This window comes from Enterococcus sp. C76 (assembly GCF_040886985.1).
Classification (GTDB): domain Bacteria; phylum Bacillota; class Bacilli; order Lactobacillales; family Enterococcaceae; genus Enterococcus_B; species Enterococcus_B lactis.
This window is the reverse complement of sequence record NZ_JBFOEY010000002.1, coordinates 1-230,686: the sequence shown is the minus strand read 5'-3', so window position 1 is coordinate 230,686 and position 230,686 is coordinate 1. Positions and strand designations below refer to the sequence as shown.

212 protein-coding genes, 1 pseudogene and 2 other annotated features (1 of these 215 cut by a window edge) are annotated in these 230,686 nt (G+C 38.4%); of the genes and pseudogenes, 158 read left to right on the top strand and 55 right to left on the bottom strand.

The genetic code is table 11. From position 1 onward, the window contains the following. From adhE to AB3I00_RS03540, 7 genes are all read left to right on the top strand, one after another. On the top strand, positions 1-1,512 hold the 3' portion of the coding sequence (gene adhE / locus AB3I00_RS03570; protein WP_002341075.1) for a bifunctional acetaldehyde-CoA/alcohol dehydrogenase. 1,086 nt of this gene lie to the left of the window's left edge; the window shows 1,512 of its 2,598 coding nt (coding positions 1,087-2,598); its start codon lies beyond the left edge, outside the window; it ends in the stop codon at positions 1,510-1,512. 230 nt (positions 1,513-1,742) lie between these two features. Beyond that, on the top strand, positions 1,743-2,849 hold the full coding sequence (locus AB3I00_RS03565) for a glycoside hydrolase family 105 protein (protein WP_002309738.1): 1,107 nt from the start codon (positions 1,743-1,745) through the stop codon (positions 2,847-2,849). Positions 2,850-2,865: 16 nt separating this feature from the next. Beyond that, positions 2,866-3,894 (top strand): TRAP transporter substrate-binding protein, encoded by a 1,029-nt coding sequence (locus AB3I00_RS03560; RefSeq protein ID WP_002293394.1) that lies wholly within the window; start codon positions 2,866-2,868, stop codon positions 3,892-3,894. A gap of 5 nt (positions 3,895-3,899) precedes the next feature. Next, entirely contained in the window at positions 3,900-4,379 is a 480-nt protein-coding gene (locus AB3I00_RS03555; RefSeq protein ID WP_002293392.1) for a TRAP transporter small permease, read from the top strand. Between the two features lie 15 nt (positions 4,380-4,394). Next, positions 4,395-5,690 (top strand): TRAP transporter large permease, encoded by a 1,296-nt coding sequence (locus tag AB3I00_RS03550; protein WP_002329715.1) that lies wholly within the window; start codon positions 4,395-4,397, stop codon positions 5,688-5,690. 10 nt (positions 5,691-5,700) lie between these two features. Beyond that, a complete protein-coding gene (locus AB3I00_RS03545; RefSeq protein ID WP_104764258.1) occupies positions 5,701-6,525 on the top strand; it encodes a sugar phosphate isomerase/epimerase in 825 nt (274 codons plus the stop codon). 163 nt (positions 6,526-6,688) lie between these two features. Next, positions 6,689-7,588, top strand: coding sequence for an AraC family transcriptional regulator (locus AB3I00_RS03540; protein WP_002293388.1), 900 nt, complete (start codon positions 6,689-6,691; stop codon positions 7,586-7,588). 116 nt (positions 7,589-7,704) lie between these two features. Here the strand turns inward: AB3I00_RS03540 and AB3I00_RS03535 are convergent, their stop codons facing one another. After that, a complete protein-coding gene (locus AB3I00_RS03535) occupies positions 7,705-8,574 on the bottom strand; it encodes an AraC family transcriptional regulator (protein WP_002315595.1) in 870 nt (289 codons plus the stop codon). 152 nt (positions 8,575-8,726) lie between these two features. Here AB3I00_RS03535 and rhaB point away from each other — a divergent pair, with 152 nt between their 5' ends. The 10 genes from rhaB (at position 8,727) to AB3I00_RS03485 (ending at position 18,169) form a co-directional block, all read left to right on the top strand. Next, on the top strand, positions 8,727-10,187 hold the full coding sequence (rhaB, locus tag AB3I00_RS03530) for a rhamnulokinase (protein ID WP_002336141.1): 1,461 nt from the start codon (positions 8,727-8,729) through the stop codon (positions 10,185-10,187). Then, the gene (rhaA, locus tag AB3I00_RS03525; RefSeq protein ID WP_002315597.1) at positions 10,184-11,440 is read left to right on the top strand and encodes an L-rhamnose isomerase; all 1,257 of its coding nucleotides are present in this window, start codon (positions 10,184-10,186) and stop codon (positions 11,438-11,440) included. Before rhaB ends, rhaA begins: the two co-directional genes overlap by 4 nt. A 13-nt stretch (positions 11,441-11,453) precedes the next feature. Beyond that, a complete protein-coding gene (gene rhaD, locus AB3I00_RS03520; RefSeq protein WP_002293380.1) occupies positions 11,454-12,299 on the top strand; it encodes a rhamnulose-1-phosphate aldolase in 846 nt (281 codons plus the stop codon). Position 12,300: 1 nt separating this feature from the next. Then, positions 12,301-12,612: an L-rhamnose mutarotase gene (gene rhaM / locus AB3I00_RS03515; protein ID WP_002293379.1), complete on the top strand. Its 312-nt coding sequence runs from the start codon at positions 12,301-12,303 to the stop codon at positions 12,610-12,612. A gap of 81 nt (positions 12,613-12,693) precedes the next feature. Next, a complete protein-coding gene (gene fucO, locus AB3I00_RS03510; RefSeq protein WP_070703909.1) occupies positions 12,694-13,845 on the top strand; it encodes a lactaldehyde reductase in 1,152 nt (383 codons plus the stop codon). A gap of 126 nt (positions 13,846-13,971) precedes the next feature. After that, on the top strand, positions 13,972-14,730 hold the full coding sequence (locus AB3I00_RS03505) for an IclR family transcriptional regulator (protein WP_002293373.1): 759 nt from the start codon (positions 13,972-13,974) through the stop codon (positions 14,728-14,730). Between the two features lie 99 nt (positions 14,731-14,829). Beyond that, entirely contained in the window at positions 14,830-15,474 is a 645-nt protein-coding gene (locus AB3I00_RS03500) for a bifunctional 4-hydroxy-2-oxoglutarate aldolase/2-dehydro-3-deoxy-phosphogluconate aldolase (RefSeq protein WP_002288242.1), read from the top strand. A 6-nt stretch (positions 15,475-15,480) separates the two neighbouring features. Continuing rightward, positions 15,481-16,488 carry a sugar kinase gene (locus AB3I00_RS03495; protein ID WP_086286310.1) on the top strand — a complete coding sequence of 336 codons (1,008 nt, stop codon included), beginning with the start codon at positions 15,481-15,483 and terminating at the stop codon, positions 16,486-16,488. A 15-nt stretch (positions 16,489-16,503) separates the two neighbouring features. Beyond that, on the top strand, positions 16,504-17,346 hold the full coding sequence (kduI, locus tag AB3I00_RS03490) for a 5-dehydro-4-deoxy-D-glucuronate isomerase (protein WP_002288239.1): 843 nt from the start codon (positions 16,504-16,506) through the stop codon (positions 17,344-17,346). Positions 17,347-17,365: 19 nt separating this feature from the next. Further along, a complete protein-coding gene (locus AB3I00_RS03485) occupies positions 17,366-18,169 on the top strand; it encodes a gluconate 5-dehydrogenase (RefSeq protein WP_002320630.1) in 804 nt (267 codons plus the stop codon). Between the two features lie 117 nt (positions 18,170-18,286). Here the strand turns inward: AB3I00_RS03485 and fni are convergent, their stop codons facing one another. From fni to mvk, 4 genes are read right to left on the bottom strand one after another with little or no spacing between them, the layout of a single operon-like run. Further along, positions 18,287-19,342 (bottom strand): type 2 isopentenyl-diphosphate Delta-isomerase, encoded by a 1,056-nt coding sequence (gene fni, locus AB3I00_RS03480; protein ID WP_123837548.1) that lies wholly within the window; start codon positions 19,340-19,342, stop codon positions 18,287-18,289. Continuing rightward, positions 19,339-20,424, bottom strand: coding sequence for a phosphomevalonate kinase (locus AB3I00_RS03475; RefSeq protein ID WP_111231668.1), 1,086 nt, complete (start codon positions 20,422-20,424; stop codon positions 19,339-19,341). The genes fni and AB3I00_RS03475 overlap by 4 nt, the downstream gene beginning before the upstream one ends. Before the next feature lie 12 nt (positions 20,425-20,436). Then, entirely contained in the window at positions 20,437-21,414 is a 978-nt protein-coding gene (gene mvaD, locus AB3I00_RS03470) for a diphosphomevalonate decarboxylase (protein ID WP_002293367.1), read from the bottom strand. After that, positions 21,407-22,351, bottom strand: coding sequence for a mevalonate kinase (gene mvk / locus AB3I00_RS03465; protein ID WP_002341068.1), 945 nt, complete (start codon positions 22,349-22,351; stop codon positions 21,407-21,409). Before mvk ends, mvaD begins: the two co-directional genes overlap by 8 nt. A 315-nt stretch (positions 22,352-22,666) precedes the next feature. Between mvk and AB3I00_RS03460 the strand changes: the two genes are divergently transcribed. Further along, positions 22,667-23,326 carry a deoxynucleoside kinase gene (locus tag AB3I00_RS03460; protein WP_002293362.1) on the top strand — a complete coding sequence of 220 codons (660 nt, stop codon included), beginning with the start codon at positions 22,667-22,669 and terminating at the stop codon, positions 23,324-23,326. Positions 23,327-23,410: 84 nt separating this feature from the next. After that, the gene (locus AB3I00_RS03455) at positions 23,411-24,316 is read left to right on the top strand and encodes a magnesium transporter CorA family protein (RefSeq protein ID WP_002313988.1); all 906 of its coding nucleotides are present in this window, start codon (positions 23,411-23,413) and stop codon (positions 24,314-24,316) included. A gap of 1 nt (position 24,317) precedes the next feature. On the opposite strand, the gene AB3I00_RS03450 is transcribed toward AB3I00_RS03455, so the two are convergent. Beyond that, the gene (locus tag AB3I00_RS03450; protein WP_368024780.1) at positions 24,318-24,950 is read right to left on the bottom strand and encodes a pentapeptide repeat-containing protein; all 633 of its coding nucleotides are present in this window, start codon (positions 24,948-24,950) and stop codon (positions 24,318-24,320) included. A gap of 150 nt (positions 24,951-25,100) precedes the next feature. Beyond that, positions 25,101-25,226 (top strand) — a sequence feature (ribosomal protein L20 leader region). Positions 25,227-25,269: 43 nt separating this feature from the next. Between AB3I00_RS03450 and infC the strand changes: the two genes are divergently transcribed. From infC to AB3I00_RS03385, 13 genes are all read left to right on the top strand, one after another. After that, positions 25,270-25,794: a translation initiation factor IF-3 gene (gene infC / locus AB3I00_RS03445; RefSeq protein ID WP_002293357.1), complete on the top strand. Its 525-nt coding sequence runs from the start codon at positions 25,270-25,272 to the stop codon at positions 25,792-25,794. A gap of 71 nt (positions 25,795-25,865) precedes the next feature. Continuing rightward, a complete protein-coding gene (gene rpmI / locus AB3I00_RS03440) occupies positions 25,866-26,066 on the top strand; it encodes a 50S ribosomal protein L35 (protein WP_002289309.1) in 201 nt (66 codons plus the stop codon). A 52-nt stretch (positions 26,067-26,118) separates the two neighbouring features. Continuing rightward, positions 26,119-26,478, top strand: a complete 360-nt coding sequence (rplT, locus tag AB3I00_RS03435; RefSeq protein WP_002293355.1) for a 50S ribosomal protein L20 — start codon at positions 26,119-26,121, stop codon at positions 26,476-26,478. 702 nt (positions 26,479-27,180) lie between these two features. Continuing rightward, entirely contained in the window at positions 27,181-28,002 is an 822-nt protein-coding gene (locus AB3I00_RS03430) for a PRD domain-containing protein (protein ID WP_368024779.1), read from the top strand. A 101-nt stretch (positions 28,003-28,103) separates the two neighbouring features. Beyond that, on the top strand, positions 28,104-30,005 hold the full coding sequence (locus AB3I00_RS03425; RefSeq protein WP_368024778.1) for a beta-glucoside-specific PTS transporter subunit IIABC: 1,902 nt from the start codon (positions 28,104-28,106) through the stop codon (positions 30,003-30,005). Positions 30,006-30,017: 12 nt separating this feature from the next. After that, a complete protein-coding gene (locus tag AB3I00_RS03420) occupies positions 30,018-31,490 on the top strand; it encodes a sulfatase (RefSeq protein WP_002329700.1) in 1,473 nt (490 codons plus the stop codon). A 96-nt stretch (positions 31,491-31,586) separates the two neighbouring features. Beyond that, a complete protein-coding gene (locus AB3I00_RS03415) occupies positions 31,587-32,699 on the top strand; it encodes an SPASM domain-containing protein (RefSeq protein ID WP_368024777.1) in 1,113 nt (370 codons plus the stop codon). After that, positions 32,696-33,472, top strand: coding sequence for a sulfite exporter TauE/SafE family protein (locus tag AB3I00_RS03410; protein WP_368024776.1), 777 nt, complete (start codon positions 32,696-32,698; stop codon positions 33,470-33,472). Before AB3I00_RS03415 ends, AB3I00_RS03410 begins: the two co-directional genes overlap by 4 nt. A gap of 15 nt (positions 33,473-33,487) precedes the next feature. After that, entirely contained in the window at positions 33,488-34,339 is an 852-nt protein-coding gene (locus AB3I00_RS03405; protein ID WP_368024775.1) for a formylglycine-generating enzyme family protein, read from the top strand. Positions 34,340-34,810: 471 nt separating this feature from the next. Beyond that, positions 34,811-36,631 (top strand): DUF6056 family protein, encoded by a 1,821-nt coding sequence (locus tag AB3I00_RS03400; RefSeq protein ID WP_368024774.1) that lies wholly within the window; start codon positions 34,811-34,813, stop codon positions 36,629-36,631. 292 nt (positions 36,632-36,923) lie between these two features. Beyond that, the gene (locus AB3I00_RS03395) at positions 36,924-38,261 is read left to right on the top strand and encodes a hypothetical protein (RefSeq protein WP_024635685.1); all 1,338 of its coding nucleotides are present in this window, start codon (positions 36,924-36,926) and stop codon (positions 38,259-38,261) included. A gap of 47 nt (positions 38,262-38,308) precedes the next feature. Further along, a complete protein-coding gene (locus tag AB3I00_RS03390; protein ID WP_104764261.1) occupies positions 38,309-40,438 on the top strand; it encodes a hydantoinase/oxoprolinase family protein in 2,130 nt (709 codons plus the stop codon). Beyond that, the gene (locus AB3I00_RS03385; protein WP_070676791.1) at positions 40,413-41,102 is read left to right on the top strand and encodes a hypothetical protein; all 690 of its coding nucleotides are present in this window, start codon (positions 40,413-40,415) and stop codon (positions 41,100-41,102) included. Before AB3I00_RS03390 ends, AB3I00_RS03385 begins: the two co-directional genes overlap by 26 nt. A 270-nt stretch (positions 41,103-41,372) precedes the next feature. On the opposite strand, the gene AB3I00_RS03380 is transcribed toward AB3I00_RS03385, so the two are convergent. Next, complete coding sequence (locus tag AB3I00_RS03380; protein WP_002312480.1) at positions 41,373-42,059, bottom strand: GntR family transcriptional regulator; 687 nt, start codon at positions 42,057-42,059, stop codon at positions 41,373-41,375. Positions 42,060-42,395: 336 nt separating this feature from the next. Here AB3I00_RS03380 and AB3I00_RS03375 point away from each other — a divergent pair, with 336 nt between their 5' ends. Together AB3I00_RS03375 and AB3I00_RS03370 are read left to right on the top strand one after the other, a co-directional pair. Next, entirely contained in the window at positions 42,396-42,677 is a 282-nt protein-coding gene (locus AB3I00_RS03375; protein ID WP_202765127.1) for a hypothetical protein, read from the top strand. Next, a complete protein-coding gene (locus tag AB3I00_RS03370) occupies positions 42,674-43,102 on the top strand; it encodes a hypothetical protein (RefSeq protein WP_070770563.1) in 429 nt (142 codons plus the stop codon). The genes AB3I00_RS03375 and AB3I00_RS03370 overlap by 4 nt, the downstream gene beginning before the upstream one ends. Before the next feature lie 295 nt (positions 43,103-43,397). On the opposite strand, the gene AB3I00_RS03365 is transcribed toward AB3I00_RS03370, so the two are convergent. From AB3I00_RS03365 to AB3I00_RS03355, 3 genes are all read right to left on the bottom strand, one after another. Beyond that, on the bottom strand, positions 43,398-43,565 hold the full coding sequence (locus tag AB3I00_RS03365) for a hypothetical protein (RefSeq protein ID WP_002292624.1): 168 nt from the start codon (positions 43,563-43,565) through the stop codon (positions 43,398-43,400). Between the two features lie 77 nt (positions 43,566-43,642). Beyond that, positions 43,643-44,083, bottom strand: coding sequence for a thioesterase family protein (locus AB3I00_RS03360; protein ID WP_002374311.1), 441 nt, complete (start codon positions 44,081-44,083; stop codon positions 43,643-43,645). Positions 44,084-44,086: 3 nt separating this feature from the next. Next, positions 44,087-44,932: an NAD(P)H-hydrate dehydratase gene (locus AB3I00_RS03355; protein WP_368024773.1), complete on the bottom strand. Its 846-nt coding sequence runs from the start codon at positions 44,930-44,932 to the stop codon at positions 44,087-44,089. 148 nt (positions 44,933-45,080) lie between these two features. On the opposite strand from AB3I00_RS03355, the gene pepV reads away from it, so the two are divergent. Then, the gene (gene pepV, locus AB3I00_RS03350) at positions 45,081-46,499 is read left to right on the top strand and encodes a dipeptidase PepV (protein WP_368024772.1); all 1,419 of its coding nucleotides are present in this window, start codon (positions 45,081-45,083) and stop codon (positions 46,497-46,499) included. A gap of 55 nt (positions 46,500-46,554) precedes the next feature. On the opposite strand, the gene AB3I00_RS03345 is transcribed toward pepV, so the two are convergent. Together AB3I00_RS03345 and AB3I00_RS03340 are read right to left on the bottom strand one after the other, a co-directional pair. Continuing rightward, the gene (locus AB3I00_RS03345; protein ID WP_002292628.1) at positions 46,555-47,502 is read right to left on the bottom strand and encodes a glycosyltransferase family 2 protein; all 948 of its coding nucleotides are present in this window, start codon (positions 47,500-47,502) and stop codon (positions 46,555-46,557) included. A gap of 222 nt (positions 47,503-47,724) precedes the next feature. Further along, on the bottom strand, positions 47,725-48,075 hold the full coding sequence (locus AB3I00_RS03340) for a PepSY domain-containing protein (protein ID WP_002292629.1): 351 nt from the start codon (positions 48,073-48,075) through the stop codon (positions 47,725-47,727). Positions 48,076-48,274: 199 nt separating this feature from the next. Between AB3I00_RS03340 and pepA the strand changes: the two genes are divergently transcribed. The 4 genes from pepA (at position 48,275) to ytpR (ending at position 51,113) form a co-directional block, all read left to right on the top strand. Continuing rightward, positions 48,275-49,354 carry a glutamyl aminopeptidase gene (pepA, locus tag AB3I00_RS03335; protein WP_002294156.1) on the top strand — a complete coding sequence of 360 codons (1,080 nt, stop codon included), beginning with the start codon at positions 48,275-48,277 and terminating at the stop codon, positions 49,352-49,354. 142 nt (positions 49,355-49,496) lie between these two features. Next, positions 49,497-49,817, top strand: coding sequence for a thioredoxin family protein (locus AB3I00_RS03330; RefSeq protein ID WP_002292632.1), 321 nt, complete (start codon positions 49,497-49,499; stop codon positions 49,815-49,817). 21 nt (positions 49,818-49,838) lie between these two features. After that, positions 49,839-50,303, top strand: a complete 465-nt coding sequence (locus tag AB3I00_RS03325) for a universal stress protein (RefSeq protein ID WP_002292633.1) — start codon at positions 49,839-49,841, stop codon at positions 50,301-50,303. Positions 50,304-50,507: 204 nt separating this feature from the next. Further along, positions 50,508-51,113 carry a YtpR family tRNA-binding protein gene (gene ytpR / locus AB3I00_RS03320; protein WP_098041285.1) on the top strand — a complete coding sequence of 202 codons (606 nt, stop codon included), beginning with the start codon at positions 50,508-50,510 and terminating at the stop codon, positions 51,111-51,113. Positions 51,114-51,218: 105 nt separating this feature from the next. Here the strand turns inward: ytpR and AB3I00_RS03315 are convergent, their stop codons facing one another. Beyond that, positions 51,219-52,508 carry a S1C family serine protease gene (locus tag AB3I00_RS03315; RefSeq protein ID WP_002290101.1) on the bottom strand — a complete coding sequence of 430 codons (1,290 nt, stop codon included), beginning with the start codon at positions 52,506-52,508 and terminating at the stop codon, positions 51,219-51,221. Between the two features lie 427 nt (positions 52,509-52,935). On the opposite strand from AB3I00_RS03315, the gene rlmH reads away from it, so the two are divergent. After that, positions 52,936-53,415 carry a 23S rRNA (pseudouridine(1915)-N(3))-methyltransferase RlmH gene (gene rlmH / locus AB3I00_RS03310; protein ID WP_002287841.1) on the top strand — a complete coding sequence of 160 codons (480 nt, stop codon included), beginning with the start codon at positions 52,936-52,938 and terminating at the stop codon, positions 53,413-53,415. A gap of 520 nt (positions 53,416-53,935) precedes the next feature. On the opposite strand, the gene AB3I00_RS03305 is transcribed toward rlmH, so the two are convergent. Genes AB3I00_RS03305 through AB3I00_RS03295 form a run of 3 tightly spaced genes read right to left on the bottom strand, consistent with a single transcriptional unit; the run spans position 53,936 to position 57,313 of the window. Next, a complete protein-coding gene (locus AB3I00_RS03305; protein WP_002292294.1) occupies positions 53,936-54,817 on the bottom strand; it encodes an ROK family protein in 882 nt (293 codons plus the stop codon). Positions 54,818-54,838: 21 nt separating this feature from the next. Continuing rightward, on the bottom strand, positions 54,839-55,822 hold the full coding sequence (locus AB3I00_RS03300) for a LacI family DNA-binding transcriptional regulator (protein ID WP_002310605.1): 984 nt from the start codon (positions 55,820-55,822) through the stop codon (positions 54,839-54,841). A 12-nt stretch (positions 55,823-55,834) separates the two neighbouring features. Further along, on the bottom strand, positions 55,835-57,313 hold the full coding sequence (locus AB3I00_RS03295; protein ID WP_368024771.1) for a sucrose-6-phosphate hydrolase: 1,479 nt from the start codon (positions 57,311-57,313) through the stop codon (positions 55,835-55,837). A gap of 228 nt (positions 57,314-57,541) precedes the next feature. Here AB3I00_RS03295 and AB3I00_RS03290 point away from each other — a divergent pair, with 228 nt between their 5' ends. Both AB3I00_RS03290 and AB3I00_RS03285 read left to right on the top strand, forming a co-directional pair. Further along, a complete protein-coding gene (locus AB3I00_RS03290) occupies positions 57,542-59,497 on the top strand; it encodes a sucrose-specific PTS transporter subunit IIBC (RefSeq protein WP_368024770.1) in 1,956 nt (651 codons plus the stop codon). Beyond that, a pseudogene (locus tag AB3I00_RS03285) lies at positions 59,487-61,082 on the top strand (alpha-glucosidase). Before AB3I00_RS03290 ends, AB3I00_RS03285 begins: the two are co-directional and overlap by 11 nt. Positions 61,083-61,212: 130 nt before the next feature. Here AB3I00_RS03285 and AB3I00_RS03280 read toward each other — a convergent pair. Beyond that, positions 61,213-61,545 carry a PRD domain-containing protein gene (locus AB3I00_RS03280; RefSeq protein ID WP_368024818.1) on the bottom strand — a complete coding sequence of 111 codons (333 nt, stop codon included), beginning with the start codon at positions 61,543-61,545 and terminating at the stop codon, positions 61,213-61,215. 351 nt (positions 61,546-61,896) lie between these two features. Between AB3I00_RS03280 and AB3I00_RS03275 the strand changes: the two genes are divergently transcribed. The 11 genes from AB3I00_RS03275 to AB3I00_RS03225 all read left to right on the top strand — a co-directional run bounded on the left by AB3I00_RS03275 (position 61,897) and on the right by AB3I00_RS03225 (position 72,508). Continuing rightward, positions 61,897-63,777, top strand: a complete 1,881-nt coding sequence (locus tag AB3I00_RS03275) for a heavy metal translocating P-type ATPase (RefSeq protein WP_368024769.1) — start codon at positions 61,897-61,899, stop codon at positions 63,775-63,777. Positions 63,778-63,855: 78 nt separating this feature from the next. Next, positions 63,856-64,083, top strand: a complete 228-nt coding sequence (locus AB3I00_RS03270) for a heavy-metal-associated domain-containing protein (RefSeq protein ID WP_002329681.1) — start codon at positions 63,856-63,858, stop codon at positions 64,081-64,083. A 4-nt stretch (positions 64,084-64,087) separates the two neighbouring features. Next, positions 64,088-64,630 carry a ferritin-like domain-containing protein gene (locus AB3I00_RS03265; RefSeq protein ID WP_002312676.1) on the top strand — a complete coding sequence of 181 codons (543 nt, stop codon included), beginning with the start codon at positions 64,088-64,090 and terminating at the stop codon, positions 64,628-64,630. Between the two features lie 244 nt (positions 64,631-64,874). Further along, entirely contained in the window at positions 64,875-65,594 is a 720-nt protein-coding gene (locus AB3I00_RS03260; protein WP_368024768.1) for a DUF4767 domain-containing protein, read from the top strand. A gap of 329 nt (positions 65,595-65,923) precedes the next feature. Further along, positions 65,924-67,144 carry a serine/threonine transporter SstT gene (gene sstT, locus AB3I00_RS03255; RefSeq protein WP_025477501.1) on the top strand — a complete coding sequence of 407 codons (1,221 nt, stop codon included), beginning with the start codon at positions 65,924-65,926 and terminating at the stop codon, positions 67,142-67,144. Positions 67,145-67,295: 151 nt separating this feature from the next. Beyond that, positions 67,296-67,931: a DUF998 domain-containing protein gene (locus AB3I00_RS03250; protein WP_002342774.1), complete on the top strand. Its 636-nt coding sequence runs from the start codon at positions 67,296-67,298 to the stop codon at positions 67,929-67,931. Positions 67,932-68,149: 218 nt separating this feature from the next. Continuing rightward, complete coding sequence (locus AB3I00_RS03245; protein WP_368024767.1) at positions 68,150-69,790, top strand: transcription antiterminator; 1,641 nt, start codon at positions 68,150-68,152, stop codon at positions 69,788-69,790. Beyond that, positions 69,787-70,218: a PTS sugar transporter subunit IIA gene (locus tag AB3I00_RS03240; RefSeq protein WP_002292322.1), complete on the top strand. Its 432-nt coding sequence runs from the start codon at positions 69,787-69,789 to the stop codon at positions 70,216-70,218. Before AB3I00_RS03245 ends, AB3I00_RS03240 begins: the two co-directional genes overlap by 4 nt. 12 nt (positions 70,219-70,230) lie before the next feature. Then, positions 70,231-70,512, top strand: a complete 282-nt coding sequence (locus AB3I00_RS03235; RefSeq protein WP_002292323.1) for a PTS sugar transporter subunit IIB — start codon at positions 70,231-70,233, stop codon at positions 70,510-70,512. 4 nt (positions 70,513-70,516) lie between these two features. Then, positions 70,517-71,767: a PTS ascorbate transporter subunit IIC gene (locus tag AB3I00_RS03230; protein WP_368024766.1), complete on the top strand. Its 1,251-nt coding sequence runs from the start codon at positions 70,517-70,519 to the stop codon at positions 71,765-71,767. Continuing rightward, entirely contained in the window at positions 71,768-72,508 is a 741-nt protein-coding gene (locus AB3I00_RS03225; RefSeq protein WP_368024765.1) for a sugar isomerase domain-containing protein, read from the top strand. A 133-nt stretch (positions 72,509-72,641) separates the two neighbouring features. On the opposite strand, the gene AB3I00_RS03220 is transcribed toward AB3I00_RS03225, so the two are convergent. Then, entirely contained in the window at positions 72,642-75,362 is a 2,721-nt protein-coding gene (locus AB3I00_RS03220) for a YfhO family protein (RefSeq protein ID WP_368024764.1), read from the bottom strand. A gap of 194 nt (positions 75,363-75,556) precedes the next feature. Here AB3I00_RS03220 and truA point away from each other — a divergent pair, with 194 nt between their 5' ends. The 10 genes from truA (at position 75,557) to AB3I00_RS03170 (ending at position 85,245) form a co-directional block, all read left to right on the top strand. Next, positions 75,557-76,300, top strand: coding sequence for a tRNA pseudouridine(38-40) synthase TruA (truA, locus tag AB3I00_RS03215; RefSeq protein ID WP_368024763.1), 744 nt, complete (start codon positions 75,557-75,559; stop codon positions 76,298-76,300). 234 nt (positions 76,301-76,534) lie between these two features. Beyond that, a complete protein-coding gene (msrA, locus tag AB3I00_RS03210; RefSeq protein WP_002341056.1) occupies positions 76,535-77,338 on the top strand; it encodes a peptide-methionine (S)-S-oxide reductase MsrA in 804 nt (267 codons plus the stop codon). A gap of 106 nt (positions 77,339-77,444) precedes the next feature. Beyond that, a complete protein-coding gene (locus AB3I00_RS03205; RefSeq protein ID WP_002292489.1) occupies positions 77,445-78,434 on the top strand; it encodes an aldo/keto reductase in 990 nt (329 codons plus the stop codon). Between the two features lie 277 nt (positions 78,435-78,711). Further along, positions 78,712-79,410 (top strand): FadR/GntR family transcriptional regulator, encoded by a 699-nt coding sequence (locus AB3I00_RS03200; protein ID WP_002316012.1) that lies wholly within the window; start codon positions 78,712-78,714, stop codon positions 79,408-79,410. A gap of 149 nt (positions 79,411-79,559) precedes the next feature. Continuing rightward, on the top strand, positions 79,560-80,876 hold the full coding sequence (locus AB3I00_RS03195) for a PTS sugar transporter subunit IIC (protein WP_002292491.1): 1,317 nt from the start codon (positions 79,560-79,562) through the stop codon (positions 80,874-80,876). 16 nt (positions 80,877-80,892) lie between these two features. Further along, on the top strand, positions 80,893-82,308 hold the full coding sequence (locus AB3I00_RS03190; RefSeq protein ID WP_104764276.1) for a glycoside hydrolase family 1 protein: 1,416 nt from the start codon (positions 80,893-80,895) through the stop codon (positions 82,306-82,308). 312 nt (positions 82,309-82,620) lie between these two features. Continuing rightward, positions 82,621-82,941, top strand: a complete 321-nt coding sequence (locus AB3I00_RS03185) for a PTS sugar transporter subunit IIB (protein ID WP_002292494.1) — start codon at positions 82,621-82,623, stop codon at positions 82,939-82,941. Between the two features lie 24 nt (positions 82,942-82,965). Continuing rightward, positions 82,966-83,283 (top strand): PTS lactose/cellobiose transporter subunit IIA, encoded by a 318-nt coding sequence (locus AB3I00_RS03180; protein ID WP_002292496.1) that lies wholly within the window; start codon positions 82,966-82,968, stop codon positions 83,281-83,283. Positions 83,284-83,311: 28 nt separating this feature from the next. After that, positions 83,312-84,565 carry a PTS sugar transporter subunit IIC gene (locus AB3I00_RS03175; RefSeq protein WP_002316009.1) on the top strand — a complete coding sequence of 418 codons (1,254 nt, stop codon included), beginning with the start codon at positions 83,312-83,314 and terminating at the stop codon, positions 84,563-84,565. Positions 84,566-84,786: 221 nt separating this feature from the next. Beyond that, entirely contained in the window at positions 84,787-85,245 is a 459-nt protein-coding gene (locus AB3I00_RS03170) for a GNAT family N-acetyltransferase (protein ID WP_002292498.1), read from the top strand. A gap of 137 nt (positions 85,246-85,382) precedes the next feature. On the opposite strand, the gene AB3I00_RS03165 is transcribed toward AB3I00_RS03170, so the two are convergent. Both AB3I00_RS03165 and AB3I00_RS03160 read right to left on the bottom strand, forming a co-directional pair. Then, complete coding sequence (locus AB3I00_RS03165) at positions 85,383-85,697, bottom strand: YrhK family protein (RefSeq protein ID WP_002292499.1); 315 nt, start codon at positions 85,695-85,697, stop codon at positions 85,383-85,385. A gap of 30 nt (positions 85,698-85,727) precedes the next feature. Next, a complete protein-coding gene (locus AB3I00_RS03160) occupies positions 85,728-86,861 on the bottom strand; it encodes an alcohol dehydrogenase catalytic domain-containing protein (protein WP_002292500.1) in 1,134 nt (377 codons plus the stop codon). Positions 86,862-87,150: 289 nt separating this feature from the next. Here AB3I00_RS03160 and AB3I00_RS03155 point away from each other — a divergent pair, with 289 nt between their 5' ends. Next, entirely contained in the window at positions 87,151-88,011 is an 861-nt protein-coding gene (locus AB3I00_RS03155) for a hypothetical protein (protein WP_368024762.1), read from the top strand. A 411-nt stretch (positions 88,012-88,422) separates the two neighbouring features. Here AB3I00_RS03155 and AB3I00_RS03150 read toward each other — a convergent pair whose 3' ends face one another. Beyond that, a complete protein-coding gene (locus AB3I00_RS03150) occupies positions 88,423-90,117 on the bottom strand; it encodes an oleate hydratase (protein WP_002292503.1) in 1,695 nt (564 codons plus the stop codon). A gap of 56 nt (positions 90,118-90,173) precedes the next feature. Then, positions 90,174-90,302, bottom strand: a complete 129-nt coding sequence (locus AB3I00_RS03145; protein ID WP_002287569.1) for a hypothetical protein — start codon at positions 90,300-90,302, stop codon at positions 90,174-90,176. A 432-nt stretch (positions 90,303-90,734) separates the two neighbouring features. On the opposite strand from AB3I00_RS03145, the gene AB3I00_RS03140 reads away from it, so the two are divergent. Beyond that, positions 90,735-91,100 (top strand): DUF1622 domain-containing protein, encoded by a 366-nt coding sequence (locus tag AB3I00_RS03140; RefSeq protein ID WP_086311221.1) that lies wholly within the window; start codon positions 90,735-90,737, stop codon positions 91,098-91,100. Continuing rightward, positions 91,097-91,462, top strand: a complete 366-nt coding sequence (locus tag AB3I00_RS03135; RefSeq protein WP_111231695.1) for a DUF1622 domain-containing protein — start codon at positions 91,097-91,099, stop codon at positions 91,460-91,462. Before AB3I00_RS03140 ends, AB3I00_RS03135 begins: the two co-directional genes overlap by 4 nt. A gap of 160 nt (positions 91,463-91,622) precedes the next feature. On the opposite strand, the gene AB3I00_RS03130 is transcribed toward AB3I00_RS03135, so the two are convergent. Next, the gene (locus tag AB3I00_RS03130; protein WP_368024761.1) at positions 91,623-93,050 is read right to left on the bottom strand and encodes a helix-turn-helix domain-containing protein; all 1,428 of its coding nucleotides are present in this window, start codon (positions 93,048-93,050) and stop codon (positions 91,623-91,625) included. Positions 93,051-93,519: 469 nt separating this feature from the next. On the opposite strand from AB3I00_RS03130, the gene tdc (AB3I00_RS03125) reads away from it, so the two are divergent. The 4 genes from tdc (AB3I00_RS03125) (at position 93,520) to AB3I00_RS03110 (ending at position 101,102) form a co-directional block, all read left to right on the top strand. After that, complete coding sequence (gene tdc / locus AB3I00_RS03125) at positions 93,520-95,355, top strand: tyrosine decarboxylase (protein WP_368024760.1); 1,836 nt, start codon at positions 93,520-93,522, stop codon at positions 95,353-95,355. Between the two features lie 306 nt (positions 95,356-95,661). Further along, positions 95,662-97,140 carry an amino acid permease gene (locus AB3I00_RS03120; RefSeq protein WP_086286257.1) on the top strand — a complete coding sequence of 493 codons (1,479 nt, stop codon included), beginning with the start codon at positions 95,662-95,664 and terminating at the stop codon, positions 97,138-97,140. Then, positions 97,106-98,437: an amino acid permease gene (locus AB3I00_RS03115; protein ID WP_368024759.1), complete on the top strand. Its 1,332-nt coding sequence runs from the start codon at positions 97,106-97,108 to the stop codon at positions 98,435-98,437. The genes AB3I00_RS03120 and AB3I00_RS03115 overlap by 35 nt, the downstream gene beginning before the upstream one ends. 112 nt (positions 98,438-98,549) lie before the next feature. Beyond that, complete coding sequence (locus AB3I00_RS03110; RefSeq protein WP_368024758.1) at positions 98,550-101,102, top strand: HAD-IC family P-type ATPase; 2,553 nt, start codon at positions 98,550-98,552, stop codon at positions 101,100-101,102. Positions 101,103-101,108: 6 nt separating this feature from the next. On the opposite strand, the gene AB3I00_RS03105 is transcribed toward AB3I00_RS03110, so the two are convergent. Continuing rightward, positions 101,109-102,548, bottom strand: a complete 1,440-nt coding sequence (locus tag AB3I00_RS03105) for a helix-turn-helix domain-containing protein (RefSeq protein ID WP_024635385.1) — start codon at positions 102,546-102,548, stop codon at positions 101,109-101,111. A 143-nt stretch (positions 102,549-102,691) separates the two neighbouring features. On the opposite strand from AB3I00_RS03105, the gene AB3I00_RS03100 reads away from it, so the two are divergent. Continuing rightward, the gene (locus tag AB3I00_RS03100) at positions 102,692-103,054 is read left to right on the top strand and encodes an MmcQ/YjbR family DNA-binding protein (protein WP_104764232.1); all 363 of its coding nucleotides are present in this window, start codon (positions 102,692-102,694) and stop codon (positions 103,052-103,054) included. 186 nt (positions 103,055-103,240) lie between these two features. Here the strand turns inward: AB3I00_RS03100 and AB3I00_RS03095 are convergent, their stop codons facing one another. Then, the gene (locus AB3I00_RS03095) at positions 103,241-104,098 is read right to left on the bottom strand and encodes a LysR family transcriptional regulator (protein WP_002287551.1); all 858 of its coding nucleotides are present in this window, start codon (positions 104,096-104,098) and stop codon (positions 103,241-103,243) included. A 119-nt stretch (positions 104,099-104,217) separates the two neighbouring features. Here AB3I00_RS03095 and AB3I00_RS03090 point away from each other — a divergent pair, with 119 nt between their 5' ends. The 34 genes from AB3I00_RS03090 (at position 104,218) to AB3I00_RS02925 (ending at position 139,215) form a co-directional block, all read left to right on the top strand. After that, positions 104,218-105,129 (top strand): ACP S-malonyltransferase, encoded by a 912-nt coding sequence (locus AB3I00_RS03090; RefSeq protein ID WP_002342790.1) that lies wholly within the window; start codon positions 104,218-104,220, stop codon positions 105,127-105,129. A gap of 6 nt (positions 105,130-105,135) precedes the next feature. Beyond that, on the top strand, positions 105,136-106,782 hold the full coding sequence (gene mdcA, locus AB3I00_RS03085; RefSeq protein ID WP_368024757.1) for a malonate decarboxylase subunit alpha: 1,647 nt from the start codon (positions 105,136-105,138) through the stop codon (positions 106,780-106,782). 101 nt (positions 106,783-106,883) lie between these two features. After that, entirely contained in the window at positions 106,884-107,183 is a 300-nt protein-coding gene (locus tag AB3I00_RS03080) for a malonate decarboxylase subunit delta (protein ID WP_002292523.1), read from the top strand. Further along, a complete protein-coding gene (mdcD, locus tag AB3I00_RS03075) occupies positions 107,173-108,849 on the top strand; it encodes a biotin-independent malonate decarboxylase subunit beta (protein WP_368024756.1) in 1,677 nt (558 codons plus the stop codon). Before AB3I00_RS03080 ends, mdcD begins: the two co-directional genes overlap by 11 nt. A gap of 3 nt (positions 108,850-108,852) precedes the next feature. Beyond that, positions 108,853-109,446 carry a malonate decarboxylase holo-ACP synthase gene (locus AB3I00_RS03070; RefSeq protein WP_002292526.1) on the top strand — a complete coding sequence of 198 codons (594 nt, stop codon included), beginning with the start codon at positions 108,853-108,855 and terminating at the stop codon, positions 109,444-109,446. A 23-nt stretch (positions 109,447-109,469) separates the two neighbouring features. Next, the gene (locus tag AB3I00_RS03065; RefSeq protein ID WP_002329651.1) at positions 109,470-110,555 is read left to right on the top strand and encodes an acyltransferase; all 1,086 of its coding nucleotides are present in this window, start codon (positions 109,470-109,472) and stop codon (positions 110,553-110,555) included. Between the two features lie 21 nt (positions 110,556-110,576). Beyond that, the gene (gene mdcB, locus AB3I00_RS03060) at positions 110,577-111,446 is read left to right on the top strand and encodes a triphosphoribosyl-dephospho-CoA synthase MdcB (RefSeq protein ID WP_086286250.1); all 870 of its coding nucleotides are present in this window, start codon (positions 110,577-110,579) and stop codon (positions 111,444-111,446) included. Positions 111,447-111,557: 111 nt separating this feature from the next. Then, positions 111,558-112,322 (top strand): TIM44-like domain-containing protein, encoded by a 765-nt coding sequence (locus AB3I00_RS03055; RefSeq protein ID WP_086286249.1) that lies wholly within the window; start codon positions 111,558-111,560, stop codon positions 112,320-112,322. 266 nt (positions 112,323-112,588) lie between these two features. After that, complete coding sequence (locus AB3I00_RS03050) at positions 112,589-112,819, top strand: AbrB family transcriptional regulator (RefSeq protein WP_368024755.1); 231 nt, start codon at positions 112,589-112,591, stop codon at positions 112,817-112,819. After that, entirely contained in the window at positions 112,819-113,160 is a 342-nt protein-coding gene (locus AB3I00_RS03045) for a type II toxin-antitoxin system PemK/MazF family toxin (RefSeq protein WP_086286248.1), read from the top strand. Before AB3I00_RS03050 ends, AB3I00_RS03045 begins: the two co-directional genes overlap by 1 nt. Before the next feature lie 714 nt (positions 113,161-113,874). Then, positions 113,875-115,956, top strand: coding sequence for a PTS sugar transporter subunit IIA (locus AB3I00_RS03040; RefSeq protein ID WP_086286247.1), 2,082 nt, complete (start codon positions 113,875-113,877; stop codon positions 115,954-115,956). A 35-nt stretch (positions 115,957-115,991) separates the two neighbouring features. Continuing rightward, a complete protein-coding gene (locus tag AB3I00_RS03035; RefSeq protein WP_002292534.1) occupies positions 115,992-116,294 on the top strand; it encodes a PTS sugar transporter subunit IIB in 303 nt (100 codons plus the stop codon). Between the two features lie 25 nt (positions 116,295-116,319). After that, the gene (locus AB3I00_RS03030; RefSeq protein WP_002341041.1) at positions 116,320-117,609 is read left to right on the top strand and encodes a PTS sugar transporter subunit IIC; all 1,290 of its coding nucleotides are present in this window, start codon (positions 116,320-116,322) and stop codon (positions 117,607-117,609) included. Between the two features lie 18 nt (positions 117,610-117,627). Further along, on the top strand, positions 117,628-118,035 hold the full coding sequence (locus AB3I00_RS03025; protein ID WP_002329646.1) for a hypothetical protein: 408 nt from the start codon (positions 117,628-117,630) through the stop codon (positions 118,033-118,035). Positions 118,036-118,057: 22 nt separating this feature from the next. Next, positions 118,058-118,927 (top strand): class II fructose-bisphosphate aldolase, encoded by an 870-nt coding sequence (locus AB3I00_RS03020; protein ID WP_002310673.1) that lies wholly within the window; start codon positions 118,058-118,060, stop codon positions 118,925-118,927. Between the two features lies 1 nt (position 118,928). Next, entirely contained in the window at positions 118,929-119,549 is a 621-nt protein-coding gene (locus tag AB3I00_RS03015; RefSeq protein WP_002341037.1) for an AAA family ATPase, read from the top strand. 196 nt (positions 119,550-119,745) lie between these two features. Next, positions 119,746-120,351 (top strand): NUDIX hydrolase N-terminal domain-containing protein, encoded by a 606-nt coding sequence (locus AB3I00_RS03010; RefSeq protein WP_368024754.1) that lies wholly within the window; start codon positions 119,746-119,748, stop codon positions 120,349-120,351. A gap of 135 nt (positions 120,352-120,486) precedes the next feature. After that, entirely contained in the window at positions 120,487-120,939 is a 453-nt protein-coding gene (locus AB3I00_RS03005; RefSeq protein ID WP_086286244.1) for a MarR family winged helix-turn-helix transcriptional regulator, read from the top strand. Between the two features lie 36 nt (positions 120,940-120,975). Continuing rightward, entirely contained in the window at positions 120,976-121,473 is a 498-nt protein-coding gene (locus AB3I00_RS03000) for a GNAT family N-acetyltransferase (protein ID WP_180363519.1), read from the top strand. A gap of 17 nt (positions 121,474-121,490) precedes the next feature. Then, positions 121,491-122,201 (top strand): B3/4 domain-containing protein, encoded by a 711-nt coding sequence (locus AB3I00_RS02995; RefSeq protein ID WP_002315980.1) that lies wholly within the window; start codon positions 121,491-121,493, stop codon positions 122,199-122,201. A 141-nt stretch (positions 122,202-122,342) separates the two neighbouring features. Continuing rightward, on the top strand, positions 122,343-122,765 hold the full coding sequence (locus AB3I00_RS02990) for a VOC family protein (RefSeq protein ID WP_172867800.1): 423 nt from the start codon (positions 122,343-122,345) through the stop codon (positions 122,763-122,765). A 19-nt stretch (positions 122,766-122,784) separates the two neighbouring features. Then, positions 122,785-123,009: a hypothetical protein gene (locus tag AB3I00_RS02985; RefSeq protein WP_002315978.1), complete on the top strand. Its 225-nt coding sequence runs from the start codon at positions 122,785-122,787 to the stop codon at positions 123,007-123,009. Between the two features lie 243 nt (positions 123,010-123,252). Then, positions 123,253-124,566 (top strand): NCS2 family permease, encoded by a 1,314-nt coding sequence (locus AB3I00_RS02980; RefSeq protein WP_002292548.1) that lies wholly within the window; start codon positions 123,253-123,255, stop codon positions 124,564-124,566. A gap of 327 nt (positions 124,567-124,893) precedes the next feature. Continuing rightward, positions 124,894-126,531 carry an alpha-glucosidase gene (locus AB3I00_RS02975; RefSeq protein ID WP_368024753.1) on the top strand — a complete coding sequence of 546 codons (1,638 nt, stop codon included), beginning with the start codon at positions 124,894-124,896 and terminating at the stop codon, positions 126,529-126,531. 147 nt (positions 126,532-126,678) lie between these two features. After that, positions 126,679-127,113, top strand: a complete 435-nt coding sequence (locus AB3I00_RS02970) for a MarR family winged helix-turn-helix transcriptional regulator (protein ID WP_368024752.1) — start codon at positions 126,679-126,681, stop codon at positions 127,111-127,113. Between the two features lie 102 nt (positions 127,114-127,215). After that, positions 127,216-128,307, top strand: coding sequence for an NADH-dependent flavin oxidoreductase (locus AB3I00_RS02965; protein ID WP_104764602.1), 1,092 nt, complete (start codon positions 127,216-127,218; stop codon positions 128,305-128,307). 29 nt (positions 128,308-128,336) lie between these two features. Next, entirely contained in the window at positions 128,337-129,014 is a 678-nt protein-coding gene (locus tag AB3I00_RS02960; protein ID WP_104764603.1) for a type 1 glutamine amidotransferase domain-containing protein, read from the top strand. A 352-nt stretch (positions 129,015-129,366) separates the two neighbouring features. Then, positions 129,367-130,668, top strand: a complete 1,302-nt coding sequence (locus AB3I00_RS02955) for an FAD/NAD(P)-binding oxidoreductase (RefSeq protein ID WP_104764604.1) — start codon at positions 129,367-129,369, stop codon at positions 130,666-130,668. Continuing rightward, positions 130,658-132,118, top strand: coding sequence for a helix-turn-helix domain-containing protein (locus AB3I00_RS02950; RefSeq protein ID WP_002292556.1), 1,461 nt, complete (start codon positions 130,658-130,660; stop codon positions 132,116-132,118). The genes AB3I00_RS02955 and AB3I00_RS02950 overlap by 11 nt, the downstream gene beginning before the upstream one ends. A 136-nt stretch (positions 132,119-132,254) precedes the next feature. After that, on the top strand, positions 132,255-133,751 hold the full coding sequence (glpK, locus tag AB3I00_RS02945; protein WP_002292557.1) for a glycerol kinase GlpK: 1,497 nt from the start codon (positions 132,255-132,257) through the stop codon (positions 133,749-133,751). Positions 133,752-133,764: 13 nt separating this feature from the next. Further along, positions 133,765-135,588, top strand: coding sequence for a type 1 glycerol-3-phosphate oxidase (glpO, locus tag AB3I00_RS02940; protein ID WP_104764605.1), 1,824 nt, complete (start codon positions 133,765-133,767; stop codon positions 135,586-135,588). Then, positions 135,589-136,305 (top strand): MIP/aquaporin family protein, encoded by a 717-nt coding sequence (locus AB3I00_RS02935; RefSeq protein WP_002292560.1) that lies wholly within the window; start codon positions 135,589-135,591, stop codon positions 136,303-136,305. Between the two features lie 305 nt (positions 136,306-136,610). Further along, entirely contained in the window at positions 136,611-138,539 is a 1,929-nt protein-coding gene (locus AB3I00_RS02930) for an endonuclease MutS2 (protein WP_368024751.1), read from the top strand. 121 nt (positions 138,540-138,660) lie between these two features. After that, entirely contained in the window at positions 138,661-139,215 is a 555-nt protein-coding gene (locus AB3I00_RS02925; RefSeq protein WP_070769839.1) for a CDP-alcohol phosphatidyltransferase family protein, read from the top strand. 649 nt (positions 139,216-139,864) lie between these two features. Here AB3I00_RS02925 and AB3I00_RS02920 read toward each other — a convergent pair. Together AB3I00_RS02920 and AB3I00_RS02915 are read right to left on the bottom strand one after the other, a co-directional pair. After that, positions 139,865-140,179, bottom strand: a complete 315-nt coding sequence (locus AB3I00_RS02920; protein ID WP_002329633.1) for a DsrE family protein — start codon at positions 140,177-140,179, stop codon at positions 139,865-139,867. A 13-nt stretch (positions 140,180-140,192) separates the two neighbouring features. Beyond that, positions 140,193-140,453: a metal-sensitive transcriptional regulator gene (locus AB3I00_RS02915; protein ID WP_368024750.1), complete on the bottom strand. Its 261-nt coding sequence runs from the start codon at positions 140,451-140,453 to the stop codon at positions 140,193-140,195. Positions 140,454-140,622: 169 nt separating this feature from the next. Here AB3I00_RS02915 and AB3I00_RS02910 point away from each other — a divergent pair, with 169 nt between their 5' ends. The 6 genes from AB3I00_RS02910 (at position 140,623) to AB3I00_RS02885 (ending at position 147,761) form a co-directional block, all read left to right on the top strand. Beyond that, positions 140,623-140,937: a rhodanese-like domain-containing protein gene (locus AB3I00_RS02910; protein ID WP_104764607.1), complete on the top strand. Its 315-nt coding sequence runs from the start codon at positions 140,623-140,625 to the stop codon at positions 140,935-140,937. A 1-nt stretch (position 140,938) separates the two neighbouring features. Beyond that, positions 140,939-142,594 carry an FAD-dependent oxidoreductase gene (locus tag AB3I00_RS02905; protein ID WP_104764608.1) on the top strand — a complete coding sequence of 552 codons (1,656 nt, stop codon included), beginning with the start codon at positions 140,939-140,941 and terminating at the stop codon, positions 142,592-142,594. An 82-nt stretch (positions 142,595-142,676) separates the two neighbouring features. Continuing rightward, the gene (locus AB3I00_RS02900) at positions 142,677-144,812 is read left to right on the top strand and encodes a UvrD-helicase domain-containing protein (RefSeq protein ID WP_368024749.1); all 2,136 of its coding nucleotides are present in this window, start codon (positions 142,677-142,679) and stop codon (positions 144,810-144,812) included. Between the two features lie 173 nt (positions 144,813-144,985). Beyond that, positions 144,986-145,495 (top strand): hypothetical protein, encoded by a 510-nt coding sequence (locus AB3I00_RS02895; protein WP_002315963.1) that lies wholly within the window; start codon positions 144,986-144,988, stop codon positions 145,493-145,495. Then, positions 145,492-146,796: a glycosyltransferase gene (locus AB3I00_RS02890; protein ID WP_002329629.1), complete on the top strand. Its 1,305-nt coding sequence runs from the start codon at positions 145,492-145,494 to the stop codon at positions 146,794-146,796. The genes AB3I00_RS02895 and AB3I00_RS02890 overlap by 4 nt, the downstream gene beginning before the upstream one ends. Before the next feature lie 107 nt (positions 146,797-146,903). Continuing rightward, the gene (locus tag AB3I00_RS02885) at positions 146,904-147,761 is read left to right on the top strand and encodes an LPXTG cell wall anchor domain-containing protein (protein WP_245169384.1); all 858 of its coding nucleotides are present in this window, start codon (positions 146,904-146,906) and stop codon (positions 147,759-147,761) included. A gap of 110 nt (positions 147,762-147,871) precedes the next feature. Here AB3I00_RS02885 and AB3I00_RS02880 read toward each other — a convergent pair whose 3' ends face one another. Continuing rightward, on the bottom strand, positions 147,872-148,192 hold the full coding sequence (locus AB3I00_RS02880; RefSeq protein ID WP_002292575.1) for a putative heavy metal-binding protein: 321 nt from the start codon (positions 148,190-148,192) through the stop codon (positions 147,872-147,874). Positions 148,193-148,293: 101 nt separating this feature from the next. Between AB3I00_RS02880 and dhaM the strand changes: the two genes are divergently transcribed. The 10 genes from dhaM to AB3I00_RS02830 all read left to right on the top strand — a co-directional run bounded on the left by dhaM (position 148,294) and on the right by AB3I00_RS02830 (position 155,380). Beyond that, the gene (gene dhaM / locus AB3I00_RS02875) at positions 148,294-148,740 is read left to right on the top strand and encodes a dihydroxyacetone kinase phosphoryl donor subunit DhaM (RefSeq protein WP_002316646.1); all 447 of its coding nucleotides are present in this window, start codon (positions 148,294-148,296) and stop codon (positions 148,738-148,740) included. Then, positions 148,715-149,725: a dihydroxyacetone kinase subunit DhaK gene (dhaK, locus tag AB3I00_RS02870; protein ID WP_368024748.1), complete on the top strand. Its 1,011-nt coding sequence runs from the start codon at positions 148,715-148,717 to the stop codon at positions 149,723-149,725. The genes dhaM and dhaK overlap by 26 nt, the downstream gene beginning before the upstream one ends. A gap of 28 nt (positions 149,726-149,753) precedes the next feature. Further along, complete coding sequence (dhaL, locus tag AB3I00_RS02865) at positions 149,754-150,359, top strand: dihydroxyacetone kinase subunit DhaL (RefSeq protein WP_002341024.1); 606 nt, start codon at positions 149,754-149,756, stop codon at positions 150,357-150,359. Between the two features lie 125 nt (positions 150,360-150,484). Then, positions 150,485-151,144: a glucose-6-phosphate 1-dehydrogenase family protein gene (locus AB3I00_RS02860; RefSeq protein WP_070770118.1), complete on the top strand. Its 660-nt coding sequence runs from the start codon at positions 150,485-150,487 to the stop codon at positions 151,142-151,144. A 381-nt stretch (positions 151,145-151,525) separates the two neighbouring features. Further along, complete coding sequence (locus AB3I00_RS02855) at positions 151,526-152,041, top strand: hypothetical protein (RefSeq protein ID WP_070770119.1); 516 nt, start codon at positions 151,526-151,528, stop codon at positions 152,039-152,041. Further along, positions 152,041-153,399, top strand: coding sequence for a DUF2974 domain-containing protein (locus AB3I00_RS02850; RefSeq protein ID WP_368024747.1), 1,359 nt, complete (start codon positions 152,041-152,043; stop codon positions 153,397-153,399). Before AB3I00_RS02855 ends, AB3I00_RS02850 begins: the two co-directional genes overlap by 1 nt. Positions 153,400-153,415: 16 nt before the next feature. Next, on the top strand, positions 153,416-153,727 hold the full coding sequence (locus AB3I00_RS02845; protein WP_024635416.1) for a hypothetical protein: 312 nt from the start codon (positions 153,416-153,418) through the stop codon (positions 153,725-153,727). An 18-nt stretch (positions 153,728-153,745) separates the two neighbouring features. After that, entirely contained in the window at positions 153,746-154,009 is a 264-nt protein-coding gene (locus AB3I00_RS02840; protein WP_070770121.1) for a hypothetical protein, read from the top strand. Between the two features lie 540 nt (positions 154,010-154,549). Continuing rightward, the gene (locus tag AB3I00_RS02835) at positions 154,550-154,660 is read left to right on the top strand and encodes a cadmium ABC transporter ATPase (RefSeq protein WP_162499746.1); all 111 of its coding nucleotides are present in this window, start codon (positions 154,550-154,552) and stop codon (positions 154,658-154,660) included. Between the two features lie 60 nt (positions 154,661-154,720). Then, on the top strand, positions 154,721-155,380 hold the full coding sequence (locus AB3I00_RS02830) for a Crp/Fnr family transcriptional regulator (protein WP_002292592.1): 660 nt from the start codon (positions 154,721-154,723) through the stop codon (positions 155,378-155,380). A gap of 78 nt (positions 155,381-155,458) precedes the next feature. On the opposite strand, the gene AB3I00_RS02825 is transcribed toward AB3I00_RS02830, so the two are convergent. Together AB3I00_RS02825 and AB3I00_RS02820 are read right to left on the bottom strand one after the other, a co-directional pair. Next, positions 155,459-157,069 carry an ABC transporter permease gene (locus AB3I00_RS02825; RefSeq protein ID WP_002292594.1) on the bottom strand — a complete coding sequence of 537 codons (1,611 nt, stop codon included), beginning with the start codon at positions 157,067-157,069 and terminating at the stop codon, positions 155,459-155,461. Positions 157,070-157,081: 12 nt separating this feature from the next. Continuing rightward, positions 157,082-157,963 carry an ABC transporter ATP-binding protein gene (locus AB3I00_RS02820; protein WP_104764715.1) on the bottom strand — a complete coding sequence of 294 codons (882 nt, stop codon included), beginning with the start codon at positions 157,961-157,963 and terminating at the stop codon, positions 157,082-157,084. Positions 157,964-158,215: 252 nt separating this feature from the next. Between AB3I00_RS02820 and AB3I00_RS02815 the strand changes: the two genes are divergently transcribed. Continuing rightward, entirely contained in the window at positions 158,216-158,815 is a 600-nt protein-coding gene (locus tag AB3I00_RS02815) for a TetR/AcrR family transcriptional regulator (protein ID WP_002292597.1), read from the top strand. A 66-nt stretch (positions 158,816-158,881) separates the two neighbouring features. On the opposite strand, the gene AB3I00_RS02810 is transcribed toward AB3I00_RS02815, so the two are convergent. Next, on the bottom strand, positions 158,882-160,183 hold the full coding sequence (locus tag AB3I00_RS02810) for a polysaccharide deacetylase family protein (RefSeq protein ID WP_368024746.1): 1,302 nt from the start codon (positions 160,181-160,183) through the stop codon (positions 158,882-158,884). A gap of 262 nt (positions 160,184-160,445) precedes the next feature. Then, positions 160,446-160,651: a binding site (T-box leader), on the top strand. 104 nt (positions 160,652-160,755) lie between these two features. Here AB3I00_RS02810 and tyrS point away from each other — a divergent pair. From tyrS to AB3I00_RS02780, 6 genes are all read left to right on the top strand, one after another. Continuing rightward, the gene (tyrS, locus tag AB3I00_RS02805; RefSeq protein WP_368024745.1) at positions 160,756-162,012 is read left to right on the top strand and encodes a tyrosine--tRNA ligase; all 1,257 of its coding nucleotides are present in this window, start codon (positions 160,756-160,758) and stop codon (positions 162,010-162,012) included. Positions 162,013-162,301: 289 nt separating this feature from the next. Beyond that, positions 162,302-164,179 (top strand): tyrosine decarboxylase, encoded by a 1,878-nt coding sequence (gene tdc, locus AB3I00_RS02800; protein WP_002286400.1) that lies wholly within the window; start codon positions 162,302-162,304, stop codon positions 164,177-164,179. A 242-nt stretch (positions 164,180-164,421) separates the two neighbouring features. Beyond that, positions 164,422-165,843 (top strand): tyrosine-tyramine antiporter, encoded by a 1,422-nt coding sequence (gene tyrP / locus AB3I00_RS02795; protein WP_002286392.1) that lies wholly within the window; start codon positions 164,422-164,424, stop codon positions 165,841-165,843. Positions 165,844-165,951: 108 nt separating this feature from the next. Then, on the top strand, positions 165,952-167,319 hold the full coding sequence (gene nhaC, locus AB3I00_RS02790; protein WP_002292602.1) for a Na+/H+ antiporter NhaC: 1,368 nt from the start codon (positions 165,952-165,954) through the stop codon (positions 167,317-167,319). 243 nt (positions 167,320-167,562) lie between these two features. After that, positions 167,563-168,159, top strand: a complete 597-nt coding sequence (locus tag AB3I00_RS02785) for a hypothetical protein (RefSeq protein ID WP_002345412.1) — start codon at positions 167,563-167,565, stop codon at positions 168,157-168,159. Positions 168,160-168,197: 38 nt separating this feature from the next. Next, positions 168,198-168,800 (top strand): hypothetical protein, encoded by a 603-nt coding sequence (locus AB3I00_RS02780; RefSeq protein ID WP_368024744.1) that lies wholly within the window; start codon positions 168,198-168,200, stop codon positions 168,798-168,800. Here AB3I00_RS02780 and AB3I00_RS02775 read toward each other — a convergent pair. From AB3I00_RS02775 to AB3I00_RS02755, 5 genes are all read right to left on the bottom strand, one after another. Next, positions 168,797-170,794, bottom strand: a complete 1,998-nt coding sequence (locus tag AB3I00_RS02775) for an RNase A-like domain-containing protein (RefSeq protein WP_368024743.1) — start codon at positions 170,792-170,794, stop codon at positions 168,797-168,799. The genes AB3I00_RS02780 and AB3I00_RS02775 overlap by 4 nt on opposite strands. A 316-nt stretch (positions 170,795-171,110) precedes the next feature. Then, the gene (locus AB3I00_RS02770; protein WP_002312769.1) at positions 171,111-172,136 is read right to left on the bottom strand and encodes a LacI family DNA-binding transcriptional regulator; all 1,026 of its coding nucleotides are present in this window, start codon (positions 172,134-172,136) and stop codon (positions 171,111-171,113) included. 21 nt (positions 172,137-172,157) lie between these two features. Then, the gene (locus AB3I00_RS02765; RefSeq protein WP_368024742.1) at positions 172,158-173,165 is read right to left on the bottom strand and encodes an aldose epimerase family protein; all 1,008 of its coding nucleotides are present in this window, start codon (positions 173,163-173,165) and stop codon (positions 172,158-172,160) included. Further along, positions 173,158-173,823 (bottom strand): beta-phosphoglucomutase, encoded by a 666-nt coding sequence (pgmB, locus tag AB3I00_RS02760; protein WP_368024741.1) that lies wholly within the window; start codon positions 173,821-173,823, stop codon positions 173,158-173,160. Before pgmB ends, AB3I00_RS02765 begins: the two co-directional genes overlap by 8 nt. Then, the gene (locus tag AB3I00_RS02755) at positions 173,816-176,110 is read right to left on the bottom strand and encodes a glycoside hydrolase family 65 protein (RefSeq protein ID WP_111231624.1); all 2,295 of its coding nucleotides are present in this window, start codon (positions 176,108-176,110) and stop codon (positions 173,816-173,818) included. Before AB3I00_RS02755 ends, pgmB begins: the two co-directional genes overlap by 8 nt. 258 nt (positions 176,111-176,368) lie before the next feature. On the opposite strand from AB3I00_RS02755, the gene AB3I00_RS02750 reads away from it, so the two are divergent. Both AB3I00_RS02750 and AB3I00_RS02745 read left to right on the top strand, forming a co-directional pair. Then, positions 176,369-178,534: a PTS transporter subunit IIBC gene (locus tag AB3I00_RS02750; RefSeq protein ID WP_368024740.1), complete on the top strand. Its 2,166-nt coding sequence runs from the start codon at positions 176,369-176,371 to the stop codon at positions 178,532-178,534. A gap of 188 nt (positions 178,535-178,722) precedes the next feature. Continuing rightward, positions 178,723-179,553, top strand: a complete 831-nt coding sequence (locus tag AB3I00_RS02745) for an endonuclease/exonuclease/phosphatase family protein (RefSeq protein WP_368024739.1) — start codon at positions 178,723-178,725, stop codon at positions 179,551-179,553. 87 nt (positions 179,554-179,640) lie between these two features. Here AB3I00_RS02745 and AB3I00_RS02740 read toward each other — a convergent pair whose 3' ends face one another. Then, on the bottom strand, positions 179,641-181,341 hold the full coding sequence (locus AB3I00_RS02740) for a hypothetical protein (protein WP_368024738.1): 1,701 nt from the start codon (positions 181,339-181,341) through the stop codon (positions 179,641-179,643). Positions 181,342-181,599: 258 nt separating this feature from the next. On the opposite strand from AB3I00_RS02740, the gene AB3I00_RS02735 reads away from it, so the two are divergent. Both AB3I00_RS02735 and AB3I00_RS02730 read left to right on the top strand, forming a co-directional pair. Further along, positions 181,600-182,760 carry a class C sortase gene (locus tag AB3I00_RS02735; protein ID WP_202765246.1) on the top strand — a complete coding sequence of 387 codons (1,161 nt, stop codon included), beginning with the start codon at positions 181,600-181,602 and terminating at the stop codon, positions 182,758-182,760. 15 nt (positions 182,761-182,775) lie between these two features. Then, positions 182,776-183,219 (top strand): GNAT family N-acetyltransferase, encoded by a 444-nt coding sequence (locus AB3I00_RS02730; RefSeq protein WP_002315937.1) that lies wholly within the window; start codon positions 182,776-182,778, stop codon positions 183,217-183,219. A 239-nt stretch (positions 183,220-183,458) separates the two neighbouring features. On the opposite strand, the gene AB3I00_RS02725 is transcribed toward AB3I00_RS02730, so the two are convergent. Then, complete coding sequence (locus tag AB3I00_RS02725) at positions 183,459-183,989, bottom strand: phenolic acid decarboxylase (RefSeq protein WP_002314051.1); 531 nt, start codon at positions 183,987-183,989, stop codon at positions 183,459-183,461. Between the two features lie 104 nt (positions 183,990-184,093). On the opposite strand from AB3I00_RS02725, the gene AB3I00_RS02720 reads away from it, so the two are divergent. Next, positions 184,094-184,648, top strand: coding sequence for a PadR family transcriptional regulator (locus AB3I00_RS02720; RefSeq protein ID WP_368024737.1), 555 nt, complete (start codon positions 184,094-184,096; stop codon positions 184,646-184,648). Between the two features lie 156 nt (positions 184,649-184,804). On the opposite strand, the gene AB3I00_RS02715 is transcribed toward AB3I00_RS02720, so the two are convergent. Continuing rightward, complete coding sequence (locus AB3I00_RS02715) at positions 184,805-185,278, bottom strand: MerR family transcriptional regulator (protein ID WP_002293203.1); 474 nt, start codon at positions 185,276-185,278, stop codon at positions 184,805-184,807. A 137-nt stretch (positions 185,279-185,415) separates the two neighbouring features. Between AB3I00_RS02715 and AB3I00_RS02710 the strand changes: the two genes are divergently transcribed. The 3 genes from AB3I00_RS02710 to AB3I00_RS02700 all read left to right on the top strand — a co-directional run bounded on the left by AB3I00_RS02710 (position 185,416) and on the right by AB3I00_RS02700 (position 188,230). After that, on the top strand, positions 185,416-186,888 hold the full coding sequence (locus AB3I00_RS02710) for an MDR family MFS transporter (protein ID WP_002293204.1): 1,473 nt from the start codon (positions 185,416-185,418) through the stop codon (positions 186,886-186,888). After that, positions 186,885-187,595 (top strand): DUF4811 domain-containing protein, encoded by a 711-nt coding sequence (locus tag AB3I00_RS02705; protein ID WP_002293205.1) that lies wholly within the window; start codon positions 186,885-186,887, stop codon positions 187,593-187,595. Before AB3I00_RS02710 ends, AB3I00_RS02705 begins: the two co-directional genes overlap by 4 nt. Positions 187,596-187,945: 350 nt before the next feature. Beyond that, positions 187,946-188,230: a DUF1905 domain-containing protein gene (locus tag AB3I00_RS02700; RefSeq protein ID WP_002329606.1), complete on the top strand. Its 285-nt coding sequence runs from the start codon at positions 187,946-187,948 to the stop codon at positions 188,228-188,230. A 42-nt stretch (positions 188,231-188,272) separates the two neighbouring features. Here AB3I00_RS02700 and AB3I00_RS02695 read toward each other — a convergent pair whose 3' ends face one another. The 3 genes from AB3I00_RS02695 to AB3I00_RS02685 are packed head-to-tail and all read right to left on the bottom strand — an operon-like array spanning position 188,273 to position 190,800. Further along, positions 188,273-188,692: a hypothetical protein gene (locus AB3I00_RS02695; protein ID WP_002315934.1), complete on the bottom strand. Its 420-nt coding sequence runs from the start codon at positions 188,690-188,692 to the stop codon at positions 188,273-188,275. Between the two features lies 1 nt (position 188,693). Next, the gene (locus AB3I00_RS02690) at positions 188,694-189,278 is read right to left on the bottom strand and encodes a UbiX family flavin prenyltransferase (RefSeq protein WP_002293209.1); all 585 of its coding nucleotides are present in this window, start codon (positions 189,276-189,278) and stop codon (positions 188,694-188,696) included. Between the two features lie 46 nt (positions 189,279-189,324). Then, positions 189,325-190,800, bottom strand: a complete 1,476-nt coding sequence (locus AB3I00_RS02685; protein ID WP_002329604.1) for a UbiD family decarboxylase — start codon at positions 190,798-190,800, stop codon at positions 189,325-189,327. A gap of 180 nt (positions 190,801-190,980) precedes the next feature. Between AB3I00_RS02685 and AB3I00_RS02680 the strand changes: the two genes are divergently transcribed. Continuing rightward, entirely contained in the window at positions 190,981-191,292 is a 312-nt protein-coding gene (locus AB3I00_RS02680; protein ID WP_181046583.1) for a hypothetical protein, read from the top strand. Between the two features lie 262 nt (positions 191,293-191,554). Here AB3I00_RS02680 and AB3I00_RS02675 read toward each other — a convergent pair whose 3' ends face one another. Continuing rightward, the gene (locus tag AB3I00_RS02675) at positions 191,555-193,891 is read right to left on the bottom strand and encodes an ATP-binding cassette domain-containing protein (protein WP_368024736.1); all 2,337 of its coding nucleotides are present in this window, start codon (positions 193,889-193,891) and stop codon (positions 191,555-191,557) included. 141 nt (positions 193,892-194,032) lie between these two features. Between AB3I00_RS02675 and AB3I00_RS02670 the strand changes: the two genes are divergently transcribed. Further along, positions 194,033-194,701, top strand: coding sequence for a response regulator transcription factor (locus AB3I00_RS02670; protein ID WP_368024735.1), 669 nt, complete (start codon positions 194,033-194,035; stop codon positions 194,699-194,701). 2 nt (positions 194,702-194,703) lie between these two features. After that, on the top strand, positions 194,704-195,747 hold the full coding sequence (locus AB3I00_RS02665; protein WP_025477355.1) for a HAMP domain-containing sensor histidine kinase: 1,044 nt from the start codon (positions 194,704-194,706) through the stop codon (positions 195,745-195,747). Positions 195,748-195,980: 233 nt separating this feature from the next. Here AB3I00_RS02665 and AB3I00_RS02660 read toward each other — a convergent pair whose 3' ends face one another. Continuing rightward, the gene (locus tag AB3I00_RS02660) at positions 195,981-196,862 is read right to left on the bottom strand and encodes a LysR family transcriptional regulator (protein ID WP_002293221.1); all 882 of its coding nucleotides are present in this window, start codon (positions 196,860-196,862) and stop codon (positions 195,981-195,983) included. 161 nt (positions 196,863-197,023) lie between these two features. Between AB3I00_RS02660 and AB3I00_RS02655 the strand changes: the two genes are divergently transcribed. The 10 genes from AB3I00_RS02655 (at position 197,024) to AB3I00_RS02610 (ending at position 205,608) form a co-directional block, all read left to right on the top strand. Next, positions 197,024-197,752 (top strand): DUF554 domain-containing protein, encoded by a 729-nt coding sequence (locus AB3I00_RS02655; protein ID WP_368024734.1) that lies wholly within the window; start codon positions 197,024-197,026, stop codon positions 197,750-197,752. A gap of 155 nt (positions 197,753-197,907) precedes the next feature. Next, positions 197,908-198,225, top strand: a complete 318-nt coding sequence (locus AB3I00_RS02650; RefSeq protein WP_002293224.1) for a PadR family transcriptional regulator — start codon at positions 197,908-197,910, stop codon at positions 198,223-198,225. Further along, the gene (locus AB3I00_RS02645; RefSeq protein ID WP_002293226.1) at positions 198,218-198,826 is read left to right on the top strand and encodes a DUF1700 domain-containing protein; all 609 of its coding nucleotides are present in this window, start codon (positions 198,218-198,220) and stop codon (positions 198,824-198,826) included. The genes AB3I00_RS02650 and AB3I00_RS02645 overlap by 8 nt, the downstream gene beginning before the upstream one ends. Positions 198,827-198,840: 14 nt before the next feature. Beyond that, positions 198,841-199,671 (top strand): DUF4097 family beta strand repeat-containing protein, encoded by an 831-nt coding sequence (locus AB3I00_RS02640; RefSeq protein WP_024635436.1) that lies wholly within the window; start codon positions 198,841-198,843, stop codon positions 199,669-199,671. Positions 199,672-199,808: 137 nt separating this feature from the next. Beyond that, entirely contained in the window at positions 199,809-200,297 is a 489-nt protein-coding gene (locus tag AB3I00_RS02635; protein WP_070770635.1) for a DUF5348 domain-containing protein, read from the top strand. 47 nt (positions 200,298-200,344) lie between these two features. Beyond that, positions 200,345-201,217 (top strand): SPFH domain-containing protein, encoded by an 873-nt coding sequence (locus AB3I00_RS02630; protein ID WP_002293231.1) that lies wholly within the window; start codon positions 200,345-200,347, stop codon positions 201,215-201,217. A 169-nt stretch (positions 201,218-201,386) separates the two neighbouring features. Next, on the top strand, positions 201,387-201,749 hold the full coding sequence (locus tag AB3I00_RS02625) for a YxeA family protein (RefSeq protein ID WP_002310770.1): 363 nt from the start codon (positions 201,387-201,389) through the stop codon (positions 201,747-201,749). 8 nt (positions 201,750-201,757) lie between these two features. Continuing rightward, positions 201,758-202,510 carry an ABC transporter ATP-binding protein gene (locus tag AB3I00_RS02620; protein ID WP_002312797.1) on the top strand — a complete coding sequence of 251 codons (753 nt, stop codon included), beginning with the start codon at positions 201,758-201,760 and terminating at the stop codon, positions 202,508-202,510. A gap of 13 nt (positions 202,511-202,523) precedes the next feature. After that, complete coding sequence (locus AB3I00_RS02615) at positions 202,524-204,326, top strand: FtsX-like permease family protein (protein WP_368024733.1); 1,803 nt, start codon at positions 202,524-202,526, stop codon at positions 204,324-204,326. Positions 204,327-204,558: 232 nt separating this feature from the next. Then, on the top strand, positions 204,559-205,608 hold the full coding sequence (locus tag AB3I00_RS02610) for an aldose epimerase family protein (RefSeq protein ID WP_368024732.1): 1,050 nt from the start codon (positions 204,559-204,561) through the stop codon (positions 205,606-205,608). Between the two features lie 47 nt (positions 205,609-205,655). Here AB3I00_RS02610 and AB3I00_RS02605 read toward each other — a convergent pair whose 3' ends face one another. From AB3I00_RS02605 to AB3I00_RS02580, 6 genes are all read right to left on the bottom strand, one after another. Beyond that, a complete protein-coding gene (locus AB3I00_RS02605; protein WP_368024731.1) occupies positions 205,656-207,803 on the bottom strand; it encodes a glucosaminidase domain-containing protein in 2,148 nt (715 codons plus the stop codon). 359 nt (positions 207,804-208,162) lie between these two features. Continuing rightward, complete coding sequence (locus AB3I00_RS02600; protein ID WP_002341010.1) at positions 208,163-209,536, bottom strand: PTS transporter subunit EIIC; 1,374 nt, start codon at positions 209,534-209,536, stop codon at positions 208,163-208,165. Further along, complete coding sequence (rbsD, locus tag AB3I00_RS02595; RefSeq protein ID WP_002293242.1) at positions 209,536-209,931, bottom strand: D-ribose pyranase; 396 nt, start codon at positions 209,929-209,931, stop codon at positions 209,536-209,538. The genes AB3I00_RS02600 and rbsD overlap by 1 nt, the downstream gene beginning before the upstream one ends. A 21-nt stretch (positions 209,932-209,952) precedes the next feature. Beyond that, the gene (gene rbsK, locus AB3I00_RS02590; RefSeq protein WP_002315922.1) at positions 209,953-210,876 is read right to left on the bottom strand and encodes a ribokinase; all 924 of its coding nucleotides are present in this window, start codon (positions 210,874-210,876) and stop codon (positions 209,953-209,955) included. A gap of 108 nt (positions 210,877-210,984) precedes the next feature. Further along, complete coding sequence (locus tag AB3I00_RS02585) at positions 210,985-211,998, bottom strand: ribose utilization transcriptional repressor RbsR (protein ID WP_002293245.1); 1,014 nt, start codon at positions 211,996-211,998, stop codon at positions 210,985-210,987. Between the two features lie 81 nt (positions 211,999-212,079). After that, on the bottom strand, positions 212,080-212,682 hold the full coding sequence (locus tag AB3I00_RS02580; RefSeq protein ID WP_086286207.1) for a cysteine hydrolase: 603 nt from the start codon (positions 212,680-212,682) through the stop codon (positions 212,080-212,082). A 184-nt stretch (positions 212,683-212,866) separates the two neighbouring features. On the opposite strand from AB3I00_RS02580, the gene AB3I00_RS02575 reads away from it, so the two are divergent. From AB3I00_RS02575 to treC, 3 genes are all read left to right on the top strand, one after another. Continuing rightward, positions 212,867-213,568 carry an ABC transporter ATP-binding protein gene (locus AB3I00_RS02575; RefSeq protein ID WP_368024730.1) on the top strand — a complete coding sequence of 234 codons (702 nt, stop codon included), beginning with the start codon at positions 212,867-212,869 and terminating at the stop codon, positions 213,566-213,568. Between the two features lie 9 nt (positions 213,569-213,577). Continuing rightward, entirely contained in the window at positions 213,578-216,289 is a 2,712-nt protein-coding gene (locus AB3I00_RS02570; protein ID WP_368024729.1) for an FtsX-like permease family protein, read from the top strand. 685 nt (positions 216,290-216,974) lie between these two features. Beyond that, positions 216,975-218,603: an alpha,alpha-phosphotrehalase gene (gene treC, locus AB3I00_RS02565; RefSeq protein WP_368024728.1), complete on the top strand. Its 1,629-nt coding sequence runs from the start codon at positions 216,975-216,977 to the stop codon at positions 218,601-218,603. Positions 218,604-218,664: 61 nt separating this feature from the next. Here the strand turns inward: treC and AB3I00_RS02560 are convergent, their stop codons facing one another. Next, entirely contained in the window at positions 218,665-219,846 is a 1,182-nt protein-coding gene (locus tag AB3I00_RS02560; RefSeq protein WP_002293256.1) for an AI-2E family transporter, read from the bottom strand. Positions 219,847-220,095: 249 nt separating this feature from the next. Here AB3I00_RS02560 and AB3I00_RS02555 point away from each other — a divergent pair, with 249 nt between their 5' ends. Further along, a complete protein-coding gene (locus tag AB3I00_RS02555; RefSeq protein WP_368024727.1) occupies positions 220,096-221,619 on the top strand; it encodes a zinc ABC transporter substrate-binding protein AdcA in 1,524 nt (507 codons plus the stop codon). A gap of 67 nt (positions 221,620-221,686) precedes the next feature. Here the strand turns inward: AB3I00_RS02555 and AB3I00_RS02550 are convergent, their stop codons facing one another. The 3 genes from AB3I00_RS02550 to AB3I00_RS02540 all read right to left on the bottom strand — a co-directional run bounded on the left by AB3I00_RS02550 (position 221,687) and on the right by AB3I00_RS02540 (position 224,451). Next, on the bottom strand, positions 221,687-222,415 hold the full coding sequence (locus AB3I00_RS02550) for a LytTR family DNA-binding domain-containing protein (protein ID WP_002293258.1): 729 nt from the start codon (positions 222,413-222,415) through the stop codon (positions 221,687-221,689). 12 nt (positions 222,416-222,427) lie between these two features. Then, positions 222,428-223,708, bottom strand: coding sequence for an ATP-binding protein (locus AB3I00_RS02545; RefSeq protein WP_002373258.1), 1,281 nt, complete (start codon positions 223,706-223,708; stop codon positions 222,428-222,430). 140 nt (positions 223,709-223,848) lie between these two features. Beyond that, complete coding sequence (locus tag AB3I00_RS02540) at positions 223,849-224,451, bottom strand: accessory gene regulator B family protein (protein ID WP_002293263.1); 603 nt, start codon at positions 224,449-224,451, stop codon at positions 223,849-223,851. Positions 224,452-224,696: 245 nt separating this feature from the next. On the opposite strand from AB3I00_RS02540, the gene AB3I00_RS02535 reads away from it, so the two are divergent. Both AB3I00_RS02535 and AB3I00_RS02530 read left to right on the top strand, forming a co-directional pair. Continuing rightward, positions 224,697-224,903: a hypothetical protein gene (locus tag AB3I00_RS02535; protein WP_002293266.1), complete on the top strand. Its 207-nt coding sequence runs from the start codon at positions 224,697-224,699 to the stop codon at positions 224,901-224,903. Between the two features lie 184 nt (positions 224,904-225,087). Further along, positions 225,088-225,807: a deoxynucleoside kinase gene (locus AB3I00_RS02530; RefSeq protein ID WP_016853096.1), complete on the top strand. Its 720-nt coding sequence runs from the start codon at positions 225,088-225,090 to the stop codon at positions 225,805-225,807. 79 nt (positions 225,808-225,886) lie between these two features. On the opposite strand, the gene AB3I00_RS02525 is transcribed toward AB3I00_RS02530, so the two are convergent. Next, entirely contained in the window at positions 225,887-226,570 is a 684-nt protein-coding gene (locus tag AB3I00_RS02525; protein ID WP_368024726.1) for a YoaK family protein, read from the bottom strand. Positions 226,571-226,789: 219 nt separating this feature from the next. Here AB3I00_RS02525 and AB3I00_RS02520 point away from each other — a divergent pair, with 219 nt between their 5' ends. The 3 genes from AB3I00_RS02520 to AB3I00_RS02510 all read left to right on the top strand — a co-directional run bounded on the left by AB3I00_RS02520 (position 226,790) and on the right by AB3I00_RS02510 (position 230,098). Continuing rightward, the gene (locus AB3I00_RS02520; protein ID WP_368024725.1) at positions 226,790-228,976 is read left to right on the top strand and encodes an ATP-dependent helicase; all 2,187 of its coding nucleotides are present in this window, start codon (positions 226,790-226,792) and stop codon (positions 228,974-228,976) included. Positions 228,977-229,317: 341 nt separating this feature from the next. Continuing rightward, positions 229,318-229,728: a Spx/MgsR family RNA polymerase-binding regulatory protein gene (locus AB3I00_RS02515; RefSeq protein ID WP_002286258.1), complete on the top strand. Its 411-nt coding sequence runs from the start codon at positions 229,318-229,320 to the stop codon at positions 229,726-229,728. Positions 229,729-229,741: 13 nt separating this feature from the next. Continuing rightward, the gene (locus tag AB3I00_RS02510) at positions 229,742-230,098 is read left to right on the top strand and encodes a Spx/MgsR family RNA polymerase-binding regulatory protein (RefSeq protein ID WP_002315910.1); all 357 of its coding nucleotides are present in this window, start codon (positions 229,742-229,744) and stop codon (positions 230,096-230,098) included. The last annotated feature ends 588 nt before the right edge of the window (positions 230,099-230,686 follow it).

Sequence of the window (230,686 nt, the reverse complement as noted above, 5' to 3'; positions counted from 1 at the left end):
CATGCGTTCGATTTGTGTGAAGGTATGTTGAATCTTGGAGGATTAGGACATACAGCAGTTATCCATTCAGAAAACGAAGAGTTGCATGTCAAATTCGGTCTTCGAATGAAAGCTTGTCGTATTTTAGTGAATACACCATCTGCAGAAGGCGGCATCGGTGATATCTATAACGAAATGATTCCGTCATTGACTTTGGGATGCGGTTCTTATGGTAAGAACTCTGTTTCTCGTAACGTCTCTGCTGTAAACTTAATCAATGTCAAAACTGTAGCGAAACGGAGAAATAACATGCAATGGTTCAAATTACCGCCAAAAATCTTCTTTGAAAAGAATTCTCTATTGTACTTAGAGAAAATGGAAAATGTTGAACGTGTCATGATCGTTTGTGACCCAGGTATGGTCCAATTCGGTTACTGCGATACAGTTCGTGAAGTATTGGCACGACGCAAAAATGATGTGAAGATCGAAGTCTTCTCAGAGGTTGAACCGAACCCATCGACAAATACCGTATACGCAGGAACGAAATTGATGGCAGACTTCAAGCCAGATACAGTGATCGCTCTTGGAGGCGGTTCTGCAATGGACGCGGCTAAGGGAATGTGGATGTTCTATGAACACCCAGACACATCTTTCTTCGGTGCAAAACAAAAATTCTTGGATATCCGTAAACGGACATACAAGATCGATAAACCAGAAAAGACACAATTCGTATGTATCCCGACAACATCAGGGACTGGTTCTGAAGTAACACCATTTGCGGTCATCACTGACAGTGAAACACATGTGAAATATCCGTTGGCAGATTATGCATTGACACCGGATGTCGCAATCGTCGATCCTCAATTCGTTATGTCAGTTCCAGCATCTGTCACAGCAGATACAGGAATGGATGTGTTGACGCATGCAATTGAATCTTATGTTTCAGTCATGGCTTCAGATTATACACGCGGATTGAGTCTGCAAGCGATCAAATTAGTCTTTGACTATTTAGAAAAATCAGTGAAAACACCTGATATGGAATCACGTGAAAAAATGCACAACGCTTCTACAATGGCTGGTATGGCGTTTGCTAACGCATTCCTAGGTATTTGTCACTCAGTCGCACATAAAATCGGTGGGGAATACGGGATCCCTCATGGGCGGACAAATGCGATTCTTTTACCGCATATTATCCGCTACAATGCAAAAGATCCACAAAAACATGCGATGTTCCCTAAATATGACTATTTCCGTGCAGATACAGATTACGCAGATATTGCAAAATTCTTAGGTCTGAAAGGCGAAACAACAGAGGAATTAGTCGAAGCTTTAGCAACTGCTGTTTATGAATTAGGAAAATCTGTCGGCATCAACATGAGTCTAAAAGCTCAAGGAGTCACACAAGAAACACTAGATACTACCGTAGACCGTATGGCTGAATTAGCTTACGAAGACCAATGTACGACAGCTAATCCGAAAGAACCATTGATCTCTGAATTGAAACAAATCATCATTGATGCTTACAATGGATAAGCAAAAGAAAGCATAGAAAAGAGATAAAAAAATAGATGAAAAAGAACTTGGAAAACGTTGTTTCTCCAAGTTCTTTTTTTGTTTTCTAAGTATTTGAAAGTTACTTTTGTTATTTAACGTTTAGGTCAATTTTAGACAGTTTTTGTTCAAAAAGCGATATTTATAGTGAACGGTATTACTGCTATATTAAGGATATAAAAATGAAAGCGTTTAAAAAAGGTGGCATAAAGATGATTATTAAAGAAGAGATTTTTGTACCTAAAGAATTAGTGAAAGAAAAAATTGACCTGCTCGTTGAAAACCTGACAACGATCAAAGACGATAACGGTGAATTTTTATTGGACTTTGATGGATTGAAAGTAGATGACAAAAGCTGGACAGTATGGAATTGGCCACAAGGTGTCGGATTATACGGTATTTATAAAAATTACCAGATGACAAAAAATCCTCGCGCTTATCAAGTAGTCAATGAATGGTTTGAAGATCGGATGGAAGAAGGCGCTCCGCCAAAAAACGTCAATACGATGGCCCCGTTGTTGACGATGGCTTACTTGTATGAAGACACGAAAGATTCACGCTATTTGCCTTATTTAGAACAATGGGCAGAATGGGTCATGAATGACATGCCTCGGACAAATGAAGAGGGGTTGCAACATGCCACATATGGACCGGAAAATAAGAATCAGCTGTGGGATGATACATTGATGATGACAGTGCTTCCTTTGGCAAAAATCGGGAAACTGTTGAATCGCCCAGAATATTTAGAAGAAGCACGTTACCAGTTTATGATCCACATCAAATACTTGATGGATAAACGAACAGGGTTGTGGTATCACGGCTGGACGTTTGAAGGAAATCATAACTACGCCGAAGCATTTTGGGCTCGTGGCAACTGCTGGTTGACGATTGCTATTCCAGAAATCATCGAGATCTTAGAACTATCGAAAGAAGATGCATTGCGCAAATTGTTGATTGAAACACTTGAAGCACAAGTGCGCGCATTAAAAACTTATCAATCTGAAAGCGGTTTATGGCATACGTTGTTAGATGATCCTTCTTCTTATGTGGAATCTTCTGCAACTGCAGGATTTGCTTACGGTATTTTGAAAGCGGTCCATAAACGTTATTTGCCGCAAGAATATAAAGAAGTCGCTTATCGTGCTATCCAAGGATTGCTTGAACAAATCGATGAAAAAGGAGAAGTCCAAAACGTTTCAATCGGGACAGGAATGGGGGATAGTTTAGATTTTTATCGGAATATCGGAATCACAGCAATGCCTTATGGACAGTCGTTAACGGTGCTTTGTTTGACAGAATTGCTCGTCTCTTATTGTTAAAAGAAAGGAAACCCATATGAAAAAAACATCACTGCTGTTTGCAGCAAGTTCGCTTAGCCTAGGTCTGCTAGGTCTAAGCGGCTGCGGAAATAATTCTAGTGTGGCAACTGTCGCAGATGCAGACGTAAATGAGACAGTTACCTTGCGCTTTGCTTACGCAAGCAACAGCCAGCCGGTAATTGATGCAATGAATGAATTTGGGCGTTTAGTAAAAGAAAAAACAGACGGTTCCGTACAGATCCAGTATTTTCCAGATGGACAACTGGGTGGAGAACGGGAACTAATCGAGTTGACACAGTCAGGAGCAGTAGATTTCACAAAAGTAAGTGCCTCAGCATTGGAAAGTTTTTCTAAAGATTATTCGATTTTTTCAGTCCCTTATCTATTCAATGATGAAGAACATTTCTTTAAGGTGATGGATAACGAAGAAATAATGGAACCAATCTACCAATCAACCAAAGATTTAGGGTTTACCGGATTGACCTATTATGATTCTGGTCAACGCAGTTTTTATATGGTAGACGGTCCAATCCATACACCGGAAGATTTGAAGGGAAAGAAAATCCGTGTGATGCAAAGCGAAACAGCTATTAAAATGGTCGAGCTTTTAGGCGGTTCGCCAGTCCCCATGGGAAGTGATGAGGTATACACTTCTCTTCAATCCAATTTGATCAACGGATCAGAAAACAATGAGTTTGTCTTGTATACAGCTGGACATGGCGGGGTAGCTAAATACTATTCTTATGATGAGCATACACGTGTGCCCGATATCATCATCATGAATGATGCTATCAAAGAACAGCTAACTGCTGAACAGGAAAAAGCGATTGAAGAAGCAGCAAAAGAATCGACGGTTTTTGAAATCGAAGCTTTTGCCAGAGCAATTGAAGAAGAAAAAGCTTTAGCACAAGAAGAACATGGAGTTCAATTCAATGATGTAGATAATACACCGTTTCGAGAGGCAGTCGCACCGCTTCATGATACATTCAAAAATGATCCTGCCTACAAAGACCTTTATCAAAAGATCCAAGAGCAAGGAGCGTAGCTGTGATGAAAATGATTTTAAATAAGGTGTTAGAGATCCTAGGAGCTGTTTTGCTTGTTGGGATGGTCGCTGTCGTTTTATGGCAAGTATTTTCCAGAACGGTTTTAGGAAATCCGAATACGGTGACAGAAGAGCTTGTTCGATTCGGACTTGTCTGGTTTGCCATGTTGTCTTCCGCGTATGTTGTGGGACAAAAAGCACATCTAGCCGTAACGGTTTTAAGTGAAAAATTATCTGGTAAAAAAAGTAAAATTTTAGAAGTCGTTGTTCAAAGTTTGTTTCTGGTATTTGCTGCGATGATCATGGTGTATGGCGGATGGAATGCTGTCACGTTGACAATGGGGCAGATCTCGCCTTCTTTAAGCATTCCGATGGGGTACGTCTATTTGTCAGTACCTGTCTCAGGGATACTCATCATTATCTATAGTCTGATCAATCTAATCGATACATTAAGCAACAAGCCAGCAATTCAAGAAAAAATATAAAAATGGAGGAATAAAATGGCAATAGAAGCCGGATTAGTGTTATTTTTTGTATTTGTCGTGTTGCTTGTATTAGGGATGCCGATTGCTATAAGTATTGCGTTCTCATCAATGATGACTTTATTGTTAGTTATACCGTTTGATGTTTCTGCTTTTAGTTCAGCTCAAAAAATGGTGGGAAGCATCAACAGTTTTTCGCTCATCGCTATTCCGTTTTTCGTTCTTTCAGGTATTATCATGAATAATGGAGGGATAGCCAAGAAACTAGTGGATTTTGCGATGTTGTTCGTCGGACGCGTACCGGGGGCTTTAGCTCATACGAATGTGTTAGGGAATGCTTTATTTGGTTCCATCTCTAGTTCAGCCATTGCCGCTTCTACCGCGATTGGCGGAGTCTTGATCCCTCAGCAAGTGGAAGAAGGATATGACCGGAAGTTTGCAACAGCGGTCAATATCGCGTCAGCTCCGACAGGTATGGTCATTCCTCCAAGTACTGCTTTTATCATGTATTCACTTGTTGCTGGTGGTGCTTCGATTTCGGCTTTATTTATGGGAGGGTATCTCGTAGGGGCTTTGTGGGCACTAGGAATCATGCTAGTAGCATTCATCGTTGCTAAAAAGAATAAATACCCTGTTGTCGAAAAAGGACAGATGGCTCATGCTGGAAAAATAATAAAAGAGGCGATTCCTAGCCTTCTATTGATTGTCATCATTATCGGTGGTATCTTGACGGGGATATTTACAGCAGTAGAAGCTTCAGCGATAGCTGTCATTTACTCCCTGTTGATTGCTATGTTTTACTATAAAACGGTAAAACTAAAAGATATACCTAATATGTTGTTTCAATCAGTAGCAATGTCAGGGACGATCATGTTCTTATTAGCTACTTCTTCCATGATGTCTTTCGCCATGGCGTTTACCGGTATTCCTCAGGCAATTAGTTCGTTGATTATGGGGGTAACGGATAATAAGCTAGTGATTCTGTTATTAGTCAATCTTGTGTTATTACTTGTGGGTATGTTTATGGATGTAGCGCCTGCTATTTTGATTTTTACACCAATATTTTTACCGATCGTCACAAGTGTAGGGGTTGATCCTGTACATTATGGATTGTTTTCAATCATGAATCTGTGTGTAGGCTCAATTACACCTCCTGTAGGTACAGGGTTATATGTCGGTGCAAGTGTAGGAGGCGTAAAAGCAGAAGCCATGCTGAAACCACTTCTTCCGTTTTATGGGATTATCCTAGTCGTCTTGTTTTTGATTACCTATTTCCCGCAAATCGTCATGTGGCTACCCAATATGCTGAGTTAGGAGAATAATTATGTTGAACATTACAATTAGAGGACATGATCTTTCCCAAGTCCAAACGATAGAAGATCTTGCAGAAAAAACAAAAGAACAAGGGATCCATACACTGCAGCTCGCCTTAGGTCTTTCGTTTCCTGAAATGTCTTCTGGCGCAAACGAAATCAATTCTGGGATGGGAAATTATGTCAAACGTGTCTTAGAAAAGCAAGAAGTGTCCGTAGGAATTTTAAGTTGCTATATCAATATGATTCATCCAGATTTAACGATACGAGAAGAGTTGCTGACAAAGTTCGAGCAGTATCTTCGCTATGCTTCTTCCTTTGGTGCGTCAATGGTTGCTTCGGAAACGGGATGTGTTTTGCCGGAAATCCAATATACGGAAGAAAATTTCACAGATGAAGCATTTGCTGAAGCAGTGTCCGTTATCCGTCGCTTGGTAAAAGCTGGAGAAAAATACCAAATGATGGTGGGGATAGAACCAGGTTTGAATCATCCGGTGTATTCTTTAGAAAGAGTAGAGCAGCTGATCCAAGCAGTGGATTCGGACTATCTAGGAATCATTTTAGATCCGACAAATTTGATTACAAGTACTGATTATCAAGGACAAGTCCAATTGGTAGAAGAAGCTTTTGAGCGTTTTGGTAAAAAGATATGTGCGGTTCATTTGAAAGATTTTCGTGTCGAACAGGAAAAAATCGTGCCGGTAAATTTGGGAGACGGTGTGATCGAGTACACAAAAATCAAAGAAATCATCAAGAAGAACCGTCCGTATCTGTATGTGGTTCTTGAAGAAACAAAAGATGATGGGATTCGTTATGGAAGAAGTCTTCTTGAATAATGTAAAGAAGACATTGATTAACTAATATTTAGAATGGAGGGGGCGGGGCTAGAAGATGTCACGTCTCTTCTTTTTTATAAGAGTATATAAAAGCAGCTCTTTTTGATTGCAAAAAACGTGATATAATATAATTGTGCACAACTGAACAAAGGAGGTGCAGCACATGCTTCAAAAGAAAATAAGCGGTGAGCAAGTCAATACGATGGTTTCTGATCAGTATGAAATCTATCATGTCAAAGATGTCGTTAGCCAAAATAAAACAATCTACCATCACCATGATTTCTATGAAATCCATGCTACATTAAAGGGCGAAGCGACTTTTTATTTGAACGGACGGCAATTTACGATCAAAGCAGGAAGTGTGCTGCTCATCCATTCCAACGATTTGCATCGTATCGTCCGCCAGTCTTCAGATGTATTTGAGCGTGTCTATATCTTTGTTACCCCTTCTTTTCTGGGAAGTCGTTCCACACCATGGTCTAATCTATCGGCTTGTTTTCAACCAATGGGAGAGAAAAGGAGTCGTGTATTGCAAGTCGAACAGGAAGTATTGAAGCAAAAATTATCATTTATCGACCACCCTCCTGATAAAAAAATTTACGGTGAAGACATAAAATATGAACAAGCTCTGGTAGAATACTTGATTTTTCTCAATCAAGTAGTACAAAAAGAAGAGAGTGCGCAAGAACAGAATGCTGTAGTTCCAAATGAGCGTGTGGAACAAATGTTACAATATATCTCAAAAAATTTATCTCATCCGCTTTCTTTAGAGGAAATGGAGAAGCAATTTTTTGTCAGCAAATACCATATCACCCGAGAATTCAAAAAGTACACTGGATTTACGTTTCATCAGTATGTAATGAAGAAAAAGCTGATCTATGCCAAGCACTTGTTGCGAGAGTACCGTAGTTCTAGTGCTGTATATAGTAAAAGTGGTTTTTCATCTTATCCGCATTTTCTGAAAGCATTCAAGAGAGAGTTTGGTATAACGCCTAAAGAATTTTTGAAACGCGATACACAAAACCAGCTTATTCATTATGAACATTTTGAAGATGAACAATGAGAATAACCACCCCAAAATAACCGAAGTAGCTGCTGTTGTTTATATAGAAGCAGAAACTGCGGTTATTTTATTATTCTACTATATCTTTTAAAAAAAGTGCGTACATATTATATGAATCAGCTAAATTTACGAAAATCTCTCGGTGATAATCCAGTTTTTGCTTTGAACAAGCGACTAAAGTAAGCAAAATTCTCGATTCCGATTTCTTCGGAAATCATTCGAATAGTAAATTCTGTATACCGAAGAAGGTCTTTAGCGTAAGAGAGTTTTTTGCTGATTAAATAATCGATTGGCGGAGAACCGATGAATTTGGAAAAATCTTTGCTCAGCTGATATTTATTCAGTAAAAATTGCTGTTCTAATTGATCAAGTGTGATCGTTTCTTTGAAGTGTTCGTCCAAGTATTGCTTAAGCTTATAAACGTAAGGGGGAATATCTTCTTCTTCGAAATCCAGCTGATACTTCTGCAAAATCAGTTCATTCAACAGCTCGTGGATAGCTACAGAGGACTGGAAATCGGTACGGGCATTCGCACCTTGCTGCATGTGGATCAATTCTGTGATCAGATGATGGATCTTGTTTTCTGATGGATCACCTGTCGAATGGAAGGTGTTATGGCCGTCTTTTGTGAATTCTTGATAAAATGATTGGACGCTCTGACCATTCAAATGGATCCAATCCATTTCCCATGGTTCTTCGCTAATCGTTTGATAACGCTGATATTCTTGGCAGTCAATAAAAAAGAGGTCTCCAGCTTTTAGCTGGTGCTGATTAGCTTTATATGTAAGCAAACCCTCGCCAGACAAAGTAAATTTTATCAAATAAGAAGGTAAATGTGCTCGTTCAGTATAGTAAGGGACCGGCGCTTTAAAGTAGCCGATTTCTTGGATATAAAAAAATAAATTCCTACTTCTTTGCGTAGGTGTCAAGATCACTCTTTTTGAGTCTTCCGACCATGAGTGATTGGCTTTTTCCCAGTAATCCATGTAAACACTCCCAACTTGTCAAGATAATGCAATTATATACCAAAATAGTGTGAAGCAAAATATAAGTTTATGTAATATGATAGCATTGTTAATAAATGATAACGCTTTATTAAGGAAGTGTTAATCAACAATAAAGTAAAAGAGGTGGAGAAATGAATCCGACATTTGTTGCCATCGATATCGGTGCGTCAAGCGGACGACTAATGAAAAGTACGAGAAATGATGAAGGTTCTTTAGTCTTGGAAGAAGTACACCGATTCAAGAACGGCTTTCGAAAAAAAGACGGTCATGACCGCTGGAAGATCGATTATCTTATCGAAGAGATTTTGATTGGATTTGAAAAATTAAAGAAAACAGGGATCGATCGCTGTTTTGCAGGGATCGATACATGGGCAGTCGATTACTGTTTGATTGACAAACAAGGGGAACGGCTGAATGATCCGATCGCTTATCGGGACGATCGTACCGATGAAGCAGTAAAACAGTTTTCTGAAAGCTATTCTCTAGATAAGTTGTATGAGCAAACAGGGATTCAGATCCAGCCTTTCAATACCTTATTCCAATTGTTTGTCGAAGAAAAAGACCATTTGGCAAAAGCACATAAATTGTTATTGATTCCTGATTATTTAGGCTACGTCTTTACTGGCAATATGGTGACGGAAAAAACCAATGCGTCTACTATGCAGCTGCTGAATGCAGGGACAAAAGAGTGGGAAACAGAACTTCTTGAAAAAGTTGGTGTTTCGAAGGGATTATTTCCTCCATTGACAGAGCCGGGAACGATACTGGGAGATTTGCAAAAAGAAAAATTCTCAAAATATGATTTGCCAGATGTGACCTTTATCACAGTAGCAAGTCATGATACGGCGTCAGCTGTATTAGGCACACCAGGGCAAGGAGAACAGTGGGGCTATATCAGCAGTGGGACATGGTCGCTTTTAGGGATGGAAACAAAGATCGCCAATGTTTCTCGCGCCGCTTTTTCTGAGAATTACACGAATGAATGGGGCGCTCATAATACGGTGCGTTTCTTGAAAAATATCATGGGGATGTGGTTGATCCAGGAAGTTGCTCGAATGCAGGAGTACGAATACAGTTACGCGGAATTGGCAGAACTTGCTGCAAAAGAAAAGCCACTGCAACAAGTGATGGAAATCAATGACCCTCGATTTTTGAATCCTAAAAATATGATAGAAGAGATTCAGCAATACTGTTTTGAAACAGAGCAGCCAGTCCCTGTTTCACCGGGAGCTCTCGCTCGTTGTGTGTATGATAATCTTGCTCTTTGTTACGCACAAGAGCTGATCAAAGTAGAACACTTGACTGGAACGAAATTGGAAAAACTGCACATCGTAGGGGGCGGATCGAATAATCGCTTACTGAATCAATTGACAGCAGATTATGCCGGAATCATTGTAGAAGCAGGTCCTAGTGAAGCCACAGCAATCGGGAATGTAGCCATGCAAATGCTCAGTACAGGTCAGTTTTCGAATATAGAACAAGCAAGAAATGTAATCAAACAGTCGTTTCCATGTGAAACTTTTTACCCAGATGAAAATAAGCAAAACACGATGGAATGGTACGTGAATAAAATCAAAGGAGTAATCGTATGAACACGATTGAAAGAAATTACGAACAAGCAAAAGAAAGATATGCAACTATCGGTGTAGATACAGATGCTGTACTAGAAAAGATGCAAGACATCAAAATTTCTATGCATTGCTGGCAAGGAGACGATGTCAAAGGTTTCTTGACACCGGATGGCGAATTGACTGGTGGAATCATGGCAACAGGAAATTTCCCAGGAGCTGCACGGACACCCGAAGAGCTTAGACAAGATTTGGAGAAGGCATATTCGTTGATACCGGGCAAACATAAGTTGAATCTTCATGCTATCTATTTGGACACAGAAGAAGCGGTCGATCTCAATGAGATTGAGCCGAAGCATTTTGAGAAATGGGTAGAGTGGGCAAAAAAAGAAGAGATCGGTCTTGATTTCAACCCGACTTTCTTTTCGCATCCAATGATGAAAGACGGCTTTACATTAGCTCACCCAGATAAAGAAGTTCGTGAATACTGGATCGAACACGGGAAAAGAAGCCGCAAAATCGCAGAATACTTTGGAAAAGAAACTGGACAAACATGTATCAATAACTTTTGGGTACCTGATGGGATGAAAGACAATCCAATCGACCGTTTTACCCCACGGAAACGTTTGATGGAATCGCTTGATGAAATTTTTACAGAAGAGCTAGATGAAGGGTATGTACAAGATGCAGTAGAAAGCAAACTATTTGGTTTAGGCGCTGAAGCTTATACAGTCGGTTCCCATGAATTTTATATGGGTTACGGGTTGACTCGTGACAAACTTGTTTGTCTAGATGCTGGACATTTTCATCCAACAGAAGTGATTTCCAATAAATTGTCTTCCTTAGCTTTATTCAGCAAAGGAATCATGTTGCACGTTTCTCGTCCAGTTCGTTGGGATTCAGATCATGTCGTTTTGATGGATGATGAATTGCAGGAAATTGCTAAAGAATTAGTCCGTAACGAATTACTGGAAAAAACGAATATCGGTCTGGATTTCTTTGATGCAACAATCAATCGTATCGCTGCTTGGGTCATTGGTACGAGAAATACACAAAAAGCATTGATGAAAGCTATGCTGGAACCAGTTAAGCGATTGAAAGAAATGGAGCTGGCTTTTGACTTTACTTCAAGAATGGCTTACACGGAAGAATTGAAAGATTTCCCGTATGCCGATGTATGGAATTATTTCTGTTACAAAAATCAAGTTCCAGTTGGTTTGGATTGGCTAGAAGAAGTCCAAGAATATCAAAAAGACGTGTTGGGATTAAGAAAATAGGAGTGTGGCTATATTGAAAAAAATAGATATTTTACAAGCGCCTTATGTGAAAGAAATGATTGAAACGACATCGAATCTTTATCGCTTGGGATGGGATGAACGAAATGGCGGGAATATTTCTTATTTACTCAAAGAGGAAGAGATCACACCGTTCTTGGATCCTGAAAAAGTGACCCGCCGCATCTCGATGATTTTTGATGCCAGCCGTTTAGCAGGATGCTATTTTATTGTAACTGGTTCAGGAAGATATTTTAAAAATGTAGCGAGCGAACCTGCCGAAAACCTTGGAATCGTTCGAGTTGCCGAGGATGGCAAAACATTAGAGCTTTTGTGGGGGTTAGAAAATGACTGCCTTCCTACAAGCGAGTTGCCAAGTCACTTTATGAGTCATATCGCCCGTTTAGAAGTAGACCCAGATAATCGGATCGTTATGCATTGCCATGCTAGCCATTTATTAGCGATGAGCTTTACGCATGAATTAGACGAACGTTCCTTTAGTCGTACGCTGTGGCAAATGTGCACGGAATGCTTAGTTGTTTTTCCAGAAGGGATTTCCATCATTCCGTGGATGGTTCCGGGAACAAATGAGATTGGGGAAGCAACAGCTGAAAAAATGAAAGAAACTCGATTGGTTTTATGGCCGCAACATGGAATCTACGGGTCAGGAAAAGACATGGATGAAGTCTTTGGTTTGATCGAGACAGCAGAAAAGGCAGCAGAAGTCTATACGTACGTCAAAGCGCAAGGACCAATCTTGCAAACAATCACAGACGAGAATTTGTGGCGCTTAGCAGATGCGTTTGGTGTTACTCCGAAAGCAGGTTATTTGGAGGAAGTTCATACGAAAGCAGGTGTCTGACATGGTGAAAAAAGCCTTTTGCATGAAAGTTTACCCAGAAAAACAAGAAGAATACAAAAAAAGACATGATGAACTTTGGCCAGAGATGCGCACAGCGCTTCGTGAACATGGGGTCATCGACTATTCGATCTATCTTGATCCGAGTACCAGTTTATTATTTGGTTACCTAGTGGTCGAAGATGAAGAGTTATGGGGAAAAATGGCAAATACACCGATCAATCAAAAATGGTGGAAATATATGGAAGATATCATGGAAACAAATCCAGATGCCTCCCCAGTCAGCCGTGAATTGACGCCAGTCTTTGAACTGTAGCAACAAGCAACTGGGCAACCGGTTGCTTGAAGTTCTTTCATTTTTATTGTGAAAAATAATACAAATTAGGAGGAATAGAAAATGAGTAATCGAATGATTTTAAATGAAACATCGTATTTTGGAAAAGGAGCGATTGAGTCAATCGTTCCCGAATTTCAGCAGCGAGGATTCAGCAAAGCAGCTGTCATTACTGATAAAGGATTGATCGAACATGGCATAGCGACAAAAGTAACAGAGCTTTTGGATAATGCAGCAATCGATTATGTTTTATACGACGGGATCGTACCTAACCCAACAATCCAAAACGTAAAAGACGGAGTGGCTTTTGTTAAAGAGGCAGAGGCAGACTGTTTGATCGCAATCGGTGGAGGTTCGCCAATCGATACGGCAAAAGCCATTGGGATTATTTTGACGAATCCAGAGTTTTCAGATGTCATCAGCTTAGAAGGTGTTGCTGATACAAAAAATCCATGTTTACCTATCTTAGCTGTACCAACGACTTCTGGGACAGCAGCAGAGGTAACGATCAACTACGTCATCACAGATGAAGCAAATCACCGAAAATTCGTCTGTGTCGACCCTCATGATATCCCAATCGTTGCGTTCATCGACAGTGACATGATGATGGGAATGCCGAAAAAATTGGCTGCATCAACAGGGATGGATGCTATGACACATGCTATCGAAGGGTTGATCACAAAAGGCGCTTGGGAAATGACTGATATGCTGCATTTGAAAGCAATTGAAATCATTGGTCATTCTTTGGAAGCTTCTGTAGAGGGTGATCAAAATGGACGAGAAAAAATGGCATTAGGACAATATATTGCAGGAATGGGCTTCTCAAATGTAGGTTTAGGACTGGTACATGGGATGGCTCATCCGTTAAGTGCATGGTACAACATCCCACATGGTGTAGCGTGTGCAGCGCTCTTGCCAACGATCATGAAATATAACAAAGAATATACTGGAGAAAAATACCGTGAAATCGCTCTTGTACTAGGAATCAAAGGAGCAGCTGAAATGTCTTTAGAAGATGTAAGAGATGCAGCTTGCGGTGAGATCGATCGATTGAGCAAAGCGGTTGGAATCCCAGCGACCATTTCTGAGTTAGGTGTAAAAGAAGCGGATATCCCAGCAATTGCAGAAGATGCTTTGCGAGATGTATGTACACCAGGAAATCCAAGAGAAACGACAGTAGAAGAAATTATTGCCTTATATCAAAGCTTGATGTAAAAATGAAGCGGATCTTTAACTTTGAGTTGCCTATAAAGAGAAATAGCAGTTTGTATTCGGTTATCTCTTTTAAATTGATGATATTTCCGCTATAATTTTTCTTATAAAGAAATAGGAGAATATTATATGGAAAATAAAAAACCTTATGGAACTGTATTGATCAAAGCTTCTAAAATACTAGACTATTTAGCGGAAAATCCAGACATCTCTTTGCAGACGATCGCAAAGGGTGTGGGAATGACTTCTTCTACAGTCTTGAAAATACTAGATACTTTACTGATGATCGGCTACGTAAATAAAAATTCAGAGAAAAATTATCGTTTAGGTGCAAAGCTTATTCGCTACGCGAATAAAAACATTGAGCAAATCGATTTGGTAGAACTGACTTTACCATTTTTAGAACAGTTGCAGCAAAAGATCGATGAGACTATCCACTTAGGGGTATTGGACAACAATGAAATCTTGTATGTGAACAAACTAGATCCAAAACATCAAACGATCCGTATGTCTTCAAAAATCGGAATCACCCGACCATTATACAATTCTGCGATGGGTAAAGCCGTATTAGCAGAATTCAGTGAAGAGCAGTACACTGATTATCTTGAAAAACATCCGTTGATCCCTTACACGGAGTACACGATTACCAATGCCTTGCGTTTGAAAAAGGAAATCCAAACGGTAAAAGAAACCCACGTTGCATTTGACGATGAAGAAATCGAACGTGATATTTTTTGTATAGGAGCCTCAATCGTGAAAAATGAACAAATCATTGGTGCATTTAGTGTAAGTATGCCGAAATATCGTTTAACAGATGAGACAAAAGAACAAATAATCAGTGCCCTCAAGCAAACAAAAAGCGAAATCGAGCAAAGAATTCAAAAATAATGAAAAAAGCGTTTGCATTTTTTCTTTTCTGCCGTATAATATGGGTATGGATTTCCAAGTTATAAAATAAAATTTCTAAATAGGAAATAGGTGGAGAAGATGAAAAAAATTGATATTTTATCTCGATTGAAAAACGCCGGAGTGATTGCGGTGGTACGCGGAAAAAGTAAAGAAGAAGCTTTGAATGCTTGCCACGCAATCATCAAAGGTGGTCTAACTGGTATTGAGTTGACTTTTACAGTCCCTCAAGCGGATCAAGTAATCAAAGAACTTTTATCATTCTATAAAGACCAACCAGAAATAGTGATTGGCGCAGGCACAGTATTAGACGCTGTCACAGCTCGCTTGGCTATCTTAGCTGGCGCAGAATATATTGTTAGCCCTTCCTTTGATCAAGAAACGGCAGAGATGTGCAATCTGTATCAAATTCCTTACTTACCAGGATGTATGACGATTACCGAGATCAAAACAGCCCTGAAAAGCGGGGTAGATATCGTCAAACTATTTCCTGGAAGCGCTTATGGACCAAGTATCATTTCTGCCTTCAAGGCACCGATGCCTCAAGTCAATATCATGCCAACTGGTGGTGTGAGTCTGGACAATATGAAAGAGTGGTTCGATGCTGGTGTCGTAACAGTCGGAGTAGGTGGGAACCTTTTAGCACCTGCAGCTACAGGAGATTTTGACAAAGTAACGGAAGTCGCGCAACAGTATGCAGCAAAAATGAAAGAAATCAAGAGGTAACTGCTTATGGGAAAAGTAGTGACACTCGGAGAAATCATGTTGCGATTATCCACAGAACAGGGAACCCGCATCGATTCAAGTGAACGATTCGCAGCCCATTATGGCGGAGGGGAAGCAAACGTAGCAATTTCTTTAGCTAATTACGGACATGACGCGGTTTTTGCTACCAAAGTACCTGATAACGCGTTGGGAAAAGCAGTCAAAAAGCACTTGCAATGTTATGGAGTAGATACGAAACAGGTATTATCTGGTGGTCCAAGACTAGGTACTTATTATATGGAAACTGGTAGTGGCGAACGCGCCGCCTCAGTGATCTATGATCGTGCCGGATCAAGCTTTGCTGAAATGGATCATTTGGAATGGTCGCTAGAGGAGTTATTCCAAGGAATAGATATATTTCATGTTTCAGGAATCACCCCAGCTTTGTCTAAAAAATGGCAAAAAATGACGAAACAAGTGATAGAAGCTGCAAAAAAAGCCGGCTGTCTGATCAGCTTCGATATCAACTATCGCGGGAAATTATGGACACAGCAAGAAGCCAGCGAAGTAATCCATCAGCTTTTACCTTTAGTAGATATCTGTTCAGCTGGAAAAATGGATGCTCTTTATTTGTTAGGTATCGAGAAAGCGCCAGAAGCAGAAGAACAACCGCTAATTTATTATTATCAAAAAATGCAGGAAAAGTTCCCGAATATCCAGGTGTTTTATTCGACCAAACGTACCGTTCATTCAGCAAGTGAAAATGAATTGAAGGGGACATTGTGGATGAACCATGAATATGTGGAATCCCATGTCCATAGAATCACCCCAATCGTGGATCGAGTAGGTGGCGGAGATGCTTTTGCAGGTGGCGTGCTCCATGGGATTTTATCCAATATGCCCCCGCAAGAAATCATTGATTTTGCTACGGCAGCTTCTGCCTTGAAGCATACGATCCATGGGGACTGCAACCAATTCAGTCAAGAAGAAGTCGCACAATTTTTAGCATGCGGCTCTGGAAAAATCATTCGATAGAAGGAGTAGAAGAAAATGCAAGAAATGGAAACACGTTATACACACAGTCCAGAAGATATCCGTCATTATTCAACAGAACAATTGAGAAAAGAGTTTTTAGTAGAAAAGGTATTTGAACCAGGAAAAATCAGTTTGACTTATACGCACAACGATCGAATGATCTTTGGTGGCGTGACACCTACTGAAAAAGAATTAGAAATCACATTAGACAAAGAACTAGGTGTTGATTACTTCTTAGAACGTCGTGAACTAGGTGTGATCAATATCGGTGGACCAGGATTCATCGAGATCGATGGGCAAAAAGAAGAAATGAAAAAACAAGACGGCTATTATATCGGAAAAGAAACACGACATGTCGTATTTTCTTCTCAAGATGCTGAAAACCCAGCTAAATTCTATATTAGTTCTGTTCCAGCTCATCATAAATATCCAAATGTAAAAATCAGTATCGACCAAGTAAAACCAATGGAAACTGGTGAAGGTCTGACATTGAATGAACGTAAAATCTATCAATACATCCATCCAAATGTATGCGAAAGCTGTCAATTACAAATGGGTTATACGATTTTAGAACCAGGAAGTGCTTGGAATACGATGCCTTGTCATACACATGAACGTCGTATGGAAGCGTATGTCTACTTTGATTATGCCAATGAAGATACACGTGTGTTCCACATGATGGGCAAACCAGATGAAACAAAACATTTAGTCGTAGACAATGAACAAGCCATTATTTCACCAAGCTGGTCGATCCATTCAGGTGTAGGTACAAGCAATTACTCATTCATCTGGGCAATGTGCGGAGAAAACATCACCTATACAGACATGGATATGGTGCAAATGGATCAATTAAAATAAGCATAAGGGAGAGAAAATGATGGAATTTAATATGGATATGTTTCGTTTAGATGGAAAAGTAGCATTAGTCACCGGTGCCGTCTATGGTATTGGATTTGAGATTGCACGCTCTTTAGCTACAGCAGGAGCAAAAATCGTATTTAATAACTTGAATCAAGAATCAGTTGATGAAGGTATAGCGCATTATAAAGAAGCGGGCATCGATGCAAAAGGTTATGTCTGCGATGTAACCGATGAAGAAGCGGTTCAAGCAATGGTTCAGCAAATCAAAGAAGATGTAGGTTCAGTTGATATTCTAGTCAATAATGCAGGGATCATCAAACGGACACCGATGATCGAAATGGATGCGGCTGACTTCCGTCAAGTGATCGACGTGGATTTAAATGCTCCATTTATCGTTTCAAAAGCAGTTATTCCAGATATGATCGAAAAAGGCGGCGGTAAAATCATCAATATCTGTTCCATGATGAGTGAATTAGGACGCGAAACAGTCAGTGCTTATGCTGCGGCAAAAGGCGGATTAAAAATGCTGACGAAAAACATCGCTTCTGAATACGGTCAATACAATATCCAATGTAATGGAATTGGACCAGGTTATATTGCTACACCGCAAACTGCTCCATTACGCGAAACACAAGAAAACGGTGAACGTCATCCATTCGATCAATTTATCGTTGGACGTACGCCAGCAGCACGTTGGGGCGAGCCAATCGATTTGGCTGGGCCATCTGTCTTCTTGGCTTCTAGCGCATCGGATTTCGTTAACGGCCATGTCTTGTATGTAGACGGCGGCATACTTGCCTATATCGGAAAACAACCTTAAACGAGGTTTAGTACACTGTTTAGTGGAGAGGTTATGAAATCAGCAGCTTGAACGAATACCGAAGGACAGCTGATCAAACATCATTTATTTGAAAAAAAGGAGTATGACGTAAATCAGTCATACTCCTTTTTCTGTGCGTCTTCCATACTTCACTAAGTCGATTCCTCTTGCTTCGCACCAATCCTTCACTGGACCGGAAAAGATGAGAGATTGTTGGTGGAGGGTCGCGATATTCGTTGCGCCGACCATGGTATAAAGCAGACGAAGTTCCTCTTGCCATTGTTTCATTAGCATAATGGTTTCTTCTACGCCATGATTCATCAGGTGAGTCAATACAGTTCCTGAAGTGCCCACTGCTTTTGCGCCTAGACAAAGGGCCTTAAATATGTCATAGGCATTGCGGATACCTCCGGAGGCTAGGATTTCCATAGAAGTGTCTGCTTCATTTGCTTCAAGCAATGAGGCGACTGTCGATTGCCCCCAATCAGCTAGATAATTCAGTTCTCGCTTGGAGCGACGGGCATTTTCAATCTGGGTGAAACTTGTCCCGCTTCGACCGCTGATATCAACTGTATGAACCCCTAAAGAAGCTAAATCTTTGATCGTTTCTCTTGTCATGCCAAACCCGACTTCTTTTACGATGAGGGGGACATCAATGGCTGTTTGAATCTCTTGGATAAGTGCTTTCCAGTTAGTAAAATCACGGTCTCCCTCAGGCATGACCAATTCTTGAGGTGCATTCAAATGAATCTGTAAGGCATCTGCGTGAAACAATCGGATAGCTTCTTGGGCTCTTTCGACAGAAGTTCCTGCACCGATGTTGGCAATGATTTTCCCGTGAGGATATTCTTGTCGCACAATTGTATAAGTATCGGCTAAAGAAGGGTCCTTCAAGGCAGCGCTGACTGAACCAGTGGCAATCATCAAATCTGCTTCTCTTGCGACGATTGCAAGATCTTGGTTGATTTTTTTTGTTTTTTCGCTTCCGCCTGTCATCGCATTGATATAAAACGGGCTGCTTAGTGTAAACCCAGCTGCCTGTGTACTTAGATCGACATCAGCAACTGCTGTTTGCGGCAAAGGATTATGAATGACCCGTACGAAATCAAATTCATTTTTTTGCTTATCATGAAAGGCTTTAGCTAGTGAAACATGTTCATCTTTTCGATTCATCGTTTTTCCTTTCTTTGATCGCTATAGACATGTAACGGTAGGGGGGTGATTTCTGCTTTTTCCCATGCACTCATTAAAGGAAGGATGCCAGATTTCTGATCAACGATTACGATGCCGCAATCCCCACCACCTGCACCGGAAGACTTTGCAGCCCCTTCATACTGTTCAGCTAAATTACATAATTTATTCAAAGCAGGCGTTTCGATAACAACCCCGGTGATAGCCGATAAATCATGCAGTAATTGTCGGTTTTTTCGAATCATCTGTTGGATCAACGTAACATTATCTTCTTTAAACCCTTTGATCATTTCGTTGACGCATTCTGTACTGTTTTTTAAGAAAAGCTGATAAGCCACCATTTTATCTTCTCTCGAACGGTGAACTTGATCGACCAAATCAGAGGTAGAGGCAGGGCTACCCGTCCAACCAATCAATAAACGTAAATCTTCAGGAGCAATCAATGGCTCAATTGAGAGACCTGGCCAATCCATGGCAAGTAACTGACTGATGGAATGCTGAGTTTCTTGTTCTTGGAGCCAAGGATGGTCGAAGGTCGAGAAGGCGATCCAGCCACCATAACAGCTAGCAGCGATGTCGCCGCAAGAACCATTATCTTGAACTGCTAAATTAGCGAGTGCTGCGATCTTGAAAATCTCTAGCTGAGATAAATTCAATGCGTAAAAAACATTCAAGGCTTTGACCGTTGCAACAGTAACGGCGCCGCTAGAACCTAATCCGTATTTCCGACCATTTGAACTGTCTAGCTCGCTTGTTACTTTCAGATCATAAAAGGATAAAAGAATGTTTTTTTCTTGTGCATACTTTTCAGTCAATCGAATAGCAGCAAGGATATAATGAAAAGGATTTTCCCGAATATCTAAAACTAATTCCCCGTTACGTCTTGTCCAACGTATGGGCATCCCGCTATATTGTGCAGATTGAATACTTCCGACTTTTCGTGCGGACTCTACAGTGACTGTCACGAATTGATCGACTGCAGCGATAACTGCCGGATGACCTGTTTCAACAACTGCATATTCTCCGGCAATATAGAGTTTGCCTGGTGCAGATACTTCAATCATAAAAATCTCCCTTTATTCAATAATCGCAATTCCTGGACCAGCATGGGCAGTAATTACTTGTTCTTTGCTAAATAATTTGGTAAATGTTTCTTGTACCTCAGATAAATGGCTGTTTTCCACTAAAACTTTGACATTAGGGCCAGCATCCATCGTAAAGTAGCATGGAATGCCTTGCTTTCTCAATTGCCGCACCGCATCCATCGCTTTTAAGCTGTCAGGAGACCAGTAAGTGAAAGGTGGTTGGGCAGCTAAAGTCGTTCCGTGCATTTTTAGTCCGTTTCTTTCCATCGTTTCTCCGAGAAGTTGGAAATCTTTTGTTTTGATTGCTTGTTTCAATTGATATAGATCCCCTTCAACGGAATCTAACCAGCCTTGATAAAAACTGGATGTTTCGACTGTCCGCCGCATCCCATTTCTGCTAGACACTTCTTTTTTCTGGTCGTTGATCAAAATGAAAACCATTGCTAGATCGTCTTCGAAAGAATCAGAAGGGACTGGCTTGGCATAAGAGCTTAAGTCATCATGACCTTTTTCCCATTCGACGAAACCACCAAAAATACTTCGGCAAGCTGAACCAGACCCGCGTCGAGCAAATCTTGAAAGAGAAAGATCGTCTAATCCAAGCTTAAGGGCAGTATTACAAGCGCCTGCTAAAGCAGCTAGCCCGCTAGCAGAGGATGCTAATCCGGCTGCGGTAGGAACGAAATTCTGACTGATTACTGAAGCTTTTAGTGAGATGCCGGCTTCTTTACGAAAAAGGTCAAGAAACTGACTAACTTTTTTTGTTGCTTTTTCGTCTTGCAAGGTGTCATCTAGATAAAATTCATCTGCTATATAGCTATCAGAAAAGATGACTTCTGTTTCGGTATAAAATGCATCCAATGTCAACGAAAGACTGTTGTTCATCGGAAGGATGAGTGCTTCATTTTTCTTACCCCAATATTTGATTAGGGCAATGTTGGTATATGCGCGTGCTTTGCCTTTAAACATAGGTATGTACTCCTAATCCTTGTATCCAAGTTTCAGCCGCACCCGCATCTTCAAGTGCTTGACTGATTTCTTGGGCTTTTGTTTTTGTTTGTGCTAATGCAATCATGCAGCCACCGCGTCCGCCGCCAGTTAATTTAGCACCTAATGCACCGGTATCTTTAGCTGTTTGGATCAGTAAATCAAGGAAATCGTTGCTGATCGTCAGTTTTTCCAGAAGTGATTGTGATTCATCCATTGTTTGAGCTAACATTTCTGGTGAATTTTCAATGATTGCTTGCTTCGCTTGCTTTGTCAAGTATCCTAATTTTTGGATCATTTGTCCAGTTTCATGTGGTTGTCTTTCAAACAGGTGAGCGACATCTTTGACGGCTTCTCTTGTTTGTCCTTTGATTCCTGTATCAGCGACAATCAAAAAAGCATCGATATTCAAAGAAAAATAATCAAAAGGATGCCCTTTTGTAAAATAAATTGGCTGCAAGCTGCTAGTAGCGGCTGCATCGATCCCACTAGGATTGCCATGTGCGATTTTTTCCGAAAGTTGTACTTTCTCTAATAGTATTTCACGAGACAAAGGGAGTGCTAAGTAATCATAAAAAGCACGAGTAACTGCTGTGGCGACCGCAGCACTTGATCCCATTCCACGTTCAGCAGGAATCGTGCTTTCGATGGTTAGTTGCAAGTTTTTATGGATATCATGCTCTTTTTTTAAATGGATGAATAATTTTTTGATATTTTTTAATGTATGAGGAGCTTCGGCTAAATTTCCTGAATAGTAGGAAGAAACCAATTGATCGTCCATTGCATCCAGCTCTTCAAGGAATGCGGTGACTTTTGTTGCATAAAAAGGAAAGGCAATCGCCGGTTCTCCATAAACAACCGCGTGCTCGCCCATCAAGATAATCTTTCCGCTTGATTCTCCTTGGCCATAGTTTGCCATAATCTAACTCCTTCTCACGTAAAAGTGATTTTTAAGCAAAAAATAAAGCGCCCAAAACGAGTTGCGCTGCTTCACGAAATTTTTTGTCCGCTAAGGGTCTCAAAAAACATTCCTTCTTTATTTTACTAAAATCATCCCAGAAGTAAAACTAAGAATACGTTTTCTAAAGGAAAAACCCTTTTTTCTTAAGAATTTTTTGACCTTTTTTCTTTTTTGACTAGAAAAAAATACAATTGACACTACTAGATATTGGGGGTATATTTAAAAAGGTTGGAGTTAAACACAATATTTAGTGATGAAGTGAGCTGGAGGTAAATGAGCGTGATCGTTTTAGCAGGTACAATTGGTGCCGGAAAATCAAGTTTGACAGAAATGATGGCTGAACACTTTGATAGTCAGGCATTTTATGAATCAATTGATGATAATGAAGTCTTGCCCTTATTTTATGCAAACCCTGAACAGTATGCTTTTTTGCTGCAAATTTATTTTTTGAATAAACGTTTTGCAAGCATCAAACAAGCAATGAAAGATGACAATAATGTATTGGACCGTTCGATTTATGAAGATTCGCTGCTTTTCCATCTAAATGCAGATCTAGGAAGAGCGACGGAAACGGAAGTTCGTGTGTATGATGAACTGCTGGAAAACATGATGGAAGAACTGCCCTATGCTGCCCATAAAAAACACCCGGATTTATTAGTTCATATTCGTGTATCTTTTGATACGATGCTGGAACGGATCGAGAAACGTGGTCGTTCGTATGAACAATTGTCCTTTGACCCAAGTCTGTACGATTATTACAAAGAATTGAACAGACGGTATGATCAATGGTATGAAGAATACAAAGAAAGTCCAAAAATCCAAATCGATGGAGATCGCTATAATTTTGTGGAAGATCCTCAAGCAAAAGAAGAAGTCTTGAAAATGATCGAAGAAAAATTAGCAGAAATCCGCCAAACTGAATTAGCTATTTGATTTAAAGCTACTCAAAAAAAGGATGCTCCTTTATTTGAGTAGCTTTTTTCTTTATACTAGAAACAAATATCAGGAGGATGGAGTATGCGGGAAAAACACTATTTTAATCAAGAACGTAATTTTTGGATCAATATACAGCAAGATGATGTGCTAGCTGTTAAAAATTTAAAAGAAGAATATGGCATCAGCGATGAGATGCTGACTTATTCTCTAGATAAAAATGAGCGGGCACGCGTAGAGTATGACTCTTTTGATGAAGCGTTACTACTTGTATCAAATGTCCCACACCAACAAAAAGTCGATAACCATTACGAAACTAGTCCTATTGCTTTTATTTTAAAAGAAGATGGTTTGTTTACATTTACCACGCCGAATACCGAGTATGTGATTCGACTGATTCGATCACTTTTGGAGCGAATGCCAGACATGAGTGTATACAGTTTATTGTTTCGTACATTATTTTTAATTTCCGATTCCTTTTTTCCTTTAATCGAGGAAGTAAATAGCGAACGTCAACGGCTCAACCTAAAGTTAAGGGAAAAAACAACAAACAAGAATCTACTGCAACTTTCAGATTTAGAGATTGGTTTGGTTTACTTAGTTACAGGAACAAAACAAAATGTAGTACTTTTGGAACAAATCAAGGCATTAGCCATTTATCGCAAGTTGTCAGAAAAGGAAAAGGAAGAGTTGGACGATGCACTGATCGAAGCACGACAAGCAGTTGAAATGACGAACTTAGCTTCGCAGATTTTAGATCAGCTTTCTGGCACTTATAATAATTTACTGAATAACAATTTAAATGACACGATGAAGTTTTTGACTGTCTGGTCGTTGATCTTGACTGTACCGACTATTGTGACAGGATTTTTCGGGATGAATCTTAAGCTACCATTTACCCATTCTGTTTTCGGATGGGGAATCGCCTTGATCATCAGTCTGGTTTTATCTGTTTGGATGCTCATTGCACTATGGCGGCGGATTCGTTGATCTAGTCTTTGATCTGCAAACCAAGGGCTTGAGCAATCACAAGTGCTTGCTCCTGGTTGACGATCAGTCCTGCCAAATAATCTTGAGATAAAGCAATGGCAGTGAAGAAATTAGTCGTAAAGTCTAATCCCTTCAGAGAAGTTCGGAACCAATTCGAACCAGTTAACTGATTGTCAGACAAAAAAAGATTTTTCCAAGTGACCTCATAAAATTCGCTGTCTTCTAACTGGCAATGATCGAAGGATACGGCTTTCAAGTTTGTGCTACTAAAGGAAGCCATCGAAGCAATGCAGTCAGTGAAAGTGCAGTCTCTAAGATAACTTTCGGCAAAATTCGTACCTGTTAATTTACATTGATGAAACACGACTTGGTGGAAACTGCCACCAATCCACTCCAGATTGGAAAAATCACACTTTTCAAAAATGACATTACTACATTCAAAATGACGTAAAACTGTTTTTTGCATGGTCAGTTTTCGGACATGACTCTCTCTTAATACCATATTTTTGGCATCAAGATAGCTTTGATCACCTCCATTGATCAGAAGACCAGAGAGGATTTCTTCATCTTCTAAATAAAAATCTCCTTTTGTCAGAGGAGGAAGAGAAGGTGGGATAGGTTCGATTTTTTTCATGTGGGTTCACCTCGTTTTTCTTTAGTATAGCAAAGAAGCGGGAATCACTGCTAGAAAGTCTGCTAGACCAATCATTTTCAAAAAAGGAAGAAAAACTGTATGAAAAACATTGACAGAATGATTGGTTTTTGCTATACTACGATGGTTGAGAAATAAAAGCAGAAGCACCCGCTTCTCGCCTTAGTTGATAATGTCACTGGGCTAGATAGTTTTCACTGGTTCTATTAGGTGAAGTACGCGCGGGTTCTGTAAGAGAACTCGTTTTTTTATTGCCGTTTATTCGGTAAGCTTTTCTTTCTCTCATAATATTTGGAGGTGAATGACCATAGCAAAGGATATGATGGTTAACGACGGCATTCGTGCACGAGAGTTACGATTGATCGGTTCAGATGGTGAGCAATTAGGAGTTAAGACAAAAGCAGAAGCATTGAATATTGCAGAACAAGCAAACTTGGATCTTGTGTTAGTTGCCCCTGGTGCGAAACCACCAGTTGCGCGAATCATGGACTACGGTAAATACCGTTTCGAACAACAAAAGAAAGATCGCGAAGCGCGTAAAAAACAAAAAGTGATCAATGTAAAAGAAGTTCGCTTAAGTCCTACGATCGACTTGAATGACTTCAATACAAAACTTCGTAATGCACGTAAGTTCTTGGAAAAGGGCGATAAAGTGAAAGCTTCTATCCGTTTCAAAGGCCGTGCCATTACCCATAAAGAAATTGGTCAAAAAGTCTTGAATCGCTTAGCTGAAGAAACTGCTGATATTGCAACAGTGGAACAAAAAGCGAAAATGGACGGACGCAGCATGTTCTTGACGCTGGCACCGAAAAACGACAGTAAGTAATTTGAATGACTAACTGGCTGTTGGACAGCCGATAGTCGGATAACGAAAGATTTTGAGGAGGAAATATAGTCATGCCAAAACAAAAAACACACCGCGGATCAGCAAAACGTTTCAAACGTACTGGTAAAGGCGGATTGAAACGCTTCCGCGCGTTTACAAGTCACCGTTTCCACGGCAAAACAAAAAAACAACGCCGTCAATTGCGTAAAGCAAGCATGGTTTCTAGTGGCGACTTCAAGCGTATTCGCCAACAACTAGCAAAAATGAAATAAGAAGTACAAATAACAGAATCTGAAGATTTATTTTTATTAGGAGGAATTATACATGGCACGTGTTAAAGGTGGAACAGTAACTCGTAAACGTCGTAAAAGAGTGCTAAAATTAGCAAAAGGTTACTACGGTTCAAAACACACTTTATTTAAAACAGCAAAAGAACAAGTAATGAATTCATACAACTACGCATATCGCGATCGTCGTCAAAAGAAACGCGACTTCCGTAAATTGTGGATTGCTCGTATCAACGCAGCAGCTCGTATGAATGGCTTGAGCTACTCAAAATTAATGCACGGTTTGAAAGTTGCTGAAATCGACATCAACCGTAAAATGTTAGCTGACTTGGCTGTTAACGATGCAGCAGCATTTACTGCATTGGCTGACCAAGCAAAAGACGCTTTGGCTAAATAAGCTTACAAACATTGATTTATAAATGTTATCCCTGCTCATTAAGCAGGGATTTTTTTGTCTTAAATTTCCACCCAGAGGTTTAAGACAAACTCAATATTTACCCTTGAAATGAGCGATTAGTGTGAAAAAATATTGAAAATATTAGAAGATGAGTGAGAAAAACAGCGAATGTTGAAAATAATGAAAAATAAAAAGGAATAAAAATCGCTTTTAAGAGATATGTTAAGGATTTTTGTCTTAAGAAGAAAACTGAGTAACTCAAGCGAGACAAATATTTGAGTAAATTCTCCACCAATTTGATAATTGCCAAAAATAGTCCAGAGATATGCAAATAATAAAAGATGATTAAAAAATCTTAAATCGGAGATAGAACACAATAGATTTATAATATAAAGAGGAACAAAAGATTAACAAAGTATTTAGAAGAAAATAGCAAGAATTGAAAAAAGTTGGGCAATGTACTTTTGAAGAATTAGAAAAAATTGAAGGTAGACAATTATTAAAATTGTTGTTTCTTATGTCTTAGTATAAATATTGTTAAAAAGAAAAACGCTTGCAAAATGATATGTAATCATTTATAATTACATCAAATTGAATGGGTAGTTACTGATAAGGCAGGCTATACCTTACTACAAGTGAGATTTTATCACGTGTATTAAGGTATGCCTGTTTTTGCTTGTGCTCAAGGAGGTGAAACAGGTCTTGAAGATCAAAAAGATACTCAATAACAATGCAGTTCTGGTCGGAAAAAATGGGAAAGATTTTATATGGATTGGTACAGGATTAGGATTTCAAATGAAGCCAGGGTTAGAAGCTGATGAAAGCAAAATCGAAAAAATTTTTGTGTTAAAGGAAAAAACTTCTTATCAGCGATTTGAAAAATTGATTGCTTCTATACCAATTAAGTATTTTTCATTAACGGATGATATTATTCAATTGGCAAAGGATAGGTTGGATTACGAGGTAAGCGAAATGCTCTATATTTCTTTAACGGATCACCTATTCAATTTAATGAAGCTTTATCGACAAGGAATATCTCTTCATAATCGTTTATCTTGGGAAATCAAAAAAAGTTATCCGAAAGAGTTTGAAATAGGAAAACAAGCGTTACGATTAATAGAAGAAAAACTGAATGTGAGACTAGAAGATGAAGAAGCTGGCAATATTGCTATGCATCTAATCAATGCCCAGATTAATGAAAACGGCAATCAAAAATTTGATGCTAGGACCATTGCTAAAAAGATCCGTGATATTATTGTGATTATTCGTTTATCGAATAAGTTAACAATTAATGAAGATTCATTAGCTTACGATCGATTCATTACACATCTGCGTTTTTTCTTTCAACGTTTAGATGCAGAAGATCAATCAAAACCGAATCCATTATTAACGTATGTGAAAGAGCAATATCATCAAGCATTTCAGACAATGAAATTAGTAGAAGAGTACTTAGAATCAGCTTTAAATGATGATGAGCAATTATACTTAACCTTGCATATTCAAAAATTAATAGAGAACGATTAGGGTTGTTACTGGTAAAGCAGGCAAGACTGACAGAAGCTTTCTTAGGTGAAGGTCTTTGTTTGTCTTGCCTTTTTTAGTTGAAAATAGAAAGGAAGAAAAAAATGGCCTATGAAAAATTAGTAAAAGAAATCTTAAAAGATGTTGGTGGAAAAGAGAATATCAATGGACTGACTCATTGTATTACTCGTTTACGTTTCAACTTGAAAGATGAAGAAAAAGCAAATACAGAAGAACTAAAAGAAGTACCTGGAGTTGTGACCGTAGTTCAAAGTGGGGGACAGTACCAAGTTGTTATTGGTAATCACGTTCCGGATGTTTACAAGGAATTTATTGAACTTTCCGGGCTGTCAACAGAAACAGAAGTAGTTAAGGAAAAGAAAGGATTATTGGATAGCTTTATTGATATTATCTCAGGGATTTTTACACCTGTCCTAGGACTATTAGCTGCGACAGGGATGATTAAAGGACTGAATGTTCTATTTGTATCTTTAGGTTGGTTTACAAATACTTCGGGTACTTACGCCATTTTACAAGCTGCTGGAGATTGTTTCTTTTATTTTTTCCCAATCTTTTTAGGATACACAGCAGCAAAAAAATTCGGGTTGAATCAATTTGTCGGGATGGCTTTGGGAGCGGCATTAGTTTATCCCGCGATAGCAGGACTGACAGCTAGTGTAGAACCTCTATATACATTGTTTTCGGGAACGATTTTTGAATCACCAATTTATATTACTTTTTTAGGAATTCCAGTTATTTTGATGAACTATGGTTCAAGCGTTATCCCAATTGTCGTTTCAACTTTTTTTGGTAGCAAACTTGAAAAATCCTTAGCTCGCATTATTCCTGGTATATTAAAAAGTTTCTTAGTCCCCTTTCTAACAGTAATAATTATGGTTCCTTTAACTTTTATTATTATTGGACCCATAGCAACTTGGGCTGGAGATTTGCTAGGTGAGTTCGTCTTAACAATTTATAATTTTAGTCCAATTGTAGCAGGAATTGCTGTAGGAGCTATTTGGCAAGTTTTAGTAATGTTTGGTTTACACTGGGGAATTATTCCGATTGCAATCAACAATATCAGTGTCCTAGGTTACGATCCTGTGATGGTTTTAGGACAAGCAACGCCATTTGCAACTGCTGGAGCTGTGTTGGCGGTAATTATAAAATCTCGTAATGTCTCTGTTCGAGCAATCGGCATTCCGGCTTTTATTTCTAGCTTATTTGGCGTTTCTGAACCATCACTGTATGGGGTTACTTTACCACGAAAAAAACCATTCATTGCTACTTTGATTTCAGCCTCAGTTGGTGGATTAATAATGGGTATCTTCGGAACCAAGTCTTTCATTATGGGAGGAATGGGGATTTTTAGCTTACCAAATTATATTAGTCCTGAAAGTGGGATAGGAAGTGGATTTTATGGTTACGTTATTGCGATTGTAGTTGCTTTTGTACTGTCGTTCATCTTAACTCTAACTTTCTTATATGATCCAAAAGAAGACCGAGAAGCACAGAATAGAAGAGACAATGAAAAGAATAAAGTAGAGTCTAAGAAAAATGATTTGATGACAGAAGTAGCGGTCTCATTACCTATTGCTGGCGAAGTTTTTCCGCTATCAGAAATCGCTGATGCAGCATTCTCTACAGAATTATTAGGAAAAGGACTTGCTGTTCGACCAAGTGAAGGAAAAGTATATGCTCCTTTTGACGGTACAGTTGAAACATTTTTTCCAACAAATCATGCAGTTGGCTTGAAATCAGTAGATGGGATTGAACTATTGATCCACATTGGAATGGATACCGTGAATTTGGAAGGAAAATATTTTGTACCTAAGGTGAAGCAAGAAGATACGATTAAGAAGGGACAGTTATTGTTGGAATTTGATGGAAAAGCAATTCAAGAAGCAGGCTATTCCATTGATACACCAATTGTTGTTACAAATACGAAAAAATATTTGGATGTGGTAGAAAAAGTCGCAGAAAAAGAATTGATTATTATCAAATAAAGGAGCGAGATCATGCGAGCAATAATGATTATGTTCGATACTTTGTCACGAGAATATTTATCTAATTACGGAAATGAATGGATGAAGACTCCAAATTTTCAAAGATTAAGGGAACAAACAACAACTTTTGATCAATTCTATGGAGGTAGCATGCCTTGCATGCCAGCTCGTCGTGAGTTGCATACAGGACGCTATAATTTTATGCATCGTATGTGGGGGCAATTGGAACCTTTTGATCACTCTATCTTTGAAATTATGCAAAATAATGGGATTTATTGTCATTTAGTGACAGATCATTCTCATTATTTTGAAGATGGTGGGGCGACCTACCATAATCGTTATTCAACTTGGGAAGGATTTCGTGGGCAAGAAGGAGATCGTTGGATTCCCAGAAAAGCAGGAGAGAACCATCCTCAACAGAACTCTTTAAATAAGACAGGAATTTCTGTCGATCAACATTTTGCAAATCGAACCAAGCAATGCACTGAAGAAACAATGTCTAGTGTACAAACAATTCAAGCAGGACTAGAGTTTTTGGAAGCATACCGTACAGAAGATAATTGGTTCTTACAAATTGAATGCTTTGATCCTCATGAACCTTTTTTCGTTCCAGAAAAGTACCGAGAACTTTATCAAGACCAACCGACAGATCAACCTTATTTCTGGCCTAAATATGGACGAATTACGGAAGATATTACTGAAAATGACTTAACGGGAGTTCAAAAAGAATACGCGTCATTAATAAGTATGTGTGATAAACATCTAGGAAAACTATTGGATTACTTAGATGAAAATAATATGTGGGAGGACACATTAATCATAATTAATACGGATCATGGTTTTTTGTTAGGCGAACATGATTGGTTAGGAAAAAATGTAGCGCCTATGTATGAAGAAATTATCCACCTTCCATTTTTCATTAGTGCCCCAGATAGTAAAGTGGGAAATCATTGTCAAACTTTGAGCCAAACAATTGATATTCCAGCCACTTTACTGGATTATTTTGGAATTGAGAATGAGCTAGATATGGATGGGAAATCTTTACTACCTGCATTAAAAAATGAAGAAACACTGCTTCATCCGGAAATTATTTTTGGTACGAACGGCGGACATGTGAATATTTATGATGGACGTTATGTGTATATGCGAGCATCTATTTACCCTGATAATGGTCCAATTACTATCCAGACTTTAAATTATTCTATGATTCGAGGTTTTCTAAAAAAAGAAGTTTTAGATCAATTAACACTTAAGCCAGGGAATCGTTTTACAAACCAATATCCTTACACCGAAATACCAGTATCAACATATATTGATTCATATTCTATTGGACATTTGTTATTTGATTTGAAAAATGATCCTAAGCAAGAACACCCAATTAAAGATAAAAAAATCGAAAACAAAATGATTCGAAAATTAGTAGAAATTATGGATCGAATTGAAGTACCAGATAGTGAATATGAACGATTAGGACTCGTAAAATAGAGAAGAAATTAGCGAATCTTTAGTAAAAATTTCTAAGGATTCGTTCCTTTTTCGGTAAAAGTGAATAAATAAGGAGTTCAGAAAAAAGGTGAAGGAATGAAACATTTATCGGTTTTAATCAAACCAGCATCTTCGTTGTGTAATCTTCGCTGTAAGTATTGCTTTTATGCCAATGTTAGCTCACTCAGAGAGGTTCGTTCGTATGGAAAAATGAAATGTGAGATTGCGACAGCAATGCTAGAAAGTATTTACATCGATTTAGAAGATGGTGATGAATTAACTCTGGCTTTTCAAGGTGGCGAACCAACTATGGCAGGGATAAGTTATTTTGAAAACATTACTGATTTTGTAGCTCAACAAAACAAACAAGTGCATGTAAACTATGCGATTCAAACCAATGGCGTCATTATTAATGATCAGTGGTGTAAATTTCTAAAAAAACATAATTTTCTTGTAGGATTGTCCATTGATGGACATCCGTTGTATCACGACCTAAATCGTATAGATTCAAGAGGGAAAGGCACTTTTTATCGCGTTCTAGAAACCAAAAAACTCTTTGATCATTATGCAATTGACTACAATATTTTGTGTGTATTAACAAGGCCGTTAGCAGATGAAGGAGAAAAAATTTTTCATTTCTTAAAGGAGAAACGAATTGATTATGTCCAGTTTATTCCTTGTTTAGAAGATCTGGATGCAAAAGGGAAAAACAGCTATCCTTTAACGCCAAGAGGTTTTGCCAGTTTCTATCACAAAATATTTCAACTTTGGCTTGATGAATTGCGGACAGGACGATATATAAGTATTAAGTTATTTGATGACTTGATTAATTTGTTAGTTAGGCAACAAGTAACTGCTTGTGGCATTCTTGGGAATTGCCAAGTTCAATACGTCATTGAAGCAGATGGCAGTGTGTATCCTTGTGATTTTTATGTTCTAGATGATTATAGAATTGGTTATATTCAAGAGAATACTTTACGAGAATTGTTTGAACAGGATGTTTCCCGTAAATTTATTTGTGAACGACCAGTGACTCCTAAAAAGTGTCAAAGTTGTCCTTTTCAGCAAATGTGTGGTGGTGGATGTAAACGAATGAAGGACGTGGTATACATTGACGAAGACGGTTACTGTGGCTATCAGGAACTACTTCAAGAATTTATACCAAAAATAGAAGAAATATTGATTTTGTTGCGGGAGGTGAATATGTGATAGGAATTCTTTACTTTATTGTAATTGTCTTAGCCAATACTGTTGGAGCAGTTTCTGGAATGGGCGGTGGCGTAATCATTAAGCCTATTTTTGATTTTATAGGTGCGCATGATGTGGCAGCAATATCCTTTTATTCTGCCACTGCGGTTTTTACGATGGCTGTCATTTCTACTACGCGTCAATTGACTAGTGGTCGTAAGTTTAATTGGGAAATCGTCAGTTGGGTATCTGTTGGTGCAGTGTTAGGTGGGAGTTTCGGAAATCTAGCATTTGAGGCTTTTTTTAGCTGGTTTGGAAATAAAGATATCGTGCAATTGATTCAAATCGCATTAACAATGGGTACCTTAATTTTTGCTTTTATGTATACAAAATACAACTGGAAAAATTTTCAATTTACACATGTTATTTGGTATTTTAGTTGTGGTTTAATCTTAGGATTTTTAGCTAGTTTATTAGGTATTGGTGGTGGTCCAATAAATGTTTCATTACTTATGTTACTGTTCTCGATATCTATTAAAGATGCAACTGTTTATTCTATCTGTACAATTTTATTTTCTCAGTTTGCCAAATTGCTTACAATTGCTCTTACGACCGGATTTAGTCGGTATGATTTAACAATATTGTGGTTTGTGATTCCAGCAGCAATTATTGGGGGATTACTGGGGGCAAAACTCAGTAATGTTTTATCACCAGAAAAGGTTACTATTGTTTTTCAGAGTGTCATTCTTCTTGTGTTATTTATAAATCTTTATAATGCTTATCAAATATTATAGAAAGAAGGGAACGGGATGATTGCTATTCCAGAAGGAACATTTCACATTGGGACAAATCAACCAGATGGATTTCCTACAGATAATGAAGGTCCAAAAATAACTATCCAACACCCTGCATTTATGATTGATGAAACAACGGTAACCAATAAAGAATTTGCTTTATTCATTAAGGAAACTGGTTATATTACCGAAGCAGAGAAGTTTGGTTGGTCCTTTGTTTTTCATTATTTTTTAAGCGAAGTGACAAAAAAGAAAAGTAAAATAGTTCCTAATATGAACTGGTGGTACGCAGTAGCTGGAGCTGATTGGTCTCATCCTGAAGGACCAGATTCTTCAATTGAAGCCAGATGGGATCATCCGGTTGTTCAAGTCTCTCGAAATGATGCTGTTGCTTATTGTCAATGGGCTGGCAAACGGCTACCTACTGAAGCAGAGTGGGAAATTGCTGCTAAAGGGGGAACTGAGTTTCAAAAATATTATTGGGGGAAAGAATTCTTAAAAGATGGTAATTATCAATGCAACATCTGGCAAGGTGATTTTCCTAGAACGAATACGTTGGCAGATGGTTTTGCCAATACGGCTCCAGCAAAATGGTATGAAGCTAATGAGTATGGAATGTATCAACCTATTGGAAATGTATGGGAGTGGTGTAGTAACCCCGCGCGAATTGATTTAACAGAATTTAAGGAAAAGAACAGTGCTTATTACTGGTCACATCATCAAATAATTGATGATAAAACTTATGCTACGCGTGGAGGGTCCTTTTTGTGTCATGAATCTTATTGCAAACGATATCGGCTTTCCGCTCGAAATGGAAATACTGGAATGTCTGCTGCAAATAATTTAGGTTTTAGATGTGTAAAGTAATTAGTTGTTTAAAAATTCAGTTGATGATAAAGGATAAGACAGCTATTTAGTTTAATAGTTTCTATTTTTGTTTAGATGTTTAAATTCTCTCCCTATATGTCCCACATTATTGATCCAGATTTTTATATGACGAGTTTATAGATTGACCCAGAAAATGACCCAGTTTAATATGAAATTTGTTGATATTGATTGAAATGAGTATGATTATATTTCCTGAGCAATGCTTGATTTTAACTACGCATTCATAAAGAGGAAAGAAGATAACGAAAAGTTATGTTCTTTCCTCTTTTTTAGTGTTGTAATATACATAATTAAACAAAACAGTAAGAGAAATTTAGTAATCATTATTTCATCCTGCAGATTATTGGATTCATCGCGCATTAAAATAGAATAGATGCTATAATTTTTAAGAGAAAAGGATATTATTTAGCTAACTTTTCTTAAACAAAATATAACGAAAGAGGGAAAAAAGTGAATTGGTTAAAAGAAAATATAGACAAGAATAAAAGAATAGCCATGTTGTTATGTACTTATTTAATAATGGTTGTATTAAATTTTTTAACACCTTTAATTGCTGATGATATTGAATACATGTATAAAACTACGGATTTTTCAACTATACTACAAGACGAATATCATCAGTATATGACGTGGACTGGAAGATCCGTGGTGCATATCATCGCTCGTGTGTTTTTATTGATGCCTAAAATGGTTTTCAATTTAGTCAATCCATTAATTTATGTGTTGTTAACCATTTTGATTTACAAGATAACGACAAAAGATAAAACAGAGTTTCATGCTTTTAAATATTTGATGATAAATGTCGTTATATGGCTATTCATTCCCACATTTGGACAGACGATTTTGTGGGAAACAGGCGCTGCAAATTATTTATGGGGTGGAATAATTATAACTAGCGTTCTGTTTATTTACCATCGTTATTGTTATGCCGATAGATTACTTCCTTTTAAATCAGTAGGAAACCTTATAATTATGGCAATTTTAGGTGTCGCCGCAGGTTGGTGTAATGAGAACACATCTGGAGGTGCTGTTTTAATTATTTTAGGTTATATCTATATAACTTACCGTAAGAAAAAGCCATTACAATTATGGATGTTCTCAGGCTTGGTTGGTACTATTTTTGGGTTGTTTATGATGACATCAGCTCCAGGAAATGCGATTAGAGCAACTTACTTTGAACGTAGTACATGGTCTTTACCTCATAAATTGTTTTCAGGAATTGTAGATATTACCCAAACTCTACAAGAAAATGGATTACAGTTATTTATTTTATGTGCAATATTACTGTCATTGGGAATAATTTTTGATCACAGAAAAGAGTGGTTACGTCTATCTTATATTTATATAATAGCGGGATTGGCAACTATTTATGTATTAGCAATATCACCTGCAGGTCTTGGATGGGGGCGTTCTTTTTTTGGCGGAGTATTATATATTCTTATTGCAATGATGATAGAATGGCCCGATAAAATTGAAAAAAATGCGCCAAAGATTGTTTACAGTGTGATCAGCTCTATTTTGCTAGTCCAATTTCTATTTTCGTTTGCCTTAGGATCCATTGATATTGCACGTTCATATCGTAATATTGAAGAACAATACGATTACTTGAAAGCTCAAAAGCAACAAGGTAATTTGAATCCTGTTGTAAGTGAATTTCATTCGTATAATAATACGAGTTATCCTGCCTATTCCAACGCACTTTCGCATATAAAAGGGGATGTTGATGCGCAAGTAAACAGAGCTAACGCAAAGTATTTTGATTTACAAAGTGTCCGTTCTATATCTGAAGAGGACTGGAAAAATATCTATAAAAACGGCGATTCTAAACTGATGAATATATGGAATGCTCAGGATTATCTAAAAAAACTAGCGGACTCTGAAAATCCACTCATTGTTGCTGGATTTGGTGATGTCACACAGATAAATGAAACGTTGATAAATGACATGATAAAATTTTTCCCTAGCTTAGATCCAGAGATTTTTAAACAACACTGGAACTTTTCAGGAATGATTCTAGATAAAAAAGAAGCAATTTTATCACAAAAACAAAATTACAATATTTTCAGTAAAGATGTGGCTAGAAAAGAAATTACTGTTCGAACTAGCTATACGCCTTACGAAGATCAGCAGTTTGGATATATTAACATTGACGGGATAGCAATTTCACGGAATAAACCTGGAATCAATATAGTTGTTCTATCTAAGGATGGAAAGATCTTGGATTCTGTAAACATTGGCATAGTTAATGAAGAAGCGACTTTATTAAGATAAGGTTACTGAGACATCTTTTCATAAGTTTATTTCCTTTTGAACACCGTTTATTCGGAAAAGGGGGACTGTGACACAACTGTTGTCACAGCCCCCCTTTTTTTGTTTCCAATTCTTCACCATATAAAACGGGATAACAACGTATAAGGCTAAAATAGCATAATTAAGGTTTTTTAATTGAAATCCGAATATTTATGGTCATCCTCTAATGAAAGCGCTAACTGCATAAGTTAGAATGAACTTGACTGATATATTAGTTTGTTTATCAGAAAAATAAAATGGACGGAGGAATAACATGAGTGATATTATTATTGGTATTTTGTTAGTTATCTCATTCTTTTTCATGGTCTGGTACTGTGTAAAGGGCTACAACTTGATGGTCGGTTTTGCCATCATGGCGACTGTATGGATGGGATTAGCGCTAGTCGGAAACACGTTTTCGCCGAACCCGGCGATGGAAGGACAAGGAGTAATTGATGTATTGACGCATATCTATACGACTGGACCTGCTGAGTACGCCAAATCGATTTTGGTAAATGTCTTCTTTGGTGCCTTTTTCGGGCGTGTTCTAGTAGATAGCGGGATAGCAGCCACACTGATTCGTAAAGTAGTCGAACTTGGAGGGGACAAACCAAGAATCACGATGAGTTTGCTGTGTGTTGTAACCGCTGTTATATTCATGTCGATGACAGGAATTGGACCAGTGATTTCTATCGCAGTCATTGTTTTACCGATCTTGATGTCTTTAGGAATCTCAGTACCAGTTGCGCTGTTCTCATTTATGGGCTCGATCATGGCTGGGATCTTTGCTAATATCGTCAACTTCAAACAGTATCAAACGATTTACGCTGGTTTCAACCCAGCAGCTGAAAGCTACACTTATAATGACTATTTCCAAATCGGTATGATTGGGATGGTTGTAAGTTTAGTTGTTGTACTAACGGTGGCTAATATATCAATGAATAAAAAGAAACGCTATGCAATGGCAGCAAACGTACCGGCTGAAGGCGGCGACGCACCAATGATCTCATGGTTAGCCGTATTATTACCAGTTTTAGGGGTCGTTTTGTTAGATATTCCAATCATCTTAGGTTTTATTCTAGCAGGTATTTGGGCATTGCTGTTTACTGGAAAATTGCGTGGAGGTTATAAAGAAATCTGTCGTCAATTTGCGAAATTATTTACAGATGGCGCAGTTGATGTCGCACCAATGGTCGGTTTCTTGATGACCTTAGCGATGTTCAATAACTCAGCTGCGTACGCTTCTCCTTATTTTTCAGCTATTTTCGGAGATTTGATACCGCAATCACCATTAGTCTTAGCAATCGTATTTGCTATATTGACACCATTAGGATTTTTCCGCGGTCCAATGAATCTAGTCGGTTCAGGATCAGCTATTTTAGCTGTTGTATTAGCTGTGAACCCAACAATGTCGCCAGCCTTTTTGTTCCCATTGTTTGCAATCACAACGATTGCCCCTCAGCATTTAGATATTACACAATCTTGGGTCGCTTGGGGATTAGGGTATACAAAAGTAACGTCTCGAGAATACATGAAGAAATCCATCCCAACTGGTTGGATCATCGGTGCGATCTTATGTTTGATTACATTCTTCTTGTACGGGAACGCCTAGTAAACAAAACGTCGATAGAAATGATTAGATGAATGGAGGAAAAGAAAATGAAACGTTTTGTGCGAATGGGAATTGATGTCGGTGGTACGCATACGAAAGCAGTGGCAATCGATAATGCGACACATGAAATCATCGGAAAGTCTTCAGTGAAAACGACCCACGACGATGTTCGTGGGGTGGCTGCAGGAGTCGTTCAATCTTTTCAAAATTGTTTGCGGGAAAATAATATTAGTCCAGAAGACGTTGTTTTTGTTGCACATTCTACTACGCAAGCGACGAATGCGCTGATTGAAGGGGACGTAGCAAAAGTCGGTGTAATCGGTATGGCAAAAGGTGGATTAGAAGGTTTTTTAGCAAAACGACAAACTAGATTGAACGATATCGATTTAGGGAATAAGAAAAAAATAGAAATTGTCAATGCATTCTTACCTGTCAAACACTTAAATGTAGACCGTGTTTCAGAAACGATTTCTTCTCTAGAAAGGGAAAGAGCGGAAGTCTTGGTTTCTTCTATGGCATTTGGAGTAGATAATGGGGAACCAGAACGGGTCGTTTATGAAGCAGCATCGGTAAAATCGATCCCTACAACGATGGCTTCTGACATCACAAAATTATATGGATTGACAAGGAGAACTCGGACAGCAGCGATCAATGCGTCTATTTTACCAAAAATGCTAGATACGGCAACATCGACAGAAGACTCTGTACGAGAAGCAGGGGTCAATGTCTCTTTGATGATCATGCGCGGAGACGGCGGAGTAATGGAAATCAATGAAATGAAAAAACGACCTGTTTTAACCATGCTTTCCGGTCCAGCAGCATCAGTCATGGGCTCTTTGATGTACTTGAGAGCGTCTAATGGGGTTTATTTTGAAGTAGGCGGAACAACAACCAATATCGGGGTCATTAAAAATGGACGTCCAGCAATCGATTATTCAATTGTAGGTGGCCACCCAACATATATCTCTTCATTAGATGTTCGGGTTCTAGGTGTGGCAGGCGGTTCGATGGTACGGGCTAATCAGTCAGGAATCATCGATGTCGGTCCACGTTCTGCACATATTGCCGGTCTAGATTATGCAGTATTTACGGAGACAGAAAAAATCAAAGGTCCTAAGGTTGAATTTTTCTCTCCTAAAGAAGGAGACCCTGCTGATTACGTCAAGGTAGTGATGGAAGACGGAGAAGAAGTGACTATTACAAATACATGTGCAGCCAATGTCCTTGGATTAGTGCAAGAAGAACATTTTTCTTATGGAAATGTCCCATCTGCACGAAAAGCCATACAGGCATTAGCAGACTATTGTCATACGACGGTTGAAGACATCGCAGAGCAGATTATGGAAAAATCCTATGCTAAGATTGAACCAGTGATTTTAGAATTGGCAGACAAGTATCACTTGGAGAAAGATCAGATTTCTCTTGTAGGTGTAGGGGGCGGCGCTGCCTCTTTGATTACTTACTTCAGCAATAAAATGGGTGTGAAATATTCTATCCCTGAAAATGCTGAAGTGATCTCTTCTATTGGTGTAGCACTTGCAATGGTCCGAGATGTTGTAGAACGTATCATTCCTTCACCAAGTAAAGAAGATATCCGATCATTGAAAAATGAAGCGATGAATAAGGCGATTGAATCAGGTGCTACACCAGAATCGATCGAAGTCCACGTAGAAATCGATCCACAGACTTCAAAAGTAACGGCTATCGCTACTGGTTCTACGGAAGTGAAAGCAACCGATCTAACCAAGGAAATCACAACAGAAGAAGCACTAGAGCTTGCTGCAGAGGATATGCGATTAAATAAAAATGAAGTTTGCTTATTGGAAAATACACCTTTCTTTTATGTATGCGGCGAACAGAATCGTTCAAAAAATGCTGGAAGTCTTCGGATCATCGATCAAAAAGGATTTATCAAGGTCCAACGTGGACATGCTTCATGTATGAAAACAACTGCAGCCAATTATATGGCAGCAGTCGAACAACTTTGGGAAGATATGGCAGTTTATCAAACGGAGTTGATCGCCCGACCAGAATTTTATCTCTGTTTAGGAGCAAGAGTCTCTGATTTTACAGCGACGGATCTGGAACAACTACAGCTTTTGATGGATCTGGAAGTATCTACTATGGAACCAGAGGAAGAAGTGATCGTCGTTGCCGGAAACATCAAACAAACATAAGTTAGAAGAGTTACTAAACAAATTACAACAGATCCCCGAAGAAATTTGGGGATTCTATCAGTTTCAGCGAGATTTGTTTTGGAAAAAGATCCCTTTGTCCAAGCAGAAAATCCTCATACAACAATCAATCGATTGTGGTATCGAAACGGCATGTAGCATCAAAAAAAAGTACCCTTTTGCCGATGTAGGAGAAATTTGTGAACAAATGGCTATTCCAATCGTTCCCTGTGAATCAGAGCAAATAAACGAACGAATCACTTTTGCAACTTATGCAGAAGATGAAGGGATCCGATTGATGACGGAGCCGTTAGAAAAATTAAAATGTTCAGGACTTACTTCAATCTCTAAAGAAACAGCGCAAGCTTTGATTATTGGACATGAACTATTTCACCACATTGAAGCTTCTGTTAAGGGAATTTATACGCAAAACGAAAAAATTGTGCTATGGCGGCTGCCTTTTTATACACACCAATCAACCATTCGTGCATTGAGCGAGATAGCAGCGATGAGTTTTTCAAAAGAGATGAATCAAAGCCGTTTTTCGCCTTATGTATTAGAGGCAGTCTTGCTTTGGCCATATAATGAAACGCGTAGCCAAGGGATTTTAGAAGAAATAAAAGAAATAGAAAAAAGATGTGCGGAGTATGATTTTGCTCACAAATAAAGAGGTTGTGGCAGAAGTGGTCAGCTTCAAGAAATAAGAAGGAATTTACGAAAATGGCTTCTCAAATTTTTGTGACATTTCGGCTTATTTCAAAGAAGCTACTTCTGGAACACCGTGTATAAGAGGTTGTGAAAAAGCTGCCCTGCATCAAGTAATAAGAACAGCCAAACAAAAATAGCTCCTCCTATTTTGCCGTTTTTTGAGCTAATATCGAGGAGTTGGCAGGAGAACACTGAAAGGGACTGTGACACGATTTTTGTCACAGTCCCTTTATTTGATGGGTCTTTCCTGAATATCTTCAAAATAATCGGGGTAATTATGAATCACGTATTCTTGCTCTTCGATAATCATATGTAAATGCATCGTACAAAGAAACCCGACTTCATCAAAGTTATGATCAATCATTGATTGAAGCATTGTCTGATGTTCATCCAATACTCGACCCCAATCTAATTCTGAAATCGTCAAACGCAACCATCTGAAACGGTTCAAGTGCGTACTATAACTTTCCAGCCAGTCCCAAATCTCTCGTTTTCCTGCAATTTCATAACAAGTTCGGTGGAAATCAGTATCCAAATCAAAAAAAGCTTTTTTATTTTGAGCGATCACTGCCTGATCGGTTTGTTCTAATATTTTTTCTAGTTTAGCTTGATCTTGCGCTGTCATTTTCGCACTACATTCTTGCAGGATCGGTTTTTCCAGCTTTTCCCGCGTATAACGGGCTAATGAAGCAGATCGGATATCGATTTTTGAAACATAGGTGCCGGACTGTGGAATGGTTTTTACAAGCTCCTGATTACGAAGCTGGATCAGTGCTTCCCGAATAGGTGTGCGCCCGATAGCTAGTTGTTCTTCTAACACTTTATCGGAGATTTTACTTCCAGGTGCTAACTCGGAATAAATGATCTGTTTACGGATAGATTCATAAGCTTGCTGCTGTAAATTATTGATACCCATTAAAACTTCCTTTCTGTGTAAGTATAATCTATTATAACATAAATCGTTTACAAAACGTAGAAAGTAGCTACCGACAATGTGGTGACTATAACAAGTCATAAAAATTATAAAAAATAATGCTATACATTTAAACGAAGTAAAGATACAATCAATCCCAAGATAACGCTTTCTTTCGTAAGCGTAATTAGAAAGATGTTTTGTTAGGTCGATTATTTTATATTATGATCTTACTGCGAGACTGTTATCATTTTTTACAGTAAACATATTCTGGTTTTAACCACATTTTTTATGTGCTGTCATTAGGTTGATAAAAATAATATTTTAGGAGGGTATATGTTGAAAAAATTGTGTTTCGCTTTAACTTTAGGTATGTTAACTATAGGTACAAGCGTTGTAGCTCAGGCTGACTCTATTTCTGACTATGATACTGATATAGGCAATGCTATTACAGTTGATGAATCTAATGTAAACCACGTCGCTAATGACTTAATAGGGGTTTACCCGAAGTTAAGTAAAGGTTGGAATTATCCTACTTCTGTGTGGAATGTCGCTACACAAGGTCGAATGAATATGCAAGCGTCTTCTCGTGATTATGTATTCAGTGGGTATGTAGAATGAAAAATTCTAAACGTGTAAGAAAATCTTTATTACTTGTAATTTTTTTATTAGTGGGGATAGTAAGTGTTCATTCTGTTTACGGGGAAGAGCAGGACAAACAATTGGAAGGTGATACCCTAAAAATTATTTTTTCTGGTAGCGAGACATCCCCTTTGGAAAATAATTCGTATTTAGAAAAAAGTGAAATTTTGGGTGTTGTGGCGGACAGCACTGTGTTAAAAGTCAGTTATAAGCTCGATAAAGGATATACTTTTTTTGGGTATTTTGTAAGTAAAGAGATTTCAGAAAATGGGAAAGAAGTACTGGTTACTAGATTATACAAAAAAGAATCTTCTAAAACTAACAGTGAAGATGTGACTGGAGAAATTACGATTGATTTATCAAATGTGAACGCTGAAAGTCAGCTACAATTCATCATCAAGTGAATTTTTTCCCTTAGCACGATAAAAATGAGTTAGCCACAACTGTTTTTCAACGTACGAATGTACATGTAGTTAAGATAATGTCGGTGTATAATGTGTAATTGATTTGAAAAAAGGGGAGATGACAAAAAACATATCATCTTCCTTTTTTCAAATAAACGTCAAAAACCAGTTTCTCGGTATGAAGTCAAAATTATGCAAAAAATGTAAGAAACCATTTTCACATCCTCTTATATACGGTGTTCCAGTTTCTTAAAGTTGATCATTTCTGTCACAAGCTCCTTGTCAGTATAGATGATCAATCTGGTCGTACCTCTTGGATCGGTTTGACACGACCGCCGATTCTTTTAGCAAAAGCTTCGGATTCTTTTTTGTCTTTGAAAATGAGCAGATTGTCTAAGTTTTTTTCCCGAGTGCGGCAGCCAGTTTTATCGATGTAACCGTGCATTACTTTAACGACATACATGGGGATCACCTGCTTTTTTCTTTTCATTATACGAACTACTCGACACAATACAAGAAAAATGCTTAGACGGTTTTTTATTAAGAAATAGCATTATCCAGAGAAGCGTACGCTTGGAATAACTGATCTAGCTCCGGATTGACTTTGCTCAGCTTCACTAATCGTTGCGAATCAGAAAGTAAGAAACAGTGTTTACTGCTACCAATAGTTTTTAATTTTTTGTCTTCAGTTCCCACAATTTCGTAGCTAAAATCTAAACGTGTTCCCGTATATTTTTGGATAGTTGGATGGATGCTCACTTTTTCTCCGTAATGGATCATTTCTTTATAGCTGCAATTTACTTCCAGAACGGGGATAATGATCCCAGATTCTTCGATTTTTTTATAGGGAAACCCTAGATGTACCAATAAGGCTACCCGAGCCTCTTCAAACCAGCGGATATAATTGCTGTGATGAATAATCCCCATTTGATCTGTTTCATAATAAAAAGGTTCTCGTACATAACCTGTAAAATTCTCCATGATTCATGCCTCGTTTTCCATTGATTTTTTACAAAAATAATTCATCCACTTCGGAAGTGCTTCGCTGATCTGTGTCGGCAAAACGACATATTGTTCTTTTGCTAGCTGGTCTCCGATGAAACTATGAAGATAAACAGCTGCCGCAATCGTTTGGTCATTTTGTGGGAATTGGGCGAAGAATCCTGTGATCATTCCTGCTAAAGTGTCCCCCATGCCGCCTGTTGCCATAGCAGCTGAACCTAAAGGATTGGTGTAGAAGTGTTGGTGACCATAAATTTTTGTCTCATGACTTTTCAAAACGACCGCAGCACCGATTTCCTGTTGCTTCTTTTTGTTTTCTTCATCTCGCTGTTCTTGTATCGGTAGAGCACTCAACCATTGCCACTCCATTTGATGAGGTGTAAGTACTGTTTGTTCGGGATAGGGTAGCGAAAGATGGTTAGCAGCCAGTAAACTTAAAGCAGAGCCATCAATCACCAGCCATTGTTCTTTTGATTGGTTTTCTAGTACTTGTTTGAAACGTTCCAAACTCTTGGAAGAAGTACCCAATCCGGGACCAATCAAGAGTACATTTGCTTGCTTTATCACGGAAAGAAACTGGTCAGTATCCGTCCAATCTACGATCATTGCTTCTGGCAGATGACTGTGAAGGGCACTCCGATTTTTTTCATCCGTTACTACTGTCGTGAGACCTGCTCCACTGTGTACGGCAGCTAAAGCACTCATGATGATTGCTCCGCCGTATTGTTCATTGCCGCCAATCAAAACGACACGTCCAAATGTTCCTTTATGTGAAATTTTTGGACGAGGTGTGATGACTCTTTTCACTAGTTGTTTGTCTATCAGCATCAAAAAACCTCCTTTTACTCATTATAACGTATATTTTTTTTAGAGAAAAACAGATAAGAAAAGGAATTGTCAGATTTTTTGAACTATTTTTTTCTGTAATTTGTGGTATCATGAACACGAAGACTTAAATAAGTGGAGGATTAACTTTATGACAATTGATTGGCAAAAAGAAGTAGAAGCACGTAAAGAAGACTTGCTTGAAGACTTGAAAAATCTTTTACGTGTCAACAGCGAGCGAGACGACTCAAAAGTAACACCAGATGCACCATTTGGACCTGGACCTCGCGACGCATTGAAACATATGTTAGCTTATGGTGAACGTGATGGATTTAAAGTAAAAAATGTCGATAACTATGCAGGGCATATTGATTTTGGCGAAGGAGACGAAACACTAGGGATATTTGGACACATGGATGTCGTTCCTGCAGGAGATGGCTGGGACACAGATCCTTATGAACCAGTAATCAAGGATGGAAAGATCTTTGCACGCGGATCAAGTGATGACAAAGGCCCAAGTATGGCAGCTTACTATGCGATGAAAATCATTAAAGAACTTGACTTGAAACTATCGAAAAAAGTGCGTTTCGTAGTCGGTAGTGATGAAGAAAGCGGCTGGGGCGATATGGCTTATTATTTCGAACATGAAGAAGAACCAGATTTTGGTTTCTCGCCAGATGCTGAATTTCCGATCATCAATGGTGAAAAAGGAAATGTTTCTTTAGCTTTACGATTCAAAGGCGACAATGCAGGAGATTATGTATTGAAATCTTTTGTTTCCGGACTTCGCGAAAACATGGTGCCAGGAACAGCAACTGCAGCACTTCAAGTACCAAGTGCAGATGCAGCTATCGCGATGGAAGAAGCATTTTACCAATTCATCGAAGCAAATCCAGTAAGCGGAACGATTGAAGCAGACAATACGTATGTAAAAATCGAATTAGTTGGTAAAGGTGCACATGGTGCAAGCCCACAATCTGGTATCAATGCAGGTTCTTTCTTGGCATTGTTCTTAGATAACTATGAATTCTTAGGATCTGCTAAACAATTTATCCATGTAGCAGCTGCTTATGTCCATGAAGATTTCTATGGAGAAAAACTAGGAGTCGCTTATGAAGATGAAAAAATGGGCAAATTGACAATGAATGCTGGACTGTTTGCTTTTGAAGAGAATGGTACAGAGGAAGCGAACTTCATCAATATGAATTTCCGTTTTCCAAAAGGTGTAACAGTAGACGGATTGCAAAGTGACATCGAACAAACAGTGGGCCAAGAAGGCGCAACAGTTACTCGAGGTGCTCGCGTAATGGAACCACATTACGTACCAATGGATGATCCATTGGTGGCTACATTATTGCAAGTCTATGAAGACCACACTGGAGAAAAAGGCTACGAACAAATCATCGGTGGCGGAACTTACGGACGTTTGTTGAAACGTGGCGTTGCTTATGGAGCGATGTTCCCAGGATATACTGATACAATGCACCAAGCAAACGAATTTATGAGTCTTGATGACTTGTTCAGAGCAACAGCAATCTATGCAGATGCTATCTACCGTTTGGCGAAATAATTAATTAAAAAAGGATCAAGAATTGCAAATTATCTTTGCAGCCTTGATCCTTTTTTTACTTTCTACTATGGTATTCATGATACACATGATATAGATTCAGCTCGTACTCTTTCTTTGCGTTCGTGACGACCGTATCCAAAATCAGTCCTGTTACTAATGAAAGAAGGGCTAAAGTCATCAATCCAGTACTTAAAATCGCAGAAGGGATGCGTGTAATGAAGCTTGTCAACATATATTCACGAATCACAGGAATCCCCGTGACCAATCCAAATAAAAAGAAGAAGATGGTCCAGATCCCAAAGAAAAGCAAAGGTTTATAATCTTTGCACATTTTGATGATCATCATGATCACTTTGAATCCGTCAGAGAATGTATTCAATTTTGATTCGCTGCCTTCTGGTCGGTCCCGATATTCGATTGGGATCTCAACGAACTTGAATTTTTTATCTAGAGCATGGATCGTCAATTCTGTTTCGATTTGAAAACCAGAACTCATAATAGGAAAGCTTTTGACAAAAATTCGATTGAATCCTCGATAGCCGGTCATGACATCAAGAATTTTTGTTTTATACATTCTAGTAATTGTATTTCTAACAAGGTTATTTCCAAAATCATGGAAAGGACGCTTATTCTCATCAAAGTAGGTTCCATTTGATAGACGATCGCCAATGACCATATCTGCTTCGCCAGAACGTAATTTCTCAAGCAAACCATGTACAGCTTCGGCGGGATAAGTGTCATCGCCATCTACCATCAAATAATAATCAGCATCAATATCAAAGAACATTTGACGGATCACATTCCCTTTTCCTTGACGTGGTTCTTTCTTTACGATTGCTCCACCTTGAACGGCCAATTCGTATGTTCGATCGGTCGAATTATTATCATAGACATAAATATCTGCTTCTGGTAATTCTCGTTTAAAGTCTGCAATGACTGTTGAAATTGTTGCTTCCTCATTGTAACAAGGAATCAGAACAGCAATTTTTTCTTGTTGTTCCATTTTTCACTCTCCTTAACTATAGAAAACAAAAGCTGAATTAAAAATACCTCATAATCAAAGTAAATGCTAGTTTTTCCCGCTAAATATCATTTATTTAAAAAGAAAATACTGGAATATGTGTTTAAAAAGACCTGTCTAAAAAACCACCCACTATAAAAGAAGGATAGGATACCTTTCTTTTAGATAGTGGGTGCGTATTCGTTATTTCATTTTTTTGACGTATTAATCTATTGCGCCCTTTTTTCTTGAAATGTCTAATACGGTTCCTGTATGAGCATCTGCTAAAAATTCATAATAAACAGTTTCGCCATCTTCTATCCGAGAAAGCCCACCTCGATAAGCACTCGACCGAACGGCGAATTTTCTAATAGGTTCTTTTTCAAAAGAGATCCAAGAACCTTCGATTGCGCCTTCTTTTAAAAAAGATGTTTTGATATTTTCAAGCACTTGGTCTGCTGATAACACTTTTTTGCGATGATACCAAATCGTTGAAGCTACCCCGCTCAATAATCCTAGACCGATCCCAACGGCTAACCCGCCTTTAAAATAGCTTAATTCGCTTTCTTCATACATGTGGATATACCTCCTTCTTCTCACTTGCTACTCCTTGTGCTTATTTTACCACACTCTCATATTTTCTTTGAAATAAATAACCGCTACCAGAAAAAATAAGCTATAATAAATACAATCGGTCTGCAGAAAAAATCATATTTTATCCGCAGATCAATATAAGTCTGAGAGGAGTTTAGTCTGAAATTTAGACGAATAGCATATGGAAGAAAAAACATTTCAACGAATCAAAGAGTTAACAGAATTACAAGGAACAAGCGGTTTTGAACAAGACGTTCGCGCCTATATGGAAAGTCATATGGAACCGCTGGTAGATGAGTTACAGTTAGATGGTTTGGGCGGCATTTTTGGGCTGCGCCACCATGAAGAAGCGGATGCACCTCGTGTAATGGTCGCAGCACATATGGATGAAGTCGGATTCATGCTGACACAAATCCAAGAAAACGGGCTTTTCAAAGTCGTACCTCTAGGCGGCTGGAACCCTTACGTTGTTTCTGCTCAACGTTTTACACTTAAAACCTCTACTGGTAAGAATTATCCATGTATTTCTTCTTCCGTTCCCCCACATTTATTGCGAGGAACAAGCGGACAAAAATCAGTAGAAGTAACAGATATTTTGTTCGATGCTGGGTTTGAATCAAGAGAAGAGGCAATGAGTTACGGTGTCCTTCCAGGAGACACAATTGTGCCTTATGCTGAAACGATCAAAACAGCCAACGGAAAGAATATCATCAGCAAATCGTGGGACAACCGCTATGGCTGTACAATGGTATTAGAAGCTTTAGAAGCGTTACAAAATGAAACATTAGGTCATACATTGATTGCAGGCGCGAATGTCCAAGAAGAAGTAGGCTTACGTGGTTCTAAAGCTTCTGTCAATAAATTCAAGCCAGATCTGTTCTTTGCAGTAGACTGCTCTGCAGCAGATGACACAGTGACGAAAAATGGCACATTCGGACATTTAGGAGAAGGTACATTGATGCGTATCCAAGATCCAGGTTTGATCATGCTTCCTCGTTTGCGTGAGTACTTGCTGGATATTGCTGAAACAAACAATATCCCTTATCAATACTTTGTTTCAAAAGGCGGTACAGATGCAGGTGCTGCTCATACACAAAATGAAGGAATCCCAAGTACAGTGATTGGCGTAGTGGGACGTTATATCCATACGCATCAAACGATGTTCAGTATTCGCGATTTTGAAGCTGCACGAGAAATGTTGATTCAAACACTGAAAGGTTTGGATAAATCAACAGTGAACACGATCGTATACGGAAAATAACGCGATAGTAAAACTATAAAATCTGGCAAAAGCAACCTTTTGTCAGATTTTTTTTATAAAAAGAGGATCAATGTTTGTTAGTTCGTAAGAAAGGTGTATAATTTAATTGAAAAATACATAAAGAGAAAGTAGAGGAAAAAGAATGATTATCCCAAATAGTTTAGAAGAATTAGCAGGCTACGTAGAAACTGGAAAGAGTGTATTTTTCTTTACTGCCGGCTGGTGCGGAGACTGCCGTTTTATCAAACCGCAAATGCCTGAAATCGAAAATGACTTTTCTGATTGGCAATTTATTGAAGTAGACCGTGACAAGTACATAGATGTAGCCGCTGAATGGAACATTTTTGGTATCCCAAGTTTTGTCGTGATCCAAGACGGAAAAGAATTAGGTCGTCTAGTGAATAAAGATCGTAAAACAAAACAGGAAATCGAATCGTTCCTAGAAAGTGTAATAAAAGGCTGACATCTGTTAGGAGGGGTCAAGATGAATCAAGAATATAAGAACATTTTAGTAGGTATCGACGGTAGTGAACAAGCACTTGCTGCTTTCAAAAAAGCGGTAGAAGTGGCTCGCCGTAATAATGGGAAAGTATATGTAGCAAACGTAATCGATCAGCAATTTTATAACTTTATGGGCTATGCTCCTATTGATCAAAATCTAGTCGATCAGCAAACTGAAACAGCCAAGCAAATGATCGAAGAATGTAAAGAATATGGGAAATCTGTTGATTACACAAATATAGAAGGAATTATTGCCTACGGCTCTGTTCGTGAATCCATGGCAGTCAAATTGCCAAAAAAATATGCAATCGATCTAATCATGGTTGGGCAGTCTGGACTAAATGCAGTCGAACGCTTTATGACAGGAAGTGTAGCCAGCTACGTTATACGTCATTCACCTTGTGATGTCTTGATCGTTTCTGACGAAGAAGAACAGCCAAGTAATTAAGCAAGTGGAACTTGTATAATCTTTTTAATCAATTCACTAAAACAGTAAAGGGACTGTGACAAAAGTCTTGTCACAGTCCCTTGTTACGAATAAATGGTGTTCCAGAAGAAGCTTCTTCGGAAATAAAGCATGAAAAAAATCTCATGCAGTGAATGCAATTTTTTGTTAAGATAAATCTCAGCAAAGGATAATGGAGGAAAGAACATGATTTTTGCTTATAACAAAGCACACGTCGGAGACACTTTGATGGTTATCATAGCCGACGATAAAGGAACAGAAAACACTGTTGAACGTAAATGGAATGTTGCTCGGATCAAAGATGAACAAGGTCAAGTTGTTGCTTGGAACTTTTTCCATATCTCCGATCATCTAACAATCGAAGGGAACGGCCAAGTAAGCTTAACAGATGAAGAATTAGCGAAATTGAATCGATTGATCAAAGAAGCAGGATTCGAAGAACAGCTTGAAGCTGATCGTGAACCGAAGATCGTTGTCGGATATGTAAAAACATGCGTCCCGCATCCTGACTCTGATCATTTATCGATTACTGAGACAGAAGTAGACAATGGGACAGTATTACAAATCGTTTGCGGTGCACCAAATATCGAAGCTGGACAAAAAGTTGTCGTTGCAAAACCAGGAGCCATGATGCCGGATGGAATGATGATCTGGCCAGGAACTTTGCGAGGGGTAGACAGCTATGGAATGATCTGTTCCGCTCGTGAATTGCATTTGCCAAATGCTCCAGCAAAAAAAGGAATCTTAGTATTGCCTGAGGATGCCGTAGTCGGAGAAGCATTTCCAAAATAAAGAGGTTGTGAGCCTGCCGTTTCACTCTGAGTCGCAAGAAGTTGGCAGAAGAACACCATTTAAAAAAGAGGTTGTGACAAGTCTTTGTCACAACCTCTTTTTTTATTAATTTTCACTATTTTGATTTTGTTTTAATGCCGATTGATCGATCGTCAATTCAACAGTAGTTGTTTTTTCTTTCGAGCCTTCATAGTAAGTGATTTTGACAGAATCTCCCACTTTTTTCTTATACAAAGCAGATTGAAGTTCTACGCCAGAAGAAACTTCTTTGTCATCGATCTTAGTAATGACATCATATTGTTTCAATCCAGCTTTTTCAGCCGGTGTAGCTGTTTGGACATTTGTCACGATGACACCGTTAGTTACAGATGAAGGAATCTTCAAGATTTGTTCTTGTTGCTGAGTAGAAACGGCAGATAAGTCGACCATTGTGATACCTAGAGCTGGACGTGTCACTTTTCCGTCTTTTTCCAGTTGATTGATGATATTCACTACATCGTTACTTGGAATAGCAAATCCCATTCCTTCTACGCTTACATTAGAAGTCGATTCAGAAGTACTTGCGATCTTACTTGAGTTGATACCGATAACTTGTCCTTCGATATTCACTAAAGGACCACCAGAATTTCCCGGGTTGATCGCTGCATCTGTTTGGATCGCATTGATATTGACTGTTTCGTTCGATTCATTCGTACTTGTTACTTGTCGATTCAAAGAAGAAATGATTCCTGAAGTGACAGAATTCGCATATTCAGATCCTAATGGGGAACCAATCGCAATCGCAGGTTCACCAACCTTCAGAGCGCTTGAGTCACCAAAAGAGGCAACCGTTTCGACTTTATCTGAATTGATCTTCAACACCGCTAAATCTGAATAAGCATCTGTTCCAACTAATTCAGCTTTTACTTTCGTCCCGTCTTTCATCATGACTTCCAAACCTTGCTGTCCATCTACTACGTGGTTGTTTGTGACTACATAAGCAGTATTCCCGTCTTTTTTGTAGATCACGCCGCTTCCTTCACTATAAGCTTCCAAATTACTATCATCTGAGCTGCTACTTTCTTCTTGCTGCCCGAATAATCCGCCAAAACCGCTTGATTGATTTTGACTTTGTAAGTTGATAACAGAAACGACAGCGTCTTGAACTTTATCTACCGCTTTGGTGATATCAGAATCTACATTGACTTTGACATTTTCGACAACTGTTTCACCGGCTGAATTTTGATTGCCGCTTGTAGCAGTAGAACTATTGTTGCCAGTGCCCATCGCTGCATAAAAAATGCCAGCTGTCAGTAGTCCTCCAACGATCCCTCCAACAAGCCCCAGACCCAACTTACGCCAGAGGCTATTATTTTTATTTTTTTTCATCTTTGGTGTCACATTTTTTCTATCCATGTGTTCCTCCTCCAATTACATTCATTTATCTACTTTTAGTATAGTCTTATTTGTTGACTTTAGTCTACTTTGAGACTGTGAACTTTTTATGAAAAACTTTAGGAAAAATCATTGTTTTCAGATGAAAATATTTGATTTTCTTTTTCCACAGATACTGTGTAAAACTACGCGGATAGAATTGGAAAAATAAGGGATAAAACATATCCACAGCCTGTGCATAAAGTGGATAAATTCTTATAAAACGTATGTTTGCCTAATAAATGTGATGAAATAAGGTAAAATAACACTGTTTTCTGTGGATAAACCTGTGGATGTTGTGCATAACTATTGGGGAAATCTTTTTAACAAAAATAGCCAAAATAAACATATAGACGAAAAAATTGATTATAATAAACAAAGTGAGCGTGAAGATCAAAGGAGAGAAAACATGAATATCAAAATTATTTCAGTAGGAAAATTAAAAGAAAAATACTTGATCCAAGGTATCAATGAGTATGTCAAACGGCTGAATGCCTATGCAAAAATCGAATTGATCGAAGTTCCTGACGAAAAAGCCCCGGAGAATTTGAGCGAAGCGCAAATGAGACAAGTAAAAGAAAAAGAAGGAGAACGGATCTTAGCGAAAATCAAAGAACAAGAATACGTCTATGCCTTAGCAATTGAAGGGAAAAATCCCACAAGCGAATCTTTTGCTAAACAAATCGACCAATTAGGTATCCAAGGAAAAAGCCACCTTGTTTTTGTTATCGGCGGCTCTTTAGGACTCAGCGAAGCCGTCATGAAAAGAAGCAATGCTCAGATCTCTTTTGGCAAAATGACGTATCCACATCAATTGATGCGTCTGATCCTCGTCGAGCAAATCTACCGTGCCTTCCGGATTAATGCGGGGGCGCCGTATCATAAATAAATGATATTTTTGTAATGAGTTCGGGCATGCTCTCTACTTACTAGTAGGTCAAGTGATTGATCATTAAATAGTAGAAATAGCATGTCTAAGGAGACATTCCACAAAATCATTAACATACATTAAATAAATTGAGCTGTTGCATAATAGACATAAGGAAATGTTCTTTTCTATATTTAGAAAAGCTGTCAAGGCGAAGTTTAAATATCACAAAAATTAATTGGAAAAGATAATCAACTGGAACTTGCTAGCGTTGCAAGTTGAATAAAAAAACAACCAAGATTAGATTGTAGGAACTTGTAGAAGATCATAATTTGAAGTTAACAAAAGAATTCCACGACACCTCTACTCTGTTAAGTACAGGAAACAGAGAGTTAAGGGCAAGAAAAATAGGCGAGGATATCGGGTTGAAAGGCCGATTGTAGAACATAAGTTAATAGTAAATAAAAAGACGAAGAAATCGCGTCAAGTGGATTCTTCGTCTTTTTATTGATGAGATTGTTGTGACAACGTGCTTATTTTATTAGAAGATATCTTTTTCTGATTTTTCTAATGCTAAAGCTAAACACCCAATGATTCCAGCATCATCTCCTAATTTTGGAGGTAATACATAGTTTTCGAATGCTGGGTAGTCTACATAGTGATTCATCAAACCAACCAAAGCTTCTTGGACTCGTTCTCTCAGATGTGCTTGTTTCATTACGCCTCCGCCAAAGATGATGACATCAGGTGAAAATAGAAGAGTTGTGTTATAGACACATTGAGCGATGTAATAAGCTTCTAATTCCCAAGAAGGATCAGCGACAGACAACTCTTGACCTTTCATGCCTGTTCTTTGTTCGATTGCAGGTCCAGAAGCCATTCCTTCCAGGCAATCGCTATGATAAGGACAAACACCTTTAAAGGTATCCACAGGGTGTCGGCGCACAAGCATATGTCCCATTTCAGGGTGGCTGAAACCTTCTACAAAAGTGCCATTTTGCAAGGCACCGCCACCAATACCTGTTCCAATCGTATAGTAAACAATAGTGGAACGCCCTTTTCCATTCCCCGCGACATATTCTCCGTAAGCAGCTGCATTGACATCGGTGGTAAAGACAATCGGTAGTTCTTTTAAATTTTTATTTAAATAACCGATAAAATCAAAATTCTGCCAAGCTTTTTTTGGCGTAGAGGTGATATATCCGTATGTTGCTGAATTGGGATGAATATCAATCGGTCCAAAAGAACCTATTCCAATCGCTGCCAGTTGTTCTTGGTGTTTTTTGAAGAAATCAATAACGTTATTCATCGTTTCTATCGGCGTGGTTGTAGGGATTTGTATTCTTTCAATTACTTCTAAATCTTTCGTACCTACTGCGCAGACAAATTTTGTTCCGCCAGCTTCAATTGCTCCATATAACATAAAACATTTGCTCCTTTGCAGTTAAGTCGTTTTACCTTGAATCAGCTTTACTGGTAAAACGTAATGTGATTCCAGTGGTTTTTCAGCATCTTGGATTCTTTGCAGTAGCAAGTCTACAAGGATGTCGGCAATATCCGTTATTGGTTGAGCGATAGTAGACAGATGCGGAAAATAATTCTGGATAAATTTTGTTCCGTCATATCCAATGATTTTCAATTGCTCAGGGATGCGGATATCGAGCTCTTGACACAGATTGTATGCCAATACAGCTGTAAGATCATCTGTGCAAAAAATACTGTCAATCTCTTCATTTTGCAAAATCCGTTTGATTTCTAAATTTTTTAAAGCAGTGGAACGAGCAGTTGAATGGAATTGAAAAATCTGTGGTTCTAGCTGCTGCTCATCCATAAATTTCAAATAGCCGTTCATTCGGTCATTTGTGGGGGAGTTGGATTCTTGCGAGCCCGTCAAAATAGCGATTTTACGAGCTCCTTTTAGATAGAGATTTTCTGTCGCGAGATAACCGCCTCGGAAATTATCACTGCTGACGATTGGTGTTCCGTCTGCCAGATAGCGGTCAAAAGAGACGATTGGCAACTCAATATTTTCGTACTCCTGTATCCCGAGATTATGAGCGCCGGCGATGATGCCGTCCACTTTATTTGCTGCTAACATGTTGAGATAATTTCGTTCTTTTTCTTTATTATTAGCACTGTCACATAAGATCGAACGATAGCCTAAATCAAATAATTTACTTTCCAACTGTTCGACTAATTCGCCAAAAAACGGATTGGCGACTGTTGGGAAAATCAAGCCGATCAATTGGGTGTTTTTTCCTTGAAGTGAACGGGCTAACGAATTCGGCTGATAATTGAGTTCTTTCATTGCTTGATTCACTTTATCGATTGTTTTTTGACTTAAAGAACCATAATTATTTATCACTCTCGAGACAGTAGTAGGAGAGACTCCTGCTTTTTTTGCCACATCTGTCAATTTAACAGCCATTTTCTTCATCCTTTATTTGTTCATATTCCGCAGATGCCATAATTTCCCTTTAAATTCCCTGTCACTTTTTATATACAAGCCCGTTTGATCATCTGTCGGAAAGACACGGGCAGTCGCTGTTTGCTGTCCATCATTTACAAACACCTCTACAACGGAACGATCAACAAATATTTGTAATTTCAGCGGTTTCTTTTCAATTGAGAATTCACGTACAGTTCCAAAATTTTCAGCGAAAGATTTGCCGGCATGGCTGCGATCCATACTCATTTTACCATGTATCATATCAAAGGATAGTGTTAAACCGTGTTTTTGTTGTTCATCTGCAAACAATAAAATAGTACCTTTCTGTGAGTAATCGAATTCTAACTGGAGTTCATATTGATTTATTTCCGCGTCAATAGTGGTTTCCAAACCGCTAAAGTGATAAGGTTTTCCTTTTCGCAACTGCGCTGTTTCTTTCACCGGTCGTTGATAGAGCTGCTCTTTTTCAATAGTAAGTTCTTTTACGATGCTCAAGCAGTGTGCCCATCCTTCTTCGTCAGTTGGATAGCTGATTTCAGGCAACCCAATCCAACTGATTGCCAAGGTTCGTCCATTTTCATCACTGAAACAATGCGTCGCGTAAATGTCAAATCCTTCATCTATATTTTTTATGTGAGTAGGGTCGGAAAGCTCATTTTTTTCAAAATCAAATGTTTGACCGATCACGTAAGTATTCGGATAAATATTACTGTATGAGTGGATCTCGTGAGATAAACCTTGTGGGCAGAAGACCAGTAGTGATTTGCCGTTCACAAATAATAGATTTGGACACTCGATCATAAAACCCATTTCTTCCTCTGTAAAACCCAAAGTTCCTAAAAACTGCCAATTTTGAAGATCTTTACTGTAATAAGTTAGGATTCTTCCTTGTTTTTGTTCAGTTTGTGCTCCGACAATGAGCAAGTAACCGTCATCATAAGCAATCAGCTGAGGATCACGGATTTCTTGTGTATATCCCGGAGGTGGGGAGCTGATCAAAGGAGTCGGTATCTTAGTGATATTACCATTTTTGTCCATCCATGCCCCTAACTGAAAGGAATGACGTCCCCAATTCGAATCACGCACATTTCCGGTATATGCAAGGAACAGTTGATTATCAATCGGCAAAGCTGAACCTGAGTACACACCGTGACTGTCAAATGAATTATCCGGAATCAGTTTGAGGCCATCGTTTTTCCAATCTATCAGATTAACTGAGGAGAGATGGTACCAAGATTTCAGACCATGAACAGACCCCATCGGATATGCTTGATAAAATAGCTGCCATTTCCCGTCGAAATAGGAAAAACCATTCGGATCGTTCAATAAACCAGTAACTGGTTGTATATGGTAGCCTAAGCGCCAATGGGAAGAATTGATTTTCTTCTCTAAGGAATGCAAATGTTCTTCAGACCATTCTTTATATGGACGATAACGATCCGTTCGTGACCAATTTTCTTTAAGTTTCATGACAAACTCCTTGTAAACGTATTCTTGGAATTATAATATATTTTTTCTGGTAAAATGTCAAACGAATATCAAAATTAAATGGCTTATAAAAGCTATTTTTTTATATATAAAAAATTATTTTATTTAAAATTTGATAATCGATTGACAATTGTTTTAAATCATGGCATATTGTGCTTAAGAAAAATTTATAGTTACTGCTTCAATAATTTTGGATTAGGAGGAAATGAAATGGATTACAAAAAAGTAGCTGAAGAAATCAGCAAAGCGCTTGGAGAAGACAATGTACAAGCAGCTGCGCATTGTGCAACACGTTTACGGCTTGTCTTAAAAGATTCAGACAAAGTAGACCAGAAGGCTCTGGATGATAATGAAAGTGTGAAAGGAACTTTTGAAGCAAATGATCAATTTCAGATCATTATCGGAGCAGGTGATGTGAATAACGTATATGATGAATTCGTTAAGATCACCGGCGTAAAGGAAGCTTCAACCGACGATTTGAAAGCGGTAGCATCGAATAAGAAGAATAATCCTGTCATGGCCTTTATCAAGGTGTTGTCAGATATCTTCGTTCCGATTGTCCCTGCATTGGTTGCGGGTGGACTGTTGATGGCTCTGAATAATGTTTTGACGGCACAGGATTTGTTTGGTCCTCAGTCAGTGGTTGAGTTGTATCCATCAGTGAAAGATTTTGCTGGCATCATTAATTTACTTGCTTCAGCGCCGTTTGCTTTTTTGCCGATTTTGGTAGGTTTTTCAGCAACTCGACGTTTTGGAGGCAATCCGTATCTTGGAGCAGCAATGGGGATGGCGATGGTCATGCCGGATTTAGTGAATGGATACAGTGTGACGAATGCTATTGCAGAAGGATCGATGCCTTATTGGAATATTTTTGGAATGAATGTGGCACAAGCCGGTTATCAAGGATCTGTTCTTCCAGTCCTTGCAGTTTCTTGGATTTTAGCTACTTTAGAAAAATTCTTCCATAAACGGTTGGCTAATGCTTTCGACTACACATTTACTCCAATGCTAGCTATTATTATTACTGGTTTTTTAACTTTTACAGTAGTAGGGCCGGTGATGCGTACTGTCGGAGACGGCTTAGCTGATGGATTAAGCTGGTTATACAGTACTACTGGAGCTTTCGGCTTAGGTGTCTTTGGTTTCTTCTATTCGCCGATAGTCATTACCGGATTACATCAAAGCTTTCCAGCAATCGAGACTACTTTACTAGCAGATGTTGCCAGAACGGGTGGCTCTTTTATCTTTCCAGTTGCCTCAATGGCAAATGTAGCGCAAGGAGCGGCTGCTTTGGCGATTATGCTGCTGACAAAAAATAAAAAGCAAAAGAGTCTAGCTACCACTGCAGGTGTTTCCGCTATGTTGGGGATTACTGAGCCAGCGATATTCGGTGTGAATTTGAAACTGAAATTTCCGTTTATTTGTGGAATGATTGCTGCAGGAATTGCTTCATTCTTTATCGGCTTGTTCCACGTATTAGCAGTTGCGATGGGACCGGCAAGCGTCATTGGCTTTATTTCCATTGCACCTCGTTCGATTCCTTCATTCATGATCGGAATTGTTATCAGTATAGTGATCGGTTTTTTAAGCACTTACTTCTATGGAAAAAAACATATGGCACTGCTAGCAGATGGTGAATCAAAAGGAACAGAAGCAGCTGAGTCAATCAGTTCAGCTCCTAAAACGACTAGGAAACCGCAAGATGAAATTTTAGCTGCATCAGTCAGCGGGAAGATTCTCCCTTTAACGAAGGTAAAAGATCCAGTTTTTTCCACTGAAATGATGGGAAGAGGTATAGCAGTCAAACCAGATGACGGGGTAGTCCATGCTCCAGCAGATGGTATATTGACAGTTGTCCACGAATCTAAACATGCATATGGCTTGAAAACAGAGAAAGGAGCGGAAGTACTGATCCATATCGGTATCGATACAGTGAATCTAAAAGGGGCCGGATTCACGACACAGCGACAATATGGTGAATTAGTGAAAAAAGGGGATATTCTCGGTACATTTGATCGTAAATTGCTTAAAGAAGAAGGGTACGACGATACAATTATGGAAATTGTCACTAATTCCTCTGCATATGCTAATGTAAAAATTCTTGAAAAAAACACGGTCAAAAGTGGTGAAGATATTCTGATAGTGAGTGAAACAGATGAAAAATAAATGGTGGAAAAGTGCAGTAATCTATCAAATCTATCCTCGAAGTTTTCAAGATACAAATGGAGATGGCATTGGAGATATTCCTGGTATTCTTTCAAGATTAGATTATCTAGAAAACCTGGGAATCAATGCGATATGGTTAAGCCCGGTTTATGAATCACCTAATGATGATAATGGCTATGATATCAGTGACTACAGAAAAATAGGCGCAGAATATGGAACGATGGCAGATATGGATTTACTGATAAAAGAAGCACGACAAAGGGGAATAAGAGTCATCATGGATCTTGTTATCAATCATACGTCAGACAGACATCCATGATTTCAATCGGCAAAAAAAAGTGTTACCAGTCCCTATCACGACTATTATGTTTGGCGTAAAGAACCGAATGGATTAGAGTCGAACTTCGGCGGTTCAGCATGGACCTATGTGCCCGAAGTGAATCAATATTATCTGCACTTGCATTCGAAAAAGCAGCCGGATTTGAATTGGCAAAATCCAAAGATGAGACAAGCAATCTATGACATGATGAATTTTTGGCTTGAGAAAGGGATTGGCGGATTTCGATTAGATGTCATTGATCTGATTGGAAAACAGCCGGAACAATCTATTACTAAAAATGGTCCTCTTTTACATGATTTATTGCAAGAAATGTACCAAAAAACATTTGGTCATTATGATGTAGTGACAGTGGGAGAGACTTGGGGGGCAACGCCCAAGATTGCGCAGCTGTATTCAAAAGAAGAACGCAAAGAATTATCAATGGTCTTTCAATTCGAGCATATTAATCTAGACAAACAGAATGGCAAGCGAAAATGGGATCTAAAGGATTTAGATCCACAGGAATTACATCGGACTTTTTCTAAATGGCAGATTGAATTAGGTGGTTGTGGTTGGAATTCTTTATTTTGGAATAATCATGATCTCCCACGAATCATTTCTCGCTGGGGGGACGATCAAGAATATCGAACAATCAGTGGAAAAATGCTAGCGATATACCTCCATTTTATGCAAGGTACTCCTTATATCTATCAAGGAGAAGAGATCGGCATGATCAATTATCCAGTAAAGAGTATTGATGAGGTAGATGATATTGAAAGCCAAAGAATGTATGCAGAACGTATAAAAAAAGGCTATTCGAAGGAAGAGTTGATCCAATCAATCAACTCGAAGGGGCGAGATAATGCTCGCCATCCGATGCAATGGAACAATCACAAAAATGGTGGCTTTACGGAAGGCACTCCTTGGTTGCCAGTGGGGAATACAGAAGAGATCAATGTAGAAGCAGCATTAGCTGCTCAAGATTCCTTGTTTTATACGTATCAAAAACTGATCGAATTGCGCAAAGAATTACCTGTGATTGTCTATGGGAAATATCAAGTCATTGAGACAGAGGAACCGAATGTTTTAGCATATCTACGCAGTTTAAAAAACCAAAAAATACTAGTTGTAGTTAATTTTTCTGATCAAAAGACTACTTTTCCAATCGGTAAGTATCGTGTCAAACAAGTCTTGATCCAAAATTACAAAAAGAAAGTTACTAACAATTTACTCCCATATGAAGCTTTTAGCGCGCTGATCTATTAAGTGGTTTTTTCTATAGATGAATCTTTGTTATGAGGTAGATAGTTCAATGAAACAGTTATTCGATTTGTTTATAGAAAACAATTTAATCAGCAAAAAGGGAGACAAACTTTTAATTGTCTCCCTTTAATTGTTAGGATGGAATATTATCACTCTTAAACAATAAGTTAAAAAATACTAGTTTACATAAAAAAAGATTATTTAGATGCGATAATATCATAGATAAAGAAACATTCATCATAAGAAACAGTGATCCTAAATTCTGTTTCAATATTTTTGAAGGCTTTTTTACATGAAAAATTGTTTCATGAGAAGGTCTTGTGTCATCTTCTGATATAATTTTAAGTTCATGACCGTTTATCAATGTACGCTCAATTAGACACGCTGTATGAATCAAAAGTTTTAAAAGAATGGAATGAGTGAATTTTTTGTGGAAAGTACATTCCAATTCTTGGATAAAATCCATTAAGCTTTTTTGGATCTTATTCCCAGCTAATAAGTAGAGATATTTGTCCACTGCTTCAATTCCCATATCAAAAAACGATATTTCTTGTGAATGAGTGGCTGCTGCCCTTTTTTGATTGTTGTTCTTCAGTCGTAAGATGACAAAGCATCTTATCTTTGAATAAAAAAATAGAACTACCTAAGGAAGCGTTTCGGCGCTTCCTTTTTCTATATGATCGTTTAATGACTGTAGGAATTCAGTATACCAAAAGAAAACCGCCTTTTTGACTAAACTTGATAGTGATCAATTTTTTATGATGGATAAGTATCTATACTTAGTCTCGTAAGAACGAAAAGGAAAAGAGGGAGAAAGATGAAATTTCAAAAGTGGATCCAAGAGCATCGAAATCATATCACCGCCTTATCAGCTGTGTTGATTATTTTTGGTTTTATCGGAAAATTTACTGGATTTGTCTTGTTCTATAACACTGCTCTAGCCATAGCTTCTATTATTGCGGTCATACCTATTATGATCCATGCGTATCAGGCAGTAAAAGTCAAAGTTATCTCAATTGATTTACTCGTTACTATTGCTGTGCTTGGTGCCTTTATGATCGGAGAATACAAGGAGTCAGCTATCGTTACATTCTTGTTTTTGTTTGGTAGCTATCTGGAACAAAAAACATTGACCAAAACGCGGGAATCAATCAAGGCTTTGACCGAGATGGCCCCATCGACTGCTAGCGTTGTCCAAGAAGATGGAACGACCGAAGAAGTGGAAATCGATGACGTGGAAGAAGGCGATATCGTCTTAGTAAAAACTGGTGGAGCTATTCCTGTGGACGGTCGAGTCATTGACGGGAAAGGGTATGCGGATGAAGCCGCAGTGACGGGTGAATCACGACAAGTCGTCAAAATCAGTGGAGATGACGTATTTTCTGGAACGATTTTAGTAGATGGCTACGTGACGATCGAAGCAACTAAGGTCGGAGATGATACGACCTTTGCCAAAATTATCGAATTAGTCGAAGAAGCACAAGATACCAAATCACATGCGGAAAAATTCATTGATCGTTTTTCTCAGTATTATACTCCAACCGTTTTACTTATTGCGTTGCTTGTTGGTCTGATCAGTCGTGATTTTCGTTTAGCCATCACTGTTTTGGTTCTTGGTTGTCCTGGCGCTTTAGTCATTGGTGCGCCTGTTTCGAATGTAGCAGGAATCGGTAATGGAGCGAAACGGGGCATCTTAGTAAAAGGCGGTGAAGCAATGGATACTTTTTCCAAAATCGATACTTTTGTCTTTGATAAAACCGGTACATTGACCAAAGGAACTACTGCTGTATCCACTATCAAGAACTATACAGAGGATGAAGGGGACAGCTTAGCTTTAGTGGCTCGATTAGAAACGTTATCCGATCATCCTCTGGGGCACGCCGTGATCCATTATGCTCAGGAGAAAGACATTGATTTTCAACAATTAGCAGTCAAAGATAATCAGACGATCAAGGGACAAGGAATCACAGCTGAGATTGATGGTCATACAGTTTGTGCGGGCAACACCAAATTGATTGCCGCTCACAAACTTTCTCTCACACCAAAGCAAGTACAAGATTTACATCAATTACAACAAAGAGGCAGCTCGGTCATTATTGTAGTAATCGACAAAAAAATCACTCAAATCATTGGTGTGTCAGATGTGATTCGACCAGAAGTCGCTGAACAATTAGCTATGTTGAAACAAGCAGGAGCAAAACATTTAGTGATGCTGACAGGTGATAATCAGATGACTGCTGATTATATAGCTGATATGTTAGGCATTGATGAAGTCCATGCTGAATTATTACCAGATGAAAAGGTTCAATTTGTGAAAAAATACCAAGAACAAGGATTGCGAGTTGCTTTCATTGGAGATGGAATCAATGATTCTCCCTCTTTGGCTGCGGCTGATATCGGGATTGCTATGGGATCAGGAACGGATGTCGCTATCGAAACGAGTGACGTTGTCTTGATGCAATCTAGTTTTGGATCGTTGGTTCATGCCTACCGTTTGGCTAAGAAAACTGTTTTGAATACCCGTGAAAATGTAGTGATTGCCATTGGTGTCGTCTTATTTTTACTCATCGGCTTATTTGCCGGGTTTATTTACATGGCTAGTGGGATGTTCGTTCACGAAGCTAGTATCTTGATCGTTATCTTTAACGCGATGCGTTTATTGTATTTTGGTCACGAAAGCAAAGAAGAAAAATCGTAAAACTTGATAAGAATCAATTTTTTTATGGAAGCTGTAATCTAGAATAAGACTATCAAGAAAAAGGAAGGAAGAACTACGATGAAAAAAATGATTATGCAATTAGATACACTAGCTTGTCCAAGCTGTATGCAAAAAATCGAACATGCGGTTTCTCAACAGCCTGGGGTAAGCAATACGAAAGTTTTGTTTAATGCGAGCAAAATCAAAGCAAACTTTGATCCAGAGGAAGTCCACCCTGAACAATTAGCTGCAGTTGTGGAAAAATTAGGTTATGAAGTCCAATCAACAAAAGTAAAAGAGGCGTAAATCAATGAATATAGTGGAAGAAAAATTTGCTCAAGAAACAAAACAAGCAGATATCGACCATCATAAACCAACTGCTGGCGCCATGGTGGGGCATGTATTAGCAAATTTCAAATTAGAAGAAATGAAATTGATCCAAGCACAATTGTATGTTTTGGGTACATCTTCGCAAGAATTAAGTACCCTTTTTTCAGAATATGCTGATCAAGAAGCGAGATGGTTCAATAAAATCTCTCATGAGTTAGTGATTGAGAATGAAATCGTTCCGTCTACTTTAGAAGAAGTCATGCGTTATGGAAAAATTTACGAACATGGTCAAAACAAATATTTACCAGCCTCAACAATGTTGGAAAACTTTGCAAAAGATTTTGATTTCCAAAATGTCTTTATCACACGGGCAATCAAGTTAGCTGAAAAAGAAGAAAAATATGGCTTGCAACAATTACTCGTTGAACTTTTAAGTTTCAATAAAGAAATCATCTACCAAGTACAAAGACTCCAAGGAAAAACTGTCCGACAAGATTTGGATGAGGAAGACGATGATGACTAAAAGTCTATGTTTCTTCAAACACAAATATAAAGCGTGAGAAAAGCAGGAAAAAAACACGAAGTTTTTGTCTTAAAAATAAAATAAAAAGAAGCACCCGCTGATGTTGTCTATAAGACATCAGCGGGTGCTTCTTAGTTTTTAAATGGTTTAAAAGATGGATGAGAAAATACAAAAAATCAATAAAATCACATTGCTTATTTGATAGAATAAAGAAGTGGGGGAGTAATCGAAAGGGGTTTTTTAATTGAAAAAAAGGATTTTATTAACAATGGGTCTAGCTTTTTTGTTAGCTGGTTGTACCAACGGGAATGAACCAAGAAAAGAATCAACAAAAGAAACAGCGAAAACAACAATTGCAACTACTACAACAACTAGCACAGAGAGCAAGTCAACTGCAACAAGTACAGAAACAGCAGATACCTCTACTTCGTCAGAGTCTTCCAAAACGACTGAAACAACTCAAACATCTACTTCAAGTTCTTCTGTAGAGGCTTCATCTTCCTCTTCAGAAAGCAGCGAACAAGTCGAACAAACACTGTGGAATGCAGACAAAGCCGCACAATTAGAGGCATTTATGACCACATGGGGCCAAACAATGGGACAACAATACAAAAGTTATACGAATCAAATGAGTGTGGACTTATATGGTCTTAAAGTCCCTCAAGCTATTTTGAATGGGGAGTGGAAGATGGCTATTGGTGGAGTGCCTGTTTCTGCAGAATGGTCAGAAAGCGGGACAGGTCAAGCAGATTATCAAATCACAGCCGTCTATTCCGATGCAGAGACAGAACCATATCTGAAAAAGCACGTCTATCTATTCGGGTTTCAGCAAAATCAGCCAAAAGTATTTGTGACACAACAAAATCAAGGGAATCCCGATAATTATCTTTACTTCAACGAGACAGCGAATAATGAATTGAAAAATGGCTTTGATCAAATCGTTTATGGGCAAGTAAACCAGTGAGAGTGAGAGAAAGAAGAGACTCAGTGGAAAATATTAATTGATTGTTATGTCAAAGAATTAAGATGAAGGATGAAATTTCTAGTTTCGTCCTTCATCTTAGTTACGTTTTACTTGGATAACTTTAATAATAACGATAAATAGTTTTCTCTCGACTTCTTTAGAGATTGAATAAACCCTCCAATACTAACATTGAATGTTGCAAGAGCATGAATTGCCAATTGTATTATTAGAATTTTTAGAAAATTGCACCTTTAGTTTCTTTAGATAAAATGATACAATGATTGGTAAAATTGTGAAAGGGTGGTCATTTGTTAGAGAAGTTTTTGGATATGTCGTTAGTTCAACGTATTGTTGTTGGTATTTTAGTCGGAATATTGTTTGGTATCTTTTTCCCCACGTGGACATTTATTTCAATATTGGGTACGTTGTTTGTCAGTTGCTTGAAAGCAATTGCGCCTCTTCTAGTTTTTTTCTTGACGATGGCTTCAATTGCCAAACATAAAATAGGAAATAAGACATTTGTGAAGCCTATTTTAGTCTTATATTTAGTAGGAACATTGCTTTCGGCACTTGTAGCAGTGATTATAAGTTCAATTTTTACTGTTCCTATTACTTTACAAGAAACAGTGTCTGAACAAGCACCGCAAAATTTGGAAAGTGTTTTATCTACGATGTTGACAAATGTCACACAAAATCCTGTTCAATCGCTCATTGATGCGAATTATCTTGGTGTCTTATTCTGGGCTGTGTTGTTAGGTCTAGCTTTTCGAGCACGTTCAGAATCGACAAAAGAATTGGTGGATCAAATATCTGTAGCATTATCACAAGTTGTACAAGTGATTATTGCATTCGCTCCGATAGGGATTTTAGGATTGGTTTATCAATCGATTGCCACGACTGGAATCGCTGGATTGGCAGAGTATCTGCAGCTTTTACTTGTGTTGATCGGCACGATGCTGTTTGTCGCATTAGTTGTGTACCCGTTCCTCACGTTTTTGTTTATTAAAGAAAACCCCTATCCATTGATTCTCTTTTGTTTGAAAGAAAGTGCGCTTCCCGCTTTCTTTACCCGAAGTTCTGCCGCAAATATCCCGATAAACATGATGCTGGCTGAAAAATTGAAATTGACGAAAGAGTCTTATTCCATATCGATCCCATTAGGTGCTACGATCAATATGGGCGGTGCTGCGATTACCATTTCCGTGATGTCATTGACGGCTGTACATTCCTTAGGGATTGAAGCACCATTTGTTTTGAAAGTCCTTTTATGTATTTTGTCTGCTTTAGCTGCTTGTGGGGCTTCAGGTGTTGCGGGCGGTTCACTGTTATTGATTCCATTAGCATGTAGTTTGTTTGGTATCTCTAATGATGTCGCGATGCAAATCGTCGGTATCGGATTTATTATCGGTGTTATCCAAGATTCAATGGAAACTGCCTTAAATTCGTCAAGTGATCTGTTGTTTACTGCAATAGGAGAATTAGGCGCGCGTAAAAGAAGTGGAGAAAAAATAAAATTGAAAGACCGATTAGACGGATTAAATGAACATTGAACATTAGATATTTAGGGGATGAACCTTAAGACGATTCAAATTTTTAATGAGTTATATAGATATACGTGTAAAAAGAGGTTCCTGTTAAATCGAGATAAAGTCGTTTATAATAACAATTAAAAGCATAGGTAATGGTTATTGGAGGCGCATCATGGATTTTTTACGTAAATTTGGTTTTTTCTTTTTACTATTAGGCGTGTTGAGTGATTTTTTGACTCCGTACGTATTAGGATTGTATTATCCTGAATTAGATCAAATGAAGAGTGTGATCAGTGTATTTGGAGAGGTTTCCAGTCCTGTAAGAAAGGCGTTTCTCATTTGGTCAGTGGTTTCAGGGATTTTTTTCATCCTGTCATTGCCTGCATTGTATGCTGCATTTGCAAGTACATCTCGGGTGTTAGCTACCCTAGTTACAGCATCTATCGGTTTTTATGGTATAGGTGATTGTATCTTCACAGGTTTGTTCAGTATCAATACCCATGAGTCTTCGTGGAATGTCTCGACATGGGTCCATAATATCGGATCAGGTTTAGGTTATAGTGGTTTTTTATTGTTTCCAGTTCTTCTTTTCTTGATCTATCGAAAAAATGGGCAAATGGACGTAAGCCACTTATACCTTGGGCTGTCTGTGATCAGTTTGCTTTTTGCGGCGATTTATGGTCTGGCAAGAATTCCTTCTATAAATTCTTGGCCATTACTGAATAAAATAGGATTTTGCCAAAGAATCAGTTTTTTCTTTAATTATGTGCCCATTGCCTGGTTGAGTATCTTGCATCTCAAACAGTAAAACTTGAGCCGTCAAATTGAACAGTCAGCGGACATTTCGTCCGTTGGCTGTTTTTTGTTTTTCTGAAATATAGTTCCATAATTTTCTTGTATAGCTTCTGTTTTAGCGTATATTAACTGAGAAAGAGTAGTGTATGATTTCTCAGGTTATTTTAATCTTTTATTTGGTCTAGTTCTCCTTATAAGAAAAAACTATAGTGAATATAGAAGGTGATGGAAATGAGTGTAATACAATATCAAGAAAGCAAACTACGAAGAGTAGCGATCCTGAACAGACTGTCCAATTTCGAGCATGTAAGCTACCAGCAACTTTCTGAAGAATATTATGTTTCCAGAAGCAGTATCGCAAATGATATTTCTTACATCAAATATGTATTTGCGAAAGAAGGGTTGAATCTCAGTTTTGATCGTTTCGGGACATATTTTGAAGGAAATGAAATACAGGTTCAGAAGGTACTGAAGCGTATGATCCTGAATCATTTTGATGAATTGGAGAGCGTAAGAGAAATAGTGGATCGAAAGCTTCTAGCAATAGTTGAACGATCTTTTCGCGAGAGTATTGCAGACAAGCAAATTGAGATACCAGAAAGCTACTTTTCAAGTATCATTGTTTCGATCTTATTGATGATCCAGCGTTCAAGAGAAGGGAAGAAAATCAGTTTAAAAGGTAAAAATCAATATGGAAAGTATTTTTTAGAATTCAATAAATATCCTCTCGTTTGTGAATTGCTGCATCAGTTAGAGGAACAGCGTATTTACCAATTTTCGCAAGAAGAAGTACAGTATTTGACTTATGTTATTGTGGGAAGTGGGTTACGCTTTTTCATGAAAAATGAAACGATCCCTTTGGTATTTCGAGAAAAAATCCAGCACTTGATCCAAAAAGTGAGTAGAGGCATTCAGATAGATCTTACCCAAGATAGTCGTTTAGAAGAAGATCTGCTTGTACATCTGTATCAGCTGCTTTTACGTATTGAGGCTCAAACGACCATCGTAAATCCTTTGATAGATGAGATAAAACAAAATTATCCTTCTTTGTATGGTGTTGTCTGGTTTGCGTTAAATGATTTTCGCTGGCCTTATCAAGTAAGCTTGTCCGAAGATGAAGTAGGTTTTGTAGCTATTCATTTCCAAGCAGCAATCGAGCGTGTCAAACGATTAAATAGACTCTTATTCGTATGTCCCAATGGCATGGGAACCAGTTCATTTGTTTCTGCAAAAATCAGAAGAATCTTACCTGATATCGATAGTATCGAAACAGCATCTGTCGATAAATTGAACAGACTAGATTTGTTTGACGTAGATTTGATTATCTCCACTGTCGATATACCTAAACAAATTAGACCAGTAGTAAGAATCTCGCCAATGGTTACTGCTAGAGATATGAAACGTATCATGAATCATTATATCGATCTGGTCATAGATAACGAACAAATAAACATCGAAGGCTCGATAGCTGAAAAATTGAAACATCTTATTTCCTCTAATGTCTATTTTGATCACTTGGATTCAAAAGAAGCTGCTATCCGTTTTTTGGTTGATCAGCAACAGTTTGAGAATGAAGATTCGAAACAGCGATTTCTCCACTCTATTTTTGAGCGTGAGGAAATCCAATCAACATACTTGGAGAATGGTTTTGCTATTCCTCATGGCAATCCTAATGTCGTTAAACAAACTTCGGTTGCTGTATTGATAGCAGACAAGCCATTTTCATGGGGATATCAAAAGGCAGATATCGTTGTTCTGCTAATGATCCGAGAAGAAGATGTGAAAGAAGTTGAACCTGTGATGAAAATGGTCATGCAAGGAATAGAGGATAAAAATTGGTTTATTTCAAAAATGTTGGAGGTCAGAGAATGAGTACTATCAATAAATTGCTGCCGAAAAATCAAATCCAAGTAATAGAAACGGCTGAAAATTGGATGAAAGCAGTCGAAATTGCTAGCAATCCATTATTAAAAAACAAAATGATAACGCATACGTATTTAGAAAACATGATCAGAAGTGTAGAGGAAAATGGACCATATATGGTGTTGGCTGATTATTTTGCGCTGATGCACGCAAAACCAGGTCTTGGAGTAAACGAGCAAAGTATGAGTCTTTTAGTCGTAAAAGATGCTGTAGATATGAAAGGGAAACCAATCCATATTTTTTTGGTTTTAGCTGCCAAAAACCACGAAAGCCATCTGGAGAGATTAAAAGATATCATGGAAATATTTATGGACAATGAAAAATATCAAACGATTTTATCAGGAAATAAAGAAACAATCATTCAGTTATTTGCATAAGGAGGAAGAAAAATGAAAATTTTAGCAGTATGTGGATTTGGTGTGGGGAGTTCTATGGTTTTGAAAATGTCTCTTGATAAAGTAATTAAGGAGCTTGGTTTAAAGGCGACAGTGGAAAATACAGATTTATCCACTGCCAAAGCAACGATGGCAGATGTTTATTTTACAAGTCATGAATTACTTCCAGAACTAAAAGCTTCTGTAAAAGCGCCTGTTTATCCTATTAAAAAGTATATGGATACTTCAGAAATAAAGGCGCAATTGGAACAATATCTAGCTGATAAGGGGGAATAAAAGAATGAATTTCATTAGTGAATACATCTTGAAGAATCCACCCGTCTTGTTAGGTTTGATTGCGATGCTCGGGCTGATCATCCAGCGAAAATCATTTTCAGAAACGGTTAAGGGAGCTTTGACCGCTGCATTTGGTATGGTTGCTTTGACCGCCGGAGTCAATATGCTGGTCGGAACGATTTCTCCAATCAATATAGCTGTCCAAACACAGTTGGGTGTAGAAGTGACAGAAGGACTATCTGATGTGACGTTTACTGCAGAATATGGCGGAACGGTCGGATTAGCTATGTTTTTAGGATTAGTTATCCATTTATTGATTGCTCGGTTTACACCTGTGAAGACGATTTTTTTAACAGGTCATATGCTTTGGTGGTTTCCTTTCGTATTTGTAGCAGCTGGTGTGGAAGCAGGACTGTCAGGGGGAGCATTGATTGGAATCAGCGGGATTTTATCGGCTTGTTATTGGTCTTTCATGCCGTGGATCATGCGCAAATATGTCTGGGATGCTACGGGAGATGATTCTTTCCTGATTGGTCATCCAACGGGTGTTTTGTCTTTAGTTTCAGGATTTGTAGCAAAACGAGTAGGAAATAAAGAAAAATCGACAGAAGACATCAAAGTACCTGAGAATCTTTCATTTTTCCGAGAAATCTCAATTACAGGTGCACTAGTCATGTTCTTGATGAATACCGTAGTTGGGATCATCGCACCTGTTTTGATACCAGAAGGGGATAATCTCCTGATGTTTTCGATTGAAGCAGGGTTGAATTTTGGTGCAGGACTACTCATTATGCTATATGGTGTCCGACTACTGATCAATCAAATCATTCCAGCGTTTCAAGGGATTGCAGAAAAAGTCGTACCGGGAGCGAAACCAGCATTTGATGTGCCTATTTTATTCAATTATCGACCAAATGCCGTGATTATCGGTTTTATCGTGGCAATGATCACTTCTACGATTTTAGTTGTTTTGGCGAATTCATTCCATCTATTCGGCGTGTTGCTTGTGCCATTAGTAATCACAAGTTTCTTTGAATGTGGTGGTGCAGCAGTCATCGGTGAAGGTCAGGGTGGCTTTCGTGGAGCGGTTGTCGGAACAATCGCAGCTTCATTTGTCATGGTCGTATTAGCGGGTTTTTCAGCTATTGTTTTTAGTACGACGATCCAAAGCTGGATATTGATTTTCGGCGGAAACGATTTGTCGTTATGGGGAATGATCGGTAGAGGATTTAGCGGTTTGTTTGGAGGGTTCTAGATGTTCAAATATATGGATAAAATCAAACAGTTATTAGATTTGGTTGAAAAGGAAGAAAAAAAGTCAATCAAAGAAGCAATCGATGTATTGACCCAAGCGAATCTGCAGAAACGTTCGGTCTATATTTTTGGTGCTAGTCATGCTGGTATCTTAGCGGAAGAGATGTATTATCGGGCAGGTGGGATGATGACCATCAATGCTATCTTTGGACGAGAAGTGATGCTAGATCGTTCCCCTATCACCTTTACCAGTCAAATGGAACGTTTAGAAGGATATGGAACGAATTTAGCAAAAACAGTTTCATTTAAAAATCAAGATGTATTGATCCTTCACTCAGTATCGGGAAGAAACCCAATCATTATTGATTTAGCGTTAGCTGCCAAAGCGAAGGGCGTAAAAATCATTAGTTTGACGAATGTCCAATATTCACGATCGGTGACTAGTCGTCATTCATCAGGGAAACGATTGTTTGAGGTTTCTGATATAGTTATCGATAACCATGGGGATATAGGAGATGCTTGCTGTGAGCTGACAGGTATCGTACAAAAAGCCGGTCCTTCCTCTACTGTAATCGGTGCAGCCATCCTCAATACGATCATCGTGGAAGTTTGCGAACAGCTTATTGCAAATGGGATAAAACATCCTCCTATATTTTATTCGGCGAATTTAGATGGGGGCGATCTGCGAAACACGGAATTATATGAGGAATATAAAGAAGTGATTCATTATGAATTCATGTAATTCATAATGGCAATTTATCTTTTAGAATATAAGTGAAATAAAAGGGCTGCGACAAAAGTATTGTCACAGTCCCTTATTTCGAACAAAGGGTGTTCCAGAAGTATCTTTCGGAAATAAACCCAAATTTCTTGAATTATTTAAAAGAAAATCGTTTTTTCAAGATAATAGTGAATAAGAAGATGATCCATCCAACGATAGTGAGTATCCAACCTGTCGTTAAACCAGGTGTATGATAGATCAGTTTGATTTGATGATTACCTGGATTGAGGAGTAATCCTGTATACATATAATTCGATTGGATAATTGGTATTTTCTTTCCGTTATCATAAGCAGTCCATCCTTTTTCATAAGGGATGGTTAATAAAAGCAATTTTTCTTTTTCCAGATTTAGTTCACCAGATACTTCATTTGCCGAAAAATGAACATCCTGAAGTGTGTTTTCCCTTAATTTAGCTATTTCCGTACTTAATTGACTATAGTCACGCGTATATAACTCAATAGAATCAAATGTATAGACTCCTTGATTTCTAAAGCTGACTTGAATAGTTTGATTAGGTTGCACTGCCCCTAAATTAAGTAAGGAATTTTTGATCCCTACGTACCATCCTTGATATTGATTTCGAAAATTAAATTCTTTTGACAGTTGTCCATAAGTTACTTTTAAATACGTGGCGGTCTCAGTTGGAAGAAATAATCCTGGTTGTGTATTAGGATAATTTATTCCCTTAAACCGTAGAAACAAATAATTGTTTGTCAAATCAGATGGAGCGTCTACAGAAAACGTAACAGTTGCATTGTTCTTAGAAACGATATACTGATTTCCTTTTATCTCTACTCCATCCGTTTGCTGTATATGATCGTTCAGTTTTTTGATTCCTTTATCGGTAATAGGGTTTTTCTTTAGACCAGAGATATCTTTATTTATAATAACGCTTTTTGTCATACTATCCATAATAGCTAATGAACTAGTTTGAGTATCATTTTGTTTGATATAGGAATCGTACGTATAGCCAAAAGGTAGGAAATTTGTATTCTGATAGATTTCTACATCTTGACCATTTTTATTGATTGTTTGTAAATAAGTATAACCAAAAGGAATATCTTGATTAGTGTCAGTTTTTAGTTTTGCGTAATATTTGCTATTTGCTAAAGTGCCTAATTCTGCACGACTATCTAGCCCATAATATTCATAGTCACTGTTGATATTGTTCTCAATAGACTTATTGAAGGAAAAAATATTTTTATTTGCTAAACTAAAATAAAAATTCGTACTATTTATTCCCCTTAACAAAGCATTGTTTTCTTCGGAACGAGGATTTCCAGTTTTAGACAATTCATACCGAGACCAGTCAGTATCTTTATTGATAATATCTGAGATAGCTGAACTTTTTGGTGCCCAATAATCATTTTCTACGATATTTTTATCAGTATAACTGTTAATAATAAGGGGATTGATTTTGATATTTGTTTGAAAGGCTCCATAAACTAGAGCATTCAAAAATACCAGTATACTCAACGCGATTTTTGTTTTTTTCGAATTAGCAAACAATAAAAAGATAGTTGAATAGAGCAACAGGAAGATCAAACCGATATAAGGCTGTACATTTCGCTTATAGTTTGCAAAAGTGAAAAGGATAAAGAAAAAGAAAACAATAGAAGAAATATGCACAAACCGTTTTCTTTTTGATAAATCAGTTGCGGATTCAACTAAAACAGGTAAGTATTTTGCTGTTAGAAAAGCCCAAAAGAATGCATAACCAAACATCCAACGATTCGTGCTATAAGAGAATCCGTTGAAAAGACTACCAAAAAATGGAAAGAATAAGAAAATAGTCAACAAGCTAATGGCTAAAAGATCAAGTCTTGCAAAATTATTTTTTTGCTTAGAACGATATAAAATAACAGATAATACAAAAATGATGATTGGGAAAAAGGCTGTGACAGTTGAGGCTTCTCCTCCGTAAACTGGTGAAATAAAGTTTTTCACAAAATTCAAATAAAATGATTTCGTGTAAAAAGGTAAGAGCGTTGAATGAATCTCCCCGCGTCCAGCATTGAAAAATTGATTAATTACGGGAATGAAAACAACGGAGCCCATCATTATTCCTAATACGTAACTACCAATAGATTTGAATAACAGAGAAAACAACACTTTATAGTCTTTTAAAGTATAAAGTTCAAAATATCTGTAAACAGCGTATAAAAAGATTAAGATAGAAAGCATATAAAAGAAATAAAAGTTGCTGATAACGGAAATGAAAATCATAAACGTAAAGAGTTTATATCCTCTTTTCTCGAAGATATACTCAAGCCCCAAACATAGCAATGGTAGATAAATCATCGGATTGATGAAGTAAGGGTGTTTCCAAGCAGAACTTAGTACGAAACCAGAGAATACATAAATGAATGTGGCGATAAAAGTTTGATAGTTGGCCATTTTCTTATGTCGAAGAAAGATCGATATAGAGATTCCGGAAAAGAAAATGCGTAACATGATTGCTAATGAAAAGGCAAATTCTGCATACTTTGGTTTAGCAAATACTGCTAACAGTGAAAAAGGATCACCAATGATATAGTAATGTAATGTTCCTAAAATATCTTGACCATAACCAATACTAAAATCATAAGTTGGGATAGAAAAATTATGATCAATCAAAATATTTTTGATTATTTCCCGAATGTATTCGCCAAAATAAACAAATGAAACAAAGTGTTGGGATTGACCATCCCATAGCTCAACAGGGGCTTTTCCAGCAATAGGCCACCACATATAAAGACTAACGATAACGACCCATAAGCAGATGCTTAAAATAGAATAGTAAGTGAAAGCATCTTTTTTTAACAGTTTTTTCAAAACAAGTTCCTCCGATAATAGATTAAAGAATATATATCAAGTATAGACAATGAGAATTAGGAAAACTAGCATTATTTTAAAATGAGTATCTGAAAATCAAGGAGACATCAATAGTTTGCAAGCTACGCTATTTAGATTATGCTATACTCATGAAGCAAATAAATTGTAACTGACCATAAAGGAGTTAAATAAATATGAGAAACATCAAGTTGACGATCGAATATGACGGAAAAAGATATTCAGGCTGGCAAAGACTTGGAGATGACGATAAAACCATCCAAGGGAAAATCGAAAAAGTGTTGCATCAGATGACAAATGAAAAGATAGAAATTATTGGATCAGGAAGAACAGACGCCGGCACGCATGCGCGAGGACAAGTGGCAAATTTCAAAACAAACACAGAAATTGGACTGGCAGAAATGATCGACTTTATGAATCGCTATCTTCCGCGAGATATTGTCATCAAAAGAATCGAAGAGATGCCTGAGCGCTTCCATGCAAGATATAATGCGGTGGGCAAAAAATACAGCTATTATGTTTGGAACAACGTGATTCCTTCAGCATTTGAACGAAATCACAGCTTTTATTTTCCTCAAGAGTTGGATATGGATAAGCTGAATGCAGCTTGCGAAAAATTGATGGGTACACATGATTTCATTGGTTTTTCTGCATTGAAAAAATCAAAAAAATCTACAGTACGCACGATTGATGAATTAGCTATCGAACGTAAGGGAGAAATGCTTCATTTTACCTTTGTCGGAGACGGATTTCTATATAAAATGGTGCGAATCCTCATGGGAACATTACTAGAAATCGGTACAGGTGCCATGCCGATAGAAACAATCGATGAAATATTCGAAAGCAAAGTGCGGCAACATGCAGGAGAAACCGTCCCTGCACAAGGTCTGTTTTTGGATGAAGTTTATTATCGTTCATAAAAAAAGAATCATCTTTACTCGACTTCTGAGAACTGGAGAACATCCCTTTTTTCAGAGGTCGGTTTTTAGTTAAACCAAACCATAGAGTATACTTTTTAAGATAAAGATCATCTTATATCATCTGAAGCCGCTTATCTTCTTTGAATAAATACGATTCAATCGCTTATTTCCTCACTTTATGATAAATTACAGCTAAAGTCACTAGCTTGTCTTCTTCGGAAAGGAGGAGAGTCTATGGATAAGGAACAAGTATTCATTCAAACACTTTATAATCTGATTTTAAATCCGAATACACGAGATTGGGAACGAAAAGTATTGATCCAGACAAAGAATGACATAAGAGAGAATACATCCGCTAAAGAACAGTTATCAAAACTAGAAGCAACACTACGTCCATTAGCTATCCGAATGAATCTGACGCCTGACGTAATGGACTTTTATTTATTGCTTACGGAAGGATTTGACACGCAGCAAAAATATGACTTTTCCAAGCATGCTATGCAAGATGCTGACTATCAAGAACGTGCAGTATTTGCAGGGGGATGTTTCTGGTGCATGGTCGAGCCGTTTGAATCGAAAAAAGGGATCCTATCCGTTTTGTCAGGATACACGGGCGGACATGTTGAAAAACCAAATTATGATCAAGTAAGTGGTGGTTACACAGGCCATGTGGAAGCTGTGGAGATCATTTATGATACGAGAGAGATAAGTTATAGCGATTTGTTGACAATCTATTGGCAAATAACTGATCCCACAGATGCCTTTGGACAATTTCAAGATAGAGGGAAGCAGTACCGTCCGGTGATTTTTTATCAAGACGAACGTCAGAAAAAATTAGCGGAGCAATCGAAACAGGAACTAGTCAGTTCAGGAACGTTCCACCAACCAATCGTCACAAAAATTGAACCAGCTGGTACGTTTTGGCCAGCAGAAAATTATCATCAGCAATTTTACAAAAAACAACCGAAACGCTATAAAAAAATTCAGCAAGCACGTAAACAATTTCTGATCTATCAACGAATAAAAAACAAATGGTAAAAAAATACAAGAAAAAATCATTTTGACTAACTCCTTTTCTTTAAAATGTAGTAAACTAAAAGCAGAATAAAAGAAAGCGTTTTAAAAATGGTAAGGAGGAGAAAATTTGTATATTGCAGATAGTGCACGTTATGAAAAAATGGAATATCGTAAATCCGGTCATTCAGGTTTGAAATTACCGATTTTATCTCTCGGATTATGGCAAAATTTTGGTGATTATGATCCTATCCATAACCAAAGAGAGATTTTAAGAGGCGCATTCGACATGGGAATTACCCATTTCGACCTTGCGAATAATTATGGAGGCCCTGCTGGAGCTGCAGAGAAAAACTTCGGGCGTATTTTTAGAGAAGATTTTCAAGCCTATCGTGATGAACTGATTATTTCTAGCAAAGCAGGTTATCATATGTGGGAAGGCCCATACGGAGAATGGGGCTCTCGTAAATCTATCATTTCAAGTTGTGATCAGAGTCTCCAAAGAATGGGACTAGATTATGTTGACATCTTCTATCATCATCGTCCAGACCCTGATACACCTTTGGAAGAAACAGCAGAAGCATTGATGCAACTTGTAAGACAAGGAAAAGCATTATATATTGGTATATCCAACTATAATGGAGAAGATACCAAAAAAATGACTGAAATTTTAAAAAGAAAAGAAGCACCGTTCATTATTCATCAGATGCGCTACAATATGTTTTCTCGTGAACTACTAGAAGACGACTTATCTCCAGTATTAGAAGAAGAAGGTCTAGGAGCAATCACGTTCAGCCCGCTTGCCCAAGGTTTGCTGACAAATCGTTATCTGCATGGGATTCCTGAAGATTCTAGAGCACATCGTAAGGAAATACCATTCCTTTCAGAAGAACAGGTTGGATCAACTCTGGAAAAAATCAAAGCACTGCAGACAATCGCCGTATCACGAGGGCAATCATTAGCGCAAATGGCCCTTGCATGGAATTTGCGACAAAAATCTGTTACGAGTGTACTGGTTGGAGCAAGTCGGTTAAGTCAGTTACAAGAAAGTGTTCGAATGATGGATAATTTAGATTTCTCACCAGAAGAAGAATTGAAGATCGACCAAATTCTAGAATAGAAACGATGTAATCAAACTTTTTATCCATCTATCAAAAAATGTCATCAAGAATCGAATGAAGCTCATCTATTATTGAACATCATACGTTTTGTCGTTCAAAATAAAAATGATCGAAGGCTAGGAGTGAATTTTATCCTAGTCTTTTTTTATGGTAAATAGCTTCGTTTGTATATCCATGAACGGATGAATCAATTTTTTATACAAAAAATCATCAGATGATTCAAACGTGTTATAATAATTACGAAAAAATACATCAGATGAAAAGGAGGTATGTGGTTTGGAAGAAAACAAAACCCTAGTAGAAGTAACCACGGACAAGATCCTTAGATATTTAAAGGAAAAGCAGTTGCAAGTAGGAGATAAATTGCCGAATGAATATGAGTTGTCCGATTATTTAGAGGTAGGACGCAGCACGGTGCGAGAAGCTGTCCGAGCGCTTGCTTCTAGGAATATTCTTGAAGTTCGGCAAGGAGCGGGGACGTTTGTCAGTGATAAGCGAGGGATTGCTAATGATCCACTCGGTTTTTCTTTGATTGAAGATCAGGACCGGATGATACGAGACTTGTTTGAGCTGAGATATTTACTGGAGCCAAAGATGGCAGGGTTAGCGGCGGAATATGCAACGAAAAATCAAATCAGCCGAATGAAAAGCTTAACGCAAAAGATTGAAACGTCTTTTCGAGAAGGTACACAAGATCATGTTCAATTAGACATCGATTTTCATACGACGATTGCAGAAGCTAGCGGAAACGTAGCGTTACTGCATATCATTCCGATCATTAATGAATCGATTGCTTTATTTAACAAAAATTATGATATCCAGCATTTGAAAATCGAGACGATCGATATCCACACAGAAATCGTTCAGGCTATCGAGAGGCGGAATGTACTTGCGGCATTTGATGCGATGACTGTCCATATGGCAACAAATCGGAGAGAATTACAGAAAATAATTGGGAAGAAAGAAACTAATTGACAGTTCATCTGATGTATTTTATGATAAATACATCAGATGAATTTTTGTTTTATATTTGGTAAAACGGACAAGCAAATAGTTTTTATTCACCGAAATGTAAGCGCTGACTAACAGGCAAAAAGAGATGACGGCAAGGAGAAGAAGCAGGAATGAGGGGATCTGGAATGAGTTTTATGGATAAATTAGCCAATGTTTTAGGGAACGTGGCAACGAGAATCAATAATTTAAGGTATATCATGGTGATAAAAAACGCATTTGCTGCATTGATTCCGGTAATTATTACGGGTGCTTTTGGCACGTTGTTTTCAGCAATGGTCTTTGATTCGGAAAATGGGTTAGCACAGATAAGTTTTTTGCGTTTTTTAGAAGAATTAAAACCTATCGCATCTGCCATCAGCTATGTCACACTAAGTTTCTTGACCATCTATGCTGTTTTTCTGATAGGGATCGAATTAGCAAAGCTGAATAAAGTGGATGGTGTATTCCCTGGTATTATCGCAGTGATGTCTTATTTATCTGTTAATCCAACTGTTTATGAATTAGTGAATGAAAATCAGACTGTTATAGTAGAAAACGTATTGGCTAAACAATATACAGATACGAAAGGGTTATTTTTGGGAATGTTGGTCTCCATCCTTTCCATTGAACTTTATTGCTGGTTGAGGAAACAGAAGAAACTACAGCTGAGAATGCCGGATACCGTGCCAACGAATGTTTCTGCCAGTTTTTCTGCGTTATTTCCCACGATTCTGACAGTATCAGGTATCGCGGCTGCGGGATTTATCATCAAAGAACTTACAGGGATGTACCTTTATGATATCATTTACAATGTCGTACAACGCCCATTAGAAGGTGTCGTTCAAGGGCTACCAGGTATTTTGTTATTGATGTTCATTGCGCAAGTCTTTTGGGTGATTGGTATCCATGGAAATCAAATGGTGAAGCCAATTCGAGAACCGTTGCTTTTAGCGGCAATTGCTGTAAATACGGAAGCTTTTGAAGCTGGAAAAGAAGTACCAAACATTATCACTATGCCATTTTGGGATATGTATATGAGTATGGGCGGGTCTGGGGTCACGATAGGTCTACTGATAGCAGTATTGCTAGTGGGAAAGCGAGAAGATATGAAACAAATCACCAAGTTATCTCTTGCTCCTGGGATCTTCAACATCAATGAACCAGTTATTTTTGGTATGCCGATCATGCTGAATCCTATTTTAGCTATCCCATTTATCTTAACGCCGCTTGTTACAGGAACGATCGGTTATTTTGCAACCGCTTTAGGATTTGCGGCAAAAGCAGTTGTAATGGTTCCTTGGCCGATGCCGCCGATCGTCAATGCTTATCTGGCTACAGCAGGAAATATCGGTGCAGTTATTACGCAACTTGTTTGTATTGTTGTTTCTATTTTGATCTATCTGCCATTCGTAAAAGTAGCAAATCGTGTGGAAAATGATGTGATCTAAAAAACAGGAGGAAATCATGAAAATTACTATTCCAGAAAATTTTATTCTTGGTGCAGCATCTTCTGCTTGGCAAACGGAAGGTTGGAAAGGAAAAAAAGAAGGACAGGATTCGTTTATAGATAGCTGGTATAAAAATGAACATTTTGTTTGGCATAATGGGTATGGTCCAGCCGTAGCAACTAATTTTATGGAGCAGTACCAACAGGATGTAGATTTGATGAAATCCATCCATCTGACACATTATCGGACTTCTATCAATTGGGCTCGTTTTTTCACTGATTACGAGAATTGTATAGTAGATGAAGAATATGCTCAGCATATAAGTGAAATGATCGACTCTTTGATCGAAGCAGACGTAGAACCGATGATTTGTTTAGAACACTACGAAGTCCCTGCTTTTCTTTTGGAAAAATATGATGGCTGGTCTTCAAGAAAAGTGGTTGATTTTTATGCTAAGTACGCAAAGATTGCTTTTGATCGTTACGGTGACAGGGTAAAAAACTGGTTTACATTCAACGAACCAATCGTTCCCCAAACGCGTTGCTATTTGGATGCTGTTCGCTGGCCGCATGAACAAAACACAAAAAAATGGATGATGTGGAATTATCACAAAGTATTAGCAACGGCTAAAGCTGTAGAAATTTACCATAGTGGCAATTATGGCGGAAGGATTGGCTGTATTTTAAATCCTGAGATGGTCTATGCTCGTTCCAGTTCTCCAGAAGACCAAAAAGCTGCTTATATGTATGATCTGTTTTATAATCGAGTATTTTTTGATCCGATGGTAAAAGGGTACTACACAGAAGAGTTCCTAGAGTTGTGTCGAAAACAATCGATTTATTTCGATCCTGCAACAGAGGATTTAGAAACGATCCAGCATCATACAGTAGATTTCCTTGGGATCAATCAATATTACCCTAAACGCGTTCGTGCTCCTCGTTACCAATGGAATGAAGAGACACCTTTCCATCCAGAACGATATTATGAAGTCTTTGATTTACCTGGAAAGAAAATGAACAATTCTAGAGGGTGGGAGATCTATCCAAAAATCATGTACGATATAGCCATGTATCTAAAAGAAAATTATCATAATATCCCTTGGCTGATAACAGAAAATGGTATGGGAAGAGAACATGAAGAACAGTACATGGATGAGAAAGGGATCGTGCAAGATGACTATCGTATCGAATTTATCGGACAGCATTTGCGTTATTTGATCAAAGCAGCAGAAGAAGGTGCAAATTGCGAAGGTTATATGCTATGGGCATTCACTGACTGTGTTTCACCAATGAATGCATTTAAGAATCGATATGGATTAGTTCGAATCGAATTGAACGATGAACGGAGCAGAATATTGAAAAAGTCTGCTTCCTGGTATCAGTCTCTGATTGATAAGAGAGAATTAAGCTTGCCTGATGAAGCCTATAAATAACTAGAAGTTTTTCGAAGATATTGATTGTATTTGCTGGTTATTTGGAATAAAGGAGGTTGTGAAAGTAGCATTTTGACCTCTTATTCAAAAAAGTTGTGACAAAAGACTTGTCACAACTTTTTTTGTGCACGTTAAAAGAAATAAATACAATAAAAAAGAATTTGTGTGTTTAGTGTGCGCTTTCTTTTTTAGTGTGTATGCAACTTGGTATAGACCATAAACGTGATATTATCAACTTTTTAAAGCGCTTTTAAAGTTGGCACACTACTTGCTTTATATACAAGTGTAAGAATAGAAAGGAACGTGTTTAAAATGGAAAAGAGAACAATCATGCTTGTATGTTCAGCGGGAATGAGTACAAGCCTCCTAGTCACAAAAATGCAAAAAGCAGCAGAAGCAAAAGGAATGGAAGCAGATATCTTTGCTGTCTCTGCCTCAGATGCAGATAATCAACTAGAATCTAAAAATGTAGACGTTTTACTTTTAGGTCCGCAAGTACGTTTTATGCAAAATCAATTTGCTGAAAAGCTAGCACCTAAAGGCATTCCTCTAGATGTGATCAATATGGCTGACTATGGCATGATGAATGGTGAAAAAGTACTCGACCAAGCAGAAAAACTAATAAACAAATAATAAAAATATCGGAGGAAACAAGAAATGGAAGATCAAAAAAATCTAGAAGCCATCATGGGTCTGATCATGTTTGGCGGAAATGCAAAAAGCGATGCAATGGAAGCGATTGCTGCTGCGAAAAAAGGAGATTTCACTTTAGCAGATGAAAAAATCAAAGATGCAGAGGAATCTTTAGTCCAAGCACATCACTCTCAAACAGAGATGCTGACGCAAGAAGCACAAGGAAACCACGTTGAAGTAACACTTTTGACGGTTCACAGTCAAGATCACCTGATGACATCTATTGCTTTTACAGATTTAGCAAAAGAAATCATTGATCTGTATCGTCGGTTGGATGCGTAATTCACAGTAAAGAAAAGAGGGAAGATTTATGGATAAATTTGTTGCATTTATGGAGAAACATTTTATACCTGTCGCATCAAAAATTGGTGCACAACGGCATTTAGTTGCGATTCGGGATTCATTTATGGTGAGTATGCCGTTAATGATTTTAGGAGCATTAGCAGTAATGATCAATAACTTACCGATTCCCGGATTCCAAGAATTGATGAATTCAATTTTTGGCGGTGAATCATGGAAAGGATTCGGGGCTGCAGCTTGGAACGGCACATTTGCCATTCTTTCTGTCTTGATTGCTTTCTTACTTGCGTATCATTTAGCTAACGGCTACCGAAAAGACGGTGTTTCCGCAGGTGTGATTTCTTTAGGCTCTTTCTTTGCTTTAGGCGGAGCATTAGGTATGAGCTCAAACGGTTTGTTTATTGCTATTATTGTTGGGATTATTTCAACAGAAATCTTTGTACGTTTAAGCGGAAATGAAAAATTGATCATCAAAATGCCTGATGGTGTGCCACCAGCAGTTGCGAAAGCATTTGCTTCATTACTGCCAGCAATGATCACTATCTCTGCCTTTGCTTTAGTTGCTGCAATTTTTGCTGCATTTGGGGTTGATGATATCGTAGGTTCGTTCTATACAGTGGTCCAAGAACCATTTATGGGACTTGCGAACTCTTATCCATCTGCATTATTGCTTGCATTTATCACACCATTCTTATGGTTCTTTGGTTTACACGGGGCGAATATGGTCGATCCTTTGATGCAAACGATCAATGCGCCGGCAATCGAAGCAAATGTCAATGCGATCGCAGCTGGACATAGCGCACCATTTATCGTGAACAAACCTTTCTTCGACAGCTTTGTCAATTTAGGAGGAACAGGTGCAACATTAGGTTTACTGTTAGCTATTTATTTAGTAGGACGTAAAAACAAACCGTATATGGTTGTAACAAACTTGTCGATTGCGCCAGGTGTTTTCAATATCAATGAACCAACGATGTTTGGTTTACCGATCGTATTGAATCCAATCATGTTCATTCCATTTATTTTGACACCAATGGTCTTAGTTAGTGTTGCGTACTTTGCGACTTCTACAGGTTTAGTGCCAGCAGCTACTGTTATGCCACCATGGGTAACACCACCAGTTATTGGCGGTGTATTGGCAACGAAGAGTATTGCAGGTGGTGTACTGGCCGCTGTCAATCTGATCCTTTCTATTTTGATCTATCTGCCGTTCGTCAAGGTAGCTACGATCCAAGAAAGAAGAAAAGAAGCTTTGGATGCTTAATGAAAAAAGAAAGCAGAACCGGTTATCTGGTTCTGTTTTTTTATGGAAACAAGTAATTTAAAACTTAGGATCGAATAATGAATGAGAAAATCGAGGTATATTTGTCTTGAAATTTGTGTATAAATAAAAAATCCCATTCATTCAAAAAAATCGAGCGATTGAAAAGCTATTTGAAATACAAGGTGCTATAATAGACCAAATATGAATGGGAGAGAGTACAAATGGAGAGAAGAACAGTCATAAAATTGCGGGATCGACCGACGTTGATAAAAGAAACAGCCGAATGGTTTGCTTCAAAATGGCATCTGCCAGTTGCTGTTTATGAAGAAAGTATCCAAGCAAGCACGAGAAAAAACACATCGGTTCCGCAATGGTATGTGGTATTGAATGAATGGGGAGAGATTATTGCAGGTGCAGGTGTTGTTGACAATGATTTTCATGATCGGGTAGATTTGACTCCGAATGTCTGTGCGCTGTTTGTTGAAAAAGACTACCGAAACCAACGGATTGCCAAAATGATTTTAGAAACGATCAAGCAAGACTTTGCAGAAATGGGCGTAAAGGTGCTTTACCTTGTGACGGATCATACGGATTTTTATGAAAAATACAATTGGCAGTTTATCGGGATGGCTCAGGATAATGAAGGAATTCCTGTGCGAGTGTACCAAATGACGCTGTAAGAGTAGATACATGAAACAGCATAGACGTGAGTATATAGAGAAGGAAACCGAAAAATTGTTCTATACTTAGAAATTTTTTCGAATCGCAGTATGCGAAATATGCACAACACAAGAATAACAAAAAAGCATGAAGAAGGCTAAACTGCCTTCCCATGCTTTTTCCTTGTTCTTTTCTCGTCGTAAATGAAAATGTTCCTAACGATTCTGAGAATAGGACGAATCGTCAAGAAAACAGCACCAGCCAAATAAAAATAGGTGCCATATCGATCGGGGATTTTAGTTAAGGAAGCAAGGCTTCCAAAAATATAGAAAATCCCGGTTAATAAGTCGACAGCTAGTGAGATCAATGTGTAACGGTTTTGGAAATAGAAGCGGAAGCGACGTCCTCGTATTTCGATATCTTCTTCTTTTCCTATTTCGATCTCATGGGTATTTCGTTTGATTTTGGGCATAAAGAAAATCACCTGTATTTTTTACTGATTTCAAGGTTTCAAAACAACTTTTATATTTTTATCTTCTTTTTTGTCAAAAATCTCATATGCTTGTGCGGCTTCTTCTAGTGGCAGCGAATGAGTAATGATCTGTGTAGGATCAAATAGTCCTTCTGCAATCATTTCGTAGATTTTCGGCATCAGATGGATAATGGGTGCCTGTCCATGCTTGACCGCAATATCTCGCATGAAAAACTCTTGAAGCGGGTAAGAAGAAGCTGGCGTCATATACACACCAGTTACTTGGACGGTTCCGAATTTTTTGACAGCTTGCGAAGCCATCTGTAATGGAGAAATCGTGCCGCTTTGTAGGCTCACCAAATTTTTTGCTTTTTCTTTTACAGGTTCTAACCCATCCATTCCTACACAATCGATGATGACATCGGCACCACCTTTAGCCAACTCATACAATTCCGTTCCAGCTTGTGCTGTGTCTTCTAAGAAATAAGTTTCCACGCCGTTGTAATTAGCCGCTTTATCTAAACGATGTTGTACTGGATCCACTGCAATCACGCGCTCTGCTCCAGCCATTACAGCGAATTTTTGAGCAAATAGACCGACTGGACCAGATCCTAGAATCACAACTGTATCGCCTTTTTTTACGCCTGCATTTTCAACGCTCCAATAAGCTGTAGGCAAAATATCTGATAAAAACAAAACTTTTTCATCAGGAAGATTATTATCTGGAACGACAAACGAAGTAGAGTCTGCATAAGGTACTCTTAGGTATTCTGCTTGCCCACCCCAATGATTGCCATTCAACTTGCCAAAACCGAAAAGCCCGCCATATAACTGATCTGGATTTGATTCATCACATTGGCTTTCCATGTGATTCAGGCAGAAATGACAATGACCACAACTGATATTAAAAGGGATAACTACTCGTTGCCCTTTTTTCAATGTTTGAACTTGTGATCCTACTTCTTCAACGATTCCCATAGGTTCGTGACCTACAACATACCCTTTTTCCAAAACTGCTTCACCATGATGGTAAAGATGCAGATCGGATCCGCAAATGGCGGTTGCTGTGATACGGATGATTGCGTCTGTTGGTTCTAATATTCTTGGATCATCTACGTTTCTGATTTCCATTTTTTGTTTTCCTTGCCAAGTGACTGCTTTCATTGGAGATGCTCCTTTCAGATTCACAAAATTGTCTGCATTATTGATACTACAGATAGTTTCATTCTAAAGGAGTTCTTATCTTTTTGATAATGAAACGCTTTTTTCTCAAAATAAAAATCCTCAAAAAGCAAGAGTACCAAAAATTTTTTTTATTAGAAAAAGAAGGAGTGTGCCTTCATTGTATCCTTACGTACAGTAAAGTATAGTTGAACTATTGAATCATTTTAACTATTTAAACAATAACCAACCATCATTCGTTTCAGGGAAAAAACAAATACGAGGAGGCGTAATGAAACAAATTCAAAATAAATGGAATAAACGGATCATTGTTATGATTAGTTCTGTCTGCCTGTTTTGCCTGACTGTTATGCTTTGTTTAATAAGCACCTTGGCAAATCAACATTTTATGTTAGAGCAAAACATGCAATCGGACTATGCGAAAAAAGTAGCTGCTGAGATCAATCGAGAGATCCAAAGCTATCATTATGAAATCGGAGCTCCAGCTGAAGCATTGGAAAAGATTGTTTCTGAAGAACTAGTACAAAAAAATATCGAGCTTTTCATCCGCAACAGATATGAAAAAGAACCAGCAGAGCTGATCGGAGAAAAGGAAGTAGAAGAAAAGCTCCAAGAGATAATCAATACATACAAACAAGAAGAAGCAGAGGATGATCCATTTGCTAGTGAAGAAAACAATTTACTCATCTATATGACTTCTGGGATTTTTCGACGAGGAATACAATCAATTTATTTGATGTCGTTCATCGATCAGATATTGACGATACGAGAGCGAATGGTTTCTTTTCTTCCAGTGATCAGTAGTATCTTACTTGTATTGCTGAGCGGAGTGTTTTACTTATACAGAATGTCTTGGAAAAAAGTTCTTTGGTCATTTGCAGTGGTGATTGGAGGTGCAGGCTTCCAATTATTAAGTCTGTCAGTCAGTCTCTATTTGTACGATATGACCAGTCAGTTAGATATTCGAACCCAAGCACTGCAACATTTGTTAGACACATATATTTTGTCATTCATCCAATTTTTTAGTGTAGTAGCAATCGTTGAAGTAGCGATAGCAGCTGGATTATGGTGGATTGGCAAGAGAGTGAATACTGAAAAAAAGGTTTTTTCAAAAAGAAACGAATATAAATAATAAGAGGTTGTGACGTGAAATCTGTCACAACCTCTTGTTTTGAATAAACGGTGTTCTCCTACCAACTCCTCAGTCACAAGTCACAATATTCATAAAACGTAGGAAGCTATTTTTTGAAATTGCTTCTTGTGACTCAGAGCTAAACAGTAGGTTCACAACCTCTTGGTAAACGGTGTTCAAAAGCCAGTTTCTCGGTATTAAGCCAAATTTATGCAAAAGTGTGAGGAACCATTTTCATAAAATTTTTCTTAATACTCAAAACTAAACGACTTTTTCACAACCTCTTGGTAAACGGTGTTCAAAAGCTTGCATCTGCGGTAATAAGTCCAACCAAGTCAAAAACATAAGTAGCTGTTTTTGCTTGGCTGTTCTTATTACTTGATGCAAGGCAGCTTTTTCACAACCTCTTGATTATTCAAACATTTTTTTTGCGGCACGAGCTAGAGTAGGGATGTCTTTGTCGTAACGCGGTGTTTTGACTAGACGGGACATAGGGATGCCCGCAAAATGGAAAGCAGCGATTTCTCCAGAACGTACAGCACTTTGTTCAGTAAAGATCATCTGATAAGGCTGCTCAACAAATTCTCCTGTAAAGGCCAGGTTGGTTGAATGCTTAGGAATGACTTTTGGTCGATCACTTTTTGCACGGTTATTAAATAATGCGGAAGCATAAGGCATATAGACAGGGATATTATTTATTACGCTGTCGAAAATCTCTGTTTCTTTTTCCCGAATATTCACTGGACCAGGATCTACTTTTGAAAGTTGTCCGATCAGTTCTTCCAACATTTCTTTTCCGTTCATCTTAATATACTGTTTATCCACAAATTCGCCACGTCGTCTTGGATAAAGGAAATAACCCCAAATAACTGTTTCATTTGGTTTTTGAGACGTAAAATGCGGTTGATGATGCACGACGATAGACATATTGACATCTTTTTGGCCTAATGGCGTGATCGGTGTAGTTGAAATAAATGAATTCAAGGCATTTCCTGGTTCTTGAGTCGTGATACGGGTGATTTCATTCAATAACAGGTGGTTTTTCGTCGTCAGAGTAAAGCTGACCCATTCGCTCGCATCTCGATCCGCGAAAAATTTATCGGGATTTCCTAAGTTATAGAAACGTTCGCTGGCTTTTTTCCAGAGACTAGAAGCTGCACCATAATCCATATTTTCTACAGCTGGTGTTTCGTAATCTCCCAAAGTAGCTGAATCTGTAATGGAACCATTCGTGAAAATGACCGCTGTATCTTCATCTACCGTGACATGTTCCTCTTCCTGAGTCAATGTATTGGTCATTTTCAAACCAGTGACAGTGATTTCATCTTGCATCGGTGTATCTTTGAATTCCCAGTCAGTGACACGGCGGTTCAAAATGATTTTGCAGCCTTGTTCTTTCAAGTACTCGATCAAAGGAAGCATGATACTTTCGTACTGATTGTAACGTGTTCGATTGACGCCCACTAAATGTTCGATTTGAGTGAATTCATAAATCATTTGATGCATATAGCGACGCAATTCTTGAGCAGAACTACGTGTTCTGAAAGCAAATGTTGTTTCCCACATAAACCAGAAGTTTGTTTCAAAAAAGTGTGGATCATCTTTGAAATATTCTTCGATAGTGATATTGTCTAGTTTTTCTTCTTCTGAATCAGGCATGGCAATCAGTTTAGTCAGAAGAATACGGTCCTTGTTGTTGAAGCCCAGTTTTCCGCCGTCAATGATCCCTTTACCACCTTCCATCAAACGTGCTTTGTCAAAGGTACGGTGTTTTGCATCAAAATCTCTCGTATCTTCTTCAGCAGTCATTCCTGGCTCAGTAACAGAAGGTATTCGACTTAATAGATCCATCAAATCTACATAGGTACGGTAATTAAGCATGCGACCGCCTCGAGCAATATAGCCTTTTTGGTTTTCTAATGGATGATTTTTATTCCAATATTCATCCACTACAGTGTCGGTCGGTGCACCATCATTTGAACCGTGATCATCCAATGAATAAAAGGTGATCTGATCCCCTTTCCATTTGCCTTCTTGAATCAAATAAACAGCCGCTGCCATATTGGCAATACCGGCACCAATCATTATTGCTTTACTTTTTCTCATTGTGATTCCTCCAATGTCTTCCAAGTATGTCCGTAGTGATTCAACGAAATAGGATGCTAGATGGATTCAAATTCATCATATAAATGACTGTCATCTTCGAATAGCCCTGTTTTTTTTCCTAGATATGCAGCGCCAAGGGCAAGCAAACCTAAACCGATGCCGACTTTGATTAATTTTTTACTCATGAAAAACGCCTCCTTGTTTTCTCTTTCTATATCCAAGGATAGTTCGTTTTTATGAGAATGCCAAATGATAGGGTGAGAAGAAAAAGGAAATTTTGACAAAAAAGAAGAAGTGTCTGATTTTCCTGTAATTAAAAATAGGGTAGGAAAGAAGAAAAGATTTGAGGAGACGTATGGTTCTATTTTTAGAAATTTGGGTAAAAAAAAAGCGCGAGACAGTGCCACTTTGAAAAGCTGATGACGGACTAAACCTTATTTTAACTTGCTATGTTGTTTTGGATACTCCCATGATGTATGGATGGTGAATAATGAGAAAGGGAAGAGGAGGATTTTAGGCAAGGTGTGATCAATAAACAACTTTTAAATAGACGAACAAGGTCTCTTTCTTTTACAATAAAAGAATAGGAACAAATTAAAAGAAAGTAGGTAGCTTATATGTTTCACTCAAATTTGATTGAATTTCTAGAATGGATCATTGCTATTTTAAATATTTGTTCTATCGGTATATTAGTTGCTGGGATCGTTCTTGTTCTATTCAAACTTTTTGATTGGTCTCATGTCAAGAAAAATTATGCAGAACGTAATACTCGTAATGCAGATACAAGAAAACTGTTAGCAAGTTATATTTTGTTAAGCTTGGAAGTGCTAGTCGTTGCTGATATCATCGAGTCAGTTATCAAGCCGACTTGGACAGATATTTTGAAGCTTGCACTTATTATTATCATTCGAACAGTCATTTCTTATTTCTTGAATCAGGAAATAGAAGACAAAGAGAAACAAAGAAGAGGAGAGGTAGGATGACGACAGAGTTGATGCAGTTTCTTCTTCCATATTTTGAAAAACTTGTACTGGGACTTGATATTTTTGCTATCTGTTTATTGATTTGGGGAGTTTGTCTGTCGATTAAGGATTTCTTGAAATACTTATTTGTTCATACAGAAGCGAAAAACGACCGAGTCAGCGAGAACAATGCTATTAAAAAGATGTTAGGAGGTTATATACTCCTAAGTTTAGAAATTCTTGTTTCGGCTGGGATCATCGAATCGATTATCAAACCTACTTTGGAGGATATTTTCCAGCTAGCTGCATTGGTAGTTATCCGAACGATCATTTCTTATTTTTTAAATAAAGAAATCGGGCCAGTAGACGTCCCAAATAAGTGAGGTTATGAGCCCGCCGTTTATCGAGAGGTTGTTAAGAAGTGGGCAGATTCAAGGAATAAGAAGAAATTTATGAAAATTTCGGCTTATTTCCGAAGAAGTTACTTTTGGAATATTGTTTATTCAGAATAAGAGGCTGTGACATGATGTTTGTCACAGCCTCTTATTTATTTTGCACAGCTGAAACGATTGCTCGTTCGATCGTATTGATTGAAATAGGAATAATATTCTCATATTGGACTGCATCCGGTGTATATAATGTACGTTCACATAACACTCGGTTCGAGGGTTGCTGTGCATACTTCTTTATATCAGATATACTTGCATAGATTGTTGGTGCAACTTGAAAATCGAAAGTAGTTACAGCTTCCAAGGCTTCCCGATAAATCAGATAATGAACATCCGAATTTGTGACGATATAGATAGTCAGACGTTCTTTTGTCAGACGGAGAATTCCGCTCAATTCGATGACAAAAGCTCGCATGCAATTAGGATTAAACCGTAGATCATAAGGTAGCCGTTTGGCCCAACTGGAAAAAAGTGTTTGGACGTCTTTATATAAATTTGCCTGTTCCTCATTTAGAAGATAAAATTTTTCCGGCATGAATAATTGATAGTTATCCCAAGCCGAACGCATCAGATGAATCAGTGCACGTTCAAATGGCTGATTCCCGAATAATTCTTGACGGAAATGAGTTTCAAAGGTAGCAACTAGTTCTTTTATTTCGGGAGTGTTGTCAATAAACACTTGGTGTAGCTGTTGAAAATCTTCCGCAATCAACTGATAAGAATGGAAACCATAATTACAAAGATTGAACAGTGTCAAAATAAAGGCAAATTCTTCTTTTTTATAATAGGTTTGGAAATCAGTGGTTTCCCATGCTGACTCGACATAATTGTAAATAGGACGTTTTTTGATTTCTTCGATAAATGTTGGATCTATTGTCACAGTACCCAACTGTTGGCGTAAGAAACTAATAGCAAAACCAATCGATAAGATTTCTTTATTTTCTTTATCATAAAATCTACCGCTATTTTCCGTTACAGATTCAATGAAACGATCCGCACGGTCAAAAAACGATTCAGGTAGCTCCCAGGACTTAAAGCTGCCTAAACGATAAGCCACATTAAGAAGCAACAGACGTCTTTCCATTTCAGTAAATCGAGGGGAGTAGCGGTCGATTTCGATCCCACAATCATGAAAATAAGCCAATACTTGTTTTTTTAAGGAGTAAGCTTTGCTGACAGAGATGAATTCACACTCAGTTAATTGGAGATAATCAGGTTCATCTTCTTCCAAATAAAGCAGGCAAGTTTTTAAAAACAACGAATTTTGGGTCAATTGCTGCATGATCTTACATCGAGGTATATGTTCTGAAAAATATAAAGTGTAACAATCCTTTTCCCGATGTGTATAAACAATTTGTTCTTCAAATTCTTTTTTTATGTTATTGATATCATTGAGTAAAGTGGTTTTGCAAACATGTAGAAGATTGGAGAGCTTTTCTAGATTGACTTCTTTATTTACATAGAATTGTCCACATAAAAACAGCTGTCTCAAAATATTCTTCTCAATATATTCTTCAATCATAGTAAAGCCTCCATCTTGTATTTTTTTGCACAATATGGAAAATATTATGACATGTTTTCTTTTGGAAATCATCAATTAATTTCTGAAAAAGCCCGTAAATTCCGTTAATAAAAGATTTTTATGTTATAAAAATTGAAAAATAAATATTTTCATTAGAAAATAGATTGTGAATTTCTAACAAGCAAAAGGAATGCAAATACAGTTGATGAATGAATGATGGTCATTTAAGTTATTTGTTCGTTTTTTTTAGACTATCCATTTTAGAAGTCTGATTTATTAAAAAATTGTTCGTTTTTCCACGTTCAATTATCAGAAAAATCCGACTTTATTTATTTTTGTTTGAAATATTCTACGTGAATTTGATGTTATAAAAAAAATTTTCTCATTTTTGGCGCTATAGTGAAGAGGTGTTACAGATAAGCACATGTATCTGCGAGACATTGACCAACGAAATATGGAGGGAAGAAACATGAAAGATATGGATATCAAGGCCGTCTTTATAGGCGACAAAGCTGAAAATGGACCAGTTTACAAAATGTTGTTGAACAAGATGGTAGATGAACATCTTGGCTGGAGAGAAAATTATATTCCTTCAGATATGCCTGCAATTAGCGAAGGAGATAAGCTAACTTCAGATTATCTAGCCACCCGCGACCATATGATAGAAGTCTTGGATGAAGTCAGTCAGCGATTACGCGCAGGATCGATCCCCTGGCATTCAGCAGGCCGTTACTGGGGACAAATGAACGCTGAAACACTGATGCCTGCTTTATTAGCTTACAATTATGCGATGCTATGGAATCCCAATAACGTTGCACTAGAATCTTCTATGGCAACTTCGCAGATGGAAGCAGAAGTAGGACAGGATTTTGCCTCACTATTCAACATGGCAGACGGATGGGGACATATTACAGCAGATGGTTCTATTGCTAACCTTGAAGGATTATGGTACGCCCGTTGCATCAAATCAATTCCTTTAGCTGTCAAAGAAGTTCTGCCTGAAAAAGTGAAAAACATGTCTGAGTGGGCTCTTTTGAATCTGTCTGTTGAAGAAATTTTGGAAATGACCGAAAGCTTTACGGATGCAGAGATGGATAAGGTCAAAGCAGCTTCTTCTCGTAGCGGAAAGAATATCCAAAGATTAGGGAAATGGCTGGTTCCTCAAACAAAACACTATTCTTGGATGAAGGCGTTAGATATTTGCGGAGTGGGCTTAGATCAGATGGTTGCTATCCCAGTTCAAGAGGATTATCGAATGGATATCAACGCTTTGGAAAAAACAATTCGTGAATTAGCTGATCAAAAAATCCCGATTCTAGGTGTGGTTGCTGTCGTAGGAACAACAGAAGAAGGACAAGTAGACAGTGTAGATAAAATCATCCAGTTAAGAGAAAAGTTAAAAGATGAAGGTATCTATTTCTATTTACATGTTGACGCTGCATATGGCGGGTACGCGCGTTCACTGTTTTTAAACGAAGCAGGAGAATTTGTGCCATATGCTTCCTTAGCTGAATTCTTTGAAGAGCATCATGTATTCCACCATTACGTAACGATCGACAAAGAGGTATATGAAGGATTCAGAGCTATTTCAGAAGCGGATTCTGTCACGATTGATCCGCATAAGATGGGCTATGTCCCTTATGCTGCTGGAGGAATCGTGATCAAACATAAAAATATGAGAAATATCATTTCTTATTTTGCACCATATGTGTTTGAAAAATCAGTCGAAGCACCAGATATGCTAGGTGCTTATATTTTAGAAGGCTCAAAAGCAGGAGCGACGGCTGCTGCAGTCTGGACAGCTCATCGTGTATTGCCATTGAATGTGACCGGATATGGTCAGTTGATTGGTGCATCAATCGAAGCAGCTCAAAGATTCAGAGAATTTTTAGAACAATTACACTTTACTGTAAAAGGAAAAACGATCGAAGTCTATCCACTGAATCATCCTGATTTTAATATGGTCAATTGGGTATTTAAAGTACAAGATTGTGCAGATTTGAACGCTATCAATGAATTAAATGAAAAAATGTTCGATCGGTCTTCTTATATGGATGGCGATGTTTATGGTGAACGGTTTATTACTTCTCATACGACATTTACACAAGAAGATTACGGTGATTCTCCGATCCGTTTTATTGAAAGAATGGGTCTATCGAAAGAAGAATGGCAAAAAGAACAGCAAATCACTCTGCTACGTGCGGCTATCATGACTCCTTATTTGAATGATGATCGAATTTTCAATTTTTATACAAAAGAAATCGCGAAAGCAATGGAAAAGAAACTAAACGAAATCATCAAATAGAACTGATTTTTGTGTGAAAGAATAGCAAGAGACATATGGAGAACAGACAATTATTTGCCTCATCAAAACAGTTGTATTTCCCCCTGTTTTTCATATATTCCTCAGCAAGACATTCTTTTTTATAAATCTTTCTATAGTTGGTTCGTTCGTTTCACGTATCAAACCCAGTTCACTAAGTTCGTTCAATGGATGTTTCGGTGATACTGGGTTTTGTACTGAATCGATGAAGCCTTGTCACTTTTGTTCTTGAACAAAAATAAAAGAAAACGAAAAACATGTCGCTATTGAAAGAAAGAAGGAATAAAGATGAAAGATGCTGGTTCATCAAAACAAATCACGACCATGACCTTTATCGGGATGACCTGTGCCCTTGTAGCAAGTGTACGAAATATTCCAGATGTGGCAGCAACGAGCTGGACGATGATTTTTTACATGCTGGTTGCCGTATTGTTATATGCCTTTCCGATCTCATTGATCTCTGGTGAATTTGCCGGAATGTTTCCTCAAAAAGGTGGTCCAGAACTTTGGGTATCGAATGCTCTAGGAAAAAAATGGGGATTCGTTGTCTCCTGGCTGTTATGGGTCCAAATGTTTCCAGGGATGGTGATGGTTGCTTCAGCACTCGCTCCGTTGTTTGGTAATATTATCGATAATGTGCCGCTTGGGCTGAACAGCAAATTTACATTAGTTGTTATTTTAGTGGTTTATTGGATCATCACTTTTTTGAATTTAACATTCGACATGGCAAAAATCGGAGGAAAAATCGGTGTTTGGTTAGGTCTATATGTGCCTTTGACGATGATGCTCTTATTAGGGCTTGCTGCGTGGATCAAAGTTGGAATCGTACCAACCGGAACATTAGGCAATTTTTCATGGGACAAAGTAATACCAGATAGTACGACTGCATCCTCATTTGTTTATTTTGCGCCGATCATGTTTATTTTTACTGGCATCGAAATGTCCTCCGTGTATATCACTCGATTGAAGAACCCAGTGAAAACGTACATTCGTGGGGTATTTGCCGCGCTGATTTTTATATTTTTCGTCAATATTTTGAATGCTTTGGTTGTAGCAAATGTCGTACCAAAAGGTCAAATGGAATTGAATAATATCGCACAATCTATTTCGATTTATTGCCAAATTCTCGGTTTGCCGCATCTTATTGTGAATCTGTTTAGTTTGCTTGTCTTCATCGGTGTGGCCGTCCAATTATCTGCTTGGGCATCAGGACCTGCAAAGACAGTGACAGAAAGTGCTAGAAAAGGTGCGTATCCACCAAAATTCAATTTTTGGAAGACAAATCAATTTGACGTATCCAAATCCGTTATTTTGACTCAATCTGTCATTATCTCAATCTTTGCGCTTTTTTATTTGCTGATTCCTGGCGTCAATCAAGCATTTTTGATGCTGGTTAATTCAACTACTGTAATCTATTGTATCGTCTATGTCATTATGGGGATCTCGGTTTTGAGATTACGTTATACACATGCAAAGTTGAACCGTCCATTCAGAATTGGAAAAAAAGAGAACAAAAGCAATCTTGGCGTCTGGGCGGTCGTTATTGTTTTATTTGCGGCAATCGGCTTTTCTGTCGGACTGACGATGAAAGCTGGAACATGGATCAATCTAATTGCAGTCACAGCCATCAGTGTCATTTTGTTTGTAGTACCACTATGTATTGAAAAAATAAAGAAACCTTCTTGGGAACAGGAAGTCGCCATGCTGCTTGAAAAAGAAAAAGGTGAACTTGATGGAAAAACCGGCAATGAAACGGACTCTAACTAATCGAAATATCCAGTTAATCGCACTAGGTGGCGCAATTGGAACAGGATTATTCTTAGGTTCAGCAAAGGCAATTGCACTGGCAGGACCAGTTGTTATTCTCGTCTATTTGATATGCGGTGTGGCTATTTATGGCTTGATGCGGGCTATGGGTGATTTGTTTTTAGCAAATAGTAAATTTAACTCTATCAGTGATTTCATTGACTACTATTTGGGTGAAAAGTGGGCCTTTTTTGTCAATTGGACTTATTGGCTTTGCTGGCTTGGAGCTGGACTTGCGGAATTGACAGCAATAGGATTGTATATCCATTTCTGGTTTGTACATGTACCAGCTTTGATAAGCGGAGGTAGTGCATTAATGATCTTAATGGCAGTCAATCTTGTTGCCGTCAAATGGTTTGGCGAATTGGAATCTTTTTTCTCAATCATCAAGATTTTGGGGATTGTTCTTTTTATTTTATTGGGTATAGGTTTGAGCGTCTCATATTTTCATACCCAGTCTATCGGAATCAAAGCAAATTTTGGACAGCTCAATGAATTACTCCCATTTGGCTTTGCTGGAATGATTGCTTCATTTCCTATGGTTTTATTCAGTTTTGCTGGAATTGAAATGATCGGATTAACAGTTGGTGAGACGAGTGACCCACAAAAGAATTTGAAAAATGCAATCAACTGTCTGCCTTGGCGTATCCTCTTTTTCTATGTAGGAACGATTCTGTCGATTTTATTCGTTGTTCCATGGCATTGTTTAGATTTAAAAGAAAGTCCTTTAGTCACTATGTTGCAAATGATCCATTGCCAAAGCGGGGCAGCAATCGTCAATCTGATGATTCTGGTTGCTTCTTTGTCTTCGGCAAATAGTGCGGTTTACAGTACTAGCAGGATCTTATATCAAACAGCAAAAGAAAAAAGTCTGCCCCCTTGGTTTTGTGCGCTTTCTAAGAAAGGCGTACCTTTACACGGTATTTTGATTACAGGAACGTTATTTCTTGCAGGCCTTTGTCTACATTTTTTTGTCGCTGATAGTCGATTGTTTTTTCAGCTTTTGGCAGGTATGACAACGAGTTGTTTTCTATTTGTGTGGTCTTCGATCTTATGTGCACATATTCAATTTGTTAAAGAAAAGAAACGGAACACTATACCAAGATATAAAGACCTTGCTTTGTTGGTATTTTTTGCGGCCATTGCTTTCAGCTTGTTATTCGAAAGAACGACACGTTTTATTCCTTTTTTATTAGTTATCTGGTTTGTTCTCTTAAGTTTTGTATATAAAAGAATAAGCGATAGAAATATCAATTAAGACTAAATATATCCGGCAAAACGAATTATTTCAGACTTCTCTGAAATAATCGATACGCCTGAAAGATCTCCCTACGTATAATAAAAGTATCAATTAAGTAGGAGGGGATAGGATGAACTGGTATAAATTGACGGTAGAAGATACATTGAAAAACTATCAAACATCAACAGAAGGCTTGTCGCAAGAAGAACGGCAGAAACGCCTGACTGATCAAGGATATAATGAGATAGAAGCAAGACAGCAGACAAAACGATGGAAAAAAATAGTAAAGCACTTTACTGATCTGCTGATGATCGTGTTGATCATTGCCTCTTTTTTGAAATTTGCTTCGAGCGAATACATCGAAGGAAGTATTATTTTATTCGTAGTGATCGTCAACGGACTCGTTAGTTATTGGCAAGAAAGAAAAGCAGAAGAATCGTTGAATGGTTTGAAGCAGCTGATGGGTCAAGAAGCGATAGTACTATCGAACGGGATGCAAGAAAAAATTCCTGCGAAAGAACTAGTAAAAGGAGATGTCATTGTCTTACGTGCTGGAGACGTTGTTCCAGCAGATGTTCGGTTGATCGAAGTACATGATCTACTAGTGGAAGAATCGATTTTGACGGGAGAATCAGAAGCATCTGAGAAAAATCATACCGTTTTGGCAGCAGAAGAATCAATCGGTGACCAGAAAAATATGGCTTTTTCAGGAACACTTGTACAATCTGGTTCTGCAGTCGGTGTCGTTGTAGAAACAGGAAACACGACAGAAATCGGTAAAATCAATCAAGCACTGCAATCGGTCGAACAACAAACGACGCCTCTGATCAAAAAGATCAACCGATTGAACAAACAAATTTTTCAAGGCATTCTTTGTTTGATCTTGTTCTTAGTTGTTTTTACAACATTCCGCTATGGCATGGATTGGTCTATCCTTCTTTCAGCTATGATCGCTTTGGTAGTGTCAATGGTACCCGAAGGATTGCCAGCTGTTTTGACCATGATCCTATCTGTCGGAGTACATGAAATGGCAAAAGAAAAGGCAATCATCAAAGGACTGCCTTCTGTAGAAACATTAGGTTCTATGACAGTGATCTGTTCAGATAAGACAGGGACATTGACAAAAAATGAAATGACAGTTGTGGATGTAGCAGCAAAGGAAGAAACTCGCGTACTGTCTATTATGAAAAATTGTCAGGAGTTAAAGACGAAAGAAGAACAGAAAACAGAAAATTTAAGTGGCAATCCGACAGAACTTGCACTGATTCGACACACTGAAACAGCCAATCTGCCTTTGAAAAAAATAGAAGCAAAGATTCCGTTCAGCTCTGAATACAAATATATGGCAACGATGCATACGGAGGGAAAAGGAGCGGTGATTTACGTCAAAGGTGCGCCAGAAGTATTATTGGCTAAATCAACTCTTTCTTCTTCAGAACAAGAAGCATGGGGTCAAACAGCCACAGCGTTTGCGAAAAAAGGTCAGCGTGTTTTAGGATTTGCTTACAAAAAAGTAGATTCGAAACAGGAACTCACGCATGAGTCTTTAACCCAATTAACTTTTGCAGGGATTGCTGGGTTGATCGATCCGCCAAAAGAAAGTGCAGTCAAAGCTGTAAAGGAATGCCAACAAGCAGGGATCTCAGTGAAAATGATTACGGGGGATCACAAAGATACAGCAAAAGCGATCGCGGAACAAATTGGCTTAAAACATACTGCTAAAGTTTTAGAAGGGATCGATTTGGATCTTATGTCTGAAGAAGAGTTGATTCGACAAGTACCAAAAGTCGATGTCTTTGCTCGAACGACACCAGAACACAAACTGCGAATCGTGAAAGCTTTGCAGAAAAATGGAGAAATCGTCGGAATGACCGGAGACGGCGTAAATGATGCACCTGCTTTGAAAAGAGCCGATATAGGAATCGCTATGGGAATCAAAGGTAGTGAAGTAAGCAAACAGGCAGCTGATATGGTTTTAGGAGATGATAATTTCCATACGATCGCAAAAGCCGTAAAAGAAGGTCGGCGTATTTTGGATAACTTGCAAAAGACCATCAATTTCTTCTTACCAACTGCGTTAGCTCAAGGATTGATCTTGATTTGGGCGCTGATACTGAATCGGCCGCTACCTTTGTCCCCAGTACAGATTTTATGGGTCAATATGGTAACGACAATCACTTTATCTTATGCATTAGGGTTCGAGTCGCCAGATCCAGAAATCATGAAGCGTCCACCAAGAGATCCAAAGCAAGGAATCCTATCAGGTTATCACTTGTTTCGGATCATCTATGTCGCACTACTGATCATGGTTCCTGCCTATTTATTGGCTATGCAATTTGAAGGGCAAAGCTTACAGCAAACCATTCTTCTGCAAAATATCGTCTTAGCTCAAGCTGTTTACATGATCAATTGCAGAGAGTTGTCCAAGCCGTCGTTGAACCAAGGTCTTTTGCAAAACAAATCGCTTTTTCTTTCATTGGGTATCCTTGCTTTATTGCAGGGGATGGTTATTTTTCTGCCAATCGGCCAGCAGCTGATCGGTACAGTAAGTTTAACGATGACACAACAGTTATTGATTGGGGCAAATGTGATTCTTCTATTCTTAGTTGTAGAAATAGAAAAAGGGATCATGAATAAACTGTTTCGCAAAAAAGAAAAAACAGCTAGAGAATTCAGTCGCTAGCCGTTACTATAAAAAAGTTTTGAAAGTGAGTTCAGTCAAACGATTGAGCTCATTTTTCGTTGGAATAGAAGAAATGTATACAATAGGGATATCTAGAGAATCCAGAGGGAAATTGGAAATCAAGATATCTGTTTTTTCAAAAGAAATAGTGGAAAGATCGGTTAGTTCGATAGGTAAGAAGCAGACACGTTTTCCCAAGTAATCTTTTAATTCCTGCTGCAAGAACGCCTTCCATGAAGGTTCTCCTTGGAAAATAAAATAGACATTGAACAAATTCGGTTTGATAGAAAAAATCGTTTGTTGGATCAGTAAAGACAAGAGTTGAAGAAAGTAATTTGGTTCATTGATTTCCATTTCTTTTTTTAGATCGTTCAGTAAATTCTCTTTCTGCTGATACAAGTGTGCATATTGCTGATCATACGTCTCTAAAAAACGATGGTATTGGCGTTCCAAAGGTTCAATCAGTATCGGCGATTCATGATATTTTAATACGAGGAGAGCCAAGTTATCAGTCAGAGATGTTTTTTTTAGTTGATCAAGAGACAGCTCTGAAGCTAGTTCCTCTACAAACGTTTCGAGGACCTCTAAAAATGGAGAATGATGCAGGCAGCGAGCGATTTCTTGTCCATAGTTATTGTTGTAATTCCAACTTTCCAGAAAGCAGAAAGAAGCAAAAGAAAGCTCAGTGTCTTTAAGATAAATACCTTCCGTTAAATACAATTTTTTCAATGCAGAGTCATACAGGGAGGAGAGTGTGCTGTTGATATGGATAGAAGAATCTAATCGGCAATTCGCTTTTATACGGATCGTATTGATAAAGAACCAACATGTTCCGAAAATCTCTTCTGTTTCAACAGCTAGTTCAGTTTGACTGAGGTTTCTTAAAAATTGAAAATAATGGGATTCATGGATCGAATAATCCTCGAAAAAATAGTTGTTATGAGTGAAAGGAATCAGCAATCGATGATAGAAAGTACGAATCGCACGCTCTTTTCCAAGAATACAAGCTGTATATTTCGTCAAATCGATCTGCAAGTCGTAACTTGCTAAACGCTGATTGATTTTAGTCACATGTCTTTTCAATGTCCCATAAGAAAGCCCGTGATCCGCTAGAAAATCAGGGACAGCAACTTTTTTTGTAAAAAGCAGATTTTTCAGCAGTTCGACACTGACTGATTGTTTGAAAAAAATCTCCCAAAGGTCATTTGTTAATAAATTTTGATGGTTTTGCAAACTGATCCCTGCTTGATCGCTGAAGATGTCCCAGCCTTCGGGCAGCTGAGAGCGAATAGATTGAAGGTCAGAAAAAATCGTTCGTTCGGTTGTCCCTATGATTTCAGCTAATTCATTTACGGTTATCTTTGTATGATTCAGCAATTGTTCGACTAAAGAAACATGACGTCGAATATCTTTTTCGGTAATGATTTTTTTCATTAGTGAATACATAAATCAGACTCCCTTCTATTCTAAGAATACGGAGAAAATAAACGGTGGTCAAGTTTCAACTGATCTTTCAACCAGTATTCATTTTTCTATTCTTACGTGGTATCTTTGAATAAAGTGAATCAATAAGAAAGAGATGGAAGCAGATGCTAACGAAAAAAGAACTAATCGATCACATCGATGAAACATACAATTTGTCTCCAGAATATATTTTTAAAAAATTTCCTGATTATTGCGTATTCAGACATCAAAAAAGCAAAAAATGGTTTGGGGTCCTGATGTCTGTTCCAGAAGAAAAAATCTATGATGATGCAAGTGACCATATGATCATCGACATCCTTGATTTGAAGGTCGATCCTGAACTTGGCGGAATTTTGCGAGGAAAAGAGGGGTATTTTCCAGCCTATCACATGAATAAAGAACATTGGATCTCTGTTGATCTACGTAAAATAGAAAAACTAGATGAACTAGCAAGTTTGATTGATGGAAGTTTCAAATCAACGCAATGAATTCTAGGAAAAATAGAGAAGAGGTTGTGACAGAAGTGTTTAGCTTCAAGAAATAAGAAGGAATTTACGAAAATTGCTTCTCAAATTTTTGGGGAATTTGGGCTTATTTCTGAAGAAGTTACTTCTGGAACACCGTTTGTTCAAAAAAAGAGCTGCGACAAGAATTTTGTCCCAGCTCTTTTCTTTTTATTTTCCTAAATAAAATTCCCGCATCGTTTTTGCAATCATTTTGATCAAAGGATGATCTTCTGTGAAGCTAGAAGATAAATAAATTGTTCGTGTCAAGGGCAAATCTTTGATTTCCCGCAAGACGAAAGGATCATTTTTATCGTAAGACCAAGAAACTTTTGGGAAAAAGCTAACGGCTAAGCCTTGCTTGACAATAGAACGTAATGTCGCAGGATCATCTGTCGTCGAACTGATCGTCAATTCGATACTTTTCGCTTCAAGTGCTGCATCCAGTGTATGACGGAAGGCATTGCTCTTTGACAGCATCAAGATGGGGGTGCGTTGGATATCTTCTAATTGCAGATGTTCTTTTTTCGCAAGAGGATGTTTCTTAGGAATGGCTACATAAACAGGTTCTTTCATGATAGGAATATTGGTCATGCCAGGCTTCATCTCCGAAGTGATGTATAGTACAGGATCGGTAATATCATCTGGTAAATGATGTTGCATGATCGTTAATTGGATATCAGGATGCTTTTCCATAAAAATTCGGACCAAGTTCGGAATAGAAACAGAAGCTACCTCTAAATACAAAATGACGGAAGTAACGATCTTCTCATTGACCGAAGACAATAATTTGATTCCTTCTTCTAATGTGTCTAATGTCTTGACTGCATATGGATAGAATTCTTCTGCATAAACAGTTGTCTCAATATTTCTGCCGCTATGGTAAAACAAAGGGACTCCTAATTCGTTTTCCAAATGTTTGATCGCACGGCTCAAGGCAGGTTGAGAAATAAATAATTCTTTGGCTGCTTGGGTGACATTTTTTGTTTCGAACACTTTTTTAAAATACTGTAGATGAAGCAATTTCATAATTATCCATCCCATCCATACCTTTTTGTTATGGTTTTTTCTTTTTTTGGCATTTTTTATTATAGCAGAAATTGACTAAGATAGCAGTGGAAAAAGTAAGTGCTAAGGAGGCGAGGCTCATGAGTACAGGTTTCTTATTTCCTGGGCAAGGCAGTCAGAAGTTAGGGATGTTAGCGGATATCCCTGAAATGTACATGGAACGTTTAGAAAATGTGACGGGGTATCGGTTAGTTGATAAAGAAGAAAACTATCAAGATACGGTTTTTATCCAGCTAGCATTACTGACAAAAGCAGTATTTTATTTAGATGAAATGGAAAAAAACGGTATTCAGCCTGATATTGCAGCAGGACATTCAATCGGTGCTTTTTGTGCAGCTGTTGCTTGTCGATCTTTGACATTTGAGAATGCAGCGGAACTAGTCTATCACCGCGCAGTCTTAATGAAAGAAGCTTATCCAAGCGGTTATGCAATGGGCGTAGTAGTAGGTGTGACGAGAAGCGAAGCAGAGAAAATTGTAGCAAAAACGTTTGATCCTGACCACCCAGTCTATCTGTCAAATGAAAATTGTCCGATGCAACATACGCTATCTGGGAGTATCGAAGGTTTATCCGTTACGTTGGCAGAAGCCAAACGGCGCCAAGCGCAAACAGCGAAGCTGCTGAAAGTTCCTGTGCCATCTCATTGTCTCTTGATGAATGATACAGTCAAGAAATTCAAGCCGTATATGCAGTCTGTCCATCTATCTGATGCTAGATGTTTGTATATAAAAAATACGGATGGAAGAGCCACTCAGGACGCAGAAGAGATTCGTAAAGATTTGTTGGAAAACCTAGCTTTCCCTGTGCAATGGAACCAAATGATGGACTTGGCAAAAGAATTAGGAATGGATCTGACGATTGAATTTCCCCCCGGCAATACTTTGACAAAGCTGATTCATACAAAATTTGGTGTAGATAAAGGGATCCGTACGATCAATCTAGACCAACATGGTATTGATGACGCCACGTTTCTATATCAAAAATGGAGATGACTAATTATGGAAAAACCAAACCGCAACTGGGCTTCTAAACGCGAAAAAAAAGCGCAGCGATTGGAAAAAATCAGCAACTTGCTCAATGGCAAGTATGTAGAAACTGAAAAAATCGTAGAAGTAATGGAAAAACTGATTGCTCCCGGCGATAAAGTTGTATTAGAAGGCGACAATCAAAAACAAGCAAGTTTTCTTTCAGAAAGTCTTGAAAAAGTAGATGCAGAAAAAGTGAATGATCTGCATTTGATTATGTCTAGTATCTCACGACCAGAACATTTGAATATTTTTGAAAAAGGAATCGCAAGTAAGATCGATTTTTCTTATGCTGGTGCACAAAGCTTGCGTGTCGCCCAAATGATTGAAGACGGCACAATGAAATTAGGTGATATCCATACTTATTTGGAACTTTATGGACGCTTATTCATCGATTTGATTCCAAATGTTGTTTTAGTAGCTGCAGATAAAGCAGATAAAGACGGCAACTTGTACACAGGTTTCAATACGGAAGAAACACCAACAATCATCGAAGCTGCAGCTTTCAAAGATGGTATCGTGATCGTTCAAGTCAACGAAGTTGTCGATTCTTTACCACGTGTAGATATCCCTGGTGACTGGGTAGACGTTGTCGTGAGAGCAGATCAACCTTATCAATTAGAAGCTTTATTCACACGAGATCCTCAAAACATCACAGAATTGCAAATCCTAATGGCAATGATGGCAATCAAAGGAATCTACGCAGAACACGGCGTACAATCTTTGAATCACGGTATTGGATTCAATACAGCAGCTATCGAATTGTTACTGCCAACTTATGGCGAATCACTAGGGTTGAAAGGGAAAATCGCGAAGAACTGGGTATTGAACCCACATCCAACGATGATTCCAGCCATCGAATCAGGTTGGGTTGAAAGCATCCATAGTTTTGGTGGCGAAGTTGGTATGGAAAAATATATTGCTGCTCGCCCCGATGTCTTTTTTGTCGGTAAAGACGGCACGATGCGCAGTAACCGAACATTATCACAAGCTGCAGGACAATATGCCATCGATATGTTTATCGGTTCAACCTTGCAATTAGATTACGAAGGAAACTCTTCTACCGTAACAAAAGGACGTTTATCTGGTTTTGGCGGTGCGCCTAACATGGGACATAATCCTGGCGGTCGTCGTCATTCTACACCAGCATGGCAATCACTTCGCGACAATGATGATCCATTAGGGAAAGGCCAAAAATTAGTTGTTCAAATGGTTGAAACATATGGTTCAAATAAAAAACCAGTCTTTGTCGAAGAATTAGATGCACTAGCTGTTCAAAAACAAGCAGGCTTAGCCAATGCACCAGTGATGATTTATAGCGAAGATACTACACATATCGTGACAGAAGAAGGAATCGCTTATTTGTACAAAGCAAAAACAAAAGAAGAACGACAAGCAGCAATTGCAGCCATTGGCGGTGTCACACCTCTTGGGATGACAAGCACCAAAGAATCACTAGACCGTTTGCGTGCAGCCGGCATCGTGAAATTACCAGAAGATCTAGGCATCAAACGTAGTGAAGCGAAACGTTCATTATTAGCTGCACAAACCATCGATGATTTGATCGAATGGTCAGATGGCCTGTATGAACCACCAATGAAATTCAGAACTTGGTCATAAAATTGGCGAGGAAAACCTTTTGTCGCCATTTACTCAGATGGAAGAAGAAAGACGAATAAGCAGAACGTGTATGCTCTGTTTTACAAAAAGGGGAGAGATCCATGGAACAATTAGCTTATAAATATCCAACGAAACAGCCGATCAATAAGAAAATCCATGTAGGAGTGGTCGGTTCAGGTGATTTGGAAATCTTGATGTTTCCAACAGAAAAAAAAGAATCTACTGTAAAAATCTGTACAGGAAGCGATGGCTTCGGCGAAGTATGGAACAACGTATTAACGAGATTTTTTGATCGTTATCCAATTTCAGCAGATATCGTGATCAATGACTTCGGTGCTACACCAGGAGTTGTGTACCTACGATTGACGCAAGCAATGGAGGAACTTTCAGATGAAAAATAGTTTTGTAGAATTAAACGCCAGAGAACGAGTGAACGCTCTACTTGACAATGGACGTGAATTGATTGATCCATTCGATCAAATCATCGCGCCAAGTTTGCCAGCACAAGGAATCGTCCCTGAAAGTGATGACGGGATCGTTGTCAGCCGTGGCACGATCAATGGCAAACAAGCAGTAGTAATCGCTATGGAAGGAAAATTCCAAGGTGGCGGTATCGGTGAAGTTTCCGGTGCAAAAATCGTTGCTGCACTCGAACATGTATTAGAAGAAAACAAAAAAGGAAATGAAATCTTTCCAGTCATCGTACTAGATACAGGCGGTGTTCGTCTGCAAGAAGCGAACTACGGACTGTTATCTATTTCAGAAATCGGAAATGTAATCATTGCTCTAAAACAATATGTACCAGTCATCGGTTTGATTCCAGGACGTGTAGGATCATTTGGCGGTATGTCGATTACTTCAGCGTTGATGAGTTATTTGATCGCAACAAAAAAAGCGAGAGTCGGTTTGAATGGACCAGAAGTTATTGAGCAAGAAGCAGGTGTTCGAGAATTTGATTCTAGTGACAAAGACTTGATTTGGAATACATTAGGATCTCGTCAACGGGTAGAATCAAAAATCATTGATGAACTAGTGGCTGATAGTGTAGAAGCAATCAAAGCTGCTGTCATCGCAGCAATGGACGAACGAAAAGACACGCATCGCAGTGAAAGCTCAGCATTTTATTTATCATTACTTGATTCTTTGGATCTTTCAAAACCAATGTCCATTGACGATTACAATGAAGCAATTGCTAACCATCAAGCAAAATCAATGGACTTACCAGAAGTAGCAGAAGGAAATGAACCAGCTGCAGCAAGTGTTGGTTACGATTGGTTTGCGGCACTAACTGGCATGAAAAATCCAACTTCTTCTATTAGTACTGTGTATTATGGTAAATCAAGTAAATTCATAGAAGAAGCCATCGTGACAGCAATCGTACCTGATCCTAAAAACCCGATGTACCGTGTACGAAACGGTGAAGTTGGTTTAGTTGAAGGTTTCCGCATGGGACAAATTTTGAATCGCGTTTACGAAGAAGATAAAGATAAAAAAGTGAAACGGCCAATCGTCGTTGTGATCGATGTACCAAGCCAAGCATACGGCTATAACGAAGAATTGATCGGTATTCATGTGGCTTTGGCTAATAGTGCTGCTGCTTATGCAAAACTCCGTCAAGCTGGACATCCAGTTATTGGATTGATTGCAGGAAATGCTATTTCAGGTGCATTTTTAGCGCATGGATTACAATCAAGCCGCTTGATTGCTTTAAACAATAAAGAAATCACTGTCCAAGCGATGTCTAAAGAAAGTGCTGCACGTGTGACAAAACGTTCGGTTGCTGAAATCGAAGTAGCTGCTGAAAAAGTTCCAGCTATCGCTTACGATATCAATAATTATACAAAACTAGGAGCGATCTATCATTTCCTAGAAGATATCACCGACCAAGCTGCTTCAGAACAAAATGTCAACAATGTCATCGAAGCAATTAATGAAGCCATTCAAGATGTCCGCAATACAAATGACACGATGCTGACAAATCGATACACGAACGAAACAGCCAAAACATTCGGACGTGTCGAAACAAATAAAGTCCGTGCCAAAATGGACGAAGAATGGGATGCATAAAAAATGATTCAAGCACATGATATTGTTCTTTTTGATAAACATGAAATAGAAAGGTTCCCCTTACCTGAATGGGTCGTTCTAACTGAAAAGATGTTCGGAACAGTCCGTCGTGCGTTGACAGATCACGCCGAAATACTACCGATTGGATTACGTGGCCCTGCCCGTAATCAGAGATGGGCAACAGAAATCTCAAAACATGCTGTCAAACAAGTCATTCATCCGTGGGACATCATCGAACAAGAATCGTATAGACAAGAGAAAATCATGGATTATCCTGTTTATCAGCAATTTCATGCTGCTAGAAACATATTATCAGGATGCAAGTGGGGAATCGGCGGCAGCTTAGGATTTGAATTATCAACTGGGATTCCGGCAGTAAAAGAAACCAGTGATTTTGATTTGCTGCTGTACGCAGATTCTCCGATTGAATTGCCAATTCAGGCAATTCGATCGCATCCTGCTTTTTTTGAGCAATTCGATACCCAAGTAGTGACTCGGCAAGGCGGATTTTCACTAAAAGAGTATTTGAGAGAGCCAGAGAAAAAAATTCTATTGAAAACAGTCGAAGGACCTAAATTAACCAAAGAACTTTGGTAATAAAGAAAAAGAGAGAGAAAGAGATGTTTGAAAACAAAAAAATCAAAATCAACGTAAGTGACTTCCAGAAAGTATCAGCTGTAACGGCTGTTATGATGCAAACGATATTGAGCTTTGCTTTGGCAAACAGCCACAGCGCAACAAATACAGCTTTTCTTGGTACCTTTTACGTTATCGTTAAATACACAGCACCAATGTTTATTTTTGCAATTGTCTATAATATGGTAAAAACAAGTCAGCATTTGTCTTATTGGGAATTTTTGAAAGAAAAGTTTTTTGAACTAGTTGTTCCGTATCTTCTATGGACGACGGCTTATCTTTGGCTATTTCCAGCAGTCCAACAACAAACTCCGTATACGGATACTGCAAGCTTTTTACTGAAATATGTGACAGGTGATGGAGCGCCTCATTTATGGTATACCGTGATGATGCTGCAGATTCAATTGTTCATGCCGTTTTTTGTATGGCTCGGTTACAAAGTATTTGCTAATAAAAAATATGTATGGCCAGTATTGATTGGTTCAACGATTTTATATGTTGCATGGTATCTGTTCTATCAAACACAAGTATTGACTGGTCCTTATCATGACAGCTGGTACTTGTTAGATCGGTTTGTTGCTAGTTTCATGATTTACGGGATTTATGGGGTAGCCGCATTTGTTTATCACGAAAAAGTCTATCAATATTTGGACAGAGTACGTTATCTTTTCTTACCTGTTGGCTTAGTTATCGCGTTCTTTTCTGTCCGTTCATTGCTCGCACATCCAGGAGACTTGAGCTTTGCGAATGCGCCTTACTTGAATACGATCCAAAGTTTGTACAGTTTAGTCATCATCTTTGCTGTCTTCATGGGCGCTTCAAAAATGATTGTAAACGATTCGCCAAAATTACCATTGTTCAAATGGTTGTCTGTTTATGCTTACCGTACGTATTTAGCCAATGTATTTGTTTTCCAAGTACTGTTGTTATTGTTTAAAGATAGTTGGCTGCAGTTACCTTCAGGAGTCATGATTCTTGTAGCGTATCTAATGACGGCAAGTTGTGCATTTGCTTTAAGCTGGTTGCTTCACATCATTTGGGCAGCCATCAAAAAAGGGTTCAACAAGTAATAGAAAGAAGGAGTGAGTGTCATGATAAATGACGAACGAAAAAAAGCAGTGACTCAGCAACTCGCTGCGTTGGTAGAGGAAGCATTGCTCGCAGAAGTAACATTAAGCCCAAAACCTGGATTAGTGGATGCACTGGATGCGGGTGCACATTCCGATATGGACTATGCTTTATTTCTTAAGTCTGCGAAGACGCTGACTCCTTTTTTTGAAGAAATGGCTCAAATAGCATGGCAACATGCTATCGATCAGGAGTTAAGAGAAAAGATTGCTGAGATTGGACGGAAAGCGGAAAAAGCGATGTTGATTGCTACAGATGGCATCAATACCCATAAAGGAGCGATTTGGGCAATGGGGCTATTGACCAGTGTGACTGCACAAAAAATCAGTATGGAACAGCCTTTTTCTTTAACGGAAATACTCGGTGATGTCAGCAAGCTTGCTGCTTTTCCTGATACAAAATATCGTCATAAAAAAACCACTCATGGGCATACGGTGAAGCAAAAATACGGCGTAAATGGTGCATATGAAGAAGCAGTGTTGGGTTATCCGCATATCAGGCTTGCAATCCAAGCTGCTAAGGAGCTAGATAATGATTCTGATGTACAGAAACAAATGCATATGTTGTTAGTTTTGATGAGTTCCTTAGATGACACCTGCGTATTGCATCGCAGTGATCAGAAAACGTTAGTGGAAATGCAAAAACTTGCTCATGCTGCTAGTCAAAGTGCTTTACCAAATCGTCCATTTATAGCACTGTTGCACTTTTGTCAGGAAAACCAAATCTCTCCTGGAGGAAGCGCAGATCTTTTGTCTGCCAGCTTGTTCATGCTGAAGATAGAGGAAATATGGGCTGCCAACACATATGTCTGTCCGCTGTTACTCAATGATTAAATTAAGACAAAACTGCTAAAAAAACAGTTTATGCATCTGGTTATTGACTCTTCTTTTCGGCAAGGCTATGATAAAAATAGTTTTTTGTAATAAAAGATAACGAGGAAGACAATGAAAAAAATCAATTATTTAGCAATCATTTTGTTAGTGGGGTTATGTTTGTTTGCTTTGCCGACCCAAGGATTCGCTGTCGCAGGTGGTCATGGCGGCGGAACATCTAGCGGTCGAAGTTCGGGCAGAAGTTCATTTGGCGGTCGTTCATATGGGGGCAGTTATTTTGGCAGTCGTTCTTACGGCAGAGATTCTTATGGGTATTATGGTCCAAGTACAGGTCCTTCTAGTTATGAGCAAACGGGATTTCTTGCATTAGCTGTTTTGTCAGTAGGAGGGGTTTCCGCTTTTTCTATTGTCAAGAATAAAAGACAAAAGAAAAGGCTGAAAGCGGAGATATTGTCCCGCATGTCAGGAACGGTTAAAGAAAAGAAAGCACAGTTTCTGGAAATCCAAAAGATATTCATGAAGATCCAATCCGCTTGGGAAGAAGAAACTCCTGAAAAAGCCAGAAGCTGTTATACAGACAAGCTGTTTGCCGAACATCAGAAAGCTCTGCAAAAAAACAAAGCAGACGGTGTAAGAAATCATACTAAAAAAGTAACTATTCAGGAAGTAGGAAATTATCGACAGATCCACGAGAATAGTTTTGCCATCCGAATTGATTTCAGATGCTGTGATTATTTAGTTGATCGAAAAGATGGACGCTTGATCTCAGGAAGTACGACGCAACGACAGTATTTCTCTCAGATATGGTATTTTGATTTTTCTGAGAAAGAAAAAAGATGGCAGGCCGATTTTATTCAGCCGATTATGCTGGATTGACAAATAAATAAAACAGCTCACTAAAAAGTTGAGCTGTCAGACTGTAGACAAAGGTATCCCTTGCCTCTTTACGAAGAGTGTAGGTTGTTACTTTTGTCTATTTTTGTATAAAAATAGAAAACATTTGTCTCCATTTCTCAGCTGCTAATTTTTCAAAGCGCACCATTTCTCAAAATGCTTTTGATCATTTCTCCATCTAGTTTACAAAGGGTACTTTTGCGTTACTTAGTGTTGTGTAGTATACTTTTATTGAAGAGGTGATGATGATGCTTGTTACAAAAACTAGATTACAAGGAAGTTCTGTAGTGGTTACTTTACCTTCTGATAACGGAAAGAAACCTTCAGAAAACCAAGAATATATCGTTGTATATTCTGATGATGGGACAATTACGTTAGTTCCAAAAATTGAAGATCCATTTAGTGGTGGGGAAGAGGCCGAGTATTATGAGAAAGACGAATGGGAAGATTTAACTCCTGAAGGGAGAGAAAGGTTATAGTGTCAGAAGAAAGAATTTATATTCCTAAAAAAGGTGATATTGTATGGATTGATTTTGATCCCTCAGTAGGAAAAGAAATTCAAAAAAGACGATCAGGACTAGTCGTTTCTCGTTATGAATTTAATCGTAAAACAATGTTTTCGGTCATATGTCCGATTACTTCCACGATAAAGAATTTACCGACACGTTACTCATTACCTGAAGAGCTAGATATAAAAGGACAAGTACTTATTTCTCAATTAAAATCACTTGATTTTAAGGAACGAAGACTCAAAAAAATAGAAAACCTGCCATTGCAAGACATGGCTAAAATTGATCAGATTATACAATATATGTTTTAAGCGTTGTAACTAAACTCTACAATATTTTTATATGCTAAACTTAACAAAATTTTTTGACATTTAAAAAGAAAAGTGACAATAAAAAATAGCATCTAAATAGCAATGACCCCCAAATTTAACTCTTGGGGGGACATTTCAAAAGGGATGAGAAAACAAACATTCTCGTCATATCTGACTAGTGAAAAAGATGGCAGGCCGATTTTATTCAGCCGATTATGCTGGATTGACAGGAAATATTTATGAATGGAGCTGTGACAAAAGTCTTGTCGCAGCTCCTTTTTCGAATAAACGGTGTTCCAGAGATAGCCTATCGGCAATAAGGCACGATTTTGTAAAATATGGGAGGCTATTTTTCAAAATCGCTTCTTATCGCTCAAGGCTGAACATCTCTGTCACAACCTCTCCACTAAATGGTGTTCAAAAGCTTACATTTACGGTAATAAGCTCAACCAAACGAAAAATAGGAAGCACTATTTTTGTTTGGCTGTTCTTCTTACTTGATGCAGGACAGCTTTTTCACAACTTCTTTTTTGTATAGATAGGCAAAATTTTTGTAATAATAGGCGTATGTCTTTTTCGTTGAGAAGTTGAAAAAGCATACGGCTTATTTTTTGTTTGCTAGGCTTACTTTCTTTCCACTTCAAGTGGCAGAAATATCTACTTTTTATTATGTAAGCGGAACCATATACTTGAAATCAGAAGGAGATTATTTCTATGAAAACAAGAACAATTGAAATACTTCACAGAATCATGACAGCCCAATATCCAGTAAAAGCGGAACATCTAGCAGCTGAGTTCAATGTCAGTCAGCGGACGATCCGTCAGGAAGTTCTTGAAGCGAATATCTGGTTGAGCAGTAAAAAGCTTCCGGAAATCAGAACAATTCGCAACAAAGGTTTTTTGTTGAAACTGGAGAATGACAAGCAAGTTCGATTAGAAACTGAAATAAAAGATGTGAAAGACGGCTTTTTGAATCGGCGGGAACGTATTTTTGATTTAGTTTTAGCCATTGCTTACAGCCGAAACCCGATCCATCTAAACAAAAAAGAAGAAGAATTTCAAATCTCTAAAAGTACGTTAGATGAAGATATGAGACGATTACGAGCAACACTGGTCAGTTATGGAATCGAGATCGTTAGTTATGGAAAGCAGGGACTGGTTTATAAAGGTTCAGAACGATCTATCCGTACGATGATCTATGATTTTATCAATCAGAATCTGGGGATGACCGACTTCTTTATGAATCAAGATGCACAACTAACACCGGCTCAAAAAATCTTTTTCCATTATTTTCCTTTAGTGGAAATCAAAAAAATAGAGGAGATCTATTCCAATAAGTTGTTAAAACAAGAAGATGATATTTATAAAAAGCAAATTCTGCTTTTTACATTGATCTGGATCCAGCGAATCAGGAAACATGAATTCATCTCTGCCATTAATTGGAAAAATACAGAAATAAAAGACAGCAGCTTCTCTGCATTTATTGACTACATGATCACGGAATTTCAATTGGACAATGTCCCACAAGTAGAAAGAAATTATCTTCGTTTCACTATCGAGACGTTCAATGCTAGAGATATCTCCAATTCGATTGAGTGGGTACAAGCTCAACTACTAACGATCCAATTGATCCAATTTGTAGAGAACGAGACACACATACCTTTTCATCTAAAAGAAGAAGCTTTATTCGAAAATCTCTATAAACACATGGCTGCGCTGATCATAAGAATCAAGCATGCTATCCAAGTCATGAATCCATTGAAAGAAAACATCCGAACAAATTATTTTCCAATCCACCGCGCAGTCACTCATTTTGTTCCTACGATCGAAGAAGTAATCGGCGGCAAGATACTGGAGGACGAGATAGCTTTTCTTGTCATCCACTTTTCGACGATTGCCAGTGTGATCAAGCGAGACCTGAATTATGTTTATCAATCAGTTGTTGTCTGTAATCACGGCATGGCTACCGGGAATCTGTTAGCAGAAAATCTGAAAGAAAAATTTCCTCAGATCGAGATTACTGCAGTTTTAAGTTCAAAAGAAATCGAATTAGTGGATAAACTGGATGTCGATCTGGTTTTCAGCACCTTTCAATTGAATTATCGCAATAAGCCGCTTTTAGTTATCGATCCAATTTTGACTGAGACGAATATTTTAGTTATAGAAGACTTTTTGAAAAGAAATGAAGAACTGCAGCGGTTAAAACCTAACAGTCATGAATCAACGCAGTTATTCACTCAAATAATCGGTGTCATGGAAGAAAGTGGTGGCCGAGTAGATCGCATCATCTATGGCAAGTTGGAAAAATTATTTGAAATAAACAATCTAGAAATCAACAAAAGGGAGATCCAGCCTATGTTAAAAGATATTTTGACGGACAGCAATATCATGATCAAAGAAAAAGCCGCTACTTGGGAGGAATCGATTGAACGAGCTGCTAAACCATTGGTCAAAGAAAACATTGTTGAAGAACGCTATGTCGAAGCGATGATTCGCGCAGTGAATGAATACGGGCCATATATCGTGATCGGCAAACACATGGCGCTAGCCCATGCTCGACCAGAAGATGGGGTCAATAAGTTAGGAGTCAGCGTAGCTACGATTGAGCAACCAATCGATTTCGGTAATCCTGAAATGGATCCAGTAAAGATTATTTTTTGTTTAGCGGCAGTAGATTCCTACTCGCATCTGAACATCATGAAAGAACTGATCGAACTGATCAACAATGAAGAGAAGTTGGATCGATTGATCGAGTGCACAAATGTTGAAGATTTCAAACAACTGCTTTTTCAGTAGTTGAAAAATAATAAATGATACGGGGGAGAACAAAGATGAACAAATTGAACATTTTATTCGTATGCGGCGCAGGTTTAGGAAGCAGTTTTGCAGCACAGATGTCTGCTGAGGATGTTTTGAACAAATTAGGAGTAGAAGCCAAACTGGACCATTGTGATATTTCTTCTGCAGTGTCCATGAAACCAGATGTGATCATCACAGCAGAAAATTTTCGCTCGCAGTTCGAAAAATTCTCAGTCGATCCTAAAACAGCGATGATCTATTTGAAAAATATTGTCTCGAAAAATGAAATTGAAGAAAAAATCACCCCAGTTCTACAAGATAAGGGAGTTATCTAAATAAAAAAGAAAAGAGGATAAAAACATGGGCGTTATCAATTTTATCATCGAAAATATTTTGACTCAGGCATCGATCACCATTGCATTGATTGCTATGTTGGGTCTACTGCTGCAGAAGAAATCAGCAGGACAAGTCATTTCTGGCACGTTAAAGACACTCCTAGGATTCCAAGTGTTGAGTGCCGGTTCGAGTATCATCGTTGGAAGTTTAACTTATTTCGGGAAAATTTTTACTGAAGGATTTCATATGCAAGGAATCATTCCTTCTATTGAGTCTATCAATGGTCAAGCAATGAATGATTTAGGTTTAGGTAGAGATATTGCACTGACGTTCTTAGCGATTTTTGTATTCAATATTATTTTGGCTCGTTTCACAAAATGGAAGTACATTTTTCTAACTGGTCAAGCCATTTTATGGATGGCGACGATGACGACGGTCTTTGGTTATTTCGCTGGTCTGCGAGGGATCGTATTGATCTTAGTCGGTGGTTTTATCGGAGCTTGTTTCGCCATTGCTATGCCAGCAGTAGCGCAACCAATTATACGTAAGATTACAGGATCGAATGATATTGCTTTAGGGCATTTTTGTACGATTGGATACTTATTTGAAGCTGGTGTGGCTAAGCTTTTTGGTGAGAAAGGTGAAAATAAAAAATCGATTGAAGATATCAAATTGCCCACGCATTTCGAGTTTCTGCAAGATACTTATTTGTCTGTCATGGTCGTGATGGTCCCACTATATATCATCACTGTTTTGTTTGCCGGTGAACCATTCGCTTCTGAATTATCAGGAGATCAAAACTATATCATGTTTGCCTTTTTGCAAGCCATCCAATTCGTAGTAGGTGTGTATGTATTGCTGGCTGGTGTACGTCTACTGTTAGGTGAAATCGTGCCGGCATTTCGAGGGATAGCTATGAAATTAGTTCCTGATGCGATTCCTGCCTTAGATTGTCCAGTTTTCTTTCCCTATAGCCCAAATGCTGTTATTTTAGGTTTCATTACGACAACAATCGGTACGATTATTGCCATGTTCACTTTGCCGATGTTCGGCTTAGCGATGATTTTACCAGGTATGCTAACGAATTTCTTTGCCGGAGGAACAGCGGGGATATTTGGTAACGCAGTTGGCGGACGTCGAGGAGCGATCATTGGCGGTATTGCTCATGGCTTCTTTATTACATTATTGCCTGCTTTGCTAGTAACGATCTTTAATTCGATGGGATTCATCAATGCTACAGCAACCGATGTAGATACAGTAGCCGCCGCACTCTTATACGCTTGGATCTTAAGCCCAATTTTGAAAGCATTTTAATTGAAAGTAGGGAAAATGATGTTCGGATTTTTTAAGAAAAAAGAAAATGAACCAAAAAAAAGATCGATAAAAGAGGAAAAAATCCTCTCGCCAGAAGCGACCGAAAAGATTCAATCAGAGATTACACAATTAAACCAAGAGATTTCAACGACCCAAGAGAAGCCCAAATTAGCGGAACTTTACGAACAAGTTGGACTTAAATTTTCTGAATTGTATGAGAACGATCAAGCCATCCAATATTTAGAAAAGAGCTTGGAAAATAAACAGACGATCGGAGAGGGGTATAAAAAACTGATGAGCCTCTATAACCAGAAGCGTGCAGATGCTGCTCGTGCGGGTGATGATCAAGGAATCGATTACTACATGGGCAAAATGGATGAGATGCGACAAATTGCAAAACAAGTAACGATCAAAGGAAACAAATAAAAAGATAAGGTGGCAATAAAAGATGTATACAACATTGAAAGAAGTAACAAAAACAGCAGAAGAGTTGAATTTTACAGTTGGAGCTTTTAATACGCATAACCTAGAAATGCTTCCTGCCATGCTAGGCGCAGCAAAAGAAATGGGTTCGCCGATCATTATTCAAACAAGTGTCGACACCGCAAAATATATCGGTATGCATGTGTTAGTCAATGTAATGACAGCTATTGCAGAAGAAGAAATGGTTGATGCAGTCTTGCACTTAGACCACGCCCGAGACTTTGATGATATCAAAGAAGCAATCGATAGCGGATATACTTCTGTCATGTATGACGGGTCCCATCTGCCTTTCAAAGAAAATATCTTGAAGACGAAAGCAGTGGTAGAATATGCCCATGCACACGGTGTTTCCGTAGAAGGAGAACTTGGAACGATCGGCGGTACAGAAGAAGGAATCCATGTCGCTGAAAATGACAAGGTATATACAAGACCGGAAGACGCAGTGAAATTTGTAGAAGCTACAGGTGTGGATGCATTAGCTATTGCTATCGGTACGAATCATGGACAATTCAAATCAAAAACAGAAGTGAACATTCCCTTGCTGAAAGAAATCGATGCAGTAGTCGATGTCCCCCTCGTTATCCATGGCGGAACAGGTGTGAAAGAAGAAGATTATCCCGAATTGATCAATAACGGGATCCGCAAATTCAATGTTGGAACGGAGCTTTTAGTCAACTGGACAAAAGTGGCTAAAGGAACCTTTAGTGAAACAGAAATCAACAAGTCTCTTCGCCATAATGTGATTCCAGCAAATGAAGCAGTAAAAGAAATTGTCAAGCATAAGATTGGACTGTTTATGAACTTGGAAAGTCCAATTAACTTAGGAAACAAATGAGATGAAAAAGTATTTCATTCTTCTAGCTGGTAGTCCTGGTACAGGAAAAACATATCTTATGAATAAACTACGGGAACGATTTCCAGATATGTATGCCATCACACTCGATGAAATCAAGGAATATTATGCAGAATCCATCGGTTTTAACAACTTGGAAGAACGGGCGAAACAAGAAAGGACGAAAGTTTATCCTTTCTATTACAAAGCACTTGATCTGTATATGGAAGCAGGAAAGAAAGTGATTGTGTCAGAGTATCCTTTTAGTGATAAGCAAAAAACTCGACTCCAAGAATTAGCAGAAAGATACGGATATCAGGTAATGACGATTCGCCTAACAGCAGACTTTGAAGTGTTATGGCAACGTCGGTACAAACGTGATCGTGAACCAGATCGTCATTTGAGCTATATCATGGATCATTATCACTATGGCGACATATTGGAAGATCGATCGAAAGGGACGAATCATATTACGAAAGAAGCATTCAAAAAAATCATCACTGACCGAAAATATGACGAATTTCAGTTAGGAACACTATATGAATTTGATGTAACAGACTATACTCAAGTAGATTACACTCCACTATTGGATAAATTAGAAAAAGAAATCAATGACAATAAGTAACGAAGAAATGGTTTGATAGTGACAGGTAATAAAAAAGACATTTGGTCCCCAGAGGAGCCAAATGTCTTTTTGTTCTAAAATGTTTTTTCATATTCTTTTATTTATTGCCGATTTCCTTGTGTTTATTTGCCGTAATTAGGTCAGTCTTCTATACTTGATTACATAGTCATACATTTACTGAAAAGAAGGGAAGAGAATGAATAACAAGTTGACTCAATACAAAAGACTGCTCGCACTTTCTCAAGCTGGTCTGTATTATGGAAAAGATGTATTCGATAAAGAACGATTTGAAGAGATTCGGACGATCTCATTGGAATTGATCAGTGAAATAGGAAAAGAAACTTTCGAAGAAATAAAAGCACTTACAGTTATTGAAGAAGGTCATCCCACACCAAAAGTCGATGTTCGTGCCTATATCAGAAAGGACGGTAAGATCCTACTAATCGAAGATAAACGGACGAAAGAATGGTCACTGCCAGGCGGATTTGCCGAAATAGGTTTGTCCCCTGAAGAAAACGTGCGGAAAGAAGTCTATGAAGAAACGGGTTTAACAGTAGAATCTACTCAGCTGCAAGCGGTTTTTGATACGAATAAACAAAAAGATATTCCGCAGCTTTTTCAGTATTATAAGCTTGTTTTTGCTTGTACGATCCACGACGAAGATGCAAAATTTATTGAGAACAATGAAACTTCCGACATGGGATTTTTTAGTATAGAAGAGCTGCCAAAGCTATCAGAAAAACGAACAACAAAGAAGCAGTTGCTTATTTTAGAAAACAAAAATCAGCTCTATTGCGATTGAGTTTTTTCGTAAAAGAAGAAAGCTGTTTACTCTGCGAGTTCTCTAAAAAAGAACTCGTTCTTTTATTAAAAAATAGTTGCATTTGCAACAAAAAGAGGTAAACTAGTCTTACAAACAAAATAAAGGTGGGGTGAAATGGCTGAAATTCTTCGAGACATTGGAATGATTGCCCGAGCGTTGGATTCTATCAGCAATATCGAATTCAAAGAAGTTGAGTTAACAAGAGGGCAGTATCTTTATTTAGTACGTATTTGCGAAAATCCAGGAATCATCCAAGAAAAACTAGCAGAAATGATCAAAGTAGATCGTACAACGACAGCACGAGCAATCAAGAAATTAGAATCCAATGGGATGATCGAACGTTTGGAAGATAAAGAAAATAAAAAAATCAAGAAACTTTATCCGACTAAAAAAGGAGCAGAAATCTATCCTTTCATCATCCGAGAAAACAACTACTCTAATGCAGTCGCATTAAATGGTCTGTCTGACGAGGAAGCAAAACAATTGGAATATCTTTTAAAGAAAGTATGCAAGAATGTTAGCGAAGATTGGAATTTTGTCAAAAAAGGTAATAAAAGGATCTATTGAAAGGAAGAAGCCGTGAATAAATACGAAATTCGAGAAATGACGCCTTCAGATGTAGACTTACTACAACAAATCAGTATCGAAACATTTACAGATACATTTGGAAAAGATAATTCGCCGGAGCATTTAGCTGCTTACTTGAGACAAGCTTATGCGCCAGAAAAACTTACAGAAGAGCTAAAAGAGAAAGAAACTGATTTTTTACTAGTAAGTATCGACCAAGAGCCTGCGGGTTACCTGAAACTAAATATAGGAACGAGTCAATCTGAGGAAATGGATGATCATTTTTTAGAAATCGAGCGAATCTATGTACGAAAAAAATTTAAACATCAAGGTATTGGTACATTTTTACTAGATACAGCTATCAAAAAAGCAAAAGAAAAGCAAAAAACAGCCATTTGGCTCGGTGTGTGGGAACACAACGATGCTGCGCTTGCTTTCTATCGCAAAAGAGGATTTACCAAGTACAGTGAACATGTTTTTTATATGGGAGATGATCCCCAAACAGACTATCTATTCATCAAGCAATTATTCTAATCAAGAGGTGTGAACATATGAAAAAAGTAATAGTGGATGCTAATTTTTGGGAAGTATTTCCTGAAGCAACCATCGAAATCTTATCCGTGAGTGGTATCGATAATCACGTAACAGAAGAAAATGAAGAAATGTATCATCAATTATTGAATAGCGCGGCAAAAGAAGCAAGAAATTACCTTACGGAAGAAACATTCAGCCAAAACGAAGTCATTGCTCAGTGGCGTCAGGCTTTTACCACATTCAAGACTAAAAAAGGTGCACGTTCTTCTATTGAAGCTTTACTGAAACGTGCAAATCAAGAACGGGAATTTTTCCCAATCAATCCGCTTGTAGATATTTATAATAGTATTTCCTTGTCTTTTGGCGTACCTTGCGGCGGAGAAGATATCGAAAAGATTTCAGGAAATCTGCATCTAGGAAAAGCCCAAGGTGGCGAATCATTCCTGCCTTTAGGTGCAGATTCCGATGCTCCGGCACTTCCGGAAGAAATCATCTACTATGATGAACAAGGAGCAATCTGTCGCTGTCTCAACTGGCGTGAAGCCCAAAGAACGATGCTGACGGAAGAAACGCAAGCAGCGGTGCTGGTCATTGAATCCATCAATGCTGAACAAGCGGCACGCGGCGCACAGGCAATCGAAGCGTTGAAGGAAAAAATCGATCAAACATTTGGCGTGTCCAGTGTCAGACACACACTAACCAAAGATGAATCAGAAGCAGAATTATAAAAGAATCGAAAAAAGAAGAGCGGCATTCATTGCCGTTCTTTTTTTGTAAAAAAAGTTTGTGGAGGAAAGCAAGTCTAGAAACTATTGCTTTATTTTTCTTGAATAGGATCAAACACAAGGTGTTCGCGCTTTCGTGATATAATGGAATCAGTTTATAGACAGGAAAGAAAATCAACTAGAAAGAAGGGTCAAACGATGATACAAAAAACACGTGTGATGCTTTATGTCAATGACGTAGAGATGATTTGCCGATTCTTTGTAGAAAAAATTGGTGCAGAAATTTCAGAAACGATCGAATTGCCAGAAGAATTTAAGAGTATTGTGCTGAGTATCTCAAAAGAATTAGAATTAGGTATATTTCCAAAAGTATTTGTGCAGAAGTTTTCACCAGAAGTATTGGGACCGCCACCTTCTTTAGTCTTTTTTACGGATGAATTTGAAACTATTTACGAGAACATGGACGAACCTGGAGAAATCACAGACAACAATGGCGTCTTGACTTTCAATTTTTCGGACCCTGAAGGCAATTATTTTGTTATAGGAAAAGCTGAGTCGTCTGATTGAATAAAAAGGAGGAAAAACAGTGGATCTAATGGGAAGGCTAGAAGGTTATTTGAAGTATCGGCGAGCAAAACATAGTGAGAAGCTTCGAGCAAGGAATCTCAAATCAGGGAAAAAGAAGACAAAAGGCTGGGGAAAAATGGTCGATACAGGTTTTGGCGGACTAAATAACCTAAATCCTGTCGATACAAAAGAATTCATCAAAGAAGAGCAGAAACGAAATGGTAAAGTCAAATCACACTATTGATTTTGATACTAGAATGAAGAAACTTTTTTAACACAATAAAGAAATTCTTTTGATCCAAAGTGAATGTTCATGGACTTTGAGATAAAAGGATTTGATCAGATGGAACGTTCGGATTTTGCTTGAAATCCGAATTTTTTGTTTACTTATGTTTTGTTTTAGTATATGATAAAACACGTTGTTTTATTAATAAATCGAAATTTTAACGGACTTTATTTATAATGTTCGGATTTAGGGGGATGGAAGATGAAGGAAAAAATACTTTCCTACTTCGAAATAGAAAAATTGAACACCACGGTAAAACGTGAGGTACTGGCAGGATTTACGACATTTATTTCAATGGCCTATATCTTATTTGTAAATCCAACTGTATTAGGCGCTTCTGGAATGGATGAAGGAGCGGTGTTCACTGCGACTGCATTAGCCAGTGCAATCGGCTGTATTTTGATGGGGGTATTAGCCCGTTATCCAATTGGAACGGCACCTGCTCTTGGGATCAATGCTTTCTTTGCTTATTCTGTTTGTTTAGGGATGGGGATCCCATGGGAAACAGCATTGTCCGGCGTATTCGTTGCTTCTTTGATCTTTATTTTGATTACAATCTTCAAACTGCGGGAAATGATCATTGATGCGATCCCAGCAGATTTGAAATATGCGATTTCTGGTGGTATCGGTCTATTTATTGCTTTCCTTGGTCTGAGCGAAGGTGGGATCATCGTTTCGAATGAATCTACATTAGTAGGATTAGGATCACTCAACGTTGGTTCTACTTGGTTGACGATTTTTGGATTAGTCGTCACGGCTATCTTGCTTGTTCGACGTGTACCAGGTGGCATTTTCATCGGGATGGCAGCTACAACGATTTTAGGTCTGGTCACAGGTTTGATTCCAATGCCTTCTGAAATTGTTGCTGCAGCACCAAGTTTGAAACCAACATTTTTAGTTGCGTTAAAACATGTAGGGGACATCAATTCTCTTCAAATGTGGGTCGTAGTACTAACATTCTTGCTTGTAACTTTCTTTGATACAGCAGGAACTTTAGTTGGATTAGCAAATCAAGCAGGCTTTATGAAAGACAACAAGATGCCTCGTGTAGGGAAAGCTTTAGCTTCTGATTCAACAGCTATGCTTGCGGGCTCCTTATTAGGTACTTCTCCTGTTGGTGCATTCGTAGAATCATCAGCTGGGATTGCTGTTGGAGGACGCTCAGGAATCACAGCTATTACTACAGGAATTTTCTTCTTGTTAGGTTTGTTCTTTTCTCCATTACTGTCAGTTGTTACTTCACAAGTAACTGCACCAGCATTGATCATGGTAGGTGTTTTGATGGCTCAATCATTACGTCAAATCGAATGGGGAAAATTAGAAATCGCGATCCCTTCATTCTTAATCTTGATTGGCATGCCTTTAACTTATAGTATTTCAGATGGGATTGCATTAGGTTTTATTTTCTATCCAATTACGATGTTAGCGGCTAAAAGAGGAAAAGAAGTATCTCCAATCATGTATGGTCTGTTCTTTGTATTCGTGGGATTCATGTGGATATTGAATGTGAAATAAAGAGGTTGTGAAATCAGCGTTCTGGCCTGAGTATTAGAGAAAAAAACGAAAAAATAGTTCCTCATATTTTACCGTTTTTGGAGCTAATACCGAGGGACAGCTGAGTGAACACCGTTTATAAAGAGATTGTGAAATCAGCGTTCTTCTCTGCATCAATCAATCCTTTCAAAAAACAGTTGAGGAAATTTCCTCAGCTGTTTTTTTGTTTTATTCTGTTACCGATAACAAGGTGCAATGACTATTTGAAAGCGTTACAATTTTTGGTGGAAGAAACTAAACTAGATGATTAAGCGAAAAATAGAAACATCCATTTATAGGAGGGAAATCATGGAACGAAAATGGTGGCACCATTCAGTTGTTTATCAAATCTATCCAAGAAGTTTTCAAGATTCAAATCAAGATGGGATTGGAGACTTGCGAGGGATTATTTCCAGATTGGATTATCTGGCATATTTGGGCATTGATGTGATTTGGCTTTCGCCGGTGTACGAGTCTCCAAATGATGACAATGGCTATGATATCAGCGATTATCAAGCAATCATGGCAGAATTCGGTACGATGGAAGAAATGGAGGAACTGATTGAAGAAGCAAAGAAAAGAAACATCCGTATCGTTATGGATCTGGTGGTTAATCATACTTCTGATGAACACCCGTGGTTCATTGAGGCACGTAAAAATAAAGAAAATCCTTATCGTGACTACTATATTTGGCGTGATCCAGTCAATGGAGAGGAGCCTAATGGATTGCGCTCGATATTCAGTGGACCTGCTTGGCAGTTGGAGGAGCAAACAGGGCAATATTTTCTGCACTTGTATAGCAAGCGTCAACCTGATTTGAATTGGAAAAACAAACAGGTTCGCCAAGCGATTTATCAAATGATGAATTTCTGGATCGACAAAGGTATTGGCGGCTTTCGTATGGACGTGATCGATATGATTGGCAAAGAACCGGATAAAGAAATCACAAGTAATGGACCTAAACTGCATGAGTATCTTCAGGAAATGAATCAAGCAACTTTTGGCGACAAAAATCTGATGACCGTTGGCGAAACATGGGGAGCAACTACCGAGATTGCTAAACTTTATTCCAATCCTAAAAGAAAGGAATTATCCATGATCTTCCAATTCGAACACATAGGATTAGATCAGCAAGAAGGCAAAGACAAATGGGATTTGAAACCTTTAAGTATTTCTGAACTGAAAAAAGTATTATCGAAATGGCAAACTTCTTTGGGTGATGAAGGATGGAATAGTTTATTTTGGAATAATCATGATCTGCCTCGAATCGTCTCACGTTGGGGAAATGACGATGTGTATCGAAAAGAAAGTGCCAAGATGTTTGCTATCTTGCTTCATATGATGAAAGGCACTCCTTATATTTATCAAGGAGAAGAATTAGGCATGACGAATTGCCCAATTGATGATATCTCGGAAGCAAAAGATATTGAGACAATCAATATGTATAACGAAAGGATTTCTTCTGGATTTACAAAAGAGGAAATCTTGGAATCAATCAATGCGAAAGGAAGAGACAATGCTAGGACGCCTATGCAATGGAACGCCCGTGAACATGCTGGGTTTACTACTGGAATTCCATGGCTTCGAGTCAACCCAAATTATAAAGAAATCAATGCAGAAGAAGCGTTAGCAGATCAAGATTCTGTTTTTTATATGTACAAGAAATTGATCGATTTGCGTAGAAAACATGACATCATCGTCTGGGGAGACTATGAATTAGTAGAAGAGACGCCAGAGCATGTCTTTGCCTATTCTCGCATATATGAAGACCAGCGATGGCTCGTTGTTTGCAATATGTCCAGTGAAAAACAGGTGTTCACTGTTCCACGTGAAGCTTTAAGGATTATTGTGTCAAATTATCCTCTGAAACAGTTACCAGACGGCAAAGTCGAGTTACGACCATATGAAGCATTTGTGGTGGAAGTAAATAAAGAAAAGCTTATTTGATTGAAACGTATTACCGAGAGGTTGTGACACATTTTTTGTCACAACTTCTTTTTCTCAAAACTAAACAGAGGAGGTGGTCATTACTCCGTGTTTTTTGACAAAAAATAAAAATCATACTATGATATGTACGCCAATGGAGGGGATGAAATGGAAAAGCCAATTGAAAAAGCGTTGGATGAATGTCTTTTCTTTAGTGTGAAAAAGCTAGATCGCCTATTGAATAAATTAGCGGATGAAGCGTTTAGAAAAACAGGTCTGGCACCAACTTATGGATTTATTTTATTGATATTAAAAGAAAAAGATGGTATACCGCAAAAAGATATTGCACAAATGCTCTATTCTGCGCCTTCAACAATCGCTCGTTTTGTTGAAAAATTAGAATATAAAGGATACGTCAAAACAGTTAGCGAAGGGCGCTTGTCATTAGTTTATCTTACAGAACAAGGACGCCAATTTACTAGGGAAGTCGATGGTAGCTGGGAAGAACTCCATCAGTCGTACAAAGCAGTCTTGGGAAATAAAGCAAGTAAAGAATTAGCCGAGATAATGAATGAAGCAACAGATAAGTTACAAAAAAAATAAAAATTTTTTTAAGCAAATTAGTTGCATGTGCAACTAACCGAGTGGTTTAATGATAGATGATTCTCGATAGGTTAATCAGAGCGAATTATGGGAGGAATGACAATGTCACAATTTGATCAATCAATTACTTTACCTTCAGGAGTTCAATTGAAGAACCGATTGATGCTGTCGCCTATGACGACACAACTCAGCTTCTTCAATGGAGTGATCACCGAAGATGAGATCACTTATTATAAACAACGTTCTAAAGGACTTGGTGCTGTTATTACTGGTGCTGCAAATGTCCAAGATATCGGAAAAGGCTGGCCAGGTGAACTGAGCATCGCTCACGATGAAATGATTCCTCGGTTAAGTGAACTAGCTAAAGCAATCCAAGGAGAAGGTGCAAAAGCGATTGTTCAGATTTTCCACGGTGGACGAATGACTAGTCGAGCTACTCTATCCGGAGAACAGCCTGTATCTGCAAGTGCAGTTGCAGCGGAACGACCTGATGCAGAAACACCGCGAGCATTAAGTGAAAATGAAATCAAAGAAACAATCCAAGCATTTGGCGAAGCCACACGTAGAGCGATTGAAACAGGATTTGATGGTATCGAGTTGCATGGAGCAAATACGTATTTGATCCAACAATTTTTCTCTCCGCATTCGAATAGACGAGAGGATCAATGGGGCGGTAGCTTAGAAAATCGCTATCGTTTTATTGACGAATTATTAACAACGGTTTTCTCAACGGTTGAAAAATATGCAAAAAAACCATTCATCGTAGGGTATCGTTTCTCGCCAGAAGAATATGAAACACCAGGTATCCGTTTTGAAGACACGATCTGGCTTCTTGAACGATTACGTGAGACAAAATTAGATTATCTGCATGTTTCATTAAATGCGTATGATCGAAGAGCCCGTTCTGATAAATACAGCGATCAGTCGATTCTTGAAGCTGTCCATGACACGATCCAAGGAAAGATCCCTTTAATTGGTGTCGGAGGCATCCGTACTCGCAAAGACGTAGAGCAAGTACTGAAATATGCAGAACTTGCAGCAATTGGACAGCAAATGATCGTCGATCCTGACTGGGCAGAGAAATTATTGGAAAACCGTGAGGATGAATTTGTAACGAAACCTTTTGAAGAAGCATATAAAGAGCTTTATTTGCCAAGTCCATTATATAATTTCTTGAAAGCACGTTATCAATAACTCAATTTTTATAGAAAGAGGATGGAAAAATGAAAGTATTGATCGTATTAACAAATGTAGAAAAATACGAAAAGATCGAGCGTCCTACAGGTTTGTGGTTAAGTGAACTGACTCATTTTTATGATGTATTAGTAAAAAATGGGATCGATGCAGATTTTGTCAGTCCTAAAGGCGGATATGTACCTTTAGAACCGCAAAGTGTTTTGAATATGGATGAAATCGATTGGGCCTATTATAAAGATGAAGATTTCAGAAATCGGGCCTTGGGAAATACCTTACGTCCTGATGATGTGGATGCAAAAGATTATGCAGCAGTTTATTATGCTGGTGGCCACGGAACAATGTGGGATTTTCCAGAAGCAACAGATCTTGGGAAAGTTGCTTCACAAATCTATCGAAATGAAGGACTGGTCTCAGCTGTTTGTCACGGTGTTGTCGGATTGTTGCCAGTTACAGATGAATCTGGAAAGTCTATTTTAGCTGGACGCACAGTTACTGGATTCAGTAATGAAGAAGAGGAAGCCAATGGTACAACGAATGAAGTACCATTCTTAGCAGAAAATGCTTTGAAAGAAAAAGGAGCTGACTATCAGTCAGGTCCAGCTTTTTCAGAAGTCGTTCAAATCGATGGACGTCTTCTTACAGGGCAAAACCCTCAATCTGCTCATCAATTGGGCGAAGTAGTGGTTGAAGCATTAAAGCATTAAAGCATTAAAAATTGTCAGCATAAAAATGTTTTGCCTATTCTAACTATTACATTACACACGCTAAAACACGTCTTTTCGTTCTTTTCTGTTTCCTATTTGGACAGAGGTACGCAAAAGGCGAGTTTTTTGCCTTTCTAAGAGTACATTTTTTGAAACATCTCTTCAGAAATGATACTCTTCAATTAGGTCAACTAATTTATTACTGAGAAGCAGACCTAGTCACACGGTAGGATGGACAGAGTGTGTTCTGCTACGCTGCTATGGATCATAGGAATGAGTAAACATGGTTTAAGAACATTGTGATTTCAGCCCATGTTGGCAGTCGCACACTTAATAAGAAAGAGGAATACAGATGAACATTGTAATTGTCGGCGGGTCGTTTGCAGGGATTCATGCGGCTATTTATCTTCGCCAATTGATACCAACAAGTGAAATATATTTGATTGAAAAGCAATCGAAGTTAGGGTGGATTCCCAGCGGGTTCAATCTGATAGTAAAAGGAAAGGTCACCAGTGAAAAACAACTTTCTTGGATCACCAAAGAAGAGCTGATCGACCGCTATCGTATCCATGTTTACACAGAAAAGACGGTAATAGGATTGGAAGAAAAGAAAGTCGTTTTAGCAGGCGGAGACAAACTGGATTTTGATCGTTTGATTTTGGCGACTGGTTCAAATCAAAATTTTCGAAATGTTCCTGCAGAAGCAAGGTTCATTCACCCAGTTAAAAAGATACAAAACATAGCTGCTCTTCAGCAAAAGATCATGGATGCAAAAAAAATTGCCATCATTGGAGCAGGTCAAGCAGGGATCGAAATAGCTGAAGGCTTAGCATCAGGAAAAACAAAAACACAAATCCATCTTTATGAAAGCCGAAAGTCGATTCTTTTTCGTTACCTAGACCCTGAAATGACGGAGCCGTTAGTAAAGGAAATGAAAAATCAAGGGATATCGCTTTTCTTAGAAGAGCAAGTCGTATCTTTGTCCGAAAATGAAACCGCTGTAGTAGAGACGGAAAGAAGAAGGGAAAACTATGATCTTGTTTTGCTGGCTAACCATTCTCGCCCCAACAATCAGATGTGGGAAGAACAATTAACATTGAATGATGATGGAACGATCTGGGTAGATGACTATTTGCAAACGTCTCAAAAAGACGTCTATGCAATTGGCGATGCAATCCAAGTCACTTTTCGCCCAACAAATGAAAAAATGTACGTTTCTCTAGTAAATAACGCTGTCCGTACAGCGCGAAATGTCAGCAAGACAATTAGTGGTTCTGCGACAAAGGATCAGGGAACCTATCGACCAGTCGGTAATCAGTGGTTTGGCTATTTCTTAGGAAGCGTAGGTATGACAGAAGAAGAAAGCATTTTTTATCCCCAAAAAATTGAAACAGGGTACGCGGAATACAAGCTTGCAGCAATAAACCAGAGCAAAGTCAAAGTCAAATTCCTATTTGATTCTGAAAAAAAGATTCTTGGAGCACAGCTCCAAAGCAGAAAAGAAATGTTCCATCTTCTTGACCAACTGACAATCGCAGTAGAAGAAGGCTGGACGTTCGAACAGTTAGAAGAACATGAGCTGTTTTTCCAGCCAGAATATCGTGTGCCTAATATGGTGTGGTCAAAGGTGGCGAATACTGCCTATGAAGATTGAAGCATTATTAGAAAGAAAAGAGCAGTTACAGATCCTGATTTTGCGAAACCTTGTTCTGCAAGGGGGAACAGCCTCTATCAATGGATTGAGAGAGCATGTCCAACTGTCAAAAACCTCTTTTGATCAATATTTGGAAGATATTGAATTGATTGGACGGATGATGGGAAAAAAAGTAGAAGTACAGCGAAACGAGTATCAGGCGCTGCTTGTGTTGGACGAAGATGTCAGTTTGGAAAAAATTCTTTTGTTTTTATTACAGGAAAGCTTGAAGTTTAAAATGCTTGTCTATTTATTAGAACACCAGCAAGTATCCATCGTTCGATTAGCGACAGCGTTTAATATCAGTGAGTCTTCTGTTTTTCGAAAGATCAAAGAATTGAACCAGCTCTTAGAGGAATTTGGATTACAAATCAAAAACGGACAATTATACGGAGAAGAGCTACAGATCCGATATTTTTATTATGAATTATTCCAATATATCCCGGAAGATCAACGACCGCTTTTTTTGCAAAATACACCAGAAAAAAGACCATTCATTCTAGGATTGGGCCGCGTATTAGAAACGACGTTTACGGCATCAGCAGAAGCACAGATTGCTTGCTGGCTCGGGATCACGAAAAAAAGACTATTGAATGAAAAAAGTACGTACGAAACTTTGAAAGAAAAGAAATTACTCTATCAGTCGGACCGGCTTTATCAAGCAATCGATCCAATCATTGTGATGCATCTTAGTCGAACAGCAGCAGAACTGAATGTATACGAAACAATGATGTTTTACAGCTTTTTTGTTTCTTTTTCGATAGTCGACGAAGAAATATTTTATCAATATGATTTGACACGGAGCAAAAAGTTACCCACCGCTGTTTTGGATACTTATATTCGGGAAACGATGCTATGGCATTATCGTCCTCGTCGTTTGAAAATCAAAGAGGAAAAAGCAGTAGGCTACCAAATTTCACAAATCAACAATGAATGGTTTTTCTTTGTTGGAAAGATCGAAGTCTACGAGCGTGATCGGCTTTTGGAGCAGCAGCAAAAAATGCTTGGGCATTCCTTAACACAGTTATTGGAGAAACTACAGGAAACAGCGATGCAGCAATTGCCAAGGAAAAGCGCCGAAGACAGTGCACTTAGTTATCTGATGATCCAGTATGCCAATGTTCTTTTGATGATCGATTTTTATATTGCAAAACCAGTAGTGATAGGGATCGATTTAGAAAGTTTGCCTATTTACCGTATTGCTTTCCAACAGTATCTGATCAGAGAACTGAGAGGAGTCAGCGGTATTGAGATTGAAAGTTATGAAGAAGGAAAAAACTATGATTTGGTCATAACGTTTTGTCAGAGAAACAAGCAACAGAGTGAATATTATCTATCAGAATTTGCGTCGCCTTATGACATTATCCGATTGAAAAGAAGAATAGAAATGTTGAAAAAAGAAAAGAATTGATCAAAAACTAGCATCATAATAAAAAACTGTCAAAAAAAAGAAAAAAAGAATAAAATTTTGACAGTTTCTTTTTTTAAATGAGTAGTATGATAAAAGCAGTTAAAGAAAGCGTTTGCAGATAATGGAGGGAATCACAATGACAGAACCAACGTATATCATGGCGATTGACCAAGGTACAACTAGCTCACGAGCAATTATCTTTGACAAGAAAGGAAGACATATCGGCAGTTCTCAAAAAGAGTTCACGCAATATTTCCCGCAAGAAAGCTGGGTTGAACATGATGCAAATGAAATCTGGAATTCTGTACAGTCAGTTATTGCCGGAGCTTTCATCGAATCAGGGATCAAACCAAACCAGATTGCTGGGATTGGCATAACGAACCAGCGTGAAACAACAGTAATCTGGGAAAAAGATACAGGACGTCCAATCTATCATGCAGTTGTTTGGCAATCCAGACAATCAGCTGGAATTGCAGATAACTTAAAAAATGAAGGATATCAAGAATTTTTCCACGAAAAAACAGGACTAGTGATCGATGCCTATTTCTCAGCAACGAAGATTCGCTGGATTCTTGATCATGTAGAAGGTGCGCAAGAACGCGCTGAAAAAGGCGAGTTAATGTTTGGAACGATTGATTCGTGGTTAGTATGGAAACTGACCGATGGACAAGCACATGTTACTGATTACTCGAATGCCAGTCGGACGATGTTGTTCAATATCCATCAGCTAGATTGGGATCAGGAAATTTTGGATTTATTGAATATTCCTCGAGTGATGTTACCAAAAGTTACTTCTAACTCAGAAGTTTATGGTTATACGCAAGGTTATCATTTTTATGGAAGCGAAGCACCAATTTCAGGGATGGCAGGAGACCAGCAAGCTGCATTATTCGGACAAATGGCATTCGAACCAGGTATGGTCAAGAATACTTATGGTACAGGTTCATTTATTGTCATGAATACCGGTGAAAAACCGCAATTATCCAAAAATAATTTATTGACGACAATTGGTTACGGTATAAATGGAAAGGTTTACTATGCTTTAGAAGGAAGTATTTTTGTGGCTGGTTCTTCGATTCAATGGCTGAGAGATGGTCTTCAAATGTTGCAAAAAGCTAGTGATTCGGAAGCCGCGGCAAAACGCTCCACAAACGAAGATGAGGTCTATGTTGTTCCTGCATTTGTTGGACTGGGTGCTCCTTATTGGGATCAGGCAGCACGAGGGGCTATGTTTGGTTTGACACGTGGAACGACAAAAGAAGATATCATTAAAGCTACTCTGCAGTCGATTGCCTATCAAGTGAGAGATATCATCGATACGATGCAAGATGACACTGGAATCAAGATTCCTGTATTGAAAGTGGATGGCGGTGCAGCAAATAATGAATATCTGATGCAATTCCAAACAGATATCTTGAATGTACCGATCCAACGAGCAGAAAACTTGGAAACAACAGCACTAGGGGCAGCATTTTTAGCAGGATTAGCTGTCGGCTATTGGAAAGATACAGACGAGATCCGTGAATTTTATGAAGCTGGCAAGCTATTTGAAGTTCAAATGGAGGAAGAGCGCCGAGAAAAACTTTACAATGGCTGGAAAAAAGCAGTAAAAGCTACCCAAGCATTTGAATAAGGAGGAAATCCATATGTTTTCAAACAAGACAAGACAAGATAGCATTAAAAAAATGCAGCAAGAAGAATTGGATCTGTTGATCATCGGTGGCGGAATCACTGGTGCCGGTGTGGCAGTCCAGGCAGCAGCATCAGGAATCAAAACAGGATTGATCGAAATGCAAGATTTTGCAGAAGGGACGTCCTCTCGCTCGACCAAACTTGTGCATGGCGGTATTCGTTATCTGAAAACATTTGATGTGGAAGTAGTAGCTGACACAGTTGGTGAACGTGCAGTCGTACAAGGTATTGCCCCACACATCCCAAAACCAGATCCAATGCTTTTACCAATCTATGAAGATGAAGGAGCAACAACCTTCAATATGTTCTCTGTCAAAGTAGCAATGGACCTTTACGACAAACTGGCAAATGTGACAGGAACTAAATATGAGAACTATACCCTGACACCAGAAGAAGTATTGGAAAGAGAACCATTTTTGAAAAAAGAAGGGCTAAAAGGTGCAGGTGTTTATCTGGATTTCCGCAACAATGATGCCCGTTTAGTGATCGATAATATCAAAAAGGCTGCAGAAGATGGGGCTTATCTAGTAAGTAAAATGAAAGCGGTTGGCTTTTTATATGAGGGCGATCAAATCGTTGGTGTCAAAGCTCGTGATCTGCTGACAGATGAAGTGATAGAGATCAAAGCAAAATTAGTGATCAATACGAGTGGTCCTTGGGTAGATAAAGTACGGAACTTGAATTTTACGCGTCCAGTCTCTCCTAAAATGCGTCCAACCAAAGGGATCCATTTAGTCGTAGATGCGAAAAAACTGCCTGTACCGCAACCCACATACTTCGATACAGGAAAACAAGATGGGCGGATGGTTTTTGCTATCCCAAGAGAAAACAAGACTTACTTTGGTACGACAGATACGGATTACCAAGGAGACTTTACGGATCCAAAAGTCACACAAGAAGACGTGGATTATCTATTGGATGTAATCAACCATCGCTATCCAGAAGCAAATATCACATTGGCAGATATCGAAGCAAGCTGGGCAGGGCTTCGTCCACTATTGATTGGTAATTCTGGTTCTGATTATAATGGCGGAGATAACGGATCGATTTCAGACAAGAGCTTCAATAAAGTGGTTGATACAGTAAGTGAATATAAGGAAAATAAAGTTTCTCGTGCTGAAGTAGAAGATGTGTTGAACCATTTGGAAAACAGCCGCGACGAAAAAGCACCTTCTACGATTTCCAGAGGTAGTTCTTTAGAAAGAGAACCAGATGGCTTGTTGACTTTATCAGGTGGGAAAATCACTGATTACCGTAAGATGGCAGAAGGAGCTTTACGATTGATTCGTCAGCTGTTAAAAGAAGAATACGGAATAGAGACGAAAGAAATCGACTCTAAAAAATATCAGATTTCAGGTGGAAACTTCGATCCAACGAAATTAGAAGAAACAGTGAGGGAATTAGCAAAAGAAGGAGTAGCAGCCGGTTTAGAGGAAGAAGATGCTACTTATATCGCTGATTTTTACGGGACTAATGCTCGACGTATCTTTGAATTAGCAAAAGAAATGACACCTTATCCTGGTTTGAGTCTCGCTGAGTCAGCTCGGTTACGTTATGGCTTAGAAGAAGAAATGGTTTTAGCCCCAGGTGATTATCTCATTCGTCGGACGAATCATCTGTTGTTTGAACGAGATCAGCTGGATGAGATCAAGCAACCTGTGATCGATGCAATTGCTGAGTATTTTGGGTGGACAGAAGAAGAGAAGGCGCAACAGACTAAACGTTTAGAAGCATTGATCGCAGAATCAGATCTGCGGGAACTAAAGGGGGAGAAATAAATGAACAGTGATATGACTCAAATCATGGGGGAGTTTATTGGGACATTGATCCTAGTTTTGCTTGGAGATGGTGTGTGTGCGGCTGTGAATCTAAACAAAAGTAAAGCACAAGCTTCTGGCTGGATTGTCATCGCGTTTGGTTGGGGACTCGCTGTAACAATGGCTGTCTATATTTCTGGATTCATGGGCCCAGCTCATTTGAATCCTGCAGTCTCTCTAGCTATGGCGATGACAGGGGCAATTAGTTGGAATCTTGTCGTTCCTTTCATCATTGCGCAAGTTTTAGGAGCTTTTGCAGGGGCCATTCTTGTTTGGCTTTCTTATTTGCCACATTGGAATGCAACGAAAGATGAAAGTGCGATTTTAGGTACGTTTGCAACAGGTCCTGCTATACGGAATTATCCAGCAAATGTAATCACAGAATTAATTGGTACATTTGTATTAGTTCTTGGGTTGCTAGCTTTTGGGCAAAACGAATTTGCACCTGGAACGAACGTATTCGCTGTAGGTGGATTGATCTTAGCCATCGGTCTTTCATTAGGAGGACCAACAGGATACGCAATCAACCCTGCTCGGGACTTTGGTCCTCGATTAGCACATGCGGTATTGCCAATAGCTAATAAAGGAACTTCAGATTGGGCATATTCATGGGTACCAATCGCAGGTCCAATGATCGGAGCAATTATCGCGGTAGGTGTCTATTCATTAATGGTGTAAATCTATAAAACATACTAAGGTTTGACAATCAAAAGGCGTCTTGCTATAGTTAAGTGGAAAATAAATAAGACCTAGAAGAATGGGGAATGTTTTGTGAGTGTAGCTGGTATCTAATCAGTAAGTCGAATAGCCAATAAACAAGGTTTATTTGGTGTGCTTATGAAACGGTACCTGTCAGGAAAACAATATCTTTGTATTCTAATGAGGATAGGACATGACTTTTTTAAGCTGTGTTCTATCCTTTTATTTATCTCTAGGCCCTTATTTATTTTGGGACAGGTATCTCTTCAAGAAAAGGAGAGAGTATGAACAACGAAATGATTAGTCAATTACAATTTGATCAGATCAAAAAGGAAGTCCAAGCAAGAGCAATCGGAAACTATAGCAAAAAACGAATCAGTAAGATGACGACCTCGTCAAACCTACAAACCGTCTTGGATCGTCAAGAAGAAACAAGAGAAGCACGCTTGATCTTAGAAAGTAGTCAGCATGTTCCATTTATGGGATTGCCGAGGATTGATGCACTGACAGAACAAGTCAAAAAAGGGTTGGTTCTGTCGCCCGCTGATTTGATCGAATATGCGGATTTTCTAAGAAGCAGTCGGATGATCACAAAGTTTTTTGATAAGAATCAATACCAGGCACCTTTGTTATTTGCTTATAGCAAGCATCTTCCTGATTTGATAAATGTAGAAGAGTTGATTGACCAAAAAATAAAAAATAATAAAGTCAGTGACGATGCTTCACGTAATTTGCGTAAAGTACGCAAACAATTACAAATAATAGAAAAAGAAATCCAGTCAAAATTGCTGAAATTCTTGCGTCATCCGAAAAACAAAGAAATGATCCAAGAAGCAATAATCGTTCAAAAAGGTGAATGCTATACGATTCCTATCAAAGCCAGCTATAAAAATAAAGTAGATGGGACGATCATCGATGAATCGAACAAAGGAACGACGGTTTTTACTGAACCGACTGTGGTTTCTAAACTGAATGAACACTATCAGTTGTTAAAAGCTGAAGAAATCAGTGAAGAATATCAAGTTCTGGCTGCATTGACTGGTGCTATTGCAGAAAATGAAGAAGCAATCGACTTATTGATCGAAACGATGACGGTATTAGATATCATTTTTGCTCGGGCAAAATTCAGTCGAGAAATCAATGGGATCACGCCTAAAATCAATAAATCAGAACATATCGTCATCAAACAAGGCAGACATCCATTTTTACCTGATCATGCGGTACCATTGGATGTTGAAATCGGTAAAGACTATCGAGGCTTGATTATTACCGGAGCAAATGCCGGCGGCAAAACAGTCGTGTTGAAGACGGTCGGTTTATTGACTTTGATGGCGATGTTCGGCATGCAAGTTCCGGCAAAAGAAGGGACAGAGCTTGCTGTCTTTGATGAGGTTTTCGTCGATGTCGGTGACCACCAAAATTTAGAAAATGCGTTGAGTACATTTTCTGGTCATATGCAAAACATTGCTGCTATTTTGAAAAAGATAAAAAGGAATACATTGGTACTTCTGGATGAGATTGGCAGTGGAACAGAGCCAAATGAAGGAGCTGCATTAGCGATCGCAATCATGGAATCTATGTATGAGCAGGGGGCATTGATCATTGCCACGACCCATTATGGAGAAATTAAGAAATTTGCTAGGGATCATGAAGATTTTGTGCCGGCTGCTATGGCTTTCGATCGGGAAGCACTTCGTCCTAAATATCAATTGCGTGTTGGAGAAACAGGAGAAAGCCAAGCTTTATGGATTGCTCATAAAATGGCTATGTCTATGAAATTGATCCAGCAAGCAGAGCGTTACCTGGAGGAAAAAGCCTATCGGACACAGAAAAAAGAATTTCCTCCTAAGACAGCAGGTATAAATAGGAAGGACAATAAAAAAGAATGCCAGCTCTTTGCAAAAGGCGATCGAATATTTGTGAATGAATACCAAAAAGAAGCATTAGTTTATGAGGATATAGGTGAAGATACGATTGCCGTATATTTAGAAAAAGAAATGAGCCGTGTGCCTCGTCAGCGCGTTCGTCTGGTGCGTTCAGCAGAAAATCTGTACCCGACAGGTTACGATTTAGACAGTCTGTTTATCGATTTTAAAACACGGAAACAGCAGCGTGACCTAGAGCGAGGATCAAAAAAAGCCCATAAAGCGTTAGTAAAAGAAATGCGTAAACGACAGGAAGAAAGAAGAGCAAAAGATGAAAACAACAAGTGATTATTTCAGACCAACGCATATGAACAGTGATTGCAAAAAAATAACAGCAGTAAAATCATTGGTTTTATTCTCTATGTAAGCTAAAATAAAAAAAAGAGTGCTGAGGAGGTGGGACGGTCAAATGAAAATAAGCACAAACTGGCGTAAAGAAATCCAAACAATTCCGAATCTTTTATCGATATTCCGTATTTTTTTGCTGCCGATTTATCTTTATTTTGTGCTGAGACAGTCGTTTTATGTAGCAGGAGCGGTCATTGTTGTCTCAGGTTTGTCTGATTATCTAGATGGGGTCATTGCTCGGAGATATAATCAGGTAACAGACTTAGGGAAGGTGCTTGATCCGTTTGCAGATAAATTGACACAACTTTTTCTGATTTTGTCTATGGCATGGTATCGACCGTGGCTTTGGCTGTTGTTTGGTCTATTCTTGATAAAAGAAGGCTTTATGTTTGTAGCTGGATTAATCGGGCTATCTAAAAATATCAAATTAAGTGGTGCGAAGTGGTATGGCAAAGTAGCGACTGCTGTCATCTATGTTGGCATGATCCTTTTGCTGCTTTTCCCAGAATTACCAACGCTGTGGGTGAGAGTCATTTTTGCCGTCATCACTTACGGTCTTTTACAATCTTTTGTCTTGTATGCTGTCGAGTACCGAAAGATGTTTCAAAGAAAATAAAGAAGGGGTGTGACCTATGTCGCACTCCTTTTTTTGATAAATAGACTCCCAATAGCTACTTCTCGATAATAAGCCAACCAAACCAAAAACATGAGAAGTTGTTTTTAAAATTATTTCTTGTAACTCGGAGTTAAATGGGTAGGCTCACAACCGCTGGGTAAACGGTGTTCAATCAGCTGACCTTCGGTATTAGCTCAAAAAACGGCAAAATATGAGCAGCTATTTTTCCGTTTGTTTCTCTAATACTCAGGTCAAACCGCTGATTTTACAACCTCTTCCTTAAACGGTGTTCAAAAGCCAGTTTCTCGGTATTAAGCCAAATTTATGCAAAAATGTAGAAAGCCGTTTTCACAAAATTTTTCTTCATACTCGAAACTAAACGACTTTTTCACAACCTCTTCCTTAAACGGTGTTCAATCAGCTGACCTTCGGTATTAGCTCAAAAAACGGCAAAATATGAGGAGCTATTTTCCCGTTTTTTTCTCTAATACTCAGATCAAACCGCTGATTTCACAACCTCTGATTCACGGTGTTCCAGAAGTAACTTCTTCGAAAAATAAGCCGAAATGTTACAAAAATTTGAGAAGCAATTTTCGTCAATTCCTTCTTATTTCTTGAAGCTGATCACTTCTGTCACAACCTCTACTGACTAAGGCTTGATATAAGCATAACCTTGGGATTGCAGTTCAACTAAATCAAGTACACCTGCTGGTACAACGATTACTTGTTCAGGTAAAGAACTTTCTGAAATATGATTAGCACGCATAGCATTCGCACAAGCGTGAAAAACGACTTCTTTCAAATCTAAGAATTCTGCATTGGCAGAGTCTAGATAACCGGTAATTGCGATACCGTTGACGGAAACGACGATCGTCGTTTCAGGAGAAGCTTTTATCAGGTTTTTTACGTTTTTCCCTGTTTCTGACCATTTTTCTAATTCATCAATATGGAAAACGACTTTCATTGAAATCATTCCTTTACTTTTTAATAATCATCTTGATCGCTTGCTCTAATTTAGCCGTTTGTTCTTCTGGATTACTATCGGGATTTTCAAAGCAATTTTTCAGATTATCTGCAACGATCATTCCCATTACGCGATCAATGCTAGAACGAACAGCGCTTAATTGAGTGATGACATCCATACATTCTTTTTCATCTTCGATCATTTTTTGGATACCACGAATTTGCCCCTCTGTACGTTTCAAACGGTTCAGGATATTTTTATTCTCAATCTCCATAGCACATTCTCCTCTATTTTTTATAACTCGATAATACCCCTAATCGGTATTTTATGCAAATATAAAAAGCAGTTAAAAAAATGAAGAGTCATTCTGGTTGACAGAATAAGAAAGCTCCTGTTTAATATACCCCGTAAGGTATTTATAAAATATAAACGAGGTGCAGAAAATGAGTTTGTTATTTCAGCCAATAAAATCGATAACAGTCCCAGAATTAAAGGAAAAGCTTTTAGAAAAGCCAGTATTACTTGATGTTAGAACACCTGCAGAATACCGGGGTGGGCATATAAAAGGAGCTAAAAATATTCCATTACAAAGCATAAACAGATATGATGGAGACAAAGAAAAGACCGTTTATGTGATTTGTCAATCAGGGATGAGGAGTAAACAAGCAGCAAAAGAATTAAAGAAATCTGGTTATGATGTGGTGAATGTACGTGGCGGTATGAATCAATGGTTTGATCGAACAGTAGGAGGGAAATAAGATGAAAATCGTTATTGTCGGAGGTGTAGCGGGTGGGATGTCTGCTGCTACACGGCTTCGCCGGTTAATGGAAGAGGCAGAAATCGTTGTTTTTGAAAAAGGACCGTATGTTTCTTTTGCAAATTGCGGCTTGCCTTATTATCTTTCTGGTGAAATCAGTGACCGGGAAAATCTTCTTGTCCAAACGCCAGAATCATTATCCGCTCGTTTTTGTTTAGATGTGCGTCCAAATCATGAAGTGACAGCTATCTTTCCTGAAAACAAAACGGTAGAAGTCGTACATGAGGGTCAAAAACACTTGGAACAGTACGATGTATTGGTTTTATCTCCTGGTGCAAAACCAGTTGTTCCGTCGATTCCAGGGATAACAGAAGCCGACAATGTTTTTTCTATTAGAAATGTACCAGATATCGATAAAGTGATGCATGCATTAGAAAAACAGCCAAAGCGTGCCGTGATCGTTGGTGCAGGATTCATCGGATTGGAAATGGCAGAAAACCTAAAAAAAAGAGGTTTAGAAGTCATGGTGATCGAACAAGCACCGCATATTCTTCCGACACTGGACGAAGAAATGGCAGCTTTTATAGAAAAAGAATTGTCTCATCAAGGAGTAGAAGTGATTACTTCTCATGCTGTCGCTGGATTTGAAGACCATGGGAAACGATTGCGACTGGATGACGGGCGTACCATTCCTGCTGATTTAGTTATTTTATCCATTGGTGTTCGTCCTGATAACCAGCTAGCAGTGACTGCTGGAATCGAATTAGGTATACGCGGGGGTATCCTAGTAGACGAACGTTATCAAACGAATATTCCTGATATTTATGCGGTGGGGGATGCTATCGTTGTAAAACAGCCAATCACTGGAAAAGATGCACTTATTTCTCTTGCTTCACCAGCCAATCGTCAAGGTAGACAAGTTGCGGACACGATTTCCGGAATTTCTCGAAGAAATCAAGGCAGTATTGGCACAGCAATTATACGAACGTTTGGAATGACTGCCGCATCCACCGGATTAAGTGAAAGAACAGCCAAAGAAAACGAGCTGTCTTTTGAAGTCGTTCATGTGTCAGGAAAAGATCATGCAAGCTATTATCCAGAAGCAACAGATATTTTACTGAAGTTGATCTTCCATCCAGAGACTGGCGAGATTTATGGTGCACAAGGTGTTGGGGCAAAAGGTGTGGATAAACGGATCGATATTTTAGCAACAGCAATCAAAGGGCATTTGACGATCTTCGATTTGCCGGAGTTAGAATTGACGTATGCACCGCCATTTGGCTCAGCCAAAGATCCAGTAAACATGCTAGGATATGCAGCAATGAACATTGCAGAAGGGCTTAGTGAAACCGTACAATGGCAGGAATTGCCGACAGAATTAGCCAAAGGAAAAATTTTATTAGATGTGCGAACAGCAGAAGAATTGGAAAAAGGCAAATTCAAGGAAGCCAAACATATCCCTTTGAATGAACTTCGGGACCGATTAAATGAATTAGACAGCCAACAAGAATATATCGTCAGCTGTCATAGTGGATTACGTAGCTATCTAGCGGAAAGAATCTTGAAGCAGTCTGGCTACCACGTAAAAAACCTTGATGGTGCATTTTCTTTATATCAAACTGTCCGACCTGAAGAACTGATATATCCTAACAAATGATACTCGTTAAAAAGCTTGCATTCGACTCTTAAAAGAGGTAAACTAATCGGTTCCACCACTTTAAAAAAAGAGGAGAATGTGTATGGTCAACACACAAAAGCAGTTAGAAGAAGCATATCTGAAGAACGTGTATCAAAAGCTAATCGATAAAAGAAACGAACTGCGTGAATCGATGGATACGGCAAAAGTAGAAGGAAACCAGTCGCTGAAAGAAATGGCTGGCGAGCTTCGATTGAATTTTGACAGTTACTTAGATAACCTGGATACTTTTTCGATGATTGAAATGAAAAATAGAGAAATCGATCAGATGAATATCAAACAGAAAAACGCAGAAAATCAGCTAGCAAAGATCGAACGTTTATTGAAAAGTCCCTACTTTGGAAAAGTCGTTGTAGACTTTCTGGATAATGAGCCAAAAGAATCCTTTTATATCGGTACAGCAAATTTCACAGATGATGCAGATGAAAATCTTGTTTATGATTGGCGTTCACCAATTGCCGAACTTTTTTACAATAACATGATTGGCCCATCTTCTTATACGGTTCGTCAAAATAAAATCGATACGGTTATCAAAGAAAGACGTCAATTTATTTTGGAAAGAGATCGTTTGGTCAAGTTTTTTGATACGTCTGTAGCTATCCAAGACGATGTGTTATTAGAAGTGTTAGGTCAAGATGAGACCAATGAAATGAAGGCTATCACTGCTACGATCCAATCGGAACAAAACACAATCATTCGGGATGTGAAAAGTCAAAATATCTTGGTAAATGGCGTAGCAGGAAGTGGTAAAACCTCTGCTATCATGCAGCGTATTGCGTATCTGCTCTATTTATATCGAGATACGATGACATCTGATGACTTGCTGATTCTATCACCTAATCATCGGTTCATCGACTATATTTCGAATGTCCTACCATCATTAGGCGAAAGAAATCCACTGAATCTAACCATCTTGCAGCTAGTTTCACAGCTTTCAGCAGAGGAAATAGAAGGTGAAGAAGCTTATTTCAAACGTATCACCAAAGAAAATGTATCAGAGCAAGCAGAACACTTGCGTAGTAAAGAGTATATTGATGATCTAAAACGATCAGATCCTTTGTTTCTAGATCATCCTGATTTTATCCGTGGACTTACTAAAAATGGAAAAACAGTTCTTTCTAAAAAAACGATCGAAAAAATATATGAGAAAGTCCCTGCTCATCCTAAATTGATCGACAGGCTTCAAGCAACGAAAAAGGCACTGATGAGCGAATGGAAGAATCATCTTTTGAAACAAGCAAAAAGTCCTGCTGTGCAGAATCAGGTACTCTCGTTGACAGAAGATAGGCAGTTGAAATTATTCGGTGAATTGATTTCTGATGATTCGGAACAAAGTATCGCAGTTTATGCAAGGAAACTTTTACAAAAAAACTATCGAAAAATAACCAGACAGATTGAAGAAATGGCATGGGTGGATGAGCACCGATTATTTGAAAGAATTTATGAAAAACGATATGGCTCAGCTTATGTTTGGCAACACACACGTACTGTTGATGAAGCAGTCATTTTATTAGCTATTCATCATTTGCTTGTTGAAAAGGTAAATGTACCAGCGTTTCGCTATCTATTGATTGATGAAGTACAAGATTATACCCTGGCACAATTAGGTCTATTGATCGAATTATTTCCAAAAACTCACTTTACTTTAGTAGGTGACGAGAATCAAGCAATCTTTAATTCTTCCACTACTTTTGCTGATATTATGCGTTGCTTCGACGACTACCATCTGCCGATCCATCGGTATGATCTTAGAAATAGTTACCGTTCTAGCGGAGCAATCACAGAGCTTTTCAAAACCTATGCTGTGGATCAAGAGAAGATCGACATCGTATCGATCCGACCGCAAGGAAAAGAACCCGAATACCGCTCTTTTCGATCCTCTGAAGAATTGTTGGAAATACTAGCTGAGATTTTGGCTTCTCTAAAAGGAGAAAAAGCGGCAATTATTACCCAAACAGAAGAGGAAACTCAAACGCTACAAGAATCGATTAAAAAAAGTTCATATGGATTAGAAAACTGCCAGATCATCCCTTTGAGTCTAGCAAAAGGACTGGAATTTGATCATGTAATCTTGTATCCATTTGAAAACAATAGAGATGAGAAAAGAAGACGCAGACAAATGTACACGGCGATATCTAGAGGAATGAAAAGCATTGTCGTATTGGAAAGAGAAACATAATTAAGAGATAAAAAATAAAAAGAACAACTGATAAAAAGAACAAAATATTTTTCATTTGCCGATGAGAAATGTTTTGTTCTTTTTCTTAGGAAAAATTTAGGAACACTTTATGTGAAAAGAAATGAAAAGTATGGTAAACTCCTACGTCGTAACAAAAAATGTGAGGTGAGGATATGAAAAAAGTAACAAGAGAAGAAGTTGCATCGATTTTGGTGAAAGATAAGTATTTTTCAAAAGGTAATTATTGGTTAAAAATTTGGCAAACGCTAGTGGCTCTTTTGGGTTGGATGATCGTTGTTCTTCCTTTTATATGGGTGTTTTTTCCATTGACGAGACCAGAAAGAGCCAAAGATTTTTACTTGTACGCTTTTTTATTGGAAAAGAAAATGCTGTATTTCTTCATCGGCTTTTTTGCATTGATCTTTTTCAGCTTCCTGATTATCTCATTTGTGTTGACTAGATGGAACAATCGAAATTTATATAGAAAAGTAAATAAGTCTTTTGAATATGAAGATGAAGAATTGAAAAAAAGACAAGAATTACTTGAAGAAATGTATACGGAACGTTTTGGAACAAAAGAAGAGAGAGAAACGGTCCGTTTTTATTCTGTCTCCGAAGAGAAAAATCTAGATACGACACTCATTGCAGATTTGTATAAAGAAAATGGGGTGGAACTGAAATGACCTCAATCACTCATACAGGGAATCAATTCCTAGATACTTGTTTGTCTATCATGTATTTTTTTCTCGTTTCTTATCCGATTTTAGGCGGATTTGCATGGTTTATTGGAGTCTGGTGTTATGTTTTTTTATACAAACATAAACAAAAAGAATGGGTAGATGTTCCATCAGGTGTCGAACCGTTCATTACGATCATGGTGCCAGCCCATAATGAAGAGATCGTGATCGAAGATACGATTGAGTATTTGATGACGAAATTGAATTATCACAACTATGAAGTATTAGTGACCGATGATGGTTCAACGGACCAAACACCAGAAATATTAGCCAGACTGATGAAAAAATACGCTAATCTTCGTGTGGTTCGGATCGAAAAAAATAAAGGGAAAGCCCATGCGTTTAATATCGGACTTGCCTTTGCAAAAGGGAAATTGATTTTAAGCAATGATGCAGATACGGTACCGGAGCCAGATGCACTGAACAGGTATGTGAATTATTTCATTCGCCCTGGTGCAAGACATATTGCTGCGGTCACTGCAAATATGGATGTCCAAAATCGTACCAAGTTGATTGCAAAATCGCAAACGGTTGAATTCTCGAGTATCGTTGGTATCATCAAACGAACACAGTCAGCTGTTTTCGGTGGCCTTTATGCGTACAGTGGGGCAAATACGATGTATCGAAAAGAAGCCTTGATCGATGTGGGCGGATTCAGGCAAGATCGAGCGACAGAAGACATCAGTATTGCTTGGGACCATCAGTTAAATGATTGGGTGTCTGTTTTTGCTCCTGGGATCATCTTTTTCATGGAAGTACCTGTGACGTTGAAGATGCTATATCGACAAAGAAAACGTTGGGCAAAAGGTGGAACAGAAGTCTGGCTGACGAATTTCAAAAAAGTGATGCTCCATCCTTTTGAACATATCGGAAGAACGATCATCTTCATTGATCAAACATTGAGTATTGTCTGGTCAATATTCTTTTGTATTTCCGTGATTCTTTTTATTGGATTGATTGGGCATTATGTGTACCAAGGAAACTATGAACAGATCTATGTCACTTTTACATTCAGTTTTGTGTTCATCTGCTTTGAAATGGTCGCAGGATTTTTCCAGTTGCTAGCTTCGCTGATTGTAGATGATCGACGAAGAAAATTGAAATATCTTCTTTTCGCGCCACTATATATGCTTTTGTTCTGGATAGTGAACGCGATAACGATCGTGACGACTTTCATTCCAGCAGTCAAAACGATTTTAGGTTATGGAAGCGGGACATGGAAAAGTCCGGAACGTACAAAAAAATAAAAGATGCACCGTTTTTTAGACAAACAGCCTGTTGTGTTTATGGTTCTTCCAATCATTTTTGCTTATAATAAGAAATTAGTTAAAAAGTAGTAAGGATGGGAAAAGTGATGAAAAAAAGAATGAAGCCGTTGATCTGGCCGATTGCTGTTTCCGGTATTTTCTTCTTCGGACACACAGCTTTTGCAGAAACTTCTGAACCTGCTCAAACAGAGCCTTCAACAACTATAAGCTCTTCTGATGCTGAAAACGGAACCTCGGAAACAGAAATGACTTCCAATGTACCGACAGATAACTCAGGAGAAACGATTTCGTCTTCAGAAGATACATCAACGAATAATTCTACCTCTTCTGACCAAATCGATCATTTGCAAGACTTGGAAAATAAAAGAAAAGAACTCGAAGAAGCATTAGAAGCTGCAAAAAACAAATTGAAAGAAGACCAAGCAGCAATCGATCAAGATTTAGCTGATCTTAAAAATAAAGCGGGAAATGACCGTGCACAACTTGAGAAAAAGCTTGCCGAAGCGAAAGCAAAAGCGGAAGCTGTCCAAACAGATCTTGACGGGAAGATCCAACAAGCAAAAGAGTTCAATCAACAATTAGATCAGGTTGCTCAAACAGCTTCTGGAAAGCTAAGTCAAACTCAAGCGGATATCACAGCGGCCAGTCAAGCGATCCATGGAAAGATCAGCGAAGCGCAAACAGTTGCTGATGATTTTGAAGCAAAAAAAGCAGACTTAGCAGCTAGTTTCCAACGAATAAAAGATATTTTGCATTCGGCAGGAGAAAAATCAGTGGCCTCTGGAACCACGACAGAAACAGTTCATCAAACGACAGAGCCATCCGAATCAACAAGTCAGACTTTACCAAAAACAAATGAAAAAACAGCTTCTGTCAATTATTCCTTCGTAGGTACAGGTGTGCTAGTTGCAGCAGCTTACGGAATCATTCGCAAAAAGAAATAAAAAAGAGAGAATGGGAAGGTAGTGAACCTCGAAGTTAGACTGAAAAATCTAACTCTTGGATCCCACTACATGTCCCATCTCTTTTTATTTATTAAGACAGCTATTCCTACTTATCTTGTGGAGACAGCTGTTCCACTACATGTGACCATCAGCATGCCATTGTCGCTGCCTAATACTTCGTAGTCCATTTTTACGCCGATGATTGCATCAGCTCCTAATGCTTTTGCACGTTCGGCCATTTCCGCAAGGGCTTCTTCTCTTGCGCCCATTAGTTCATTTTCATAACTTTTTGAACGGCCGCCAAAGACGTTTCGCAAACCAGCCCCAAAATCTTTCAATACATTGATCCCAGTAATAACTTCACCAAAAACGATTCCTTTATAAGCTACTACGGTTTTTCCTTCCACACTATTCGTGGTTGTTGTAATCATTCGATCACTCCTCTCTTTAATGAAAGTATAACAAAGTTCAAGATGCGCAACACATATTTTCCCAAAATTAGGAATTTATTATATACTTGAATTGTTCATTAATGAAAGCGAAACCAATCGTTAGCAACTATGTAAAAGAAAGGAAGATTCTTGTGAAAAAGAGTATTTTGCTTATTTCTCATAGTCAAAAAGTAACAGATGGTATTAAAGAAATGATTGAGCAGATGCAAAAATCCCAAGAGGTGCAGATCTTTTCTCTCGGCGGAATAAATGGCGAGATCGGATCAGACCCGATGAAAATCGTAGAAGCTGTCAATGAGTCAAGCGATGCAGCTAGTTATTTTGTTTTTGCGGATATCGGCAGCGCGGTATTGAATTCGGAATTGGCAAAAGACATGTTGGAAGAAGAACAGCAGCAACGTTATCATCTGGTGGATGCGCCTTTAGTGGAAGGAGCTTTTGCAGCAGCCATCACCGCCGGTATAACGGATGATACTCAGCAAATCTTAACAGAAGCACAAAATGCCGGAAAGAAAGGATGGGAATAAATTGAAAAAAATCATGAATGATCCAAGCAATATTGTCGAAGAAATGCTGGAAGGATTAGTAAAAAGCTATCCAGAACTTGTTCATCGTGTAGAATCTTCCCGTGTTGTAGCCAAGAATCAGAAAGCGGAACAAGTTGGTTTGGTTTCTGGTGGAGGAAGCGGACATGAACCATCCCATGCCGGGTTTGTAGGGGAAGGAATGTTAAGTGCAGCGGTGCTTGGTGATGTGTTTACTTCTCCAACTCCAGATCAGGTTCAAACGGCTATCAAGGAAGCGGATAGTGGAAAAGGAGTTTTACTGATCGTTAAGAATTATACAGGGGATGCATTGAACTTCGATATGGCAAAGGAACTAGCTGCTATGGACGATATTGAAGTAGAAAGTGTGATCGTAGATGATGATATCGCCGTTGAAAATAGTACGTATACTGCTGGAAAACGCGGAGTTGCGGGTACTGTCCTTGTACACAAAATCGTGGGCGATGCAGCAAGAAACGGTGCTTCCCTAGCAGAGTTGAAAGAATTGGGAGAAAAGGTCGTACAGGCAACTAAAACGATCGGTGTAGCGCTTCGAGCAGCAACTGTACCAGAAGTAGGGAAACCAGGATTCGAACTAGGAGAAGATGAGATCGAGTATGGTGTTGGTATCCACGGTGAGCCAGGCTATCGTCGAGAAAAGATGCAGCCTTCTAAAGTACTGGCAAAGGAACTTGTTACTAAGATTTTAGATGATTACTCGAATTTGCCAAAAGAAGCAGGTGTATTCGTCAACGGAATGGGCGGGACGCCTTTGATGGAACAGTTCGTATTCATGAATGATGTTTTAGCTCTGTTGGAAGAAAGAGGCGTCAATGTAGTTTTCCGAAAAGTCGGTAATTTTATGACCTCACTAGATATGCAAGGCCTTTCTCTGACGCTGATCGACTTGACGGAGACACAATGGAAAGATTCTTTAGAAAGCAATGTACAGACGATTTCATGGTAAGACAATCTCAAGATAAAAGGGTGATAATATGAAATTAACCGTTCAAGAAATCCAAGAATGGCTCTCACAATTTGCAGAGGCAATCAATCAGAACAAACAATATCTCAGTGAGCTAGATACCCCGATTGGCGATGGAGACCACGGAAATAATATGGGAAGAGGGGTTTCAGCTTATGAAGAAGCTTTTCAAACCGATCATCCTGAAACAATTAGTGATACATTCAAAGTATTCTCTATGGCGATGATATCGAAAGTCGGTGGGGCTTCTGGTCCGTTATACGGATCTGCATTCATGAACATGATGAAAGCGACAAAAGAGGTCGATTCTATTGATTCTCAAGAAAAATTAGGAGAAGTGATCGAGCAGGGAACAGCGGGTATTCAAAGCCGAGGAAAGGCAGAAGCTGACGATAAAACGATGTTAGATGTTTGGCTCCCAGTTACAGAGGCATTGAAAGCAGGAAATCTAACAAAAGAAATCATTGAACAGGCAAAAGAACACACCAAAGACTTGGTAGCTAAAAAAGGACGAGCTTCCTATCTAGGAGAGCGTGCAATCGGACATATCGACCCGGGAGCTGCTTCCAGTGCCATTTTATTTACGACACTACTCAATGTGATCAAAACTTCATGACCGTTCCTGTAAATGGAAACAGAGGCTGAACTCGAAAAGCAAGCAGTTGCTTTTTCGATTCAGCTTTTTTACAGTTGTTTCTTTTAAATAAGATAGTTAAAATAAAAAAGAAAAGAGGGAACAAAATGGATCTAATGAAAGAAGACTATCAGTTATTTGACAGAGACAATTATGCATTCAAACAACTCAAAGAAATACATACACCAGATGAAGTCGAACAAATCAAACAAGAATACAAAGCACATTGGCAAAAATGGAAAGAGATCCAACTCCAGACTGCTGCACTTTTGCCTGATACGTATGGCATGAGCAAACCTAAAATCGAGAGTTGGACGAATGGCTGGAATTTACGCAGTCATTTTTGGAGCGCGTACCGAAGCGAATCTCGTCAAGACGAGAATGCCTGTCTAGCAGTTTTGTTGAATCAAAAACAATACCAAATCTATTTGATGTATCAGCACTATAAAAGTGACACGAGAGAAGGAAGCGTTGAAGGATACAATCAATTGCTATCTTTACTGCAGGAATGGAGTACCCAGGTAGCGATTGAAGAATATTATATCTGGCCTCAGCCTGAAAATGAGCTGGAAGATCATTTGCCTTTATCCGTTTATTTATCAGATAAGAGGAAGCAAGAAGAGCTGCGAGAAACAATGGGCAATCGAACCTTCCAACTTGGCAAACTGTTTTTTTCTCCAAATGAATACACAAACATCGAAGAGAAAACTGCTGAGGCGCTCAAAGAACTAGCGCCATTGTATCATGCGATAAAAAATAAGTTATGAAAAAGCTGATTGCGTTGCGTACTAAATAGATGGCACATCATCGAATCCACTGCTCTCATGATGCAACATAAACAGACACCTGCGAAAAAATCATTTTTTTCGCAAGTGTCTGTTTGGTTTTTCCATCAGCCAAATCAGAATAAAAATTTAAACAAATCTAAAAACATAACGGTTAACGATCTCTAAAAAACGACGATTGCTTGCGTCCCGCTTATTCTTTTGTATATGTGTTTCGATTTGCATAACAGAAAAAATGAGAAAATATTCATTTTGTTATCAAACAAGGAAAAGTAAGAAAAAGGCTTCTTTTTTCACTGATAAGCCTATGGTAAAATCCATTTAAAGCGTTTTCTTTGTGAAGAGAAGTAAGAAGGAGTAAGCATGAAAAAAATCATTTTCAGAGGAGTCATAGTCATCATCGCACTGAGTATAGGAGGGAAAATATTGATGGATAGAAGAGAAAAAGACAATGAAGAACTGCGTACCATCCAAACCGATCTGGCAAATTATTTGTATAATCATTATGAGATTTATACAAAAGATAAGGACAAAATCGATGAAGCAGATAAGAAATACAATGGTGGTAATGGAACAATAACAGATGACGAATACTTAGAGAGTTTAAAAAATGCTAGGCAATATTTCAACATCGAAAAAATAGAATTTACAGGTTTCTCTGTAGGCCCGATGAAAGGGTTGGTAGTTGGATTTATCATCAATGATGTTTACCCAGATGAAACGACGCTAGATACGAGATCAGCCGAAACAAATAAGTGGCTGTATTCCTTCAACACTGGGAATACTAGGAATTCATATGTACTAACTAAAAAAAATTCTTCGACAGATGAAAAAATGCCCGAAGAAAACATTATCTATTATGACAAGGGAGTCAAGTGATGGACCAAAACAAAGAATTCTCTAAAGCAGTATATGGCGTTGAAACAGGGAAAGTAAAAGTCAACGAAAAAATCGTTGAGGATAAATATCTTGTTATTGATGTCATTGATACCGACAAACATACGATCGGAAAAGAAAAAACACCAAAGAAAAACGGTATGCAGGCCATGGTCGTGGCTGAAATCAAGGATAAATACAAAGGCTATGATAAAGATGATTTGAAAAAGCAAGCCGACTACCCCAAATCGGTCATCAAAAAAGACCTGACCATCGCCTACGCGGGCACTAAAAACTGGCAGGACTGGAAAACGAACATCCGAGAAGTCGGCTTCGAGGACAAACACGACAACGGCGCCTTCCAGTCTGTTTTAGCGTATGCCGATGCAATCGAAAAGACCTATTCTGTCAAAGACGGCTACACCATTTCCACGACCGGTCATTCCTTAGGTGGAGCACAGGCAATCTATGTCGCTGTTTTAAAAGGTTATCACGGATTTACATATGCAGCGGCAGGCCCAGGCCTGAGTGAGAAACAGCTCAAGAATTATGAAGGGCAGATCATCAATCTGTATGACACTTCAGACATCGTGACTAGTGGCTGGCTGACTGGCGGGAAAGGCCAACTGCCATTTCACAGTTTCGGAATCGACAACGCCGGCTGGAAAAACTATGGACACGATCTAAATCAGTTCAATCTCGACAAAAACGGGAATTACATTGATAAATATGGCGATATCGTCATCTATTCCGACCAACATGGTGGGGTCGCCCTCGAACAGACCTTACTCGCCCAGCAAATCATCAAAAACAAAGCTATGATCCGTCAAATGGAGACATATGGCGAAAAAAATCAATGGGAGAAAGATCGGATCAGTCAACTGAAAGAAGAAAACAAGTGGCTCCAGCTACAAATCAGTGCTTTCTCCAAGCTAGTGACTTGGCGGAAAAGATTCACAGCGAGCAGCGGCGGTCTGTCGACCAATGAACAGATCTATTTAGACGACCAGCAGGCGCTGATGATCGTGAAACATGCGGCTTCCGTCTTCAATCAAGCGATGGAACAAGTGCTAGTCATTTACCAGCGTGGAATTCGTGATTTGGAACAGCTGTGGGCAGATGGTCTTGCGATGGTCCGCAGACAGACACCGCTTTTGTCTCAGAACGAAATGCTCGATGCTCTGCGAGAAGTCGGTTGTACAAAGCAGACGATCGTTGATGAACCTACGCAGGAATTCCGGGAAAAAATCTTCAAAATCAAGCAGCTTTCAGCAGAATTCTCTACCTTGGCAAAAGAGATCGAAGCGAAAATCAATGAGCTGGTCCAACGTGATCGGGACTTGGCACGACAATTATTTTAAAACAAGGAGTAGTGAGATGGAAAAAGAAAACCAGATTCATGAAACATACCGAAAAGAACGACTGCAGCTAGAAGATCAGGAAGATCAGCTCAGACAGATGCAAAAGAACATGCAGCAGCTGGCAGAAACGACTTATTCCAATATACGTTTTTCGGTGCGTTCCTTTGAATGCCCGAAGGATTCTTTGTATTTTGCACAAAAAGAACTCAGACGTTTAGAAGAGAGGTTCTCTCATGAATTGATGCAGAAACGAAAAAAAATCTATGATCAGCAAGATGAAGTCGAACGCCGTTATCGTGCTGATCTGCAACGATTAAACAAAAAGTAACAGGAAAGGAGACAATAAGTGATCGTTCTAGAGGAAAAAATTTGGGAAGACTACCAGAAAGAGATACAAAAAATCTCAGCAAGAGCTTTAGGGATTGCGATGACTCAAGACAAAGTCACGAAATGCAAAAAGGTGAAACAAGTCGCAGAGGTGGAAGCAAGCACGGCAAAAAAAGCGGTATCCTCTGCAACGACTGGATTGGAAAAAGCAGTAAAGGGTCGTTTCGGCAAACAAGTAACAGCGGCATTTAGTAAAAAAAGCCGAATGTTAGTAAGTTTTTAGAAAATCAGCTACAGTAATAAAGAGGTTGTGAAAAAGCTATTCTGCATCAAGCAGTAAGAACAAGCAGAGAAAAATAGCTTTTCATATTTTTCATCTGATTGGGCTTAGTGTCGTAGATGCAAGCTTTTGAACACCGTTTAAGGAAGAGGTTGTGAAATCAGTGTTTTGACCTGAGTATTAGAGAAAAAAACGGAAAAATAGCTCCTCATATTTTGCCGTTTTTTGAGCTAATGCCGAGGGTCAGCTGATTGAACACCGTTTAAGGAAGAGGTTGTGAACTTGCCGTTTAACTCTGAGTCACAAGGAACAATTTCAAAAAACAGCTTCTCATGTTTGATGATATTGTGACTTGTACCCGAGGAGTTGGCAGGAGAACACCGTTTATTCAAAAAATAGGAGTTGTGACAAGGCGTTTGTCACAGCTCCTATTTGACATAAGCGGCAATTTTCAATTTTACTTATAGATAGTATCAAAAAATGATTTTAGGACATAAAACACTCATCACCATTGTTATCGAGAGTCTGATCCTGGTGGCCGAGGTGGCAAGCGGTATGCTTTTCCATGAAATGAGTATTCTGATCGTGGTCATAAACGGCATGTGTCTGCTTACTTATCGCACAAAAAGAAAAATCTTGATACAAATCAATTAACCAAGTTAAAAGAACAAGTAGAATAACAAACAAGGAAGAAATCCAAAGGAGGAATCTGCTATGAGACATGAAGGATTGTGTGTTTCACTCGTTCCATTATTCAATCATCTCGAGATAGAAGATCAGCAAAAAATCCACTCGCTAGTGACACACAGAAAAGTGGAAAAAGGAGAACAGATTCTTGCGCCGAATGGAGAGTCTCAATTAGTGATCGTGGCTTCCGGCAGTATGAAAGTGTATCAATTATCTGCTAGCGGAAAGGAACAGCTTTTACGAGTAGTAGAGCCGGGCGGATATGAGGGAGAGAGCCAGTTGCTAGGCGTTCCAAATGAGTCTTTATTTGGCGAAGCACTAGAAAAAACGGAAATTTGTGTATTGAGACAAAAAGATTTCTCGGAACTTTTACTGCATTATCCCGCCCTTAGTCTGAAACTTTTAGCAATCAACGCTGAGAAATTAACAAAAGTACAGCAGCAGACAACTTTTTTGATGATGGAAAAAGTAGAAGAACGAGTCGCTGTCTATCTGCTTGATTTAGCTAAAGCGACAGGGAAGAATCACTTTTTCCTGCCAATGAAAATGAAAGAACTTGCTGCATTTATCGGTACGACCCCCGAAACTTTATCTAGAAAATTTAAATTATTAGAGGAGAATGGTTATGTAAAAAGAGAGAATCGGGAAGTCTGGATCATTGATAAAGAGCAGTTAGAAGACTTGTAAATACAAAAATGACCTCCAAATGTTGGATTTTTGATCCCAATTTGGAGACTAGTATGAAATTGAACATGCTCTTTTTTGTTATCCTTCCACTAAATCTCTTCTCCTATAACCGATAGCACCAAGGACGATCAGTGCAAGGCTGATACAGGATAACGTAAGGAATACGGAAAGATCGAAAGAATCGTTTGGCATCCGTGGTACCCAGCTAGGGACCGCTGTTTTGGAGAACCATTCTGGCAAATCCAAAATCCCGCCAAAGTAATTGAGCGCAAAGGAGTAAGCTAAGTAGATATAAGCAAATTTACCCATTCGAGGAAGCCATCCGAATAGAAAGCCACTCATCCCGATAAACACTAAAACAGCAGGCAGAAAGTTGAATCCGGCTTTAAGAAACAGCAATAGATCCATATCTTTCGCATCCTTCATCGATGCCAAAGCAGAAAGTCCTAGCGCACCAGAACTAATCAGAATCGACAATATAGAAAACAGGATCGCTAGTAACAGATTTGTCCAATAAAGTTGGTTCCTAGAAATTTTTGTTGCGAACAGCTGATTCATACGTCCGTGGGTTTCTTCTGTAAATAAACGATTGATGCTAGCAATTGGTAAAATAGCAGCTAGACAAATCAAGACGACCATGATCGTGCTTGTAAAGTTTTTTTCAATTGAGACGCCAGATTGGATAAACATCTGTTTCATTAAGTCGTTACTTTCTAAAAATTGTTGCATATTCCCGTAGATAGAGCCGTATGCCGCCCCCATCAAACCAAAAGTGATGAGCCAACTGATTGTCATTCCTTTATTTAGATAGAATAATAAACCACGCAAGGATAGAAGAGAACGTTTAGCATACGGTTTTCCTTCACGTTCGGGGATATAGCCGGTGTTCAAGTCTCGATGTTCCTCTAAAACAAATGAACTGATTATCAAGATGAGACTGAACAAAAACAAATAAAGCAAAGGAATCCAGTTATTAGTTGTAAATGGATAGGTCAAATAAGACCAGCCTAAAGGATTCCACATCGAAAGGGAGGAAACAGCTACATCTGTTATTGCTCTTAGAAGATAGAGTCCACCTAAAAACGCTAGAGACAGACCATTCGAACTGGCTGAACTTGGCATCAGTTGTGCAGCAAACAGTGCAACGGCACTCCCCAAAATCCCCGTACTACCTACAGATAGCCCAAAAAGCCAAGCACCTTCTGCAGTGATCGAATCTGCTTGAAAAAAAATCATCGTACAGCTGATCGATATTGCTAAAAGCAAATTGATTAGAATACTTTCAGCGATGACAGCTAAAGAGTTTGCTTGACGTCCGACTCGAAAGGAACGAATAAGTTCAATCAGACCAAGCTCTTCTTTTTTTCTCGTTTGGCTCACTACATGCAAAACCGAGATCACAGCAGCAAACAAACTGCAAAAAAGCAACATTTCATTTGCATACATCGCTCCTAAAGTATACTCAGCAGCATTCGAAGCGGGAGTTGGTCCGACCATTGCTATCATTGCCGGATTTTGCATTGTTTCGTATAATCCAGCTAACCCTTGTCCTGAAGTCAATTCTTCAAACGCAGGGACAAAACCACCAGAAAAAGCAGTGACACCGACTAGCCATATCAAGATCTTTTTCCAGTCACGGCTAAGGTTTTGAGAAAAAAGGGTGGACCAGCGTGAAAATTTATCAGTCATTTCGATTCCTCCTCATCCTTCATAGTGCCTCATGAATAAATCTTCAAGAGTCGGTGGAATAGATTCAAATTTTTTCACACCTAATTTGGAAGCTTCAGCTAAAATCACATCGAAAGCTTCGTTGTCAGCAGCAAATTGAGCAAGGTGGCCTTTTTGCACAAAATCATGGACACCGTTCAATTGTGCTAAGTGGCTGTTATCTGCTTCTGTTTCTATAGTAATGGTCGAGCGGGTCAAATGACGCAATTCATCGAGTGTTCCTTCTTCTACGACTGTTCCCTCGCGGATGATCACGACTTTATCTGCCAACCGTTCGACTTCACTGAGAATATGAGAAGAAAGCAGGATGGATTTGCCCTGTTCTTTCAGTTTTTCAACTTCTTCTTGAAAAATGGTCTCCATCAAGGGATCTAAACCAGAAGTAGGCTCATCAAATAAATAGAGATCCGAATCAACAGCTAAAGCAGCAATCAAGCCCACTTTTTGACGATTTCCTTTTGAATAGTTTTTTGCTTTTTTCTTAGGATCAAGAGAGAAACGTTGAATCAGTTCGTCCTTTTTTTGAGCGTTCCCTTTTCCATGAAGCTTCATGAAGAGATCGATGATCGCTCCTCCAGTCAAATTTCCCCATAAAGAGATGTCACCTGGAACATAAGAAAGACGTTCATGGATAGATAAACTATCTTCCCATACATCTTGACCAAAAATCGTTGCCGTTCCGCCGTCTTTTTTTATAATCCCTAAAAGTGTCCGAATCGTCGTGGATTTTCCAGAACCATTTGGTCCGATAAATCCAACGACTTCACCTGAATGTACGGTGAAAGAGACGTCTTTTAAAGCTTCGAAACGACCAAAGTTCTTTTTCAAATGTGTGACTTTGACGATTTCTGCCATAAAAACCCCACTCCTTTTTTGAAAATATATACTAAATAAGATTAAACGGTTTAATAAAATGGTTTTATGCCTTTTTATAAAACTTTTTTTATTATTTTAGTACATAATATTCTTTTTATAAATTTCTGTCAATGAATTCATAAACAAGGAATTGCTGGCTTGATACTTTCTCAATAGATAGTTATAATAAACCTCAGAATAAATTTGAACTATATATATTATAAAAGTTTAAAATTACGGGAGGCTCTACAAATGAACGGTTTTGAAAAGAGAGCACAAGAGAAAAAGAAAGAGATTTTACAAGCAGCTTTTGACTTGATGAACACAGACATAGGAACCGCCGGAGTGACGATGGATAAGGTAGCTGAGAGCGCTCAGGTAAGTAAAGCGACGATTTTTAAATATTTTGGCAGCAAGGAAGGGCTGATTTATGAAGTATTTTTCACATTTATGAATGATTTAGGGCAAGAAGCGAAAGCGTTGATTGCGGAAAATCTTCCATTTGAAGAAACGTTGATTGCCATGAGTGAAAATAAAATCCGCTATCTCAATCGAGTGAACAAACAATTTTATATCGATTTGATGACATACTATACAAAAAAAGAAAAAAAAGAATTTTCTGACGCGATGGATGCGTATACGCAAGAAAGTTTCAGTATCATGCTTGATCTTTTCCATCGAGGGCGTAAAGAGGGAAAAGTGGATTTGAAATATTCTGATGAGTTCTTGATCCTCTATTTTCAAGCAATGGTAGAAGGAATTTCTAAGCCGGAGATATACGCAAAACTGCTTCCATATACAGCAGAATGGACAGAAGTCCTGATCAAGGGAATCGCGCCGAAGAAGAAATAAACCAAAAAAGCCGAAACTGACGATAAAATGTCAGTTCGGCTTTTTTGGTTTATAAATGACGTAAAATCAAGCGGATTCTCGTGCTTCTTTGTCATAGACATCATGAACGTTGATGAATGGATCAAGAATAGGGTTTTGTCCGTCTAAATCTGATTGGAACCGAATGCCATCGATATTGATTCGAGCATTTCGATAGAAATCCGTACCTAATTGTCCCCAAGCGGGAGTAGAAGCATCTACATTGCAGAAAATATCGAAACCTTGACTCTTTAAGTAAGCAAATTTTTGATTTTCTGCTGAATAAGGCTGCCAGTCGCTAATATCTGCACCAAATGGATAAATCAGGATATTTGTTTTTCCTAGGATAGGTGCAACTTCTTGCTGCCATAATTCATTGTCTTTTTTGACATCCTCTAATGAAGCTTGAGTCATATTCAAGTGTCCCCAGGTATGGGAAGCAAAGCTCCAGCCATCTTTCTTCAACTGATCAGCTACTTTTTTAGCTTCTTCGATCTCTTTTTTTGTTTTCTCGTTATCTCCGTATTGAGACTTGGATGTTCGATAACCTAAAACACCGTTGTAACCTGTCAGGGCCAAGGTGCCTTTTGCGCCTCGATAAGAAAAATCAGGATGTTTCTTGACAAAAGCATCGATCAGAGGAACCATGTCAAAGTCCCCAATTTCTTCCTTATCATTCTCTTTATAAACATTTTTGATTTCATTGTTATTTGATACGACCAATCGGCTAGGAAAACCGGAATTATCCATATATTCATAATAGCTGACATCATCTTGCGAAAGAACTAATGGTTTTTTTCCTTCAGGTAGCGCGAGTCCGTTAAAGGAAAGATTTCCTTGTTCATCTTTTTGGATCAAATCATTCAAATTGACTAAAACAAAATCATTTTGATAAAGTTGTTCGATCGAACGGTTGAACTCTTCAACAGTTACCATATAGTCTTTATATCCTTGCGACTGTTGAGAGTGGAAGGCTTTTTGCGGGTCCACGATCAAGCTGTGAAAAAAGACGTGAGAGATCTGAGTAGGGTCAGACCAGTCAATCAGTTGTTCTTTCTCCTTTTTCAGTGTTTGAAGAAGTTGCTGTGTTTCTGCAGATCCGTTTTCACTGTTTTTCTCCAATAAAGCAATCGCTTGGTCATAATCATAGCTTTGTGCCAGATTTTTTGCTTGAGTAACTAGCTGTTGCTTATCATCCATTGGCTCTTTTGTCTTTTCTGTTATTTTTTTTTCAGGAATGATCGGTTCTTTTTTTGTGTATGCTCGGATGACAAAAAACAGACTTAAAATTAAAATAACGACAGTTAAAGCAGAAGTGGCTCCTAAAATAATTTTTTGCTTTTTTTCCATATACCTCGTCCCTTGCTTTTTCATTTTTTTACTCGTCCCATTGTTCATTGTAACGAAGAAAGAATAAGAGGAAAAGTAAAGTGACTTCTCGATAAATTGCAGAAAAAATACAGAAAAAATAGTTTCTTTTAACAATAGTTAAAAATAAAATGTTCGGGATTAGAGCGGATTCAAAAAAGAAAAAATGAGGAATTTAAAAAAAATATCCTTTTTCTGTTGACAAAGAAAAAGTTGCGCTCTATGATAGACACATATTAATAATAACAAGACGAAGATCGAAACGAAGTAGTTGTTAAAGCCAATGTTTCAGAAAGCTGGTGGTTGCTGCAAACCAGTACATGCTTTAAAGCGAATTACATTTCAGGAGTCTCTGGCAGTGATTGCCACGCGACAGCGTTAAATGTTCGAGAGGTATGTTGGATATCTAGACATACAAATTGGGTGGTACCGCGAGATTTCGTCCCTTGGCTATATGCCAAGGGACTTTTTTTATTTTCCATCCCGAAGAAATACTTAATGACGCATGCTAGCAGGTTCCTGCTTTCATAAAAAACTACACGGAGGTCAGTAAAATGAATATTATTGATGAATTAACTTGGCGCGACGCCATTAATCAGCAAACAAACGAAGAAAGACTTCGCGAGCTCGTTGAAGAAAAGAGCATTTCACTTTATTGCGGCGTTGATCCAACTGGTGATTCGATGCATATCGGACATTTGATCCCATTTATGATGATGAAAAGATTCCAATTGGCAGGCCATCATCCATATATTCTGATTGGCGGCGGAACAGGAACGATCGGCGACCCAAGCGGCCGTAAAACAGAACGTGTGTTGCAAACGATGGAACAAGTGCAACATAACGTGGATGCACTTTCCAATCAAATGAGAAAATTGTTTGGTAAAGACGCAAATATCACATTTGTGAACAACTACGACTGGTTGTCAAAAATCTCTTTACTTGAATTTTTGAGAGACTACGGTAAAAACTTCAACATCAACACGATGTTAGCAAAAGATATCGTTGCCAGCCGTTTGGAAGTAGGGATCTCATTCACAGAATTCACTTACCAAATCCTGCAATCCATCGACTTTTTACATCTGCATAAAACATACGATGTACAACTACAAATCGGTGGAGCAGACCAATGGGGAAATATCACAGCTGGTTTAGACCTAATCCGAAAATTAGAAGGACCAGAAGCAGAAGCGTTCGGTTTGACGATTCCATTGATGTTGAAAGCGGACGGAACGAAATTCGGAAAAACCGCAGGCGGTGCCGTTTGGCTTGATCCTAAGAAAACTTCACCATTTGAATTCTACCAATTCTGGTTGAATCAAGATGATCGTGATGTAGTGAAATACTTGAAATTCTTTACGTTCTTATCTCAAGAAGAAATCGAAGAATTAGCGAAGAGAGTAGAGACAGAACCTGAGAAACGTGAAGCACAACGCCGTTTGGCAGAAGAAGTTACAAGATTTGTGCATAGTGAAGAAGACTTGAAAGAAGCGCAAAAAATAACACAAGCATTGTTCTCTGGAAATATTAAAGAACTAAATGCGGAAGAAATCGCGCAAGGATTCGGTAAAATGCCGAACGTTGAAATTTCAAGCACACCTGAAAATATCGTGGAGCTACTTGTTTCCACAAAAATTGAACCATCTAAACGTCAGGCACGGGAAGATGTTTCAAACGGAGCTATAAGTATTAACGGTGACCGCGTTACCGATTTAAATTTTGTCATAAATCCATCCGATGAATTCGATGGTAAGTTTGTGGTTATTCGAAAAGGTAAGAAAAATTACTTTTTGGCCAAAGTAATTGATTAGAATTTAGTAAGTTTTTGCCTTGAAAAAGGGGAATACTATTACAACATTCCAATTTTGAAACCCATCCTAAAATAGAACGCTGGTTGTCGTTAATACAATCTTTGCGAGGGAGTTTACTTTTGTAAATTCCCTCGTTTTTTTAATTATTTCAAAAGTATGAACAATTCGAATAATTGATACATATTAAAATACGATTAAAAAACGGTCGAAAGCTTAGTTTACAGAATAGGAGAACAGGTGTAATGTAGGGCTCGACAAAATTTAAATATTTTTTTAGGAGGGTTTCACTATGAGTGAATCATTGTCGAAAGATCTAAACCTAAATGCCCTATTCATTGGGGACAAAGCTGAGAACGGCCAAATCTATAAAGCTTTGTTGAATGAATTGGTGGACGAACATTTAGGCTGGCGTCAAAACTACATGCCTCAAGACATGCCTATCATTACGCCAGAAGAAAAAAGCAGTGCTAGTTTTGAACACACTGTGAATAAAACAAAAGATGTTCTATCAGAAATTTCAGCGCGGATGCGTACCCATTCCGTTCCTTGGCATAATGCCGGACGCTACTGGGGTCATATGAACTCTGAAACATTGATGCCATCTTTACTAGCGTATAATTTTGCTATGCTATGGAATGGTAATAACGTTGCTTACGAATCTTCTCCTGCAACAAGCCAAATGGAAGAAGAAGTAGGCATGGAATTTGCAAAATTAATGAGCTATAAAGATGGCTGGGGACACATCGTTGCTGATGGTTCTTTAGCAAACTTAGAAGGACTTTGGTATGCCCGCAACATCAAATCATTGCCACTTGCTATGAAAGAAGTGACACCTGAACTAGTTGCTGGAAAAAGCGATTGGGAATTGATGAACTTGTCAACAGAAGAAATCATGAACTTGTTAGACAGTGTTCCAGAAAAAATCGACGAAATCAAAGCTCACTCAGCACGTAGCGGAAAACATTTAGAAAAATTAGGGAAATGGTTGGTTCCACAAACAAAACACTATTCATGGCTAAAAGCTGCCGACATCATCGGTATTGGTTTAGACCAAGTAATTCCAGTGCCAGTTGACCATAACTACCGCATGGACATCAACGAACTTGAAAAAATCGTTCGTGGTCTAGCAGCTGAAAAAACACCAATCTTAGGTGTAGTCGGTGTTGTAGGATCAACAGAAGAAGGAGCAATCGACGGTATCGATAAAATCGTTGCATTGCGTCGCGTATTAGAAAAAGACGGTATTTACTTCTACTTGCACGTAGATGCTGCTTATGGCGGATATGGCCGTGCGATTTTCTTAGACGAAGACAACAACTTCATTCCATTCGAAGATTTAAAAGACGTTCATTACAAATACAATGTCTTTACAGAAAACAAAGATTATATCTTAGAAGAAGTACACAGTGCATATAAAGCAATCGAAGAAGCAGAATCTGTAACGATCGACCCACATAAAATGGGCTATGTTCCATATTCTGCCGGTGGTATCGTCATCAAAGATATCCGCATGAGAGACGTTATCTCTTACTTCGCAACATATGTATTTGAAAAAGGTGCAGATATCCCAGCATTACTTGGAGCGTATATCTTGGAAGGTTCAAAAGCAGGGGCAACAGCAGCCAGCGTTTGGGCAGCACATCATGTCTTACCTTTGAATGTCACAGGATACGGTAAATTGATGGGTGCATCAATCGAAGGGGCACATCGTTTCTACAACTTCTTGAATGACTTGTCATTCAAAGTAGGTGACAAAGAAATCGAAGTTCATCCATTAACTTATCCAGATTTCAACATGGTAGACTACGTATTCAAAGAAAAAGGCAACGACGATTTAGTTGCGATGAATAAATTGAACCATGACGTATACGATTATTCTTCATACGTGAAAGGAAGCATTTACGGTAATGAATTCTTAACTTCACATACTGACTTTGCTATCCCAGACTATGGCAACAGCCCATTGCAATTCGTGAACCAACTAGGATTCTCAGATGAAGAATGGAACCGTGCCGGAAAAGTAACTGTATTGCGTGCCAGCGTAATGACACCATACATGAACAAAGAAGAACACTTTGAAGAATATGCTGAAAAAATCAAAGCAGCTCTTCAAGAAAAATTGGAAAAAATCTACGCAGACCAATTATTGGCAAGCGAAGCAAAATAAGCAAGGTAATCATGTTAGAAAACAGCTTGAATGCTAACTGTTTCTGACGCATGTTTGGATCGGAAGAGCAAGGGGTGACCTAAGCTCTTCGATCCCTTTGTTTTGAGGTTGTCTTTGAAGAACTCCTTCAAGCAATAGACTCAAAGAATCCCCTCAAATATTCGCTGAATTGTTTCGTTTATTGCTGAAACTACTTCAAAGACACCGTTATTTTATCCAAAAAATCAAGGAGAGTGTCAACGGTGAGTAAATCTGAAGTAAGTAAAATGGGTCTTGGGACCTTTATCGGTCTGACAATGGCACTGTGTGCAACGGTTCGGAGTATTCCTACGTTAGCCGCAGTCGGTTGGACATTGATTTTTTATTCAATTTTTGCAGTTTTGTTTTTTGCCGGTCCGATATCAATGGTTTCCGGTGAGCTTTCAACGATGCTTCCTCAAGAAGGCGGTCCTCAGTTATGGGTAAAAACAGCACTGGGCAGCAAATGGGGATTTGTCGTTGCATGGCTATTATGGGTGCAAATGTTCCCAGGTATGGTAATGGTCGCTTCTACTTTAGGACCATTGTTAGGAAACACATTTGGTAATGTAGAACTTGGCAATAATCATTGGTTCGTTTTAGGTTGTATTTTAGTTATCTACTGGATCATCACGATCTTGAACTTGAAATTCGATATGGCAAAAGTCGGCGGGAACATCGGTGTATGGCTAGGGGTATATATCCCAGTAGTCATCATGTTCGTTTTAGGTGTTTTGGCAGCCTTCAAAGTCGGACTAGTCTCAAACGGCTATCTAGGTGACTTTTCATGGTCAAAAGCTTTCCCTGACCTGGAACATATTGATTCATTGAAATACTTAGCTGGTATCACATTTATTTTTGTTGGGATCGAAATGAGTTCTGTTTACATGCCTCGTTTGAAAGACGCAACAAAAAATTATACAAAAGGCGTATTTATCGCTTTGATCGGATTAGTTTTATTGAATGTCATCAATGCGATGCTTGTTGCCAATGTCGTACCAGATGGAAAAATGGAATTAGCAAATATCACGCAGCCAATCTTGATTGATTGCCAAATCCTAGGCTTACCAGAAGTGATCGGAAATATCTTCAGCTTCATGGTATTTATTGGTGTGCTTTTACAATTATCAGCTTGGGTTACTGGACCATCAAAAACAATCATCCAAGTAGCTCGTGAAGGATTCCTTCCACCAAAATTCGGATTCCATAAAGAAAACAAATACGGCGTATCTAGAAATGTCGTTCTAACACAATCAATCGTTATTTCATTATTTGCTTTGCTTTATGGTGTAATGGATGACGTAAGTGCTGTATTCTTGACACTTACAAATGCTACAACTGTTATTTATTGTATCGTGTACATTTTGATTGCTGTTTCATTGCTTAAAATGCGTAAGAAACATCCAGAATTCGAACGTCCTTACCGAATTGGTAAAAACGGAAACGGCTTAGCTTGGGTAGTCAGCTGCATGCTGATCTTCTCTATCATCGTTGTCGTATTTGCTACATTAGGTACAGCGACATTGAGTGATGCATTATTAGTAGCAGCTATCACAGTGGTCATGTTCGTTATTCCATTGATCATCAATCACTTCAAGAAAGATTCTTGGGGGATTGAGGTAGAAAAAAGTTTAGAAGAAAAATAAAAAAATAAGTCTTTCAGCCGACGATCTGTCGCTGATTTAGTAGGAGGTCCTGCCAAGTGAATAGTTTTTTCATGGCAGGGCCTTTTCATTTGAAATAGGAGATCGACGATGAATAAAAATATTTCTTTAAAAGAAAGTATCGCTGTATTGATCGTGTTGTTGGCACTCCTAGGAGTACTGATCATCGGATTCCAACTCTCGCCACATATCCCGATCCTTGCAGCTTTCATGTGTTTGTTGTTTTATGGCAGATTTAAAAAGTTTTCATGGGATGAGATTCATGACGGGATCATCAAAGGAATCACCCCGGGGATCATTCCGATCCTGATTTTTCTTTTGATTGGCGTCTTGGTTGCCTCTTGGATTCTATCTGGAACCATCCCTACGATCATGGTTTATGGATTCAAGCTTGTCTCTGTACGTTTCTTTTTACCGACAGCATTTCTTGTTTGTGCAATTGTCGGAGTGACAGTCGGCAGTTCATTTACGACGATTTCGACGATTGGGATTGCTTTTTTGGGAATCGGTCATTTGCTTGGATTCAACGATGCAATGACTACAGGTGCGGTCGTTTCTGGTGCATTTTTAGGGAATAACTGCTCGCCTCTATCGGATACGACGAACTTGGCGGCTGGTATCGGCGGAGTCAATCTATTCGAACATATCGCTGGCATGCGTTATACGGATTTTCCGGCATTCGTCCTTTCGTTGCTTTTTTATACGATATTAGGACATAACAGTCATTCAGCCGACCTAGCCAGTATCAATGAAATGATCCAAAATATGAAAGCAAGCTTTTGGATCTCTCCTTGGACATTGATTCCGTTAGTTATTTTATTTGGCGGGGCAATCAAAAAAATCCCAGCTATCCCTACATTATTAGCAGGATCGACAGCCGCCCTCGTTCTTTCCTTTATCCATGAGAAAAGTTTGACGATTGGAAAAGCAGCAGACATCTTGATGAATGGTTATGTCGCGCATACACCTGATCCCAAGCTAGATGAACTGCTTTCTCGAGGCGGGATCATGAGTATGTTGGGCTCAGCCAGTTTGATTTTACTGGCATTGGCATTAGGTGGTTTATTGATCAAATATTTGATTGTTGAGACCATCGTGCAAGAATTAAAAGAAAAGATGGACCGACCTTCTCGTTTAGTCGGGTTTACTGCCTTAAGTTGTATCGGAGTCAATCTGATCGTTGGAGAGCAGTACTTGTCCATCATTCTTCCAGGAGAAACATTCAAACGCTCCTTTGATGAGGTTGGCTTATCAAAAAACTATTTGACACGGACGCTAGCAGATTCAGGAGCAACCGTCAATTCTCTTGTACCGTGGGGAGTTAGCGGCACATTCATTATGGGGACGATGAAAGTTAGCGCGTTGCATTACTTGCCATTCGCTTTTTTCTCGATCCTTGCTCCTGTCTTTACAATAATAGGCGGTTTTTTATTGAATCGCCGACATGTGAAAAATTGAAGAAAAGATCAAAAGGTTGTGACTATTTTTGTCACAGCCTTTTTTGCGAAACTAGCGATTTATACGATTGAAAAACTATCTTTTCTTTAAAAAGAAATAATAGGAATAGAAGCTTTGATAGTTGCGATAAAATAAAAATGGATAGATAAAATTCGAGAGAAACATGTATTGACGTGGCAGATGAAAGGGGTAGATTTGTTGGTGTATCAGGAGTGCCGTTAGAAGAACAAAAGGAGAGAAAAGATGGAATTATTAGAAAAAGAAAGTATTGATTTTTATTTGGAGCGTGCTTGGACCGTGTTACGGTATGCTTTTTTCAAGGAAGAAGAGTATGACGGGCTAAATAGTCATCAGGAGGCAGTTTTAGAATTTCTCAATTACTCAAGCAGATTGTGTGCTGGGTGGTCATGGCGAATCAAAGAAGGGCTTATAGTTTCTAAAAAAATATATGCACAAAAACTTTACGAATTCAGAGAAGAAAAAATCAACTATACGGATATCCGATTTTTTGACAAGATGAAAGAGTACCCTATTTATGTGAATAAAGAAATGATGAAGGCGAAAAGAATCACGCCTGGATCATTCTGGGCTGAGGATAGTATCTATCGGACTTCTTTTCTTGAAGCAACTCAAGGAGCAGAGGGAACGGAAGAAGAATTTAACCAGTTGAATGATCGTCTTTTCCCAGATAAAGATCATCTGCATATTTACCTTTGGAACAATGAATTTACGAATTATTATAATGAAGGTCGTTATTGGGATGGCGCTTATGTGTGGTCAGTGTATGACGAAAAGAGAAAGCGATTCACTGTTTTTGATGCTACACTGGTATTGGATTGAATTATTCCATATAGTGAACTGGAAAAAGGAGAGAGAAGATGGAACTATTAGAAAAAGAAACTGTTAGTTTTTACTTAAGACATGATTGGACTCCATTACACTATGTTTTTTTAAAAGAGGAAAAGTATAGTGGGATAAACAGTCATCAGGAAGCAGTTTTAGAATTTCTTAATTGCTCAAACAGGTTTCGAGAATGTCTGCGTCTGATGTGGAGTGATAGAAATCCTATGAAAATAGATCATGAAGCATATGCTCGTAAATTTCATGAGCTTAACGAAGAAAAAATCAACTATACGGATATCCGATTTTTTGACAAGATGAAAGAGTATCCTATTTATGTGAATAAAGAAATGATGAGGGCGAAAAGAATCACGCCTGAATCATTCTGGGCTGAGGATGGTATCTATCGGACTTCTTTTCTTGATGCGCCTCAAGGAGCGGCAGGAACGGAAGAAGAATTTAACCAGTTGAATGATCGTCTTTTCCCAGATAAAGATCATCTGCATATTTACCTTTGGAATAATGAATTTACGAATTATTATAATAATGGTCGTTATTGGGATGGTGCTTATGTGTGGTCAGTGTATGACGAAAAGAGAAAGCGATTCACTGTTTTTGATGCTAGTTTAGTGATGATTTAAAAATAAACAAAAATTTTAGAAAAGGAAGGAGCCGCCCTTGGCGGCTCCTCTTTTACAGTTCTTCGTAAGTCAGGATAAGCGGTTAGGATATAATACTTTCGTTTTTTCCATACGATGTTGGGCATTCTTTGAATAACTACTTTAGCGTAATAGATCGAGTCGTATTGAATATAGTTGTCAAGGTTTAATCTATAAAATCCCCACCCTAATGTCTTTCCAAGAGCAATCGATTTATACGATCGATAGATTACACGATTACCATCTTGTAAAGAACAATCACCTAGAGGTAACTTGATCGTACCCTCTAAGTATTTTTTATTGGCAGTATAGATCGCGCAGTTGATAAATATCAAAGCTTGTTCCGTAGTATGGAAGGCAGCGGAATAGGTTATTTCTTTTAATCGGGCTTGTAGGGCATCCGCAGTCTGTCCCACATGCCGTTCCATCGTATGCCCTTTCCCGCCGTCTGCATACCATTCGTCATAGTACAAATCAAGAGGGGAATACCATTCGAATTCATCGTCATCATCGTCATCCCCTTTGAAGTTTTTGATTGCTTCAAGGACGCGAGCTAGACTCAACGCATTCCATGCCGCGCCCATTGCGCCTTCGACTAATGTTTTACCTGTACCATCTTCTACGATGTCTCCAGTTTCTTCATCTAATACACCTCTTCGCCCATCGATCGTGATCGAGTCATCTATTGGGATGGCTGCTTCACTGTAAGCAAAATCGATCGCCCCCCACTGGTATTCTGGAACGGCTACGCGAGTGTCAGCGTACACGAACTTTCCTGTTGCATCAAGGACAACCGTTTGTCCGTATAAGGTAGCGATTATACCAGAAGGATCGAAGCTCAATCCGTTTTCAGTCGGTGCCAAGACTTCCGCTAAGTTCTTTTGTATATCGGCAGTGCGTGTATGATAGGCTTGCGCCATTTGCTGAGCCGTCTGGACAGCGACTTCTCTTGAGGGTGTTTCGATCACCCCAAATTCAAAAGTGGTGTTTTGCTGGATGTATTCCAGAAAGTCTTCTTGAGTCGCGATCTGGCTCATCAAGACAGACATCGGGACACTTAATTCGACTTCATGGACGAAGGAACCGTTGCTACCCCGATGGCCATAATTGTGACCGGAGATCGTCAGTAATGTTGTATCACTGCCGACTCGAGTTTCCATGACACGAACCATTTCCAGTAAGAAGAATTGATCTTCGATGAACATTCGATCAGCTACCGAGGCATCACGTCCGATTACGCCAGTTCGAGCCGTTTCAGTAGAAAGAGAACCATAAGAGATCAGTTTACGGAATGCCGGATGGTCATTGATCGAAAAGCGATAAGCACCATGATCCGTTGTTCCTGTCAAATATTCCCGCATCAATGCATGACTGGTCACGTCTTGCGCGTATCTTTTTTGCAGACCTTGCGAGAAATTATAGGTACTAGTAGTAGAATCGATCCCCGAAGTGGCAAAAGTGGCCAATTCTTGTTGCAGGGCAGGATTATTGGAAGATAATTCATACAAGCTCGCATTCGTTTTGAGTAAGTCTGCAGTGGCGACGCCTAAGGAGGAACCTAATTGGTAAAAACTATAACCAAGTCCTGCTCCTAGGATAGCAGAAACTACTGCAGCAGAAGCAGGGAGGGAAACCAATGCAGAACTTAATGTAGCACCAACAGCAGAAAAAGGAGAGAGAAAAGAGGAGAAACTGACGCCACCGGTTAAAGGAACCAATGCTGCATTGTGCGGATCTGGTTCTTGGGTAGTGACAGGGATACGAGAGATAGACGGGAGTTCAGGAACAACTTCGGTCGTCGCATGTTGTTCTGCTTTAATCGTATACGTTTCTTGGGCGTGCGTTTGGACAGGCGTGGCAGCAAATGGCAGAAGTGTCAACACAACAAAAAACAAATGAGTGAGTTTTTTCATGTTTTCTCCTTTCAAGAACACGTGCGGCTGATCGACAAGGGGGTCTTTTGCACCTCCGTTCATTCGTATTCGCTTACACATTTAATTATTCTTGAAAAAACAAAAGAATACAAGGCGTAATAGAAAAAATCAATTTAAAAAAATGTTTTTTATATTATTGGTGTTTCCATCGTGTATTCTCATGGAAGACAGCAGTTATGTCAAATAATCGTTTGTTTTGGACGCATAATCGTTCACGTAACTGATAAAGAAAAAGAAGGGAGAAAATTATTTATTTTGAAATTAACGTTATTTAATGTTTTCTTTTCAAACTTATAAAAATAACGTTTTTTATGTAAAAAAACTGACCATAGGATAAATGGTCAGCAAATTCAGTGATTTAACTAAGTTTTGTGCTTTCTAAAGGAACGACTGTCTCTCTTTTGATCAAGCGATGAGGGATGACCAAACGTACGCCGCTACTTAATTCTTCATGAATCAGTTCACGCAGTTTTTGCATAGCGACACGTCCTAATTCGGAGATATCGATATCGATGCTTGTAAGGTAAGGATGTGTCAATGTTGAGAAGATCGAGTTGTTGAAGCTAATGACAGAAAGTGTCTCTGGAATGACATAACCATACATTTGTGCCAACTGCATCGTGCGAAGGGCGAAGATATCGTCAATGACTACCAATGCTGTGGCTTCGTTTTCTTTCAACGTTTTCTCAAAGGTCAGATAATCTTCTGTATGTTCCAGTACTACACTGGAAAACGCAGGAAAATCAGCCATCATCATCGCTTTTTGATAACCGAAATATCGTTCGAAATACAAACTCTCATGAGTCGTATTCGTCACGAATAGGATATTCTTATGTCCATTCTGGATCAAAAATTCTGTTGCTTGTTTGCCTAGAAGCTGGTTGTCATTATCTACATAAACGATTTCGTTTTCGTGATGATAAGGCTGTCCGATCAAAGTGAAAGGGATGTGGTTTTGGTATAAATAATCAATGACAGGGTCTTGACTATCTGAATACACTAGAATAAAACCATCTACTTGTTTTTGTAGATGCATACGCTGGACGTTCTCTAACAGTAAATCAAAATTTTTAGCAGTAGCAATCGCTGTCGTCATATCATAATTCCGCGCTTCTTCGTTGATTGCTTCCATGATCTCAAGATAAAAGGGATTCCCAATCCGCTCTTTTGAATCAAGAGGAGGTAAGATCACGCCGATGGCACTGGAAATGCGTTTTCCTAGATTGCGGGCAGTCATGTTAGGAACATAACCTAGTTCATCCATGATTTTTCGGACTTTCTTCTTTGTTGCCTCGGAAATACTAGGATGATCATTGATAACACGAGAGACGGTCGAGGTAGCAACGCCGGCTTTTTTCGCCACATCTTTTACGGTAATAGCCATGATAAAAACACCTTTCTCTTGTTATTGTGCAGAGAACCGGTAAATCGTCTGACTGACCCGTTCTTGACCAGGATGGAGGTTGATCGTTCCAAAGTTGGGAAAATGAACGATATCAGGGATTTCTTGCGGTTCGATTGCTAATCCGTAGTTTGAATGCATCTGTTTTCCGTTGACAGAGAAATCTGCTTCAAATCCAGTCGTAGAAAATAATACCATACTTTTATTGGAAGTTGCTATAGTCATTTGACGACCAGAATGCTTCTCGAATAATTGTAAGGAAGTTCTGGAAAGCCTAGGATGATGCAAAAGAAATACATCATCTAGTCCAGCTGGATAACAAGCAAGGATTTCTTGCAGTGTTGGAGATTTTCTAAAGTCGATGGGCAGGTCTTCTTTTTTCGTCCAATTTCCAGTAGGTAGTTTTTCTTGATCTAATTCAAGTATACCATCTAAGAAGACCGTTAACTGATGGTCATAGATGTCTCTTTTTCCATTTCCTGAAAGGTTGAAGTAGGCATGATTGGTTGGATTGCAGATGGTTTCGACTAGGCTACTGGCAGAGGTCGTCATCTCTAACTCGTTTTTTGTCAAACGGTAAGTGATCGTAGCAGTGATTGGTCCTGGATAGGTAGAAAATGCATCTTTTAAGTAAAAGACCACGCCTATTGATGAAGGAGTTTTGAAAACTTCTACTTCCCAATATTGGAAAGACCAGCCTTTCGTGCCACCGTGGATATGGTGTGATCCGCAGTTTTTTTCCAATCTATGCTCACCCCAAGAAGCATCTCGGATCCTTCCAGCTACAGGTCCGACAGTTGCGCCAAAAAAGCTTTTATCTGTTAGAACATCTTCGAAACGATCGTAAGACAATAAAATATTTTCTGATTTTCCTTCTTTGTCTGGCGCGAAGATTTGATGCAGGCGGGCACCATAGTTGAGAAGAACGACTTCTAAATAGTCGTTCTTCAACGTGATTTTCTTTATTTCAGTCTCTGGAACTGGTACGACGGAGATTTCTGGATTATCCATGGTCATGCCACTTTTCTTTCAAGTAATCGATCGTAAGAAAAGTCGTATCAGGGACAAGCGGGATCTCCTCTCCAAGGTCTTCAGCACGTCCCACGCCAATTGGTTGAGCACCACTTGAGAGGATGGCTTGGATACCGGCTTGCGCGTCTTCGATCCCGATACATTCTTCTGCTTTTAGTCCGACAGCTTTTGCTGCAAGGAGGAAGATATCTGGCGCAGGTTTTCCGTTTGCTGCTTCTGCCGGGTCGGCAATAGCGTCAAAGTAAGGTGTGAGACCCATTTTTTCAAGTAGGAAAGGCCCATTTTTACTTGCAGAAGCAAGAGCGATCTTGATTTTTTCTTCTTTTAAAGAATCCAGTAAAGGGATGATCCCAGGGAAGACATCTTTTGGTTCGATCGTCTGGATCATCTCTAAATAATAATCATTTTTTCTTTTTGCTAATTCTGCAAATTCTTCCTTTGAAAAAGAGTGTTCTTTTCCGCCATAAGCTAAAAGCAAAGAGAGAGAGTCTTCTCGGCTGACGCCTTTTAGCTGTTCGTTGAATGTGCGGTCGATCGTAATGCCGATTTCCTGACCAAGCTTTTGCCAAGCACGATAATGGAATTCGGCAGTATCGGTAATGACGCCGTCTAAATCGAACAATACCCCTTTAAACATTTGCTTCCTCCTTTCTTAGCGTTATTTCTAGGCGATCCTCTAAAGTGTAAGACTGTTCATAGACGAAAAGTTCCAGAGGCATACCTTCTAATAACTCAAAAGTAACTTGTTCATCTGTAACTGAGATGAATAATAAACGTCCGCGATAATTGATGTGGAAAGAATAAGCATTCCAGGTTTTTGGCAGAAATGGTGCGAATTTCAATTGATCATGGGCGGTTTTCATTTGTGCAAATCCTTGGACGATCGACAACCAGCTGCCAGTCATGGAAGTGATGTGCAAGCCGTCTTCTGTGTCGTTATTGTAATTATCCAGATCCAAGCGAGCTGTTCGTTGGTACATTTCTACAGCTTTGTTTTCCATTCCTAATTCTGCTGCTAAAATCGAATGGATACTTGGTGAAAGGGAAGACTCATGGACAGTCATTGGTTCATAGAAATCAAAGTTTTTTTGTTTTTCTTCTTTTGTAAAAGTATCGTTGAAGAAATAAATCCCCTGTAATACATCTGCCTGCTTGATGAAGCAAGATCTAAGGATTTTGTCCCAAGACCAATGCTGGTTCAGAGGAAGATCGCTTGTGGGAATATCGGATACAGGCATGAGATCTTTATCTAAGAATGTGTCATGCTGGACAAAAATACCTAATTCTTCGTCCACTGGGAAGTACATGTTCTCTGCGATATCTTTCCATTTGGCTAGTTCTTCTTCGCTGATAGCGATAGCAGCTTCTTCTTGATAAGTTAAATAATTTTCTCGCGTGTAACGCAAGACCCAAGCTGCGATCGTATTTGTATACCAATTGTTATTGATGTTGTTTTCATATTCATTTGGTCCAGTCACTCCGTGGATCATGTATTTATTTGCTCGTTTTGAAAAATGGACACGGTCTGCCCAGAAACGGGCGATTTCTGCTAAAACTTCCAGACCTTCATTTTTCAAATATTCTGTATCACCGGTGTAATTCGTGTAATTGTAGATTGCATAGGCGATCGCACCATTTCGGTGAATCTCCTCGAAAGTGATTTCCCACTCGTTATGACATTCGACGCCAGTGAAGGTGACCATAGGATAAAGCGCGCCTTTCAATCCTTGCTGCTGAGCGTTGTGGATCGCTTGCGGCAGCTGGTTATGCCGGTATTTCAGAAGATTCTTAGTTACTTCGGGTTTGGCTAAAGCGAGATAAAGAGGGACTGCATACGCTTCTGTATCCCAGTAAGTGGCACCGCCGTATTTTTCTCCTGTGAATCCTTTGGGTCCGATATTCAATCGTTCATCTTCGCCGTAGTAAGTAGAGAATAGTTGGAACAAATTGAACCGAATACCTTGCTGTGCTTCTTCGTCTCCTTCGATGACCACATCGGCAAGCTTCCATCGTTCTGCCCAAGCCGCTGTTTGTTCTTCTTTTGCTTGGATATAATTGTTTGTCTGATTTGCTAATTCTGAGACGGCTTTTTCTGCTTGCTGCGCTTCTGGGATATCTCGACTAGTAAGAACGATGATTTCTTTCTCTACTGTCCATGTCTCGCCTTGAGATAATTCAGCAGACAGGCAACCATGTAAGGCTAAAGTATCTTCGTGATAGTCAGGAACGACTGCTTTTCCGTTAACGAAATGACGCATTGCTGCAGTAACAGTGAATTGTTCGATCCCGAAGTTGTTTGGAATAGTTTTAGTTGTCAAATAGCCGATTTCTTCTATGGTTCCACGATCGATCTCATTCCAAAAATGTTCATCATAGTTGCTGTCTTCGTTTTGGACATTTCCATCCAATTTCGATACGAGGTCGACTGTTCCATTACCTTCAAGCATTTCTATAGTCAAATGGATGTAAGCTGCTTCTTTTTTGACAATGCTTAAAAAACGTTCAAAGGAGATACGTACTTTATTAGTAGAAGTAGTGATTGTGAACGTACGAGATAGCACACCATTTTTCATATCTAGTTCCCAATAAAAATCTTCTGGTTCCAAAGAAGCCAAGTCGATCAGCTGATCGTTGATCGAAATATCTATTGCGATAAAGTTCAAGGCATTGATTACTTTTCCAAAGTACTCTGGATAACCGTTTTTCCACCAGCCGACACGTGTCTTATCAGGATACCAGACACCTGCCAAATAAGTACCTTGATGGTGGTCCCCTGAGTAAGTTTCTTCAAAGTTCCCACGCATCCCCATATAACCGTTTCCAATACTTGTCAAAGATTCTTGCAGTCGAAGATTTTTTTTATCTAATTGGGTCGTGCTGATTTTCCATGGATCAATAGCAAATAGTCGTTTGATCTGTTTCATTGTTCTCCTCCTAATGAGCTGTTTTATACGTTCATAATAAACGCAACCGATTGCGCAAGTCAATAGACAATAGGAAATATTTCATAGAAAAAAGCATAAAAATAAAATTTTTTCGAGCTATTTATAGAAGGAAACTTATGTATTATGGGTTTTGTAGAATGGTATAGACAGAAGAATAAAAAATAAAGCATTTACAAAAAAGAAAACGCACGCTATAATACATTTAACGAAACCGATTGCGTAAAGGAGCTAAACGGAATGAAAAAGATATTTAGTTTTGAGTTTTGGCAAAAATTTGGAAAGGCTTTAATGGTTGTGGTGGCAGTGATGCCGGCAGCTGGATTGATGATCAGTATAGGGAAATCAATTCCTTTGATCAATCCTGAGTGGACGCCGCTTGTTACAACGGGCGGAGTAATAGAAAATATTGGTTGGGCAATTATTGGGAATCTTCATATTTTATTTGCTTTAGCAATAGGAGGAAGTTGGGCAAAAGAACGGGCAGGTGGGGCATTTGCTGCTGGGATCTCATTTATTTTGATCAATCGGATCACTGGGGCCATCTTTGGGGTCACAAGCGATATGCTTGCGAATGAAGATGCGTTTACTCACACTCTTTTCGGTACGAAGATCATGGTTAAAGGGTTCTTTACAAGTGTGTTGGAAGCACCAGCTTTGAATATGGGTGTATTTGTAGGGATCATCGCTGGTTTTGTCGGGGCAATGGCTTATAATAAGTACTATAATTATAGAAAATTACCGGATGCTTTGTCTTTCTTCAATGGAAAGCGCTTTGTTCCGTTTGTCGTTATCTTATGGTCAACGATTGTGGCATTGATTCTTGCTGTTGTTTGGCCAAACGTACAGGCCGGAATCAATAATTTTGGTTTATGGATTGCAGAATCACAGGAAAGCGCACCGATTCTAGCACCGTTTTTATTTGGTACATTGGAACGTTTGCTATTACCGTTCGGATTGCATCATATGCTGACAATTCCTATCAACTATACACAGCTTGGCGGATCGTACGAGATTTTATCAGGCGCACAGGCAGGAACACAAGTTTTTGGACAAGATCCGTTATGGTTAGCTTGGGCCACTGATTTAGTGAATCTTAGAGGTGCAGGGGATATGTCGCAATATGAATTTGTGTTGCATAACTGGACACCTGCTCGTTTCAAAGTAGGACAAATGATTGGTTCTTCGGGTATTTTGATGGGGATGGCATTTGCGATGTACCGTAATGTCGATCCTGATAAGAAAGCAAGATATAAATCAATGTATTTTTCAGCAGCGTTAGCTGTCTTTCTAACAGGTGTAACAGAACCATTGGAGTTCATGTTCATGTTTGCGGCTGTACCATTATATGCCATTTATTCAGTCATTCAGGGAGCTGCATTTGCGATGGCAGACATTTTACCATTGCGGGTCCATTCATTTGGAAATATCGAATTGCTGACGCGGACACCATTAGCTATCAAAGCGGGTCTAGGTGCAGATCTTATCAACTTCGTGTTATGTGTGATCGTTTTTGGTGTTGTTACGTATTTCTTAGCAAATTTCTTGATCAAAAAATTCAACTTTGCTACACCTGGGCGTAACGGAAATTATGACAATGACAGTGAAGAAACCACTGTATCTAACAGTGGAACAAGAACTGCAGACCAGCAAGTGGTGCAGATCATCCATTTGTTGGGCGGAAAAGAAAATATCAAAGATGTCGATGCCTGTATGACTCGTTTACGTGTAAGTGTAAACGATCGGGAAAAAGTTGGGACTGAAGAAGCCTGGAAACGAGCAGGAGCAATGGGACTGATCGTCAAAGACAATGGAGTCCAAGCAGTTTATGGACCAAAAGCAGATGTCTTGAAATCAGATATCGAAGATCTGCTGCAATCAGGAGCAGAGATTCCAGAGCCGCAAATGGTTTCTACAGGAAATGGACAAGCAGATAGCAAGAAATACTTAGGCATAGAACAAGAACTAGTTTCCGCAGCTTCTGGGGAAGTGATTCCTTTAGCTGAAGTAAAAGATCCAGTATTCTCACAAAAAATGATGGGTGATGGTTTTGCTGTTATTCCAACGTCAAGAGAAGTTGTTGCGCCGATCGCTGGAAAAGTGACAAGTATTTTCCCTAGCAAACATGCAATTGGGCTAGAAACGAAAGAGGGCGTCGAAGTTTTGATCCATATGGGGATTGATACAGTCCAAATGAATCAGTCAGCTTTTGAGATTGCTGTCAAAGAAGGACAAGAAGTAGGAACAGGAACGAAATTAGCTGAAATGAATCTTGAAGTGATCCAAAACGAAGAAAAAGATCCAACGATCATGATCGTATTTACGAATGATAAAGTGGAAGAAGTAGTGATCAAGCAATTAGGGACAGTGGCAGCTGGTAAAGTGATCGGCTCCATTAAAATATAAAGGGAGGTTGTGAAATCAGCGTCCTGACCTGAGTATTAGAGAGACAAAACGGAAAAATAGCTCCTCATATTTTGCCGTTTTTGAGCTAATACCGAAGGTCAGCTGATTGAACACTGTTTACTGGGGAGGTTGTGACAAAATTTTGTCACAACCCCTTTTGTTTCGAAATGAAGAGAAGGAGAAGAACCATGAAATTCATGACATTGAACACACATAGCTGGCTTGAGCCAGAACCAGATAAAAAATTACAGGAATTAGCAGATAAGATCCTGTTAGAAGATTATGAAGTGATCGCTTTACAAGAAATCAACCAATTACTGGAATCTGAAGAAGCAGACCCTGCAAAACTAATGAAGTTCTGTCCAGTAGAGAATCAAGTTCCTATCCGCAAAGATAATTTTGCCTACTGTTTAGTCCAGCTTTTAAAAGAACAAGGAAAAGAGTATTTTTGGAGTTGGGAAATGAGCCACATCGGTTATGATAAATATGAAGAAGGAAATGCGCTGCTTGCGAAAAGACCATTGGAAAGTCAGGTCCTCACCGTCTCCGAATCTCAAAAGAAAGAAGATTATCGGACGCGCAAGATCTTGATTGGGAAAACAAAGATAGATGATCAAGATATTTTTGTCTCTAGCTGCCACTTTTCTTGGTGGACAGATAAAAAAAGCGGCTTTTATTTTGAGTGGAAAAACTTGGAAAACTACTTTTTTGAAACTCGCGCACCACTTTTTTTCCTAGGTGATTTCAATAATCCGGCAGATTCTGAAGGTTATCATATAGTAAAGGAAAGTGGTCTTCTTCTTCAAGATTCGTATGTTATCGCGAATGAAAAAGGCAAAGCTGCTACTGTGGAAAAGAAGATTGATGGTTGGGAACAAAACACAGAAAAATTGCGTATAGATTTCATTTTTGTCCCTGAAGGAGTACAAGTAAAAAAATATCAACGGATTTTTGACGGGATCGATAGTCCAATCATCAGTGATCACTATGGGGCTGAAATCGAAATAGATGGACGATGAACGAACAAAAATATGACACAAAAAACTCTCCGATCGATCCTACCGTTCGGAGAGTTTTTTTTTGATTGGATGTATCATCCGTTTTGACTAAGCATGTAGATGCTTGTATCTATGATAAATAAATAAGCACAGCAAGGTAAACCAACCAATCAAAGTAAGAGAAAGAATGAAATAGAAATAGATCGGCGTTCGATAATGAAGCGTGAGCTCGTTGATCCCTTTTTGCTGATTCACGATTGGGGTCCCGATATCCGTTAATTCATAATCAGTCAATGTTTTTCCATTTTGCTGTAGTACAGTCCGATCATAAACGATAACAGGGATATGAACCGTTTTGTCCCCAGTATTTTTCCACTTGATTGTCAAAAGACCGCCTGGATGTGTTTTTATGAAAGTTGTTTCGTTTTCTAATATTTCTTCGTTATATCGGTCGTATTTGTTGTCTTTTGTCTCCTTATAGATTGGCAGATAGTCAGGGGTGGTTTTTTGGAAAACGAATAAGCTGGTAGACATATCTTTGCTGAAGAATGTTTTCCTTGCTTCTTCCGGTGTATCGAATAGATAAGTATGTCGACTGACAAATGTTTCATTCTCCCACTTTTCTAGATGCTGGTATAAGTTTTGGATCGTCTGTGCAGAAAAAATAAGAATACCCAATATACCTAAAAGACGGAACCACTTTTGCTCAGACCATTGATTTAGTGATAGGGCAAGGTAAAGCAGAAGCAATAGCGTAAATGGGACGAAAAATCGAAATGGAAATTGAATTAAGCTAATAAAAGGCACATTTTTTTCGATCAATGTCGTCCATGGAATCAAGCTAGTAGAAAGAAAAAAGAAAACAAGACTTGTATACAACACGATTTTTTGGAACAAGGTGTTCTTTTGTTGAAAGAAAATAAAAAGCAAAAAACCTGACAATATCAATAACGGAAAGGCTTTAGGATAATGAAGCCAATAACTGCCATCCAGGTCGATCGCCTTTTGACTCATTTCTCTGTTAACAAAGGGAGGAAGAATCTTATTCCCGCTGTAAACAATAGCCAGTCCTGCCCAAATATTTGCTGTCAGGACAAAATAAAGCAAGACCGACTTGATCAGTTGAAGCAGTGCTTTTCCTTTTTCAGTCTGGTTAAAAAAGTAATAAAGATAAAAAGGAATATACATCAAGGCTAACATGATCGAAGACAGTAGATGAATCTGCGTCATAAGTCCAACTGAGATCGCAACTTTGATTACAGGAAACTTTTTATGAAGGACGAAATCAACAATAGGGATCATGCATAAAGGATAGAAACAAGTCCCCCAACTAGTGAATCCTTGATTGATAGACCAATATTGAATAGAATACGTACTCATGAATAAAACGGCTACTGGTACACTTACCCAGTTCCGAACATTGACATATCTCAGTAAGATCAGCATAGAAAATCCTGAAATAAGATAAAGAATAAAATTTGAAAGAATCTGATAGTGAAACCAACTACCTGCAAGCAACACGATCAATCCTTGTAAATAAGCAAAAAATGGGCCGTAAACGGCGTTAACGATCCTACCGCTTTGCTGGAATCCATAAAGGGAAGGAAAATAGTGGAAATCCCCATGTTTGATTTGTTGCGCAGCATCGTAGAACCGATTGTAATGGAAGGGAGCATCAGCACCCAAAATTAGTTTATGTGTGAATAAATGAGGCATGAGAAATGCCAAAGCAATGAAAAAAATTGCTAAAAACGGGCCATATTTTTTCAATTGTCGAACTCCTTTGCAAACTTTAGATAAATTCATCATATATCCTATGCGGTAGGGAGGCAAGAAATTAGAAAATTCATGAAAATATTTATGAATTTTACAAGAAAAACATAAGTGAAATTTCTAAGGAGAGAGGATGTGGCAAAGCCATGTCGCATTCCTTGTTTTGAGTCAAAATTTTCTTAATACTCGAAACAAAGTAGCTTTTTCACAATCTCATCGGCTTTCATTTTCTATTTTTTTCCTGAACCCATATAATAAAAGAAAGAACAAAAAAACTTGCAAGGGAGGACGCATGTGAAGCAGAGAAAGCAAAAACAGTCTCGTCGGCTTTTGTTTCGTTTATTTTTATTGATATGTATCGTCGTAGGGTTACTAATCGCTTTGTATCCATTTTATGTGGATTCTTTAAATAGTCTTATGGATCAAAAACGAATGGAACAAGTACAAAAACGAACCGCAGCCGAAAATGAAGCGCAGCGAAAGAAAATGGAGGAGCAAAACCAACGATTAACTGACCAAGGATTCAATCCTGGGGCTGATCCTTTCGATGAACAGAACAGAAATGAAAGCACGACATCCAGCCAATTAGAGGAATGGCTGATTGGAAGTGTCAATATACCTAAAATCCAAATAAATATTTCACTTTATGACCGGCTTAACGGCATGATTCTTGAGAATGGAGCAGGCGTCTTACAAGGAACTTCTTTCCCACTTGGTGGAAATTCGACGCATTCAGTGATTTCTGCTCACAGCGGGTTACCCAATCGACGATTATTTACCGAGTTAGATCGTTTAGAACACGGAGATACGTTTATTTTGACTGTTTTGGGGGAGAAATTGGCTTATCAAGTTGGGAATATACAAGTGGTACTGCCAGATGACACGTCTGTTCTAACGATTGAAGAAGGAAAAGACTTAGTTACCTTGCTTACATGTACACCGTATATGATCAACACGCATCGTTTGCTAGTGACGGGACATCGGATTCCTTATAGTGAATCGGTAAAAAACGAAGAAGAAAAAGGAAATCAGGAAAGAACTTTGCGACAGTTGCTTATTCTTGCAGGAACGATAATAGCTGTAGTCATACTGTTACTGTTTATTGGTCGACTGATTTATCAGTATCGGTTAAGTAAAAAAGTGCTTGATTTTTCATTTATTATAAGTGATTCAGCAGGAAATCCAGTAAAGGGTGGCTCATTTATTTTGAAACATAAGAAAAAAACACTTACTAGAAACGGTGTGCCGTTTTCAGTGCAAAGCGATCATTATGGGAAAGTCAAGCTGGATCAATTGCCTGGTGGGACTTATCGAATCGTGTCAGTTGATGATCCTAAAGTCGCTGCTTCTTTTGGTATCAGAAAATTAAAACAAGAAAAGATGTACTTTTTTGAGGGGCGAAAACTGGTGAAAGAGCTTCAAAAAAATGGTTTTTGGTTTAAACTCAATGACTAAGTAAGGAGAGAAAAAATGATTCGTACAACAACAGAATTGTCTGCTGAAGAACTGGAAACTGTTCTATCGATTTGGCTGCATGCTAATTTGGATTCTCATGGATTCATCTCACCAACTTATTGGGAGAGTCAAATAGAATCTGTTAGGAAAGCTTTGCCAGAGGCAGTGATTTACTTAGCAGAAATAGATCAAGAAATCGTCGGTTTTGCTGGGGTGATCGATCAGTTCATCGCAGGGATTTTTGTAAAGAGGGAATATCGGCAACAAAAAATCGGTACGCAACTAATGAAAAAAATAAAAGAAACCAATAAAACACTGACTTTGACAGTCTATCAAAAAAATCAATCAGCTATTCATTTCTATCTTTCACAAGGCTTTGCAATTCAAATACTGCAAAAAGATGAAGCAGTAAATGAGGAGGAGCTTGTGATGCAATGGAATCAAACCAATGATTTTTGATGAACAGAGTAACGAAATAATGCTCCCAGCCTAATTTTTGCTGGGAGCATTATTTCATTTTGAAGTCACTAATTTAACTGTGTGAAGATGCAGTTGTTACGATCTTTGATAAACGGTGTTCAATCAGCTGCTTCTCGGTAATAAGCCCACTAGCCTAGAAAATATGAAAAGCTATTTTCTGACTAGCGTTCTTATTACTCAAAGCGTAACGCTGATTTCACAACCTCTCTTTCACAACCTTATTTTACTCGTTTATAATTTTCATCGAAGTATTTTCCGCTACGGATATCATCAGGCATGCCATCATATGGCGCTTCACTAATGACATCTTCATTGTCTATACCTGCATCACCCATATAAGTGATGGTAGCAAATTCAGGAACAAGTAATTTTGGATAAGTTTCATATTTTTCACGAGCTGCTTCCATTTCTGCGATATGTTCATTTTGGAAAGTAACAGTGATTTCTGGATGTTCTTCAACCCATTTAGGGAAAAAGATCATTCCGTGAAGTTTCTTTTCATTTGGCATAAAGTCTAATGCCACGTCTGTCCCTGTTGGTTCTGTCCAAGTAATTTTGAATACGCCATCTGTCAATTTAACGATATCAGCTTCTTGGTCTTTTACCCAACGACCTTTGACCATTCCGCCGTGGATACGGTAATCGACAGTATGGTCATTTTTTGCATACCATTCATATTCCCAACCGTTGTCATACGTATAAATAAAGTGAGTTCCAATAAAATCTTCCAATTCTTTAAATTCTTTCATGATTAAACATCTCCCTCTAAATTAAAACATGTAATAAACTACATGTTTTTGATTACTCGTTTATGATAGAATGGATTTAAAGATTTGTCAAGGAGGAAAAACTGATGGCAAGAAAAAATACACTTCGCTATATTTTATTAGGGTTATTAAGTAAGAAGCAGATGACAGGATATGAATTGAATCAATCATTCAAAAATGAAATAGGAGAATTTTGGCAAGCAAAACATAGTCAGATTTATCCTGAGCTGGCAAAAATGGAAGAGCAAGGAATCATTCAACATCAAGTAGAGATCACAGGCGAAAAATTGGAAAAAAAAGTTTATGAATTAACAGAAGAAGGGAAGGAACAATTAGCAGAGTGGATTCATACACCGACCAATGAACTGCCGGTTAATCGAGACGAATTCGTTTTAAAATTGTATTTCGTCAAAGACGTGAATGATCCGGCATTAGTAGAAATTATCCAGCAGCAGCGTGATCTTCATGAAGAAAAACGCCTTCATCTATTAGAGCGAAAAAAAACAATCTTTCCTACAGAAAAAGACAAACATGAAAATTACGGACATTACTTGATTTTAGCGCATGCGATCAATCGGGAAACAGAATATGCAAGTTGGCTGACAGATGTATTGGAAGAAGAAAACAACCGAAAAAAATAAACTAAAAAATATCCGAACAGTGATGGATGCTTCCTTTCTATATGAAAGAAATGCAGATCACCGTTCGGATATTCTTATGTTCAAACAGGCTTTTTCTAAGTGTTATATGTATCATCTACTTTTTAAAAAGTCTGATGTTTAGGAGATTAGCGGAGCTTAGAGTTCTTTTAACAGCTGCTCGTAGTCAGCTTTTTCATCGACAGGAAGGAGTTTGTAAGACAATTCGTCTGTCTCGTTGTCATGAATGATGTACATCTTCGCATTCTCTTCTTTGAAGTTGCCAATTTGTAAAATCGTATAGCGTTCGTCGATCAATTCGATATCTTTGATTGCTTTTGAAAAAACTTTGCGGACATGATGCATTTTCTTTTGTCGGATTTCTGCCTTTTCTGCAGCTTTAGATAAGGTAAATCCGTCATCTAAGTATTTTTTGATCAGTTCTACTTTTATAACTGTAGGCAAACGATATTTTCTAGGACAATTCGCATCAGCTTCGATCGAACGAATGAATCCCTTTTGTTCCCAATACCTTAATTGACGTGGAGACACACCGACGATATCACTTAATTCACTGATGCCAACAACCAATTGATCGTTTTCCAACAAACGTTTAAGGGAAGCCCCAACCATTTTTGTCACTCCTTTTGTCCTCTTACTTTCCTTAATTATATCTGTATTAACTAATGTGTCAAGTAGGTTGACAAATGGCGGATTTAGGACTAAAGTATTCTAGTAGTTTCAGAAAAAATTCAGAAAGAAGGAGAAATATGAGTAACAACCAACCCGTAGATATTTACGGAAAACCATATAATCGGACACTTTTAGTTGTTGTCTTATTAATTGGTACATTTTGTACCGTTTTGAATCAGACCTTATTGACGACAGCTTTTCCTACATTGATGAAAGCTTTCGATATTTCAGCGTCTGATGTGCAATGGTTAACGACTGGTTTCTTGCTAGTCAACGGGATCATGATCCCAATAACAGCATGGCTAATCAATAAATTCAGTTCAAGAAATTTATATCTTTCTGCCATGACGATCTTTTTGATCGGAACGATTACTTGTTTTACAGCACCTAATTTTAGTACATTACTAATCGGTCGCTTAATCCAAGCTTGCGGTGTGGGAGTATCGATGCCATTATTGCAAAATATCATGTTGTCTATTTTCCCACCAGAAAAAAGAGGATCAGCAATGGGGATGTCAGGAATCGTTATTGGGCTTGCTCCTGCTTTAGGCCCTACATTATCTGGTTACATCATTGATAACTACCATTGGCGTGACTTGTTTGGTATGGTACTACCAATCGTTGTTCTTGTCTTGGTTTTAGCATTCTTCCTAATGAAAAGTGTTATTCCATTGTCAAATCCTAGCATTGATATTTTATCAGCTATTTTGTCAACGATTGGATTCGGTAGTTTGCTTTACGGATTTTCTAGTGTAGGTGATGATGGCTGGGGAAGCTTGAAAGTAATTGGTTTCTTAGTCGTTGGTGTGATTTTCATCGCCTTGTTCTCATGGCGTCAATTACATTTGGAACATCCATTCTTGGAGCTTCGTGTATTCAAATCATCTACATTTACGATTGCAGCTGTTTTAGCCGGTGTAACGAATATGGCGATGGTAGGGGCAGAAATGGTCGTGCCGTTGTATATCCAAAACATTCGCGGAGAATCAGCATTCCATTCTGGCTTGATGTTGTTGCCAGGTGCTTTGATCATGGGGGCTATGATGCCCGTTACAGGTGCGATTTTCGATAAATACGGCGCGAAACGTTTAGCCATTACAGGGATGTTCATTTTGACAGCCGCAACTGCACCATTTGCTTTCTTGACAAAAACGACTCCAGTTTTATATATCGTGATCCTTTATGCGATCCGTATGTTTGGGATCTCCATGGTCATGATGCCGGTAACGACTTCTGGTATGAATGCATTGCCAAATAACTTGATCAGTCACGGGACAGCGGTAAATAATACATTCCGTCAAATTGCAAGCTCGATCGGTACAGCTATTTTGATCAGTGTGTTGACGAATGTGACAAAAGCAAATATCCCAAGCAAATCTGTATTGGACAATACACCATTAGCTTATAAAGATCAGGCAATCAATGCCACACTGTCAGGTTACCATGCCGCGTTTATCGTAGCGATCATCTTTGGGATCCTTGGCTTTATTATTGCCTTTTTATTGAAGAAAAAAGAACCTGTTCTAACGAAAGCGGGGGATAATGCATGATTATTGGAGTTTTGATTGTCAGCTTGCTTGCTTTTGCTTTAACGAACGTGTTCGCTAAAAAAACATGGCAAACCTTTTTATCTTTGATTTTCGGACTAATCTTCGTCGCTTCACTAAGTTTGATCGTCGCTAATTTGTCCAATCACTTTGGAATGGAAAAAGTAACGGAAACGAAAACAGAAAAAATTGTTTCCAGTGCTGATTCCCAAGGAGCAGATATGCTTTTGTATAAAGCTTTAGGGAATGGAAAAGAAAAAGTGTATCTTTACCGAACGAATGAAAAACAAGAGAAACCAAAAGCAACTGGTACGGATAACGAAACAAATAAAGTAGAAAAGACAGACGGCGATGCTGAAAAAGTGACGAAAACTACTTATTGGGAATACAAAAACGACATGTATAAATTCTGGTTCAATATTGCTGATAACAATCACGAATATGACAGCCGAGTGAATACATTCAAAATCCCAGAGACATGGGTAGAATTAAGTACGGACCAAGCATCCAAGTTAGCTGAATTAGTGAAGAAACAGCAAAGTACGATGGAAAGTGAAGCAAAAGCTTATGTGCAAGACGGTATGGTAAAAGCAATGACTGAAAATCCGCAAATGAGCAAAGCAGAACAAGAACAACGTACGAAAGCCTTAACTGCTGAATTCCAACAACAAGCATTCGCGAAATTAGTGAAAGAAGCAAAAGGCGAATAATATTTTGAACACCGTGTAGGAGGTTGTGAAAAAGCTGCTCTGCATCAAGCAGTAAGAACAAGCAGAGAAAAATAGCACGCCATATTTTTCATCTGATTGGGCTTAGTGCTGTAGATGCAAGCTTTTGAACACCGTTTAAGGAAGAGGTTGTGAAATCAGTGTTTTGACCTGAGTATTAGAGAAAAAAACGGAAAAATAGCTCCTCATATTTTGCCGTTTTTTGAGCTAATGCCGAGGGTCAGCTGATTGAACACCGTTTATTCAAAAAAAGGGAACTGCGACAAGACTTTTGTCATAGTTCCTTCTTTTTTTGCTATGCTATACTAGATGTAAAAAATAGGAGGAATAAAATGAGGAAAACTTATTCTTTTGAATCAAAAATCTATGCTTCCGAAGTCGGCAAGGGTGGCGCATATATTGTTTTTCCATATGATATAAGAGAAGAATTCGGTGCTGGAAGAGTGAAAGTCCAAGCAACTTTTGATAATGTGCCGTACGAAGGCAGTATCGTGAATATGGGCGTGAAAAATTTAGATGGTTCGGTCTGCTATATCCTTGGACTACGAAAAGATATTCGTAAAAACATCGGAAAAGATATTGGTGATATCGTAGCAGTTACAGTGAAGCAAAAATAAAAACAAGAGGTTATGACAAAAGATGTGTCACAACCTCTTCTTTCATAATGGTTTTTCACCATCTTTATAATAAACGGGTTCTTTGATATGGAAATCTGTTTTTTCCAACCAATCTAAAATCTTGTAACCTAACTCTTCTGACATCGGAAAAGAAGCGTTGATTTGTGCATTGGAGATATGGTCAACATGGATACCGGAAGTGATCGTACAGCTTCCTGGAACGGCATTTTTGATGACCACAGCTATTTTTTCGGCTAAGACATCGTCTTTGTGGAAACGACCATCGTGGCTAGGGAAACGTACAGTTTGGATCTCTGTATCACGAGAAAATGTAGTGACTGTTCCGATATGTGGTGTATCTCCGCCTGTTAAAGTAATCAATAAGTCTTTACCGATTACTTTAACAGCGGCTTGGATCGTGAAACCTAGTTTTGTTACTTCAACTATCGTTTCTTTTTCCATATTAATCACCTTGCCAACGTTTTGAATGTTCATTTACAATCCCAAATTGATCCAAAAGTTTCATTGTATGGTGATCAACAAGATCTTGGATCGTTTGAGGCTGATTATAAAAAGCAGGGATCGGTGGTATGATTTGCACACCTAGTCGTGCTAATTTAGTCAAGTTTTCCAAGTGAATGGCATTTAATGGCGTTTCACGAGGGACAATGACTAACTTTCGTTGCTCCTTCATTGTTACATCAGCAGCACGTGCAATCAGGTTGTCGCCTAAACCAACAGAGATACCTGCGACTGTTTTCATACTTGCCGGTACGATGATCATTCCATCGGTCAAAAATGATCCGCTGGCGACAGCAGCACCTAGATCTTTGTTTGAATAATGGTAATCAAACAGGCTTTCGAATTCATTTAGGGATAAGTCGGATTCCAGCTTTAAGTTCTGTTTTGCCCATGGACTGATGATTCCGTGTGTTTCTACCATCGGATATTCTTTTAGTTTCTTCACTAGGTTGATGGCATAAATGGTGCCCGAAGCGCCACTTACACCAATCACGATTTTTTTCTTCCGTTGTGCCAATTGTTCCATTTTCCGCACTCCTTTTTATGATGTCAAAACAGTTGCAGATCATTCATTATTTCAAATATTTTTCCCAATCTTCTACTTCTTGGAATTTTGCACGTACAAAATGTTCTTTCATATCGAAAGGAACTGTACCGTCAAAGATAGTTTTTGCACTCATCCCACGGAAACGAATAGAGCCAGGATTATATTCTGGTAATTCTGATGGGTCCAATGGATGGTTTCTCATTCCTGGGAGCACAATAATGTCTTTATCTCCTTGGAAACGAGTGTTGAAAGTCCAAACTACATCGTTCATGTCGAAAATATCAACATCTTCATCGACTAAAATGACTGTCTTCAATTCTTTGAAGGCTGATAAGGCAAGAATAGCTGCTTGGCGTTGAATACCTTCATCCGCTTCGTTTTCTTTACGAATCTGCATGATGGTCATCAATTTACCGCCACCTGCAGGAGGATTGTAGACATTTACTACTTTTCCTGGAATAGCTTTATCAACCAAGGCAAGAATACTTGCTTCTGTAGGAATACCGGCCATAGATACGTGTTCTTCACTTGGACCAATTGTTGTTTGCATGATTGGATTGTCTTTTCGATGAGTAACTGCTTTGACTTTTACTACTTGTACAGCTGGATTAGCATCCCCAGTATAACCAGGAAATTCTGGCATTGCTTTCCCTGAGTTCGTGTTGATATCTTCTTGCATTGTTTCATTTGGCATGATTTCTGCTTCAATGATGAATTCAGCACGAGCAATACCCACTTCATCGACTGCTACACCATCAACGATTTGAATAGGTTCGTTACGCAAAGCTCCTGCACACCATAGTTCGTTGTAGCCAAGTGGAGTGGTAGGTGGTTCGAAAGTCGTACCAATGGCAATTGCTGGATCTAAACCAATATTGATAGTGATAGGCATTGGTTTATTCAATGCTTCAAATTGTTTTTGGAAGTGACCAATGTGGCGCCCACCAGGCATGATGTACATACCGATCGTATCTTTGTCTTCTAGGACCATACGATGGATCGTTACATCGCTCATTGTTTTTTCTGGATCTGATCCTAAGACTACACCCATCGTGATGTATGGACCTGCATCTTCAGGAGTATTTGTAGGTGCAGGCAAAATGTTGCGAATATCGAAGTCTGCATCGGTAGCTAGATGAACGACTTCTTGTGCTGGAGCGTCTGCTTTGTCTACTTTCACAGGTTTGATTGGATTTTCTACAGCGTCTTTCAAGAAACGGCCAAGTGTTCGATAATCATGGTGCAAAATTTCACCTACACGTTTACGACTAGCCATTGTCCCGATGTTCACACGTGTGCCGGGGAAACCTTTGATATTGTTGAAAGTCATAGCTGGTCCTTCTTGAGTCGGACGTTTTACTGTACCGCCAGCACCGATATAACGGTAAACACCAGATAATTCTGCTTCAGGATCGATTTCAATATCTGTTTCGTGATATTGACCTGGAAGTGTTTTTAGTTCTTCGATGACTTTTCTTAAATCATACGGTTGATCTGTCATGAAAAATTCCTCCTTAGTTGTCTTTACCTATCTATAGTAAAAGGTACAAAGGAGGAAAACAATTCAACTTGTTTGATAAAATATTCCTTAATGGAATGGATACGGTTTTTTGATAATAGAATAAATTATGATATACTTACAACAATAAGAAAGCGCATACTAAATGCTAATGGAAGGAAAGTGAAAAAAATGGAGGAGTCATTTCCTAAAGCAGTAAAAGTAGAAAATATAGCGAATATTTTGAAAGTTACATTTGAAAACGGGGAAGTAAAATACGTGAAATCTCATTGGACAGAAGAGATAACCGATGCCTTGCAATTTGGAAAAAAAGGAAGAGGAAAAAGAAAAAATCTTCTCGCTCTTTCTACTAATATGTGGATTGGGACTGAAGTAACGATTGAAGCAGATGGAACAGTATTCATAAATGGAAAAGACAAATATACACCGAAAGAACTGTGGCTCGAGGGGGAAAACCATATTCCAGAATTATAATAGGCAAGAGATTGTGACAGAAGTGGTCAGCTTCAAGAAATAAGAAGGAATGTACGAAATTTGCTTCTCAAATTTTTGTGACATTTCGGCTTATTTCCGAAGAAGTTACTTCAGGAATACCGTGAATCAGAGGTTGTGACCGAGGAGTTGGAAGGAGAACGCCGTTTATCGAGAGGTTATGAAAAGCTGTTTATTCAAAAAAATGGGTTGTGACAAGAATTTTGTCACAACCCTTTGTAGTAATTGGAAAAAACGAATAGCTTTATTCTGCACGCAAAGCGATAGCGGCGTCTTTTTTCGCTGCCATTCGTGCAGGAAGATGACCGCCAAGCATCGTCAATATAGTAGAGACGATCACTAGAATGACTGCATGGACAGGATTTAGTTGCGCAACATTTTTTAGATCCGTCATGTTGTACAAGATGCTATTGATAGGGAATGTAGCTAGCCAGGCAATAAACACACCTAGTATCCCAGAAGAAATACCTAAAATACACGTTTCTGCGTCAAATACGCGAGTGATGTCTTTTTTCCGTGCACCTAAAGCTTTTAGTACACCGATTTCTTTTGTCCGTTCAATCACAGATGTATAAGTAATGATACTGATCATGATCATACTTGTTACTAAAGAGATCCCTGCAAAAGCAATGAGGACATAAGTGATAGCATCCATCAATCCGCCAGTCAGTTCAGTCATCGTTCCAGCTAAATCAGTATAAATGATTTTATCTTCATCTGATTTGCCTTTATTGTAATCATCTAAATAATCCAAGATTTTTTCTTTGTCTTCAAAATTGTTCGGATAAATCATGATACTTGAAGGCAAGCTGTCTCCGCCTAAATAACTAAGCAATGTTTGTTTGGCATTTTCGTCAACTTTTTCAGTAGTTAAGACATTTACATCACTGTCTTTTTGGGCTTTGACGATTTCTGATTCTTTGTTCTCATTGACGATTTGAGTCGTTAATTGATCACTATAAGCGATTCCTGGCGATAAGAGATTCATTGTAGAAGAAGACTTCACGCGTAGGATTCCTGAAATCTTCAATTCATCTGAAGAATTCTGATACATCGAATCATAATCTGTATTAGGAATGAAATTCCCAGTTGGAAGTTTTGTATAGTAAGTATTGTTGTTTACTAACTTGAATGTTGTACCGACGATATCATCGAAATCAAGTTTTTCGTCTTCCTTCACATCAAATCCAAGATTTTTCAATGCATTGATATTAGTATTATTGTTGCCGTCTACGATCAGCACGACATCTGTTGCTGAGGCTGGATAACTTCCGGCAAGTAAAGAATAATTGTCTTTTAAAAAGTTTTCTTTGCTAGTGTCAAGCTGTGTAGGGAAACTTGACACTCCCACACCTGTCATTGCTGACATCGTACTAGACAAGGAAAGAGATTCCGCATCAGGGTTTTGATTCGAGAAGCTGACAGGCTGTACTTTGCCATTTACATCACGTAAAAGATTGATTCCTGTTGTACGAGTAAACCCAATATTATTACTTAAATTAGGATCGATGCCTGTTACATAATCGACGTAGGTTTGATCGATTTTATTCGTATGCTGTGCTTTGTCTTCTTCGCTAACTTTTGCTGTGATCGTTTTGCTGTCTGGATACTCTGCTTTGCTTGCACCTAATCCAGCATCGTCACGGGTCTGGTTAGTCGTTACCTTAGAAATAGTGATCGGAAATTTCGCCATCGTTTCAGCTTGCGTGTTATCGATTTGCTTTTGGAAACCAGAAGAAAGGGAAAGGACGATCGCGATTCCGATGATCCCGATACTGGAAGCAAAAGAAGTCAAGAAAGTACGTCCTTTTTTTGTTCGGATATTGTTGAAAGAAAGCTTCAACGCTGTCCAAAAACTCATCTTCGTTCTGCGTAGGTTAAATTGATCATCTTTTGGTCGTTCGATGTGAGGATGGGAATCCGTTAAGATCTTACCATCAGAAAATTCAATGATCCGGTCTGCATATTGATTGGCCAGTTCAGGATTATGTGTGACCATGATCACTAATTTTTCTTTCGATAACTCTTGGATCAGTTCCATGATCTGGATACTTGTTTCTGTATCTAAAGCTCCGGTTGGCTCATCACACAAAAGGATATCTGGATCATTGGCTAGCGCTCGAGCGATTGCTACCCGCTGCATTTGTCCACCAGATAGCTGATTTGGCTTTTTGTGCATATGATCTGTCAAGCCGACCCGATGCAAGGCATCTTCTGCCCGTTTTCGTTTTTCGTCTTTAGAAACACCACTTAATGTCATCCCAAGTTCAACATTTTCAATAATGCCTAAATGACCAATCAAGTTATAACTTTGGAAAATGAACCCGATAGAATTGTTTCGGTAGGCATCCCAGTCGTTGTCTTTGAAGTCTTTAGTAGACTTTCCGTTGATCACCATATCACCGGAATCATAATTATCTAGTCCACCAATCACATTCAGCATAGTCGTTTTACCAGAACCGCTAGGACCTAAAATCGCTACGAATTCTTTTTGTCTGAAAGCGACAGATACACCATCCAATGCTTTAGTGGTGGTTTCGCCGACTTTATAATATTTTTTTATATCTTTTAATTGAAGCATAATCACCCTTCTCCCGTATTGAAATATTCGGTATACTAATAAGTATATCAGAACAATGATCGTAGTATACAAAATAAATGTTAACTGAAGATGAACTGCAAGAAAAAATCTAGAAATTTTTCAAAAAACAGAGGGAGAACAATGAATCGTATTTTAATAGTAGAAGATGATCCGCAATTACAGTTGCTTTACCGTTCTGTGTTGGAACGAGCGGGCTTTTCAGTCATCACTGCATTGAATGGAGAGGATGCGCTGAAAAAACTAGAAGCGACACGTATAGAATTGATCATTACAGATATCATGATGCCGAAAATGGATGGCTATGACTTGCTAGACTCATTACGTAGCACCAGATTTGACACACCTGTTCTGATGATTACGGCAAAGGCCGATTTTGAGGATAAGAAACGCGGGTTCAAACTAGGAGCAGATGATTATATGACAAAACCCATCGATGTCAATGAGATGATCCTACGTGTGGAAGCATTGCTTCGACGTTCAAAAATCAATTACAGCAATAGCTTGATGATTGGACAAACAAAATTAGAGCTGGATACTTATACAGTGTTACAAGATCAGCATTCGTTGATTCTGCCTCAAAAAGAATTTCTGCTTCTGTATAAATTACTGTCTTATCCCAACAAGATCTTCACTCGCCAACAGTTGATGGATGACATTTGGGGATTAGATACGAATACAGAAGAACGAACGATTGATGTACATATCAAACGTTTAAGGAGCCGTTTTGAAAAGACGGAAGATTTTCAAATCATGACAGTACGGGGACTAGGCTATAAGGCGGTTATTTAAAGATGAAAAAAAAGCTATTTTCACAATTATGGATCTATTTTGCCAGTATTGTCTTCATTTCGATCTTAGTGACACTGCTGTGTTTTCTCGGTTTTATTTTCTTATTGTCTCGGCATTCTATCTCACCTGCTGAATCGGCTGGAAAACCAACGCTATACCCGTTATTCGTCTTTGCAGGGTTCAGTATGATCGTGGGTACAGGAATATCGATTTTTGTTGGGCGGCGTATTCTGCATCCAATCAGTGCACTAGGGACAAATATGAGTCTGGTAGCAACGGGAGATTTTTCGATTCGAATGGATGAGCAGCAGAAAGTAGCAGAAGTACAGCAACTGTATAAAGATTTCAATGTTATGGTCCAAGAACTCAATAGTATCGAAACATTGAGGAATGATTTTGTGTCCAGTGTATCCCATGAATTCAAAACACCATTAGCAACGATCCAAGGATATGTACAATTGTTACAAGCCCCAAATCTCTCTGACGAAGAACGCCAAATATTTTTATATCGGATTATCGAAAGTATCACGCAACTTTCACAATTAACAGAGAATATCTTAAAATTGAACAAACTGGAAAACCAGCGTATCCAACTGGAAAAAAAAGAGTACCGATTAGATGAACAAATTCGAGAAGTAATCGTTTTTTTGCAGCCTAAATGGGAGAAAGAACAGCTAGAATTGGATATCGAACTGGCTGCAGTAAATTACACAGGCAATGAAGAGTTTTTGTACCAAGTGTGGTTGAATATTATGGATAACGCCATAAAGTACAATCAAGTCAATGGACAGATTCATATCAAACTATTTGAGACAGCCACAGAGATTGTACTGGAAGTGACCGATTCAGGTGTAGGAATGAATGAAGAGACCAGAGATCGAATGTTTGAAAAATTTTATCAAGGAGATACAAGCCGTCAAATTTCTGGGAATGGGCTAGGACTTTCACTGGTCAAAAAAATTCTAGAACTGCATGATGGTCGTATTGATTATAGCAGTATCGAAGGAGTAGGAACGACAGCAATGATACGGTTAAGTAAACAATAGGAAAAAGAATAAAACCCCCTAAAAATTCGATTGAAGGTTTTTAGGGGGGGAGTCGTTTTTTTGTGATTAGGGAAATGTTCTTACGGTTCTTTCGACATAAAATCGCTGCTTTCTTATTGAACTACGAGAAATGATAGATGTGTCATTGAAACAAGGATATGATGCAAGAAAGAGAGCGAAAGTCATGAGTCGCTCTCTTTTTTGGATGGATTGATAGACAGAAAATGAAGGGCCTAGTTCTCTTCTTGTTTCAAATACTCCCAAAATGTGTCTGAAGCCAAAGAATGTTCACCGATTTTACGCGTAAATGCGAGATAACTTTCTTTTGTTGGAGAGATGGGGAGGATCACAGTATTTTCTTTTAACAGATTTTTGACTGTTTTTTCCATAACAATAGCAATCCCCATGTCATTTGCAATCATATTGATGATCAAGTCGGTCCTAGATCCTTTATAAGAGATTCTCGGTTCAAATCCAGCTTCGCGACACAAGTCCAGCACAGGTTGATACAAGTTCGTAGTAGGGCCAAGAACCAAAAAATTCTCCTTTTTCAGTTCACTTAGATCCAATTTCTTTTTAGCAGCTAAAGGATGGGTTTTAGGCAGAACTGCTACAAAATCGTCTGTTTCAGTAGGTAGCCACTCAATCGAACTTGGTGGGGCCTGGAAGCTTCTGGCAAAGTGGATCGTATCACTATGTTCATTTGTATCGTCGTAAGTCAGTTCGATACTTTCCACTTCTTTCAACTGGACCGTAAATTCAGGATGACGTTTCAAAAATTCGGTAATCTTGGAAAAGCCTTGGTAATTGATCATGGTTGGTATCGTTAAGATATTTAATGAAAGATTGTTTTCTTGCGTATAGGTTTCAAGCACTTCTTGCATGGCATGGTATTGTTCTACGACATTTTTTACATAAGGGAGCAATAAGCTTCCAGCTTCGGTCAACTCGATTTTTCTATGGGCACGTTCGAATAATTTGACGTCTAATTCTGTTTCTAACGAAAGAATCTGTTTAGAAATGTTTCCTTGGGTGGTGAATTGTCGTTCAGCAGTTTTGGTAAAATTCATCGTTTCGGCTAAATCAAGAAAAACTTCAAATTTATGGATATCCATCATATTCCTCCTACTTATTCCAATAAAGAATACTTTAACACAAAAAATGAATTGGTGTAACCTACTCTGTCTGGTACAATCTTTCTTGCAGTGAAAGCAGTGATTGCAGAAAATTTTCTGTAATAATTTTCGCTTTATAGAGAAAGAGAGGAGTTTTTTTGATGCCAACTGGAGTTTTGATCAATGTAGGTTCCGTTTTGCTTGGCGGACTAATTGGCGGATTAGTAGGAAATAAATTAAGCGAACACTTTAAAGCGCAGCTGACGATGGTTTTTGGTGTGTGTTCAATGGGGATGGGTATCTATTCCATTGCGCCAATGAAAAATATGCCAGCTGTTATTTTTGCTTTGGTGATAGGAACAGCGATTGGACTGATTGTTCATTTAGGTAATGGGATTAACAAGGGCGCTGCGTTGATGCAAGTGCCTATTTCTAAAATCTTTCCTAGTGAAAAGCTTGGTATGACCCACGATGAATTTATCAGCACATTAGTGACGGTCATTGTTTTATTTTGTGCAAGTGGTACGGGAATTTATGGAAGCTTAGATTCTGGGATGACTGGAGATAGTACGATTTTGATTTCTAAATCTGTCCTTGATTTTTTCACAGCAGCAATTTTTGCATGTAATTTAGGATATGTCGTTTCCGTAGTAGCGATTCCCCAATTCATTATTTTTTATATCTTGTTCTTATTGGCAAAATTTATTTATCCATTGACTACACCAGATATGATCTTAGACTTTAAAGCTTGCGGTGGATTCTTGATGGTTGCTACCGGTTTTAGAATGATCAACGTGAAAATGTTCCCAGTAGCTGACATGATACCAGCGATGATCGTTATCATGCCACTAAGTTGGATGTGGACGAATTGGATCATGCTACTGTTATAATAATAATCAAAGAGAAGCCATTTTTTGCTGACTAAAAGGGATCAAACCTTTTAGTCAGTTTTTTTGTATTTGACAAACTGATTTTGAAACTATATTATATGATGTATAATATAGATTGTAATAAAATATTACACTTGAGAATAGAAGGTGACGTAATGCACATCCAGATTCCAACTGTTCTTCTTGATGGCACTGTGTTAGCAGCATTAAGCAAAGAAGATATGTATGGTTATGCCTTAACAAAAATCGTACAAGAAAGTCTCTCAGTCAGTGAATCTACACTTTATCCGGTTTTGAGAAGATTGAAAAAAGAAGGGTATCTTGAGACCTATGATGAACCTTTTGAAGGTAGGAACCGTCGATATTACTCGTTGACACCAATAGGAAGTCGTCATTTAGAAGAAATTATTGATGAATGGATTGTTTTTCGAGATTCTTTAGACCGGTTATTGGAGGAGAGCACAAATGAATGATTATTTGAATGAAGTTGTGGATCATCTTCAAGAAATTCCTGAAGACGATCGTTTTGATTTGATCCAATATTATGAGGAATATTTTTTAGATTCCGGAAAAACATTAGATCAGGTCATTGATGAATATGGTACACCAAAGCAGTTTGCTTTAAAATTAAAAATCAGTTACTTTTCAGAAGAAGAACAAGCAGAAGACGAGTTAGTGAGGAGTCCAAAAAGACAAATGCGTCTGATTTGGTTAATCATTATCGGTTTATTTGCTTCTCCTGTCCTCATTCCACTAGCATTAGGGTTTATATTGGTTATTGGGGGACTATTGATTGCTTTGCTGGCGCTCATTTTTAGTATCTATGTTCTATGTATCAGTATCTTAGGTATTGGCTTATTCATGATCATCTCAGGAATCAGTGTGTTTGGTCAATCGATTCTGAGTGGGTTATTCTTTATCGGTGTTGGTCTGTTCGCCACGGGAAGCGCAGTATTTATTTCGCCACTGTTGCTGAAAGGAACAAAATGGCTTTTTTATGTCATGATGAACTTTGTTAAATGGATGGGACGGCGTTTTATTACAAAAAGAGATCTGCATTCAGCGGGCGCTTGAAGGAGGACAGATAAATGAGATTGAAACATTTTTTGATTACCGGTATTATCCTGATGGTTACTGGCGGACTCCTAGCAGGTGCAACTTATACATTAGGCGCTCAAAAGAGTCTGACTTGGGATGATGGCCCTCGATTGATCGATATGGTGACGGAGACGAAAAAAATCAAAGAGGCAAACAAAATCGTCATCCATGCAGAACATCAAACAGTGTCAGTCATACGCGGGTTGGATTTTGAGATAAAAACGACCTACGATAAGACAGAAAAGCCAGAAATAAAGGAGAAAAATGGTGTATTGACCGTGAATGCAGTCAAAAAATCAGAAGGTGCGATTATTAGTTTGGAAGACACCAGTGCACAAATCACTATTGTTGTCCCTGCAGATCAGGAATTATCTGAATTGACGATCGAAGGGAATAATAGTGCAATCGACATCAACGAAGTATCGATCAAAAAAGTAAATACTATGACACACGATGGTTGGGTATCATTCAATGAATTTACGGGAGGAACAATAACGGCGAAAGATGAATTAGGTTCTCTTCGTTTAGATGAAGTCAAGGTGGATAACTTGACCGTCATAGGAGAAAACAGTAATTTACATCTAGAAGACAGTTTGGTCAGCAAAGAAGGAAACGTCACTCTAAACAATAGTAATTTATCTTTGCATGAGATGGAAAACAGTGGCTATACTCTCCAAACATCTGGTGAATCTCATATTGAAAAAGACTACCAGCCAATAACAAATACGTTGTTAGAGCAAGGACAGAAACGGCTGAAGATCACTGCCAAAGACACTTCGATCAATATCACGACAGATCAAGAAGACGATGAAACAGATTGATCTAGCAAACAACTGGATAGTTTAAGAAAAAACAGCAAAGATCGGAAGGATCTTTGCTGTTTTTCATCGCTTAACACACATAACTATAGTAAAATAAGTAAGAACATATCTATAAAGAAAACAGGGTGAAAAAGTATATGAAGGCAGAAGAAGGTCAAAGAGAAAAGTTAAAAACAGAAATGGAAAGATTACATACTTATATCACTCAACTAAGTCAAACCTTTTATGATCCAGATAAAGAAAAAGTGATGGTCAACTATCCGAACAATTCAGAAGGTCGTCAATTAGAGCAAGTGTACCATGAAGTTTTCAAACATTTATTGACGGTGAAGAAAGAACTGGACTATTATTCTTTACCGATTATCGATACAGGAATATTGAAGTATGATGGGGAGAAGGAACGATTTATCTTTAAATCTGTTCGGGAAGACTTGCCTCTTTCAGCAGGAATGGATCTAGAAATCTTGGTAGAAGACTATTTTACAGAAGAAAAACACTGGGTTCGAACAAGATTGGATTATTTGCCGCAAGCAGCCGGAGGAACACAAGCAAGCGGTTGGTACATCACTGAAGACAAAGATTTGGAACTAGAAGGTGCAATGGCGCGAATTCGAAAAAAGGGTTAAAAAGCAACACTATATTTATTGAAGGATAAAGGAGCGCAGAAAGTAGAATGAGAGAAAAAAGAGCAATTTATATCAATGGTTATGCAGGAATCGTCGGTTTGGTCGTATTAGCTTTAGTTGGTTTATTTTTCTTCTATTTAGGCATGTGGCAAGCGAAAGTTTGGGCACTATTTTTAAGTATTTTTCTTTGGCTGATCGCGTTACTGTTGCTAAGTTCGGCAACTGTAGTCAGCCCTAATCAAGCAAAAGTGATTTTGTTTTTTGGACAATATTTAGGTACGATCCGGGAAAATGGCTTTTTCCTTACGATTCCTTTGGCACAAAAAATGACTGTTTCGTTGAAAGTTCGGAATTTCAACAGTTCTGTTTTAAAAGTCAATGATTTAGACGGAAATCCCATCGAAATCTCAGCGGTAGTCGTGTTTAAAGTCATTGATACAGCAAAGGCATTATTCGATGTAGCGTATTATCAAGATTTTGTAGAAATCCAAAGTGAGACAGCCATCCGGCATATCGCTAGCCAATATCCGTATGATACCTTCAATGATGATGATTTGACGCTTCGAGGAAACACTACGGCAGTGTCTGACGAGTTGAAAAAGGAGTTGCAAGAGCGTTTAGCAGTAGCAGGTGTCGAAGTAATCGAAACACGATTGAATCATTTAGCCTATGCAACAGAAATCGCCAGTGCCATGCTGCAACGTCAACAAGCAAGAGCTATTTTGTCTGCTCGACAAACCATTGTTGAAGGAGCTGTCACGATCACTCAAATGGCTTTGGAACAAATCGAAGAAGGACAAGAAATCAATTTCACCGATGATCGAAAAGTCCAATTAATCAATAATTTACTTGTCTCAATCATTACAGACAAAGGAACGCAACCCGTTATCAATACAGGCGATATGAAAGACCGTAAGTGATATAGTTTTTGTAAGATAGGAAGAAGGAGTTTAGGACGATTGTCTTAAACTCTTTTTTAGTTGTTCAATGAAAATGACAAAATTGAAAGAAGAATGATAGATGATTCGAAGGCATAATTGTTCGTTTTTTTCTATAATCAATATATAAAGTAAGAGAGAAGGGGAAAAAGTGAAAAAACTTCTGATCGGACTACTTGTTTTCATCGTTGTGGCACTTGCAGGGGTGAAAATCGCAGATTACGTAGTGATGGGCGGAGAAGAATACTATGTACAGATTACGACAGATGGTGCAAAAACAGTATCCAAAGCAGACTCTGGACAAGAAACAGTCAACTATAGATATATCCTGCCTGGTTATACGAAAGAGGGTAAGGAAAAAGAACTAGATTTCAATGGGCAATTGACTCGACCGCTTCGTAAAGGAGCATATTTGAAAATCACCTGGAACAAAAAGAAAGGTGTCACTTCATATGAAGAAGTCGAAAAAAAAGATGTGCCGAAAACAGCACTAGAAAAACTAATTAAAGGGTAGGGAAAGAAATGAACAAAATAGTCGAAGTACAGAATGTAACAAAAGTATACGGGAAAAACAATGAGAAAAAGACGCAAGCATTAAGCGGCATCAGCTTCGATGTAGAAAAAGGTGAATTTATTGGCATCATGGGTGCTTCCGGTTCAGGTAAATCAACGCTTTTGAATATTTTATCCACATTAGACAAACCAACAGATGGACATATCCGAATCAATCAAAAAGATGTGACGACATTAAAAGGAAATCAACTAGCAGATTTTCGTGCGAATGAAATCGGCTTTATTTTCCAAGATTTCAATTTATTAGAAAGTTTGACAGCACAAGAAAATATCGCTGTTCCTCTTTCTTTACAAGGTGTCAGACCAAAAGAAATCAAGCAACGTGTCCAAAAAATTGCAGAACGTTTATCGATTGCTCATATTTTGGAAAGCTATCCTTCTGAGATTTCCGGTGGACAAAAACAACGAGTCGCTGCCGCACGTGCGTTGATCACACAACCAACGATTTTATTAGGGGATGAGCCTACAGGTGCGCTGGATTCTAAAAGTGCCCGTGATCTTTTAGATACGATGGACGAATTGAATACAAAAGATCATGTATCGATTCTTCTAGTGACACATGATCCGTTTTCTGCAAGTTATTGCCAACGTATTTTATTTATCAAGGATGGCGGTATCCATCAAGAAGTGAAACGTGGAGATCAAAGCCGGGATTCCTTCTATCGGGAAATACTATCTATTCTTGGAAACTTGGAACAGTAGGGGGAGATTGACTATGCTTTGGAAATTATCACTTACTGGGATCAAGAGCCGTTTAAGAGATTACTTGGTATTATTCTCAGGATTAGTTATGGCATCTGCTATTTTTTACATGTTTGAATCAATGGCGAGCAACGAAGCCTTTTTGAAAAGCAATACGGTCGTTGCTGCTACAGTTATCATTTTCCGACTAGGTTCTGTTTTACTAGGGATCATCACATTCGTTTATATTTTATACGCGAATTCCTTTTTGATGACGATGCGACAAAAAGACTATGCCATGTTTATGATGCTAGGAGCAAAAGGCAGAAAAATCGCACAGATGATTTTTTCTGAAACATTCGTAGTAGGGATCGTGGCTACTTTAGTAGGTTCAGCTGTCGGTGTAGGATTGACAAGTATCGTCCACCGATTATTAGTGGATCAGTTAGATATCAATATTTCGCATTTTACACCTTTTAGCATTCATGGGTTGTTGATCACCGTTTTGTTTTTTGCTATTTTGTTTTTATTAGCAGCTATTGTCAATGCTTTTTCGATTGTCAAAAAACCGATTTTAGCATTGATTCGTGCGGATCAGACACCAACAAGAATCAAGCAGCATAAATTCTTGTTCTTCCTTGAAGTAGTACTAGGGATTGCTTTTCTAGGCTGCGGTTATTATATGATGAAACATGTGGGGACCTATCAAGTTTTTGGTATGGGAGTAGCTCTAGTCACGATCGTATTAGGAACTTATTTCATTTTCCACTCTGTGATCATTTTCTTCTTATCATTACTAAAGAAATCAGAACAGATTTCATTGAAAAAATTGAACAATTTCACATTGTCACAGTTAAGTTTTCGTATTCGTGAATATACACAAATGCTCTCCATGGTTGCTATGCTGTTTGCCTTGGCCCTTGGTGCTTTGACAGTAGGTCTAGGATTTAGAAATGAAATTTCGGAAATGACGGAAAATGCTGCTGGTTATGACCTAGTGATGAATAATCCTCGGGCAGAAGATCAGCAAAAAATCAAAGAACTATCACCAACACTTTCTGCTTCTTATACTCAAAAAGAAGATGCGGGAACGATTTACTATAATGCAAGTGAATTTGCGGCTCAACCATTGGTCATGATAAAACATGAAGATGGGACACCGCCGAAAATCACGAAAGAAAAAGTTCCTGCTGAAAAAATGAATGAACTGACTGTACAAGATGAGCTTCGTGGCTATGAATTGCCTGAACAGCAAGAAAAAGAAATCAAGGTAGTCAGTCAATCGGAATTTGATCAACTGAGTTTGCCACAATCCACTTTACAGCTAGTTCAGGTCAAAGACTTCCAAGCAAACTTGGAACCAATCAAAGCACTTGCTACACAAAATAAAACGAACAATCCATCTTTGCAAAAAGTAGAGTACAGTAACCAGAAGTATGAAATGTATGAAGGATATAATAGTCTATTCTCTGGTTTTGAATTTATGGGATTCTTCTTAGGTTTAGCTTTCTTGACTATGCTTGCTAGCTGTTTGATGTTCAAGATCTTGTCAGGAAGCAAGAGTGACATCGCTCGTTATGAAATGCTTGAAAAGATAGGAACACGACGCGGATTGCTTAAACAATCGATCCGTAGAGAAGTAGGTGTGTTATTCTTAGCACCAGGAATCTTAGGGGTAGTCCATGTCTTATTCGGATTACAAATGTTTGGTCTATTCATGCAAAATCCATATAAAGATATTTGGGTGCCATTTACGATCTTCTTCGTATTGTATTTCATCTACTATGTACTGACGACATGGTTGTATACTGGAATCGTATTGAAAAAGAGGTTGTGACAGAAGTGATCAGCTTCAAGAAATTTCGGCTTATCTCCGAAGAAGCTACTTCTGGAACACCGTTTGTTCAGAAAGAGGGACTGTGACAAGTTTTTGTTACAGTCCCTCTTTCGTGATCTTTTATTAGAATATAGTAAATTTTTTCTCGTTACTCACGGAATAAGCTGTTAAGAAAACGGTTTCCATGTATACTGGAATCAGTATAAATGAAAGAAAAGAGGGTGCAAGGAACATGGAAATCAATGAACAAAATTTTGGCGGAAACTATCACTTGATCACGATCACGAATCAAAATGGGACATCTTTGTCTGTCAGTGATCTAGGTGCACGAGTCGTCCATTTTCAAACAATGATCGATAATGAAAAACGAGAGTTGGTTCTAGGCTTTGATGAAGCAAAAGAATATCTGGAAAAAGATCCTTATATCGGAGCTTCAATCGGACGTATGGCTGGACGGATCACGGATGGCACATTCAAATTAGATGATGAAACATTCAAAGTAAAAACAGATCCAGATACTGGCCATTGTTTACATGGCGGTGCACCTAGCTTTGAAGCCAAGCAGTGGCATTATACAGTTATTAATGGTGAGAACGAAGCCTCAGTCATTTTCTATCAGACTAGTCCAGACATGGAAAATGGATTTCCTGGCACTTTAGACGTAGAAGTACGGTATACACTGACGAATGATGATACATGGCGAGTGACAGTCCAAGGGATCAGTGACCAGAAAACAGTATTCAATCCGACGAATCATGTTTATTTCAATTTAACTGGTGATCCAACACAGCCAATCGACGAACATACGCTTTGGTTGAACAGCCGATTATTTGCTACGCTCAATAAAGATACGACGCCTACAGGAGAAGTGGTTTCAGTAAGCGGTACAGCATTTGACTTTCAACATCCTAAAAAATTAGGTGAGGTATTCGCCAGTGATTTTCGCCAATCAACGATGGTAGGCGGTATCGATCATCCATTTTTATTAAAAAAACAGGCTGATCTGCTAAATGCAGCGGAATTGACGAGCCCTGATGAAAAAGTATCAATCCAAGTAAAAACGGATGCTTCAGGAATTGTGATTTTTACCGCAAATTTTGGAGAAGATGGGCCAGAAATGCGTGGAAAAAAATTAGTAAATCATGGCGGTATCACATTTGAGACTCAAGAACTACCAGGAGCAGAGCGACTTGAAAGTTTTGGAGATGTCACTCTGGAACCTAACCAAGTACGCGAATTTGTAACGGAATACAAAATAAATAAATATAAAGAAATAGAATAAATTAAAAAAGGGAATGTGACACTGTCACACGCCCTTTTTTATTTATTCTATTTCTTTAAAGGCAGATCAAGCCAGAATGATTTGTCTAAACTTAACAAAGTTAGTACAGGAACAGTTGCAGCTTTAACTGTACGAGTAGTTGTTTCTGGTATCTGTCTTGCCGTGAACGTGTTCCACAAATCCCAGATTGAAGCGACACGGAAGATGGAAGAAGCATTGTTGACGCGTTTTATCGTTGAAAATTCTAATCCTGTGATTGGCACGCCATCTGTTGTCCATTTGATTGGCACATCGAATCGCTTAGACATATGGAGGATTTCAGTGCTTGCTTCTTCAGTTGTTGCTGCTTCTTTTTTCGGTTCATCATATTTTGTCAGGTCATACGCTTCGATGATCGCGTTCAATTTTTGTGAATATTGGCGATCTGTAGCATAACGTCCTTCCAAATATTTGGTTGCTTCTTTGTAGTCTTTTGTTTCCGACTTCCAAGTTGGTTTGTAGAAGTCAGGATTGCCAGTCAGTCCATTTTTGATCAAGTCGGCATAGTCTTCCAAACTTTCCTTGTAAGAAGGATACTTACGGAATTGGGCGCGGATTTGGTAGCTTTGTCCCGAACTATCTTGTTCAAGTGTATTGAAGGTCACGCTGCTTCCTTTATACGATCCTTTGATACCAAAAAGGTTATGATTTGGTTCGCTTGATAATAAGCTGTTTCCAGATCCACTTTCAAGGATAGCTTGAGCCATCATGACTGATGCGTAGATTCCTTCTTTTTGGCCGATTTCCTGTGCATCATCTGCAATCTTTTTCAGGAACTGATCAGTTGTTTGGTTTTGACTGAAATGGAACGAGCCATCTAATCCATCTAAAATAGATGAGCCGCCTGTCAGCGAACCTGAAGCAGCAGGTAAACCTGCTAAGTTTACTCGGACAGCAAAATCAGGCGTGAAATCTGAAATAGAAGTTACTCGAACTTTATCTCCTGGTTGGGGCGCATGGATAAATTGTCCGTTCCCAATATAGATACCTACATGGTGAGTAACACCGGAAGAAGGTCCCCAGAAGACGAGATCGCCAGGTTGGGCCTGACTTACTGGAATCTGCGTACCTGCATATTGCTGTTCGCCTGTCCAGCCACCGATATAATGACCGGTTGCTTTCATATATACGTAATAAGTCAAACCAGAACAGTCAAAAGTATTTGGACCTTTTGCTCCCCATACGTATGGTTTTCCAAGATGCTTGAATGCTTCTCGAACGATTGCTTGTTGGACATTTGTTGCATTTGTAGGCAATACAGCATCAATTGGTGATTTTACAACAAAATCAGAAGAAGCAGAGGATGGATTCTCTATACCGCTTTGATTTGCTGTATTTGGACGAGACGAAGCATTGTTCGTTCCGCCATTCGATGAACCATTGTTTGGATGATTTGGTTCTCTCTGAGTATTTCCATTGTTATTCGATCCAGATGGGTTTGTTTGATTCGAAGAATTCCCGCTGTTCGAATTATTGTTATTATTATTTGAATTATTTGAACCATTATTATTGTTGCTATTGTTGTTATTACCCTCATCTGGTTTATTTGGCGTTTCCGGATCTGGTGTACTAGGGACTTCTTCACTAGGATCAGTTGGTTCCTCTGTTGAAGTATCCGGTACAGGTTCAAATTCTGCAGTAATAGATAAATTGTTCGTACCTACTGTAAAAGTCTTTGCCTCATAGTTCACTTCTTTAGCACCATTCACAGCGACTGAAGCAATTTGTTCACCTTCAGCTGGCGTAATAGTGTAAGTCACCTTCATTCCTGCTGATAAACCTTCTACCGTTCCGCTTTCTGTGATATTCAAAGGTTGCTGTTCAGCGGTATCTTCTGACGAAGCAGTTAGTTGGATCTTCCCTATCAAAGAAGGAGCAATCGTAAGGGTATATGTCTCGGCTGGTTTTTCATTTTCTGATGGATCAGCCGGATCAGTTGGTTCGGACGATTCTGTTGATGAGTCAGTTGTTCCGGTTGTGCCTTCTGTAGAAGAATCCGTAGTTTCGCTAGTAGATGAGCTGGAAGTAGACGTACCTGTTGAGACTGTTTGATCGGTTGTTTGATTATCTACAGCAAATACGGCATTAGTCGACAAAACAGTAGGAGCAATCAGCCAAGTAGCAGCTAGCAAACGCATCGTTTTTTTGTTTTTCATAATAAACTAGTCCTTTTCCTTTCATTGATTTTCTGTTTTATTCAGCATTCATAAGTTATTCGATTGAACAGATAATCGTGTCGAAAAGCTTTTTCTTTCCATGAATCTGCTTGTGTATTCTAAATAAAACAAGTTGTAAAAAAGCAACGAGCAGTCATTCGTTGTGGTTTGATGTTCATTTTATTGCATAAACCATCTTTGTTTGGGGATAAACAAGTGGGGATAAAAATGGTCATGCATATGTAAATTATACCAAAGATTGGAGAGCATCACAAAAAATTTATAAAAATAACGATCCTAAAAAAGAAAAAAACTGAAATATGTGATAAGCATCTCATACTTCAGCCTTTTTTCGTTCATTATTCGTACGACATTAGGTCCTCATCAAACCCGCTAACAAGGGTGGTGATCATTGCTACGACTAGACTAACAGCCAATCCTGCTAAGTACCAGAAAAAAGTACCGGAAATAAAGGCTGGCAATGTGGTCAGACTACCAAATACAAAAGCGATCGCTTTCACTTGAGCAAATCCCATGACAGCTCCACCAGCAGCTGCACCGATGCAAGCAGCAACAAATGGTTTTTTCAATGGAATCGCGATTCCGTAAACAGTAGGCTCGGTCACTCCCGCAAGTAAAATCGAAGCGAAAGCAGAACCAGAAATCGAACGTGTTTTTGAACGTTTACTTCGGAGGAATACCCCTAAAGCTGCACCAGCCATTCCAAAATTAGCTGCTCCTGTCAACGGAACGATACGGTCGAACCCATAAGCTGAGATATTGCTGATCATGACAGGATTTACAGCCCATTGGATACCAAATATCACCAAAATGTTCCAGCCTCCAGCGATGATTGCTCCACTGATCGGTCCGTTAATATCCATCATCCAAGTAATTGCTGCAGCTAAACCTTCACCAAGATAAACACCGGCAGGTCCGAAGACCATTAATGTCAAAGGAACCGTGATGACTAATGAAAGTAAAGGTACAAATACTAATTGCATGTTTTCACGAATATATTTTTTAAGGAATCTTTCGACAAAAGAATAAAAGAAAATACCTAAAATCGCCGGCATGACAGTAGACGTGTACTGCATCAGCACTACAGGAATCCCCAGAAAATCAGTAGCTGCTTTACCACTATCTGAAAGTAAAGAGGTCAAATTTGGCTCAATCAGCGCTGCAGCAATGACAGCCGCGATATATCCATTCACTTTAAACGTTTTGGCGGCAGAAAAAGCGAGAAAGATAGGCAGAAAATAAAAGACAGCATTCGACGCAGCAGACAAAATATGATAAGTCCCGCTCGTTTCACTAAGCCAGCCAATCGTAGTCGCTAAAACAACCAGACCTTTTAATATACCAGAACCGGCAAATAGGGGAATGATTGGCGTAAAGATTTCCGATATCAAACCAAATAGTTTTTCGATCGGATTTAGCTTTTCTTTCGGAGCTGTATGATCAATTTGACGTGTCAATTCCTTATAAGCAGGAGCCAAACCCTGATCCATAATTACTTCTGCATATCTATCGAGTAAAATGAAATATTTGATGGAAGGGATTTGCTGCTTTAATTTTTCTACATTTGCTGCTGGCTGTTTTTGTAATTTGATACGAAGCCGAGTCGCACATGGGAGGACAGAATCAATATTGTCTTTTCCCCCTAACTGATCAATCAGCAGATGAATCTGTTCGGACAGTACCATCTGTTCAGGATTCATTGTCGTTTCCATTAGAAGACCACTCCACTCACTAAGATAATATTGGCATAAGGTGTCATCTCGCCTGTACGAATAAATGCATGGCAGTTATTCAAATCTTTTTTCATTTCTTCATGTGGGATAAAGCTAATCGGTGTATCTGGTAACAGTAATTTGATTTTTTCCAATATTTCCGGATTCATTGTCTTTATTTCTTCTGCCAATTCAATGGATTGTACTTCAAGTTCTTCTAAAACGTTTTCTAAAACAGATAAAAAGCTTGGAAGTCCGTTTGAAACAGCTAAATCTATTTTTTCAGTACCAAAGGGAACAGGCATGCCTGCGTCCCCGATACTTAATTTGTCAAAGTGTCCCATTTGTGCGATTACTCGCGAAATATCTGAATTGATGACTTTTCCTTTTTTCATGTTTGTTTCTTCCTCTCGTTGTTAATTTATGACTGCTGATTGTTCTAAAGCTTCACGGTAAGGGATAGAAGGTTGCGCACCATAAGACTGTACGGCAATAGAAGAGGCTAGATTTCCATAAAGAATCGCTTCTTTCAAGTTACCAAGGTCTGGCTGAAGTGTGCTGCTCAATGCCCCAATAAATGTATCACCTGCGGCTGTCGTATCGACAGCATCTACTTTAAAAGCAGGGACGATGCCGTGTTCTTTTTCTGTGTGGTAGAAAGCACCGGCACTGCCCAATGTAATGATTACTGTTCCAATGCCTAATTCATGCATTTTTTCAGCTGCTGCGACCAAACTGTCATGGTCTGTAACTCTGATTCCTGTAATAATTTCTGTTTCTGTCTCATTTGGTATAATGATATCTGTCTTTTCGAGTAGTTCAGTAGGAATGGTTTCTCTAGCTGGTGCAGGATTCAGGATCGTTGTTTTTCCTGCGTCTTTTGCAATAGAAAAAGCTAGGATCGTCGCATCTAAACTACTTTCGAATTGAGCAATAATAAAGTCACTGTTTGTAATCAATTCTTTGTTCTTTCGAACTTCTTGTTCATGGAAAGCATTATTTGCGCCTGCATGAATCAAGATACTGTTTTCTCCTGCGGCATCCACCATAATCATTGCTTGCCCGGTTGCGGCGCCCTCAATTTCAGCAATTCCAGATGTATCGATGTTTTCTTTCGTCAGTAGATCCAACAATTGCTGTCCTTCACTGTCAGTTCCAACACCTCCAATAAAAGATGTTCGTGCGCCTGAACGTTTGGCTGCCACTGCTTGGTTGGCGCCTTTGCCTCCGCCAGCGTGAAAAATCTCATGTGCATGCATCGTTTCTCCTGGTTTTGGCATTTTGGTTAAACGAAGGGTAGTGTCCATATTAATACTTCCAATTACTGTAACCGTGTTCATTTCACAAACCTCCAACTATCTCATTTATTTTGATGGGAAGAATTATTTTTTAAAACGTTTTAGTAAAACGTTTTAATAGTTCGATAAAAATATAGCACACCTTGAAAGCTATTTCAAGGGTGCAGTCGAAAATCTTTTTTCTAGTCGTACAGGTAGCCGTTTTTCTTCCCACTCTTTTTCTGGGAATTGGATTCGATCTAACAATAATTGGGCAGATGTTTGCCCCAATTCGAAGATTGGTTGTGCGATTGTCGTCAGTTTTGGCTTGATATATTCGCACATATCTATATTATCATAGCCAATAATGCTATAGTCTTCTGGGATGCTTTTTCCAGCTTCCTCTAATCCGCGATATAATCCAAAAGCTAATTCATCATTTAAAGCAAACACACCAGTTGCAGCAGAATCAAGAAGTTTGGCTGTGATTTGGTAGCCGCCTTGTTTTGAGAACTGTGTAGGCAAGAGGATCAGTCGGTCATGAGGGATTTGGTAAACATCAAGAGCAGATTTAAACCCATCAATCCGAGCGTGGACATTTTCTGGCAGATTTTCAGGATAGACAAGGGCGATCGTTTGATGTCCTAGACTAAGTAGGTGCATACCTGCCAGATAACCACCGCGAAAATCGTCTGTTCGTACGGCATCACTAAATCCTTCAGATTTTTTTTGATCCAAAACAATGAAGGGCCGGCCTTGTTTTTTCAAATTTTCGTTGATTGCATTCGTAGACACAGCAGAAGTCGCAATAATGAATCCATCCACACCTCGACGTGTGAGCTCGGCTAGGTACTCGATTTCTTTTTGATGATCAGAATCAGCATTACATAATATCGTGACGAAGTTCTGATTGTACAAGATATCTTCAATTCCTCGCATCAATGTACTGAAGAATGGATTCGTGATATCAGGAACGAGTACGCCAATCGTTTTCGTTTCCTTGGTAATCATTTGTCTAGCAAAATAATCAGGTTGATAGCCTAATTCTTCTTTAGCAGCTAAAACTTTCTGAACGGTTTTCGGACTGAATTTCTCCGTATTTCCATTTAATATCAAGGAGACAGTTGTGATTGAAACACCGGAAAGTTTAGCGACTTCTTTGATTGTGATCTTTTTTTTCACCATGTTCATACTCCTATCTAAATCCTGTGGTTATTTTCCCATGAAATCAAAAAGAAGTAAATGAAAATCACATACGCTAGTACCCTATTTGCTTTGTTGGATCGCTTCGATTATTTGTTTCGTTGAACGTACTCGTGCAGTTTTCGGAAATATCTTTTTTATGAACAATTGATGCGATTCTTTGTCGCGATCACTACAAGCATCTTCAGCAAGCACGACATGGTACCCGTGTTGAAAGGCATCTAATGCAGTAGCATATACACCGTTTGTTGTCGCTACACCGCTTAAAATGATGGTTTCGATTCCACGACGGCGAAGTTGAAGATCAAGAGAAGTACCAAAAAAAGCACTTGGATTGTATTTTGTGATAGTCAACATATTGTCTGTATCTTTCAAAGAATCCTTCAAAAGTAAATCAGTGAATTCTGGAGGTACAGAAGCAGCAGTCATTCTACCCATATCAGTTTGTTGACTCAAATAAGGGAAAGTGGAGATGTCTACATTCACTAAAACTTTCAAGGAAGCGGTACGTTTCAATGTTTTTGCTAACAAATCATTGTTTGTCAGAATAGATGCTGCAGTGTGTGGAGAGAGTGTACCGTTATTTACGATCCCTTTTTGCATGTCGATCGCGACAAAAGCAGTTTTTGATAAATCAAAAATCATATTTTCCTTTAAATCATTCATAATGTTCCTTCTTTCAAATAACAATGTTTTTTATGTAAGTAAATCATAAATCGTTTATTTGTCAACTAAATAAAGAATTCCTTTCTTTAGTCTAGAGAAATTCAATGGTAAAATGAATAAGTGTGAGAAAACGCATTCGATGCATAGATATAGCGAGAAATATCGTGAAAATGGAGGAATCAGAGTGAAGTATGTCGAAGTAAAAAATGAATACAAACGATACAAGATGGGAGAAACGACCATTACAGCAAATGACGATATTTCTTTTTCAATTGAAAAAGGCGAATTAGTGATTATACTTGGCCCTAGTGGAGCGGGAAAGTCAACGATTCTTAATATTTTAGGTGGGATGGACACACCTGATGAAGGGCAGATCATTATTGATAACACAGATATTGCACAATTTTCAGACAAGCAGCTTACTGCTTACCGACGAACAGATGTAGGGTTCGTCTTCCAATTCTACAATCTCGTTCCCAATCTAACAGCAAAAGAAAATGTGGAATTGGCAACGGAAGTTTCCCCTGATGCGCTTGATCCTGTCGAAGTATTGACGCAAGTGGGCCTAGCTCATCGATTGAATAACTTTCCGTCCCAATTATCAGGAGGCGAACAGCAGAGGGTTTCCATTGCTCGAGCATTAGCCAAAAACCCTAAACTGCTTTTATGTGATGAGCCGACAGGTGCACTGGATTTTGAAACAGGAAAGCAAGTATTGAAATTATTGCAAAATGCTAGCAGACAACACGGCAATACTGTTTTGATCATTACACATAATTCTGCTTTAGCGCCCATCGCTGACAGAGTTATCCACATCAATAATGCGAAAGTAAGGTCAGTTGAATTGAATGAGCATCCTTCATCCATTGATGAGATTGTATGGTAGGAGGATTTTATGAAAACAAAAACATATCTTAAAGCAGGTTTTCGCGAAATCCGGCAATCTAAAGGGCGGTTCATTGCAATCATCCTTATTGTCATGCTAGGAACACTTTTATTCGTAGGTGTCAAAACTGCTGGACCTGTCATGCAAAAAACGATGGATCACTATGTTGATACAGCAGGACTTTCTGATTTGCAAATCGTTTCTACTGGTGGTTTGACACAAAAAGATATCGCTCAAGCAGAAAAGATCCCAGATGCAAAAGTAGAAACAGGGAAACAGTTCTATTATTCCAATACTGGCAAAAATGAAGTGATTCAAATCTTTTCTTATAACAAAAATAGCAGGCAGAACAAGCTACAATTAATTGATGGAAAACGCCCGGAAAAATCCAACCAACTTTTATTAGATGAAAAAGCGGAGAATGAAGGGTATAAAATCGGTGATGTCTATCAGATTGATTCAGATGAATTGAAAGAAAAAGAGTATACCATCACTGGCTTTGTCCGTTCTCCATTGTTCATCAACAATTTGGAGAGAGGATACGCGAATGTCGGAAATGGTAGCGTGGATTATTTTGTCTATTTGCCTGAATCCAATTTCAAGACGGATATTTATTCTGTCTTATATCTGGATTTTACGAACGTAAAGAATTTGAATACGTACAGCAAAGCTTACAAAGATAAAATGGAGCAAAATCAAGAAAAGGCAGAAAAGTATTTACAAGATCGACCCGAAGAACGCTTAGAAGAGCTGAAAAAATCGGCAAACGAAGAATTAGAACCAGCACAGCAAAAAATAACAGAAGGCAAAGCACAAATAGCACAGGGAAGAACACAGTTAGAAGATGCTAAAAAACAGGTAGCGCAGCAGTCAGCAGCTATCCAGCAGCTTCCTGAAGCGCAACGGACAATCGCTGTACAAACTTTGTCTCAACAAGAAGCTCAACTCGCTGAACAAGAAAGGCAGTTAGTTGAGAAAGAACGAGAACTAGCTTCTGCAGAGGAAGAATGGAACGAAAATGCAGAAAAAATTGAAAATTTAACTAAACCATCATACCTATACAATGAACGTTCAGAAAATGTCGGGTTTCAAGAATTTGGTGATCTGGCTGAACGTATCGCAGCAATCGCCAATGTTTTTCCTGTTTTCTTTTTCTTTATTGCCGCATTGATCACCTTTACGACAATGACGCGTATGGTAGAAGAAAACCGCAGGGAAATAGGAACATTGAAGGCGTTAGGTTATACGAAAGTTGAAATCGCAAAAAAATATGCAATCTATGCAAGTCTAGCCTCAGGAATAGGCATTGTTTTAGGAACGATATTAGGAACGAATCTTTTACCAAGGATCATTTTTGAACTATCTAACGAGCGATATGACATTGGGAGTGCCCTTGTTTTTTATGACTGGCCACCTATTTTACAAGCAGCTGCCGCATTCTTCATTGCCGCATTTGGCGCTGCAATGATTGTTTTGTTCAAAGATTTAAGAGAACGGCCTGCTGCACTGCTTCAGCCGAAAGCACCGAAGCCAGGGAAACGTATTTTTCTTGAATACATCACTCCGCTGTGGTCACGCCTTAGCTTTAATCAAAAAATCAGTTATCGAAATCTCTTCCGATACAAGTCAAGAATGCTTATGGCGATTATCGGAATTGCTGGATGTGCCGGTCTGATGGTTGCGGGCGTGGGATTGAAAGATTCTCTAAGTTCTGTCTCAGCCAAACAATTTGGACCGATCATTGACTATCAAGCAATCGTTACATTAGATTCATCCACGGAAGAGAATCATCAAAAAGCAACGGATATGTTGCAGCAGCAAGAAAAAGTAAATGAGATCCTAGCTATTCATACTCAAACCGTAGAATTGAGAAAAAAAGGGCATGCTTCACAAAGTCTGACAGTGATCGTACCGAGTAAAACAGCTGATTTTGATCGTTTTATCCATTTAACAGATCTTGAAGAGAACCCACGTTCCTTACCTAAAGCAGGAATCGCTATTACGCAAAAAGCAGCAGAACTATTTGACTTATCTACAGGAGATCATATATCGCTTTATGATGAAAATCAAAAAGAATGGAAAGTCGAAGTAAAAGAAATCGTGAAAAACTATCTAGGCAGCTTTATTTATCTGTCCCCTGAATATTATGCTTCAGTGACTGATCAATCGATGTCGGATAATGCATTTTTGCTGCGTACAGATAAGATGACAACGAAAGAAGAAGAAATGCTTTCCGAGAAACTGCTGGCTACAGACGCTGTGACAAATACGTCTTTCATGTCCAAACAAATCGAAACGCAAGAAGAATCAATGGCGAACTTAGACTCGGTTGTATTAATCTTTGTCGTATTGTCAGGATTGCTGGCTTTTATCGTCTTGTATAACCTAACTAATATCAATATTTCCGAACGTGTACGCGAATTATCTACGATAAAAGTCCTTGGATTTTTTGATAAAGAAGTCACGATGTATATTGTTCGAGAAAATATCATCTTTACTCTCTTAGGGATCATTGGAGGATTTGGTGTAGGATATGTATTGACTGACTTTATCTTACAACAAGCATCTATGGAGAATGTCATCTTTCCATTAGTGATTACATGGTGGGCTTATGTTTTATCAGCAGGATTAACCATCGTATTCACGGTTATTGTGATGATTGTTACCCATTTCAAATTAAAGCATATCGATATGATTGATGCGTTGAAATCGAATGAATAAAAATAGAGGTTGTGAAATCAGCGGTTTGACCTGAGTATTAGAGAAACAAACGGCAAAATAGTTCCTCATATTTTGCCGTTTGTTGAGCTAATACCGAAGGCCAGCTGATTGAACACCGTTTAAGAAAGAGGTTGTGACAGCAGTGGTCAGCTTCAAGAAATAAGAAGGAATTTACGAAAATTGCTTCTCAAATTTTTGTAAAATTTCGGCTTATTTCCGAAGAAGCTACTTCTGGAACACTGTGTATAAGAGGTTGTAAAATCAGCGGTTTGACCTGAGTATTAGAGAAACAAACGGAAAAATAGCTCCTCATATTTTGCCGTTTTTTGAGCTAATACCGAGGGTCAGCTGATTGAACACCGTTTAAGAAAGAGGTTGTGAGTCTGCCGTTTCACTCTGAGTCACAAGGAGCAATTTCAAAAAACAGCTCCTCATATTTTTCATTTGAAAGGACTTATTGTCGTAGATGCCAGCTTTTGAACAACATTTATAGAAGAAACAAAAACTTTAAACAAGAGACTAGACAAATACATGTCTGATCTCTTGTTTTTTATTGGACAACACCCTCTTAGGAAGTATAAAGATAAATTTTACAAACGCTTTCGGTTCAGTTATAATAATAAATGATAACTTGTATATATAAGTTGTGATAAGTAAGAAATCAGTTGAATGGAGGCAAATATCCATGACATTTAAAGACAAAGTCATTTATCAAATCTATCCCAAATCTTACAAAGACAGTAATGGTGATGGAATTGGAGATTTAAAAGGAATTAAAGAAAAACTGCCATATTTGAATGATCTGGGGATCGATATGATCTGGCTAAATCCTATTTATCCAAGTCCTCAAAAAGACAACGGTTATGATATCTCTGATTACACAGCCATCGATCCTATCTTTGGTACGATGGAAGAATTCGAGCAACTAATAGCTAAAGCAAAAGAATACCAAATAGAAGTCATGCTTGATATGGTATTGAATCATGTTTCGACAGAACATGAATGGTTCAAAAAAGCACTAGCAGGGGATCAGTATTATCAGGACTTCTTCATTTTAAGAGAAGAACCAACGGACTGGGTATCAAAATTTGGTGGAAGTGCTTGGTCGCCTTTTGGAGATACAGGCAAATATTATCTGCACTTATATGATCAGACACAAGCTGACTTGAACTGGCGGAACCAAGCAGTAAGAGAGGAATTATTCAAAGTAGTTCGTTTTTGGATGGAAAAAGGGGTAAAAGGATTCCGTTTCGATGTTATCAATGTTATCGGTAAAGACAAGCAATTGAAAAATAATAAAGAAAATGATGGTAAACCTGAATATACAGACAAACCAATCACCCATACGTATCTAAAAGAATTGAACCAAGCAACGTTTGGGACGGATTCCACTATCATCACAGTCGGTGAAATGAGCTCTACGACGATCGAAAATTGTATCTTGTATACAGAACCTAGTAGAGAAGAATTATCAATGGTCTTTAATTTTCATCACTTGAAAGTCGACTATGAAAATGGCAATAAATGGTCAACTCCCCCATTTGATTTTGCAGAATTAAAGCGACTGTTCCATACTTGGGGAGAAAAGATGAGTGATGGTAATGGCTGGAATGCTTTATTTTTTAATAACCATGATCAGCCACGTGCGCTCAATCGGTTTGTAGCTATCGATCAGTATCGAAAACAAGGAGCAGAGATGCTAGCAACCATGATCCATTTAAATCGTGGAACACCATATATTTATATGGGAGAAGAAATCGGCATGGTCGATCCAGACTATTCCTCAATTTCCGACTATATTGACGTAGAAAGTTTGAATGCTTACAAGTTGCTCCTTGCACAAGGATGCACAGAAAAAGAGGCGTTCCGTCGAATCAAAGCAAAATCTCGTGATAACTCTCGAACACCCATGCAATGGTCCGATGCAGAACAAGCAGGTTTTACTACAGGAAAACCTTGGTTAAAAGTTGCAGGTAAGCTAGAAGAGATCAATGTAGAGAAAGAACAATCTTCTGAGGATTCTATTTTGTCCTATTATAAGAAATTGATTCGATTGAGAAAAACATATCCAATCGTTGCACAAGGCGATTATCATGCTTATGGAGCAGATCATCCGCAAGTTTATGGCTATCTTCGCCAATTTGAAGGGCAGCAGCTACTTGTATTAACAAATTTCTATGATAAAGATACAAGGATCACCATTCCAGAAGGATTCACAGAAGCCGCTATTCTTATCGATAATTATCCCGATACTGTTCTCCATCAAAACCTGGAGCTAAAACCATATCAGGCAATTGCTTTACTGAAAAACTAAAATAAAAAAGTATAAAACGCCGATCCTACGAGCTATTCTCGTGAGATCGACGTTTTGTGTTTTATTTAAAATAATCTTCTTCAGAAAATGAAGAGTGTTCATACTCTCCTTTGTCGCCATAAAATTTATTGTAGCGTTGTTTGAATTTACGGAAAATAAAAGTAACGAGTAATTTGACTAGCGTATAGATAGGAATACCGAAAATAACGCCCACAATTCCCATTAGATCACCCATGACAAGCAAAACGATCAAGATCGTAATCGGATGGATCTGCAAACGATCACCCATTACTCGAGGAATCACCAAGTCACCATGGAGAAGTTGTACGGCAAACCAGACAATGACAAATTTGACAGCCATAAAAGTAGAGTCTTGGAATGCAATGATCAAACCCGGGAAAAAAGCGATAAACGGTCCAATATATGGAATAATACATAATAACCCAGCAGAAATAGCTAAAACACTGGCAAATTCTAATCCGATCAGTAAGAAACAAACCCAGTAGACTGCTCCAAGGATAAATGAAGCAATGATCTGCCCCTTTAGAAATGAACCCAATTGTTGATTAGCAATCTTTGTCAAATTTTTAAAATCTGTACGAAAGGCTGGTGGGACAATCGCTAAAACTGACTGATAAAATTTTTGAGGATTTCTCAAAAGAAAAAAAGTGACAATGGGCCCAGTAAATAAAGTAATGAAAATAGCTGTAACAGTTGAAAAAATATTGCTGATCCGTTGTGCGCCGCTTTCCCAATAATTTCCAATAAAGCCAGCTATATCAGACGTCACGTCATCAATAGAAGTAAAAAATTGATTAAATGAATCGGCAAAAGGTGTTTTTTCCAAAAATTGACGGAGACTCTCTTGGAAATCTTGAAATAAATCTGGCAAACTGCTAATCAATGTTTTTGTCTGTTCTTCAAGAAAAGGAACAAGCCATACGCTTCCAAGCCCCAATAAAAATAAAATAATCACATAAACAATAATGACTGACAGGTTCCTCGAAAGGTGCTTGCTTAAACGTTTGATGACTGGTTCCAAAAGATAATATAAGATCAGCGCAAACAATAATGGGGGCAAGATAGTAGCGATAATAATCCCAACAGGCTTGAATATAAATGAAATCTGATGGAAAAAATAAATGATCAGTGCCAGCAGGATCACCATACCTAAAACATAGTAAGAGGTTTTGCCTCCCAAAAAGCGGATCAAACGATTCGTTGTATCTGTTTCTTTTTTCACTCATTTTCCTCCTTTGTCTATAACTTTATTATAGACAAAAGAGGGGATAAAAGAAAAATGATAGAGGTTGATGGAAAAAATATCGTGAATCATCCATACAAAAGTTCTCCTCAATTAAAATAAGAAAACGCTTGACAGCTCTTTTAACCCTATGATAAATTAAATTCTGTTGCTAAAACGTAACTATTACGATTTGCTAGAGGCGAATCGGAACATTCAAATGAAAGAAGATGAGAAGGAGTGTTATAAATGAAACGACTGATAGGTATATTGGCTACACTGGTTTTAACAGGTATGTTAGCTGGTTGCGGGGCAAGTGGAGAAGCAGGGGACAGTAAAGAAAAATTGAGCGTGATGACGACCTTTTATCCTATGTATGATTTTACAAAAGCAATCGTCGGGGATGAAGGAGAAGTAGAATTATTGATTCCAGCAGGGACTGATTCCCACGATTATGAACCTTCTGCTAAAGACATGGCAAAGATCCAAGATACAGATATCTTTGTTTATAATGATGAAAACATGGAAACATGGGTCCCCGCAATCCAAAAAACATTACAAGAAGGCAACGTCCATACGATAAAGGCGACAGAAGGTATGCTTTTACTTCCGGGAAGTGAAGAAGGACATGATCATGACCATGAACACGGGGAAGAAGGTCATACACATGAGTTAGACCCGCATGTATGGTTAGCACCAAGTTTAGCAATCAAGCAGGTAGCAAGCATACGTGATCAGCTGATTGAAGCCTACCCAGAAAAACAGGAAGTATGGACAAAAAATGCAGCAGCCTATACCGAGAAACTTCAAGCACTCCATCAGCTTTATCAAGAAACATTTAAGCAAGCAAAACAAAGATCTTTTGTCACGCAACATGCTGCATTCAACTATCTGGCATTAGAATATGGATTGAATCAAGTATCTATTGCTGGTCTTTCTTCTAGTGAAGAACCGTCTGCGGCGAGAATCGCTGAACTGAAACACTTTGTTAAAGAACATGGGATCAACTATATTTATTTTGAAGAAAACGCCAAAGATAGTATTGCTAGAACGTTAGCAAACGAAGCAGGTGTATCTTTAGAAGTATTGAATCCTTTGGAGGGGTTGACGAATGAACAAATAGAAAATGGAGAAAACTATCTTTCTATCATGGAAGCAAACCTCGAAGCGTTGAAAAAAACGACAGAGACAGAAAACCCGTTAGAAGATACTTTGACCCCCAAAAAAGAAAAGAGCGTCTATAACGGTTATTTCGAAGACGAGGATGTACAAGATCGCTCTCTTTCAGATTGGTCAGGAACTTGGCAGACAGTAGATACGTATGTAGAAGATGGGACATTTGATCCTGTTTTTGAATATAAAGAAAAATTGAATCAGGATAAAACAGCACAAGAATATAAAGAATACTATACGAAGGGCTATCAAACAGATATTGCTTCAATCAAGATCGGTGAGAAAGAGATGGCATTTACGTTTAAGGATGGAACAACGAAACGTTCAAATTATCGTTATGTAGGGAAAGAAATCTTGACCTACGAAGCAGGAAACCGTGGTGTAAGGTATCTATTCGAAGCAAAAGATAAGGAAAGTGGCGCGTTTAGATATATTCAATTCAGTGATCACACGATTGCACCGGCTGACTCCGAACATTTTCATTTATATGCAGGAAATGAAAGTCAAGAAGCATTGCTAAAAGAAATGGAAAATTGGCCAACATTTTATCCAGACACAATGGATGGCCGTGAAATTGCACAGGAAATGCTTTTGCACTGAGAGACAAAAAGAACCGAAGGGTTTGGATCGGCTGATTATTTAGTCGGTCCAAACTATTCGGTTCTTTTTATGAAATTAACTTTTTTAATCCACGGATAGAGACAGGGATAGTCTCACCGTTTGCCAACGTGACTTCTCTGGTTTTTTTATTAATCGACCGCACGTTTTGTGTGTTGATAACATAAGATTTATGGCAACGAATAAAATTCCGATGCATTTTCTCGATTTCTTTGATCTTCTCGTAGAATTGCAATTGAGCATGAGTCAAATGAACTTCCAATTTATGTGGTGCGCCTAACGAAGTAGAAAAATATTGGATTTCTTTGATCGGTAAAAATTTGATCTCATCATTGAACTCTATTTTGAAGATATCTTTTTGGATCTGGGACATTTGAAAATCTTCAAAAATTTTGCTCAGGATCTGCTCGACATTTTCTTTTAAATCATAAAGGTCTTCTTTCACAATATAGTCAGTCGGCTCAATGTTGCTTTTTAAGATTTTCATCGACATTTCCGTATGAGAAGTCACGTAGATGATTTTTCCTAAAGGATCTAATTCACGGATCAATTTACCAATCGCTACGCCATCCATTTCACTGTCTTCTAATTCAATATCTAAAAAGTAAATACCAAAAGAAGAAGTTCTGATCTTGGCCGCATTGAGAAGTTCTTCCGGATCAGAGGTAGAAATATGAACATAACTGTCTAAGTTTTCAATCATGATCCTGTTTTTGATCACCGTTGATAAAACTTCCAATTGTTTTGGATCGTCTTCACAAATATAAATGGGAATCATATCATTACTCCTTTATTTTATTTGTATATAAATCGTTTGAGAAAAACGTTGGTTTTCAATTGATGTTTCAAGGAAAAGATAAGGGTTTGTCTTTGTCAATTCATCCAAGATAAACAAGCCAAGTCCTTCGTTTTTTGGATTTGTTTTTGTTGAGAAACCTTTTTGTTTCAACTGGTTTAACGGTAATGTATTGGTTGTTGTATTGATTACACGAATCATCACGGAATGATTTTTCTTGATGATTGTCAATTCGATCTTTTTCTTCTTTGCAGCACTAGCTCCTTCAATCGCATTGTCCAAGATAATACCAAGCATACGTACAAGGTTTACCGTATGTTTCGTATCCAACTCGATTGGCTTAGGAAAATGAAGCTGGACGATCAATCCTTTTTCCTGTGCCATCATAAGTTTTAATGACAGCAAACTGCGTATTTCAGGAACTTTCATATTATCCAACATACTTAGATTGGCCGGGAAAAGGTTCATCATCTGGCGTGTAGGCAATATCGTTTGATCGTAGTACGACCGTAATCCTTCCAAGTCGCCTTCTGCAATATAGCTGTGAAGAGAAAAGAGCAGATTTTGGTAATCATGTTTGAATTCTCTCAAGTCTTGATAGTTTTTTTCCAGATCTTTGATATAATCCTGCTGCATCCTGACTTGTTGCTCTAACAACTGATCAGCTAACTTCTTATTAGAGATTTTCCAATAATAAACCAAGATGATCAAGCCGACACACAGATAGAGAATAAAAAAACTAGTATTCAAAGCTAAGACATCAGGTGTTTCACCAGAAAAACGGGTATAAAAAATAATGATATAGTATGTAAATAATATCAACGTCCCAATCGTACCGATCATACGGCGGTCCACTGTGTGAAACCAAGTCTCTAACGATTTTTTAAAACAAAAAGCTAATAAAGCAGATAAAAGAGCGGATAAGGCAATGTGAAAATACTGCAAGGAATCTCCTGGTTCAACAACCGCAGATTTCAAAACAAAAAAATCGCCGATGCTTGTTAAATGATCTCCTAAAAGCGACGTCAATAATCCAAAAGGAAGCGCGTAAACTAATTGTTGACGCGAAGTCGAAAAGAAGAAAAAAGTAAGCATCAGCATTCCTATAGCAATTAGAGCAGTAAAAATCCCTAAAACTGAGTAGACCCATCCAATCAAAACGCAAGAAATCAGAGTGACTCCTGCAAACAGATAATTGTATCGGATATGATGGTCAATCAATAAGATACAAATTGTGTAAATCAAATATTGCAACGCTATGGACCATAAAAACATAAAGTACAGCTCCCATTGATTTTTACCAAATTATAGCACAATTAGCGTATTATTTTTTTAATTTTTCAGGGATTTTGAATTCAGAACTCATACCAAAGCAGCAGCCAGATACAAAAAAGTCAGATAAGTTAGTTAATTGTTTAATGATTGTTTTTTTCATGAAAGATTCCTCCAAAATTCATCAAGTAGTTTGTAATAGGAAGCAACGTAGCTATTTCTAAAACAATCCCAAGTAGCAAATAGGTAGAAAAGTAAGAAGCTGAGAAAAATAAAGTGATGAGAGAAAAAATTAGAAACATGCTGATCGCCTTCTTTAATAATGGTGGACGTTTCTCGGGTTCAATGGGATTGATGGCTGTACCTCTTGATCCATAGCGAAGCAGTAACAAAAAGCAGCTGATTAACAAAAAGACCATCATTGGGAAGGAGATAGTCAATTGCAGATGTTTCATCACCAAGGGAACGCCCCATAAATAAAGCAGTGTCCACAGCAGACAAACGAATTCAGAGTCGGAATGCAATCCATAAGCATATCTGCGGATGCAGATATAGGAAAGAAAGGTGATTCCTGTTTCCGCCCATGAGCCCGTCACCAGAGAAAACACTAGAACGACCGCTAGTTTTCCAAGGTTGTTCAATAAAACTTCTAAGGCAAATTTTACTTGGACATACACCATATCTTCTTCCGATTTGTCTCCGCTGAATAAGGTTTCTAATAATTTGTTCACAACTTTATCTTTCATCTCATACGTACCTCCACCACAAATTCTATGCTAAAAAAAATAAAAAACGTGTTTTGTTTCATAAAAAGTGGTTTTGACATCAAAACCGTCATGATTTCCTTAAAAAAATCTTCATTTTTTTAAATCCTTTCCAAAAAAGGTGACAGTTTTGATACGAAAAGTACATTTTATGACAAGTTTGTGTTTTTTCGAGTATTTTATGTTAAAAATTTACTGACCTTAGAAAAGGTGATGGAGGGATTCTTATGGAAAATGAACAATTGTTTGAAGTCGGCGAAACATATGCATTTAAATCTGATTTATTTGAATCACCAATAAAAGGAAAAATAGAAAAAATCTATGAAAATAGCGTGATGATACGTGTCATGAATTGCGCAGCAGAAGACAATGATACCGCTCATAATCTGCACTGGCAGTTAGTCGTACGCAAATCAAGTACAATAGAAGAATAAAAACAGATAAAATGTTGAGAACATAAAAGAGTAGAAGTTCATCCATTCTACTCTTTTATTTTCATGAATAGGCGTGACTTCTAGCTACTATTGGCGAAGCAGCCTTTAAGGAGCAGATAAAGTCAAGGCTTTTATTTCTATAAATGAAGTAGTAAAATGAAGAACAGATTTTATTACAGGAAGGATGCCGATAATTGTGATTATTGTTGCAGGAACGATCGGTGCAGGGAAAAGCACACTGACTGAAATGCTTGCCCAAGATTTAGAAACAAAACCTTTTTATGAGAACGTGGAGGATAATGAAGTATTGCCACTGTTTTATTCTAATCCGGAAAAGTATACTTTTTTATTGCAGATATTTTTTTTGAACAAACGTTTTTTGGCGATTAAAGATGCTTTCAGCCATGATGACAATGTACTAGACCGCTCCATCTACGAAGATAGTATGTTGTTTCATCTGAATGCCGATTTAGGGCGTGTTTCTGAAGTAGAAGTAAAGCAGTATGAGGGTCTTTTAGAGACGATGCTGAAGGAATTAGAAGAAATTTCGCCGCAAAAGAAACCGGATCTACTGGTTTATATTCGTGTATCCTTTGAAACTATGTTAGCAAGAATCAAAAAACGAGGTCGGGAATATGAACAGCTAGAGCAAGATCCTGAACTCTATTCCTACTATAAAGAACTCAATCGACGTTATGAAGAATGGTATGAACAGTTTGATATATGTCCCAAAATAGTAATCGATGGGGACAAATACGATTTCGTAGCCGATCCAGCATGTGGAGAACAAATCGTACAAGAAATCAAGATGCGGGCAAAGAAAATGACAGAAGAGGCAGATGGCCAGTCGATCCGCTACACTACAAATAACCCGAAAGCAAAGGGTATCTTTACAACTAAATAATAAAAAAACTAAGCAAATTGCTCACTCACAAAATTTCTTTGTGAACAGCATCCTGCTTAGTTTTTTTGATTCAGGGGAATCAAAAGGTGAAACGGTTCGTATGATAAAACTGCCATAACTGAAATGTCTGAGTGAGGGCCATGATCAAGAATAAAATAGAAACGACCAAAATCGAATGGGCGCCAAACAAATGATGACAGAATACAAGGACAATAGCCCCTGCGATAAAGGCAAGAACGACAGTTAAATAGTGGAAAAATCGATCAAAATCTGCTTTTTCTTTAGAAATACAATAATCATATAAATTTGTTGCTACCCCTTTTAAATTTCCTGTTGTGAATAAATTGGTGTAGGCACGCCCGTTGATTTTATCAAAAGCCACCCACTGGATCGAGGCCGTAAAAGCAATTAAAATCGTTACTAATGCGGGATGCTCATGGACAGGTGCCAAACTGACAAAGAAAAAAATCACCGCTTCATAATATAGAACAAATAAGCGCCAGAAATGTTTTTCTTTTTTTCTAAAATAATCAATCAAATACTTTGTTAGAAGAATCCCTAAGAAAAAGAAAAGGGTAGACAATACTTTTTTGCCAACGCTTAGCCACTCTCCGTCAAAAGCTTGGATGATCGATAGGATGATATTGCCAGTTTGAGCAGAGGCAAAAGCACCATACTGGATATAAGTATAACTGTCCATTGCTCCTCCGATAAATGTCAGCAAAAGACCTATTGTACGCCCTTCGTGAAAGGAAGACTGCATTTTTTTCATCACCTTTTATGAATATAATTTTGTCTTCCTTATCTTAGCATAAACGATTGAAAAAAAGGAAAAATTTTCAGAAAACTAAAATCATCTCGCTCCCCATTTTCATTTTTAGAAAGGTCTGTTAGTATAAAGAAAAAATAGACAACGAGATTTTAAATAATCAAATTGGAAGAAACAACTTCAAAGAAGAAAGATGGGAAGGAAATCAATCAGTTGGATGAAAAAGAAATTCTCCGATTACAAAAAGAACTGAATCGTTGGGAGAACAAATATAAAAAGCTTCAACAAGTCTTTCGGCTACAAGAAGAAATCATTGCTACCTATGAAGCGGCTTATGGAGAAGCCCCTGGACTTATTGAGGAAGAAATGCAGGAAAAAGAAAGCAAAGAAAACAACTCTTTCTTTAAAATGATGGAGAAACGTTCTTATAATCGCTTCAATCAAGAACAAAAAGCAGCTATCACATACGATATGCAGAAACATCTTCGAATCATAGCGGGAGCTGGGAGCGGCAAGACGCAAACAATCTGTGCAAAAGCTGTGTACCTGATGACACAAAAACAAGTAGACGAAGAACGCATACTGATGATTACTTTTACACGGAATGCTGCAAATGAACTAAAAAAACGAGTAGATAATTTCAGCCAAAGGAAAACTGCTGTCCATATCGGAACATTCCACAGTATCTTTTTCAGGATATACAATGAGATTTGTCGAAAATTCCCTGATGTGGCAATGCAAGGGATACAAGGAGACTTTTCAAAAGATACTGCGCAAAAAGTAAATGCTGTTTTGCAACAGCTGATACGTAAATATAATCTTTATCTATTTGATCAATATGGAGAAAAAACGATTGCTTCTCGCTTAGACTATTGGCAGAATATGAACCTATCAATAGAAGAAATGATCCAGTTAGTTAAAGAAAAATATGATTCCATTGATAAGAATACAAGACAACCGATATCAGAACGACTGTATGGATTGCTCACAGAACTCCAAGAACAAAAAAGAAGGCAGCAATTGTTAGAGTTCAATGATGTACTCCAAAATTTGAAAAGCGCTTTGGAGAATGACGAGATTCAGCGCTATATTGGACAGAAATATGATTATCTATTTATTGATGAATTTCAGGATACTAATCCACTTCAATGGGAAATCGTGAAGCGGATGACAAAGGAAAACGGGATCAAGTTAATCGTTGTTGGAGATGATGACCAAAGTATCTATGGATTCAGAGGATCAGAGCCAGCATATATCAAGAACTTTGAAAAAGAATATCCTACTAAAACTCTTTTCTTATTAACTAATTACCGCTCTCGGGCAGCTATTGTCCAAGGAGCGAATAGATTGATCAGCTATAACAAAAATGATCGGATACCAAAGGCGATGATTCCAGCACAAAAAGAAGCGGGCATTATGGAGGCTTATTTGTTCTCAGATACAAAAGCAGAAAGCCAGTGGCTGATAAGTCAAATTCAGTCATTTATTCAAAAAAATGGGAAATATAAGGAATCGATTATATTATACCGATCGGCTTCGCAAACACAGCAACTTGTCCAATCTCTGCTGAAAACGAATATTCCTTTTGTACTGGAAGCAGATAGTCCATATGAAGGTATCTTTGGCATCAAGTCTTTCCAACAGTTCTATCAAAAAATCGTTCATTGGCAAACAGCACAGAATCCGCAAAAGAAAAATCAGGCCTATCAGCAGTTGCTGCGGCAGCTGATGGTAGACTGCTATCTGAAAAAAAGTGAATGTGATCAATACTTTTCTCCTAAATATCAAAATACAGCCATTACGGATTATATTTTGTCGGTAAGACCTAATTTAAAATCCAAATCTGCAGAAATCCGCCAGTTTGAGGAAGCGTTGCGTAAAACAGACCAGCATCAAAAAATCTATTCGCTTGTACAAAGCTATCTTCATCTGCCACGTATAGCTAAGGAAATCGATCAGAGTGATCAAGAATGGATACGAGAAGAAGTAAAGCAACATGCTACTTTTAGAAGTATCCAAGCCTTATCGCAAGAAACCCAAGCAACAGCTAAAGAATTAAAAACCCGCTTGATTGCTTACAGACAAGGAAAACTTGATGCGCTATGTATCCAGAGCATTCATAAAAGTAAAGGTCTTAGTTACAGAAATGTCTTTTTAATTGGCTGTAACGAAGGAAGTTTGCCTTATAACGGAGCAACAGAAAAGAAAGTCATTGACTCTAATGAAATAAAAGCAGAACCAGCGACGACGATAGAAGAAGAACGAAGACTATTTTATGTTGCGATGACTAGAGCAAGAAATCGTCTGTATCTATGTGTACCTCAAATGAAAAATACAAGAAAATTGAAAGTATCGAGATTTGTCAAAGAAACCGGTAGTCGTATGAAAAAAGGAAAGTGATGGAAAAGAGGTTGTGACAGGAGTGGTCAGCTTCAAGAAATAAGAAGGAATTTACGGAAATTGCTTCTCAAATTTTTGTAAAATTTCGGCTTATTTTCGAAGAAGCTACTTCTGGAACACCGTTTATTCGGAAAAGGGAAGTGTGACAAGATTTTTGTCACACCTCCCTTATTTATTTTTGAAAAATGAGAATACTATTATTAAAATAGGGAATAAATAGAATAATTCTCATTATTTAAACGCAAATAATCGATTTTTTTCGACTTTTTTTATTAGCTAATAATTGGTATTTTAAAAGAAATTGCTGTAGAATTGGATTATAATTAAAAAGGAGTGAGAAAATGATAAAAGTATATACTTCGCCTAGCTGTACTTCCTGTAGAAAAGCAAGAGCATGGTTGCAAGCGAATCAACTTGAATTTGAAGAGAAGAATATTTTTGCCGAACCGTTAACAGAAAGTGAGATCAAAAAGATCTTAGCAGCGACTGAAGGAGGAGTTCAAGATATTATTTCCACTCGGTCGAAAATTTACGAGAAGTTGGGAATAGATTTTAACGAATTAACTTTAAAGCAAATGATCGTCCTATTCAAAGAATATCCTTCATTATTGAGACGACCTATTTTGATTGATGAAAAAAGAATACTAATCGGATTCAATGAAGATGAAATCCGGTCATTTGTCCCTCGTGAAATTCGGTGTGTTGCTAGAAACCTAATCTATTTACAAAACAATAACATCTTAAATTCATAGGGAGGGAGTCTTCGTGGAAGTGAAAGTCTATGGATCGGCGCACTGTGTAACCAGTCTGAAGGCGAAACAATGGTTAGAATACCATCAATTGCCTTATCAATTTGTTGACTTAGAAGAACGCGATCTAAGTACAGAAGAAGCAGAAGAATTATGCAGTTTTGAAGAAGTGCAAGCAGAACAGCTATTTGCGACTTGGTCTGAGGCTTTCCATAACATTGCGATAGACCTTTCCTCTGTAGGTAAAAAACAACTGATTTCTTTATGTACACAACATACAAAACTCCTCAGACGTCCGTTGATCATTATCGATGAAGTTCTATTTATTGGATACAATGAGCAGTTGATGGAGCAACTTATCCTAAATAAATAGTCTTTACCTATTTTAATCAATTTCTGAGCGCTTCGTACAGTTGGAACAGTCGAACACTTAACATCAAGTGTGTTATGTGTTCTTTTTTTTGTCTTTATTTTTCTACTATAAAAGATATGCTCGATTTATTTGGTCAAAATTCAAATGTACGAGGGAAAATAGGCTGAGAAATATATTGACATGTGTAAATTTACATGATATATTCATTTTTGTTGTTTTAAGTAATACGCAAATAAAGCAGCATTAAAAAAACTTGAAAAATAGTTATTGACATGTTGATGATGACATGATAAGATAACTGAGTCGTTAAAAAAGAACAGCTTACGAAGCTTGATTCTATCGAAAAAAACTTCAAAAAAGTTCTTGACAAATAACAAACGATAAGTTATGATGAATGAGTTGCTGAAAGATTTTGAAAAACGAAATCGAAAAAAAACTTTTAAAAAGAGTTGACAATCACTTGTCGCTTTGATATGATATAAAAGTTGCTGTGGCAACCATACAAATCGGAAAAACACTTCCGATGAAGTAGACCTTTGAAAACTGAACAAAGTAAGACAAACCAAATGTGTAGGGCGTCTTGATTCG

Excerpts from the sequence above, each read along its gene's own strand:
- AB3I00_RS03565 (WP_002309738.1), top strand. The coding sequence starts at position 1,743 with ATGATTATTAAAGAAGAGATTTTTGTACCTAAAGAATTAGTGAAAGAA.
- AB3I00_RS03560 (WP_002293394.1), top strand. The coding sequence starts at position 2,866 with ATGAAAAAAACATCACTGCTGTTTGCAGCAAGTTCGCTTAGCCTAGGT.
- AB3I00_RS03555 (WP_002293392.1), top strand. The coding sequence starts at position 3,900 with ATGAAAATGATTTTAAATAAGGTGTTAGAGATCCTAGGAGCTGTTTTG.
- AB3I00_RS03550 (WP_002329715.1), top strand. The coding sequence starts at position 4,395 with ATGGCAATAGAAGCCGGATTAGTGTTATTTTTTGTATTTGTCGTGTTG.
- AB3I00_RS03545 (WP_104764258.1), top strand. The coding sequence starts at position 5,701 with ATGTTGAACATTACAATTAGAGGACATGATCTTTCCCAAGTCCAAACG.
- AB3I00_RS03540 (WP_002293388.1), top strand. The coding sequence starts at position 6,689 with ATGCTTCAAAAGAAAATAAGCGGTGAGCAAGTCAATACGATGGTTTCT.
- AB3I00_RS03535 (WP_002315595.1), bottom strand. The coding sequence starts at position 8,574 with ATGGATTACTGGGAAAAAGCCAATCACTCATGGTCGGAAGACTCAAAA.
- rhaB (WP_002336141.1), top strand. The coding sequence starts at position 8,727 with ATGAATCCGACATTTGTTGCCATCGATATCGGTGCGTCAAGCGGACGA.
- rhaA (WP_002315597.1), top strand. The coding sequence starts at position 10,184 with ATGAACACGATTGAAAGAAATTACGAACAAGCAAAAGAAAGATATGCA.
- rhaM (WP_002293379.1), top strand. The coding sequence starts at position 12,301 with ATGGTGAAAAAAGCCTTTTGCATGAAAGTTTACCCAGAAAAACAAGAA.
- fucO (WP_070703909.1), top strand. The coding sequence starts at position 12,694 with ATGAGTAATCGAATGATTTTAAATGAAACATCGTATTTTGGAAAAGGA.
- AB3I00_RS03505 (WP_002293373.1), top strand. The coding sequence starts at position 13,972 with ATGGAAAATAAAAAACCTTATGGAACTGTATTGATCAAAGCTTCTAAA.
- AB3I00_RS03500 (WP_002288242.1), top strand. The coding sequence starts at position 14,830 with ATGAAAAAAATTGATATTTTATCTCGATTGAAAAACGCCGGAGTGATT.
- AB3I00_RS03495 (WP_086286310.1), top strand. The coding sequence starts at position 15,481 with ATGGGAAAAGTAGTGACACTCGGAGAAATCATGTTGCGATTATCCACA.
- kduI (WP_002288239.1), top strand. The coding sequence starts at position 16,504 with ATGCAAGAAATGGAAACACGTTATACACACAGTCCAGAAGATATCCGT.
- AB3I00_RS03485 (WP_002320630.1), top strand. The coding sequence starts at position 17,366 with ATGGAATTTAATATGGATATGTTTCGTTTAGATGGAAAAGTAGCATTA.
- fni (WP_123837548.1), bottom strand. The coding sequence starts at position 19,342 with ATGAATCGAAAAGATGAACATGTTTCACTAGCTAAAGCCTTTCATGAT.
- AB3I00_RS03475 (WP_111231668.1), bottom strand. The coding sequence starts at position 20,424 with ATGATTGAAGTATCTGCACCAGGCAAACTCTATATTGCCGGAGAATAT.
- mvaD (WP_002293367.1), bottom strand. The coding sequence starts at position 21,414 with ATGTTTAAAGGCAAAGCACGCGCATATACCAACATTGCCCTAATCAAA.
- mvk (WP_002341068.1), bottom strand. The coding sequence starts at position 22,351 with ATGGCAAACTATGGCCAAGGAGAATCAAGCGGAAAGATTATCTTGATG.
- AB3I00_RS03460 (WP_002293362.1), top strand. The coding sequence starts at position 22,667 with ATGAGCGTGATCGTTTTAGCAGGTACAATTGGTGCCGGAAAATCAAGT.
- AB3I00_RS03455 (WP_002313988.1), top strand. The coding sequence starts at position 23,411 with ATGCGGGAAAAACACTATTTTAATCAAGAACGTAATTTTTGGATCAAT.
- AB3I00_RS03450 (WP_368024780.1), bottom strand. The coding sequence starts at position 24,950 with ATGAAAAAAATCGAACCTATCCCACCTTCTCTTCCTCCTCTGACAAAA.
- infC (WP_002293357.1), top strand. The coding sequence starts at position 25,270 with ATGACCATAGCAAAGGATATGATGGTTAACGACGGCATTCGTGCACGA.
- rpmI (WP_002289309.1), top strand. The coding sequence starts at position 25,866 with ATGCCAAAACAAAAAACACACCGCGGATCAGCAAAACGTTTCAAACGT.
- rplT (WP_002293355.1), top strand. The coding sequence starts at position 26,119 with ATGGCACGTGTTAAAGGTGGAACAGTAACTCGTAAACGTCGTAAAAGA.
- AB3I00_RS03425 (WP_368024778.1), top strand. The coding sequence starts at position 28,104 with ATGGCCTATGAAAAATTAGTAAAAGAAATCTTAAAAGATGTTGGTGGA.
- AB3I00_RS03420 (WP_002329700.1), top strand. The coding sequence starts at position 30,018 with ATGCGAGCAATAATGATTATGTTCGATACTTTGTCACGAGAATATTTA.
- AB3I00_RS03415 (WP_368024777.1), top strand. The coding sequence starts at position 31,587 with ATGAAACATTTATCGGTTTTAATCAAACCAGCATCTTCGTTGTGTAAT.
- AB3I00_RS03405 (WP_368024775.1), top strand. The coding sequence starts at position 33,488 with ATGATTGCTATTCCAGAAGGAACATTTCACATTGGGACAAATCAACCA.
- AB3I00_RS03395 (WP_024635685.1), top strand. The coding sequence starts at position 36,924 with ATGAGTGATATTATTATTGGTATTTTGTTAGTTATCTCATTCTTTTTC.
- AB3I00_RS03390 (WP_104764261.1), top strand. The coding sequence starts at position 38,309 with ATGAAACGTTTTGTGCGAATGGGAATTGATGTCGGTGGTACGCATACG.
- AB3I00_RS03380 (WP_002312480.1), bottom strand. The coding sequence starts at position 42,059 with ATGGGTATCAATAATTTACAGCAGCAAGCTTATGAATCTATCCGTAAA.
- AB3I00_RS03370 (WP_070770563.1), top strand. The coding sequence starts at position 42,674 with ATGAAAAATTCTAAACGTGTAAGAAAATCTTTATTACTTGTAATTTTT.
- AB3I00_RS03365 (WP_002292624.1), bottom strand. The coding sequence starts at position 43,565 with ATGTATGTCGTTAAAGTAATGCACGGTTACATCGATAAAACTGGCTGC.
- AB3I00_RS03360 (WP_002374311.1), bottom strand. The coding sequence starts at position 44,083 with ATGGAGAATTTTACAGGTTATGTACGAGAACCTTTTTATTATGAAACA.
- AB3I00_RS03355 (WP_368024773.1), bottom strand. The coding sequence starts at position 44,932 with ATGCTGATAGACAAACAACTAGTGAAAAGAGTCATCACACCTCGTCCA.
- pepV (WP_368024772.1), top strand. The coding sequence starts at position 45,081 with ATGACAATTGATTGGCAAAAAGAAGTAGAAGCACGTAAAGAAGACTTG.
- AB3I00_RS03345 (WP_002292628.1), bottom strand. The coding sequence starts at position 47,502 with ATGGAACAACAAGAAAAAATTGCTGTTCTGATTCCTTGTTACAATGAG.
- AB3I00_RS03340 (WP_002292629.1), bottom strand. The coding sequence starts at position 48,075 with ATGTATGAAGAAAGCGAATTAAGCTATTTTAAAGGCGGGTTAGCCGTT.
- pepA (WP_002294156.1), top strand. The coding sequence starts at position 48,275 with ATGGAAGAAAAAACATTTCAACGAATCAAAGAGTTAACAGAATTACAA.
- AB3I00_RS03330 (WP_002292632.1), top strand. The coding sequence starts at position 49,497 with ATGATTATCCCAAATAGTTTAGAAGAATTAGCAGGCTACGTAGAAACT.
- AB3I00_RS03325 (WP_002292633.1), top strand. The coding sequence starts at position 49,839 with ATGAATCAAGAATATAAGAACATTTTAGTAGGTATCGACGGTAGTGAA.
- ytpR (WP_098041285.1), top strand. The coding sequence starts at position 50,508 with ATGATTTTTGCTTATAACAAAGCACACGTCGGAGACACTTTGATGGTT.
- AB3I00_RS03315 (WP_002290101.1), bottom strand. The coding sequence starts at position 52,508 with ATGGATAGAAAAAATGTGACACCAAAGATGAAAAAAAATAAAAATAAT.
- rlmH (WP_002287841.1), top strand. The coding sequence starts at position 52,936 with ATGAATATCAAAATTATTTCAGTAGGAAAATTAAAAGAAAAATACTTG.
- AB3I00_RS03305 (WP_002292294.1), bottom strand. The coding sequence starts at position 54,817 with ATGTTATATGGAGCAATTGAAGCTGGCGGAACAAAATTTGTCTGCGCA.
- AB3I00_RS03300 (WP_002310605.1), bottom strand. The coding sequence starts at position 55,822 with ATGGCTGTTAAATTGACAGATGTGGCAAAAAAAGCAGGAGTCTCTCCT.
- AB3I00_RS03295 (WP_368024771.1), bottom strand. The coding sequence starts at position 57,313 with ATGAAACTTAAAGAAAATTGGTCACGAACGGATCGTTATCGTCCATAT.
- AB3I00_RS03290 (WP_368024770.1), top strand. The coding sequence starts at position 57,542 with ATGGATTACAAAAAAGTAGCTGAAGAAATCAGCAAAGCGCTTGGAGAA.
- AB3I00_RS03280 (WP_368024818.1), bottom strand. The coding sequence starts at position 61,545 with ATGGATTTTATCCAAGAATTGGAATGTACTTTCCACAAAAAATTCACT.
- AB3I00_RS03275 (WP_368024769.1), top strand. The coding sequence starts at position 61,897 with ATGAAATTTCAAAAGTGGATCCAAGAGCATCGAAATCATATCACCGCC.
- AB3I00_RS03270 (WP_002329681.1), top strand. The coding sequence starts at position 63,856 with ATGAAAAAAATGATTATGCAATTAGATACACTAGCTTGTCCAAGCTGT.
- AB3I00_RS03265 (WP_002312676.1), top strand. The coding sequence starts at position 64,088 with ATGAATATAGTGGAAGAAAAATTTGCTCAAGAAACAAAACAAGCAGAT.
- sstT (WP_025477501.1), top strand. The coding sequence starts at position 65,924 with ATGTCGTTAGTTCAACGTATTGTTGTTGGTATTTTAGTCGGAATATTG.
- AB3I00_RS03250 (WP_002342774.1), top strand. The coding sequence starts at position 67,296 with ATGGATTTTTTACGTAAATTTGGTTTTTTCTTTTTACTATTAGGCGTG.
- AB3I00_RS03245 (WP_368024767.1), top strand. The coding sequence starts at position 68,150 with ATGAGTGTAATACAATATCAAGAAAGCAAACTACGAAGAGTAGCGATC.
- AB3I00_RS03240 (WP_002292322.1), top strand. The coding sequence starts at position 69,787 with ATGAGTACTATCAATAAATTGCTGCCGAAAAATCAAATCCAAGTAATA.
- AB3I00_RS03235 (WP_002292323.1), top strand. The coding sequence starts at position 70,231 with ATGAAAATTTTAGCAGTATGTGGATTTGGTGTGGGGAGTTCTATGGTT.
- AB3I00_RS03230 (WP_368024766.1), top strand. The coding sequence starts at position 70,517 with ATGAATTTCATTAGTGAATACATCTTGAAGAATCCACCCGTCTTGTTA.
- AB3I00_RS03225 (WP_368024765.1), top strand. The coding sequence starts at position 71,768 with ATGTTCAAATATATGGATAAAATCAAACAGTTATTAGATTTGGTTGAA.
- truA (WP_368024763.1), top strand. The coding sequence starts at position 75,557 with ATGAGAAACATCAAGTTGACGATCGAATATGACGGAAAAAGATATTCA.
- msrA (WP_002341056.1), top strand. The coding sequence starts at position 76,535 with ATGGATAAGGAACAAGTATTCATTCAAACACTTTATAATCTGATTTTA.
- AB3I00_RS03195 (WP_002292491.1), top strand. The coding sequence starts at position 79,560 with ATGAGGGGATCTGGAATGAGTTTTATGGATAAATTAGCCAATGTTTTA.
- AB3I00_RS03190 (WP_104764276.1), top strand. The coding sequence starts at position 80,893 with ATGAAAATTACTATTCCAGAAAATTTTATTCTTGGTGCAGCATCTTCT.
- AB3I00_RS03185 (WP_002292494.1), top strand. The coding sequence starts at position 82,621 with ATGGAAAAGAGAACAATCATGCTTGTATGTTCAGCGGGAATGAGTACA.
- AB3I00_RS03180 (WP_002292496.1), top strand. The coding sequence starts at position 82,966 with ATGGAAGATCAAAAAAATCTAGAAGCCATCATGGGTCTGATCATGTTT.
- AB3I00_RS03175 (WP_002316009.1), top strand. The coding sequence starts at position 83,312 with ATGGATAAATTTGTTGCATTTATGGAGAAACATTTTATACCTGTCGCA.
- AB3I00_RS03170 (WP_002292498.1), top strand. The coding sequence starts at position 84,787 with ATGGAGAGAAGAACAGTCATAAAATTGCGGGATCGACCGACGTTGATA.
- AB3I00_RS03165 (WP_002292499.1), bottom strand. The coding sequence starts at position 85,697 with ATGCCCAAAATCAAACGAAATACCCATGAGATCGAAATAGGAAAAGAA.
- AB3I00_RS03160 (WP_002292500.1), bottom strand. The coding sequence starts at position 86,861 with ATGAAAGCAGTCACTTGGCAAGGAAAACAAAAAATGGAAATCAGAAAC.
- AB3I00_RS03155 (WP_368024762.1), top strand. The coding sequence starts at position 87,151 with ATGAAACAAATTCAAAATAAATGGAATAAACGGATCATTGTTATGATT.
- AB3I00_RS03150 (WP_002292503.1), bottom strand. The coding sequence starts at position 90,117 with ATGAGAAAAAGTAAAGCAATAATGATTGGTGCCGGTATTGCCAATATG.
- AB3I00_RS03145 (WP_002287569.1), bottom strand. The coding sequence starts at position 90,302 with ATGAGTAAAAAATTAATCAAAGTCGGCATCGGTTTAGGTTTGCTTGCC.
- AB3I00_RS03140 (WP_086311221.1), top strand. The coding sequence starts at position 90,735 with ATGTTTCACTCAAATTTGATTGAATTTCTAGAATGGATCATTGCTATT.
- AB3I00_RS03135 (WP_111231695.1), top strand. The coding sequence starts at position 91,097 with ATGACGACAGAGTTGATGCAGTTTCTTCTTCCATATTTTGAAAAACTT.
- AB3I00_RS03130 (WP_368024761.1), bottom strand. The coding sequence starts at position 93,050 with ATGATTGAAGAATATATTGAGAAGAATATTTTGAGACAGCTGTTTTTA.
- tdc (WP_368024760.1), top strand. The coding sequence starts at position 93,520 with ATGAAAGATATGGATATCAAGGCCGTCTTTATAGGCGACAAAGCTGAA.
- AB3I00_RS03120 (WP_086286257.1), top strand. The coding sequence starts at position 95,662 with ATGAAAGATGCTGGTTCATCAAAACAAATCACGACCATGACCTTTATC.
- AB3I00_RS03115 (WP_368024759.1), top strand. The coding sequence starts at position 97,106 with ATGGAAAAACCGGCAATGAAACGGACTCTAACTAATCGAAATATCCAG.
- AB3I00_RS03110 (WP_368024758.1), top strand. The coding sequence starts at position 98,550 with ATGAACTGGTATAAATTGACGGTAGAAGATACATTGAAAAACTATCAA.
- AB3I00_RS03105 (WP_024635385.1), bottom strand. The coding sequence starts at position 102,548 with ATGTATTCACTAATGAAAAAAATCATTACCGAAAAAGATATTCGACGT.
- AB3I00_RS03100 (WP_104764232.1), top strand. The coding sequence starts at position 102,692 with ATGCTAACGAAAAAAGAACTAATCGATCACATCGATGAAACATACAAT.
- AB3I00_RS03095 (WP_002287551.1), bottom strand. The coding sequence starts at position 104,098 with ATGAAATTGCTTCATCTACAGTATTTTAAAAAAGTGTTCGAAACAAAA.
- AB3I00_RS03090 (WP_002342790.1), top strand. The coding sequence starts at position 104,218 with ATGAGTACAGGTTTCTTATTTCCTGGGCAAGGCAGTCAGAAGTTAGGG.
- mdcA (WP_368024757.1), top strand. The coding sequence starts at position 105,136 with ATGGAAAAACCAAACCGCAACTGGGCTTCTAAACGCGAAAAAAAAGCG.
- AB3I00_RS03080 (WP_002292523.1), top strand. The coding sequence starts at position 106,884 with ATGGAACAATTAGCTTATAAATATCCAACGAAACAGCCGATCAATAAG.
- mdcD (WP_368024756.1), top strand. The coding sequence starts at position 107,173 with ATGAAAAATAGTTTTGTAGAATTAAACGCCAGAGAACGAGTGAACGCT.
- AB3I00_RS03070 (WP_002292526.1), top strand. The coding sequence starts at position 108,853 with ATGATTCAAGCACATGATATTGTTCTTTTTGATAAACATGAAATAGAA.
- AB3I00_RS03065 (WP_002329651.1), top strand. The coding sequence starts at position 109,470 with ATGTTTGAAAACAAAAAAATCAAAATCAACGTAAGTGACTTCCAGAAA.
- mdcB (WP_086286250.1), top strand. The coding sequence starts at position 110,577 with ATGATAAATGACGAACGAAAAAAAGCAGTGACTCAGCAACTCGCTGCG.
- AB3I00_RS03055 (WP_086286249.1), top strand. The coding sequence starts at position 111,558 with ATGAAAAAAATCAATTATTTAGCAATCATTTTGTTAGTGGGGTTATGT.
- AB3I00_RS03050 (WP_368024755.1), top strand. The coding sequence starts at position 112,589 with ATGCTTGTTACAAAAACTAGATTACAAGGAAGTTCTGTAGTGGTTACT.
- AB3I00_RS03040 (WP_086286247.1), top strand. The coding sequence starts at position 113,875 with ATGAAAACAAGAACAATTGAAATACTTCACAGAATCATGACAGCCCAA.
- AB3I00_RS03035 (WP_002292534.1), top strand. The coding sequence starts at position 115,992 with ATGAACAAATTGAACATTTTATTCGTATGCGGCGCAGGTTTAGGAAGC.
- AB3I00_RS03030 (WP_002341041.1), top strand. The coding sequence starts at position 116,320 with ATGGGCGTTATCAATTTTATCATCGAAAATATTTTGACTCAGGCATCG.
- AB3I00_RS03025 (WP_002329646.1), top strand. The coding sequence starts at position 117,628 with ATGTTCGGATTTTTTAAGAAAAAAGAAAATGAACCAAAAAAAAGATCG.
- AB3I00_RS03020 (WP_002310673.1), top strand. The coding sequence starts at position 118,058 with ATGTATACAACATTGAAAGAAGTAACAAAAACAGCAGAAGAGTTGAAT.
- AB3I00_RS03015 (WP_002341037.1), top strand. The coding sequence starts at position 118,929 with ATGAAAAAGTATTTCATTCTTCTAGCTGGTAGTCCTGGTACAGGAAAA.
- AB3I00_RS03010 (WP_368024754.1), top strand. The coding sequence starts at position 119,746 with ATGAATAACAAGTTGACTCAATACAAAAGACTGCTCGCACTTTCTCAA.
- AB3I00_RS03005 (WP_086286244.1), top strand. The coding sequence starts at position 120,487 with ATGGCTGAAATTCTTCGAGACATTGGAATGATTGCCCGAGCGTTGGAT.
- AB3I00_RS03000 (WP_180363519.1), top strand. The coding sequence starts at position 120,976 with ATGACGCCTTCAGATGTAGACTTACTACAACAAATCAGTATCGAAACA.
- AB3I00_RS02995 (WP_002315980.1), top strand. The coding sequence starts at position 121,491 with ATGAAAAAAGTAATAGTGGATGCTAATTTTTGGGAAGTATTTCCTGAA.
- AB3I00_RS02990 (WP_172867800.1), top strand. The coding sequence starts at position 122,343 with ATGGAATCAGTTTATAGACAGGAAAGAAAATCAACTAGAAAGAAGGGT.
- AB3I00_RS02980 (WP_002292548.1), top strand. The coding sequence starts at position 123,253 with ATGAAGGAAAAAATACTTTCCTACTTCGAAATAGAAAAATTGAACACC.
- AB3I00_RS02975 (WP_368024753.1), top strand. The coding sequence starts at position 124,894 with ATGGAACGAAAATGGTGGCACCATTCAGTTGTTTATCAAATCTATCCA.
- AB3I00_RS02970 (WP_368024752.1), top strand. The coding sequence starts at position 126,679 with ATGGAAAAGCCAATTGAAAAAGCGTTGGATGAATGTCTTTTCTTTAGT.
- AB3I00_RS02965 (WP_104764602.1), top strand. The coding sequence starts at position 127,216 with ATGTCACAATTTGATCAATCAATTACTTTACCTTCAGGAGTTCAATTG.
- AB3I00_RS02960 (WP_104764603.1), top strand. The coding sequence starts at position 128,337 with ATGAAAGTATTGATCGTATTAACAAATGTAGAAAAATACGAAAAGATC.
- AB3I00_RS02955 (WP_104764604.1), top strand. The coding sequence starts at position 129,367 with ATGAACATTGTAATTGTCGGCGGGTCGTTTGCAGGGATTCATGCGGCT.
- AB3I00_RS02950 (WP_002292556.1), top strand. The coding sequence starts at position 130,658 with ATGAAGATTGAAGCATTATTAGAAAGAAAAGAGCAGTTACAGATCCTG.
- glpK (WP_002292557.1), top strand. The coding sequence starts at position 132,255 with ATGACAGAACCAACGTATATCATGGCGATTGACCAAGGTACAACTAGC.
- glpO (WP_104764605.1), top strand. The coding sequence starts at position 133,765 with ATGTTTTCAAACAAGACAAGACAAGATAGCATTAAAAAAATGCAGCAA.
- AB3I00_RS02935 (WP_002292560.1), top strand. The coding sequence starts at position 135,589 with ATGAACAGTGATATGACTCAAATCATGGGGGAGTTTATTGGGACATTG.
- AB3I00_RS02930 (WP_368024751.1), top strand. The coding sequence starts at position 136,611 with ATGAACAACGAAATGATTAGTCAATTACAATTTGATCAGATCAAAAAG.
- AB3I00_RS02925 (WP_070769839.1), top strand. The coding sequence starts at position 138,661 with ATGAAAATAAGCACAAACTGGCGTAAAGAAATCCAAACAATTCCGAAT.
- AB3I00_RS02920 (WP_002329633.1), bottom strand. The coding sequence starts at position 140,179 with ATGAAAGTCGTTTTCCATATTGATGAATTAGAAAAATGGTCAGAAACA.
- AB3I00_RS02915 (WP_368024750.1), bottom strand. The coding sequence starts at position 140,453 with ATGGAGATTGAGAATAAAAATATCCTGAACCGTTTGAAACGTACAGAG.
- AB3I00_RS02910 (WP_104764607.1), top strand. The coding sequence starts at position 140,623 with ATGAGTTTGTTATTTCAGCCAATAAAATCGATAACAGTCCCAGAATTA.
- AB3I00_RS02905 (WP_104764608.1), top strand. The coding sequence starts at position 140,939 with ATGAAAATCGTTATTGTCGGAGGTGTAGCGGGTGGGATGTCTGCTGCT.
- AB3I00_RS02900 (WP_368024749.1), top strand. The coding sequence starts at position 142,677 with ATGGTCAACACACAAAAGCAGTTAGAAGAAGCATATCTGAAGAACGTG.
- AB3I00_RS02895 (WP_002315963.1), top strand. The coding sequence starts at position 144,986 with ATGAAAAAAGTAACAAGAGAAGAAGTTGCATCGATTTTGGTGAAAGAT.
- AB3I00_RS02890 (WP_002329629.1), top strand. The coding sequence starts at position 145,492 with ATGACCTCAATCACTCATACAGGGAATCAATTCCTAGATACTTGTTTG.
- AB3I00_RS02885 (WP_245169384.1), top strand. The coding sequence starts at position 146,904 with ATGAAAAAAAGAATGAAGCCGTTGATCTGGCCGATTGCTGTTTCCGGT.
- AB3I00_RS02880 (WP_002292575.1), bottom strand. The coding sequence starts at position 148,192 with ATGATTACAACAACCACGAATAGTGTGGAAGGAAAAACCGTAGTAGCT.
- dhaM (WP_002316646.1), top strand. The coding sequence starts at position 148,294 with ATGAAAGCGAAACCAATCGTTAGCAACTATGTAAAAGAAAGGAAGATT.
- dhaK (WP_368024748.1), top strand. The coding sequence starts at position 148,715 with ATGCCGGAAAGAAAGGATGGGAATAAATTGAAAAAAATCATGAATGAT.
- dhaL (WP_002341024.1), top strand. The coding sequence starts at position 149,754 with ATGAAATTAACCGTTCAAGAAATCCAAGAATGGCTCTCACAATTTGCA.
- AB3I00_RS02860 (WP_070770118.1), top strand. The coding sequence starts at position 150,485 with ATGGATCTAATGAAAGAAGACTATCAGTTATTTGACAGAGACAATTAT.
- AB3I00_RS02855 (WP_070770119.1), top strand. The coding sequence starts at position 151,526 with ATGAAAAAAATCATTTTCAGAGGAGTCATAGTCATCATCGCACTGAGT.
- AB3I00_RS02850 (WP_368024747.1), top strand. The coding sequence starts at position 152,041 with ATGGACCAAAACAAAGAATTCTCTAAAGCAGTATATGGCGTTGAAACA.
- AB3I00_RS02845 (WP_024635416.1), top strand. The coding sequence starts at position 153,416 with ATGGAAAAAGAAAACCAGATTCATGAAACATACCGAAAAGAACGACTG.
- AB3I00_RS02830 (WP_002292592.1), top strand. The coding sequence starts at position 154,721 with ATGAGACATGAAGGATTGTGTGTTTCACTCGTTCCATTATTCAATCAT.
- AB3I00_RS02825 (WP_002292594.1), bottom strand. The coding sequence starts at position 157,069 with ATGACTGATAAATTTTCACGCTGGTCCACCCTTTTTTCTCAAAACCTT.
- AB3I00_RS02820 (WP_104764715.1), bottom strand. The coding sequence starts at position 157,963 with ATGGCAGAAATCGTCAAAGTCACACATTTGAAAAAGAACTTTGGTCGT.
- AB3I00_RS02815 (WP_002292597.1), top strand. The coding sequence starts at position 158,216 with ATGAACGGTTTTGAAAAGAGAGCACAAGAGAAAAAGAAAGAGATTTTA.
- AB3I00_RS02810 (WP_368024746.1), bottom strand. The coding sequence starts at position 160,183 with ATGGAAAAAAAGCAAAAAATTATTTTAGGAGCCACTTCTGCTTTAACT.
- tyrS (WP_368024745.1), top strand. The coding sequence starts at position 160,756 with ATGAATATTATTGATGAATTAACTTGGCGCGACGCCATTAATCAGCAA.
- tdc (WP_002286400.1), top strand. The coding sequence starts at position 162,302 with ATGAGTGAATCATTGTCGAAAGATCTAAACCTAAATGCCCTATTCATT.
- nhaC (WP_002292602.1), top strand. The coding sequence starts at position 165,952 with ATGAATAAAAATATTTCTTTAAAAGAAAGTATCGCTGTATTGATCGTG.
- AB3I00_RS02785 (WP_002345412.1), top strand. The coding sequence starts at position 167,563 with ATGGAATTATTAGAAAAAGAAAGTATTGATTTTTATTTGGAGCGTGCT.
- AB3I00_RS02780 (WP_368024744.1), top strand. The coding sequence starts at position 168,198 with ATGGAACTATTAGAAAAAGAAACTGTTAGTTTTTACTTAAGACATGAT.
- AB3I00_RS02775 (WP_368024743.1), bottom strand. The coding sequence starts at position 170,794 with ATGAACGGAGGTGCAAAAGACCCCCTTGTCGATCAGCCGCACGTGTTC.
- AB3I00_RS02770 (WP_002312769.1), bottom strand. The coding sequence starts at position 172,136 with ATGGCTATTACCGTAAAAGATGTGGCGAAAAAAGCCGGCGTTGCTACC.
- AB3I00_RS02765 (WP_368024742.1), bottom strand. The coding sequence starts at position 173,165 with ATGGATAATCCAGAAATCTCCGTCGTACCAGTTCCAGAGACTGAAATA.
- pgmB (WP_368024741.1), bottom strand. The coding sequence starts at position 173,823 with ATGTTTAAAGGGGTATTGTTCGATTTAGACGGCGTCATTACCGATACT.
- AB3I00_RS02755 (WP_111231624.1), bottom strand. The coding sequence starts at position 176,110 with ATGAAACAGATCAAACGACTATTTGCTATTGATCCATGGAAAATCAGC.
- AB3I00_RS02750 (WP_368024740.1), top strand. The coding sequence starts at position 176,369 with ATGAAAAAGATATTTAGTTTTGAGTTTTGGCAAAAATTTGGAAAGGCT.
- AB3I00_RS02745 (WP_368024739.1), top strand. The coding sequence starts at position 178,723 with ATGAAATTCATGACATTGAACACACATAGCTGGCTTGAGCCAGAACCA.
- AB3I00_RS02740 (WP_368024738.1), bottom strand. The coding sequence starts at position 181,341 with ATGATGAATTTATCTAAAGTTTGCAAAGGAGTTCGACAATTGAAAAAA.
- AB3I00_RS02730 (WP_002315937.1), top strand. The coding sequence starts at position 182,776 with ATGATTCGTACAACAACAGAATTGTCTGCTGAAGAACTGGAAACTGTT.
- AB3I00_RS02725 (WP_002314051.1), bottom strand. The coding sequence starts at position 183,989 with ATGAAAGAATTTAAAGAATTGGAAGATTTTATTGGAACTCACTTTATT.
- AB3I00_RS02720 (WP_368024737.1), top strand. The coding sequence starts at position 184,094 with ATGGCAAGAAAAAATACACTTCGCTATATTTTATTAGGGTTATTAAGT.
- AB3I00_RS02715 (WP_002293203.1), bottom strand. The coding sequence starts at position 185,278 with ATGGTTGGGGCTTCCCTTAAACGTTTGTTGGAAAACGATCAATTGGTT.
- AB3I00_RS02710 (WP_002293204.1), top strand. The coding sequence starts at position 185,416 with ATGAGTAACAACCAACCCGTAGATATTTACGGAAAACCATATAATCGG.
- AB3I00_RS02705 (WP_002293205.1), top strand. The coding sequence starts at position 186,885 with ATGATTATTGGAGTTTTGATTGTCAGCTTGCTTGCTTTTGCTTTAACG.
- AB3I00_RS02700 (WP_002329606.1), top strand. The coding sequence starts at position 187,946 with ATGAGGAAAACTTATTCTTTTGAATCAAAAATCTATGCTTCCGAAGTC.
- AB3I00_RS02695 (WP_002315934.1), bottom strand. The coding sequence starts at position 188,692 with ATGGAAAAAGAAACGATAGTTGAAGTAACAAAACTAGGTTTCACGATC.
- AB3I00_RS02690 (WP_002293209.1), bottom strand. The coding sequence starts at position 189,278 with ATGGAACAATTGGCACAACGGAAGAAAAAAATCGTGATTGGTGTAAGT.
- AB3I00_RS02685 (WP_002329604.1), bottom strand. The coding sequence starts at position 190,800 with ATGACAGATCAACCGTATGATTTAAGAAAAGTCATCGAAGAACTAAAA.
- AB3I00_RS02675 (WP_368024736.1), bottom strand. The coding sequence starts at position 193,891 with ATGCTTCAATTAAAAGATATAAAAAAATATTATAAAGTCGGCGAAACC.
- AB3I00_RS02670 (WP_368024735.1), top strand. The coding sequence starts at position 194,033 with ATGAATCGTATTTTAATAGTAGAAGATGATCCGCAATTACAGTTGCTT.
- AB3I00_RS02665 (WP_025477355.1), top strand. The coding sequence starts at position 194,704 with ATGAAAAAAAAGCTATTTTCACAATTATGGATCTATTTTGCCAGTATT.
- AB3I00_RS02660 (WP_002293221.1), bottom strand. The coding sequence starts at position 196,862 with ATGGATATCCATAAATTTGAAGTTTTTCTTGATTTAGCCGAAACGATG.
- AB3I00_RS02655 (WP_368024734.1), top strand. The coding sequence starts at position 197,024 with ATGCCAACTGGAGTTTTGATCAATGTAGGTTCCGTTTTGCTTGGCGGA.
- AB3I00_RS02650 (WP_002293224.1), top strand. The coding sequence starts at position 197,908 with ATGCACATCCAGATTCCAACTGTTCTTCTTGATGGCACTGTGTTAGCA.
- AB3I00_RS02645 (WP_002293226.1), top strand. The coding sequence starts at position 198,218 with ATGAATGATTATTTGAATGAAGTTGTGGATCATCTTCAAGAAATTCCT.
- AB3I00_RS02640 (WP_024635436.1), top strand. The coding sequence starts at position 198,841 with ATGAGATTGAAACATTTTTTGATTACCGGTATTATCCTGATGGTTACT.
- AB3I00_RS02635 (WP_070770635.1), top strand. The coding sequence starts at position 199,809 with ATGAAGGCAGAAGAAGGTCAAAGAGAAAAGTTAAAAACAGAAATGGAA.
- AB3I00_RS02630 (WP_002293231.1), top strand. The coding sequence starts at position 200,345 with ATGAGAGAAAAAAGAGCAATTTATATCAATGGTTATGCAGGAATCGTC.
- AB3I00_RS02620 (WP_002312797.1), top strand. The coding sequence starts at position 201,758 with ATGAACAAAATAGTCGAAGTACAGAATGTAACAAAAGTATACGGGAAA.
- AB3I00_RS02615 (WP_368024733.1), top strand. The coding sequence starts at position 202,524 with ATGCTTTGGAAATTATCACTTACTGGGATCAAGAGCCGTTTAAGAGAT.
- AB3I00_RS02610 (WP_368024732.1), top strand. The coding sequence starts at position 204,559 with ATGGAAATCAATGAACAAAATTTTGGCGGAAACTATCACTTGATCACG.
- AB3I00_RS02605 (WP_368024731.1), bottom strand. The coding sequence starts at position 207,803 with ATGAAAAACAAAAAAACGATGCGTTTGCTAGCTGCTACTTGGCTGATT.
- AB3I00_RS02600 (WP_002341010.1), bottom strand. The coding sequence starts at position 209,536 with ATGGAAACGACAATGAATCCTGAACAGATGGTACTGTCCGAACAGATT.
- rbsD (WP_002293242.1), bottom strand. The coding sequence starts at position 209,931 with ATGAAAAAAGGAAAAGTCATCAATTCAGATATTTCGCGAGTAATCGCA.
- rbsK (WP_002315922.1), bottom strand. The coding sequence starts at position 210,876 with ATGAACACGGTTACAGTAATTGGAAGTATTAATATGGACACTACCCTT.
- AB3I00_RS02585 (WP_002293245.1), bottom strand. The coding sequence starts at position 211,998 with ATGGTGAAAAAAAAGATCACAATCAAAGAAGTCGCTAAACTTTCCGGT.
- AB3I00_RS02580 (WP_086286207.1), bottom strand. The coding sequence starts at position 212,682 with ATGAATGATTTAAAGGAAAATATGATTTTTGATTTATCAAAAACTGCT.
- AB3I00_RS02570 (WP_368024729.1), top strand. The coding sequence starts at position 213,578 with ATGAAAACAAAAACATATCTTAAAGCAGGTTTTCGCGAAATCCGGCAA.
- treC (WP_368024728.1), top strand. The coding sequence starts at position 216,975 with ATGACATTTAAAGACAAAGTCATTTATCAAATCTATCCCAAATCTTAC.
- AB3I00_RS02555 (WP_368024727.1), top strand. The coding sequence starts at position 220,096 with ATGAAACGACTGATAGGTATATTGGCTACACTGGTTTTAACAGGTATG.
- AB3I00_RS02550 (WP_002293258.1), bottom strand. The coding sequence starts at position 222,415 with ATGATTCCCATTTATATTTGTGAAGACGATCCAAAACAATTGGAAGTT.
- AB3I00_RS02545 (WP_002373258.1), bottom strand. The coding sequence starts at position 223,708 with ATGTTTTTATGGTCCATAGCGTTGCAATATTTGATTTACACAATTTGT.
- AB3I00_RS02540 (WP_002293263.1), bottom strand. The coding sequence starts at position 224,451 with ATGAAAGATAAAGTTGTGAACAAATTATTAGAAACCTTATTCAGCGGA.
- AB3I00_RS02535 (WP_002293266.1), top strand. The coding sequence starts at position 224,697 with ATGGAAAATGAACAATTGTTTGAAGTCGGCGAAACATATGCATTTAAA.
- AB3I00_RS02530 (WP_016853096.1), top strand. The coding sequence starts at position 225,088 with ATGCCGATAATTGTGATTATTGTTGCAGGAACGATCGGTGCAGGGAAA.
- AB3I00_RS02525 (WP_368024726.1), bottom strand. The coding sequence starts at position 226,570 with ATGCAGTCTTCCTTTCACGAAGGGCGTACAATAGGTCTTTTGCTGACA.
- AB3I00_RS02515 (WP_002286258.1), top strand. The coding sequence starts at position 229,318 with ATGATAAAAGTATATACTTCGCCTAGCTGTACTTCCTGTAGAAAAGCA.